We start from the raw sequence: 230,686 nt of genomic DNA on the forward strand, positions 1-230,686 counted from the left end.
GCAGGCAAACTGGACTTCTCCGCCTTCAACTCGCATGCCCGCTGAAGGCCGTTACCCACTCCGTTTTCAAAAGAGCCAGATTTAGTCGTCTGGCTGTGCCGCAACACTAAGCTCCGGGTTTTGGCTTGTCGACGTTCGAGCTCTCGATTCGAAAATGAAATGCTGGGACCACGTGCAACGATACGTTCTAAAGTCAGGCGCTTTTCATACCGGACGCACGCTTCGACTTGACCGGACAACGGCTATGTAGCGGGGGCGCTCGTGAGCCTTGTGTTGCCCCTTGGAAGTGCCTCGCCGTGAACGCCGAGGAGATGGCCGTTTGCTCTGGTACGTCCGATGTCTTCGGCTAGGGTTTGCTGCCCGACAGCGCTCCGTTCGCGCACATGCAATTCAGTCGAGGTCACGTAGGAATGAACAACGCGATTCAATGTGAACAACCGCAAGCCAAACCCGGTGGAGTGCATTAAGTCGGCGACAGATGGCCGTTGCTGCGGCGCAACGCTAATTGGAATCAGAGCAAGGGACCTGGCGCACGGCACGCCGCAACTTCGCACCGCGCTTCAATTGTTGCGGATTTGTGAATCGTTCTTGCGTCTGTAGCAAGGGATCATTGCAAGGTGATGCCCTTGTCTGGCCGACCTGGCTTCTTATACTCACGGCGTTTTCCGTCGTCTTGAAGAACTGGAGTGATTCAATGAAAAGAATTTCCCTTGCTGTCGCCGGCTATGCAGCTCTTGCGGCGTCCGCTGCCAACGCACAGAGCTCGGTTACGCTGTACGGCCTGGTCGATGCCGGCATCGCATATACGAACAATGTTCAGAACGGTGCCCCCAGCCATGGGAGCTCACGCGTGGCACTGGCGAGCGGCAACATCAGCGGTAGCCGGTTCGGCCTGCGCGGTGCGGAGGATCTCGGTGGTGGGCTGAAGGCTATCTTCGTGCTCGAAAACGGCTTCAACGTCAACAACGGCACGCTCGGTCAGGGTGGCCGCATGTTTGGCCGTCAAGCGTTCGTTGGCCTGAGCGCCAACAACTACGGCACCGTGACGATGGGCCGCCAGTATGACTCGATGGTCGACTTCGTCGCGCCGCTGTCCGGCACGGCGGGCACGTTCGGCGACTCGGGCTTCGCGCACGTGTACGACAACGACAACCTGCAACACAGCGTCCGCTTCAGCAACTCGGTGAAATTCGCGAGCGTCGACTACGCCGGCTTCAAGATCGGCGGCATGTACGCATTCAGCAACAGTACCAGTTTCACCGTCGATCGTGCGTACAGCGCCGGCGCGAGCTACAACAACGGGCCGCTGCGACTGGCAGCGGCCTACCTTCAGATCAACGGCTCGGCGGCGGCGAGTACCCCTGCAGGAGCAGCAAATCAGAACGTTGCGGCTGATCCGAGCGAGTTCAGGTCGACAGCGGGTGGCGGCAACCTGACGGCGGATGTGCAGCGCACGGTCGGCGCAGGCGTCGGCTATACGTTCGGCCCGGCAGCGGTCAACTTCGTCTACACGCACAGCCAGTTCCAGAATACGAACGCGTTCGGCATGTCGAGCGGTTCGGCTCACTTCGACAACTACGAACTGAACGTCAAGTACGCACTGACGCCGGCGCTCTCGGTCGGCCTGATGGATACGTACACGGACGCTCACCTGAACGGTGTGGCGAAGGTCGGTGCCGATCCGAAGTGGAATCAAGTGAATGCGATTACGCGCTACTCGCTGTCGAAGCGCACGGAACTGTACGCTGAAGCAATGTATCAGCATGCAATCGGCGGCAATAACCGCGCAGTGATGTACAACGCGGGCGGCACTTCGGCGACGAGCAACCAGGTGATGGGTGCGGTCGGCATGCTGACCCGGTTCTAAGACGTACTGCCAATTCGTTCATGCCCCATCGAGCGGCCGGTGGGGCCTGGCGGCGCGCGCGTTCGCTCAAAGACATCCTTGCTGGCGAGATTGAAAGATGCCCGCCCATTCGCACCTGTGCGAAGTCGAGCAGGTCACTGACCATCTTTGCCATGATGCCGGCGCTGCTCACGATTCGCCCGGCCGCTCTAGTCTCGGCGTCGCGCAGCGCCTCACTACGCACAAGAAACTGCGCGGACATTGCGATTGCCCCCAAGGGGAGTGCGCAGATCATGAGTGATGACTCCCGAGAGCAGCTCCCGCGAGCGGTCTCTTTCTGCCGTGAACCACGCGATTGACTCCGTGAGCGCCTGATCGATGGCCTCATTGAAGCGAACCGCCTCCTCTAAAGCCGTAACGGGATCAGCGACGCCTGCCTCCCGCCATCGCCGCATAACACTCGCACGCAGATCGCGGCATTTCGACACCATTTCGTTGAGCGAGAAGCTCTCAGCGAGACGACCTTGTGCGTGACTCTGTGCGTCGCCGACAAGTGATGGCGCGTTCAGCGGCGAGTCACCCTGGCTCTTGTTGGACCATTCCAGTTCGCTCTGCCGCGCGTCCATGTCTTCTGCGATGTGGTTCAGCAGCTCAGCTGCGGTGTCTCGCAAATCATGCTCAGACAGTCGCGACGCGCTCCCCAGATGACGACGCGCGAACTCCGCGAACTCGTCGACAATGGCGTCAACCTCATCGCGGATTAACTGTGAGAGTCTGGCTTGGTGCTGTCGGCGATTGTCAGTCCCGGCTTCGTCCATGGGCGCCTTGGGCGATAGCAAGCAGGCCCAAGACCCGCATCACTCAGACTGCTATGCGTTCGTCCGTTCAAAACCGTCCCTAGGTCGAAGCCCAGCGGAGCTGCACGAGCATGGCGAGAGAGGTTGCCACCAGAAGCGGCAAATCGCGAACACCAGAGAACGTACACGCCGTTTTGGTCAGCAATAGTGCCGACCTCATCATCTGCAGCTTGATGTTCTTCGTATGACACAGCGTCCGACCGTCATGGCGAGCTTGCCAGAGTGCGAGCACCGTATCGCAAGAAGGGCAGGATCAGGAGCGGGAATCGTGGCCATCGAACAGTTGGGCGATCCGATGGAGCGTGTCACCTTTGCGCCACCGCTCCCATATCAGTGCCTTTTGCGTCTCGGTGTAGTACATCCTGCGCCGCTGTTTCACTTGCAACACCTCCACTGCTTACGCAGCGTGTAGTGTGTTGCATCGACCGGTTGCATTCGCCACCCAACTCGCCGTTCGACTCTCGGTACCCTGGGCGTTCTTAACCAAGTGCACTGCCAGTCGCCCTCGGTCCCGTCCGACGCGGCCGGACACAGCCGACTTTGAACGACGCGAACCGTCCGGCATGCGCGAAACAGCGATTTTGGACGCCTTACTCTGCCACCAAAGCTGACGCGGAGTTTGAAATTCGCGGGGGAAGACTCGCATTTCTTCCCGAATGACATTTGCATCGTATTCCCCGGACGGCTCAGAGCAGTTCTGAATACTGCCTCTGTTAAAGACTTTGATTGGACGTGTGGATGGCGGAGCCAAGCAGGCCCAATGTATGCCACGCCGTATTGCACCGTTTGAGCAAACCCATGCGTCCAGCGTTCGACGCGCCATAGCAACATCGAAGCTCGGCGCAAGTCGAATGTAATACGACGCGAGCGCAAAGAGCCCGGTAATTCCAGCGCGCCGCCCGCCCGCGAGCCCGGGCAAATGCGAGACGGCGTTGGGGCGGTGTAGGCGCGCTAAGCGGCGAAAGGAGACATGCTTTTCGACAACGAGGCCGCTATTTCTGCACGTTTTTTTGCGTGCTGCTAGATTACCTGTCGGTCCAACGCCTATCGAGAGAGAGTCCGATGGTCGACAAGTCGAGCAAACCTGCATCCCATCTTGCGTCGCTGGCGACGATTGCTGCAGTGCTGGTCGTGCTGGTTGGCGCTTTTGCGTACACCGCCGGTTGGCTGTCGCCTGGACGACTCACACCCGCGAAGATGGTGAACGCGCTTGCGCCGGCGAGCGGCCCCGCTCCGGGCTTTCGACGCAATCATGCAAAGGGTATCTGCTTTACCGGCAGTTTCGATTCCACTGGCGCCGCTGCGGACCTCTCCAGAGCGCAACTGTTTGCGGCGGGTTCTTATCCGGTCACGGGACGCTTCAATCTCGGCACGCCCGATCCGAAAGCGAGCGACGCCATGTCACGTGTCCGCGGCCTCAGCCTGCGCGTGCAAACGCCCGACGGCAGCGAATGGCGTGCCGCTATGATCGACGCGCCCTTCTTTCCTGTCTCGACGCCTCAAGCCTTCTACGATCTGCAGCGCGCGCTCGCCAACAAGCGCGATCCTGACGCGATGAAGAGATTCGCGGCCGCGCACCCGGAAATCGGCGCGTTCGGCAAGTGGGCGAGCAGCGCGCCGTTCACGGCATCGTATGCGGAAGACCGTTACAACGGACTGAACAGTTTCGTCTTCACGAATGCGTCGGGCAATGATCGGGTCGTGCGATGGTCCTTCGTCCCGCTCGCGCAGCCCGAGAACCTGACCGGCGATCAGTTGAAGGCGCGCGGCGACAACTTCCTCGCAGCGGACATCGCGAAGAGAGTACAAACCGCTCCGCAACGCTGGACGATGTTGGTCACCGTGGCGAATCCGGGCGACCCGACTGCGGACCCGAGCAAGGCGTGGCCCGAAGACCGCCGCACCGTCAACGCGGGCACGCTGGTGGTGAAACAGATCGAAGCCGAACCGGACGGTCCGTGTCGCGACCTCAACTTCGATCCGACCGTGCTGCCCGCAGGCATGCACGTCTCCGACGATCCATTTCCGGCGGCGCGCTCGGCGGCGTATTCGGTGTCGTTCAATCGCAGGACGGCCGAGGACAAGGACTATCCGCACACCGGCGAAGGAGCGCAGCAATGAGTACGACGATCCGAACCGCCGCGCGTCCGATTCACGCGCGCTTTTCCCCGCTGCAACGCGCGCTGCACTGGATCATGGCCGTCTGCATCCTGGCGATGCTGTTCATCGGGGTGGGCATGGTGTCGACTGTGAGGCCAGACTACCTGACGCTCGTTTCAATCCATAAGCCGCTGGGCATCGTCATCCTGATACTCGGCCTGATTCGTCTCGCCGTGCGGATCGTGCGTGGCGCGCCGCCCCTGCCCGCCGACATGCCCGAGCCAATGAAGCTCGCCGCGCATCTGTCTCACTATGCGTTCTATGCGTTGATGATCGCGTTGCCGCTCATCGGGTACGGCATGTTGTCCGCGGCGGATTTTCCAGTGGTCGTGTTCGGCGTGCGTCTGCCGTCGTTGCTGCCGCACAGTAACAGCCTGCATTCGCTGCTGTGGAACGCGCATCGGTTTCTCGCGCTATGCTTTTTTGCGCTGATCGTCGTTCATTTAGCGGCGGCGCTGTTTCACGCGCTGATCCGCCGCGATGGCGTGTTTCAGGCGATGGCTTCGTGGCGTAAGTAAGCGGTGATCCATCGCTTCAGAGGCCGAGCGAATCGTCGGAATGGAACGCAAGGTCCGTTGGCATCGCGGCACGAAATCTAGTGGTTCTGTTCAGCCAGAAAGGCTGATGTTCAGCGTGGAATATCCGCCGGGCGCTCATGGCGAAGCCGCTTTCCCCGACGATGGCTTCGGGCGCGGCATGCGGCGTATTCCCGGCAAGCGCCGCACATCCGGCAACGAGCGCCACGTCCCGCGCGTTTGATGCTGTGCATGACCGGTTCTCCGTGATCGAATGATGGCGCTCGCGGTTCTCCCGCAAACTGCGCGCACACGCGTGCAAAAACTCGTCGGTACGCCATGCTCGGACACGCGCGTCAGTACTTCGCGTTGAAATCGCGCGTGGCGTCGCCCGATGGCAAGCGACTTGGTTCGTAAGCGGACTACGTGCAGCACCCTCGTTCATCCATACCCTGGGCCTACGCCTTGCCCTGCGAGCGCGCGACGATCTCGTGACGTTGCTGGCCGACGGTTTCGCAAATTACTGATGGGTTGCTCGTCGTCGGCTTGGGCGGCGTCGATAGACTGCAGCGTCCATGCGGCGTTCGATGCGGTGTCGCGTCCTTGCGCTTTTTGTGTCGCCGCCCACACGGACCAGTTCGAGAGCTCGCCGCACTTACTGACGGGAAGTCGTCCACCGAACGTAAAACCTTTTGCCCGCCCAGGAGCGGACAGTCGTGCCACTGTCCCCCGCTCGTTCTCGATCGCAAGCCATTCAATGTGCTTGCGACCGTACGCGAGGCGTCGGCAGGACAGCGTCGTGAACAACATCGTGCAATGTTCCCCAAAGACCATCCCTTCTACCGAGCCCGTAAATCAAAAAGGTCGCGATGATGCAGGATTCCGACACGTTCCGACGGAAACCAGAAAGAAACGCCGGCCCCCTGCCCATAGACTTGCTCCGGTCGCTCGAAAGGTTGTGGTCAAAAATAGCGATCGACGAATCGATCAGAGTGTCGGCCTGACCGGTGTGGAAGCCCGCGACGAGCAAGCTGAAGAGTCCGGACGGACTTTTCGCCGTCCGTGGGAGAGAGCATGTTTACTCCGAATTCCATTCCCTATCAGCAACAACCTGGCTTCCAGCGCACGTACCGCGAAGGCCGCCTGAGCCTGGGTCTTTTCTTCCCCCTCGAAGCCTTTACCGGCGATACGCCGAGCATGCGCAACCAGGTGAGCCTCGCCCAGCGCGCCGAAGAACTGGGCTTCTCTACCCTCTGGTTTCGCGACGTGCCGTTACGTGACCCCAGCTTCGGTGATTCGGGCCAGGTCTTCGATTCCTGGGTCTACCTGGGTTTTATGGCGGCACACACTCGCTCGATTGCGCTGGGTACCGCGTCGGTCATCCTGCCAATCCGCAATCCGCTACACACCGCCAAGGCCGCAACCAGTGTCGATCAGCTCAGTGGCGGCCGCCTGTTACTCGGCGTGGCTTCCGGTGACCGTCCAGTAGAGTTCCCAGCATTCGGTGTTGACCCGGAGCAACGTGGCAACCTGTTCCGCGAATACCTTAGGGTATTTCGCGAGGTTCAGCGCAGCAGTTTCGTGCCTTTGACCTGGCCCGGCGGCAGACTCGAGGGAGCAGATCTGATCCCGAAGCCGACCACGGCGGAGATTCCTTTCTTCGTCACCGGCCATAGCCGCCAGACGCTGGAGTGGATCGCCCGCTGCAGTCATGGCTGGATCAGCTATCCGCGTGCACCGAGGGTTCAGCAAATGATTGTCGAGGGCTGGCGCGCGGCGGTCCGTGCCGAATGCGGTGAACTGTTCAAACCCTTCACCCAGTCGCTATACATCGACCTGACAGGCAACCCGCAGACACCGCCACGGCCGATCCACCTGGGCTTCCAACTGGGGCGATCTGCCTTGATCGCGCTGCTGCACACTTTGCAGGACGTCGGCGTGAACCATGTGATCATCAATCTGAAATACGGCCAACGCCCCGCAGGTGAGGTGATCGAGGAGCTTGGTGAGTTCGTTCTCCCTGACTTCGTCGTGCCAGCATGAGCCGGCACGGTGCTGAAAAGCGACGACCGGAGCTTGCTATCGGGTCGCCGCGCCGTGCGCGAGATCGGCACCCTGGCCGCCGCCACGCCCGGCGCATCTGCACCGTCGACAGCCATCGTCGGCACCGACGAGGACAAGCCGCCATTGCGAATCCGGGTCAGCGGTCGCAACAGTCAGATTTGCTTCATCCGCTTCGATGCCGTCCCTAATCATCTGCTGCGGGAAGAAAGACGGCTTCGCCCCGCAGCTTCCCCCTGAACCCGCAATCGCTGTCCGATGACGGGGTCGATGCGCACCGCAACGACTTTCACCTTACTCTCCGCCGCTCGCCGTGACCGTCGGCGCATATGGGGCGCCAACCGGCGAACGACACCGCGTCCGCACACCGCTCAGGCGTCAACGCATCAAGGCGTCGGCGGCGTTCCCAGGTCACCCGCATCCGATCGCTCCGCATCGAACACGATGCGCCGGGTATCCGGGTCGTACCGGCAAAGCACGCGCGCGCCCTCCGCGATATCGCCCTTGAGCAGCTCCTTCGCCAACTCGTTCTCGATCAACTGACGAATCTGCCGCCGCAGCTCGCGCGCGCCGAATTCCGGCCGATACCCCACCTCGGCCAGATGGCTGATCACGGATTCATCGAATTCGAGCGCAATGTCCTGACTGTGCGCCATGCGCTTTACCTGTTCGAGCTGCAGTCGCACGATTTGCCCGATCTCGTCGCGCCCAAGAGCTTTGAACAGGATGATGTCGTCGATGCGGTTGAGAAACTCCGGCCTGAAATGCTGGCGCAGCACGCTCATTACGCCGCTTTGCACCGATGCGTCGGCGTCGGCATCCGTGCTCGTAAAGCCGAGCGTTGCGCGCCGTTGTCCGGCGATCAGATCCGACCCGAGATTGCTCGTCGCGATGATCAGCGTATTGCTGAAATCGACGACACGGCCCTTGCCATCGGTGAGGCGGCCATCGTCGAACACTTGCAACAGCACGTTATAGACATCGGGGTGCGCCTTCTCGATCTCGTCGAGCAGAATCACGCTATAGGGGCGACGGCGTACGCGCTCGGTCAACTGTCCGCCTTCCTCGTAGCCGACGTAACCCGGCGGCGAACCGATCAGGCGCGCGACCGCATGACGCTCCATGTATTCGCTCATATCGACGCGCAGCATCGCGTCTTCATCGCCGAACACGACGCCCGCGAGCGCCTTCGCAAGCTCGGTCTTGCCAACGCCTGTCGGCCCGAGAAACAGGAACACGGCAATCGGCCGATTCCGCCCTTGCAGCCCAGTGCGCGCCCGACGCACGGCATCGCTGACCGCGCTCACTGCCTCTTCCTGGCCGATCACACGCTCATGCAAACGCGCTTCCATGTTGAGCAGACGCTCGCGCTCCTGTTCGGTCAGTTGCGTGACGGGAATGCCCGTCAATGTCGCGACGATCTCGGCAATGTGCGCCACCGTCACGTTCGACGTATTCGTGCCGATGCGCTTTTTCCAGTCGTCAGTGCCTTCGGCGAGCTGCTTTTCCTTGTCCGCGATTTCCGCATCGAGCGCGTGCGCGCGATCGAACTGCTTGCGCGATGCGGCATAGTCCTGCTCGCGTCGCAATTGCGCGAGTTCCGATTCGAGTTCGAGAATCGCGGCGGGCCGCGATGTCGCCGAAAGATTGACGCGAGCCGCTGCCTGATCGACGAGATCGATCGCCTTGTCAGGCAGAAAGCGCCCGGTGATATAGCGGTCCGACAACTCCGCCGCGCCGACGATCGCATCGTCCTGAATCGTCACCTTGTGATGCGCTTCGAGCCTGTCGCGCAGGCCGCGCAGAATGTTGATCGTCTGTGCGACGCTCGGCTCCGAAACGAGCACGGGCTGAAAGCGCCGCTCGAGCGCAGCGTCTTTCTCGATGTGCTTCTGGTACTCAGCGAGTGTCGTCGCACCGATCAGGTTGAGTTCGCCGCGCGCCATCGCCGGCTTGAAGACGTTCGCGATATCGAGGCCGCCTTCGCCGCCACCCTGGCCGGCGCCGACGATCGTGTGCACTTCATCGACGAAGAGCAGCAGCGTCTCGCGGTTCGCGGTGATTTCATCGACGATCTGCTTCACGCGCTCTTCGAATTCACCGCGATACTTCGCGCCCGCGACGAGCGAATTCACGTTCAGTTCGATGAGGCGCTTGTCGCGCAGCGATTCGGGCACGTCGCCGCCGATCATGCGCTGCGCGAGTCCTTCGACCACCGCCGTCTTGCCCACGCCGGGCTCGCCGATCAGGACCGGGTTGTTCTTGCGCCGGCGTGCGAGCACTTCGACCATCGTTTCAATTTCGGTCGCGCGGCCGATCACCGGATCGAGATTGCCTTCACGCGCGAGCGCGGTCAGATCGCGGGCGAACTTGTCGAGATGCGGCGTGCGAGAAGGCGGTCCATCGCCGGGCGGCGGCCCGCCCGCGCCGACAGTCTGCGCGGTCTCGCGGCGCAGCGCCTCCACATCGACGCTCATCTTGCGCAGCAGCAGCCCCGCGAAGCTGTCGGGCACTTCGGCGAGACCGATCAGCAAATGCTCGGGCGCGACATAGCTATGCCGCAGCTGCCGCGACGCGATAAACGCGCGATCGAGCGCGCTTTTCAGACGCGGCGACACGCGGATCGTGCCATTGGGGGGCGGCGTTGCGCCCTCGCGGCGCTGCGCGGTTGTATCGATTACCCGGCGCAACTCGGCCGGATCGATGCCCATGCCCTTGAGCATGGTTTCGATGACGGCGTTGTCGGCCAGTTCGTAAAGCAGATGCTCCGTGTCCACTTCCGGGCGGCCGAATTGCGCGGCTCGCTCGGCCGCGCGCATCAACATCTCCTTCGCGCCGTCGCTCAGATAGCGTTCCAGGCCGACGCCTTCCGCGCCGGTCGCGCGTTCTGCCGGCGCATCCGGCACGGTCGCGACCGGTTGTTCCGGCATGCCGCCCATGAACAGCGCCTCGAACGGCGAGAGCGCACGCTGGTGTCGCGTCAGTTGCGCGTAGTGGAAGTCGCATACATCGAGGACGTGCCGGCGGCCATCGCGCAGCACCGCAAGCCGCACGGTCGCCGGACGCGCGCCGCATACATCGCACATGTGGGGCATTGTCGGGTCCTGTTTCGTGGAATTGAAAGAGGGTGCAACTGCCCTGCCCGGGCAGAGCACGGGCACGAGGCGCATGAGGATATGGGCGTACAGCGTCACGCGACGACGTACCGGATTCAAGCAATGCATGTTCCGCGCTTCTGAATGGCCGATGCATGGCGCCTAATCGTTGCAAGGATGAAAACGCCGGCGCGCGTGCTACAGATTCGTTACGAACGCTATGCTCGAGCGCGCCGTCGCGGAAAGCGGCAGCACTGCGGCAATCGGTACAATGGCTCAATGAACTCGACTTCGGCAGCATCAAATGCGAGGAGCTTGACATCCTTCTTCCGGAGCGGCGACGTCATGCGCAGTCGGAGCGTCAGCGACGTTGTCCTAACCGCCACGCTCGATGTGCCTGTGCCGGGCGCGCCCGTCATCGCAGACTGGCAAAGGGAAACATCGACGCGGCTCGCCCTCGAACCCGGGGATGTCGAGGTCATGCCATTGGCGCGAACGCAAGTGCGCTGGCCTGAGTACAAGCGCTGCGTGCAGGCCATGTCCGACTGGCTCTGCGCCCTTGGACTGCCTGACGTCCTCGCCGATAGCGACATGGCGCTCATGGCCTGTCGCGGCGCGAGATATCACCACGATGCCGAGCAATATGGCGCTGCGGCCTTCTGCAATCTCTTTCTTAGCGAAGACAAGGGCATGGACTTGCATTTCCCCAATACGGGTCAACGCATTCCCCTTGAGCACGGAACAGCCGTGATCTTCGATACCTGTCAGCCGCATGGCGTTATTCAGCGCAGCAGCGACAGTTTCATCGCAGAGGCTGTCACGCCGGACGAGAGTTTCACTCAGGTATTCCTGACCTGGGAGCTGCCGATCGAAAACGCCGATGTCGCTGACGCACTGAAAGTGGTATTCGATATTGCCGGCTCGGCGTCGCTGCAATTGGAAGATGAGCAAGTCTGGTTCAACGGCGCCCCGGGCATCGTGTGCCCGGAATCAGGTCGCTGGCTCACGTCGCTATCCGCGCCTTCCGCCTGAAGTTGCGGACGAACCGCCGCTAGACCCAAAGCGCCGTTCAACCACCCATAGCGTTTCGGCACCTTCCTGGCGTTCAACGGCCCTTCCCTGCCGTCGTGGCCATCTTCCGCGGCCTGCAAATTGGCAGCAAAAGGCGCCTGACCTGACGAGCGTCGACGACAAACGGCGTCTAACATCCATTGAAGATCGACTTTGCTGGCCAATTGCCGTTCTGGATCCCCGCATGTTGGCTGAACCATCATGTAAGCGTTGCTGGAGCAGATGCAATGCGCGCACTTCCCTCCGATGATCACGTGTTGTTCCCGAGTTCGCCTTGCGCTGCTCAAGAAGAAGATCCTGCCGGACATCGAACGGCGTCACATCTGAAGTGCAACACGTGTTTCGTACAAGGGAAGCTCTGCAGAACGCGGTTTAAAAAATCTGCGCACCATGTAGGCATTGAGCAGATTCTTTCTTGCTCATGTTCTACGCTTTGCGCAGCGCCTTGCGCACCATCCATGAACTTTTCAACGCAGATAATGTGGTGATCTGAGGGGTGTTATTCGCCAGCCCCCGGTATCGCGCCTTCAAGTAACCCAACTGTTGCTTGAGAATTCGGAACGGGTGTTCGACCTTTGCACGAATGCCGACTTTCAGTCGTTCGATCTTGTCGTATATCTCATTGAGAAGATCCTTCAAGTTTCTTCTCTTGCCGGGCCGCATCGCGACGTGCGATCGAGCGGAGCCCATTGGTTACGCTTTTCGACCGCACGATCGCGTCGAGAGAGCTCGCCTATGAACACCTGCAATCAACAATGCGGCCGCTTGCTGTCTCGGGCGGCCGCGTTGTTCCCGAACCTACATGCCAATGCTCCCGCCTGCGCTTGAACTGGTTCCGCTGCTCCCACCTGTCGTCGAACTCGACGCAGACGGCGGCACAACATCGATCCTCCCATAAACGCCATCCGCTTCATCATTGGGCCCCGCAGCGAAGAAAAGGGTACTGGACGGCTGGTTGTTGAGATCGTTGCCGAACGCGATACCCCAAAGGCCCTGCTCCACGATGGCATTCCCGTGTGAGTCATTGATCGGACCGACAAACTGACCGCTTGATGCGTTGAACGCGTTGATCCTGCCATCGCCAAAGTTGCCGATAAGGATCGCGCCGCTCAGGGAGCCAAAGTTGCTCGGCCCTTGAACAACGCCCCATGGCGCGTTCAGCGCGCCGGCCGTCGCAAAGCGACGCTTCAGATTGCCCGACGTATCGAATATGTCGACCATGCCAAGTCCTGCGCCGGCAACATTGTCATGCCTTGCGGAGTCCTGCTTCGCATAGGTCACGAACAAGCTCGATCCAACCAACTGGATGCCAAACGGTGCAAACCCTGCAGGAATCGCGGGGTCCGTGAATCCGCCGGGCATTGCCACCTTAGCGAAGTTGGCGTCGAAGACATCGATTTTGCTGTTATGGAAATCAGTGGCGTAGAGAAAATTGTTGCCATTGTTTGCAGCGAGTGCGAGCCCTTTATAGACGGCGCCGCCCGCACCGTCGTCATACATGACGAACGCATTGGTCGGCCCAACGGCAGGCGCCCATGCAGTAATTGTGCCCCCTTCGCCCGCGAAGATAAACGCCGCGACGCCGGTTTGGCCTTTTTCCGTCACCTTGAAGCTTTGCGTGCCATTGAAGACGATGCCCGTTGGCGCCGCTGATCCGTTTCTGCCGTCGGGTATTGTCACGACCAGCGATTGAGGCACGCCGTTGCCGTCATAGAGTGTCGCGAGATTTGTGCCGTTATCCGCGACCCAGACGAATCCTTTTGGATTGAACGCGACGCCCCAAGCGTTCTTCAGGTTGAGGTCCGTGTGAGTCGCTGGCACTGGACCATTCGAAACGAGCGCTGTCGCGGCGAACGAAGACTGCACAGGCGAACCAGAGCTGTTGGAGCTGGAACCGCCGCCGCATGACATGAGTGTCGCTAAAGCGGCGCTGCAGGCCAAGACTGTGAACGTTGCGATTTTCATGAGCGCGCTCCTTGTTCCGTCCTTGGGACACACCGTTATGAACGGGCGAGCGAGCGGCATTATTCCAATGCGGTAAACGCATTCTCGCTTTCATCACTGAATGAACTGACTAGCGAAAAGAGCACGTGTTCAAGGGGCGCTGCGATGCGCGCCCTACCAGAGATGGATGCCTCTCGCTCGGTCGTTCACAATGTCGGCGAGCACGCCGGGGATGCAAAGGAGGCCTGCCGTGAACAGTCGTATCAGGCGTCATCGACTGTTTAACGCGCATCTGTAAACGGCGAAGTCATTGTCTTCGAGACACAAACTTCTGGGTCCTGGCACGCATTGGTAACATCGCTGCAGTGCATGGGATGCTCGTCGTTCCCCAACTGTCGCGTGTTTATGCTTCCGCGACAGGCGCAAATGAAGTCGTGGCAATCAGCGAGGCCACCTTGATACTTACCGCGCGTACACCGGGTGGCTTCTCTCCGGGTGATATGCCCTATGCGCCGGATGCCGGAACGCTCTACGCGTCGAACGAGGCGCGCGGTACCGGAACGATCACGCCGCGAAAAATACGAATCAAGTGACTCACGCCGCTTGAGGCTCGAACGGAAACTGCTCGACATCGCCGCCTTGCGCGACCACCACTGTGCTCTCCGGAATCTCTTGCCACCAACCGGGCAAATCGGCGAGGGGCTCGGACACGACCAGAAAGGCGTCCTCTCCGGCCATCGCGATGCGAGGATCGTCGGGATACAACTCATGCAAATGACGGAACGACGTGTTGTGAAACAGCGAGCGTGACCGCCTTTCGCTCGAATATCGTACCGCGACGATTTGCTCGCCGTCAGTCGCGCAAACCGTCATGTTGAGCGGTTCAGCGACGCCATGATGGCGGCCGGTTTCCTCGACGAATGCCACCATTCGTTTGAGCGCACTAACAGGCGCCAACGCAAGACCGAACGTGAGCGCGAGCAGAAACAGTACTTCTGAATCGGTCGATCCCTCGATAGACGGGAACAGTTCGGGAGCGATCGCGACCATCAGATCGCGACGCATCACCGGATAGTTGCGCACCAGGCCGTTGTGTACGAACAGCCACCGGCCGTAGCGAAATGGATGACAGTTGGTTTCCTGCGACGGCGTGCCGGTCGCCGAGCGCACGTGCGCGACGAACAGCGGCGCGTGGATAGCGCGCGCGGCTTCGCGCAAGTTCCGGTCGCTCCACGCCGGTTGAATGCAACGATAGCGAAAGGGAATGTCGGTAGGTTGTCCGTACCACCCAATCCCGAAGCCATCACCGTTGGTGGTCGTCTGGCCGAGCCTCGAATGCAGGCTCTGGTCGATTAACGAGTGCTTTGCGTTGTAAAGCACGGTCTCGAGCTGAAGGGGTTTGCCGGAATAAGCGAGCCAGCGGCACATGATCGTCTCCTGTCAATGGGGCTTGCGTTGCGGCGGGTTGCCGCCACGATAAAGACCGGCACTTCATACAAGCAACGCCTAGCAGATGATGACGATGTCTCGCATGATGCGCGGAGAAAGCAGTCGCCGTGCAGGACACCGATAAAGCGCGCCGCAGGAGATGGTGCGCCGATTGCTCCCCGGATAGCAACCACTTCATCACCGGGGACATGCATGAAACAGTACAAAGCTCTTGTGGCGGGCGGCGTCGGCGTGATCGGGCGTCAACTCGTGAATCATCTCGCGTCGCAGCCGGAATGGGATGTCATCGGCCTGTCACGACGCACACCGGACGATGCAACGCCGGGCGAGCACATCGCGGTCGATCTGCTGGATCCCGAAGACGTGCGCGCGAAGCTCGCCGGTCTGGACGGCATAACGCACATCTTTCACGCCGCATATCAGGAGAAGCCGACGCCGCAAGCGCTCATCGACGCAAACCTCGGCATGCTGCGCAACCTGGTGAGCGTGGTGGCGGAGCATTCGCCAGCGCTCAGGCGTGTGGTGCTTTATGAGGGCGCGAAGTACTACGGCGCACATCTCGGACGTTTCAAAACGCCCGCGCGAGAAAGCGATGCCCGTCACATGCCGCCAAACTTTTATTACGACATGGAAGACTGGCTCGCGCACGAAGCGGCGGGCAAACACTGGGATGCCGTCGTGCTTCGGCCGGACGTGGTGTGCGGCTTCGCGCTCGGCAATCCGATGAACCTGTCGATGGTCATCGCCGTCTATGCAGCGATTAGCAAGGAGCTCGGCCTGCCGCTGCGCTTTCCCGGAACCGCGACCTGCTATGGCAAGCTCGCGCAGGTCACCGACGCGGCGCAGCTCGCGCGAGGTTCCGTCTGGGCCGCGACCGAAGCGCCGGGCGGCGAGAGCTACAACCTCACGAACGGCGACGTGTTCCGTTGGGACCAGCTCTGGCCCGCCATCGCCGATCACTTCGACATGCCGCTCGCCGAACCACAAACCATCAACCTGCGCGAGTACATGGCGGACAAGGGACCGCTGTGGGAGCGTATGGTGAAGCAGCACGGACTTGTCGATATTCCGTACGAGCACGTCGCGGCGTGGGGCTTTGGTGACTTCATTTTTCGCTGCGACTGGGATGTGGTGTCCAGCACGACGAAGATCCGACAGGCCGGGTTTCACGATGTCGTCGATAGCACGGACATGTTCCTGCGTCTCTTCGACGAATTCCGCGAGCGAAAGGCGATTCCATGAGCTTCATGCGCGGCGCGGAGTCCGAGCCGTTGCCGGCTAACGGGAGCCTGCAAGCAATACCATCCAGCCACCGTTTCGATCGCCGGCGCGGGCTTCTCACCCCACCTTCTGCGGTGGCAGGCCAAACGCGCGCATGAACGCTTCGCGCATACGCCGACAATCGCGAAAGCCCGTATCTTTTGCAATTATCTTTAAGCGAATGCCGGCTCTTTTCGATCGTTAACCGTGCCGCTTCGAGCCGCAGCCCTTTAATCGCCTTCTCCAACGAATTTCCCGTCTTCATCACAAACACTCGACCGAACTGCCGCGGGCTCAAATGTGCAGCACTCGCGAGCCCTTCGACAGTGAGCGGTCGGCTGACGTTGCCACGCGCGTAATGAGCGCGTTTCGAATGCGACAGACTTTGGCGCGGGATTGGGTTCCGTTGCAGTAAGGCAGTCCGCTATCGTGTGTGGAACGAGGGACGGCGAAAAGCGCCCGAGCGTCATGGGTTGCGGCACGGACCCTATTCATTCAACTGATATCTTAGATATCAATCTTCGAGGCAACGACCGCCCCGTGCTAATATTTCACGCAAACCATCGGCGCATCGCTGCAGCGGTCCTTTGTGGTCATACGAGCGATCGTCGAAGCCCCTTAAACATGAAGATCGAGAAACTTGCAGAGCGTCCGAAGTCACTGACGGCGATCGCAAAGGACATGATTCGCAATGCGATCGTCGACGGCGAGCTGGCCTTCGGCAGCCAACTGTCGGAAAGCGCGCTTGCGCTCGAATTCGGATTCAGCAAGACGCCGGTGCGCGAGGCGCTGCTGCAACTCAAGCTCGAAGGACTCGTGGAAGTGTGGCCGCAGTCCGGCACGCTGGTGTTCAAGCCGACCATTGACCAGGTGCGCGAAATCTGCCGCTTTCGCGAAATCATCGAATTATCGGCGCTCGAACTGGCCATGCGTCGCGATGCCAGGCAACTCGCCAAGCAACTCACTGCGGCGCTAAGAATGCGCCGCGAAGAAGGCGTGGACGATGACACGCGCCGTCGTCAGCAGGACGCGCATTTTCATGGGGCGATTCTCGCGTGCTCGGGCAACGCGTATCTGCAGTCCGCGTATCAACTCGTCGCCGACAAGATTCAGGCGTTGCGTGCCCGGCTTGCCGTCGACGACAAACGCGTGGACTCGTGCCACGACACGCATTCGGAAATCATGCAACTGATTCGCGACGGCAACGTGCGCAAGGCCTGCACCGCACTGCGCGCGCATATTCAAAGCACCGAAGACTCGTATATCCGCGCGAGCCAGACTGACGAGGCGCGTGCGGATTCATTGCGCTAAGGTAAAAGGCTTCGCTGGCTGCATTCTCTAGGAAAGAAGCGTCGAACCATGAATGAACTGATCCAGTCGCTTGGCGACATCGTTGGCAGCGCCTACGTCTTCACGGGCGCGACTGAAACGCGCCGCTTTCGCCAGGGCTATCGATACGGCGGCGGACCGGTGCTCGCCGCCATTCAGCCTGGCACGCTCGTCGAAATGTGGCGGGCATTGCAGGCGTGTCATCGTGCGAACGTCATCGTCATCTGTCAGGCGGCGAATACCGGACTGACCGGTGGATCGACGCCTGCCGCCGAGGGCTATGATCGCCCTGTCGTCGTCATCAATACCATGCGCTTGCGCCGGCTTGATCTCATTCGCAATGGCGAGCAGGTGATCTGTCAGCCGGGCGTGACGCTGGATCAGTTGGAAAAGCGCCTCAAGCCGCTCAAACGCGAGCCGCATTCGGTGATCGGTTCGAGTTGCATCGGCGCATCGGTGACCGGCGGCGTGTGCAACAACTCGGGGGGCTCGCTGATTCGCCGCGGCCCCGCGTTCACTCAGCTTTCGATACATGCGCGCATCACCGCCGACGGCGAACTGAAGCTCGTCAACCATCTGGGAATCGATCTGGGCGGCTCCGCCGAAGCCATTCTCGCTCGTCTCGATGCAGGCGAATTGCCGGACAACATCCCCGAAGCCAACGGACTGCTCGCGTCCGATCACGAGTACGGCACGCATGTGCGCGACATCGCGGCATCCACGCCCGCGCGGTTCAATGCGGACCCGCGCCGTCTTTACGAAGCATCGGGGTCGGCCGGACACCTCGCGGTCTTCGCGCTGCGTCTCGATACCTTCGCTGCCGACGAACAGACGCAAGTGTTCTACATCGGCAGCAACGATCCAGCCGAGCTCGAAACGATTCGCCGCGACATTCTGGGCGGCTTCAGGAGCCTGCCTATCGCGGGTGAGTACATGCACCGCGGCGCGTTCGATATCAGCCGCCGCTACGGCAAGGACATGTACGTGTACATCCGCACCTTCGGCACCGACAAGGTGCCGCGTGCGTTCGCAGCCAAAAGCCGCTTCGATGGCTTTACCGAGAAGGCGGGACTCGGCAACGCGATTAGCGATCGGCTGTTACAGGCAGTAAGCCGGCTCTTGCCCGAACATCTGCCGCGACGACTAATCGAGTACCGGGACAGGTTCGAGCATCATCTGTTGCTCAAGATGGGTAACGACGGCGTGCAGGAAGCGCGAAGCTATTTGCAATCGCGGTTTCCCACGCAACAGGGCGACTATTTCGAATGTACGGCGAAGGAAGGCGAAGCGGCGTTTCTCAACCGCTTCACCGTCGGCGGTGCGATGGTGCGGTATCGCGCGGTCCATCCCCGGACCGTCGAGGATATCGTCGCGCTCGATATCGCCCTGCCGCGCAACGCGACCGACTGGTTCGAACGGCTACCGCCGGAGATTTCGAAGGACATCGAGTTTTCGATGTACTGCGGCCATTTCTTCTGCCATGTGCTGCATCAGGAATATCTGGTGAAGAAAGGCGTCGATTGCGACCGGATCAAGGACGACATTCTCGCGCTGCTGGCTGCACGCGGCGCGGAGTATCCTGCCGAGCACAACGTGGGGCACTTGTACGAAGCGAAGGCGTCGCTCAGGCAGTTCTACGAGGAGCTCGATCCGACTAACTCATTCAACCCGGGCATCGGGAAGACGTCGCGATTGTTCAAATGGGGGCAGTCGAATTATCGCTGTGCTTGCGAATCCGATCGCGCGCCTGTGCAGCAGGCTGAATGAGGACACGCGGCTGCCTACGCAGCGGGTGGATCAATCGGAAAGGTCGCTCAAGGTACGGCCGCAACCGCTGATTTTCGCAGACGCGGAAGGCGTCGTCGTGATTCCGCCGCGCATCGAAAAGCGCCTTACTGAAGCGATATTTAAGGCGGCGAACGAGAAGAAAATTTCACATCAATAATGGCCTGCTCACTTTATCCAGTGAGCGGGCCATGTACAGCTATCGCAACCGCAGCGGCATCACCGGGACATCACCGATTCGACCACAGCCATGATTTGCTTCGATGCGGTCTTGACGTGCTCTTCCAGGAGCTTCGCACCGAGCTTCGGATCGCGAGCTTTGCATGCCTTGACCAAAGCCATGTGCTCGTCATGCGACTGTTCGCGAACAGGCACCTGAACCGCTTGAAACCGGAAATAGCGGTCGCTACGGTCGTGCAGCACGCGAAGCATCTGAAGTGTAATTTCTTTCTGAGCGGGCACGTACAGCGTTTCGTGGAGACGCCAGTTAAGCTGCCCCCAAACGCCCGAGTCCGCTTTATCCATCTCTTTGACGAGACGCTCTGCTTTGCCGATTTCGGCATCGGTGATTCGCGGTATCGCTTCAGCGAAGATCCACGGTTCGAGTCGAAGCCGGATGTCGAAGGTCTCCTTCACCTCGTCGACCGACAGTTCCGCTACATAAGCGCCTTTATGCGGAACGCTGGTCAATAACCCTTCCGCAGTCAGTCGCGTAATCGCTTCGCGAATAGGCACACGGCTGACTCCGAGTTCGTCGGCAAGCGCCTCTTGCCGCAGCACTTCCCCGGGCGCGTATTCGCCGCTCAGAATGCGTTGCCGCACTGCAGTGGTCACCAGTTCGACTGTCGTGGGTCTGACGATCTTCCGCGTGCTTGCATCTGAAAGAACGTCGCTCACGACGGGCGCTTCTTTGCTTCGACGTTTGGCGGCAACCGGGGACATGATGGTGGTTCTAATGTTGTATACAGAAAACATCGTACCACGGTGCCGCATGCGGTATACAAAATCCAGCGCTACGTTTCTACAGCAGTGTTTGGCGAACCCACGCTCCATTTTTCATCACGCCGGACATCCGTTCGCCTTGACCGGTCAGGACGCTGATGTCCTTCAAAGGATCACCGTCGACTACAAGCAAGTCCGCGTAAGCACCTTCGCTCACCACGCCGAGTTTGCCGGGCTGGCCGACAATTTCAGCGCCGATGGCAGTGGCCTGACAAATCGTCTCGAACGCACCGAGAATCTCCGCGCGAATGGTGAGTTCGTCGTTTTGATATTGATGCATGTCGCCCAGCAGGTCGGTGCCGAGTCCCATCCTGACGCCGTGCCGCTTCAATAACTCCAGCGCCTTGAGGCCTTGAACACGGACGTTCTCGTTCTTGACCAAGGCGCTCTCGACGACGCCCGCTTTCGCGCCGACTTTGCTCATTGCGTCATAAGTAACGAGCGTCGGGACCGCGAATGCGCCGTACTCAGCCATGACGTCGGCGGCTTCATCGTCGATCAGGTTGCCGTGCTCGATAGTGCGAACCCCCAGCTTGACCACGCGAGAAATGGCTTTGCCCGTGTAGGCGTGCGCCATCACGTACGTTTGGTGCGACGCGGCTTCCTCCACGATTGCTTTCACCTCATCGACCGAGAACTGGAGGTTGCCGATCGGGTCTGTCGGCGATGCGACGCCGCCCGACGCCATGATCTTGATGTGATGCGCGCCCGCGCGCATATCTTCGCGCACTGCCTTGCGAACATCGTCGACGCCGTCAACGATGCGGCCAATCGCTCCGAGATTGCGATGGCATCCGCAGGGGTCCGGATCGGAATTGTCGAAGCGCTCCCGAAAATCTCCGTGCCCGCCCGTCTGCGATAGCGCCTTGCCTGCGACGAAAAGCCGTGGTCCGGCGATGACGCCCTCTTCGATCGCCCGCGAGAGCGCGTAGTCGGCGCCACCGGCATCGCGAACCGTCGTGAAGCCGCGATTGAGCATGCCGCTGAGAATGGGGACCGCGCGAAGCACGGCAAACGTATTGGGCAGACGGCCGTTGTTGCCGAGGTGTGCGACAGATGCAATGACGTGTACGTGGCAATCGATCATGCCGGGCATCACGGTCTTGCCGCCTAAGTCGATGACCTGCGCACCTTCGATGGATACCGGCTCGCGCGTGACTTCCTTGATGAGTTCTCCGTCAACGACGATCGAATAATGCGCGTAATCGTTCTCGTGATTGACATCGAGTACGCGTGCGTTCTTCAGGACCAGCATGTGATATCCCCAAAGCGAAGGCGCGGTAAAGCCGGGTCGTTTCGCTACTTGAGCAGGAAGCCGTTGGCCAAAGGGTCGCGATCGTCGACGAAGATGGTGTTATGGCCCGTTACGCGCGCCCAGCCTTCGATACTGGGGACGATGGCTTCGAACGTACCGACCTTTGTCGCCGACTCGGGAACGCCCGTGAATAGCGTGCCGATGATGCTCTCATGCACGAAGCGCTCGCCGATAGCGAGTCTCCCCTTTCCGACGAGATGAGCCATGCGAGCCGATGTGCCCGTCCCACACGGCGAACGGTCGATTGCCTTGTCACCGTAGAACACGGCATTGCGTGCGTGTGCACTCGCGACTGTAGGCTCGCCGGTCCACATGACATGACTCAAGCCACGGATTGCAGGGGTTTCCGGGTGAACGAACTCGTACTTCTCGTTGGCCTTCTGACGAAGAATCGGGCTTAACCGCTGTATGTCCGACGGTTTGAGCGTATGAAGGCCAGCGTAGTTGTGTTGCGGTTCGATGATGGCGTAGAAGTTTCCGCCGTAAGCGACATCGAACCTGACCTCTCCCAACCCATCGACCTCCACGGACAAATTCGTTGAGTGGAGGAACGACGGAACGTTAGTGAGTTGCACGGAGTCGACGTGCTCACCGTCCATCTTGTATCTTGCGACGACAACGCCCGCTGGCGTATCGAGCTTCAGCACTCCGGCTTGTTTCGGGCGAACGAGGCCATGCTCGATAGCCGATGTCACCGTGCCGATCGTGCCGTGGCCGCACATCGGCAAGCACCCGCTCACCTCGATGAACAGAATCGCAACGTCGCAATCGGGGCGAGTCGGCGGATAGAGAATGCTGCCCGACATGACATCGTGACCGCGAGGCTCGAACATGAGGGACGTGCGAATCCAGTCGAACTCGCGTTCGAAGTGGGATCGCCGTTCGATCATGTTCGCGCCTTCGAGTTGCGGCGCGCCTCCCGCGACGACGCGCACAGGATTCCCGCATGTATGTCCGTCGATGCAGAAGAAGGTCGATTTCATCGCTCGGTTCCGTCGTGGAAGTGTCGGATAGTGGCCTGACAATGCAAAGCAGATCGCCAGGCTTGAACATTACTTCGAAAGCGAGCGCAAGTCGGCCATCGTCTTTTCAACGATAGCGACGACCTTCTGACGTTCGTCACCTTCGAGCTTCAGACGCGGAGCCTTCACGTTCTCGGAATAGCCGGCGGTAATGTTCTCGGCCAGCTTGATGTACTGCACCAGCTTGACGTGCGTGTCGAGATGGAACAGGTCAATCAATACGCGATACAGCTTGCGCGCTTGCTCGTAGTTGCCGGCCACCGCCAGGTCGATAAGCTCGACCGATTCCTTCGGAACCGCGTTCGCCATGCCGGACACCCAGCACTTGGCACCGAGCGCAACGGACTCGAGCACGAGGTCATCCACGCCGCACACCACGTTCAGGCGGCCCTCGAATCGGCTGAGCAGGTCCGTCACGCGCGTCGTGTCGTACGACTCTTCCTTGATGGCCGTGATGGTCGGCTCTTCGAGCAGTTCGGCGACGACATCAGGGGTAAGGTCGACGCCATAGCCGCGCGGGTTGTTGTACAGCAGGATTTCGAGCTTCGAAGCCTTCGCAATGGTCTTGTAGAACGCGATAGTTTCACGGTTCTCCGACTTGTACGTGAGCCCAGGAAACACCATCAGGCCTTGCACGCCGAGCGCTTCGGCGTCTTTCGCGTACTGCTCTGCGGCCGCCGTGTTCGTTTCCGCCAGACCGGAGATCACCGGCACACGACCGTTAATGGTTTCGATGGCAATTTTCAGGACGGTTCGCTTTTCTTCGGGCGTGAGTTGCGCGTTTTCGCCGACCATGCCCATCATGACGACGCCGCTCACGCCGTTTTCAACGAGGCGATTCAAACCTGCCTTGATTGCTTCGTGATCGAGCGAGCCATCGTCTTTCAGCTTCGTCGTCACTGCGGGGAAAACGCCTTTCCAGTTCACTGCCATGACACACCTCTTAATTAAGTAGTGCGGGATTCCCGCTGATAAATAGAGGTCGCGGGGACCCCGTTAATGCCGAAAGCGACTAATCGAGTAAGGCTCTAGGTTGATTCCGGGTGTTCGGTTGGCAAGCAGATCCGCGACGAGCGCACCCGTGGTTGCCGATTGCGTGAGACCAAGGTGACCGTGACCAAACGCGTAAATCACTGACGACGCGTGCGGTGAACGGCCGATCACCGGAAGTGAATCGGGCGTGGCTGGCCGATGACCCATCCACTTGACCGCGCCTGCGTCGTTGATGCCGGGCAGGAAGCGCTTGCCGAGTTCCAGCAGCGCATCGCTGCGCTTGTAGTTCGGCGGCGCTTTCAGTCCTGCGAACTCGGCAGCTCCGCCAATGCGGATGCCGATGTCGAGCGGAGTGGCGACAAACTTGCGTTCCGCAAAAATCACTTCACGCGACAGGCTGATTCCGTGCGCGGGCAACGTCGTGTTATAGCCCCGCTCGCTGTCCAGCAGCACGCGGTCGCCGATGGACTCCGCCAGTGCAGCGGACCACGCACCCGTTGCGACTACGATTCGACGTCCGTTGATGCGCTCTCCCACTTCGGTGACTGCGGCAGGGGCAAGCGAATCCGACACGTCGAGGTTCTTCACCGTGCCCGTGACGAAGCTGGCGCCGAGTGATCGAACGCGGTCACGCAACAGCGTCACGAGCCGCTTCGGATCACCGATGTGCGACCAGTCTTCGAGAAACACGCCGCGCCGGAAAACCGGTGCAAGCGACGGTTCGCATTCGCGAATTTCTGCCTCCGACATGGCATGCCAGCGCACGCCCAGTTCACGCTTGAATTGCCACTCGTGCTGGTCCGCGGCGAAGGCCTCGTCGGTTTCATAGACAGTCATCGCACCGCGACGGTAGAAGCTGTCCATCGCTCCGATGTCTTCGAACATGGGCACGATGTCGTCGTACACGCGATTGTTCAGTTGCGCCAGCGCCAACGAGATGGCCCGGAAGCGGTCCTTGTTCGCGCAACGCTGAAACGCCATGAACCACGGCAACGCCGACGGCAGGTGCTTCCAGTCGAGGGACAACGGGCCCAAGGGGTCGAAGAGCCACTTCAACGCCTTCGTGTACATCCCGCTCACTGCGATCGGCGTGCTTTCCGTCACCGCGATGCCGCCTGCGTTCCCGTGCGACGTGCGGTCACCTTCGAAGTCGCGGTCCACGAGCGTGACGGTAGCGCCATCGCGCAGCGCCGACCATGCACAGGACAGGCCGACAATTCCGCTTCCGATTACGACCACGTCGGAGATCTTCTGCGAGTTTTGAGCTTGCTGAGTCATTTCGTGAGTTGAGATTGCCCGGCCAGGCAGCGTGATCGCCGCCCGGCGTTGCCGTGCTTACTTCGAGCCGAGCACCGTCTGGGGCTTCCACTGCCCGTTCTCGCACTTGTAGACGGTGATGATTGCGTCGCGCAGGTCGCCATACTGGTCATAGGCGAAGTGGTCGCTCGTCACGCCCTTCATGTCGGTTTTGGCGAGCACGGGCAGATACACCGACGGGTCCGACGAGTTGGCCTTCTGCATTGCCTGCATCATCGCCATTGCGCCGTCGTAGGTGTACGGCGCGTAGGTCGTCGGCTCGGAGCCGAACTTCGCCTTGTAGCGCTGAGTGAATCCTGCGCCGCCGGGCATCTTGTCGAGCGGCAGGCCCGCGAGCGACACGATCGCGCCGTCCGCTGCGGGGCCGGCGATCTTGATGAAGTCCTCGGTCTTCGACATCTCTCCCGAAGCGAATGTCGACTTGATCGCGAGGCCACGCGCCTGCTTGATCATCGGCGCCGACTGCGCATCGGCTCCCGCGTAGTAGATGAAGTCGGGGTTCTTCGACTTGATGCCCGTCAGGATGGCGCGGAAGTCGACCGCCTTGTCGGACGTGAACTGATGGTCGACGATATTGCCGCCCGCTGCCTTCACCGCCGTCTCGAACTGCTCGGCGAGACCCTGGCCATAGGCGGTGCGGTCGTCGATGATCGCGATGCGCTTTGCATGCAGCGACTCCACCACGTACTTGCCCATGACGCTGCCCTGCTGCGTATCGGACGTCATCATCCGGAACGTCGTCTTGAAGCCCTGGCGCGTGTACGCGGGAGCGGTCGCGGTCGAGACTTGCGGGATGCCAGCGCGCGAGTAGATCGCCGAGGCCGGGATGGTCACGCCCGAATTGAAGTGACCGAGCATGCCCTTGATGCCATCGTCGACGAGCTTCTGCGCAACGACGTGCCCGTCTTCGGGTCCGCCTGATCGTCCAGCGACTCGAGCACGAACTTGGTTTCCTTGCCGTCTATCTTTGGCCTGGTCGCGTTGAAATCGTCGATGGCGAGTTGCACGCCGGACGCGAAGTCCTTGCCGTACTGTGCCTGCGCGCCTGTCATCGGAGCCGCGAGCCCCAGCTTGACGGACTGCGCTTCGGCAGCATGCGCACCGAACGACAGAACCATTGCACTCGATGCGGCCGCGATTGCAGTCTTGCGAACTCTCATACCAGTCTCCTCACTATCAAAGGAATACCGCATCCGGACGGGTAGTTCGTTTTTTGGATCCAGTATCCATCTATGCCGTTCATCTTGCCGCCCGTCCGCGGGTCTGTCAATCCACTTTTCTACGCAGAGCACCTACCCTCATCACACTTGCTCCATGAATTCGGGGTCCGGCATGCCGCGCAGACGTGCCGCTTCTTCTTCGAGCGTCGAAGCTGCGAGTTGCCCAAAGACCAGCGCGAGTTCCTGGTCGGCGTGATCGTACTTGCCGGCGGCATCGAGGAGATTGAGCGTCCCTACCGTCACGCCCCGCCTGCGCACGGGAATGTTCAACACGCTCTCGCAGCCGATCGACCATAAAACCTCATACTCCGAGAACACCGATTTGATGTCCTCGCGCGTCGAGCCAATCAGAATCTCGCCGCGTTGAAGAACCTGCTGCGTCCAACGGCTCTGAGTCACTCGCTTGATGCCGCCTATTGGATTGGTGTCGAGCCGGTTGGTGTACAGCCGGCAGAGCCGACTCGAATCAGCGTCGTAGGCCAGCACCGTGAAGAGTCTTTGACCGAATATTTCAGTCAGAGACCAATCGAGTTCGCTCCAGAACGCCTGATTCGAGCGGCCCGCCTGCAGTGTCCCAGCAACGCGCTTGATCGCTGACAGTTCCACCAATCCCTGCTCTGGCTTCATACGTTCTCCTTACTTTGCCGTTTTCAGATTGGCGGCAGTCGCACCGGAGCTACCGTCGCCGTACTCTTCAGCCGTGATTTCTTCGAGCGTCTTGCCGCTCGTCGACACGCCGAGGAAGATGACCGCAAGCGCCCCGAGCATGAGAATGGCGGTCGTCATGCCGAATACGCCTGCAAAGCCCCAAATCGGATAGACGTACCCGACGAGCATCGGCGAACAGATTGCCCCGATTCGACCGAATGCCGAAGCCGTACCCATGCCGGTTGCACGGAGGTGCGTCGGAAACACTTCCGGGGTATAGGCATATTCACCTGCGTTGACGCCATTCATCGAAAACGACATGAAGATGGACGCCATGACAACCGATGTATCGCTACCCGCGTTCGCGAGCCAGATACCGGCGAAGCACGCGAGTCCCATATAGGTGACGATGGTTGCCTTGCGCCCGAGCTTCTCGCAGAAATATGCCGACGAGTAATAACCCGGAATCTGCGCCAGATAAATAAGGATGGACACCGAGAAGCTCTTCGTAATGGTCATGCCGCGCTGCATGAGCAGGCCCGGAATCCACACGAAGAACGCATACGAGCAGAACGTGACCGACAACCACAGACACCAGCTCATCAGCGTCGTCTTCGCCATCGGCGGTTTCCAGAGCAGCTTCAGGTTGCCGAAGAACGAGCCCGTGTGTTCGTAGGTCGCAGCCACATTGCCGCTGACCGACGCAACCGGCGCGAGCTTGACGCCCGTGCTTTCGACTTGCCGCTCGATGTCCGCTACGACCGCTTCTGCTTCAGCGTGCCGCCCGCGAATTTCGAGCCAACGCGGTGATTCATGCAGCGAGCGACGCCACCACAAAAGCACGATGACAGGTAGCGACACGAGGACCAGGGCATAACGCCATCCTTCCGGTCCTAGAGGAATCACGAAGTAACCGATCAAGGCCGCTGCGACGAAACCGAAAGAGAAAAAACCAGCCAGCGCGCCGGTAAATGCGCCGCGATAGCGATTGCTCACGAATTCGACGAGAAACGGAGCGATGATCGCGCCTTCCGCGCCCATGCCGATGCCCGCGATCGCCCGCAGCGCCGCGAAGGTATGCCAGTCATTCACGAAGGCGTTGGCGAAGGTCATGACGCAGAAGAACGTCAGGGCCCACATCATCACGACGCGCCGGCCGAATCGGTCGCCCAGCAAGCCTGCGAACAGTGCACCGACAAGAAAGCCCACATAAGTGCTGCTTCCAAGGATGCCGGTTTCGAAGCTCGTCAGATGCCACTTCGTCCGGACGACAGGAAGAATGAAGGCGATGATCGCGGCGTCGATGGCCTCGAACATGAAACCCAGGCCACCCATGATGAGTAGCTTGAAGTGAAAGCGGCTGAACGGGAGACGCTCGAGCCGCGCTGCAATTGGAGACATACGAAACTCCCGAGGGGTGCCGCGAAGGACGCCGGCGCATGCCAACAATATCCTGTATCCAAAATCCAGAGTCAAGTGCGAGTTTGCGCCGACGGCTTTCTCAGGCAACGCGCATGGTGGCGCAGTCTGCTATGCAATGTTGGGGACGTGGCTTAGAACGAGTGCCGGATACCGGCGCGGACGGCTGCCTGATTCCCAGTCGACGATGGCGTAAGGAACGACAGCGCAGCGACAGCCGGCTTGGCGGTGGAATCCGCACCCAGGGCGCGTTCCCATGGCGTAGTGGCGCAAAGGAGCGTGCGCTTAGACAGGTGTACTGCGTGCCGACGTTCAATTGCAAATACTTCGCTGATTCGGCCTTCGTATAGTCATAGGCCGCGCCGAGCAGCAGCAACGGGCTGACGTTATAGGTCGCGAGCGCCTCGGAGTTGTTGAAGGCCGCGGTTCCCGAAAACGGAGTCGATGATGTCCTTACTACGCTGCAGGCGCGTGTGCGTGTGCGTGTAGGTGAAGTCGACGAACGCTGAGCCGAACCGGTAGTTGACGCCCGCGCCTGCAACTTGCAGCGTGTGCGCCGAAACGCAGCCGCTAAAGCTAGGGTTGCTGATTGGGTTGTTGAACGTGCCTCCAGCGACCGGGTTGGGCGGTTGCGTCGTAAAGCGAGGTGGCAGGATTGTTGATACGAGAGAACAGCGCGACAGCGCTGAACGAACCGTTCGCGTAGCTTAGTGCGACCGATTCTGTCTTGCCGTTCGAGAAATCACCGGCGACGCCTCCGTGGCTGAACAGTGCCGAGACCCGGAAGCCGCCGAATATCGGCGACAGGTACTTGATGAAATTGCTGAGCGGTAATCGCCCCATCCGTTGTCCACGCGTGGGCTTAGCAACAAAAAAATGCGACGGCTGAACCTTCAGCCGTCGCAAGCGTATGAGATGGGCCTCGCACTCGGCCATCGCACGTTAAAGCCGGAAGCCCGCGAGCCAGCAAAAACCAGCGCCTGGCCCGCGCGTTGCCATTGCGTTATCCCCTCACTTCGCCCCCAGCAAATGCGGCAGAAACTGCGGAATATGCGGGAAGAAGATGATCAGCAGCAGGTCGATCACCAGCGCGAGGATGAATGGCATGATTGCGCGTGTCGCCTTCTCCACCGATACCCCGCCAATCGACGCCGCCGTGAACAGACAGAAGCCGATCGGCGGCAGGTTGATGCCGATCGCCGAGTTGATCAGCACGATTACGCCAAACACGACCGGGTCGATATGCATCTGCACGACCAGCGGCAGAAACACGGGAATGACCACCGCGATGCTCGAGATGGTTTCGAGCACGGTGTGCGCGACGATCAAGAACAGGTTGATCAGGATCAGCAGCACGATGGCGCTCGTCGTGACGGCGAGAAAACTGTTCGCCACGTGAAGCGGAATCTGCGCTTCGATCAGATAACGGCCGAGCACGAATGCGAGCCCAAGCAGGAAGGACACGCGCGTCGTGTTCACCGCAGTGCGGACCAGAATATCCTTGAAATGCGAGAGCTTAAGCGTCCGGAAGATGAACGCGCTCACCAGCGTCACATAGACCGCCGCAACCACGCCCGCTTCCACCGGCGTAAATATGCCGCCGAGAATGCCGCCCAGGATGATGATCGGCGTGAGCAACGCCCAGAACGCCTCGCGGAACGTGGTCCACAGCTTGCGCCCATCGAACGGCTCGACTGCGCTGTAGTCGTGCCTGACTGCGGTCACGTAGTTGACGATCATGAACGATGCGACCACCAGCAGCATCGGAATGATGCCGGCGATGAACATCGTGCCGACCGAAACGTTCGCCGTGTACGCATACACGAGCATGCTCATCGACACGGGCGATAGCAGCCCGAGCGACCCCGCCGCCGATTGCAGCGCCACCGCGAAGGCGCGGTTGTATCCCTTCTTCACCATGCCCGGAATCATCACCGAGCCGATCGCGGCGGTATCGGCCGTGGCCGAGCCGGACAGGTCCGCGAAGAACATGCTCGCGACGATCGTCACCTGACCGATGCCGCCGCGCATGAACCCGACCAGCGACTGCGAGAACTCGATGATGCGCTTCGATACGCCGCCCGAATCCATGATCGCGCCCGTCAGCATGAAGAACGGAATGGCGAGCAAGCCGACGTTGTTCAGATTCGAGAAGAGCTGCTGAGGAATCACCAGCAGCGGCGTGCCGTTCAGCGACAGCGCGAGCGTGGCTGCGATGCCGATGCAGATCGCAACGGGCACGCCCAGCCCGAGCAGTCCTGCGCCAAAAGCGATTGCCCACATGATATTTATCCTAGAGATGTTCGGATACGCCCTCGACCAGCGTGGCGTTGCTCTGTGCCTGCGGTGCGAGATGCGATACGACGATGCGCACCAGCGAGTGAAACGCGAGCAGCGCGCCGCACACGGGAATCGATAGATACGGATAGACCATCGAGATGGGAATCGATGCGGCCGTCTCGGTGCCCATCAGCGCGAGCATGTCCGCGCCGTACAGCACGAACACCGCGCCGAGCGCAAGAATCGCGCAGTCGGTAAAGTCTTTGAGCAACGGCGCGAACGCAGCGGGCACGCGATCGGCCAGCACGCGCACTTCCGGATGCGCGCGCAGCTTCACGCCGGCTGCCGCGCCCAGGCACGTGAGCCACACGAACAGATAGGCGGAGACTTCATCGGACCACGACAGAGAATCGTGCAGTACGAAGCGGAAGATCACGCCGAGACCGGCCACGATCACCGCCCCGAGCAGCAGGCAACTACAGATGAACAGATTGATCTTCAGCACGATGTCGTCGACCAACATCAAGCCGCGCGCGAGCTTTTCCATGCGTGTCATCTCCGATGCCAGGTGGGAGCCACGGCCGTCGTTCGCATCCGTCATTTGGATGCCACCGCCGACGCTTGCTTGGCCGCGTTGATCTCCTGATAAAGCGCCGGGCCGTCGGGAATCTTCGCGATCAGTTCGTCGCGCGCGGCTTTGGTGGCTTGCTCCCACGGCGCGGTATCGACCATCGTCACCTGGATGCCCTTCGATTTCATCGCGGTGATGGCAGCGTCGTACTCATGCTTGTATTCCTTCAGGTCGTAGTCCGCTGCAATCTTCGCGGACTCCTGAAACGCCTTCTGATCAGCAGGCGAGAGCTTGTCCCACGACGCCTTGCTCATCGCCAGCACGACCGGCAGGTAGTTCACGTGCGTCACGTAGAAATGCTTGGCGACATCGGAGAACTTGTCCTGAACGAACTGTTCCGGCGACGTGTCCGCGCCATCCACGAGACCTTGCGAGAGCGCGAGAAACAACTGGTTGTACGCGAGCGGCGTCGGATTCGCGCCTAGCGCCTTGTAGCCCGCGATATAGCCGGGGCTTTGCATCACACGCACCTTGAGGTCCTTCATGTCCGCGAGGGAAGTCACGGGGCGCTTGGTCGTGAACAGGTTGCGTTCGCCCACTGCGAGCCACGTGAGGCCGATCATGTTCACGGGCTTCATCATGTCGAGATACTTGCGGCCTACCGGACCTTGCAGCACGCCATTCGCCTGGTCCATGCTGGAGAACAGATACGGCATGTCGAAGATCTGCCACTGCTTGATCGTATTGTCGATGGGCGCCTGCGCCGAAATCATCAGTTCCTGCGTGCCCGTGCGCAATGCCTGCGCCATCTGCACTTCGCCGCCGAGCTGCGATTGCGGGAAGAGCTGAATCTCGACATGGCCATGCGTTCGCGCCGCCACTTCCTTGGCGAACACCTGCGCGGTGAGCTGATAGTGGTTATCGGGAGCCAGCGTGTGGCCGAGCTTCATCACGACCTTGTCTTGCGCCATCACGCCGGACGACGCGCTGATGGACATCACGGCGAGCGCCGCGCTCATCGCCACGCGCAGCATGCTCATCGCCACGCGCAGCATGCTCTGCGCTTTGGAAAGCGAACTCATATTGTCTCCTTGCTCGATATGGACACCGGCCCGCGCATGGCTCGTCTGGACATTTCCAATTGCAGGCCAGCGGGTTGACGCCAGTATTTGTGATCGCGTGAAAGGTGCGTTAGGACCGCGCTTCGGATTTCTTGGACTTTTTAACGGCACGAATGCGCGTCTCGCGACGCGCTGCAAAAAAGTCCAAAAGATCGCGCGAACCGTCCTACCCGTTGAATGGGGCCTCTCTTTAAAGTGACTTCACGCTGACGGCCCGGTGTGAGAACGCATCCCGCCGTATCGACTCAACTCACCACGACAATTCACGACATGGCCAAACGTCCTCATATGGATTGCTATGCAATCGGCGACACCGCCGACTTCGCCAAGACCGTATCCGAATACGACATCTATGGTTTCGCCGGCATCGTCGGCGACTTTTACGCCGTGCATCTCAACGAGGAATACGCGAAAGGCACGCGCTTCGAGAAGCGCATTGCGCAAGGCTGCTTGTCGGTCGGCTTCCTGTCCACGGTCATGGGCTATATGGCGCAGAAGGCGCCGAGTCCGGGCGCCGTCTCGTATCGCTACGACATCACGTTCAATGCGCCGGTGTTTATCGGCGATACGGTGACTGCGCGTCTGACGCTCGCGGAGAAGGACGAAGAACGCAACGTGTGCGTCTTCACCGCCGATGTTACACGCCAGGATGGCGTCGTCGTGGCGTCGGGCAACACCTATTTGAAAGTGCTGTGACGCCATGCAGACATCTTCCCTACCCGTTGTCGTCACTCAGCACGGCCCGTTGCGTCTATTGACGCTCAATCGCGCCGACAAGCTCAACGCATTCACACCCGAAATGCTGGCCTCGCTCGACGAAGGCATCGAGCACGCGCTTGCCGACGATTCCACGCGCGTCATTGCGATCACCGGCAGCGGCCCGAAGGCGTTCGCGGCCGGCAACGATATCGAACGGCTCGTCTCGATGGATGGCGTCGCTGCCTATCGCGACATGGTGGCCGGGCAGCGCGCGCTGCTGCGGCTGCACGAGTGTGCGAAGCCGACCATCGCGATGGTCAACGGCTATGCGCTCGGCGGCGGCTTCGAACTGGCGCTCGCATGCGATTTCATTGTGGCGTCGACGAATGCGAGCTTCGCATTCCCGGAGATCACGCTCAACACGATGCCCGGCTGGGGCGGCACGCAACTCGCCGTCGCCAAGATGGGACTCGCATGCGCAAAGCGCTTTGTGCTGAGCGGCCGGCGCTTCTCCGCGCAGGAATGCGAGCCGTTCGGCTTCATTCATGAATTCGCCGCGCCCGAAGCCTTGTTCGATGCCGTTCAGTCGCTCGCAGAAACACTCGCTTCATACGATCCCTTCGCGGTCGAGATGGCCAAGCGCGCGTTGAATCGTGCAAACGAATTACCCCTGTCCGCAGGGCTCGATTTCGAAGCCGCGCATTACACCGTGAACTTTGCGAGCGAAGGCGCGCGCGCCGGTCTCAGGCAATTCATCGAGCGAAGAGGCGCGCGGCACGCTGCTCAAATTCAACCTGCACCGGTCACGCCATGACGAACTCGATCAATCAACCGCACTGGCTTGGCGAACAGCACGCGATGATCCGCGAAGCCGTCCGACGCTTCGCGGAAAAGGAAATCGCACCGCAATCGGAGACGCTTTGGGAACAGGAAGCCTTTCCGTACACGCTCTGGCGACAGGCGTGCGAGCTGGGCTTCACTGGCCTGCCCTACTCCGAACGATTCGGCGGCGGCGGTGGCGACTGGCTCTCCTTTGTGATCGTGCTGGAAGAACTTGCGCGCGTGGATTGCGCCGTCGCCAATGCGCTGATGGCCAATTCGACGGTCGCGAGCCTGCTCAGCAACTACGGCACCACCGAGCAAAAGGAGCGCTTCCTGCGGCCTATTCTGGATGGCTCGCAGATCGGCTCCATCGGGCTGTCCGAGCCCGACGCCGGATCGGACGCCGCGAACATCGGCACGCGCGCGACGTTCGATGGCGACCGATGGATCATCGATGGCGCAAAGACGTTCATCAGTAACTCGGGCACGGAAATCGGCGGGCCAACGGTGATCGCGGCGGTGACGGGCACGCGGCCCGACGGCCGCAAGGAGATCTCCAGCTTCATCGTGCCGCAGGGCCTACCTGGCTTCAGCAAGGGCCGCAAGCTGCGCAAGATCGGCTGGCGCGCGTCGATCACGCACGAACTGTTCTTCGAGCGATGCGCGATTCCTGCGGACCACCTGCTCGGCGAACGCGGCGCGGGATTGCGCCAGACGCTCGCGCAGATCAGCACGGGGCGCATTCTCATTGGTGCGCTCGCGCTCGGGATTCTGCAGGGATCACTGGATCGTTCCATCGCCTACATGAAGGAGCGCCGCGCGTTCGGGCGCGCGATCGCAGAGTTTCAGGGCCTTCAGTTCAAGATCGCCGACATGGCGACCGATGCCCATGCCGCGCGCCTCATGCTCTACGACGCCGCCGCGCTCAAGGATGGGGGCGCGCCCTTCGACGCAGCGGCGTCGCAAGCCAAGCTATTCGCGAGCGAACACGCGATGAAGGCCGCGCATCAGGCGGTGCAGATTCATGGCGGCTACGGCGTGATGGCCGAGTTCGCAGTCGCCCGCGCGTTCGGCGACGCGAAGGTGCTGGAGATCGTCGAAGGCACATCGGAAATACAACGCATGATCATCGCGCGCACGCTGCTGGCGTGAACGATCGCTGCAACCGAGGGGGAATGGATATGCTGGAAGGCATCAAGGTACTGAGCTTCACCCACTTTTTGCAAGGCCCCGCCGCCGTTCAGATGCTCGCCGATGTCGGTGCGGACGTCATCAAGATCGAACCTCCGGGCGGCGCATTTGAACGCAGCTGGACCGGCGCGGACGCGTTTATCGAAGGCGTGAGCGTCTTCTTTCTGCTCGGCAACCGCAATCAGCGCAGCATCTCGCTCGATCTGCGCGAAGAAGCGGCGCGCGAGATCGTGTGGCGTCTGATTCGCGAAGCCGATGTGATCGTCGAGAGCTATCGTCCCGGCGTGCTGGACAAGATGGGCTTCGGTTATGCGCAGGTGCACGAAGTCAATCCGCGTCTCGTCTACTGCTCATGCACCGGTTACGGATCGTCCGGACCATATTTGAGGCGCCCCGGCCAGGACTTGCTGTTGCAGGCGATGAGCGGCATGACGCTGCTTTCCGGCGATGCCGAATCGCCGCCGACGCCGGTGGGCTCCGCAATCGTCGATCAGCACGCCGCCGCGCTCGCCGCGTTCGGCGTCGTCGCTGCGTTGCAGGCGCGCGAGCGCACGGGCGTAGGCGCGCGCATTGAAAGCAATCTGCTGAATGCTGCGCTCGATCTTCAGATCGAGCCGTTCACCTACTACATGAACAAGGGGCCGCTGTGGGCGCGCACGCATCCGCCGACTGGCAGCCGCTTTCATCCGGCGCCCTACGGTGTGTACAAGACGCGCGATGGCTACATTGCGATGTCGCTCACGCCGACGCAAAAGCTCGCGGGGGCATTGTCGTGTCCGGCGCTTGCGGAGTTCACGCATCCGAAGGACAACGTGATGCGCCGCGACGAAATCAATCGTCTTGTCTACGACACGCTCAAGACGCGCACAACCGAAGAGTGGATGCGCACCTTCGAGGAACACGACATCTGGTTCGCGCCGGTCAACGACTATGAGCAGGTCGAGCATGATCCGCAAGTCGCGCACAACCAGATGATCATGTCGTTCGACCATGAGGAAGCCGGCCCCGTGCGCGTGCTCGCGCATCCGGTGCGCTATGACGGGGAAGCGCCGGGTCTGCGTCGCCATCCGCCGAAACAGGGACAACATACCCGCGAAGTGCTCGCGGAACTGGGTTATACGCCGCAAGAGATCGACGCCTATGTCGAAGGCGGCATCGCATTGACATCGAGGAGAGAAGCGTGAGCGCACAAACGAACAACTGGCCCGCGCTCCTGCGCTTCGACGATGTCGATATCGGCCGCACGCAGGTGATCGTGCACACGATTTCCGAAGCTGAAGTCAACGCGTTCGCGCATCTCTCGGGCGACCTGAACCCGCTGCACATGGAAGACGCATTCGCCGAATGCTCGCCTTTCGGCCGGCGCGTCGTGCATGGGCTGCTGACCGCGGCGCTCGTGTCGGCGGCGCATACGCAACTGACGGGGCCGGGCTTCGCGTATGTCGGACAGGAATTGCGCTTCCTGGGGCCGGTATATATCGGCGATACGGTCACGATCAACGTTTGCGTCGTCGAAAAGAAGCCGGCCAAGCACATCCTCGTAATGGATACGACCGTTCGAAATCAGCTTGGGCGCGTCGTGCTGAGCGGGCTTTCCGCGCTGAAGGAACTGCGTTTCGACGAAGCGATGATGGCGCGCAATCTCGCCGCATGAGTTTGCGCCGCGCATTAACGGTGTAAATGCCAGTAACGTCGAGGGCCCATGCACGGCTACACTCCTACATGGGTCCGAGAATCGCCGGACCGCTGGCAGGCGCCACGACAGAGCGCCACCGACGAGGAGGAGACAGTTGGATACCGCATGTTGCTGCCACGTCCCGGTCATCAAGATCGACGACTACGAATACGGCGCGCACGTCAAGACACGGGACTTCCATCTCGCACCGATCGAGGCGCTGAAATCGACGCTGGTATATCCGCATCGCCACGACTTCTATCACGTGATGTGGGTAATCGAAGGAAGCGGCTCGCACGTTATCGATTCGGTGCGCTATGACGTGCGCCCGCATACGCTGTATTTCATGACGCCGGGACAGATCCACGACCTGGACCTGTCCGCCGACACCCTCGGCTATTCGATCAGCTTTTCATCCGAGTTCTTCGCGTTTCGAGTGCAGAACCGTCATACCGAAACCGAAGTTCCCGCCTACAACTTCGAGCAGCTCGACGCCTGCCTCCATCTGAGCGATGCTCAGGTCCGCGAACTGATGCGCGTGATGGACGGCATCCGCGAAGAGTACCGGAATGAAGAGGTCGGCTACACCGATGCAATCTGGGCCTGGCTGCATGTGTTTCTCATCAAGGTTGCGCGCATGTGCGATGCCGCCGCCATGCGCGACGCCGCTGCGTCGCGCAGCGTGCTGCTGTCGCGCCGCTTCAAGAGCCTGCTCGAAAAGCATTTCCGCTCCGTCAACGAAGCGGCGGATTACGCTCGTCTGCTCAACGTCACCGAGCGCGCGCTCAACGAGGCAACGCGTCAGGCGCTCGGCAGTACCGCGCCGAAGCTCATCCGCGAGCGCGTGATGCTCGAGGCGAAGCGATTACTGTTGCACTCCGAAGTAAATGTCGCGGAGATTGCGGCGATGCTGTCCTTCGACGATCCGGCCTATTTCAGCCGCTGCTTTCGCAAACACACGGGCCGCTCGCCGATCGACTATCGGCGCAGCCTCGAGAAACTGCATATCTGATTTGGCGCTGGCGCTTCAGCGCGGAAATGTCCAACAGTTCACGCGTTTCATCCTAACGCCGTCGCATGAGCGGTTCTTAGAATCGACTTGCGCATGACGAACTCAAGGAGACAACGTGTCGAACGCAACGAATCCGCTGGCGCTGCACGCAGAACAGATCAGGCTTTTTAGCGAAACGCTCGATAAGACCGCACGGAAGGTGGCCAACGACGAACTAACCTTCGGCGTGGAGTTTCCGCAAGTGACGGGTCCGGATGGCGAATGGGTGCGACTGCCTGCCTCGCTTTCGGCAGGCTACGACGGCGACGCCTGGAGCCACGGCAACTGGTTTTGCGGCTTCTGGGTCGGGCTTTTGCTGACCTCGTACGTGCATACCGGCGAGGCACGATTCCTCGAATGGGCGCGTGCCCGCATGCTGCTGGTCGCGCAGCGCGCACAGGATCCGAACACGCACGACATCGGCTTCATCTTCGACAGCAGCGCGATACCGGGCCATCACATCACGGGCGACGAATGGTTCGCGAGCATCGCGCTGGAAGCGGCCGACAAGCTGCGCGCGAGGCTCGTGACAACACGTGACGGCGCGTATCTCGCGTCATGGGGACCGCTCTCCGATCCACGTGGCCGCAGCGCATCCGCGATCGATACGATGGCGAATCTCTCGCTGCTGTACTGGGCCGCGAATCATGCCGATGATGGCAGCTACCGGCAAGCCGCCGACGCCCACGCCGAGATGACCGCGCGTGCCTTCGTCCGCGCCGACGACTCGACGTATCACGCCGTCGAATACGATGTTGAAAGCGGCGCACGCAAACGCGGCTACACGTTTCAGGGCGCTTTCGACGAGTCCGCGTGGAGCCGTGGCCAGGCGTGGGCGATCTACGGATACGTCAACTCTGCGCGCGAGACCGGCAAGCGCGTGTATCTGAATCTGGCGGAACGGCTTGCCGACTACTACATGCGTCGCCTCGATGGCCGGCAGGTGCCGCCTTGGGACTTCGACGCCACAGGCCGCGACGCCGAGATCAAGGACACGGCTGCGGCTGCGGTGGTCGCATCGGCGCTCTTCGAAATGGCGCGTCTGCATCCCGATGCGCAAGCCGCCGCGAAGTGGCAGCGTCATGGCGCCGCGATGCTCGAAGCGCTGTGTCGCGATGAGTTCACGAAGGAAGGCCAGCATGGCCTGCTTCACAACTCGTGCTATTCGAAGCCGCACAATATCGGCGTGGACGGGGCGACCATGTTCGGCGACTTCTTCTTCGTCGAGGCGCTGTGCCGCGCGGTGCATCCGGGCAAGCTGCGCCCGCTCGACGATGCGCGTATTCCGCTTGCCTGACGCCTTCGGTTTTTTGAACGAAGCCGGCATCGCACGATGCCGGCTTTTTTTATGCTCAAGCCTTTTCGATAAGCTCGAGATTAAGCTACCACTTGGTGATCCATTTCGGCTCTTAAGTATTCGCTCCAAGCGGAATAGTTTCTGCGGATCATTCACCCGACGACGACTCCACCCGACCCGCGAACCTGCTTGGGATTGCGCTATGCTGAGGAAGCCTTGCTTCATTCAAATAACGCGATCTACAGCGGGTGCCCATCGGATATGGACGTTCAGCGTAAAGCCATCACTGTCGATTCTTTGTCCGTACTGCTGCTGACGGTTGACCAGGACGGCGCTGTGACGCACCAGAACGAAGGCGCGCGGCGTTTCTTCGGCCCCGCTGCTCACACCGACGCCGTGCTTCTGCGACAACTCGTTTGCCCGGCCGATGTTCCCGCACTCGACGACGCCATCGCGTCGCTCGGCCCGGCCTGCCCCGAGCACGCCGTCTACGCGAGACTGCTTCGACTGGACGGCGAACCTATGTGGCATCGGCTGTGCCTGCAGTGCGTCGAGAACCGCGCGTCGGCGTTCACGGTGATCGGTGTCGATGTCCACGAATGCAAGCATGCCGCCGAAGTTCAAGCCGAGAACGAGGCGCGTCTTCTGTCTGCTTTCGAGGCGGCGGACCTCGGGGCATGGGAATGGGACCTCGAAGCCGGAGTCGCCTGGATAACACCCGTTCTCGCCCGGCTGTATGGCATCGAAGGTGCCCCTGTAAAGGTGCCGCTTCGCTTGCTTTGGGACAAGGTGCCCCCGGAGGACCGGCAGCGGTTTCTCGTCTCAATCGATGACGCCCTCGCTAAAGGCGGCCCCTTTGAGCTCGAGTTCCCTGTCTCGCCGTGCAGCGGGACAGTCCGCTGGCTGCGAATGCGGGCACACGTTACACGGCAAGCCCAGACCGGAGCACAGCGCGTGTTCGGCATCACCTCCGATGTGTCGGAGATTCGTGCTGCGGCGGCGAGCCTTACGCTAAGCGAGCGCCGTTACCGCGAATTGGCGCGCTCGTCGGGGGCGCTCGTGTGGTCGGCCAATCGCGATGGCGAGATGCAACCCATCGACGGAGACTGGGAAGCTTTCACCGGTTTGCCGCCGGAGCGGCTGGTTGGACATGCATGGATGGAACTCGTGCATCCGGATGACAAGGCCGAGCTGAGTGCCAAATGGGGCGAGGCGCTGCGTGAGCTAGGCGTTCGTGACGCCAGCTTCCGCATGCGAAGAGCCGACGGCGCGTACAGGATAATGCTCGCGAGAGCCGTACCCCTGTGCGACGAACGCGGCGGACTGTACGAATGGTTTGGTACGACCATCGATGTGACAGAACAACGGCACGCCCAGGCGATCAGTGAGGCGCGCAATCTCCGGCTCGCGGTGGCGATGGAAGCGGCGAGCATCATCATCGTCACGCTGGATCTCGAGAAGTACCTCTTCTCCATTGAAGGCGCCAGTACGAGCGCGCCTTTGAATCCGGGTTCGACCACAGCGACCACGCTCACGTATGACGAAGCGATGGCCCGCGTTCATACCGACGACCGCGGCATGCTCGAGGTCGGTATTCGACAACTGCGGGCGAGCCGCAAAAACGCGATTCATTTCGAAGTGCGAATTCATCTGTCCGGAGAAGAACATTGGATGCACGGCAGTGCAGTGATGCAGCGCGGACAAGACGGCCGCGCCGACGTCATCGTCGCCAGTCTCTCGGATGTCAGCGAGCGCAAGCGTATGGAAATCGCGTTGCGTGATGCTGACAAGCGAAAAGACGAGTTCCTCGCGATGCTCGCGCATGAACTCAGGAATCCGCTCGCACCGCTGAGAACCGTGGTGAGCCTGCTTCGTCGCGGGGCATCGGCGGGCGACCCTGAGCCGCTCATCGCTTCGATGGAACGCCAGATTTCACACATGACGCGGCTCGTGGACGACCTGCTGGAAGTGTCGCGCATCACGCAGGGCCGCATAGTTCTTCAGCGCGAGCCGCTTCTGATAGGCGGGGTCGTCTACGGCGCTGCGGAGTCGGTCGCTCAACAGGTCGACGAGAATAAGCAGACGATGACCATCGATGTTCCGAGGGAGACCGTCTGGGTATGCGGTGACACCACGCGCATGGCGCAAATCGTGATCAACGTCCTGCACAACGCATGCAAATACACGCCTGCTGGCGGCGAGATTCGTGTGCGCGTGTCGGCGGACGCCGCGCAAGTTCATATCGTCGTTGAAGATACCGGCGCTGGCATTGCCGCCGACTTACTGCCGCGAATTTTCGATTTGTTCTCGCAGGGCGAACGCACGCTCGATCGTTCCAAAGGAGGACTGGGCATTGGACTGTCTTTGGTGCGCAAGCTGGTCGAAATGCATGAAGGCTCGATTCGTATCGAAAGCCAGGGGCCCGGATCCGGGACAACGGTCACCATGTCGTTTCCGCGCTTGAATTCACCGGACGATGTCGTTCCCACTATCGTCGGGCAGATGCCCTTGCGTCCGGCGCGAAACGGCCTCCGCATCCTGATCGTCGATGACAACCGCGATGCGGCCGATTCCTTGTCACTGGTTTGCCAGTCAGAGGGCCATGTGACGCGCGCCTGTTACGGGCCCAACGAAGCCCTGGAACAATACGTGGCGTTCGGTGCTGACGTCGCGCTGCTGGACATCGGCTTGCCCGGGATGAACGGATATGAGCTCGCGAAGCACTTGCGCGCCAAGGGACACAAGTCTCCCGTGCTCGTTGCAATCACAGGCTATGGACAGGCGGAGGACCGCCTAAAAGCCCAGGCAGCTGGCTTCGATCATCATTTCGTCAAGCCAGTCGACATCGATGCGTTGCTCAGTCTGCTGGCAACGTGCGACTCCAGAGACGATATCTAAGGGGATATCGCCATCGTCACTTGCGCTCAGTGAGTTTCCGTTCCGGCCAGTGACTCCTGACGAGGCGTCGGCTCGTACATGGCCGCTGTCGCTGCGCTCACCTGATTGCGACCGCGCCGTTTCGCTGCATAGACGGCTCGATCGGCCGCGAGCAAGGCTGTCGCCGTCGTTGCGCCGTTACTTGGCATGATCACGCTGCATCCGACGCTCACCGTCACGGGATGCGCGCCGCTTTGCTCTCTTCCCTGCGAACTGCTCTGGATGCAAGCACGTATGCTCTCGCCGACTCGGACCGCGTCAGAAAGCCCCGCACCGGGAAGCACGATAACGAACTCTTCTCCGCCGTAACGCGCGACGACGTCGATGCCCGACCTCGTTTGCGCCTTCAGACAGTCGGCGATCAGTCGTAGCGCCGCATCGCCGGCTGCGTGGCCGAATTTGTCGTTGTAGGCCTTGAACCGGTCTGCGTCGACGAACAGCAGGGACATGGGCACGTTGGAGGCGCTGCATTCGTTCCACACGCGTCGCAGCGACGTTTCGAGCGAACCTCGGTTCGACAGTTGTGTCAGCGCGTCGGTGTGAGCGACGTGAGTCACATGCGCTTGCAGCGCTATCCGGTAACGCAGTCCGAAAGCGAGCGCCCACACGACGTAAGTGAACGCGGTGCTCAAGACGAGTGCTAACGCCCCGATGATGGTGGACCGGTGACGCCAGCCCGATAGAACGTCGTCATACGAAGGCGCGACGACCGCGATGAGATTCGTGTCGGGCACTTGTGCGAATGAATATAGGCGAGTCAGGCCATCGACAGGCGAGCGCGCGATGTAGAAGCCCTGTTCGGTCGCCAGCATTTGCCCGAACGTGGGCGAATGCGCGACGCTGCTTGGTTCACCGGCTTTGAGCCGGGGGTTCCGGGCAACGACAGTACCGTCTTTTTGCAGGATCAACGATGCGCCGTGCGGACCGACCGCGAGGGCTTGCATCATGGACTGAAAGTAGTCGGTGTTGACGGCAAGCAACGCGATACCGCCGAAAGAGCCATCGGACAGCGTGATACGGCGACTGAGCGCGATAGAAGATGCGCCACCGCGCGCTCGTGACTGGTACGGCCGCGATATGAACACGCCTTCCTGGCCGCGAGCGATCTGCGCGACGAAGTAATCGCGATCCGCGACGTTGGCGTGCACGGCAGTTTCGTCTCGGGCTTCTTTGAAATTTCCCTCACGGTCGATTACGAACACGCCGCTCACGTATCGAGCCGTCGTTGAACGATCGAAGAGGACCCTATGCCGCAGGTCTTTCGGAAGCGACTGGACGCGACTGTCTGCTGCACCTTCGGCGACTGCTTCGAGCGAAAGGTCGTATAGCTCGACGTTTCGCGCGATCTCGCGGCTCAAGGTGACGGCGACGTTCATCGAACTGGCCGCAGCGCGGTCCAGCTCCTGTTGTCGCCCCATCGCAAGGACCGTGAATGTCAGGATGAGCACGCACGCGCTGATTGCCGTGCCGGTCGCGCCTGCGAGCATCGGCTTGCGGGCGACCAGGCGGCCGAAGAGCCCTAAGGGAAGCGACGGGAAACTGATATCGAAACGTCGCATCGGGCGGGGCGTTTGCAGAGGGGAAAAGGGCCAGCGGGCGGAACGTTCCCCGCAACATTACGGATTACGGCATGAATGAGGGTTTCTGAAGGCTGGCTGGGTCGCTGTGCTTGCTCATTGAAGCCATGCTGGAGAGGCCGATTCAACGTGCGCGGCGGGCTGCGAACGTGGGCGCGCCGTCTCGTGTCGATGATCCGCTCGTGAGACTGTCGAGCCGCTCGAAAATGTCGCTGCGGATCTTTGGTGGGTTGCCGCTTCCACGTAAAGCTCGTTTGCCGCACCGCTGCAGCCAACGCCCATCCGCAAAGCGCCCCCGCGTCTTGAATCGCTTGTATCCGCAGCTATGCTGTAAGGGAGTCCAATCGAGCGCGCGACTCGCTTGAGTGTCCCCAAGTTACGGATGGCGCCAAAACTTGAATGAGCCTGCCCGCCCCCAGGCGACAAGGCTAACAACAACGGTATGCCAACATGCGTTTCGTTCATACGTGCTTATTGTCATGCTCCTTCGGACTGTCGGTCCTTGCAGCGATGGCAGTATGCGCCGCGCCCAAGCCGCCCTCCGCGCCATCGAATGCCGCTTCGGCTACCGCGGCCGCTTCCGCCCCGCTTCCTGCCAGCGCGACGCGTCGGATAGATCTGACCAACAGGTCATGGCGCGGCGATTTCGACGCGATGATGGCCCGGCGCGTGATTCGCGTGCTAGTCCCCTTCAGCCGCACGCTGTATTTCAATGACCGCGGACGCGAACGCGGCCTGACTGCCGATTTCGTCCGTGACTTCGATCGCTTTATCAACAAGACGTACGCCGATCGCCTCGGCAAACGCCCGATCACTGTAGTAATGATTCCCACCACTCGCGACAGGTTGCTTACCGGCCTCACGGACGGCATTGGCGACATCGCGGCCGGTAATCTGACGGTGACAGACGATCGCCTCAAGCAAGTCGACTTCGTCACGGCGCGCGGGCTCAAACCGACGCGTGAAGTGGTCTTGACAGGGCCGAAGTCGCCCGCGCTCTCCACGGTGGAGGACCTTAGCGGGAAAACGGTGCACGTCCGCCGTCAAAGCAGCTACTACGAGAGCCTGAGCGCACTGAACAACCGGTTTCGTCAGACAGGCAAGCCGCTCATGCAAGTCTTTCTGCTTCCGGAAGCTCTCGAGGACGAGGACGCGATGGAAATGCTGAATGTCGGCCTGCTTCAGATTCTGGTCGTTGACGACTGGAAGGCTCGCATGTGGGCGCAGCTGTTGCCGCAGGTGAAGGTGCACGAAAACATCGTAGTGCGTGAAGGCGGATACATCGGCTGGGCGATTCGCAAACAAAGTCCGCAACTGCAGGCGGTTATCAGCAACTTCTACGACAATTTCATAAAGAAGCAAAGTGTGGCGGAAGTCCGCATGAAGCAGTACATGCAAGGCATCAAGCAGATTCATAACAACGCGGAAAGCGCCGAACTGAACCGATTCAAGCAAACCGTGGCTTTCTTCGAGCAATATGGTCAGCAATACGGTTTCGATCCCTTGATGCTGGCGGCTCAAGGATTCCAGGAGTCGCAACTCAACCAGAACGCGAAGAGCCGCGTCGGAGCGGTCGGCATCATGCAACTCATGCCGGCCACTGGAAAAGAGTTGAACGTCGGTGACATCAAGATAGCGCAGTCGAATATTCATGCTGGCGCAAAGTATCTTGATCATCTGATGACCCGATACTTCCAGGACGCCCATTTTTCCGACGTCGACAGGCCGCTGTTTGCTTTCGCCAGCTATAACGCCGGACCCGGCACCATCGCGAAGATGCGAAAAATCACTGCCGAGCGTGGTTTGAATCCTGACGTCTGGTTCAATAACGTGGAGATCGTTGTCGCGGAGAAGGTCGGCATCGAGACGACCACGTATGTACGAAACATCTTCAAATACTATGCTTCGTACCGTCTGCTTCAGGATGCACAGGCGCGGCGAATGCAGGCAATTCAGCGGAGCGGTCGTTGAGGGAGCCGCGGATCAGCAAGGAGGCGCAGCACCGCGCGAGTACGCGAGTGTCGATTCGACCGTCATGACCGCGTCCGCAATCGGCTTTCGATGTGTCCCGACTCGTCGGGCTTCTTGCATCATCGTTACGACTCGGGAGACGATTCATGCGCGCATTTGACCGCTGGCTGTTGTCACTGGCCGCAGCTTTTTTCGTATGCTCCTGGCCGACTCCGTCGTCGGCGACACACCAGGCACAGGAGCGGCGAGCCGGCCGCGATGTGCGTCAGGAAACGCGCCAAGGCGCGCGGCATACCAAGCATGACTGCCGCGCCGCCAACCAGCAGAGCAACGCTGAGTGCAGACAGGACAAGCGCCAATCGAAGCAGCACGGACGTCAAACCGCGAGAGACATCAAATACTGATCATGCGTTCGCTATCGGCTGTGTTCGGCGACGACACGCATTGCCGTGGATGCGACAGGCTGCGTGCACCGAGAGGTCGATTGAACAGTCGCGCTTCCTGCGCCCCTATTGCGTGGCAGGGAGAAAAGGCCCCATCCGAACCGCGAACGCGGCATAGGCATCCTGGCTTGCTTACGGCGCAATCGCGATAGGGTGAAAGCCTGCGCCCTCGATTGCAGAGGCAACCTGTCCCTGTTCCAAAAGCGATTCGACCTTCACCAACTTCGCTGCGACGTCAACTTCCACCCTGGCAGTCGCATCCAGCTTTGTAATTGCCCTGCTGATGGCGCTGGCACATCCGCCGCACGACATATCGGCTACGGTGAATTCCATTCTCACGCTCCTTGACCTGAATGAGTTCATGATGAACCCTGCCACACTGGGAAGGTCAACAGGGACTACATCATCGGCGCCGTGAGCATGATAAAGGCGCTGAACGATTACAGCGCTTACAGCGGTCGTAACCCCGTGCTAGACTTTGCCCCCATGTCTTACTGGCGCAAACTCATTCTCGTCGTGCTGCTTGTACTGAGCCTTCCGGTTCAGTCGTTTGCGGCCGTCTCGATGTTTTGCGTGCCTTCACACGTAGCCGATAACGAAGCATCGCCTTCAGATCATTTCCATGAATCCGTAGCTGACAGCGATGACCACGGCGGTCATCACCACAACGGCGGTCACCATGTTCATGCCTGTCTGACGTGTGCGTCTTGCTGCGTCGGTGCAGCGCTACCCGTTGTCCCTACCGTTTCCGCTTCGAGCGATCTGATTCATTTCTCTGTCCCCTTGCCTCCTGATGCCGACGTCGTGTTGTTTCTGACCGACGGCATCGAACGGCCTCCCCGCTCCCTTCTCGTCTAGTCCGCGCACTCGCAGCCACTCGCTGCGACCAGCAAGCTTTTCTGGCGTCCTTCACGGCCGCCGGATGATTTACGACGAGAAAAATTCATGCGAACAATATCTGCGGCGCTCCTGGGCGCAGGTGCAGTGTTGCCGTTGCTCGCGCACGCCACGACCGTCGTGCCCGACCCGACGGATGCCGGTGCATCGGTGCCGGCTGTCATCATGCAGTCCGCGTTCAGCGGCTATCAGTCCTGGCAGGATGGCGACGCGCCGAGCTGGCAGGAGTTAAACCGTGCCGTTGCGCCCAGCCGAGGCAGGACCGCCGTTAAGCACAGCCGGCAACCGGTTGCGGCACAGGAAGGAACGAACGGTCACGAGCACGGAGGCGAGTCGAAATGATTCGAAACTTGGGCTCGAACCGCGTTGCACTCATTGCGATCGCGGCGACACTGCTGGCCGGCTGCACGACGTTTTCGAAGGACGGTGGATTCAATACCGTGTCGACAACCGCGTCCGAGCGCCTTGGCAAGGATGCGGTGTACGTCAGGACCGACGAAGACCGCGATGCTGCGTTCAAGCGTACGCAGGAACTGCTGTCAAAGCTGCTCGGCATCGACGAGGCGGTCCAGGTCGCGCTGCTGAACAACCGCGGACTCCAGGCTTCATACGGCGATCTCGGCATTTCCGAGGCAGATCTCGTGCAGGCGAGCCGCCTGTCCAATCCGGGCTTCACGTTCAGCCGGACGCACTGGAGCGACGGCTTCGGAATCAGCCGGACCTTCTCCATGGGCGTCCTGGGGATTCTCACGCTGCCCGTGGCGACGCGCATCGAGAGCCGTCGCTTCGAACAGACGAAACTCGAGACGGCCAACGCGATGCTTGCCGTCGCCGCCGACGCCCGTAAAGCGTATGTCAACGCTGTCGCTGCGGAGCAGGCCGCCCATTACGCAGCTCAGGTCAAGGACTCGGCCGAGGCCGGAGCGGAGCTGGCCTTGCGCATGCGACAGGCGGGCAATTCCAGCAAGCTCGACTACGCGCGGGAGCAGGCCTTTTACGCGGAGTCGGTCGCCCAGTTGGCCAAGGCCCGGCAGCAGTCAGTCGCGGCTCGCGAAAAACTCACTCGCACGATGGGACTATGGGGATCGGGAACGCAGTACCAGTTGCCCGACCGTCTGCCTGACCTGCCGAAGAACCGGCCCGACCTGAACGAACTCGAGCGTTTTGCGATGCAGAACCGCCTCGACATTCAGGCGGCGAAGCTGCGGACCGAGAGCGTCGCGTCGTCGCTAGGGCTCAGCAAGGCGACGCGTTTCATCAATGCGCTCGATGTCGGCTATCTGAATAACTTCGAGACCGACAAGGGCCATGAGCGCGGATACGAAATCAGCGTCGAGATACCTGTCTTCGACTGGGGCGGCGCAAAAGTCGCGCGGGCCGACGCCATCTATATGCAGTCGGCGAACCGGCTCGCCCAGACCGCGATCGACGCTCGTTCCGAGGTGCGTGAGTCGTACGCCGCTTACGTGACGAGCTACGACGTGGCGAAGCACTATCGCGACGAGGTCGTGCCTCTACGCAAGACCATCTCCGATGAAATGCTGCTGCGTTACAACGGCATGCTCGCGAGCGTGTTCGAGCTGCTCTCCGATTCGCGCGACCAGGCCGCCGCCGTCAATGCCTACATCGACGCGCTCAAAGACTACTGGCTTGCAGAAACCGACTTGCAGCAGTCGCTCGGCGGACGCCTGCCGCCCCTTGCATCGGCACAGCTCCCCGGCGCATCTCAAAGCGAAGCTGCGTCCCCTTCCGCGCCGCCGACATCCGCTCCCGCGACGCAACCCGCGTCGCCGACGAATTCAGAAGGTAAATGAACATGGTCTCACGTCGAAGTTTTATCGGCGGATCGGGTGCTGCGCTTCTCGGCGCGGCGATGGTCAGCAAGGCTGGCGCGGCATCGCTGCCAGAGGCGCCGACGATGCAGAACACCGCCACACAGCCACCGCTTACGCCGCCGAATGGTCGCCCTTATACGCCTGTCGCAACGCTGAACGGCTGGACATTGCCGTGGCGGATGAAAAACGGCTGGAAGGAGTTCCATCTGATTGCGGAACCCGTGGTCCGCGAAATGGCGCCCGGCATGAAGGCGAACCTTTGGGGATACAACGGCCAGGCGCCGGGGCCGACCATCGAGGCGGTCGAAGGCGACAAGGTTCGCATCTTCGTGACCAACAAACTGCCGGAGCACACCACCGTCCATTGGCACGGAATGCATCTGCCTTCAGGGATGGACGGCGTCGGGGGACTGACGCAGCCGCACATCCCGCCGGGCAAGACGTTCGTCTATGAATTCAGGCTCGAGAACCACGGCACCTTCATGTATCACCCCCACGCCGACGAGATGGTGCAGATGGCCATGGGGATGATGGGCACGTTCATCGTGCATCCGAAGGACCGCAGCATCATGCCGGTAGACCGCGACTTCGTGTTTCTGATGTCCGCCTACGACATCGACCCGGGCAGCTTCACGCCGCGCGTCAACGAGATGACGGACTTCAACATGTGGACATGGAATTCACGAGTCTTTCCGGGCATCGACCCGCTGCCTGTGCGCGCCGGCGATCGCGTCCGCATCCGCTTCGGCAATCTGACGATGACCAATCACCCGATTCATTTGCATGGGTACAGCTTCGAGGTCGCAGGAACCGACGGCGGATGGATTCCCCCTTCCGCGCGCTGGCCGGAAGTGACCGCGGACGTCGCAGTCGGTCAGATGCGGGTCATCGAGTTCACGGCGAACCGTCCCGGCGACTGGGCGTTTCACTGCCACAAGTCGCATCACACGATGAATGCGATGGGACATCAGGTTCCCAACATGATCGGCGTGCCGCAGAAAGATCTCGCCAAACGCATCAACAAGCTCGTGCCGGATTACATGGCGATGGGCAGTGCGGGCGGTTCGATGGGCGACATGGAGATGCCGCTGCCCGACAACACGTTGCCGATGATGACCGGTACCGGGCCATTTGGCGCGCTCGAAATGGGCGGCATGTTCACGGTCGTCAAAGTGCGTGAAGGACTTGGCCGCAATGACTATCGAGACCCCGGCTGGTTCAGGCACCCGAAGGGAACGGTGGCGTACGAATACACCGGCGAACTGCCGGATAGCTGATTTCTTTAATGGGCCGGGCAGTGACTTTGGCCGATGTCGATAACTGAACTCCAGGAGAGAGCGTGATGAAAAACGCGATTGTTTCGATTGCGATGGGTTGTGTATTGGCGATTTCTGCGAGCGCCTATGCGGAGGGCGACACAGAAAACACACACGTGGCAAGCAACTCGCAACCGGGCGCAGACGCAAAGCACAGCATGTCGCATGGCGAAGTAAAGAAAGCGGACACCGCCGCCGGCAAGCTGACCATCAAGCACGGTCCGCTAGAAAACCTCGAGATGGATGCGATGACGATGGTGTTCAAAGTCAAAGACCCGGCGATGCTGTCCCAAGTAAAAGTCGGCGACAAGATCGACTTCGTCGCGGAAGAAGTGGACGGCGCACTCACCGTTACCGAGCTGCACAAGCAATGACTTCAATAGGCCGCCAGCTTTATCGCGTGTCGATCAACCCAAAGAGGTAACAGTCGTGAATATCAAGTTTCTGATTCGTGCAGTGGCAAGCACTGCTCTTGTGCTGTCACCGGCGATCGCAATCGCACACGGCAAACTCGAAAGTGCGACGCCCGCATCGGGCAGCACCATCGATACATCGCCCGACTCTGTTCGCCTGACGTTCAACGAGGACCTCGAGTCCGCGTTCAGCACGATCAAGGTCGTCAATGCATCGGGGTCGCCTGCGACCAAGGAGAAAGCCACGGTCGACTCAGCCAACACGCGAGTGCTGACGATTGCGGTTCCGAAGCTCGCTCCCGGGACCTACACCGTGCAGTGGACCGTTATGACGCATGACGCCCACAAGACTAAAGGTGCCTACACGTTTGCGGTGAAGTGATGAACGACGGTTTCCTCGGCGTTTTGCGGTTGGCCTTCGTGGCGCTTCAGAACATCAGTTTCGCGATTGTCGTCGGCGCATTGCTGAGCGATACGTGGTTGTCTCGCCGCGTATCGCGATGGCAGACCCGGCTCAGTTGGCGCCTGCTTCTTACGTCGCGCATCGCATCGTTTGCCGTGCTCTTCTTCAATGCGAGTGCATTCTGGATTCATTGCGCGCTGATGAACGAATCAACGCTCCGCGAAGCTGGCGCCGCCGTCCGCTCGATGCTCGTGGAGACCGGCTTCGGTCACGCATGGCTCGCAGGCACGGGCTTCATGCTCGTCGTGATGGTTCTGTCGCTTGCGCAACGGGGGCATCCGATACGCTTCAAGCGCGCCCTCTGGCTCGCGCTCGCAGGTGTTGCATTGTCGCGTAGCCACGCTGGTCATCCCGTCGATGCCGGCGTGCTCAGCGTTCCGGTGTGGATCGACTGGTTCCATTTGTTCGCCATCAGCGTCTGGGTGGGACTCGTCCTGGTGACGAGCTATGTCGTTCTGCCTCGCATGTTCAGTGTTCCGGTCCCGGAGCGTGCCAACAGTTCGGCGTTTGTTCAGTCGCTTTCTGACGCCGCGACGGTCGCGCTGGTCATCCTGTTCATCACCGGCGCTTACAACGGCTGGCGTGGAGTGAACACACCTGAAAGCCTGCTGATGTCGACGTATGGGCAGGTGCTGCTGCTCAAGTTCGCCCTCGTGCTCGTTGCCGCCGGGCTTGGCGCACATAACCGGTTCATCGAGATGCCCCGGTTGCTTGCCGCTCTCGACGAAGCGAGTTCGGATGCCGCAGTTCGACCGCTGAGACGTTTTTGGGTTGTGCTGCGCATCGAGTCTGTCGTGCTTGCTGGTGTGATCGTCGCTGCTGCGGTTCTTGTCTCTAGTCCCTTGCCTGGGATTTCCCGGGCTGGCGCTTCTTCGCCGGATTCGAAGCTCCGGATGACCTCGCGCGCAGCCCCGTTTAAGCAACGGGGCAAAGCGCCCAGCTTGCCGGCCGTATCGGCACAAGCGTGGGTAGCTTCCCGGCCCTTCACGAGGAATGTTCGCGGAAGCAGCCCACCTGTTCCTGCACACGCGCCGCCGCAGAAAGAAGCGGACCTTCGCGGCTGATAAAATCCCGAAACGAATTCCGAGGATAGACCGTTATGGGTTTTGAACAACTCGCGCAACTGAAAGCGCAACTGGCGAAGCAATCGAAGAGCGCTCCGGCGAAGAAGCCGGCGCGCCCGCCGCGTCCTGCCACGAACGCACAGAAGCAACCGGTCGATCCGGTCGTGCATGCAATCGGGAAGCTCCAGCGGCGCTTTCCGCTCGCTTTTCCAAAAAATCCGGCTCCTAAAGTGCCGTTGAAAGTCGGTGTCATCGACGACTTGTTCGCGCAGGCATCCGATATCGGCCTGACGGAAACCGAGATTCGTGAAGCCATCAAGGTCTGGTGTCGCGGCGCTCGCTATTGGAGTTGTCTCGTCGAGGACGCTGCACGCGTCGACCTCGCCGGGAATCCGACAGGAAACGTGACAGCGGCCGATGCCGGGCGCGCGCGGCATCTGGAAGCAAGGCGCACGGCTCGTGCATCGACGCCGTCGGCGCCGTCGGCGTCCTCGGCGTCCTCGGAGCCTGCGGCAGAGAAAGGCCAGCCTTAATCCTGCCGAGCGCGGTGGGACAGTGATGGGAGACAACGGCAAGTTGCTCTAAAGACTCATTGCGGACGCCGTTCCAGTCTTTCCACACCGCGCGGCGAGTCACGGCGCCGTCGCTGACTCGCATCCTTGCCTCACCGTCTACCTGCCCGGCTGATTGGCAGCGGCCGCGCGCACTTACTTCCTCCGGGCAGCAATTCCAGCGCAGAGCGTGCTGCCCGACCCTCGATTCGCCGTATTTACCGCTCATCTCATAGCCGTGGTCTTCCGGGCAATCGTCTTGCCCGCGACTGTATCCGCGCTGCATCTGCTTAACTCCCTTCGTTGTTTTCGCATCCCAAGCGTCTTTGGTTGCCCCATCAAACGAGGAGCTCCCTTCCTGCCGCGTGTGGACATGGAGTTCAACAGCCGTTTTCGGTGCGCTATAGGCAGTCGGCGCATCTGAACGATCGTCGGTTCAGGGCCGCATGAGGCCGGTCGTTCCGCATATCTCAGCCCACCGACCTACTGCGTGAGGCCAGCCGTCCGTTCCTTCCATCATGCGCACCCTAGGTCGGATCAAGCTAACTGCACGCGCCTGAACAAGCGTAGACCCCTACGCATTGTTTCCCGCGCCATGGGAATGCGATTTTTGTCCAGCGGGAGCGCCGTGGCATTCTGCATTTACTTCAAACGAACGCGCATTCCCGGGCGAGCAGAACACAGCGTGAACCAAGACCCCACCGTCACCGGCGCCGAGCGCCTGCTGCTCGTGCTGACCGCACTCGCCAGTCACGGCAAGGCCATGTCCGTGAAGGACATGCTCGGCGCGACCGGTCTCGCGCAAAGCACCCTCTACCGCCAGGTCGCGCTGCTGAAGCGCTGGGGCTTCGTCACCGACGACGACGGCTTCTACGCGCCCGGTCCCATCTGTCTTCAACTCGCGCTCGGCTTCGACGTCAATTCGATGCTGGTCGAGGCAAGCCGCGACAGCATGATGCAGCTCTCGCGCGCAACACAGGAGAGCGTCGGGCTCATCGTCGCCCTTAACGATCAGGTGATCTGCCTCGAGATGGTCGAAAGCACTCAGTCGCTGCGCTGCTCGTTCGAGAAAGGACGCGCGGTGCCGTTGCGCGCGGGCGCTTCCGCAAAGTCGCTGCTCGCGTTCATGGCCGACAAAACGCGCAGCGAGACGCTCGGGCGTCAGTTCGCCGGCGACGATGCCGCCCGCGCCGCCCTCGAAGCGGAACTGGACCGCATCCGCGCGCGCGGCTACGCGATAAGCGACAGCGAAATCGATCCGGGCGTGTGGGGCGTGAGCGCACCCGTGTTCCGGCGCACGGCGCGCGGCGCGGGCGCGAGCGCATCGATCACGCTGATGGCGCCGTCCTCGCGTGCGGCGGGCCGCGAACAGCAACTCGCCGACTGGACCGTACGCACCGCCAACGCCATTTCCGCCCGGCTGCAAAACGCCTAATGACACTCACCGACTGACCACACCCTGGAGCCCACACCATGAAACTGAAGAACCTTGTTTCTGCCGCGAGTCTCGGCGTCGCGATGATGATTTCCGCTCTCCCCGGCGCCGTCCGCGCGCAAGACGCGAACGTCATCAATGTCGCAACCGACGCCACCTTCCCGCCGATGGAGTTCGTCGACAAAGGCCAGCGTACCGGCTTCGACATCGACATCATGAACGCGCTCGCCAAGGCGATGGGCAAGCAGGTCCAGTGGACCGACATCGACTTCAAGGGGCTGATTCCGGGCCTCGTCGCGCGTCGCTTCGATGCGGCGATCTCGGGCATCTACATCACGCCGGAGCGCTCGCAGGTCGTCGATTTCACGCAGTCGTACTTCGCGGGCGGCCTCTCGGCGCTCGTCAAGGCGGACTCGCCGATCAAGACGCTCGCCGATCTCAACGGCAAGAAAGTGACCGTGCAGGTCGGCACGAAGTCGGTGAACTTCCTGCGCGACAACTATCCGCAAGTGCAGCGCGTGGAAGTGGAAAAGAATCAGGAGATGTTCGATCTGGTCGGCATCGGCCGCGCGGACGCCGCCGTGACGGGCAAGCCTGCCGCGTTTCAGTTCGTGCGCACGCGCCCGGGTTTCCGCGTGCTCGACAAGGAACTGACGACGGAAGCGTACGGCATCGCGGTGCGCAAGGACGAGCCGCAATTGCGCGACCAGATGAATGCCGCGCTCGCCAAGATCAAGGCCGACGGCACGTACGACGCGATCGTGAAGAAGTGGTTCAGCGCGAGCGCCAGCACCACCGCGAACGCCAAGTAATGCGGCGGATCTGAACCATGCAACTCGACTTCACGCCGGCCGTCGCCGGTTGGGCCGATATCGCGCACGGCGCGCTGGTCACGGTGGAAGTGACCGCCGCCGCGCTCGTGCTCTCGTGCCTGCTCGGGCTTCTGATCGGCATCGGCCGGCTTGCGCCGCAGCGGCGGCTCATCTACGGCTTCTGCACCGGCTATCTGATCTTCTTCCGCGGCACGCCGCTGCTCGTGCAACTGTTCCTGCTGTTCTTCGGCCTGCCGCAGTTCAACATCCTGTTGCCCGCGTTCGTGTGCGGCATGCTCGGCCTTGGACTGTACTCGGCGGCTTACGTGTCGGAGATCGTGCGCGGTGCAATTCAGTCGGTGGATCGCGGGCAAATGGAGGCGGCGCGCTCCATCGGCATGTCGTCGGGGCAGGCCATGCGCGCGATCATTCTTCCGCAAGCCATCGTGCGCATGATTCCGCCGCTCGGCAACGAGTTCATCGCGCTGATCAAGAACTCCGCGCTGGTGTCGCTGCTGACCATTCACGATCTCATGCACGAAGGACAGAAAATCATCAGCGTGTCGTACCGGTCGCTCGAGGTGTATATCGTGATCGCGCTCGTCTATCTCGTGCTCACGCAGACGACCAACTACATTCTTCATCGCGTCGAGCGACGGCTGCGCGCAGGAGGCATGGTGCAATGAACAGTGCTCAACCTATCGTCAGCATTCGCGAACTCACGAAGTCGTTCGGGACGCATCGCGTATTGAACGGCATCGACTTCGATATTCAGCCGAGCCAGGTCGTGGTCGTGATCGGGCCGAGCGGTTCCGGCAAAAGCACGTTTCTGCGCTGCTGCAACGGACTGGAGCAGCCGGAGCGGGGAACCATCGATATCTGCGGCCATCGCCTCGTCGATCACGGGACGATGCTCAAGGAACGCGCGCTCAACACGCTGCGCACCGAAGTGGGCATGGTGTTTCAGTCGTTCAACCTGTTTCCGCATCTGTCGGTGTTGCACAACATCACCGTCGGGCCGCGCATGTTGCGTGGCCTGTCGAAAGCCGATGCCGAAGCGGCCGCGCTTACGCTGCTCAAGAAAGTCGGCCTCGAACACAAGGCGCATGCGATGCCCGCGAGCCTGTCGGGCGGTCAGAAGCAGCGGGTCGCGATTGCACGGGCTCTCGCGATGCAGCCGCGCGTGATGCTCTTCGACGAACCCACGTCCGCACTCGATCCCGAACTCGTCGGCGAAGTGCTGCAAGTGATGAAGCTGCTCGCATCCGAAGGCATGACGATGCTCGTCGTCACGCACGAAATGGGCTTCGCGAAGGAAGTGGCGGATGTCGTCGTCGTGATGGATGGCGGCGAGATCGTCGAGGCGGGTCCGCCCGCGCAGATTTTTTCGACGCCGTCGCAGCCCCGCACGCGCTCGTTCCTGCAAGCGGTGCTGTCGCGCGCATGAACGTCTCCGTGATACGCGGCGCCGATCTCGTGGCGTCGCCGTGGAAGAACGGCGGCGGCATGACGCGCGAAGTCGCGGCGCGCGCCGATGCGTGGCGCGTGAGCATCGCGGATATCGACCGGCCGGGACCGTTTTCGCGCTTCGACGGCATCGACCGTGTGCTCGTCCTGCTCGATGGCGCGGGCCTTACGCTCGGCGAACATGCCGTGACGCATGTGTTCGACACCGCGCGCTTCGTGGGTGAAACGCCGGTCGAGGCGCGTCTGACGGACGGCCCGGTGCGCGTCTTCAATGTGATGACGCATCGCGGCGCGGCGCACGCTTCGATCGATTGCTGGCGCTCACCGGCGAGCCGCATCGTCGCTGCGGAAAGCGTGCTGTTGCATTGTGCGCAAGACTCCCTCGACGTGCGCGTCGGCCGGACACGCTTCACGTTGGCGAAGATGGACACGCTGCGGATCGACACGGCGCGTGGCGTCGACGTCGAGATAGATGGCGACGGCGTGCTCTTGTGCGCGTCGCCCGATACGAGAGGTCAGTCATGAATTCACAAACGAAAGCCCTGTTCGCGGCGCACGCGCTGCTGCCGGACGGCTGGCGCGCTGACGTGCTGCTCGAATGGGACGACGCTGGCACGCTCGTCGCGGTGACGCACGATACGCGCGATGTGCCTCCAGACGCCATCCGCGCGTCGGGGCCGGTGATACCCGGCATGCCGAATCTTCACTCGCATGCGTTCCAGCGCGCGATGGCAGGCCTCACCGAATATCGCGCAAATCCGGCGGATAGCTTCTGGAGCTGGCGCGACCTGATGTACCGGTTCGCCGCGCGCATCACGCCCGATACGCTCGAGGCCATCGCGCGCTGGCTGTATGTCGAGATGCTCAAGGCGGGCTATACGTCCGTCTGCGAGTTCCATTACGTGCATCACGCGGCGGATGGCCAGCGCCATGCGAATCCGGCCGAGCTTGCACAGCGCGTCGTGGATGCGGCGAGCGAGACCGGCATCGGCATGACGATGCTGCCCGTCCTCTATCAATACAGTGGCTTCGGCGCGCAGCCGCCGCGCGACGATCAGCGCCGCTTCGTCAACACGACCGAAGCGTTTCTCGACCTTCTGAGCACCCTGCGCGATGCGCGTCCCGAGCACGGCGCGCTGCGCTACGGCGTCGCGCCGCATTCGCTGCGCGCCGTATCGGCGGCTTCGCTGCGCGCCCTGATGGAAGGGCTCGATACGATCTCGCCCGGCGCGCCGGTTCACATCCACATCGCGGAGCAGACGGCGGAAGTGGATGCGTCGCTCGCGGCGCTCGGCGCGCGGCCCGTGCAATGGCTGCTCGATCACTTCGACGTGGACGCCCGCTGGTGCCTCGTGCATGCCACGCACGTCGATGCATACGAAACCAGCGCCCTCGCAAAGAGCGGCGCGATTGCGGGCCTGTGCCTGACGACCGAAGCGAATCTCGGCGACGGCATCTTCCCCGCGATGGAATATCTCGATGCACAAGGCGCGTTCGGCGTCGGTTCGGACAGTCATATCGGCGTGGACTGGCGCGCCGAACTGCGCCTGCTCGAATACGGTCAGCGGCTCGTGCGGCGTCAGCGCAACGTGCTGGCGTCGCCACGCACGACGCATGTCGCCGACCGGCTGTTTCAGGGCGCGCTCGAAGGCGGCGCGCGCGCGACGGGCCGCGCGGTCGGTGCGCTCGAAGCAGGGGCGCGCGCCGACTGGATCGTGCTCGACGCCACGCATCCGGATCTCGCGGGACAGACGAGCGCGACGTGGCTTTCGTCGATCGTATTCTGCGAACATGGGCAAACGCCCGTGCGCGACGTGTTCGTCGGCGGCGAGCGCGTGATTCACGACCGGCGCCATCGCGATGAAGCGCGCCACTATGCGGGCTATCGCCGGGCGCTGTCACAACTTCTCGCCGGCGCATGAACTCAGTCGTCTAACAGGACCCAGGCACGATGAACGATCTTTACTCGCTCGAACGCGGCGATGCGCCGCTGGTGATCTCGATTCCGCACCTCGGCACGCACATTCCCGACTCGTTGCGCGGCCAGTACACGGACGTCGCGCTGACGGTCGCGGACACCGATTGGCATCTCGACCGTCTCTATGCATTCGCCCGGTCGCTCGGCGCGACGATCCTCGGTGCGCGCGTGTCACGCTACGTGATCGATCTGAACCGGCCGTCGAACGACGAAAGTCTTTATCCCGGACAGACGACCACCTCGCTGTGTCCGACCGAAACGTTTCGCGGCGCGCCGCTGTATCGCGATGGCTGCGAGCCCGATGCCGCCGAGCGCAACCGGCGCGTCGCGACGTACTGGCAGCCGTATCACGACACCTTGCGCGATGAGTTGAAGCGGCTGCGCACAAGGCATCCGAACGTGCTGCTGTGGGAAGCGCATTCGATTGCGAGCGTGCTGCCGCGACTTTTCGACGGCAAGCTGCCCGATTTGAACATCGGCACGCAGGACGGCCGCACGGCGGCAGCGCCAGTGCAGGAAGCGGTGCTGCGCGCCGCCGCGTCGGGGCCGTTCACGTACATCGCGAATGGCCGCTTCAAGGGCGGCTTCATCACACGACACTTCGGAGCGCCGCACGATGGCGTGCATGCGGTTCAGCTGGAGATGTGCCAGTCCACGTATATGGGCGAGGATGCACCGTTCGACTATTTGCCGGAGAAGGCGGAACAGGTTGAAGCCGTGGTGCGCGGCATGGTCGGCGGAGCGCTGAAGGCGACCGTTGCGCTGAACACGGCGTCGCGTGGCTGAGGCGGTGGATAGGCGCGGCTATCGTTATCGACGCGTTGGGTTCCTTTAGTCGTCTATGGCTAATTGCGGTCAAGAGAACCGAACGCCGCTCTTCTCGTGTGCTCGTCCAGAGTCGTATGTTCCGACTGCCGCTGCCTGCTCAGAGAAAACGCCCACCGCGCCGCGATCTCTGCAAGTCTCTGACGATTGCGCTTGCTTTGTAGCGCTTTACGGCGCAGGCTGAAGGGCGCGGGTACTTTCCGTTCGTAAAGCCAGCGCACGGCTCGCGATATGCATTGAACCTTGCTGACAATAAGCGGTTGACTCTGGTTTCGTCCGTCGGCACGTACAACAGCCTCGTGAAGAATAAACAGCGACCTACTTTGGAGTCTCCCAAATGATGAAGTCCCCGCTCGGTTCAGCTACAGAAGGCGCAAAGCAAGACCACGCGACGTCGCAGAGGGCTCGCATCGAGGCGTTTCGGCAGGCGGACCTGCAACGCACGCAGAAGCGGCTCGACAAGGACGCGGACATCGATGTTCACGCAGCCAAGTGGCGGTATGTCCCGTCGGGAGCGTAGTAGGTAGCCCGGCTTTGGTCATGCGGCGTAGCAGCAGCGACGACTGTGGCGTGCAGCCGTCGTCATATCGAGGGTTCGTTGTATCGCTTGTCTGAGTGCGCCGGCCGTTTGCGCTATGGACATTCTGTGCGAAGTCATCCGTCCGCTGAAGGGGTCATCTCGAAGCAACGCGGCGAGTAAAGCGCAGCGTTCCTGGGCTGCGGATGACGCAGCGCCCGAATCACACAAGAGCGGCACTCGCTTCCCACGCGATGCACAGCGTTGTACGCCTGTCATCAACGAAACCGAAGCTATCGTTCGTTGGTATCCACAAAAGCGGCGCACAATGAAGGTCTCGCAGCCTCCCCTACCGTCGGAGTTCGCATGGCGCGCATGATTAAGGTCGGAAACCACGAATTCCACGTCGCGGTACAGCCCCTGTATGCGGGCGGCTTCACGTTTATCGTCGTCGATAGAGATCTCACCGGTCCAAGAGCTACCGAGGTCCGTCACGAGAGCGCCCTTCGATTCGAAACCGAAGAAGCCGCTTACGGTGGCGGTTCAGCTCACGCGCGACGACGCGCCAAGATGTACAGGCAGTGACACGCGCGAGCGGCTTATAGGGCACACCCTGCGTCTGCCTCTTATGCTCGCAGCAGATTGCGCACCTAAGGCGCAGAGCGCTGCTTGATGAACTTTTCCTGAATATTGCCCGTGCTTCGATTGCAGGGCGGTCTGATCTTCGATCATCGAGGAAGCGGAGCATAAGGCGCCGCATGGCATGGCCGCACATCCACGAGTCAAAGAAGCTTTGCAACGTGTCTTCGAGCCGCGCTGACACTATGCCTCGTGAGCGAATACCTATGGCTAGTCGTCGTTGACCGTACCCAGGAGCACGTCGATTGCCGCTTGTCCCGCGCACTCCGCGATGAGAAAAGCCCAGCGCTCCGTGAAGGGACCGTTACGAAGTGCGATGCGATGGCCAGACTTGCCGAGCACGCCAAGATTGCTACCGCCGATGATCTGAAAGCTCGCGTCGTAGAAATCATCGGACGAAGCGGTCAGCGTGACGTGAATTTCGAAGCCGCGATAAGGAATGACGCGGGTCATGAGGCGCTCCTTGGAGTGAAACACGCGCCTCTTAGCGGGAGTGGGTGATAGCAGGCATCCCGATTATAGACGTATAGGCTCGCACAGGCGGGCCTGGTCGAGACGCAGCGTTGCGAGCTGATATACAGGCAATCGCGAATGCCGCCGCTATGCGAGGCTGCTAAGCACGGAACATCCGCGATCACAATTGCCGCGTGTGAGCTATCGCCTTCGCAAATAACCGCGGCCTTTGAGTCAGCGGTGCAAACAGGGCTTGCGAATATCGCATTAGCTTCGACGATTCTCCTCGCAATCTTCCCAGTATCGCAGCGGGTCGCGATGGTCCGGATAGCGTAAATCAAGCCACGCTGCGAGCTTGGTCCAGTCCGGATGGTTGGTCCCCGTTCGCGCGGACCAGACCGATGAACGCTCAAGGATTTGACTGTTCGCGCGATCGCGGACAAGCAAGCTGCTCAGTCCGGTCGAACTGTTTGCTTGTGACTCGACCGAATACCGTGGCAGAAGCCTGAGCTCGGCATCCTTGGCCCATCCGCATAGCGCGCGAACCACGCCGGATTGATCCCGCAATTCGATAGGGCCGTTCTCCCGGCGAACCGCTGTCCAGCCTTCGGGAAACTCGGCGACCATCTCGTCCCTGCCTTCCCTCACCCACTTCACGCGCCAGGCTCGCGTCATCGCTTCGCGCAGGCGAGACGCGGATTCATAGCCGACAGGCAATTCGATTCCCACCGGCAGCGTGATCAGGTTGTCTTTCCAGAGCGTCGATTCGTCGTCGGCTCGCTTGACGACGCTGGATGATGGCGGCCCGAACGGGTTCTCGGGCCGGCTAGATGCGCTCACCTTCGACGCCGGCAGTCCCTCGAAAAGGCGCTCGGCGTCCTGACGGGTCAGCTTCGTCTTTCCCTTATTCATAGTCTCATTGTCGCTAGGTTGAACCGCCTCGAAAGCGCAGGTTATCGCATACTTTGGAGCGGTCCAGTCGATTCTATCCAGGCGAGCGAGTCGAGTGACATGCGCGCGCAGAATCGCCTGGCGCTATACGTCGGCAAGTCGCAAGGCTTGAGGCACCACCACATCGTGAGTGCACGCCTTAGGATCGCTTCCGTCTGGACATATTCTGCGATCGACGGATAACGCCGATTCTTCGTGCAGACAGAATACGCCAGGTACACGATTTTAGTGGGTTTGCCCGCCAAATCGGCATTGCCCTTACGTTTTGGACCGCCCTGGCGACTAGCATCGCGCCGGCGCCGCTGCAGGCCCAATGACGGCGATGCGCGAGTCTAAAAATCCGCATCAGGCCATCACTTTAGCCTGATGCTCAACAACCGCGATAAGGGAGGTCATAGAACAGCTTCGACAAAACGTTCTGACGCGCTGCGTCTAGCTCAGTTAACGCGGACGGCGACATATCGCGTCGGACGCAGGAAGTGCGGAACGCTTCGGAAGCAACCCTCGCACGGCAGTGCGGACTCCCATGTCCCAATCTACACGGCGCTGATTCTCTTCAATCGGTAGACGTGCCAAACCGACCTGTCCTGCCGACTTAGATGTCCGTCTCCAAAGCGCAACGACACCTCGCAAAACAGCCCGCCCGCTGGCCCCATCCACTCAATACCCAATCCCCGAATCGAGCGGATAAACGGGCCGCTTCAGATTCCCGAACGAAAAAAGCCCATAGTCGGAGCTAGTCACCCCACGGCTATCGCATTCGACGAGCCCGCCCGAAATCGGTACGAACACCGGCCGGCAATACATGCGCGACTTGAGTATCAGAAACCTCGCGCCACGCGGATCGATGCCGACGCTCTCGAACACGCCCAGATCCCACGGTTCGTGCGTCCGCTCCGTGACGAGAATGCGTGCCACCGGCGTTTCGAGCACGGCGGCGCGGCCCATGTACGCGCGTTGTCCCGTGTAGGTCGGGCCGCTGATGACGTACTCGCCATCGGTCAACGCCCGCACGATGCCCGTCACTTCGAGCGGCGGTTTGCCGGACGACGCAACGCTCGAGAGCTTGTTGCCGATGCCGAGCGTGACCGTCGCGCCCTCGCCTGCTGCAAAGAGCTTCGCCACCGCTTCGGGATCGCACAACGGCCCGACGACGATGTCATCGAGACCTTGCCTTAACGCTTCTTCGAACGCGTCGGTCGTGTCGCACGTTCCGCCCGACATGCAGTTGTCGCCGTGATCCAGCAACAGCACAGGCTTGTCCGTTTCGCGCGCGAGTGCCGCGCCTTCCGCGATCGACTGCGCAAGCGGCGCACTGTGATACACGAACTCGTCGCGCTCGTTCCAGATCTGCCGCGCGATACGGTCCGCGACGTGTTGCGCCTTCTCGCGCGCGCCATCCGTTACGACGACGACGCTGATGCAAGGGGCGGCGATATCGGCGAGCGAGAAGCCCGACAGTACCGACACCGCCAGGACGCCGTCCTCGCGCTCGGCGGCCCGCGCGGCATCGACGGCGCGCTTCATCGCGCCATCGGCCGTCGAACTTCTGAGCGTATGCGTGAGCAGCGGCGGTTGCGCCCACGCGATCACCGGGTTCGCCTTTCCATGAATGAGATCGAGCAAGAGCCGCGCCGCATGCTCGCCGCTTTCATACATGTCGACGTGCGGATAGGTCTTGAAACTTGTGATGACGTTCGCGTTGTCGATCATTTTCTGCGTGACGTTCGCGTGCAGATCGAGCGATACCGCGATGGGCGCATGCGGCAGCACATCGCGCACGCGTTCGAGCAGATCGCCTTCGCCATCGGGGGAATTCTCGGCGACCATCGCGCCATGCAGATCGAGCATCACCGCGTCGCAACCTTCGGCTGCGTCGACGATCGCCTGGCAGATCGCGTCGTAAGCGGCGGCGGCAACACGCCCGCTCGGGTTCGCCGATGCCGAAATCGGCGTGACGATTTCGGCTCCTTCGCGCGTCGAGGCATTGATGAACGCGGACATCGCGGTGCGCATGCCCGCATTCTCGCGATAGGCATCATCGCCATAACAGGGACCGTCGCGCCCGAACGCTTCGAGCGGCGTCGCGACTGGCGAGAATGTATTCGTCTCATGATTCATCCGCGCGATGAGAATCTTCATGCAGCGTCTCCTTCCAGTGCATTCGCCGCGCGAAGCATCGCTCGCAGCAGCACGTTGCAGCCCGCTTCGAGATGATCGGCGCGTGCATCCTCGATTTCGTTATGGCTGATGCCGTCCTTGCACGGGACGAAGATCATCGCGGCCGGCGCGACGCGTGCGAGGTACACGGCGTCATGTCCCGCGCCGCTCACGACATCCATCGACGTGAAGCCGAGCGCATCCGCGCTCTCGCGCACCGAAGCGACCAGCGCGTCCGCGAACGGTTGCGGCGCGAAGTAGACAACTTCGTCTACCGTCACAGGCAAGCTCGCTTGCGCGCATGCATCGCGCAAGGCGCGGTCCATCGCGAGCAAGGTGGCATCGTCGGCGGCACGCAGATCGACGGTCAGCTTGACGCGCCCGGGAATCACATTGCGCGAGTTGGGATGCACGTCCATCCAGCCAACCGTGCCGCGCCCATGCGGCGCATGATCGAGCGCGATGCGATTGACCGTGCGAACGAGGTCAGCCGCGACGAGCAGCGCATCGCGGCGCAGCTCCATCGGCGTCGGGCCCGCATGGGCCTCCATGCCGTCGATGGTCACGTCGTACCAGCGCTGGCCGAGCGCGGCCTTAACGACACCGATCACCTTGTCGTTCGCTTCGAGCACCGGCCCCTGCTCGATATGCGCCTCGAAATATGCGCCCACGTCATGCGCCGCGACGCGCTCGCCCGCATAGCCGATCGACGCGAGCGCATCGCGCACCGACACGTCTTCGCGATCCACCTGCGCGAGCGCATGCTCGAGCGTGAATGCGCCGGCGAATACGCCCGAGCCCATCATTACCGGTACGAAACGCGAGCCTTCCTCGTTCGTCCATACGACGACTTCGAGCGGCGCCGCGGTGCGGACGTCGTTGTCGTTCAGCGTGCGCAATACTTCGAGGCCCGCCAATACGCCGTAGTTGCCATCGAACTTGCCGCCGGTCGGCTGGGTGTCGATATGGCTGCCCGTCACGACAGGCGGCAGATCGTCGCGCGTGCCCGCACGTCGCGCGAAGATATTGCCGATCGCATCGACGCGCACCGTGCAGCCGATTTCCTTCGCCCACGCGACAAAGAGATCACGGCCTTGCTTGTCGAGCTCGGTGAGCGCGAGGCGGCACACGCCGCCCTTCTCCGTTGCACCGATTCGCGCCAGCTCCATCAGGGTGTTCCACAGACGCGCACCGTCGATGCGCAAGCCGGCATGCGCCGGCATATCGTGAGCTTGCATTCGAGGTTCCTTCGCTAGGTAATGGCGGGCATGGCGTCAGACGACGCCCACACCGAGATAACGGTCCTTGATGGATTCATCGGCGATGAATGCATCGTTCGCACCTTCGTACACGATGCGCCCTTGCTCGATGATGTAATGACGATCCGCGAGCTGCGTGCACACTTCGAGGTTCTGTTCGACGAGCAGGATCGTCACGCCTGCCTGACGGATCAGCTTCAGTTGCGCGACGATCTCCTCGACGATCACCGGCGCGAGTCCTTCCACCGGTTCGTCGAGCATGAGCAGGTGCGGATGATTCATCAGCGCGCGGCCGATGGCCAGCATCTGTTGTTCGCCGCCGGATAGCTGGCCGCCGCCGTTCGTGCGCCGCTCCTTCAAACGCGGAAAGATGCGATAGATATCGGCCAGTTGCCACGGCGAGTCCTTGCGCGCGCCGAGCCGCAGATTCTCTTCGACCGACAGCAACTTGAAGATGCCGCGATGCTCCGGCACGAAGCACACGCCGCGCGCCGCGATCTTGTGAGGCGCGAGCTTTTCCAGGCTCGCGCCCTTGAACGTCACGCTGCCTCGCTGCGGTGTCACGATGCCCGCGATGCTCTTGAGCGTCGTCGACTTGCCCGCGCCATTGCGCCCGAGCAGCGTGACCGTCTCGCCTTCTTCAATTCTGAGCGATACGCCCTGAAGAACATGGCTCTTGGCGTAATAGCCGTGAATGTTATCGACCATGAGCGTCATGCGCGGCCTCCGGTGATCATGTTGCCGAGATAGGCGCTGCGCACGCGTTCGTCGCCGCGAATGCGGGCCGGCTCGCCTTCGACCAGCACGCGGCCTTGCTGCATCACCGTGATCGTGTCGGAGATGTCCATCACGATATCCATGTTGTGCTCGATCAGCACGACCGTATAGTCGTCGCGCAGGCTGCGGATCAGATGCTTCATGTCGTCGAGATCGTCGATGCCCATGCCCGAGGTCGGTTCATCGAGAAAGATCGCTTTGGGCCGCGCGGCCAGCGCCATGCCGACTTCGAGACGCCGTTGCTGACCGTGCGAGAGCGCGCTCGCCTGCGTCGATGCGAAGCGTTGCAGCGCAAGCCGCTCCAGAATGCCATCGACCGTATCGCGATGTTCGAGCGCGCCACGCGGCGGCGTCCATGCATTGAGCGCACGCTTCGAGTCGACGCCTTGCGCGGCGAGGCGCAGGTTCTCGCGCACGGAGAGATTGGTGAACAGGCTCGTCACCTGAAACGAGCGCGCGATGCCCCGCTTCACGCGGCGATGATCCGGCTCATGCGTCACATCGTGGCCATCGAACACGATGTTGCCCGCCGTGATGGGAAGCGTGCCCGTCAGCACGTGAAACAGCGTGGTCTTGCCCGCGCCGTTCGGGCCGATCACCGAATGCACCGTATTCTTCTCGATGCGCAGATTCACATCGGTCAGCGCCGAGAACTTGCCATAGCGTTTGGCGACGCCCTTCGCTTCCAGTATCGACGCGCTCATGCCGGCTCTCCTTCATTGCGCTTCACCGCGCGCCAGATGCGTTCACCCAGCCCCCACAGTCCGCGCTGCATGAACAGGCTCACGGCGATCAGCACGAGTCCGAGCAGCAGAAGCCAGCGCGGCCAGAGCGTCGAAAGCCAGTCAGCGAACAACACGTAGAACGCCGCGCCGAGCACGGAGGAAAAGAGGTTGCCCGTGCCGCCGATCACCGTCATCACGAGGATCATCTCGCTCGTGTGATAGTCGATGTTCGATAGCGGCGCGATGCCCGTCATCATCGCGTGAAGCGCGCCGGCCAGACCCGTGACCGCGCCCGAAACCACGAACGCGGCGAGCTTGAAGCGCTTGACGTCGTAGCCGACCGCAGCGGCGCGCGCTTCGTTGTCGCGAATGGCGAGCAGGGTGCGGCCGAAGACCGAATGCGACACGCGCAGCATCAGCCAGAACGCGATCAGGAACAGCACCGCGACGAACGCATAGTATTGCCACGGCGATGCGATCGATACGAGCGGCTGACCGAGAATCGACAACGCCGGACGCGGGATGTCGAGCAGGCCGTTGTCGCCGCCCGTGAGATCGGGCGTCGTGTAGGCGAGAAAGTAGAACATCTGCCCGAATGCCAGCGTGAGCATCACGAAGTACGCGCCGCGCTGACGGATCGAAAACCATCCGACGACGGCCGCCGCGAGCGCGCCCACGACGACCGCGCCGAGCAGCGCAACGGGTACTTGCAACCCTGACTTCGTGAGGATCAGGCCGGCGCTATAACTGCCGAGTCCGAAGAAGATGCCTTGCCCGAAGGACAGCAAGCCCGTATGCCCGAGCAGCAGATTGCAGCCGAGCGCGGCGAGCGCATAGACGAGCACTTCCGTTGCGAGCGATCCGGAACGCATCGTCATCGGCAGAATGCAGACGACGATCGCCGCAAGCAGCAGGAACCGATAGCGATGCAGCGAATGCCTGAGTGATCGTTCGGGCAGACTCATGTCCAATCTCTTCGAATCAGGTTTGGAATTCACGCGGTCCTCCCGAGCAATCCGTTCGGGCGCAGCAGCAGCACTGCGGCCATCGCGACATAAATCATGAGACGCGCGCCTTCGGGCCATAGCGTGCTCATCACGCTTTGCACGATGCCGACCAGCAAACCGCCGACGAGCGCACCGAGAAAGTTGCCCATGCCGCCGACCACGACGACCACGAACGCGACGCCGAGCGCTTCGATGCCCATGAACGGATCGACGCCGCGTATCGGCGCGGCGAGCACGCCCGCAAGCGCCGCTGTCCCTGCGCCGAGCGCGAACACGAGGCTGAAGATACGCGTCACGTTGATGCCGAGCAGCGACACCATCTCGCTCGATTCACTGCCCGCGCGCACTGCGCTGCCGAGGCGCGTGCCTTCGAGCACCCACCACAGAATGCCGGCCAGCACAGCCGTGAACGCGATTACGAAGAGGCGGTATTTCGGGTAGATGAAGCTGCCCCACATCACCACGCCGTTCAGTATGTCGGGCACGGCGACGTTATCGCCGATCGGTCCCCACGCGATGATCGCGCATTCCTGTATCACGAGCGCGAGACCGACCGTCGCGAGAATATGGAACTCGTGCTGTTGCGCATAGACGTGCCGCAGCACGGCCTTCTCGACGATCCACGCACACGCGCCGACGACGATGGGCACGACGACGAGCGCAGCCCAGAAGCTCATCGACCACTGCATCGCCTGATAGCAGAAGTACGCGCCCAACAGATAGAACGCGCCGTGCGCGAAGTTCACGAAGCGCAGCAGCCCGAACACGATCGACAGACCGACCGCGAGCAAGAAGTACAGCATGCCCACGCCGATGCCGTTCACGACCTGCAACAGATAAACGTTCATGGCCTTGCATCAGAAGAGTGGCGGCGCGAATGCAAGGCTTGCCTGCATTCGCATGAGAGCGACGCGTCAGCGCGTCAGGCGCTTAGGCCAGCTTGCACTGCGTCTTGTCGAGCGGCAAAAACGATTGACCCGAGCTCACGATATCGGCGTAATCGTCCTTGTCTTTCATCTTGCTCTTGGGCTTGCCCTTCAACAGGTAGTAATTCTTTAGCACCTGATGATCGCCCGCGCGAATCTCTTCGGGACCGGTCAGGCCCGCGTACTTCATGCCCTGGAGCGCGGCGATGACTTTCTTCGGATCGGCGGTGCCCGCCTTCACGATGCCATCGAGAAGAATCTTCGTGCAGATGTACGAGCCCGCGAGACTGTAGTTGGGGTTCGATTTATAAACGGCGTTGACGCGCTTCACGAGATCGTGATTGAGCGGCGTATCGATCGCATGCCAGTACTGTGCGCCGAAGTACACGCCTTCGCAGATATCCGGACCGAGCGCCTCGAACTGCTCCAAACCCGATGCCCATGCCATCAGGATCGTGCAATTGTTCTTCATGCCGAAGCTCACGGCCTGACGCAAGGTGTCCGAAGATTGCGAACCGAAGTTGAGGATGAGCAGCACATCCGGCTTCGCAGCGACCGCATTGGTCAGGTAACCGCTGAACTCTTTTTCATTGAGCGAGTGATAGCTGTTGCCCACATGTTCGATGCCCTTCTCTTTGAAGATGTTCTTCGCCGCGGACAGAAGTCCGTCCCCGAACACGTATTGCGGCGTGATCGTGTACCAGCGCTTCGCTTTGGGCATCGATTCGACCAGCGGCCTCACGGTCTGCTCGATGGCGCCAAAGGTCGGCACCGACCAGCGGAAGGTCGCGCTATTGCAGTCCTTGCCGGTGAGCTCGTCGGCGCCTGCCGTCGTGATGAAGATGCCGTCGGCCTTCTCCGCTTCCTTGCCCATTGCAAGCGCTTCCGACGAAAGAATGCCGCCCGCGAAATAGCGCGCGTTCTTTTGCTGCGCGATTTCCTGCACGCGCCGCACGGCGGTTGCGGGTTTTCCCTCGGTATCGAGCGTCGTATAAGCGAGCGGTTGCCCGAGCACCTTGCCGTACTGTTCGATGACGAGCTTCATGCCCAGGTCGGCATACTTGCCGTTGGCCGCGAACGGACCGGACATCGGGACCGGGCACGCGAACTGGATCGGCGAGCCTTGCGCAAAGGCGCTTTTTGCGACGAGCGCCTCGAACGATCCGGGAATGGCCGACAGCGCGGCCAGCTTCAACATGTTTCGGCGATTCAAATTGACGCTCCTTGAGAAGATGACCCGCGCAGCCGCCCGGCGTTATTTTTCGTGGTACGTTCGAGCCTCGGCCCGGTTCATTCTATTTATCATGATAAATAGAATGAACCTGATGCTAGGAACAATAAATTCGGGTGTCAATAAGGCAATATTCCAGTCTGCGGATTCGCCAGTGTCCGCAAGACGAAAGCAGACAGATAGAGACAGGGAGCATCGACATGGTGATGGAGCGTGCGAAGCGCGCCGGCGCGGCAGTCCAGATCGCGCAGCAGCCGATCAAGCAGCCGAAGCGCGCCGATCTGGTGGCCGAGGAGATCAAGCGGCTCATCACGGAGAAGGACCTGAAGCCCGGCGACAAGTTGCCCCGTGAGGTCGAATTGCAGCAGCTCTTTTCCGTCAGCAAGAGCACGACGCGCGAGGCGCTGAAGTCATTGGAAGTGCAAGGGCTCATCAAGGTGACGACCGGACCCTCGGGCGGCGGCACGATTGTCGAAGTGCCGCTTGCCCGCACCTTGCAGCTCTTGCAGAACTATTTGTTCTTCAAGGACGTGACCATCGACGACATTTACACGGTGCGTCAGTTGCTCGAGCCCGAACTCGCGGCGGGTGCGGTGCCGCATCTCACCGACGACGATTTCACGGCGCTGGAAGCGAACATCGCGTGTTGCGACGAACCGGCAGCGGCGCATGCGAATCGGGACATCGTGCGGCAACGTCAGGAAGATGTGAACTTCCACGATATTCTGGCTGCGGCGAATCCCAATCCTTTTCTTCGTTTTACGTGTGAGTTGATCAACGAGATGATCCGGCAGTTGATCGAGTTCAGGAACGATACGCCGCAGGCGGAACACGAACGTTTTGGCCGCGCGAACGTGAAGATCCATAAGGCAATTACTGAAGCAGCGCGGGCGCGGGATGCGGATAAGGTGCGCGAACTAATGGTGATTCATATGACCGAGGCGCCGCGCTATGTGAAGCGCATGAAAGGCAAGTTGCGCGGGCGGCTGATTCTTGACTCCGAGATACGGAAGCGTGCGAGTGGACGTGGGGATTGATTCGCGGACGGGACCCGGCTGAAACGTTATTGCCACGTTTTCAATGGCCGTGTCGGAATTGATGTCCGGCTGATGCCACGCTCCACGTCGCGACGTATGGTCAGAACGGAGCCCCGCGTCAATTTCCCTTGGCGGTCAACGCTTTCAGCAGCAGATCGATATTAACTGGCTTGACAAGGTGGCGATCGATCCCTGCGTCGCGCGATTTTCGTTGATCTTCTTCCTGACCCCAGCCGGTAATGGCAATCAGAGTTGCGGCGCCGAAAGCCTCGTTGGCACGGATGCGTCGTGCGAGCTCGTAGCCATCCATATCGGGCATGCCCACATCCATCAGGACGGCATCGACTGGCATCGTCTTCAATGCGTCCAGCGCAGCGAGTCCACCGTGGGCGGTTCGTGTCTCGGCACCCAACATGTCCAGCAGAATGGCAAGGCTGTCCGCCGCATCGACGTTGTCGTCAACGATAAGTAGTCTCTTGCCCGCAAGTGACTTCCGGCTAAACGGGTCGTTGTCCGGATCAAACCCTTGGGTGTCGGTGGGTGCATCTGTGAGGGGTAGGCGGACTGCAAATTCACTACCTCGGCCCAGGCCATCGCTGTGGGCTAAGACAGTACCGCCATGCAGGTGAACGAGGCTACGAACGAGAGTCAGTCCGATGCCCAGACCGCCTTGGGCGCGTTGACGGAAGTTCTCTTCCTGGCTGAACATGTCGAAGATTCGTGGCAGCATGCCTGCGGTAATGCCAATACCGTTATCGCGGACGGTGACAACCGCATCCTTATCGTCTTGCATGGCCGTGAGTTCAATATGGCCGCCAGCATTAGTGTACTTAGCCGCGTTGTTCAGCAGATTGGCGAAGATCTGTGTGAGCCGTACCGGATCACCGAAAACGGTCAACGGTTCGGCTGAAAAGCTGATCGTAAGCCGGTGCTGACCTGTGTCGATGACTGGCCGGCTCGTCTCTACAGCGGTTGACAGAATTGCAGAGAGATTTAAATTTTCCTTGCGCAGCTCGATTTTGCCACTCGTGATACGAGAAACTTCGAGCAAATCGTCGACAAGCCGCACGATGTGAGACATCTGGCGATTGAACATACGATGAACGCGTGCACGCGTTTCGACGTCGACTGTATGTTCGAGGATATTGAGGCCGTTTCGTATCGGCGCCAACGGGTTTCGAAGCTCGTGTGCCAGCACAGCAAGAAACTCATTCTTGCGATGATCTGCTTCCTTCAGCGCTTGCTCAGCGTCCTTCAAGTCGCTGATGTCCTGAACGATCGAGCAGGTGCCGATCACGTTGCCAGCTTCGTCGCGCAGCGGGGCTACGCTCACTCGCATCCAGACGCGGTGTCCCGAAACGCCGGTGTAAAGCATTTCCTGCCCCGGCAGCACCGTTTCACCGCGCAGCGCTCGTGCGCCGGGCCAGTCGTGCGATGGGATAAGTGCCCCGTGCGCGTCCCATCCTTGCCACAGCGCCGCTCGTTCCGGAAGCGTCGACGGGAGAGCCGTCGGGATGTATCTCCTCATCAGTGCGTTGCTGAGCGTCCATTGGCCGCTCGCGTCGGTAAGGCCGACACCCGCTGGCAATTGGTCGATGATCGTCTGCAGCCGACCCTCGTCGAGACGCCGTGCGGTTTGCATCGCCATTTGCTCACGCGCGACGTGCTGAAGGGCTAAAACGATTTCCGTGGTTTCGTTGAAGATGCAGAAGACACCGGCGACCTGCCCATCGCTGTTGTAGACAGGACTGCACGACAGCGCGAAATAGGTTTCGCTTCCTGTACCGGCGTCCGCGACTCGGAACTGAATATTGGGTGAGCGAACGAGGCTGCGCTGCTTCAAAGCCTGTTCCACCGCTGGTCGGACAGCGTTCCAAGCGTCGCCCCAGACACGCGCAGAGGGCTGCCTGCAGGCTACTGCGGCATCAATGTCGAGCCGATCGCATAGTGCCTGGTTAGGGATAACCGTCAGGTCCGGGCCCCACAACACGCAAGAGGGAAACGCGCAGCAGAGACAGCTCGCGACCGACGCCTGTAAGCAGGCATCCCATTGCTCAATTGGACCCACGGGAGTCTGGTCCCACTCGATGCTATGCAGATGTCGCGCTACGCTGCTTACGTTGCCGAACCAGACAGGCAAGTCCATGGATGCATAGGTCAATTGCAATCGTGCAGGCTAACACGAACTGACACGAGCCGTTGCGTTCGCCCAAGGGACGCGACTTTCGCTGACAGATTTGTGATTGCGAGACCGCTAACTACTGAGCGACGTTCAGATACGCCGATGCCTGCACGCATAGACGTCGGCTCCGATCAAGAAACGGCCTCGCGTCTTGGACCATTCATGTGGCACCGCAGGCTCTCGCCTGCGCCGGTAAAATTCTTGAGCTTTATGGTCAGCGAATGTCGCTAGTCGCGGTTATCGTACTGTCGACCGGTGCGACGCTACGGAAAGAACGCTTCTGAGACGGCCCAATGACGAATGATGACGCGCGGCAAGCCGTAATTAGAGAACTCAAGGATTCATGGAAACTGGCATGACACCATCGACCCCGGCCAAAAGCAGTACTGCACCGCAAGTGCTTGCAGTCTTTCTCAGGCTGGGATTGACGTGTTTCGGCGGCCCCATCGCTCACATTGGTTACTTTCGCCGCGAGTTCGTCGAGCGTCGTCGATGGCTTGATGACGAGACGTTCACCGACCTCGTCGGCCTATGTCAGTTTCTTCCGGGACCAGCCAGCAGCCAGCTTGGATTTTCGATCGGCCTGCTTAGGGGCGGGTGGCTCGGTGGACTCGCCGCCTGGTGCGGCTTCACACTGCCCTCTGTGTTACTGATGCTGGCTTTCGCGGCCATTGCACCGCGCCTCGACGGGGCCATCGGGCAGGGTTTGATTCATGGCCTGAAGCTCGTTGCCGTCGCGGTCGTGGCGCAAGCCGTGTGGGACATGGCCCGGCGCCTCTGCCCCGATCGCCGCCGCGCCTCTATCGCCCTTGCCGCGCTCGCTGCCCTCAGTGTCCTGACGACCGTGTATGCACAACTCATCGTGATCGCTTTCGGTGCGGTAGCCGGATTCGTTTTTTGCCGGACCACGGCATCGGACGGCGAGCTCGGAGGAAGGCAATACGCTCACGAATTCCGCGTCTCGCACGCAGCCGGAGCCGTGGCGCTGCTGCTGTTCTGCGTACTGCTCTTCGGGCTTCCGGTGCTGGCGAACCTGGGCGCAGGCCGTGCCATCCGCGTTTTCGAAGGCTTCTATCGCTCGGGCGCGCTCGTCTTCGGTGGCGGTCATGTCGTTCTGCCGCTCTTGCAGCAGGAGACCGTCGCCACAGGATGGGTATCGTCGAATGACTTTCTCGCGGGTTATGGCGCAGCGCAAGCAGTCCCCGGCCCGCTCTTTACATTCGCCGCATTTCTTGGCTGGATGATGGCGGAAACACCGAATCACTGGGCCGGGGCACTGCTTGCCACGGTAGGCATCTTTCTGCCGGGGCTGTTGCTCGTTCTTGCCACGCTGCCTTACTGGCAAGCGCTTCGAGCGCGTCCGTCGATGTCGGCTGTTCTTTCTGGCGTGAACGCGGCGGTCGTCGGACTGCTGGCGGCAGCGTTTTATTCCCCTGTCTGGACGAGCGCAATTCACTCCGGGATCGACTTCGCCATCGCAACCATTGGCCTTTTATTGTTGACGCGCTGGAAGATGCCGCCGCTTGTGGTCGTCATCATTTGCGCATTGGCTGGCGTTATAGAAGCCGTGCTGAAGTAGCTTGTCCGCATCTCCAGGCGTTCGCAAAAGCACGACGCGACAGGAATGGTTTTAAGCCGATGAGAGAGAAACCCATGCAACGCATCCGCTATCTCATCAAAAACATCGAATCAATCCGGGTTGTGGCCGCTTGCGCGGCCTTTTTTTACGCCCAACACTTGGCCTGAATCCGATTCTCCGGATAACTGTCCGATATACCGGACAGTCCGATGTTGCGACGCACGGCTTCACTCGCACACACGCCGCTCCGCAACCGACCCGCTCGGCTCAACTCACTCAAAACAGGATCCGAACATGAAGCTCGCCACCAAGGGCGCCAAGGCCGCCTTGTTGTTAGCCATGACCGCGATGAGCGGATTGCTCGCGCTCTCCGCCTGTACGAAGGTGTCGACGCCCGAACAGAATTCAGCGGCAGCGGCGCCTGCATCGACGCTACAAGCCGTGCTTCAGCGCGGCACGCTGCGTGTAGGCGACTGCCTCACGTTCGCCCCGTTCGGCTTCTACGACAAAGACGGCAAACCGGACGGCTATGACGTCGACCTCGCCAAAGAACTCGCGAAGCAAATGGGCGTGAAGCTCGAAGTCGTCAACACGACGAGCGCAAACCGCATCCCGAACCTGCAAACCGCCAAGGTCGATGTCGTGTTCTGCAACTTCACGCGCAATCTCGAACGCGCGAAGGTCGTCGAATTCACGTCGCCGTACGTAGTGGCCAGCGAAGCGATGCTCGTGAAGAAAAGCAGCGGCATCCAGTCGGCGAAGGACATGAGCGGGCGCACCATCGCAACGGTGAAAGGCTCGACCAATGGCGACGAAGTCCGTTCGATGGGTATCTCCGTAAAGATTCAGGAATACGACAGTTCGCAAGCGGCCATTCTCGCCGTCAAGCAAGGCCAGGCCGATGCGATGATCGAAGACAACAACTTCCTTGCATATCAGGCGAAGCTCGATCCGGAACTGACCGTCACCAACGAGGCGCTCGTGCCGCTCGAGTACAACGCGTTCGGCGTGAAAGCGGGCGATCAGGTGTGGCTCAATTACCTGAACCTGTTCCTGTTCAACATTAACGCGTCGAAGCTGAATGCGCAGTTGTACAAGAAGTGGTTCGGCGTCGACCCGAGATATCCGCTCAATCCGCAGTCCTGAAGCGGAGGCGCAGATGAGCTATCAATGGCTGACTTTATGGGGCTACGTGCCCGAGTTCCTGAAGGCCGGCTGGCTGACCTTGCAAGTCACGCTGCTGTCGTTCGTACTCGCGCTGGTGCTCGGGTTGATCGCGGCGCTCGCCAGCATGTCGCCCTCGGCCATCGTGCGGTTCATCGCCCGTGCTTACGTCGAGGTCATACGCAATACGCCGGTACTGCTGCAGATATTCATCGTGTTCTTCGGCCTGCCGTCGATGGGAATCGCGCTCGATGCTTACTGGGCCGGCGTCATCGCGCTGGGCCTGAACGTGGGCGCGTATCTGTCGGAAGTGTTTCGCGCAGGCATTCAATCGGTGCCGCGCGGACAACTCGAGGCAGCGGGCATTCTCGGTCTGGAGCGCGGGCAGATCTTTACGGAGATCGTGTTGCCGCAGGCAGCACGCGCGGTGTATCCGGCCATCGTCAATTATCTGATTCAGTTGTTGCTCGGCACGTCGCTGCTGTCGGCCATTGCCTTGCCCGAACTTACCGGCACCGCGACCGTCATCAATTCGCGCACGCTCCTTTATATCCAGACGTTCGCGGTCGTGCTCGTGGCGTATCTGGTGCTGAGCAATGTGCTGTCGTGGATCGCGAGCGAACTCGGCGCACGCATGTTTCATCCGCCGCTGATCGTGAGGCCGCGCGCGCGCTTCGGCGGATTCACGCTGCGTCGCGCCAATCGTGCATGAGGGTCTGAATCATGTCACTCGAACTGCTGAGAACCAGTTTGTCAGTCCTGCTGCAAGGGCTCGTGACGACGCTGCTTTTATCGGTAGCGGCGATCGTCGGCAGCACGCTCATTGGCCTCTTCGCCGCCGTGTTGCGATCCTTCGGGCCGTGGGGCACTGACCGCATCGCGAAACTCTATACAGAGTTGTTTCGCGGCACGCCCGTGCTCATCACGCTGATGTTCATCTACTTCGGCGTCTCTTACTTTGGCTATGCAATCGATGTCTTCGCCGCCGGTGTGATCGGCCTGAGCGTCTATCAAGGCGCGTATATCGCCGAAGTGTTTCGCTCGGGCATCGAGTCCGTGCCGAAAGGACAGTGGGAAGTCTCGCAGATTCTCGGCCTTTCCCGCATGCAGGCCTTTGCCTTCGTCGTGCTGCCGCAGACGGGGCGCATCGTGTTGCCGCCGATCGTCGGGCAGTATCTGTCGCTCATCAAGGATACGTCGATCGTCAGCATGATCGGCATGTCCGAACTGATGCACGGCGGCCAGGCGATCGTGGATCGCATCGGCAAGCCGGTGGAGATCTACGGACTCGTCGCGATTATTTATTTCGTCGTGTGCTTCCCGCTTTCGCAATGGGTGCGCCACCATGACCGCAGGAGACTTGCGTGAGCGATTCGATACAGAACGAGCCCGTGATTTCGCTATCGGGCGTAAGCAAGGCGTTCGGCGCGACGCGCGTGCTCAACGAAATCAATCTCCATGTGCGCGCGGGCGAAGTGCTCGTGCTGATCGGCGCGTCGGGTTCCGGCAAGAGCACGGTGCTGCGCATCATGGCCGGACTCGAGACGACCGACTCCGGAGAAGTGTGGGTCAACAAAGTGCCCTTGCACGATCCAAAACGTGCACGCGAGATTCGCGGCCACGTCGGCATGGTGTTTCAGCAGTTCAACTTGTTCCCGCATAAAACCGCCCTCGGCAATGTGACGCTCGCGCTCATCAAGGCGCGCGGCATGTCGCCCGGCGATGCCCGCAAGCGCGCGATGGAAACGCTCGACCGCGTGGGGCTTGCGGATCGCGCATCGCACTACCCGAGTCAGTTGTCGGGCGGACAGCAGCAGCGCGTTGCGATTGCGCGCGCACTCGCGGTCGAGCCGGGCATCATGTTCTTCGACGAAGCCACGTCCGCACTCGATCCCGAACTCGTCGGCGAAGTGACGGAAGTCATGCGCGGCCTCGCACGCGACGGCATGACGATGGTCGTCGTCACGCACGAAATGGGCTTTGCGCGCAAGACGGCTGATCGCGTCGTGTTCATGGACAAGGGCGTGATCGCGGAGCAAGGCGATCCGGAACAAATCTTCGTTAGTCCATCTAACGAACGCACGCGGCAGTTTCTAAGCCGCGTGCTGGACCACTGAAGGAATCGACGAATGGCGGTTCCAGAGACGTCGCGCGCGCGAGGAGTAGACCGTGTCATCGATATCTTCAGGAAGCTGCATATCGCGCGGCGGCCCATGACGATGCGCGAACTGATCGAGGCGACCGGTGCGCCGCGTTCGAGCATCTACGAGCTCGTCGCCATTCTCGCCGAAGTGGGCTGGCTCGAGACATCGGCGGATGGCAGCGTGTTCTTCGGGCGCGAGATGCATTATTACGGCTCCGACTATGCGACGCACAACGACCTCATCAGCCGCGCGCATCAGTCGATTCTCGCCCTCGTGCGCAAATACGACGAGACCACGCAGTTGTGCATGCTCGAAGGGAACAAGTACACGGTGGTGTTATCGGAGAACAGTGCGCGGCCTTTTAATATCAGTTCAGATATCGGTGTGCGTGTGCCGATTCCGTGGACCGCGACCGGGCGTCTGCTGCTCGGCCATCTGAATGCCGATGCCATCCGCGCCCTGATTCCCCCCGATGACTTCGTGCTCGATAACGGCGTGCGCATTGATTTCGATGAATTCATGCGCGACGTGCACAATGCGAGAGAGCTTGGCTATTGCTGCACGGAAGGCCTGTCCAACGCGTTCCGGCTCTGCATGGCGGCGCCCGTTTGCGACCGCGCGGGGATGCCGCTCGCCGCGCTCTGCTTCATGACGGGCCGCGACACGAATCCCGAACGCCGCCAGTCGATGCTAGACGATCTGCTGCAATCGGCGCAGGCGCTTTCGCATCGCTGACATGGATACACAGCTTCGGCGTATCGACGAGTTGGAACAGGAAAACGCGGCGCTCAGGGAAGTGAACGATATCCTGCGCAAGGCGGTGGCCTATTACACGCGTTCGCTCGCGGGATTGGCGTGCGAAGGTATTGTCGCGGCGCGGACATCTGATGCGGACGTTCTGCATGAAGCCGCCGGATCGGATCATGAAGAGCGCGCGACTCTCGCCCGCAGGGAAACTTCGCGAGATGAGGGAAATTGTTGAAGTCGCTCTGGGCAGTCCAAGCTCTGCAGATTCGATTCCTCCCTCAGCGGGATGTCATTCCCGCCGTTGAGAACGCTGATTATTCGCGGTTGCGCCCGTCGCGGCACGAAGCCTGCGGCTAAATCATCCTCAACGCCCTTCGACGAAACTCGCCAATTCGTCGGCTCTCTCAATGCCCGAAGCGCCGACGACAGCATCCCTCCACCACCCTCGCGCCCGCCTATCGTTAGAATCTGTGTTAGATACCTATATTCATCTGTCAAAGGAGGCCACCGTGCCAGCGTTAATCCCTGATGTTGACCCAGATGGACTTCTCGAATATTCGGTCGTCTTCACCGACCGATCGATCAACCACATGTCGCAGCTTTTCCAGGGCGTCATGCGCGACTTGTCCGCTTCCCTGAAGAAGGTCTACAACGCCAGGTCTGTCGTGATCGTGCCGGGCAGCGGAACGTTCGGCATGGAAGCCGTTGCGCGTCAGTTCGCGACAAACAAGAAGTGTCTCGTCATCCGCAATGGCTGGTTCAGTTTCCGCTGGTCGCAGATTTTCGACATGGGCGGCATCCCGTCTGAATCGACGGTATTGAAAGCGCGCCCGGTCGAAGAAGGCACACAGGCCGCTTACGCACCGCCGCCGTTGGAAGAAGTCGTCGCAGCCATCAAGGAAAACAAGCCGGATCTCGTCTTCGCGCCGCACGTCGAGACCGCGTCCGGAATACTGTTACCCGATTCGTATCTGCGCGCTGTGTCCGACGCGGTTCACTCTGTCGGCGGGATGTTCGTGCTGGATTGCATCGCGTCCGGCGCGATCTGGGTCGATATGGAAGCGAGCGGCATCGACGTGCTGCTCAGCGCGCCGCAAAAGGGATGGAGCGCATCGCCTTGCTGCGGCCTGGTCATGCTGAGCGCCCTCGCCCGCGAGAGAATCGACGCAACCACGAGTTCCAGCTTCGCCTGTGATCTGCGCAAATGGCTGCAGATCATGGAGGCCTACGAGAACAACGGGTTCGCCTATCATGCGACGATGCCCACGGACAGTCTTGCAAGACTTCGCGACGCGATCGAGGAAACCGGGACATACGGCTTCGAGAAAGTGAAGGCGGAACAATTCGAACTCGGAAATCGCATTCGCTCGCTTCTGGCTGAGCACGGCTTCAAGAGCGTAGCAGCGGAAGGTTTCGAAGCGCCGGGCGTGGTGGTCTGCTACACGGTCGATGATGGCATTCGATCCGGCAAGAAATTCGCCGATGCCGGCGTGCAGATCGCCGCGGGCGTTCCGCTTCAGTGCGACGAGCCGGCGGACTTCAAGACGTTCCGTGTCGGTCTGTTCGGCTTGGACAAGCTCAACGATATCGACGGCACACTGGCGAGGTTCGCAAAGGCGCTGGAAAGCATTCGGTAGAAGCGTCTCGCGGATGCGGACGGCCGTCGTTCGACGGCCGCTCGCCCGCCGCAACCGGATTCGCAACGCTTTATGGCCGTGAAGCCCGGCAACGAGCGCCTCGCACGCCGCTGCTAGTGACCCGCCCGCGAAACGCCACCACTGATCGCATCGAGTTCCTTCAACACCTCATCGCTCAACACGATATCCGCGGCCTTCATATTCTCGCGCAAATGCGTGACTGACGACGTGCCCGGAATGAGCAGAATGTTCGGCGATCGATGCAGCAGCCACGCAAGCGCGACCTGCATCGCGCTTGCATTCAAACGCGCCGCAATCTGCGACAGCGCATCCGATTGAATCGGCGAGAACCCGCCGAGCGGAAAGAACGGCACATAGGCGATCTGTTCGCGCGCGAGTTCGTCGATGAGTGCGTCGTCATCGCGATTCACGAGGTTGTAGTGGTTCTGCACGCAAACAATCGGCGCGATCTTTCGTGCGTCGCGCACTTGCATCGACGTCGCGTTCGACAAGCCAATGTGCCGGATCTTGCCCTCCTCCCGCATGCTGGCAAGCGCGTGCATCTGCGGCTCGATGGAGCCTTCCGTCGGCCTGTGAATGTCGCCCATGATGCGCAGATTGACCACGTCGATGGCATCGACGCCGAGGTTGCGAAGGTTGTCTTCGACGCCGCGACGCAGGTCTTCTGGTTCGAACGCGGGCAGCCAGCCGCCCTGGTCGTCGCGCATCGCGCCGACCTTGGTCACGATCGTCAGATTCGACGGATACGGATGCAGCGCCTCGCGGATGATCTGATTGGTGACGTGCGGGCCGTAGAAATCGCTCGTATCGATGTGATTCACACCCGCTGCAACGGCTTCCCTCAACACTGCGACGGCCGCAGCGCGATCTTTCGGCGGACCGAATACGCCCGGTCCCGCAAGTTGCATCGCGCCATAACCCATTCGATTCACTTCGCGTCCCGCAAACTCATAAGTCGATTTCATTGCATGGCTCCCGGTGACTGTTTCGATGGCGCTCATTATCTCCAGCTTGCGGCGTTGAATAAATGGGGCTAAGTTGCACGGGTTGTTCAATAAACAAAACGGTCCGAAAGTGCAATTGAACGATCTCGCTGCCTTTGTCTCCGTCGCCCGCGCAGGCGGCTTCCGCGACGCGGCGCGCACGAACGGGGTATCGGCCTCGAGTCTTTCGATTGCCGTGCGCAGGCTCGAAACGAAGCTGGGATTGCGCTTGCTGAACCGCACGACGCGCAGCGTGTCGCCGACCGAAGCAGGCCGGCGGTTGATCGAAACGCTGGCGCCGCTGTTCGGCGAGATGGAAGCGGCGCTGGATGTACTGAATGGCTATCGCGACTCGCCGAGCGGCACGCTCCGGCTCAATGTCCCCGCGAGCGCCGCGCGTACGCTGCTGCCGAGACTGCTCGCGGGCTTCATGCAGGCGTATCCCGACATTCGCGTCGAAGTGATGGTGGAAGATGGGTTCGTCGATGTCCTGTCGATCGGTTGCGATGCAGGCATACGCTACGACGACAAGCTGGAACAGGACATGATCGCCATGCCGATCGGCCCGCGCATCGAGCAGTTCACGACCGCCGCATCGCCCGCTTATCTGCGTGCGCACGGTACGCCCGAACATCCTCGGGATCTGCTCTCGCACACCAGTGTGCGCGGACAGTTCTCGGGCGGTGCGCGGCCCGCGTGGCAGTTCGAGCGCGACGGCGAAGTCGTGAGGGTCGATCCGCCGTCGCGTCTCGTGGTGCGGCCGGGCGCGGCGTTGGGCCTGATGATCGATGCGGCGGTCGCAGGGCTCGGCGTGATCCATCTGTTCGAGCAGATGTTGCAGCCGCACGTCGAAAGCGGCGCGCTGGTCGCGATACTCGACGACTGGAAACAGCCGTTTTCCGGGCCGTTTCTCTACTATCCGGGACGCCGGCATGTGCCCGCGCCGCTGCGCGCATTCATCGACTGGCTGAGAGACAACGACCGCATGTAGTTACGCATGCGCTCACGTGTCGTCCATGCGCGTTCAACTGCGCCGCAAGCGACATGTAGGCACCGCAAACGATTTCCGCACCGACACTGTCCCGTCATTTCCGCACCCTATATTCGTCAATCGCCGGAACCGGCAGTCGACGCACTGCCGATGACGCGCGTAGAAAACAACACGTCCTTTGAACTTCCACGAGCGGGGTCTCGGCAGGCGGTCTTTCGAAACGGGCGACATCGAGCATGGCGTGCGGCCGGTGCAAGCGCATCGACGTGACAAGCCATGCCGGGTTCGCCGTGAGAATCGGCTGCGGTGAAGGCAATCGAAGGTTTCGAGGATCAGCAGAAAAGAAGGAGCACTTGCCCCGTGAACTCCCGTCGCAAATTTCTTCAAAGCACGGCCACTGCGGGACTCTCCGCCGCTGCGCTAAGCGTGTTTCCCCCGAGCATCCGCCGCGCGCTCGCGATTCCGGCGCATTACGACACCGGCACGATCAAGGACGTGAAGCACGTCGTCATCCTGATGATGGAGAACCGCGCGTTCGACCATTACTTCGGCACCTATAAAGGCGTGCGCGGTTACGGCGATCGCTTCACGATCCCGCTGCCGGACGGCCGCAACGTGTCGCAGCAGATCGACGCCAACGGCAATGTCGACCTGCCCTATCATCTCGACGAAACCAGGGGCAATGCGCAGCGTGTCGCCGGCACGCCGCATAGCTGGGTCGACACGCAAAACGCGTGGGACGGCGGCCGCATGGCTGCATGGCCGGTGTCCAAGAAGAACCAGACGATGGGCTATTTCGACGCCGCCGAGATTCCCTTCCAGCGGGCGCTGGCCGAAGCGTTCACGCTCTGCGACGACTATCACTGCGCGTTTCTCGGCGGCACGCACCCGAACCGCATCATTCATTCGACCGGCACGCATGGTCCCGCGTATGGCAAGACCTTCGTGAACAACTTCAGCGGCGACTTCGACGTCACCACGTCGGCTTCCGCGTACTTCGACTGGAAGACGACGGCCGAGCGTCTCGAAGATGCTGGCGTGACATGGAAGGTCTATCAGAACATCAAGAACACGTACGGCTGCAATCCGCTGCTCGGCTTCAGGCAGTATCGCAAGGCGAACGAGGCGCTGCCGGCGGCGCGTCAAGTCAACACGTCGCTGACGCAGGCCGCCGAGCCGGCCTACAATCCCGCCGATGCCGTGGCGCAGCCGCTCATCAAGGGCTACGCGAACACGCTGCCGACCACGGACACCGACCCGAACACCAACGGCACATTCGTCGAGGCCTTCGCCGACGATGTGAAAAACGGCCGGCTGCCGGAAGTCTCGTGGGTGGTGCCGACCGATGTCTACTCGGAGCATCCGGGGCCTTCCAGCCCGGTGCAGGGCGCGTGGTTCGTGCAGCAATTCCTCGATGCGCTGACCGCCGTGCCGGAGGTATGGAGCAAGACCGTGCTGCTCGTCAACTTCGACGAGAACGATGGCTTCTTCGATCACGTGCCTCCGGCTGCGGTCCCGTCGCCGAACGGTGACGGCACCTACGCCGGCAAAACGACGCTGAACACGGCCGACCTGAGCGCCGAATATTTCACGCATCCGTACGTGACCCGCGCCGACACCGGCGCGCAGCCCAACAGCCAGCCGGCCGGCCCCGACGGCAAGCCTTACGGTCCCGGCCCGCGCGTGCCGCTATGGGTGATCTCGCCGTGGAGCCGCGGCGGCTGGGTCAATTCGCAGACCTTCGACCACACCTCGGTGCTGCGCTTTCTCGAGGCGCGCTTCGGCATCAAGGAGAGCAACATCTCGCCGTATCGCCGCTTGATCAATGGCGATCTGACGACGGCCTTCAATTTCGCGTCGCCGAACAACGAGCCGCTACCGACCATCGCAGGCGAGAGAAGCAACGCCGACGCCGATGCGCTGCGCGCCACGCAGCAAGCGCTCGGACAGATCGTGCCGGACGCGAATCGGGGCATGCCGAAGCAGGCGAGCGGCTTTCGTCCGTCGCGTGCGCTGCCTTACGAGCTGCACGCCAGCGCCCACGTCGATGCAAACGCCGGCACCGTCCGGCTGCTGTTCGCCAATACCGGCCGCCAGGGCGCCGTGTTCCACGTCTACGACAAGTTGCACCTCGACCGCTTGCCCAGGCGTTATGCGGTGGAGCCGGGCAAGACGCTGGACGACGTGTGGACGCCCACTTCGTCGGACCAGGGAAGGTACGACCTGTGGGTGCTCGGCCCGAACGGTTTTCATCGTGAGTTCAAGGGCGAATTTGGCGCGCAGCGGGGTCACCGAGGCGTCAATCTCGAAGTGCGCGTCGGCTACGGCTTGCTTTCGGGAACGCTGCACCTGCAACTGCGCAACGATGGCGCGGGTCCGGCGCAGTTCACCGTGAAGTCGAACAAGGTCTACGGTGTGCTGCAGGCGTTCCCCGGTCTGCCGATTCCTGGCTTCGGACGCAATCCGGTCGGCTTTGGCGGCTTCCCCGCGCCGGGCTTCGGTGCATGGCCGGCGCCGGCGCCGCTTTCTCGCGATGCCGCGCTCGGCGCGGGCAACAGCTGGACGGCAAGCACGGTCGGCGCGCTTCCTGTCGCGCTGTTCTGGAACGTCGCGCAGACTGGCTACTGGTACGACTTCGAAATTACCAGCGCCACGGATCGCAGCTTCTTCCGGCGCATCGCCGGTCGAATGGAAACGGGCCGTCACTCGGTGACCGATCCGGCGATGGGCATGGCCGACATGTTCTGATGCAGGACGCGAGGCGCCGGGTGTTTGCCCGGCGTCTCGCGTGTGCCGGTCGCGCCGACGCACTTTTGCAATCAGCGATTTAACTAACCGGTTTTGCATCGACTCACAGCGTCGCCTGCTTCCGGCAAGCGACGATTTTTGACGATTCCAATGCAACCAGCCCCACGTGCGATTACTATCTTCAGGCCGAAGCTCTGAAGATAGTCACGCATGGAATTGAAGCAGGTTCAATACTTCATCGCCCTGTTCGAAGAAGGCACGGTCACGCGTGCAGCAAAGCGGCTGAATATCGCGCAGCCGGCGCTCAGCATGCAAATCGCGAAGATCGAGACCGAGATTCGCCAAAAGCTCTTCGAGCGCGGACCGCACGGCATGGCGCCGACCGAAGCCGCGCGGCTCATGTACCGCCTGTACACGCCGATCATGCGCGACATCGACCACGCGCGCGAACATCTGAGCCGGCGCGACGTCATCGTGACAGGGCGCGTGTCGCTGGGGATGGTGTCGTCGGAGGCGCAGAGCGTGCTGCCCGAATCGCTCGCGCGCTTCGATGCGCTGTTTCCGCAAGTGGAAGTGTCCGTGGCCGATGGCTTCAGCGCGCAGCTGATCGATGCCGTCGAAGCGGGCCGGCTGGATGCCGCGATCATCAACAAGCCGCGTGGCCGGCTTTCGCTCGATGTCGAGCCGTTGCTCGTTGAGGAAATGGTGCTGGTGACGAGCGCGGCGCACGGCCCCGCGTTGCCCGATGCGATCGACCTGACCCAGCCGTTCGACTTCGAACTCGTGCTGCCCACGCGCCGCAATGGCCTGCGCGGCGCGCTCGATGCCGCACTGATGGCCGCCGACGTCGTCATCAAGCCGAAGTTCGAGATCGATCTTCTGAGCACCATCGTGCAGTTCGTCGAACAGAGCGCCGTGGCGACGATCCTGCCGCGTGTCGTCGTGCAGCCGAAAGTCGACGATGGCCTGTTGCGCGTGCACACGATCGCGTCGCCGCCAATCGTGCGTCACATCATTCAGGTCACGCATCCGAAGCGGCCCATCGGATCGGCCGCGCAGGCGCTGATCTCGATCATCACCGAGGAAATCCGGCGCGTGACCACGCGCGCACCGGAATGAACCTGGTTACGAAGGATTGCGCCCCGCCCCGTTGTCGAGCTTGCCGAGCGTTTCGGGCACGACGAACGCGCCGACCAGGAAGATGACGCTGATCGCGCCGACGAAGATCGCGAGCGTCGACGGCAACTGGCTCGCGTCCTTCGCCACGAGCGAGACGAAGGTCGGCATCATCCCGCCGATCGCGAAGCCGATGTTCCACGAGAGACCGGTCCCGGTCGCCCGGATGGCGGTCGGAAAGCGCTCGTTCAGGAAGATCAGGACCGGCGCATAACCCGCGCTGCCGAGCGCGGACAGCAGCACCGCGTAGACACCGATCATCGTGAGGCTTTGCGCCGTCGGCAGCAGCAGGAACAGGCCCGGCAACGCGATCAGCCGGATGGCGCCGATCCACAGGAACGCGCCCTTGCGCCCGATGAACGTGCTGATATGCCCCGCCGCAACCGATGCGATGACCACCGCCACGCTGCAGATCATCAGGATCGCGGCAGCCGCGCCGTTCGGTGCATGGCTCACGACCTTGAGGAACGTCGGCAGATAGCCCGAGGTCAGGTAATAGCCGCTGCCGCCGCCGATGGTCAGCAACAGATTGACGAACAGCACGCCGCGATAGTCGCGTGAAAACAGCGTGCGGATCGGCGAGCGCACCACTTCGACCTTCGCGCCCTTCGTCTGCGCCGCGGCCTTCGCCGCTTTTTCAGCGGCGAGCTTCTTCCACAACGGCGATTCTTCGAGACTGTTGAAGATGAAGAGTCCCAGCACCGAACTCAGGATGCCGGTGAAGAACATGCAGCGCCAGCCCCAGACATCGAATGCATCGCCGGGAAAGAGCGCGGACATCGCCAGGTACGTGAGCGAGGCGAGCAACGCGCCAAGTCCCGCGCCGCCGCCGCCGATCAACCCCGACACCGCGCCGCGATACTTCGGCGCGACGGATTCGGTGCCGATCGTATGCGTCGACGCCACCACGCCGCCGACGAACACGCCCTGCACGAGACGCAGCACCAGGAAGAGGATCGGCGCGATGACCCCGGCCTGCGCGACCGTCGGCAGCAGGCCGAAAGCCGCCGTCGACAGCCCGACCCCGACGACCGCGACGATCATCGCGCCCTTGCGGCCGTGACGGTCCGCATAAGAGCCGAAGAGCGCCGAGCCGAGCGGACGCATCAGCAGCGTCACGGCAAACGACGCATAGACCGCCGCGAGCGAGAGCATCGCGTGCTCGGACGGGAAGAACAGACGCCCGACAATCGGCGCCACGTACAACAATACGAACAGGTCGAACAGATCGAGGGCCCAGCCTAGGCACGAGGCCATCACTGCACCCATGACCTGCCGCTGATTGACCGGAAGCACGGCGGCTCCTTCTTGCGCTGCTACGGACATTTGCATCTCCTGGTGTGTCGCAGGCACGCTTGTTTGGATGCGTGCTCTTGTCGAGGTTGATAAATCGTTGGTAGGCGTCAGTGCGTGGCGGCAAGCGGCGACGCCACGCTCGCGCTGCGTTGCGCAACCATCGCGTCGGCGATCTTCTCGGCGATCATGATGGTCGGTATGTTCGTATTGGCCGATGGCAGTCTCGGCATCAGCGATGCATCGACGACGCGCAGGCCACGTGCGCCCCGCACGCGCCCTTCAGTGTCCGTGACGGCGTCGCGATCGTGCGCGCCGCCCATGCGGCACGTGCCGCTCGCATGCCACACGCCGAACACGTTCGCGCGGATGAACTCCGCGAGCGCACGGTCGTCGGCGAGGAGCGCGTCCATCTTCAGGCCGCGTGTGAAGAAGCGTTCGATCAGTAAACGCCGCAGCGGCGCGGGCGTATCGAGCAGCAGGCCGAGCATCGAGGTCAGCAGCGCGTTGCCTTCGCCGACCTTGCTCAGCGCCTTCACACGCGGCGAAAACGCTGCCGGAAAGAAATCGCGCGGACTGCGCCCGAGTCCCGATGCATCGACCACGCGGGCCAGCATCCGCACGCCGGCGGCGAGTCGTTGCAGGTCGCGTTCGTCGTCGAGCAGATTCAGATCGACGCGCGGCGCGGCGGCCGCATCGGGCGAAGCGAGCTGCACGCGGCCGCGCGAGTACGGCCGGTTGCACCACAGAAAGAAAAGACCCAGCCGGTTGCCGAGTGCATGCCACGCGGCCCGCGTCGCGCTCGACAAATACAGGTCCGACTCGTCGCAGCCCGCGACGCCCGAACTCATGCGCGCGGCCATCATGCTTGCGCGGCGGCGTGCGAGCGGCATGCGAAAGCGCGGCTCGAGAAAATGACAGAACGTGAGCGACGGATGATCCTGCAAACCGCGTCCGACGCCCGGCAAATCGACCGCGCACTCGATGTCCATCGCCGCGAGATCGCGCGCATCGCCGATGCCCGCGCGCATCAGCATCGCAGGCGACTGCAACGCGCCCGCGCTCAGGACGACTTCATCGGCATCGAAACGCACGCGCTCGCCGTTCGCTGCCATCGCAACGACACCGCGCGCCGTCGCGCCCTCCATCAGAATGCGTTCGACACGCAGGTTCGCGTGGATGCTGAGGTTGGGACGCTTGCGTGTAGCTTCGTCGAGATAGGCGATGGCCGTCGACACGCGCGCGTCGTCGATATTGGAGAACGCACCGGGAAAAAAGCCGTCGCCGAACTCGCCGTTCTGGTCCTGCAGCGCCGCGAAACCGTTGGCGCGCAAGCCCTTCGCGAACGCATGGCAGAACTCCGGCCAGTCGCCCGGCATGATGCGGCGGATCGGCACGGGGCCATCGCTGCCGTGCAACTCGCCGCCGGGGAAATTCACGTCGCGTTCGAGTTTGCGGAAGTAAGGCAGCACGTCGCGCCACGCCCAGCCATGCGCGCCGTCTGCGGCCCACTCGTCGTAATCGCGCGGCAGGCCGCGATTGGCCGATTGCACGTTGATGCTCGACCCGCCGCCCATCACGCGGCCCTGCTCGTAGACGCGCGGCGCGGCGTCCTTCGTGGCCTTCGCCTTGAGGTCGGGCCAGATGTAGGTGTCGCCGCAGAAGACCGGCATCGGATAGCTGTCGAGGATGGCCGCAGGCACCGCCCCGGGCGGCGTATCCGCGCCCGCCTCGATCAGCGCGACGCGCACCGACGGCATGGCCGACAGCCGATGCGCAAGCACGCATCCCGCCGAGCCGCCGCCCACGATCACGTAGTCGAAGCGATCCATCGCCTGTCTCCTTGCCTTGTTCGCCGCGCGATGGTCAGGAGCCGCGAAACGCCGGCTTGCGCTTGCCGTGGAACGCTTCGACGCCTTCGCGGAAATCGTCCGACGAGCGCAGGCGGCTATAGCAATGCCCTTCCAGTTCGATCGCGATGGAAAGCGGTGCGTCCTCCGAATCGTTCAGCAGCTTCTTCGCCGTGCGCTGCGCGAGCGGCGAGAACGCGCGCAATTCGTCGACGAGCGCATCCGTCGCCGATTCGAGTTCGGCATCCGCCACGCAATCCACCGCGATGCCCCATTCGTAGGCCTGCTTGCCCGGAATGCGGCGCGAGCGCATCACGATGTCCTTGGTCCGGCCGATGCCGACCATCGACTGCAAGCGCGCCGAGCCGCCCGAGCCGGGAATCTGGCCGAGCTTCTGCTCCGGCAGTGCATAGAAGGTCGTGTCGGTGACGATGCGGAAATCGCACGCCAGCGACAACTCGAAACCCACGCCGAAGCAGAAGCCGCGATTGGCCGCGATGACCGGCTTCGAGCAGCGCGCGGGCGCCGCGATATTCCACGCGAGCTTCGACACATGCTCAGGCGATGCTTCGAGAAAGCCCTTGATGTCGCCGCCGCTCGAGAAGTGCTCGCCCTTCGCGCGCACCACGATCACGCGCACGCGATCGTCCTCGTCGAGCGCCTCGAATGCGGCGCGCAACTGGTCGCGTGCGTGCATCGAAATGACGTTGAACGGCGGGCGATGCAGAACGATGTCGGCGCGCTCGCGGTTGGCGTCGATCTCGACGGAAAAGCCGTCGAGGTCCTGCAGCAGCGTCTGGCCGCGATGATTCAAATCGCTCATGTCGGTTACTCCTTCCTGGTCTCTGTAGGTTGAGCGTTGTCTTCGCTCGCATATTCGCCGGCCTGCAGCTTGCGGCGCAGTATCTTGCCGACCGGCGACTTGGGGATATCGTCGACGAACACGTAGTCGCGCGGCCGCTTGAAGTTGACGAGATCGGACTCGCGGCACCACGCATCGAGCGCGCCGGAATCGACGTATTCGCGACGCTTGATGAACGCGACCACGCGCTGGCCCCAGCGCTCGTCCTTGAGGCCCGCGACCGCGACTTCATCGACGGCGGGATGCAGCGACAGCACCGATTCGATGTCCACCGGCGAGATGTTTTCTCCGCCGCTGATGATCATGTCGTCGACGCGGCCGGTCACGTAGAGATCGCCGTCGCGATCGAAATAGCCGGTGTCGCCGGTGAAGTACCAGCCGTCGCGCAACGACTTCGCGTTCGCGTCCGGACGATTCCAGTAGCCTTCGAACGCCTCGTCGCCCTGCAGGTCGACGATGATCTGGCCTTCCTCGCCGACAGCGGCAATGTCGCCGGGCAAAACGGAGTCGAGCTTCACCACGCGCAACCGCGTGTTGATGCCCGCCCGCCCTGCGCTGCCGGGCTTTTTCGTCGCGTCCTGGTCGATGCTGAACGTGTAGACCTCGGACGAGCCGTAGTGATTGACGAACAGCTCCGGCTCGAATGCGGCGCTCAGGCGCTTGAGCAGGCCGTCGTTCATCGGCGCGCCGGCGAAGCCGAGCTTGCGGACCGATGACGTATCCGTGCTCGCAAACGCGCTGTCCGCAAGCAGATCGTGATAGAGCGTCGGCACCAGATAGAGGCACGTGAGCGCATGCTTCGAGATGCAATCGAGCGCGAGCTTGGCGTTCCAGCGGCGCACGCAGACGAACAGGCCGTCGACGAGCGCCATCGCGAGCAGCGAGCGCACGCCCATCGTGTGATACAGCGGCATCACGCCGAGCGTGCGCTCGCCGCGCCTGTACAGGTTCTGCGCGACATGCGCGAGCGCGCCCGCGCGTTCATGCCGGTGGCGGCGCGGCACGCCCTTGCCCTTGCCGGTCGTGCCGGATGTGTAGAGGATCAGCGAGAGGTCGTCGGCGGTGGCTTGCGGAGCCGCTTCGTCCGTTGTGCTTTCGACGATGAGCGCATCGAAGGTCATCGAGAGGCCGGGGGCATCGTCGAGTCCGATGCGCGGCACCTGCTGCGCGGCGGGGCTTTGCAGCACGGCATCGGCGCAGACGGGTTCGTACACGATGGCTTTCACGCCCGCATCGGTCACGCAATAGTCCAGTTCCTCCGGCTTCGCGCGCCAGTTGAGCGGCACGATCACGATGCCCGCGAATTGCCCCGCCCAGTGCAGCGTCGCCATTTCCCAGCGGTTCTGCAAAACGACGAGCAGCCGGTCGCCGCGTTCGAGGCCAAGCTCGCGCAGGCCCTCGGCGACATTCAGGATCACGCGATGCCACTGCGCGTAGGTCAGTTGCACGTCGCCATCGACGAGTGCGAGCGCGTTCGGGCTGCGCTCGACGCTTTGCAGAAAAGTGCGGCCTAGATCAAGCATGTTCCACCTCGCTGGTGCCTGCTTCGGCGCGGCGGCGCGCCGCCACGTCGAGCACCGCCGCGACGATCGGCGTGTAACCCGTGCAGCGGCAGATATGACCCGACAGCATCTCGCGCACTTGGTGCTCGGTCGGGTCCGGCACGCGCCGGAGGTAGTCCGCGCACGACATCAGAATGCCGGCCGTGCAGAAGCCGCACTGCAGCGCGTGATGCCGCTGGAATGCCTGCTGCAGGTCGCCGAGCGTCTGGTCGGGCGCGAGTCCTTCGACGGTATCGATACGCCGTCCGTCCGCCTGAACGGCGAGCATCAGGCACGAGCGGGCGGCGACGCCGTCCACGTGCACAGTGCACGCGCCGCACACGCCGTGCTCGCAGCCGACGTGCGTGCCCGTCGCGCCCAGTTCGTGCCGGATGAAATCCGACAGCAGTTCGCGCGGCTCGCAATGGCCGCTGCGTTCGCGGCCGTTGAGCGTCAGCGTGATGCGCTGCCGTTCGTCCCGCCGCATGATGGTGTCCGACGTCTTGCTCACTTCGCCTCCTCGATCACGCGCCATCCAAGTTGCCGGACCAGATGCCGGCGATAGGTCGCGCTGATGTGCGCGTCGTTCTGCGCGTTCAGTTTCCAGCTCAAATCGTTCAGTGCGCCGCGCAGGTCGTCGCCTGCGAGACGCGGCCAACTCTCCACCACGGGCCGGTCCGCGACGCCGCCGACCGCAATGCGGATCGCATCATCCGTGACGACCGCCGCGCACGCGACGATCGCGAAATCGCCGTGACGCGCGGAGAACTCCGTGAACCCGTATCGCTCGCCCGGCTTGCGCAGCGGAAAGCGCACGGCTTCCACCAGTTCGTCGGGCTCGCGCGCCGTCATCAACATGCCCTGAAAGAAGTCGTGCGCGGGCAACGTGCGGCGCTTCTTCTTCGAACGCAGCATCACGTCGCCGCCGAGCGCGGCGAGCACGAGCGGCAATTCCGCACTCGGATCCGCATGCGCGATGGAACCGCACACCGTCCCGCGATTGCGAATCTGAAAATGCGAGATATGCGGGAAGGCCATCGCGAGCAACGGCACTTCTGCGGCGAGCGTCGCGCGCCATTCGACGCTGCCTTGCGTCGCCGCCGCATTCACGACGAGATGCCCCGCTTTCTCGTCGACGCGCACCTCGCCCAGTTCGGCGGTGCGCGAGATGTCGACGAGCAGCTTCGGCTGCGCGAGCCGCATGTTCAGCACGGCCATCAGCGACTGGCCGCCCGCGAGCACGCGCGCGTCTTCGCCGTGCTGTGCAAGAGAGTCGAGCGCGTCTTGCGTGGTCATGGCGCGCAGATAATCGAACGATGCGGGCTTCATGCGCGCCTCCTGAGTCTTCCGAACAGCCGGGCGAGCCAGGAGCCGCTGGGCTGCACGGGCTTGCCCGCCGCCTGCCGTCCGAGCGATTCGAACAATTGCTTCAACACGACCTTCGCCGCGCCTTCGAGCATGCGGCCGCCGACCGCCGCGACCTTGCCCGACACCTGCGCTTCGTAGTCGTACGTGAGCCGTGTGCCGCCGTTGTGCGGCGTGAGTTCGACGAGACCGCTGCCGCGTGCGCTGCCGAGCGGCGAAATGCCCGCGCCCGCCAGCCGCAAGCGATGCGGCGCGTCGATCTCCGACAAGCCGATGCGTGCCTCGAAGCGCGCCTTGATCATGCCGACGCCCACCGTCACGTCCGCGCGATACTGGTTCGGCGCGGTCTCGTCGAGCGCATGACAGCCCGGAATGACCTTCGCGAGCGCCTTGGGATCGAGCAGCACGGCGAACACGGCTTCGGGCGGCGCGGGAAGATCGACCGTCCCCTGCGCGGTCAGCGCGCGTCCGCCCCCCGGCGTCGCGGGCTTCGCAGCGGGCGCTTCGCGATATTCCGGCCGCGACGGCTCGGGATCGTCGATACCGATCATCGCCATGACCTTCGGCGGCGTGAGCGGCAGGCGAATGTCTTCGACGCCCAGCGCGTCCGCCACCGCATTCGCGATGCACGGCGGCGTGCTCATGTTGTTGCCTTCGCCCAGTCCCTTTGCGCCGAGCGGCGTGAACGGCGACGGCGTCTCCAGATGCACGATGCGCGGATCGGGCACTTCGCAGGTCGTCGGCATCAGATAGTCGGCGAGCGTGCCCGACTGGAAGCTGCCGTCCGCGCCGTACCGAAACTCTTCCATCAGCGCCGCGCCGACGCCTTGCGCGAATGCGCCGCGAATCTGGCCATCGGCGAGCGCCGGATTGAGGATGGTCCCCGCGTCGTGAACGGTCACGTAACGGTCGATACGCACGCGCCCCGTCGCACGATCCACTTCGACGCCGCACATGTCGAATGCGAAACCGTATGCCGCCGACGTGTTGATGCGGTCCTGCTCGTCGGGCGCATCCATGTGTGGCGGCGACCAGAAGACCGTTTCGCGCAGGCCTGGCTCGTCGCCCTCGGGCAGTAGCGCGGGCGCCCAGTGCGGCGCATTGCTCGCGGCGCGTGCGAACGGCAGCGCGCGATCTTCGGCGTCCTGCGGAAAGATGCGCGAGCCTTCGAAGCGCACCTCATCCGGGGTGCAGCCGAACTGTTTCGCGAGGACGCGAGCGAGCTTGTCGCGCACGCGCGTGGCCGCGAGATGCACCGTGCCCGCCACCGCGCCGGCAAAGCGGCTCGAATAATTGCCCGCCGCGACGGACCACGCGTCCTTGTGCGTATCGAATTCCACGTTGACGACGATGTCCTTCGGGTCCAGCCCGAGCACATCGGCGACGACCTGCGCGCACACGGTCATGTGACCCTGCCCCGCCGGCGTCGATGCAATCGTCACGACCACGCCGCCCAGCAAGTCGACGCTGACCGTCGCGCTCGCGATCGCGCCGTTCTTGGGCCCGGCTTTCTTGCGCGCGGCGGCGGGCATCACGGTCGTGATGTAGCCCATGTTCGACACCGACGGCTCAACGATCGCCGCGAAGCCGATGCCATACAGCCGCCCTTCCTTGCGCGCGGCATCGCGGCGCGCGGCGAGTTCGCCGTAGCCGCCCTCGTCGATGGAGCGGCGCAGCGCTTCCTGATAGTTGCCCGAGTCGAGCAGCGCGCCCGCTGCCGCGCGATACGGAAACGCATCGGCGGGAACGAAGTTGCGGCGATACACATCGAGCACGTCGAGCTTCAGCTCGATCGCGATGCGCTGGATCAGCCGTTCGAGCGCGAAATACACCTGCGGCCCGCCGAAGCCGCGCACGAGGCCGGTCGGCGTCTTGTTCGTCAGCACCACGCGATTGCGTACGAGCAGATTCGGTATCGCGTATGCGCCGGTCAGGCAGCCGTGCATCCGGTAGAACGTCGCCGGCTCGGGCGCACGAACGTAAGCACCGACGTCTTCCAGCTGATCGTAGGACAGCGCGACGATGCGGCCATCGGCTTCGACGGCGGCTTCGATCGTGGATAAGCGCGCCGTCGCCGATGTCGCCGCGCTCAGGTGTTCGAGCCGGTCCTCGACCCACTTCACCGGCGCGCCCGCCTTGCGCGAGGCGAGGCACATCAGCACGACATAGGGAAACACCGCCTGCTTCACGCCGAAACTGCCGCCCGAGTCGCGCGGCGCCTTGTGCCGCAGGCGGTTCGCGGGCACGTTGAGCGCCATGGCCATCACCGCGTGCAGCGAGAACGGCCCAATGAAATTGGAGGTGACGTCGTAGCCTTCGTCGCCCGACAGGTATTCGGCGATCACCACGCCGCATTCGATCGGCGCACAGGTGTTGCGCGGATAGTGCGCGACCAGCTTCACGCGATGCGGCGCATTGCCGAACGCGGCTTCTGGCTCGCCGTAGCGGAAATGCCGGTCGCTGATCACGTTGATGCCGACGCGCTCGTGCAGCACGGCGGCGTCGTCGGCCAGCGATTGTTCGATGGCCGTCACCGGATCGAGCATCGCGTATTCGACCTTGATGAGATCGATCGCGTCCTCCGCGAGCGCACGTGATTCGGCCATCACGACCGCGACCGGCTCGCCCACATAGCGCACGCGGTCCATTGCGAGCGCCCATTGCTCCATCGGCGATTTCACGCCGACCACGAACGGGCGCGACCACGGACGCAAGTCGTCGCGCGTCAGCACCGCCCGCACGCCCGCGAGTTTCGCGGCGGCTTCGGTATCGATCGACACGATCTCCGCGTGCGCGTGCGGCGAGCGCAGAATCGCGGCGTGCAGCGTGCCCGGCTTGACGGCGATATCGTCGCCATAGCGGCCACGGCCCGTGAGAATCGCCGGGTCTTCGAGGCGCTCCATCGGGCGGCCGACGTGGCGCTCGGGCTTTGCGCCGTCGCTTGGCGCTACGCGCGCGTTCGTATCGGCAAATGCCGTTTCGCGCTGGTTCATGCGCTTGCTCCTTTACGTTCGCCACGGCTCGCGAATTCATCGCCGAGACCGCTCCAGCGGCGCGCGATCTCGCCGTGCTCGATGCCGAAAAGATCGAGCACGCGTCCTACCGTGTGATCGACGACATCGTCGATGGTCTGCGGATGCGCGTAGAACGCGGGCACGGGCGGCATCACGATCGCGCCCATTTCGGTGGCGAGCGTCATGTTGCGCAGATGCGCGAGATTCAGCGGCGTTTCACGCGCGACGAGCACGAGGCGGCGGCGCTCCTTGAGCATCACATCGGCGGCGCGCGTGAGCAGGTTGTCCGCAAAGCCGTTCGCGACACCGGCGAGGGTTTTCATCGAGCAAGGCGCGATCACCATGCCGTCGCTCAGGAACGATCCGCTCGCCACCGCCGCGCCGATATCGCGCACGTTATGCACGACGTCCGCGAGCGCGTCGATGTCGGCGCGAGCGAGGTCGAGCTCCTGCGCCGCCGTCACCGCGCCCGACGCCGACACGATCAGATGCGTCTCGTGCGTGCCAAGGCGGCGCAACGCGGCAAGCAGGCGCACGCCGATCACCGCGCCGCTCGCACCCGAGATGCCCACGACGATGCGTTTCTTGCGTTCAGCCATGATTGCGTGCGAGGTAGGCATCGAATGCGCTGTTGTCGGCGGCGACGAGCGCGTCCAGATCGACCGAGTCCTGTCCGGGAATGCGCACGCGCGTGAAGACGTGCTCCGGATATACGACAGGCCGCGTCGCGTCGAGGCCCATCTTGGTGCTGACGCCTTGCAGATGCGCGGGCGCGTCTGCCGGCTGCCCGATGGTCGTCGACGGATCGAGCGGCGAGCCTTGCGCACCCGCGATCACGACGAGATCGCGGTCTGCCTGGAAGCGCGTCGCGATGGCCCATTCGATTTCGGCGGGATCGTGCACGTCGACGTCGGGATCGACGACGACCACCTGCTTGATGTCGTAATGCGCGCCGAACGCGCAGAGAATCACGTTCTTCGCTTCGCCTTCGCGCTTCTTGTCGAACTGCACCCACAGGTGATAGCGGCACACGCCGCCTACGGACAGATGCACGTCCTTCACGTTCGGATGGCTGCGCTGAAGGTGCGAAAGGAGCGTCGCTTCACGCGGAATCGCACCGAGCAGCAGATGCTCCATCTCGGCCGGGACGATCGTATGGAAGATCGGGTCGCGCCGATGCGTGACCGCCGTCACGGCGATGACTTCGCGCGATTCCTTCGCGCTGTAATACTTCGGGAATTCACCGAACGGGCCTTCCGGCTCGCGAACGTTCGGCAAAATGCGCCCTTCGATAATGATCTCCGCGAACGCCGGCACATGCACGCCGTTCGTCACGCATTGCACGACCGGCAGCGGCGCGCCGTGCAGTGCGCCTGCAATTTCAAGCTCGTCGTGATCGATCGGCGTAATGGCTTGCGACGCGAGCATCGTGAGCGGATCGACGCCGATGGCAATGGCGACGTCGAGCGCATCGCCCGCTTCTTCGGCTGCGCGCTGAAACGCGTAGAGATGGCGCGGCAGCAGCAGGATCGCCATGCGATCGGGACCGTGCACCTGGATTCGATTGATCGATACGTTCTGCACGCCCGTGCGCGGATTGCGCGATCACGAGACCTGCCGTGATGTACGGGCCATTGTCGTGCTCGCTGTGCGTCGGGATCGGCAACAGCGCGTGCAGGTCGATGCCGCTTTCATGCACCACTTGCTGACAGGGCGCGTCTTCGCGTGCGACGAGTTTCGATGCCACTGGCGCAGCGGCCGCAGACGAGAAACGCGCGAGCACGCCGGATTCGTCGACGCCCATCGCCTCCGCGATCCACGCGCGCTTCGACATGAAACCGCTCACGACAGGCATCGCATGGCCGCCAGGCTGCATGAAGATCGCCGCTTGCTTGCCATCGAGGCATTTCGCGGTCGCAGCGAGTGCGTGTTCGAGTGCAACGGGTTTGTCGATGGTCGCGACGCGGCCGGTTTTCGCGAGATGCGCGAGCCAGTCGCGCAGCGATAATGAGCCGCTGTCGGCGTGATCCGGGGCCCACGAGAACGAGGGCATGCCGTTCGTTGCGGCATCGCGTAAATTCATTAGTGTCTCCATCCGTGCGCGCCTGCCGTAGCAAACGCATGAGATGAAGCGTAGCGAGATCGCCCCATAACTTCTAATACTGTTTATTGATGCTGCGAATCATCACCGCTTATATTGGTATTAGCCCGGATGACAGTGTCCTTACAGGTGCGTATCAATAGTCCGCGCAAACACGTCCCTGTTTGTGGGCGCGCACCCAACGGGCGTCCGGGGACGTCGACGAATGCCGCGTGATAAATCCAGCGAAAGCTATTAGCATCACTGATGCCGCAAGCGAGACATGGACCTTAAACAGATTCAGTACTTCATCGCGCTGTTCGAAGATGGCTCCGTGACGCGGGCGGCCAAGCGGCTCAATATCGTGCAGCCCGCATTGAGCATGCAGATCGCCAAGCTAGAGGACGAATTGCATCAGCAATTGTTCGAGCGCGGCGCGCACGGCATGGCGCCGACCGCGGCGGGACGGCTCATGTATCGCCTGTTCCTGCCGATCATGCGCGACCTCGCCCACGCGCGGCAGCAACTCGTGCAGCGCGAGGAAGTCGTGACGGGGCACGTGGGCATCGGACTGATCGCGTCGGTGACGGAGAGCGTGCTCGCGGATTCGCTGTCGCGCTTTCATGCGCGTTATCCGGATGTCGAAGTCACGGTCGCCGACGGCTACAGCGCGACGTTCATCGACTGGGTGGCGGGCGGTCAGCTCGATGCCGCGATCACCAACAAGCCGCGCGCCCGCCTTTCACTCGATGCGCGTCCGCTGCTCGATGAAGAGATGGTGCTCGCCACCAGCGCCGAGCACGGTCCCGACCTTCCCCACGCAATCGAATTCGCGAAGCTACCCGAACTGGAACTCGTCTTGCCGACCAAGCGCCACGGGCTGCGCGGTGTGCTAGACAGCGCCGCGCAGCATGAAGACGTGCTGCTCGCGCCGCGCTTCGAAATCGACGTGCTGTCGACCATTCTCAAGCTCGTCGAAAGCACGCGTTTTGCGACGATCCTTCCGCGCATCGTCGTCGAGCGTACGGCGCGGCACGGCACCTTGCGCGCCTGCCCGATTCTCGCGCCGCGCATCGTGCGGCACATTCTGTGTGTGAGCCACCCGCGCCGCCCGTTGAGCGCCGCGGCGGAAGCGCTCATCGGGATCATCGGGGATGAGTTGCATCTTGCATCAAATAGTTCGCTCACCGAAACATCTTCAACGCTGAATGAACGCTCCGCGTGAATGCGCGGCGCCGAGCTTATTCCATGTCGCCGGGATCGCGAGGGGCACGCGCCAGCTTTTCCTTGTCTGGGTCCAGGGCGGCGTGCCCGTCGTCTTCATTAAGCGGAGTGACTGCTGCTGCTTCAGCGGGTTCCGTCAGTGCCAGGAGGATGTCGGCATACCAGGCGCTGTTCAGGCCAAGGGACTCGTCGACCTGCAGATCGCGTCCGCCCATGTCGATCGTCGACGAATGGATACCGAGCAGCTTCCACGGCAAGGCGCGACTGCCATCCGGCGTATCGGCGGTCGAATCGCTCATGACAACCGGCGCGCCGCTCGTGCCGCGATGAGTCCGCGCATCGGTGATGAAGCAGCCTTTGCCCTGAAAGCGCAGGCCGAAGGCCGATGCAATGACGCCCTGCCGGACCACCGGCAGATGATGCAGGGAATCGTGAAACCCGAGCGGAAAGCCCACGATCAGCACGGAATGACCGACCGGCATGACATCGTCGGCATCAGGCAGATGCGCCGGGCCGAACGCTTGAAACACTGCCGTTGGCGGCAGCCGCTCCTTGAACACTTCCAGCACGGCAACGTCGATATCGCCCCCTCCATCCGCGCCTTCGCGCCAGAGGCTGGCGCCATTGGCATAAAGCGGGAGCGAAAACCACGTCGACGCACCGAGGTTGGCGCCATCGACATGGAGTTCGATCTCCAGCCGGTCGGGAAAATGTTCGCTCGGCGTGTCGTGAACCACGTGCCGGCTCGTCACGAGAAACAGCCGATCGTCGCGAGCGAAGAAAAAGCCGCTGGCGTTCGTCAGATGGCGCGCACCGGCGAATGTCCTCACTCGCACGGCCGCAAGCAAAAGTCCCTCGACGATGGGCCGGCTCGGCGCAGCGCTTCGTTTGTCATCCGGGCTATCCGCGAGCGTGCCGATGGATCGCAAAAGTGCCTCTCCTTGCGGCGTTGCACGATTAGCCGCCAGAAAGTCCGGGACCGATTGTTCGCTCGGCTGGCCACCGGATGCGAGGTTGGGCACGTGCCGGACTACCGGGGGAGCGTCGCCATCGATGTGCAGATACCATCTGTCGCCGTTCGGGCTCACGTAGAGTTCCATTGCGTCCATGTCCAGAAGTGGGGTTTTGATGCGCTGCGCGTTCGACGACTTGGCTATGGCGCGACTCTTCGTCCAATCTTCCGATAAGAGGATGTCGCTCGCTGCCGTCCGCGTCCTGCGAACAGGCAGGGTCATCGCCGATGAACGGGCCTTTACCAAGTGCGACGCGACATACGCCACGCCTAAGTCGCTGAAGAGCGGGAAGCTGCTAGTGCAATGTACGTATCGAAGCCGCGCAAGGGATAACGCGGTACGTAACGCGCTTTCAGTAAAGAATCACGCCCTTTCTGTCGAAAGGCGGAAGCAGTGACGGCCAACCGCGTTACTGCTTCGCGGTAGTTCCTTCCTGGATGTAAGTGTGAATCCATTGGGCCGCCCACGCTCGAGCGTAGGCAATGGCATCGCCTCGCTGATCGAATCCGGCCAGGTCCCCGCTCATCAGAACCTGAGGGTGTTCGCCATCCCTGCGAGGCGTCGTGATCTTTGCATGCGCCATGAATTCGCCGTCTGCCCTGCGCGGCGTCGGGTCGATGCCGAACGTATCGATGATCGGGGTCATTTAGAAGTGCCTCGGTAATGGGCGTCGTCGGCAACCGGCGATGCATCAAAGATGACGGGAGCATTCTTCAGGCCCGCCCTCGGCGAACCGCTGCTCTTTTTGAAGGAATCTTTCCTCAGACTGACTGCGACAGCGTCGGCATGGAACCGGCAGCCTGCGGCTCGCTAAACGCAGCAACGCCCTGCTCCGCCTTCAGACCTACTGCTGCCAGCGTCTTCATGAGAAGCGCAAGCCGGGCAAGTGCGGCACGAGGACGTCCGAGCCTCGCTAACAAACGCGTCCGGGCCAGCCCGTCTTTAAGCTGTTCACTGTCTTGCAACCATTGCTCGCTCAACTCAGCGTGCAAGAGTACTTCGGCTCTCAGGTATCTATCGGCCCATTCCGGCGACTCGCGTGTGCGCCGGTTCAACGACTCGATCAAAAACAGAACGTCTGTTGGCTTCACCCTCTCCCCCCACGTCTTTGTCCCGAGCCATTCCTCATCATGTAGCAGCAATTCCTGTGCTTGAACCACGCGGCTACTGGGCGTTCGCAACAACGCGCTGGCTCGTGCGACAGAAGCAGCCCACGGAAGAGACCCTGTCTCGCGGCGTCGCCGTTTATCGCGATGCGGCACGTCTGCCCGGCATCGACGCATCCCCGTGAAGTCAGCGTCCCATCGACACGGCTCTTGCAATTTCCCTGAGAAGCTGACTTTGCTCGTAAGGCTTGCGCAGTCTCGGAAGCGCGGCCTCCGGTCCTTCCGGAAGCTCGGCGTACCCGGTTGCGAGAATGACGGGCAGCGTCGGTCGGAGTGCGCGCGCCGCGCCGGCCAGTTCGACGCCCGTCATCCTCGGCATTGAATAGTCGGTCAGCAGGACGTCGACCGCGCGACCGCTGCGAAGAATCTCCAGCGCCGCGGCGCCGGAATTCACCTCGATAACGTCTTGTCCCAAATCTTGTAAGAGGTAAGCGGTGCTCGACGAGATGAGCGGGTCATCGTCGACCACCAGTATCGTTGCGCGCTCGAACAGCGTGTGAGGCGACGTATCGTCGAGCGACTCGCGCTTCACGTCGGCATCGCCCGCGTCGTGCTGATACGCCGGCAGCCATAGCGATGCACACGTGCCCGCTCCCGGCGTGCTTGCCAGGTGCAGCGCGCCATTCAACTGGCGCGCCAGGCCGTGAATCATCGACAGACCCAGCCCCGTGCCCTTGCCTACTTCCTTCGTCGTGAAGAACGGTTCCGTGGCTTTCGCGAGCGTCGCGGCGTCCATGCCCGTTCCCGTGTCGCTCACCAGGATGCGCACATAGTGGCCCGCGGGCAGTTCGGTATCGCCCGATGTATGGACATCGTCCACAGCGATGCTGATCTTGCCGCCATGAGGCATTGCATCGCGCGCGTTGACGACGAGGTTCAGGATGGCAAGCTCGACCTGATTCGCATCGACCATCGTGTAGGGAAGCTCATCGGCTGTATCGACCGTTAGTTCGATCGTCGAGCTTATCGAGCGTTCGAGCAGGTCGGCCATGCCATGCATCAGGGTCGTCAGTTGCACCGGCTCGACTCTCAAGACCTGCTGCCGCGCGAAGGTGAGCAGGCGTTGAGTGAGCGCCGCGCCGCGTTGAGCGCCTCGAAGCGCCCCTTCGACCAGGCGTCCGATCCGCTCCTCGGGCGCCACGTCTTTGCGTGCGAGCTCGAGGTTCGCCATGATCGCCATCAGCAGATTGTTGAAGTCGTGCGCGATGCCGCCCGTCAACTGGCCGATCATTTCGAGTTTCTGGACTTGTCGGAGAAGCTCCTCCGTGCGCTCGCGCTGCCGAATCTCGGCAAGGACCGTTTGATGCGCATGTTCGAGTTGCGCCGTGCGCTCCTTCACCTTCACTTCGAGTGACTCGTTCAAACGAAGCAACTCGTCCTCTGATGTTTTTCGCGCAGTAATGTCCGATGACACGCCGACAAGCTGACACACGCGATCCGAGTCGTCGCGAACGACGCGCGCCCGGATATCGACCCAATGCACGCTGCCGTTCGGCCAGACATTGCGATATTCGATAGCGAAGTCGGAGCCCGTATCCAGGCTGCGCTTCATGGCTGCCTGCATCCGCAACTGGTCTTCCGGATGCACGCTGGCAAGAAGCTCCGCGTAAGTGAAACTCTCGTGCTCGCCGCGTCCAAAAATCGCCTTGCACGTGGATGATGCCGTCAGCATCAGGCTCGCCAGGTCCAGATCCCACGAGCCGAGGTTGCCGGCGGTGAGCGCCGTAAGCAAACGTGCTTCGCCTTCGTGCAGTTCCCTGATTCGGGCGCGCGCCTCGAACTGCCGATGACGGCCGCGCACTGCTGTTCCAATTACGCTGACAAAGGTTGTCGGATGGAACGGCCGCTCGACGAACGCCACGTTGCCGAGCGCCTTCGTCAGCCGTGCCACCATCGGTCTGCGGTCGGCTCCCGCGCTGCGCTGCGTCAGGACGATGAACTGGAGGTCCGACCACGCCGGCTGCGACGAAACCCAATGCGTGAGCGCAGTGAGATCGGCGCCGTTCAATGCTTCATCGGCGGCGACCACGCAGCAGACATCGTCCCCTAACCTGGCGGCCACCTCCGGCACATCCGCGCAGGCCTCCGAGCTGATGCTGGTTGACTCGAGGAGCGCCTGGGCGATAGCAAAGTCGCGACCGGAAGGCGTCAGGATCAGCACGGGACAACGATCGAGTTCAGGCATTCGGTTCCGCGCTTTCGTTCGGTGTCAGCAGAGGTGCCGAATTGCCAACGAACGTGGGCACGCCCCGCAGCACGCCCTGGAAGTCCTTGAGCGGCGCGCCCAGCACGAGCCCGGTCGATCCGATGCGGAACTCGCGGATCGATTCCTCGTGCGCTCCGGTGCGCTTCTTGATGACCGAGACGGCGCGCCTGACTCGGCCGAGCGCCTCGAAATAGCGAAGCAGAATCACGGTGTCCGCAAGGTAAGTCACGTCGACCGGCGCCTTCATGTCGCCCACGAGGCCGTGCTGGGCTACGGTGAGGAAAGTGTTGGCGCCCTGACGGTTCAGGTACTGCAACAACTCATGGATGTGCAGGACGAGTGCGTTTTCCTCCGGCATCGCAGCCTGATAGCCGTTGAGACTATCGATGACGACGGTTTTCGAGCGCGCGGTATCCACGCTGGTGCGCACGCGATGCGCGAATTCGCCCGGCGACAGTTCGGCGGCATCGACTTGTTCGATATGGAGATTGCCCGAGCTTTGCATCGCCTCGAGATCGATGCCCATGACGCGGACCCGGTCGAACAGCAGCCCGAGTTCTTCATCGAACACGAAAAGCGCGGCTTTCTCACCGCGTCTGATGGCCGCCGCAACGAACTGTAAGGCGTAGAGGCTTTTCCCGGTGCCTGCCGGCCCAAGAATGAGCGTGCTCGACCCCTGCTCTATGCCGCCGCCGAGCAGCGCGTCGAGTTCCGGCACGTCGCTCGTCACCTGGGTGCGGGCAAAGCCGGTGCGATGTTCGCCGGCAACGAGCCGTGGAAACACGGCCACACCGCCGTGCTTGATGGCGAAGTCGTGATAGCCGCCGCGATACCGCTGTCCCCGGTACTTGAGCACGCGCAGGCGACGCCGCTCCGCGCCGTATTCGGGCGACAACTCCTCCAGCTTGATGACGCCGTGCGCCACGCTGTGAACCGTCATGTCGGTTGCCTCGGACGTCAGATCGTCCAGAAGCAACACCGTCGCATCGCGACTCGCGAAGAAGTGCTTGAACGCAAGAATCTGCCGGCGATAGCGCAGCGAACTTTGAGCGAGCAGACGAATTTCGGACAGGCTGTCGATCACCACGCGCTTCGGCTTGACGCGCTCGAATTCGGCCAGTATCAAACGCGTCGTTTCGCCGAGTTCGAGGTCTGAGGAGTAGAGAAGCGTCTGCTGCTGGTCAGCGTCGAGCAGACTTTCCGACGGACTGACTTCGAAAATCTTGATTGCATGCCCGAGATCCCAGCCGTGCGAGCGCGCGCCGTTTCGCAACTCGATCTCGGTCTCCGAGAGCGTGATGTAGAGACACGGCTCGCCTAACGCGGCGCCGGTCATCAGGAAACTCAGCGCGATAGTCGTCTTGCCCGTGCCCGGACTTCCTTCGAGCAGGAATACGTTCTTTCTCGTCAAGCCGCCCGCCAATACGTCGTCGAGTCCCGACACGCCTGTCTGGGCGTAGTGCGGCGTCACAGTCTTAGTGTCCATCGATTGCTCCGAGCTGCCTCATCGCCATGCGAGAAAGCCGGTATTTGGGAATGAGAGGCAGCACATCAGTCAACGATGTGCGGGCGTCGCCGAGATCGTGCGCGCATTGGAGTCGAAGCCAGAACATGGCTGGAATGCCGCACAGCGCCTCTAGCCGCATTGCCATCACCGGCGTAACGGCAGCGCTTTCGTCGAAGATTCGATGGAGCGTCTGTCGGGACACGCCCAGGTCTCTGGCCGCCTGACTCACGGATAGACCGAGTTGCGGCAGCACGAATTCGCTGAGCAATCGACCGGGATGGCACAGCTTGCCCGGCTCGAAAGCACGATGGACGGTGGACGTAACCATGACACTGTAACCTCCTGCGTGACACCCGAGCAGCATATCACGTCACCCCTGGTCGGGCGCGCCGACGCTGCCGGCGAAGGCTGCCGTGTTGGGCGCGCGCATCACGTCTTGCGTCGCGCGGGCGGCTTTAGGGAACGCAGCTTCGATCACGCCGGTTGGCGTCGGCTCCTGGCACCGCGCCGGCTCGCGCGAGCACACCCTGATATGATTGATGACGCTCCGTGAACTGCGCTGTACATTATTTCACTGCAGGCAGGGGCGCAAAGTTTCTGTCCGTATTACCTTTCACGGCGCTTTTCAGCCCGTCGCCTTGCTGGTCGCCTTCTCAACAGTCACACGGCGCCGCCGTCCCGATGAATATTCGAAAACGAAACAACGTTTCTATCAGCGGCCACGGGCCATTCATGGTCTTCGCGCACGGATTCGGATGCGACCAAACCATGTGGCGGAGAATGACTCCAGCATTCAGCGCGGGTTACACCACGCTCCTGTTCGACCTCGTCGGCAGCGGCAAGTCTGATCTGTCCGCCTACGATCGCAACAAGTATTCGTCGTTGCGCGGGCATGCCCGGGACGTGCTGGAGTTGATCGACGAACTCTGCGACGGTCCCGTCATCTTCGTCGGCCACTCGGTGAGCGCGATGATCGGCATGCTGGCCGCCATCGAGCGGCCCGAACGCTTCGCAGCCAATGTCATGGTTGGACCTTCGCCCTCCTTCATCAACGAAGCGGGCTACGTCGGAGGATTCAACCGGGAAGATATCGAAGAGCTTCTGGAGACGCTCGAGCAGAACTACCTGGGCTGGTCGAGCAGCATGGCGCCGGCCATCATGGGTGCGCCGGACCAGCCGGAACTGAGTGCCGAACTCGTCAACAGCTTCTGCAGGACAGACCCCGACATCGCCAGGCACTTTGCCCGCGTCACCTTCCTTGCCGATCATCGGAGCGATCTGCCCAAGGTCACGACGCCGACCCTGATCCTGCAATCGACCGACGACTTCCTCGCTCCGGTATGCGTAGGCGAGTACATGCATCGCATGATGCCCGGCAGCACGCTCAGCACCGTCGATAACATCGGGCACTGCCCTCACCTGAGTGCAGCGGGCGCGAGCATCGACGCGATCCAGCGGTTCCTGCATGGTCACGGTCTTCAGAGCGGGGCCTAGCTTGCTCTCGATCGACGACTCCTTCGAACACGCCGGATGCGGCCTGCTGAGCGCGCATATCGACGGCACCATCCTCCGTGTCAATTCGACACTGTGCCGTTGGCTCGGCTACGGCCAGCACGAGCTGGTGAATGTCCGCAAGGTGTCGGATATCCTGACTGTCGGTGCGAAGCTGTTTCAGCAAACGCACTGGGGACCGCTACTGGAGTTGCAAGGCTCTGTCGCCGAACTGAAGCTCGAGTTGCTGGGCCGCGAACGCAACCGCATTCCCATGTTGCTCAACGTGCGCCGTGTCCGAAGCAAGGACAGAGACTTCGACCACTATGCGTTCATGGTCCTGACCGACCGGCATAGATTCGAGCAAGAACTCGTCGAGGCGAGAGCGCGTGCCGAGCGCGCACTCGAGGCACAACGCCAGGTCAAGGACCAACTGAGACGAGCAGACCGGCAGAAAGACGAATTCCTGGCGACCCTGGCCCACGAGTTGAGGAATCCGCTTGCCCCGATGCGCAGCGTGATGGACCTGCTTAAAACGCCGAGCCTCGATGCCGGCCGCGTTCAATGGGGATACGGTGTTCTGGATCGCCAGCTGAATCAGCTATCGCATCTCGTTGACGATCTTCTCGACGTGTCGCGCATCAGTGCAGGAAAGATCGAATTGCGCCGCGCGCCAGTGAACGTCGCGGAGGCGATGCAAACGGCGCTCGAAGCGTCGCGGCCAAGAATAACCGCGGCATCGCATCACATCACCGTGGACGCTCCGCCCGAACCGCTCACCGTGGATGCCGATCCGACGAGGCTGTCGCAGATCATGCAGAACCTGTTGAACAACGCGGCGAAATATACGCCGCCCGGCGGAAACATCTGGTTTTCGGCGTTTCGGGAAGACGGCGAGGCCGTGATCGTCGTCCGCGATTCGGGGATCGGCATCGATGAAACCGATCTGCCGTCCCTCTTCGGCCTGTTCACGCAACTGTCCGGCGGCAAACAATACGCCGAGGGCGGGCTCGGAGTTGGACTGGCGCTCGTCAAGATGCTCACGGACCTTCATGGCGGAACTGCTTCGGCACGGAGTCCCGGCATCGGCCAGGGAAGCGAATTCATCGTGCGATTGCCTTTGTCGACGCTCCCGCAGTCGCACAGCCAGCGTCCGCCGGCGTCCTCACACAAGAACAGGCCGCGTCGAATCCTGCTGGTTGACGACAACCGTGATGCGGGCGAGAGCCTTTCCATGCTTCTCGAACTGGATGGTCATACCGTCTTGCGTGCAGACGATGCGAAGTCCGCTTTGCTGATCGCGCGAGAGAACGAGCTCGACGTGGCGCTGCTCGACATTGGTTTGCCCGACATGTCCGGGTACGAGCTTGCAGCGCGCATCCGGGAAAGCGCTCAGGGCTCTGACCTCCTGTTCGTTGCGATAACGGGCTGGGGTCAGAAAGAGGACCTTGCGAAGGCGAAGGCCGCCGGCTTCGATCTTCATTTCACGAAACCTGTTCATCTCGACAGGCTGCTCGCCGCGATTGCCACGCGGCTTTAGCGTTCGTTGCGCACGGCGCTCATACTTCCGCGATGCATAGCGCGCAACACCAGTTCGTTCAGGAACTAACTAATTCCGACTGCTAGAGTAGTTGTCGTGACCCTGGCTTCGAACGGTTCGCGCTTGCAAGCGAGGTCAGTCGGCGGGGAGCGCTGCCGTGGCAGCCACCTTATCGCTAACGCTGGTCCGGGAGTCGAGCATGGCGCGCATCGTCCAGTGCGGCGCAGCAATGCTCGTCGTGAGCCCTCACCGGCGCAGCTTGCGCTGCGGACGGCGACACGGTCGCCCAGATACGCGCCCGAGGCGTGGTGCGATGCGGCGTGAGCGAAGGGAGCGACGGCTTCTCGGTCAAAGACGATACCGGGCGCTGGACGGGAATGGATGCCGACTTCTGCCGCGCAGTGGCTGCGGCGGCGCTTGGCGATCCTGCGAAAGTGGCCTATGTGCCGCTCAAGGCATCGGCGCGCTTTCCTGCGCTCGCAAGGCCGTGGCAGTTCTGGACGCGCCGCCGTGTTCAGTCGGGTATCCGGACAATCGACGAAACTGTCCTAATGCTCATAGCGATTTCAGGAAGCGATCCGACCAGCCGCACGGGTCGTCTAGGTGCTTCGTCCGCATCAGCCTTTTAGCGCCTTCAAGATTGCCTGATGATCGAACGGCTTCTGACAACGCGGATAGTGTCGATAACCTTCAGCCAGGGCATCGACCCCGTAGCCGGTCGCAAAAATGAAACGGATGTCCCGCAACGCGAGCGCATCGGCCACCGGATACGACTTTTCGCCGTTCAGATCGACGTCCAGAACCGCAGCGTCGACAATTTCGCGCCCCTCTTCGAGCAGCGCGACCGCTTCCTGCGCGCTGGCAACCGGCCCGACGACGTGCGCTCCTGCTTCCTCTAATACAGTTGAGAGCCCGAGCGCCACCAGATAGTCGTCCTCGACGACCATGATTCTTCGACCGTCCAGTATTCTCGCCTGTTCATTCATGTCCGCCCTCTATGCATCATGCGAGTTCGCCGACGGTAACGGTATTTCGATGTGACACGACACGCCATCCGGAGCGAAAGCGAGATTCGTGCGCGCGCGCAGCGTGAATCGCAGTGCTTTCTCAATCAACTGCCGCCCGAAACCGGTCTTCGAGCTGTCGGGTGGAACCGACACACCGCTTTCGATCCAGTCGATGACGAGAGACGCGGCATCGTGCCCTCTGGGCTCCACCTTCCAGCGCACCTCCAGCCGAGCCGCTTCGTTCTTCAAGGCGCCGTACTTGACCGCGTTAGTGGTCAGTTCATGTAAAACCAGCGCGATCGTCTGCACGTTGCGAAAGCCAAGGGGCACAACCGGCCCTCTCAGCACAATACGGTCGCTGCCTGCGACGCCGAGTGCATCGAACTCCAGCTTCACGATGTCCCCGAGGTTGATCAGGTTGCCGTCCGCTTCACCGATGAGACCTTGCAGACGACCGAGCGCGGCCAGGCGGCTGTTGAAGGTCTGGAGTGCGACGTCTTGCTTGAGCGTCTGCTGTGCGATCGACTGGATCACCGTGAGCAGGTTGCGGGTGCGGTGCTGCAGTTCGGCTATCAACACGTTCTGCCGCTCTTCCGCATGCACCATGCCCGTTACGTCGACGAAGGCAACCACGACGCCATCGGATTTCCGCTCGCCGTTTCGATAGGGCGCAAGGCGCATCAGGAAATGAGTCAGCTTGTCCTTGCTGCACACGTGCCGCTCCCGCGGCGTATCCGTATTGAGCACGGCTTCGATATCCGCCTCCAGTCCGGGCAGATCCAGCCGGGTCACAAGCTCCGTAATCGGACGTCCACGGTCGATCGCGCGAATGTGGAAAATACGGTCCATCGCTGGCGTGAACGAACGGATCACGAGATTACGGTCGAGGAATACGGTGGCGACCGACGTGCTCTCGAACAGGTTCTGCAAGTCGCTGTTCGAGCGATCGAGCGCCTCGATCTTGCGACTCAGTTCGAGGTTGACCGTGTGCAACTCTTCGTTGAGCGACACGAGTTCTTCCTTCGATGCCTCCAGCTCTTCGTTGGACGACTGCATTTCCTCGTTGACCGACACCAGTTCCTCGTTCGATGACTTGAGCTCCTCGAGCGCAGTCTCATACTCTTCGATCATCGACTGCAGGCGTTCACGGGTGTCGCGCAACTCCTTCTCGACCTGCACGGCGGTCCGCTCGTGCGTGGCCTGGGCGCGCATGAGCGCCTCTTCCCGTGAAAGCACGGGCCCCTGATCGTTGAAGACCACGAGGTACATCCGCTCGCCGTTGGTCTGGTCGGTCAGCGGCTCGACGGTCAGGCTGATCTCCTGTACGCGGCCGTCCTCGCTCTCGATCACCACGCCTTCGCGTATGACCTGTCGACCCGACTCGACGGCCTCGCGGAACACCGAACGCAGATCGAGCCCCAGTCCCTTGCGCGCCATGGTGAATAGCTGGCGCGTCGGCGCACCGGCTGCGGCCTCCAGGTACTTGCCCGTGCGTGCGGAGTAGTACAGCACATCGCCATCGCGCGAAGCGAGCACATGAGGTGGCGTGAACCGCTCCAGCATGTGGTTATCGACCACGAGGCGCAGCGACGCACCGGTCAGCGCAGGGCGGCCGGGTGCAAGCCCGGCGATGTGACCGATCTTGAGCGACGACACCGACAGCGGCACGCGAAGCTGCGGCGACACGTCAGCGCGGCGGCGAAAGATCCGGTGCTTCTTTTCGATCGGTACAAACAACTCGTCGAACTGGCTGACGCCTTCCGACGTACCGAGAAACAGGTAGCCATCGGGGCGAAGTGCGTAGTGGAAAGTCGGAATGACCTGGTTTTGAATCTCTGCGCCGAAGTAAATCAGCAGATTGCGGCACGAGACAAGGTCGATCCGCGAGAACGGCGGGTCACGAATCACGCTGTGCGGCGAAAAGATGCAGAGATCGCGGACTTCTTTTGCAAGAACATAACTGCTGCCGTCGGGGATGAAAAATCGCTGGCGCCGCTCGTCCGACACGCCATCCAGCAACGGCAGCGGATAACGTGCCGAGCGCGCCACGCCGAGCGCCGCGTCGTCGATATCGGTCGCAAAGATTTGCACACGCGGCGCCTGGTCGGACCGGTCCATGTGCTCGCGCATGAGCATGGCGATGGAATACACTTCCTCGCCGGTCGCACAACCGGGCACCCAAACGCGGATGGTGTCGTTGACACCGCGCGCTTCGAACAGTTTCGGTAAGACAACATCCGAGAGCGCTTCGAACGCCTGAGCATCGCGAAAGAAGCTGGTGACATTGATGAGCAGGTCGCGAAATAATGCCGTGACCTCTTGCGCGTCGTTGGACAGTCGTGCGACATACGCTTCCGGCGTCTCCACCTCCAGGACTTGCATGCGCCGCTGCACACGGCGCAGGAAGGTTCTTACCTTGTAGCCGCTGAAATCATGGCCGACCTGGTGACGCAGAATTGTGTAGATCGCATTGCGGGCTTCGTCAAAAGCGGCACTCTCGATTTGCGCATCGGAAGCTCCGGACAGCTTGTCGAGCATGAATCTACCCGCTGCAAAACGAGCCAGCTTGGCGCCCATCTTCTCTGCGGGTATGGCAAAGTCGACCAGACCGCTGGAAATTGCGCTCTCGGGCATGTTGGCGTGATGAGGACCGAACCCGTCGGCCACCTGCGCGAGAGTGAGCCCGCCGCGCTCCTTGATGGCCTTGATGCCCAGTGTCCCGTCCGAGTCGCCGCCGGAGAGCACCACGCCGGCGGACAATTCGCCGACGTCGGTCGCCAGTGCGCTGAAAAATAGATCGATGGGCCTGCGCTCCCGCCGACGTGCATCCTGCGCATGTACGTGCAGCCTGCGATGCTCCACGCTTACCACCGCGTCGGTCGGCAACAGATAAACAGTGTCGACTTCGATCACCGTGTTGTCGGTAATCACGCGCACCGGCATGTCCGTGAAGCGCGCCACGATCTCCGGCAGCATGCTCTCGCGATCGGGGCTCAGATGGGTGATGATCACACACGCCAATCCGGGCTTCTCGGGCATACCGCGAAAGAAGCCTTCCAGTGCCTCGACCCCGCCGGCAGAGGCGCCCAGGCCCACGATCGGAAAATCGGCCACTGATGTCATGCTTTCTCCAACGCAGCGCGTGCCTTGCCATGCGCCCGTGCCGGTCGCTTCGATCGCGCAGCAGTCTTGGCGCCCGAAGCAGCACGGTGTGACGCCTGCTCTTCCAATAGCCTTAGCCCCGCACGGACGACTTCGCTAGCCGAGCTATAGCGACCGGTGGCCACTTCCGATCTGATAAATGCGGAGAGATGTTCGGTCACGCTGATGCTCAATGCATATTTGCTTGGCATGGGTTATCCACCGATGGCTGGGTAATACCCTATGTTATCCCTTTTTCATGACGACTCTTTCAACGTCATTCAATCGGGAAAGGAAGATCGCCGCTGGTGTGAGGGCGTGAAGTTGAAAGCGCAGGAAGGTGGTACGAGCGTCGAGAGACGAAGGGCCGGTGAACCCTCGGACGAGCCCTTCACAGAGCATGGATGTAACGGCTCCCGGTCGGCATTGGCGGGCGGCGCATGCATTCGTCCCGCGCGCTGCGTCACCGTCGCCTACCGTCCGTATTGCCGACGGCCGGGGTGCTCTCACCCAACGTCTGATCACGCTGTGCGATTGCTGGACTAAGCCTCCGGGAAGCACGGACTAATTCACCTATCCTGCATCGCGGGGGATGAGTTCATTGCTCGATGAGCTATTCGGTCATTCGTCGCATGGATGTGCGCTTTTGAACGTCCCACACTATCGACGTTCACGGTCGCGCATAACGTGCCGGGCCCCAGCAATGCTCGAAATCGAACATGTGACACAGCGAAGCCGAATCGTCCCGCTGTCCTTACGCCTCCATCGTTGTTCGAATCCCGAGACATGCGCTCATCGTCATGTTCGCCCGCACGATCGCGACACGAATGCGTCGTGAGGGAAAACTTGCGGATGTTGCTCAGAGACTGACGATGAAAGACGGATCCAATCAGCGCAGCAATGCTGAAGGCCGTTTTCAGGGACGAGACCGCGAAAGGACCGACTGGAGTTCGTGATGTGTTGCCGATACAGACCAAAGCGCTTCTCAATCAGAGATCACATATGGACGACGCACGCATCACCGACCCGAACTCTGGCTCCGCATAGCCGCACCATTACTCCGCAACGCAGACGCGGCGCAGCCCTTCGCTATAGCCGCCGCGCCCCACCATCGACGTCAAACGCTTTCATCCACCGCCCGGCGCAAAGCCTCCAAGAACCGCACATAAGCCGTCGCGCCTGGATCCGGATGGCCGATGCTGCGTTCCTGCACCCACGCCGCGCGCCCTTTCTGCGACTGCATCTTCGCGGTCTCGGCGACACGCTCGCCCGCCGTCGCGATCATCGCATCGAGAGCATCCGTCGCGCTTCCCTGCGATTGCTCGAGCACGTCGAGGCTCGGCACGAGCGCATCGAGCACGGTCTTGTCGCCGATATTGCTCTTGCCGCGCTCGATGATGCGCGCCGCCACCGCCCGCCCGATGCCGAGCGCATCATCGCGGCCGATTTCGTTCTTCCCCTGCATCGTCTTGGCCGCAGCGAGCAGTCCGCCGCCGACCAATGCGGCGAACGTCGATGGATTGGCCGTCGAAAACGCCTTCCCCGCCGCGAGCAGCACGTCGCCGACGCTCGCCTCCTCCGGCAGAACGCCGATGGCCTTCACGACCGCTTCCGACCCCGCGCGCACGGTGATGCCGAGATCGCCGTCGCCGAGAGCGGCATCGAGGTCGCGCAATTCGTCGGCATGCGCGGGGAGCGCGCTCAATGCGCGGCTCACAACGTCTATCAGTTGCTTCGTCGTTGTCATTTCGCCATCCTTATCAAGCGCGCGTGCCTTCACGGAAGAACGGCGAATGCGCCGGCACGGCCAGCAGCGCTTCGAGTTCATCGTCGAGCAGCATGACCGTGATCGATGCGCCCGCCATTTCCAGGCTCGTCACATACTCGCCGACATACGACCACGCGACCGTCAGCCCATCGCCGGCGATGACCTTCGCCGCACGCCGGTATAGCAGATAGAGCTCTTCGAGCGGCGTCGCGCCCAAACCATTCACGAGCAGCGCAAGACGCGAACCCTTCGGCGCGTCGAGATCGTCGAGAATCTGGCGCATCATGTTGTCCGCGATGACATCGGCCGATTGCAGCGCGCCGCGATGCGTGCCGGGTTCGCCATGGATGCCGATGCCGATTTCCATCTCGCCATCCGGCAGCGTGAACGTCGGCTTGCCCGCCGCGGGCAGGATCGTCGGCGACAGGCCCACGCCCATCGTGCGGCAGTTCGCATTGGCCTTGGCGCAGATGCGCGCCACTTCATCGAGCGAATCGCCGCGCTCGGCCGCCGCGCCGGCGCACTTGAATGCGAACACCATGCCCGCCACGCCGCGCCGGTCGGCTGCGCGTTCCTTCGGCGCCGATGCCACGTCGTCCGTCAATACGACGGTCTTGATGTCGATGCCTTCCGCGTCCGCGAGGTCGGATGCGAGATCGAAGTTCAGCACGTCGCCGCCATAATTGCCGTACACGTACAGCACGCCCGCGCCGCCGTTAACGCCTTTGGTCGCTTCGAAAATCTGCTCCGACGACGGCGACGAAAACACGTTGCCCACCGCCACGCCGCCGCACAACCCCTCGCCGACGTAGCCGAGAAAGCCCGGCATATGGCCCGAGCCGCCGCCCGTCACGATACCCACGCGGCCCGCTTTCGGCGCATCGGCGCGAACCAGCGCGCGCTTGTCGGCGTTCGCCGCCTTGATCCATTTCGGATGCGCGAGCAACAACGCGTCGATGATTTCGTCGACGAAAGTGTCCGGGTTGTTGATGATCTTCTTCATTCTCGTGTCTCCTTTGATTGCGTGTTTGGCAAGGGGCATGCGCGCGTCACAGCTTGCGCCGCTGACTCAACGCGTCGAGCAGGACCGCCGCGAAGATCACGCCGCCCTGTATGAATTGCGTCCAGAACGGGTTCACGCCGAGCAGCGACAGCCCGACGTTGATCACCCCGATCAGCACGACGCCGATGAACGTGCCGACGATCGAGCCGCGTCCGCCCGCGAGCGACGTGCCGCCGATCACGATGGCCGCGATCACCTGAAGTTCGAGTCCGTTGGCCGCCGAAGGCAATGCCGAATTCAGGCGTCCCGCGAGCACGATGCCCGCGATCGCCGCCGTCACGCCCGCGAGCATGTACGTGAGGAACACCACGCGACGGACCGGAATGCCCGCGAGCCGCGCGGCTTCCTGATTGCCGCCCACCGCGAACACCTGATGGCCGAACGTCGTCTTGCGCAGCAGGACATGGCCGATGACGAACACGACGAGCATGACGATCATCGGCATCGGCAAGCCGGCAATCGCCTTTGCGCCGAAGACCGTGAACGCGCTCGGAAAATCGAACTTCGTGCGGCCGTCGGAGATGGCGAGCGTGAGGCCGCGCGCCATTGCCATCGCGGCGAGCGTGACGATGAAGGGCACGAGCCGCAGCCAGGAAATCGCGAAGCCGTTGATCGCGCCGACCGCCGCGCCTGTCGCCAGCGCGATGAAGAGTCCGCCGATGCCGAGACCGACCGCATCCGGGCTCGACCCCGCCATGAAGGTCGCGGCGACCATGCCCGTCAGCGCGACGAGCGATCCCACCGACAGATCGATGCCCGACGTGATGATCACGAAGGTGCCGCCGACCGCCGCGATGCCGACGACCGACACCTGCACCATGATGTTGGTGAGCGTGCTCGTCGTCAGAAATTCCGGCGATGCGATCGACAACGCCACGCAAATGATGACGAGCGCGGCGAACAGTGGCCCGATGCCGCTTCTCAATTGACGGATCACGCGGCGCGACAGCGCTTCCGTGTCCGCCCGGTTGGCTGCCGTGGATGTCATGCGCCTGCTCCTGTCGTTGCCCATTGAATCACTGTTTCCGAGTTCGCCTTGTCGCGTGCGATTTCGGTCACGATGCTGCCGCGATACATCACCAGCACGCGATCCGACATGCCGAGCAATTCGGGCAACTCGGAACTGACCATGATGACTGCCGCGCCCGCACGCGCCATCTTCACCATATGCGCGTAAATCTCGGTCTTCGCGCCCACGTCGATGCCGCGCGTTGGTTCGTCGAGCATGATGACGGCGGGATTCGTCGCGGTGGCGCGGCCCAGAATGACCTTCTGCTGATTGCCGCCCGACAGCGTGCCCGTGACCTGCAACACAGACGAGGCGCGCACGCCGAAGCGCGTGCTCGCGTCCTGCGCGAGCTTGCGCTTTCTCGCGCCGCGCACGAAGCCACCGCTCGCGAGCGCCTTCAGGCTCGACAGCGCGATGTTCTCTTCGATGCTGGCATCGAGCACGAGCCCTTCGAGCTTGCGATCCTCCGACGTATAGACGAGCCCGTGGCGCACGCCTTCCGTCGGCGAATGATTCGTGACCTTCCTGCCTTTCACGACGATCTCGCCGTGGGTGGCGGGCAGCGCGCCGAAAATCGTCTTCAGCAACTCCGTGCGTCCCGCGCCCGCAATGCCCGCAATGCCGACGATCTCGCCCGCACGCACCGTGAAGCTCGCATTGCGCAGAAGCGGTGCGCTCGCGAGGTTTCGCACCTCCAGCACCACGTCGCCATACTCGCGCGGCTCCCACGGATAGAACGATTCAAGATTGCGCGCGACCATCGCCTGCACGAGTTCCGCTTCGGTCCATTCGGACATGGGACGCGCGCCGACGGTCGCGCCATCGCGCATCACGACTGCCGAGTCCGCCAGTTCGAAGACTTCTTCCAGATGATGCGAGATGAAGATGATGCCCATGCCCTCTTCGCGCAATCGCCGCACGACCGCATACAGATTCTCGATATCGTGACTCTGCAGCGCGGCGGTCGGCTCGTCCATCACGAGGATGCGTGCATCGCGCGCAATCGCCTTCGCCACTTCCACCAGTTGCCGCTTGTTGAGCGGCAGATCGCCGAGACGCATCCACGGCGGCACGTTGTCGAGGCCCACGCGCGCCAGCGCCTCGCGGGCCATCGCATGCGCCTCGCGCTGCCTGACGAAGCCGTTCCTCGCGGGCATCCGGCCGAGAAACAGGTTCTCCGTGACCGTCATGTCGTTGATGAGCGACAGCTCCTGATAGATGACGGCCACGCCCGCGTCGATCGCCGCATTGGTGCCGCGCGCAAGCGGCCTGCCGTCGATTTCGATGTCGCCTTCGTCCGGCTCGTAAGCGCCGGACAGAGTCTTCACGAGCGACGACTTGCCCGCGCCGTTCTCGCCGACGATAGCCATCACGTGACCGGCGTGCAGTTCGAGACTGACGCCGCGCAGCGCCTTCACGCCGGGAAAGCTCTTGACGATGCCTTGCATGCGCAGCAGCGGCGCCTTCGTGCTCGAAGGCATGCGCGTCCGCGCTTCGGTTTCGACTGTCATGTTCGCATTCCGCTCGCGGCCGCGCGTGTGCTGCACGCGCGGCCGCCGGTTGGCCTTACTGCTTCACTTCCTCGGACCACAGGCCATACTGCTTGACCGCATCCGAGTCGATGTTGGACTTGTCGATGAGCATGGTCGGCCACGCATAGTTCGCGGGCACGTCCTTCTTCGCGTTGTAGTCCGCGATGAACTGCAGGGACTTCGCCGCCATCTTGATGGGGTTCTGCGAGATGGTCGCGTCCTGCTTGCCCGCGCGAATCGCCGAGAGCGCCTGCGCGGTCCCGTCCGCACCGATCACCATGATGTGCGCCTTGTCGTCGAGCGGCTTGTAACGTCCCGCGTTGTCGATGGCCTTCTCCGCGCCCACGGTGTTGTCGTCGTTCGCGCCGAACACCGCGTCGATCTGCGGATATTTCTGCAGGATGTTGGTCATCGCGTTGAGCGACTTCTCCTGATCGAACGCGCCTTCCTGACGTGCGACGACCTTGATGTCCGGATACTTCGCGATCTCGTCGCTGAAGCCCTTCTCGCGGTCGGTCGCCGCCGTGGTGCCGACCAGACCGATCAGATCGACGACGTTGCCCTTCTCCGATCCGTAGCGCTTTTTCAACTGCTCCGCGATCCACTTTGCCGCCGTCTGGCCGAGGGCGACGTTGTCCGATGCGACGAACGATGTCACCTTGCCGCCATCCGAGCCGCGATCCAGCGTGAAGACCGGGACGTTCATCTGGTTCGCCTTCTCGACCGCCGGAATGATCGCCTTCGAATCGATCGGATTGAGCACGAGCGCGGTCACGCCCTGACTCAGCAGGTTGAGCGCGTCGTTGACTTGCTGCTGCGCATCGCCGTTGGCGTTGGTCTGCACGAGGTCGAAGTTCTGCTCCTTCGAGCCGCGCTCGACACCAGCCTTCAGGCCCACGAAGAACGCGTTGTTCAACGTCGCGATCGAGAAGCCGATCTTCGGCTTGCTGCCGCTTGCCGCAGCCGGGGCCGGGGCCGGCGCGCTCGCCGGTGAGCTTGCGCTGTCGCTCGCGCTCTTGCTGGCGCTGCTGCCCGACGACGCGTTCTCGCTCTTGTTGCATCCCGCGAGCGCCGCTGCGCACAGCAGCAATGCCCCGGTTGACTTGCCGAATGTTCCCCAACTATCGAACCGTGCTGAACTCCAGGCCATGACTGTCTCCTTTTTACGAGTTGTTCATTGCAGTTAGCTTGATGTCTTGTCGCGAATGTCAGTCGTCTTTGCTGCGCTTGCCGTACGTCTTGAATCTCTCCAGCACTTCATGCATCTGCTCGCCGGTCAGCACCGGCGGCGCGCCGAGTTGCAGCGCCAGCAGGTATTGCCTGGCGAGCACTTCCACTTCATGCGCGAGCCACACGGCGCGCGGCAAATCCGCTCCGAGCGCCACGACGCCGTGATGCGCGAGCAGGCACGCCCGTCGTCCTTCGAGCGCGGCGAGCGCGTGATCCGACAGCGCCTGCGTGCCGAAGAGCGCATACGGCGCGCAGCGAATCGACGCGCCGCCCGCGGCTGCGACCATGTAATGCACAGCCGGAATCTCGCGGCCCTGAATCGCGAGCGCCGTTGCCGCCGTCGAATGCGTGTGCACGACCGCATGCATCTCGGGACGCGCCCGCAGCAGGTCGCGATGAATCCGCCATTCCGATGACGGACGCTGGACGCGCAGCACGTCGTCGCTGTCGCATACGTCGAGCGGCAAATAGACGATGCCTTCGGCACTCAGCTCACGCGCCGGAACGCCGCTCGGCGTGATCAGCAGGCCATCGCCGAAGCGCGCGCTGACGTTGCCGGACGTCCCCTGATTGATGCCGAGCCGTTCCATTTCGAGCGCCGTGTCGACGATGCCCTGGCGCAGCGCATCTTCATTCGTCGTGTTCATGCCGCGCTGCCTTCGGCGGCGAAGAGGCTTTTTAGCGATCGTTCGAACGGTGCCTCGACGATGCCGCGTTCCGTGATGAAACCGGTCACGAGCGTATGCGGCGTCACATCGAACGCGGGGTTGCGCGCCTTGATGTGCTCGGGCGCGACACGCTGCCCCGCGAGGTGCGTGACTTCGGCGCCGGAGCGCTCCTCGATCTCGATGCGTTCGCCCGTCGCCGTCGAGAAGTCCAGCGTCGACGAAGGGCACGCGACATAAAACGGGATGCCGTAATGGCGCGCGGCGATCGCGAGGCCCAGCGTGCCTATCTTGTTCGCGAAGTCGCCGTTAGCGGCCACCCGGTCCGTGCCGACGATGACGAGATCGACCAGCCCCTGCGACATGATCGATGCAGCGGCGCCATCCATGATGAGCGTGACGTCGACACCCGCCTGCTGCAGTTCGAACGCGGTGAGGCGCGCGCCTTGCAGCAAGGGGCGCGTTTCATCGGCGAAGACGCTGAACGCGATGCCCGCGCGATGCGCCGCATAGATCGGGGCGGTAGCGGTGCCGAGACCGGTCGTCGCGAGCGCGCCCGCATTGCAGTGCGTGAGCACGCCATTTCCCTCGCCGATCAGCGACATGCCATGCACGCCGATGCCTTCGCACAGCGCGATGTCCTCTTCGTGGATGCGCGTCGCTTCATCGACGAGCACGTCGTACAGCACCGCCGTGTCCTGCGTATCGCATTCGCGCGCGCGCCTCATCATGCGCCCGAGGCTCCAGCTGAGATTCACGGCGGTCGGACGCGCGGTATCGAGCCACGCCGCGCGCCGTCCGAGTTCCGCGCGAAACTGCGCCACCGGCAACGTGCGGGCGTCCTGCATCGCGACGCACAAGCCATAGCCCGCCGCGACGCCGATGGCCGGCGCGCCGCGCACGCGCAGTTCGTGGATCGCGCGCCACACCTCGGCGGCATCGGCGACGTGTTCCACGACGATCTCGTGCGGCAGGCGCGTCTGATCGAGCAGCAACAGCTTGCCGTCACGCCATTCGATGGTCGGGGCCAGCGTCGGGAACAAGGTCTGCGAATCCATTGATGCTCCGTTCAGCGTTGTGCGAGGGCATCGCGCGCCATGTCGCGCGCGAGCATAACGACGTCTTCGATATCGGTGAGCGCGTTTCGCTGCACGAGCAGCGCTTCGGCGCAGCGCAGGCAGCGCACTTCGATTTGCGCACGCAGTTCGGCATCGGGAATGCCCGTGATCTCCGCCACCTTCGCCATGCCGACGATGCGCCGGATCATCTTGCAGCCCGCGAAGCCCAGCGTATCCGCGAGCAGCCGCCGCATGAAATGCGCGCGATATGCATCGACCGCGCGGCTATCCGCCGATCCGCCGATGAAAGGCCGGCCGCTGCGGTTTTCGTGATCGCGCCACAGCGCGAGAAACTTCGCGCTGAAGCCGTTCCAGATGCGCGTGGTCTGCTCCAGCAGCCATTCCTGATACGCGACGGGATCGCCCCCATCGAGGCGGCCGTGATAGTCACGCGAGAAATACGCGAGCAAGAGATTCGCGATCAGCGCGCCGATGTCGAAACCCATCGGCCCGTAGAACGCGAACTCCGGATCGATCACATAGGTCTCGCGCTCGTTGACCATGATCGAGCCGGTGTGCAGATCGCCATGCAGCAAGGTCTCCGCATGATTCATGAAGGCCCACTTCATGTCGGCTGCGGCCATGCGCAACGCGTCGCTGGTGCGAAGCCGTTCGAGCGCCGACTTCGGCAACGCCGGACTGTAGACGTTGGACGGATGGTCTTCGAACGGGAACGTGAAGACCAGATCTTCTGTGATCCGGCACAGCTCGGCATTGACCGCGCCGCCCACCGCCTGCTTCTTGATGTCGGGCGCAAGATACAGATCGGAGCCGAAGAACAGCATCTGCGCGAGATACGTCGACAGATGATCGGCCATCAACGGATACGTGACGCCATCCATCAGCCCGTGCCGCAAGATGCGATGCGACGACAGATGCTGCATGACCATCAGAAAGCGTTTGCCATCGGCGTGATAGACCTGCGGCACGTGTTGCGGACACAGCGCGCCGAAGCGGCGCAACGCCGCGACTTCATGGTCCATGCGCTGACACGACAGCGGCCAGTTCTTCCCGACGAGCCGCAGAAACGGCGGCGCCTGCTTGACGACGACGCTGCGCTCCCGCGCCTTCGCATTGGTCACGAAGTACACGAAGTTCAGATTGCCGTCGCCTACTTCGACGACTTCCAGATCGTCGGGATCGCCCAGACGGGCGCGCACCTCGGCGATGCCGCCCAGGTAATCGGCAAGCGCCGACGCGGTGAATGCCTCGAACTCCATCGGTGTCTCCTCCGATGTGTTGCAAAGCGCAAGCCATCGACACGCTTCAGCGACGTTTGCGCACCAGATCGAACTTGAAGATGCTCGTGTTGTAGTAGTCGTTGCTATAGCAAAGCGGCTGGCCGCTCTGATCGAAATCCACTTCGTCCAGCAGCAGAAACAGGCCGAAGCCATCGCCCAGTTCGGGCAGATCGCGCGGCGTGAGAATGGTCGGCTGTATCGACGTATGGGTATGCGACAAACGCCGCCCGGCACGCGCGAACATGCCGAAGAGCGATTCGCCCAGCTCTCCGTCCGCGGCATCGAACAGCGTCTTCGGAATGGTGTCGATGCAGTACGCCGCGATGGCATCGTCCGCGCGGCGCACGCGCTCGATGCGCAGGCATGCGCCGCCCGCCTGAATGCCCAGCTTTTCCGCAAGACTCTCCGACGCCGCGATGGTGTCCATCTGGATCCGGCTCGTCGACGGCACCGCGCCGACGCTCTTGATCATGTCGGTCACGGACATCAGATCATCCAGCCCGCCCTGCAGCTTGAGCGAAATTTGTCTGATGAAGGTGCCCCGGCCCTGCACGCGTTCCAGGAGTCCATGAGAGATCATCTGCGCGACTGCTTCACGCAAGCTCGAACGTCCGACGCCGAGCAGCTCGCACAACTCGATTTCCGTGGGTATCTGGTCACCGGGCTTGAGTTTGCGCTCGCGGATCATCGTGAGGAGCGAGTCCTGAATCTTCTCGCTCATCGAACGTTCGACGCTTAGACGCATGGTGCTCTCGCAAGTGGCCCGGCGTCAAATATACATCAGACGTCTGATGTTCTTGCTAGGACTTTCCCGTAGGCGCGCGACGTCGGAAACGGGCGTTTTTCTTTCGCGGACGCAGCAATTTCCCGAGCGAATCATTGACTCCGCTTGCGTCGCGAGCCTGCCGCAATGCAATAACGAGCGTTGCGTTCGCCGATGACAATGCGCGGTAAAACACACTCAAGCCCCAAGCGCGCGAAATCGTTCGATGTGTAGAATGGGCGCGTCCTGAAGCAAGGGTTCCTCGTGCGCCGATTACAACGCGCCCGGAAAGAGAGCCCATAGCAAGGAAACCTTAAGGAGACGGCAATGTGGTTTGTCGGCAAGAGCGAACTGCTTTCTCTCATCCAGCGACATTGCCTCGATGAGGTCATGCCCGCCTTCAGCGACCATCGCACGCTGCGCAAGAACAGCATCGTTTATCGTCCGGACGAATGCAGCGAGCATGTCTATCTGCTCAAGAGCGGCAGCGTCAGGCTGTATCGGCTGACGGAGGACGGTCAGGAGATCACACTGGCGTTCGTCAAGGCCGGCATGATCTTCGGCGATGGCGACGTGCTCAATCAGGCCAACTATTCGCATCATGCGCAGACGCTTGCGCCGAGCATGGTGTGCTATATCCGCAAGCAGGACTTCAAGAACCTGCTCGCGCGCTATGACGTCATCAATCAGTTCGTGTTGCGCAATCACTATCTGCGCTGGCAGGAAGCGCAGCAGCTGATCGAGAACCTCTCACTGCACGACGTGCGCAAGCGGCTGACCAACATCCTCGTGATGTTCTCGGGACAGGTCGGCACCGCCTGCGACTACGCCGATCATGGCGATGCGATTCTCATCGACTTGCCGATCGCGCAGGACAAGCTCGCGGAATTCATCGGCACGTCGCGCGAATCGGTGAACCGGCACTTCAGCGATCTTCGGGCCGAAGGTCTCGTCGATATGCGCGAACGGAAGATCGTGCTGACGCCGGCATTCGTGTCGCGCTTCATCGGCAAGACGCACGCGCTCGCGGCTGTCTAGGCGCTCTGCGCGAGTGCGCGCCGAACTGCGGCCACGCCGCTTTGCGGACTCGACAGCACCGGCACCGGCAGCGTGCCGAGCGCGGCGAGCAGCCGCGCCATCGACACTTGCGCCAGCACGACCACGTCGACACGATCGGCAAGCTCGATGATCGCGCGCCTCACTATGTCATCGTGGCGTGCGGCGTCTCCCGCAAGCAGCGCCTCGAATGCGCCTTGCGCGATGCATTCGGTCACCTCGATCTCGCGTGCGTGCTCGGCCGCTTTCGTGCGGATGAGACGGACCGTCGGTTCGAGCGTGGTCGACACCGTCGCCACCACGCCGATACGCGCACCGAGCGCGCTCGCTTCCTCCGCCATGGCTTCGTCCACCTTGACGATGGGCGTTCGAATGAGTCCGCGCAGCACATCCGTCGCGTCGCCGACCGACGAGCACGCGTTCAGGATGATGTCCGCGCCCATATCCTGCGCGCTCGACATATAGCTGTAGAGACGCCGGGTCACTTCGGGCGTCAGGCGGCCGGCTGCGCGCACGTCGACGAGCAGACTGTCATCCACGATGTTGACGACACGCGCATCCGGCATCTGTTGCGCGAATTGCGCCTTGAGCGGCTCGACGGTCACGGGTCCGGTATGCACAACGACGATCTTGGTCATGTTTGGCTCAAACGTTGTTCGGTTGAAAATCAGGCCGTGGCAAGCGCCATTACTTTCTCTTGCGATGCTTCAGCGCGGTGCAGCTCACCGCTGATGCGCCCTTCGCGCACGGTCAGAATGCGGTCGCTCACGGCCAGCACTTCCAGCAGATCCGACGAGATCACGATCACGCCGATGCCTTGCGCCGCAAGCCGCGCAATGAGCGCATGCACTTCGGCCTTGGCGCCCACGTCGATGCCGCGCGTCGGTTCATCGACGATCAGCACCTTCGGATTGCGCGCCACCCATTTGGCGATGACGACCTTCTGCTGATTGCCGCCGCTAAGATTTACGACTTTCTGCTCGACGCCGGGCGTCTTGATGCCGAGCATCCGCACGTATTCCATGCAGCTCGAACGCTCGCGCGCATGCTGCACGAACTGAAACGGCGAATAGCGCGAGAGATGCGTGAGACTGAAGTTCTCGCGCACGCTCATGCCGAGCACGAGGCCCTGCGCCTTGCGATCCTCTGTGACGAAGCCGATGCCCGCGCGAATCGCGTCATGCGGATTGCGTATCGCGACCGGAACGCCTTCCATCAAAATCGAACCGGTCGATGGACGCATGCCGAAGATCATCTCCATGATCTCGGTGCGCCCCGAGCCGACCAGCCCCGCAATGCCCAGCACTTCTCCTCGATGCAGCGTGAAGCTGATGTCGCGGATGCGCGCGTCGGCGGCCTTCTTCTGCCTGAGCGTAAGGTTGCGCACTTCGAGCACCCGCTCCTCGCTCGCGTGCGATTGCGGCTCGCCGTATAACTCGCTCAGTTCGCGGTCCACCATCTGGCGCACGAGCGTTTCGCGCGTGACCTGCGCGATCGGCATCGTGCTGACGGTACGGCCATCGCGCAGCACCGTCACGCGATCCGCAAGCTCGAAAATCTCTTCGAGCCGGTGCGAGATGTACACGACCGCAATGCCTCGCTCCCGCAGGCGCTTCACGAGTCCGAGCAGCACGCTCGTCTCGTGATGACTGAGCGATGCGGTCGGCTCGTCCATCACGATGACTTTCGATTGCGCGGACAGCGCTTTCGCAATCTCGATCATCTGCCGCTGGCCGACGCTCAGTTCGCTGACGCGCGTGGCCGGATCGACGTCCATGTCGATCATCTCGAGAACATCGCGCGCCTCGCGATACATGCGCGCCCGATCGATCAGGCCGAAGCGTGTACGCGGCTCCGTCGCGAGGAAGATGTTCTCGCCGATCGTCAGATTTTCGACGACCGCCAGTTCCTGATAGATGATGTTGATGCCGAGCGCACGCGCATGGTTGTTGTCGGCGATCGTCACTTCGCGGCCTTCCACGACGATGACGCCGCCCGGGTCCGGCGCATACACGCCCGTCAGCACCTTCATGAGCGTGCTCTTGCCCGCGCCGTTTTCGCCCGCCAGCGCGAGCACTTCGCCACGGCAAATCTCGAGATCGACGCGGTCTAGCGCCTTCACGCCGGGAAACGTCCTTGAGATGCCGCGCATCGTCAGGAAGGGCTGCGGGCGATCGCCGGCGGACGTCATTTCGTGTAGCTGCCGATGTTGTCCTTCGTCACCACCGTGACGCCGGTATCGATGTCATTCTCCTGCGTCTCCTTGCCCTGGATCTGCGCGACGAGATGCTGAACCGCGAGCGAGCCCATCGTCACCGGACGCTGCACCATGATCCCCTGGATATAGCCTTCTTTCAGGCCCTTGAGCGTATCCGGCAGATCGTCGAAGGCGAGCACCTGGAGCTTGCCCTTCATCGCGCCGAATTCCTTCGTGTTGAGCACCTTCGCTACCGCCGGTCCGCCGACCTGACTCACGCCGAAGATGCCGTTGAGGTTCGGATGCGCGCGCAGCGTCGTCTCCACGACCGATACGCCACGCGCCAGGTCGTCATCCGTGCCTTGCGTCTCGACGATCTTGATGCCCGGATACTTCGCCAAGCCCTTCTTGATGCCCGTGATGCGCTCGTTGAGGTTCACCGCGCCGAGCTGCCCGGTGATGATCGCGACTTCCCCTTTGCCGTTCAATGCGCGTCCCATCGTGTCGGCCATCGTCTCCCCGGCCTGCACGTTGTTCGTGCCGATGTACATCGAGCGGCCGCTCTTGGGCGAATCGGAATCGTACGTCAGCACTTTCACGCCGCTTTGGGCCGCGCGCTTCATCACGCTCTCGACTGACTTCGGCTCGTTCACCGAAATGGCGATGCCGTCCACATGACGCGATATCAGGTCCTCGATGATCTGCACCTGCGTGGAACCCTGCGTGTTCTGCGGCACGACCCATTGATACTTGACGCCGGCCTTGTCCGCGGCGGACTGCGCGCCCTTGTTGCAGTCGTCGAAGAACGGCACGGCCACCTTCGGAATGACCGCCACCGAAATGTCCTTCGCTTCCTTCGCATTTGCTGTGCTACCGAACGCGGCGCACAGTGCAAACATCATGCTCGCGATAATCCTTGGCGTGGTTTTCATGCTTGTCTCCTTATTGGAATGAACAGGAATCAACGTCCCTTGCGGCGCACGCGCCAGATGTCGATGCTGACTGCGATCAGAATCACGCAGCCGGTAATGGCCTGCTGCGCATAGGTATCGATGTTGAGAAGCACCACACCGTTGGTGATGATGCCGGCGAGCGCGGCGCCGATGATCGCGCCTTCGACGCTGCCCGCGCCGCCCGACAGGCTCGCGCCGCCGATAGCCGCCGCCGCGATCACGTCGAGTTCCGCGCCGAAGCCCGAGGCCGGCTCTGCCGATACGAAGCGCGAGAACGCGATGACGCCCGCCATCGACGCAATCAATCCGGACAGCACATACGCTGCAAACTTGACGCGAGCGGTTCGCACGCCCGACAGCCGCGCGGCCACTTCGTTGCCGCCTGTCGCGTAGACATGACGGCCGAAGCGCGTCTGACGCATGACGACGGAGAACACCACGGTCATCGCGAGCAGAATGACGACGGGGAACGGCACGAAGCCGATATAGCCCTGGCCGATGAAGGTGAACGGATCGGGAACGTCCGGCGTGACCGGCACGCCTTTGGTGATGATGTACATCAACCCGCGCCCGATGGACAACGTGCCCAGCGTCGCGATGAAGGGCGGCAACTGAATCCACGTGATCATGATGCCGTTGAAGCTGCCGACGATCACGCCCACGGCAAGCCCCGACAGCACCGCGACGAATGCGGACAGGCCGTGCTGAAACGCGAGCGCGGTTACGAGCGACGACAGGCCCATCACGGAGCCGACCGACAGATCGATGCCGCCCGTGATGATGACGAGCATCATGCCGATCGACATGAGCGCGACCAGCGAGAACGAGCGGAACACGCCCATCAGGTTGTTGGTGGTGAGGAAATACGGCGAGAAGAAGCTGATCAGCAGGCCCACCAGCAACAGCACCGACAGCACGTTCAACTCGCGGATGCGCAGACAGGCGCGCAGGAATTCAATGCCGCGCGGCGATTGCGCCCGCGGCTTGTCTGACGCTTTGTTCGACGATAAGTCGCTCACCGGTCCACCTCCGTTTTTACTGAGGCCGATGATAGGCGCGCGGCAAGCGCGAAATCTGTGACGCGCGTCATAGTCGGATATCGGGGTCGACCCGTAGACGAACACGCACGCCGCTATGACGCGCGTCACAGAAATCGAACGCGAAGCAAGGCTACGATGAGTTCACACAGTGTCGAACTTAAAAGGAGCCACAGCATGACGAAGCGAGTGATTGTGACGGGCGGCAGCGGGCTGGCCGGCAAGTGGGTAGTGGAAGATCTGGTTGCGCACGGCTATGAAGTGCTGAACGTGGACCGCGTGCCGATGGCGAAGGGCACCGCGAGAACGCTCATCACCGACATCACCGATGCGGGACAGGTCTTCAACGCGCTCGCCTCGACCACGACGCCCAAGGAATTCGATGACGACATCGAGCCGAAGCCGATCGACGCCATCGTGCATTTCGCGGCCATTCCGCGCATTCTCGTCACGACGGACAACGAGGTGTTCCGCATCAACGTGATGGGCACCTACAACATTCTCGATGCGGCGTCGAAGCTCGGCATCAAGAAGGTGATCGTCGCGTCGAGCGAGACGACGTATGGCGTGGTGTTCGCGCACCGGCATCGCGATCCCGTGTACTTTCCGCTCGACGAAGAGTATCCCGTCGATCCGATGGACAGCTATGCCACGTCCAAGGTCATCAACGAAGTGACGGCGAAGGCGTTCCATGCGCGCACCGGCGCGGACATCTATTGCTTCCGCATCGGCAACGTGCTCGATCCCGCCGACTACCAGAAATTCCCGACGTGGCTCGCTGACCCCGCGTTGCGCAAGCGCATCGCGTGGAGCTATATCGACGGGCGCGATCTCGCGACGGCGGCGCGTCTCGCCATCGAGAAGGACGGGCTGGGCTTTCAGGTGATGAACGTCGCCGCCGACGACGTGTCTTCCGATCTGCCCACTGCCGAGTTGCTCAAGCGGTTTTATCCGAACGTGCCGGTCAAAAAGGAGTTGGGCGAATTCGAAACGCTGCTCAGTAACGAAAAGCTCAAACGTTCACTCGGCTGGCAGCAGGCGTACAAGTGGCGCGAGCAAGTCGCGAAGTAAGCCACGAAGTAAGCCGCGTTCAGTCCGCACGCCGGCCGGGTGTTGCGATGCGCGCGGCGTCGGGCAGTTCTTCGTCGGGCGATGCCAGCCTGACGACATTCACGATGCCCTGCCGCGCCATCTTCGCGTACGGGCAGAATCGCTCGGTGTTGCGAACCAGCGCACGAGCGAGTTCACGCTCGACGCCCGGCAGATGCACGCAGATATCGGCGGCCAGCATGAAGAGGCCGTCCATTGGATCGCGTGAAAAGCTGATCGTCGCTACGACTGCAGCACCGTTCGTCGTCACGCCTTCTCTCGCCGCCAGAAGAATCAACGCGCCGTGAAAGCACGCTGCGTAGCCGGCGGCGAAAAGCTGTTCCGGATTGGTGCCGCCGCCGGAGCCGCCGAGTTCGGCAGGCAGGCGCAGATGCACGTTCAGGTTGCCGTCATCCGAACGTGCGATGCCTGAAGCGCGGCCGTGCCCGGCGTCGCCGCCCGAGACGGTGACGGACGTCGAATACAGCTCGCGCGGGTCCTGCCCGTGGAACTTGTCGAGCAATGATGTCGGCGGCGGGCGCAAGGAGGCCATGAGTTGGGCTGGCGCTCCGATCAGTGCGCTGCTTCGGCACGGGAGCGGGCGAACCACGCGTCGAACCCGATGCTCCCAAGCCGTGGATCAGCGCCCGGTACGAGCGTGTCGTCGTCCAGTTTCGCTCCGAAGTAGCGGGCCTGAGCGTCCTCGATAGCCTTGCGCGGATCACCGGTTGCAACGAGGTAGCGTCGAACCAGTTCGGTGAGCCGCATCCGCTCGGGGCCCGCCACTTCGACCATGCCATTGAGCGGCGCCGCGAGCGCGTGATCCGCCACGGCCGGCGCGATATCGTCGGATGCGATGGGTTGAATGTCGGCGGGCGAGAGCCGCACCGTATCGCCGTCGGAACCCGCTTGCACGATGCCGCCGATGAACTCGAAGAACTGCGTCGAACGCACGATCGTGTACGGCACGCCCGATTCGCGGATGAGCTTCTCTTGCGCGATCTTTGCGCGAAAGTAGCCGCTTTCGGCCAGCCGGTCGGTGCCGACCACGGACAGCGCAACGTGATGACCGACGCCCGCCGCCCTTTCGGCCGCAGAGAGGTTGCGGCCCGAGGTCTCGAAGAACGCCAGCACCGCTTCGTCTTCGAACGACGGCGAGTTGGCGACATCGACGACGACTTGCGCGCCTGTCAGTACTTCGGCAAGACCTTCGCCCGTGAGGGTATCGACACCCGAAGATGGCGATGCCGCGATGGTTTCGTGACCACGCGCGCGCAGACGACCGACGACCTTCGCGCCGATCAGCCCGCTACCGCCAATGACGACGATTTTCATGATGTTTTCCTCGATGACTTCGAAGCGGCATGGAGCCGCGCCAGCGCCGCGTGATTCGCGCTGCCCTTCTTGCGGACCGTCTTGCGAGCGGCCAACGTACAAGACGGATGGTAGGCGTCGAACGTGCGGTTCAGAAGAGCCGTTCGAGGACTCGCACTGTTGCCGATGCGGCATCAATCGGCTGGCTGGCCAAGTGGCACGGCATCGAGGCAATCGAGATTGAGCGCGCGTATCTGCTCCGTCATGTAATCGACGAACACGCGAATGCGCGCCGGCAAGTGCTTCCGGCTGAGATAGCACAGGTAGTGACCGCTGTCATCGGGCGCATCTTGCGCCAGGCACGTCACGAGGCGTCCGTCGCGCAACGCATCGCAGACCTGAAACGCCGCAAGCTGCGCAAGACCCTGTCCGGCCCGCACCGCTTGCAGGACTAGCTCCGGGCAGTTGAACGTGTGGTACGCGCCCGGCATCACCTTGCAAGGGCGGCCGTCCACCTTGAACTGCCACTCGGCGATTCGCCCGGACGCGGTCCGCAAGTTGATGCAACGATGCGCGCCCAGTTCGGCGACATTGCGCGGCAAGCCGTGTTCGCGGGCATAGTCAGGCGATGCACAGACCAGCAGCTGCATCGGGATAAGCTGCCGTGCAACGATCTGACTGTCTTCGAGGCGGCCATCGCGGAAGGCGACGTCGATCCGATCCGCCGTGAAGTTCACGGGATGATCGTCCAGCACGAGTTCCAGCGATATGTCGGGGTACGCTTCGTGGAATCCGCGCAGAAGCGGCGCGACGATGGCGCGCCCGAAGCACGTCGTCGAACAGATGCGCAGGCGGCCACGGGGCGGGCCGTTTCGCAACTCGCGCATCTCTTCCAGTGCCTGAACGATTCGCTCGACGCCCGGATGGCAATGCTCGTAGAAGAGTTCGCCTTCGCGCGTGAGCGATGTGCTGCGCGTCGTCCTCAGGAAAAGCCGCGCGTCGAGTTGTGCTTCGAGCTTTTGAACGTTACGGCTGACGGCGGATCGGCCGATGCCGAGGCGGTCGCCCGCCTTCGCGAAGCTGCCTTCGCTCGCCACGGCAAGGAAGGCGACCACGCCCGCGTAGCTCGTCGCGAAACTGCTGGCGAGCGAATCATCGCTGGCCGGCGGAGACGGAAGTTGAGTGATTGACATGAGTTTGCCCGTATCGAAGAAAGCACATCCACAAGACGTCCGATACGAGTAAGTTGTGACACCGGCCGCCAATTTTTTCTCTGACGGGCGTGCCGGTGAATCACTGCGTGACTGCGGGCTTCATTTCACCGGTATCAGCACCGGCGCTTTCTCGTCCTTCAGCAACAGAACAAGAAACCTCGCCGGCTTCGTGTCGCTGGCGTTGCGGCCAACCGTATGAACATCGTTCGGGCCTTCATAGAACGTTTGTCCGGGCGTGAGAGTCACTTCCTTGCCTCCCTTGACACCCATTACGATGGAACCCTCCAGCACGTAAATGAACCCGTGCGCGCGATGAACGTGAACGGGATCGACGGCGCCCGGCGGATAATCGACCTTGATCATCAATGCTTCCTTGCCGGGATAGTCAGGCAACGGCTGCTCCATCACCGGCGTGACGACCGCTTCGGGCGCAGCCTGCACGAGCGGCGCGCAAGCCAGCAGCGCAAGGCAAGCGGCTTTCTTCAGTATGGACATGGGGTCCTCCGTTCGCAGCGCACGCTCAGGTCAGGTTGGCTTTCTCGAGTCCGAAAGCCTTGTCGGACGAGCCCGGTTCGGTTCTGAACGCCACGTTCATGCGGTTCCAGCCGTTGATCTCCACCACCTTGAACGTCAGCTCCGACAGCTCCTGTTCGGTGAACTGCGTGCGAACGCGTTCATAGACTTCGTCGGGAACGCCGTGCTCGGGGAGTTTCGTCAGCACTTCGGTCCACGCAAGCGCGGCACGCTCGCGTGCGGAGAACAAGGTCGATTCGCGCCAGATCGCCACATGGTGGAGACGCAATGCGCGCTCGCCGTGAATCGTCGCTTGCTTGACGTGCATGTCCACGCAGAAGCCGCAGCCGTTCATCTGTGACGCCCGCAGCGCGATCAGTTCGGAGACGGATTTCTCGATGCTGCCTTCATGCGTTGCCATGCTGAAGGCGATGAACCGCTTGAAGAGTTCCGGCGATTGTTGCACGTAGTTGATGCGTTGGCTCATGGTTGCTCCAGTCGAAAGTATCGTTCGATGCCTTGTTTCAAGGCACCGGCGCGTCGATATCGCACGGAGACCATCGTAGAGAACGGCGACCGGCTTCGAAAGCCACGGGCGCGGACTCACGCTGTTGATCAGGCCGCAACAAACGTGACGTCACGACGTGCAGCGTCTAGCAACCGCCGAAGGTCGCAGCGAGCCGCACGAGCTTCTCCGGGTTGCGCTGCACCTGAATGCGGACGATGCGTTCGCCGTCCGTCTCGTACGATTGCGCGGATTCGAGCTGACCATCGATGAAGCGCAGAAGCGCCCACTGGCCGTTGAGCACGGCCAGTTCGATGCGCAGCTGGTCCTTGAACCGAAGCTGCGCCGCATAGAACAACTGCGCAATGCGCCGCCCGCCTTCCATCGGCTTCGGGAAGCTCGGCACGCGCCCGCCGCCGTCGCCGATTAGCGTCGCATCGTCGGCGAGCATGCTGTGGATTCCGGCGAAGTCTCCTTTCTGAAGCGCCTCGGCGAACTGCGTCAGCAAGCGCAGATGTATCTCTCGCGGAACGGACAGTCGCGGACGGCTTTCGCGTAGCTGGTTCTTGGCGCGGCTCACCAGCTGGCGGCAGGCCGCCTCGGTCTTTCCCAACGTGGCGGCCACTTCGCCGTAGTCGACGTCGAACACTTCGCGCAGCAGAAACGCGGCGCGGGCCTCGGGCGTCAAACGTTCGAGAAGCATCAGGAACGCCACGGAAATGTCGTCCGCGCGTTCGCGTATCTGTTCGGGGGTATGCGGGGCGTCGGTCGCTTGCGGCTCGGGCAACCAGATGCCCGCATAGTGTTCGCGCTGTACCTTGACCGCGCGCAAGCGGTCGATGGACAGGCGAGTAGTGACAGCGACGAGCCACGCCTCGCCGTTGTCGATTTGCGCGCGATCCGCGCCGTACCAACGCAGCCAGGCGTCCTGCACCACGTCTTCCGCTTCCGCGACCGACGACAGCATCCGATACGCGATGCCCTGAAGACGTGAGCGCAACCGGTCGAATGTGCGCGTCGCATCGTCCACGTTTTCGGGGGAGGAAGTCGGTGAGACGGCTTTCTTCATCGCTCATGGCCCTATGGTTCGACAACGGCATTGCGCGAACGCCGACGCTCGCCCCGGAAGAATAGCAGCGAACCGGAGCCGCTCATGCGCAGACGAGACGCCGAGCGCGCGTTCATTGCCGACTCAGTAATCCCACACCACGGGCACGGAACGAAAGCGATCGCCGTCCTTCGCAATGTGGCAGACGGACGGGAACCCGACATGGGCCGCGGCCAGCAGCGCACCGGTCTCGGCCGCTTCGTCGAGCAGTGCAATACGGACGTCTTTCGCCTTTTCGGGATCGTGCTCGAAGCCGTTCTGCCAATCGGGATGATCGAAATTCACTTCGAAGACCGCGTCGCCGACGAACGTCAGCTTTTCGCCCTTCGATGCGACGTCCACGACGCAGTGCCCCGGCGTATGCCCGCCGGTCACGCGAGCCGACACGCCCGGCGCAACGTTCACCGTCCGGTCGAAGGGCACGACGTTTTCGCCATAGAGCTGCATGAACTTTGCAGCGGCCTTGCGCAGCGCGGGCGGGACCGCTTCCGGCATCACCGTCTTGCTGAAGTCCGGATTCTTCCAGAACGCGACTTCCGCCGCCGCGACGTGAATACGCACATCGGGACGCAGTTTGGCCCTGACGCCGTCGACATTGAGGCCGCCCACGTGATCCATGTGCATATGCGTGATCACGATGTCGGTGAGCGCCGCCAGGTCGATGCCGGCCGATTCGAGGCGTCGCACCGACTGACCTGCGCGCGCGAAGTACTCGAAGCCGTCGCCGACGCCCGAGTCGATCAGGATCAGATGTTCGCCGCTACGAACGAGCGCGACGTTCAGCGCCCAGTCGAACGTGTCGCGCTGCAGGAAGCGGCCGTCGAACCATTCGTTGCGGTCCGCTTCGCTCACGTTGGTGGACATGGTGGAAGTCGGCAGCGGCAGAACGCCATCGCTGATCAGAACCACGTCGACGTCGCCCACGCGCACGGCATAGCGGGAAGACACGAGTTCGCCTGATCCTTCCTTGCCGAGATCGACGGTGACGGGCTGCACATTTCGGCTCGTTTTCATATTCAGTAATCCTCTTCGGTAAGTGCGGCGAAGCGCACGGGTCACGAGTGTTGGCGAACACGATCACGTCTTGCGGCGCGCTTCGTTTTGTCCGCGCCGCGATCGTGTGGCCGATTGTAGTGACGGACCTCGATCGCCAGTAGCGTCCTCGACGCGCACAGGATGTTGTCCGGGCGACAACAATGGCCGACGCATTCAGCGCGTGGCCAGGGGCGGCAACGAAACCGATTGATAACCGTGCGACATCAATCGTTCCGAAAATTGCACTTATCGTTTCGGCCGTCCCGGGACAATATGACGAAAAATACAGTCGACCAGACACCGCGTACTTTCTGCATTTCAGGAGACACCTCGATGCACCCTTCGTCCAGTCTTCCCCCCGGGCATTCAAAGGCCGCCGCGGTTTTCCGCGTCACGGCCGGGAATTTCCTCGAGCAGTTCGACTTCTTTCTGTTTGGCTTCTACGCCACGCAGATCGCCAACGTGTTCTTTCCCGCGCAGAGCGAGTTCGCCTCGTTGATGATGACGTTCGCCGTGTTCGGCGCCGGCTTCCTGATGCGGCCGCTGGGCGCCATCGTGCTGGGCGCTTACATCGACGAAGTGGGCCGCCGCAAGGGTCTCATCGTCACGCTCTCGATCATGGCGAGCGGGACCATCCTCATCGCGTTCGTGCCGGGATACGCAACCATCGGCCTGTTAGCGCCCGCGCTCGTGCTGTTCGGGCGGCTGCTGCAAGGTTTCTCGGCAGGCGCTGAGCTGGGCGGCGTATCGGTGTATCTGGCCGAAATGGCGACGCCGGGCCGCAAAGGCTTCTTCACGAGCTGGCAGTCCGCGAGCCAGCAGGTGGCGATCGTCGTCGCGGCGGGCCTCGGCTTCGCGCTCAATCAATGGCTGAGCGCACCGGCGATCGCCGCGTGGGGCTGGCGCGTGCCGTTCTTCGTCGGCTGCATGATCGTGCCGTTCATCTTCATGCTGCGCCGCAATCTCGAGGAAACGCAGGAGTTCAAGGCGCGCCGGCATCGTCCGGGCACGAAGGAAGTGTTCGCCACGCTCGCTCACAACTGGACCGTCGTCGTCGCCGGCATGATGCTGGTCGCGATGACCACCACCAGCTTCTACCTCATCACGGTCTACGCGCCGACCTTCGGCAAGACGGTGCTGCACCTCAGCACCGCCGACAGCCTGCTCGTGACGTTGTGCGTCGGCGTGTCCAACTTTGTGTGGCTGCCGATCGGCGGCGCGCTGTCCGATCGCATCGGCCGCCGTCCGCTTCTCGTCGGCATGACCGTGCTCGCGATGGCGACCGCGTATCCGGCGCTGTCGCTGCTCGCTCACGCGCCGAGCTTCCTGAACATGCTGTTCGTGCTGCTCTGGCTCTCGTTCATGTACGGCATCTATAACGGTGCGATGGTCGTCGCGCTCACGGAAGTCATGCCGGTGCACGTGCGCGTTGCTGGCTTCTCGCTCGCCTACAGCCTCGCCACGGCGGTGTTCGGAGGTTTCACGCCGGTCATCTCGACGGGACTGATTCATATGACCGGCGACAAGGCCGCGCCCGGCTACTGGATGACGTTTGCCGCAGCCTGTGCGCTACTGGCGACGTTCGCGCTCTATCGTCGCCGCGCAGCGACACTGACTCCGGCGCACTGAAGCGCAATCCCTTCCGCACGCTTCTGGATACACACGACCCTGCACGAATCATGACCATGAGAAAACTGCTTCTGAAACTCGGCGCGGCAACGCTCGTCGCAACATCGGCCGCCGCGTCGAACGTGCAGGCTGCCGACCTGCACGTGATGAGCTCGGGCGGCTTCACTGCGGCATACAAGGTGCTCGGGCCCAAGTTTGCGTCGCAGACGGACAACACGCTCGAGACCGCGCTCGGTCCGTCGATGGGCAAATCGCCCGAAGCGATTCCGAACCGGCTCGGACGCGGCGAGCCTGCGGACGCCGTCATCATGGTCGGCTACGCACTCGACGAGTTGATCAAGGAAGGCAAGGTGATACCCGGATCGCGAGTCGAGCTGGCCGATTCGCGCATCGGCATGGTCGTGCGCGAAGGCGCGGCGAAGCCGGACATCGGCTCGGTCGATGCCCTCAGGCAGACCCTGCTGAGCGCGAAGTCGATCGCCTACTCGGACAGCGCGAGCGGCGTCTATATCGAGCGGGAGCTGTTCAAGAAGCTCGGCATCGAGGATCAGGTAAAGCCGAAAGCGAAGATGATCCCGCGCATTCCGGTGGCGTCGGTGGTGGCGAACGGCGACTACGAGATCGGCTTCCAGCAGGTCAGCGAACTGCTGCCCGTGCAGGGCGCGGCCTTTGCCGGAAAGATTCCCGAGTCTTTGCAGTCCGTGACGCGCTTCGCTGCGGGCATCCCCGTCGGCGCGCAGCATCCGAAGGAAGCGAAGGCGCTGCTCGACTATCTCGCTTCGCCCGATGTGCAAGCGGAAGTGAGATCGACCGGACTGGATTCCGTCGCCGCACACTGACGCGGACTGTCGGCCATGCTCGCCTGAGGCAGCCTTCTCCTTATTCCGGGGCGGCTGGCTCGGCTGCTCCGAGCATCCGCGCGAGACGGCTGCGATCGCACGCGCCTTCCCACATCGAGACGAAGATCACCGCGCACGCGTTGCTGATTACGCTCGTCAGGGCGCGGGCCTCCGACATGAAGCGGTCGATGCCCACCAGCAGCGCCACCCCGGCGACGGGCAAATCGGGAATCACCGTGAGCGTCGCGACGAGCGCGACCAGTCCGCTGCCCGACACGCCCGCCGCGCCCTTCGATGTGAGCAGCATGACGGCAAGCATCGTCGCGATCTGCTGCGCGGAAAGCGGAACATCGCACGCTTGCGCGATGAACAGCGAAGCCAGCGTCAGATAAATTGCGGTGCCGTCCAGATTGAACGAATAGCCCGCTGGCAGCACGAGCCCCACGACGCCCTTGTCGCAACCGAGCGCCTCCAGCTTGCCGATCAGGCGCGGCAGGACCGGTTCAGTCGAAGAGGTCGCGAGAACGATGAGCAGTTCCTCACGCATGTAACGCAGAAGCCGCCAGAGCGCGAAACCGTGCAATCGCGCGAGCAGCGCGAGCACCAGCGCGACGAACAACACGCAAGCTACGTAGAACGACACCATCAGCATGCCGAGCGAGCCGACCGAGCGGATGCCGAAGCGGCCCACCGTGAAAGCCATCGCACCGAATGCGCCGAGCGGGGCCAGCCGCATGATCACGGCGAGCACGCGAAAGAGCGCCTGAGCCACACCGTCGATGAGCGCCAGCACCGGCCGCGCCGCCTTCGGACACCCATTCAGCGCGAAGCCGAAGACAAGCGAGAGGAGCAGCACCGGCAGCACGTCGCCCTTTTCGAAAGCGCCGAGCATCGTCTCCGGGATGACACCCAGCGCGAATTCGACGAGCCCGCGCGTCTGCGCGTGTTTTGTATACGGCGCGAGGATGCCGACATCCAGTTGGCGCACGTCGACATGCATGCCGGCGCCGGGCCGCAGCACGAACGCGGTGACGAGTCCGAACGCGAGCGCGACGGCCGTCAGGAAATAGAACAGCGCCAGCGCCTGAACGATGGTGCGCCCGATCGCCTTCCCGCTTGCAAGCGACGTGATGCCGAGGACGATCGTGCAGAAGACGATCGGGGCGATCATCATTCGCACGAGACCGACGAACGCATCGCTGAGAGGTTTGAGGAGCGCGCCCGCCGACGGCCAGAAGTGGCCGAGGGACATGCCGAGGACCATGGCGAGCAGGACCTGCACGTAGAGCAAGCGAAGCGGTCTCGCCAGCCTCACGATGCGCGCTTCCCTTTGGTCCGCTCGCTCGCCGCCGCGTCATCGCCGGGACCGTCGCCGGGACCATCGCTGCTGACGAATCCATCGCGCTTCGACTCGACAATCGCCCGATGAAACTCCTGTGCCGCCGGTGTCAGCGGCCGCCCGCGCCGTCGCACGATTCCCACGCGCCGCTTCACCACCGGTTCGACCAGCGGCACGCTGGTGAGGATCGGATGATCGCGTCCGGGCATGGCCATCGACGGCACCGCCGCTACACCAAGCCCGGCTTCGACCAGGCCGAGCATGGTCGTGACGTGACGCGTTTCACAGATGCTCGGCGCAGGCGGCGCGACGCCCGAGAGCGCCTGATCGAGCAACAGACGGTTGCCGGAAGTCTTGTCGACCGATACGTATTCGTGTTCGTAGAGCTCGCTCCACGTCACGCGCTTTTTGCGCGCGAGGGGATGGTCACGGCGGCACGCGGCCACGAAGCGCTCCTGCAGCAGCAGCTTGAACTCGACCTCGGGCTCCTGACTGCCCATGAAGCTAACGCCAAAATCAGCCTCGCCGCTGATGACCGCGCCCAGCACCTCGTTCGCGCTCGAATCCAGCAGCTTGACGCGGATGCGCGGAAAGCGGCGATGATAGCTCGCGATGACGCTCGGCAAGAAGTAGTACGCCACCGAAGGCACGCACGCGATATTCACATGCCCCAGGCGGCTCGATGACACATCGCGGATGCCGAGCAGCGCGACGTCGAGATCGTCGAGCAATTGCTCGGCGCTCGGCGCGAACACGCGGCCGACGGTGGTCAGCGTGACGCTGCGGGTCGTGCGCTCGAACAGACGCACGCCGAGCGCTTCCTCGAGCTTTTCGATCCGGCGGCTCAAGGCGGGCTGCGAGATGTTGACTGCCTCCGCCGCCTTTCGAAAGCTCCCCAGTTCGACCACCGCGCGAAACGCCTGCAAATCGTTCAGATCAAAGTTGACGCCCACGGGCCGGTCTCCGCATTCAGATGCCGGGTATTTTGCATGATCCTTCCCGTTCTCCTTCTATACGATGACCGCCGATGTCCGCCGCAGTCCGGTACATTCCTTCAACGAAGGCGAGCCGGACGAGCCTTATCGCGTTCGCGTCGCCCACGAGCGTGGCCCACTGAATCGAGGAACGTCGACATGAATTTCAGGTCCTTGCAGTGCTTCATCATCCTTGCCGAGGAACTGAACTTCAGCCGCGCAGCGGAACGCCTGCATATCGCGCAACCCGCGCTCAGCCAGCAGATTCGCCTGCTCGAAGAGCGCCTTGGCACGCAGCTCGTCGATCGCGCGAGGCGGCCTTTGCGGCTCACCGAAGCCGGTCAGTACTTCTGCACGGAAGCGCGGCAGATTCTCGGCTCGTGGGAGCAGGCGAGCCTTGGCGCGCAGGAAATCGGCATCGGACGACGCGGCTGGCTATCCATCGGCTTCACGCGCTCCGCGATGTACAGCATCCTGCCGCCGGCGCTCAAAGGCTTTCATCACGCTTACCCGGAAGTCGAACTGAAGCTGTTCGAAATGCTCACCGAGGAACAGACCGACGCGCTGCGCGACTTGCGCATCCACGTAGGCATCGGACGGCAGCCGCTCGACATTCCCGGCTGCACGTCTTATCCGCTGCTGCGCGAACATATCGTCGCGGTGCTTGCGCCGGATCATCCGCTGGCGGGCAGGAAGAAAATCCGCATTGCCGAACTCGAAGACACGCCGCTCATCCTGTATCCGAAGCATCACAACGCGCAGTTCAAGCGCACGGTGCAGTCCTTGTATCGCGATGCGGGCGTGACGCCCTTCGTCGCTCATCAGGCCTACGAGATACAGACTGCCATCGCACTCGTCGCGGCAGGACTCGGCGTCACGTTCGTCGGCGAATCGGTGGCGCGTCATGGACGCACCGACGTCGCGTTCCGTCATCTGGCGGGTCCGGGCGCCGCTCAATGGTCGACGCTCGCCGCAACCTTCCGCACGGACGACGACTCGCCGCATCTGCGCGCCTTTCTTGCCTGCCTTCCCCGGCCGCTCGAAAGCGCGACACTATAAGCAAACTTATATGGAAGCATAAAAATCGCGTCTTGGACGCGCGCCTACACGCTTCTTATCATCGGTCTCCATGCTCCGAACCGTCTCGCCCGACGCGCGGCGGTTTCGGGCTTGCGCACGGTGAAAGCCGTTCGCCAGGCAGGGCCGCAGAGCCCTCGCGATTCGACGAAAAAGAACGTGGAGACGGCATGACCTCATTCAACGAAGCGGCAACCATGCGAAAGGTTTACGGGCGGCTCATGCCCCTGCTTTTCGCGATGATGTTCTTCAACTATCTCGACCGCATCAACATCGGCTTCGCGGCTCTCGACATGAACAAGGCGCTCGGCTTTTCGCCCGCCGTGTTCGGCTTCGCCGGCAGCATCTTCTTCGTCGGCTACATGGTGCTCGAAGTGCCGAGCAATCTTTTGCTGCATCGCGTGGGCGCACGCCGCTGGATCGCGCGCATCCTGCTCACGCGGGGCGCGGTTGCCGCCGCCACCGCATTCGTTTTCGACGACAAGAGCTTCTACGTGCTGCGCTTTCTGCTCGGCGTGATGGAAGCGGGTTTCCTGCCGGGCGTCGCGGTGTATCTGACGAAGTGGTTTCCGGTGCGGTATCGCGCTCGCGCGGTGGGCGGCTACATCATCGCGGGATCCTTCTCCGCCGTGCTGGGCGGCCCGATCTCGACCGCGCTGATGACCTATGCCAACGGCGTGCTCGGCCTGCAGGGATGGCAGTGGATGTTCATCCTCGAAGGCATTCCGGCGATGCTGCTCGGCCTCCTCACGCTGCGCATCATGACCGAGCGCCCCGCCGATGCCGACTGGCTCGCCGACGACGAAAAGCAATGGCTCGAAACGACGCTCGCGGCGGAACGCGAAGCGGTCGGCGGCAACACGCATTTTCCGCTGCTGCGCGTGGCGGGCGACCTTCGCGTGTGGAGCCTCGCGTGCCTGTTCGGCTGCGCGCTCGTCGGCATCTACGGCCTCTTTCTGTGGCTTCCGCAGATCGTCAAGAGTCTGGGGCATCTGAGCAATATCGAGGTCGGCTTTCTCTCCGCCGCGCCGCCGCTGCTCGGCGTGCTCGGGACGTTCATCATCAGCCGCAGTTCGGACCGCACCGGCGACCGCAAGAAGCATCTAGCGTTCGTGTACGGGATGAGCGCCGTCGCGATCGCGGGCAGCGCCTATGCGCCGAGTCCCGTCATCGCTTACGCGCTGCTGTGCGTGACGGGCCTCTTCATTTACGCGGGCAATCCGCTGTTCTGGAGCCTCGCGTCATCGTTCAGGACCGGCGCGGCGGGCGCGGCGACCATCGCGCTGATCAATACCATCGCGCAGTTCGGCGGCCTGGTCGGTCCGTGGAGCATCGGCCTCGTGCGCAACGCAACGGGCAGCTTCAAGCTCGCGCTGCTGACGATTGCCGCGTTCCTCGTCGTTGCGACGCTGATCGCGCTCGTCATGCGCGTGAAGCCCGCCGACGACGAAGACGCATCGCTGCCGACGGCCGATCCGGCCGCGCGCACCTGAATCCGCCTACAACGATACGGAAATCCGCATGATCATCGATTGTCACGGTCACTACACGACCTCGCCGCCGCAGCACGAAGCGTGGCGCGCGAAGCAGGTCGCCGCGCTGAAAGACGGCGTCGCGCCGCCGCCGCGTCCCGTCATCACCGACGATGAGATCCGCGAGAGCATCGAAGGCGGCCAGCTTCGCATCCAGCGCGAGCGCGGCACCGACGTCACGATCTTCTCGCCGCGCGCAGCGGGCACGGGGCATCATCTGGCGACGGCCGAAGCCAACGCGGTGTGGTCGGTCGCATGCAACGACCTCGTGCATCGCGTGTGCGCGCTCTTTCCGCGCAATTTCGTCGGCGTCTGCCAGTTGCCGCAAGCGCCGGGCGTCGGGCCGGAAAACTGCATCGCCGAGTTGCGCCGCTGTGTCGAAGAACTCGGCTTCGTCGGCTGCAATCTGAATCCCGATCCTTCGGGCGGCCACTGGTCCGGGCTGCCGCTCACCGACCGCTCGTGGTATCCGCTCTATGAAGCGATGGTCGAGCTGGACGTGCCCGCGATGATTCACGTGTCGTCATCGTGCAATCCAAATTTTCATGCGACCGGCGCGCATTACATCAACGGCGACACGTCCGCGTTCATGCAGTTGTTGCAGGGCGACCTGTTCGCCGATTTCCCGACGCTGCGGTTCATCATTCCGCACGGCGGCGGCGCGGTCCCGTATCACTGGGGGCGTTATCGCGGGCTTGCACAGGACATGAAGCGGCCGCTGCTCACCGAGCACTTGCTGAACAACGTCTTCTTCGATACCTGCGTCTATCACCAGCCCGGCGCGGAACTGCTGGCGAAGGTCATTCCGGCGAAGAACATTCTGTTCGCGTCGGAGACCATCGGCGCGGTGCAGGGCATCGACCCTGAAACCGGCCACTATTTCGACGATACACGCCGCTATATCGATGGCATCGACTGGCTCGGCGACGCCGACCGCCAGCTTATTTTCGAAGGCAACGCGCGCGCGGTGTACGGGCGTCTGTCCGCGCAACTGGCGCGGCAACAATCGACTGAAGGAGCGACGACATGAATCCGGCCGGATGGCGCGAATACGAGTCGGCGACGCAGGCCAGCCCCGCGACGCTTGCGGCGCTGCGCGAGCTTGCCGTATCGCTTCTGAGCGACAACATGGCCCGCGTGAGCGGCACGACCGGGCTGCGCGCGTTTCATCGGCCCAGGCCGATGGCCGGCACCGCCGTCACGGTGCGAACGCGCGGCGGCGACAATCTCGCGATTCATCGCGCGTTCGACTTCTGCCGTCCGGGCGACGTGCTCGTCATCGACGGGGCGGGCGAACTCACGCAGGCGCTGATGGGCGACATCATGGCGAGCTACGCTGCAAGCATCGGCGTTCAGGGGCTGGTCATCGATGGCGCGATCCGCGATGTCGGCGCGCTCAGCCAGCGCGATTTTCCGGTCTACGCACGCGGCGTCACGCATCGCGGGCCGTACAAGCACGGGCCGGGCGAGATCAACGTGCCGGTGTGCGTCAGCGGGATGGTGGTGCATCCGGGCGATATCATCGTCGGCGACGAGGATGGCGTGCTTGCCATCGCGCCGGCGGACGTGGACGCGGTGATCGAAGGTGCGCGCAAGACAGCCGCGAAGGAAGCGCTGGCGCTGCAATCGATCGCGCAAGGACGCTTCGACCGTTCGTGGGTCGCCGTGCAGCGCGATCGCATGCTGAACGGCTGACGGCCCGATAACCGCGGCGGACACGCGCAGAATGGCAGGTCCGCTTCCCTGACCTGATTCATAATGCCCGACTATCTGGACACAGCCACGCTGATCGACGTTGCGCGCGCCGCCCAAGCCCGCGCGCCCGGGCCATGCGCGTGCACGAAAACGCCGCTCGACGGCTGGCAATCGCAGCCGCTTTCGCTCGACGAAACGCAGCTCCGTGAGATCGGCACGTTGCTGCACGAAGAAGACCCCGAGCCGACCTTTGCCGAGTACCTTCCGGGCAAGCTCGATTACTGGTCCGCCGACGCGCCCATCACGCCGCGCTACTTCCCGTACAACCGCTGCGGCGTGTGGGAATGCTCGTCGTGCGGACGTCTTTATCTGCGCTACACCGAAGGCGGCGGCTATTTCGTCGACCGGCGAATCCGCGCACTGCGTCTTGCGCTCATCGAGGACGTCTCGCTTTGACCGGCGACGCCGCTGTGCAGACGCGCGACCAGATAGTCGATCAACACCCGCACCTTCAGCGGCAAGAACCGGTTCGGCGGATACAGCAGCCATAAGGAGCCAGCGTACGGCTGCCCGTCGAGCGACCAGTCAGGCAGCACCTGCACCAGCTCGTCACGCGCGAACGCTTCCGCTGCCGTGAACTCCGGCACGTTCGCAATGCCGAAGCCCTGAAGGGCGGCTTCGAGCCGCGCACCGGCATGATTGGCGATATAGCGCCCATGCACGTCGACGGTTTGGGCGTGTGTGCCTAGCCGAAATCGCCATCGATTGTCCCCCGGCGTTTCACCGAGATAGATGCAGTCGTGCTGCGCGAGATCGCGCGGATCGCGCGGTGTTCCGCGTGCATCCAGATAAGCCTGCGACGCGCAGAGCACCCAGCGCACGGAACCAAGCTGCCGGCCCGCGAGACCGGGCGGTGGCCGCTCGGTCAGGCGGACTGCGAGATCGAGATCGTCGGTCAAAGGATCGATGTCGCGGTCCGAGTACAACAGCTTGAGATCGACTTCCGGATAGGCGCGCAAGAACTCGGGCACAAGCGGATGAAGCACCGATCTCGCGAACTGGCTCGGCGCGCTGATGCTCACTCTGCCTTGCGGCCGGTCGCCGGGTTGACCGGCCGCATCGACGGCGGCCGAGGCGGCGCTCAGCATCTCGCGGCAGTATCGCGCGACCTGCGCACCCGATTCCGTGACACGCACCTTGCGAGTGGAACGCTCGAGCAGGCGGGTAGCCAGCGCCTCTTCGAGACGCTTGATCTGACGGCTGACCGTCGATGGCGTGCTGGCTAGCTGACGCGCGGCCAGCGAGAAATTGCCGGCATCGACGACGCGCGCAAATACCGCCATATCGGGCAATAAGGCGAAGAGTTCGTTGGGGTCCATCGTGTCCGGGAAGCGCCTGGGGATTGATGCGTAGCATGCACAATTGCTATGCGCCGTGACCCGATTATCACCGCGATTGCAAAGCTCGACAATGCGAGTCCTCTTACCGGGGTTCGCCATGTCCAGACCGTATCGCTTGCAATCAATCTCCGACCTGATGCTGCTGGCAGTCGCCGTCGTATGGGGTTCGAGCTACGGCATCGCCAAAAGCGCGCTCGCGTATTACCCGGTGCTCGGGCTGCTTGCGCTGCGTTTCGGCATCACGTTTGTGTTGCTGTTGCCCGCGCTGCGCCCGATGCGTCACGCCAATTTGCGCACGTTGAGCGGCGTGACCGGCGCCGGCCTGCTGCTGCTCAGCATCTTTCTGTGCGAAACGTTCGGCTTGCTGCTCACGCGCGCAGCCAACGTGGCGTTTCTCATTGGCCTTTGCGTGGTGCTGACGCCGCTCGTCGAGTGGTCGCTTCTGAAACGCCGGCCAGCGCGCATCGAATGGATGGCCGTTGCGGTCTCGTTGCTGGGCGCGTGGCTTTTGACCGGGGACGGCGCGCTGACGCTGGGTCGCGGCGATCTGCTGATTCTTGCAGCCGCAGTCCTGCGCGCCATTACCGTCTGCGTGACCAAGCAGTTGATGCGCGATGCGGCGCTACCGCCTTTGACGGTGACCGCTGTGCAATCCGGCGTGGTGGCGCTCGGCAGCGGAGCCGCGGCGCTCATGCTCTCGCCTGCGCAGTGGCAACACGTGCCGTCCATTACAGGCCACCTCACGTTCTGGGGATGCGTCCTGTATCTGGTGCTTGCCTGCACGCTCTTCGCGTTCTTCGCGCAAAACTACGGCATCAAGCACAGCAGTCCGACGCGCGTCGCGCTGTTGATGGGCAGTGAGCCGGCGTTCGGCGCGTTGTTCGCATGCCTGTGGCTCGGCGAAAAAATCTCGCTCACTGCATGGGCTGGCGGAGGGCTGATCGTGGCGGCATCGCTGCTGGCTACCGTGCGTGGATCGAAGGGCGTGCGCCGGCCGGAACCCGTGCCTGCGTGATGCGCTCGCCTGCGGCGCGTCATGGCGGCGACTTCCCGTTCAACAGGTCTACTGGTTAGCACCGATATAACCGCCGCGTCTCACCTGATCGAAACGATTCATTACGTGCAGCAATTGCTGCCACCTACACTGCTTGCACGCTCGCATCCGCATCGACGCATTGCCGAATGCGTCGCATGTCGTGCGGTTAAGAGTCATTCGTTAGTTACATGAAAACAGAAACGGACATGTTGAATCGCCACTAGACAACTGAAGCGAAGGAGACACGCGTGCAACCAACCGCACTCGAACCAGAACCAGCGTCAAGTCATCCCCTGTCGTCGATTTCCACATCCAGCGCCGAAGAGCGCGCGCTCTATCTCAGAGTGACGCTGCGTATCGTGCCGCTGCTGTTCGTCTGTTACGTCGTCGCATTTCTCGACCGGATCAATGTAGGATTCGCCAAGCTCCAGATGCAGGACGCGCTGGGTTTCAGCGACAGCGTCTACGGCCTCGGAGCGGGCATCTTCTTCCTCTCCTACTGTCTGCTCGAAGTGCCCAGCGCCATGCTTCTCAAGCGCATGGGCGCGAAGAAGACCATTGCGCGCATCATGATTTGCTGGGGAATCGTCGGTGCATGCACCGCGTTTGTGAGCAACGTCACGCAGTTCTATATCGTGCGCTTGCTTCTCGGCGTCTTCGAGGCGGGCTTCTTTCCGGGCGTCATCTTCTACCTGAGCTCATGGTTTCCGGAAAGCCGGCGCGGCGTGATCATCGCGTGCTTCATGGTGGGATTTCCGGTGGCGGGTCTGGTAGGCGGGCCGGTGTCGGGATGGGCGATGACGAAGCTCGCTCATGTTGGCAACCTCGCCGGATGGCAATGGCTGTACATCGTCGAAGCGTTGCCTGCGGTGCTGCTGGGCCTCGTCACGCTCTTCCTGCTGGACGACAACATCGACAAGGCCAAGTGGCTGACGCAAGCGCAAAAGGAAGTCTTGCGGCAAGGCTTTCTAGTCGAAACGGAGCGCAAGCGCAGGACCAATCAACGCGGCCATAGCAGACTCGCGGAAGCGCTGTCGGATCGCAAGGTGTACATGCTGGCGTTCATCGACTTCGCCTTCGTCTGCGGCACCTATTCGGTGACGTTCTGGCTCCCGACCGTATTAAAAGACTCCGGCCTCTCGGACCTTTCGCTGCTCGGCTGGCTTGCGGCGATTCCTTATGCGCTCGGGGCGGTCGGCATGGTCGCGATCAGCCGCAGTTCCGATCGCATGCTCGAACGCCGCTGGCACGCAGCCATCGCGGGCGCTATCGGTGCAATCGCGTTGCTGCTCGTGTCTCATCCGAACCATTCATCCGCGTTGACCGTCGCGTTGCTGAGCGTGGCCTCGGTCGGCATATTCGCGACGAACGTGCTCATCTGGTCGCTCGCCGCGGATTACCTGCATGGCTCGCCCGCCGCTGCGACGAGCATCGCGTTCGTCAATTGCATCGGCCTCCTGAGTGGATTTTGCAGTCCGTTCGTCATCGGATGGCTCAAGACGGCGACAGGCACGCTCGTCAGCGGGCTATACGTCATGACAGCGATTCTGGTGCTCGGTATCTTCGTGATGCTGCTGGGCTTCAAGCCACAGAAACCGGCGAACGCATGAATTATCGTCACGCCCGCCACAATGCGTTGCGCGGGTCGTCCATTCTATTCTCAGTCCGCACACACCCGGCTCACCATGCATAAAATTGCAGTCCTCGACGACTATCAGAACGCGGCGCTCCGCTTCGGAGATTGGAACAGCCTGAAGGATCGTGCCGAAGTGACGATCTTTAACGATCACATCAGCGATGAGGAAGCACTCATCGAACGCCTGCAGCCATTCGACATTCTGTGCGTCATGCGCGAACGCACCTGGTTCACGAGAAGCGTCTTGTCGCGGCTCAAGAACCTTAAGCTGATCGCGAGCACGGGGCCGTGGAATGCCGCCATCGATATCGAAGCCGCCGATGAGCTGAACGTCTCCGTTTGCGGCACCGCGTCCTCACCGACGGCTGCGGCGGAGTTGACGTGGGCGCTGATCCTCGCTGCCATGCGCCACATCCCGCGAGAAGTCGATTCGTTCATAAGCGGCGGCTGGCAAGTCTCCGTTGGCAGCGATCTTCACGGCAAGACGATCGGCCTGCTCGGACTTGGCTACACGGGAAGCGCCACTGCGCGCGTTGCCCGCGCCTTCGGCATGCGGGTGATTGCATGGAGCCAGAACATGACCGCGCAGGCGGCCGCCGAGCACGGAGCGCAATACGTCAGCAAGGACGAGTTGCTTTCGTCGAGTGACATCGTCTCCATTCATGTTCGCTTGTCGGACCGGACACGCGGGCTGATCGGCGCAAAGGAACTCGCGCAGATGAAACCGCATGCGCTGCTGGTGAATACGGCGCGCGGGCCCATCGTCGATGAACGTGCGCTGATCGAAGCGCTAAGGGAGAAGCGCATCGCGGGCGCTGCGCTCGATGTTTTCGACATGGAGCCGTTGCCGGCGGAACACGCTTTGAGGTCGCTCGGCAATGTAATTGGCACGTCGCACATCGGATACGTGACCGAGAGTTCGTATCACCTCTATTACGGCGAGTCGGTGGAGAATATCAGGGCCTGGATGGACGGAAAGCCGATCCGCGTGTTGACGGCCGCCAAGCGTGAGATCAGCTACCACACCGAGGCCATCTGACCGCGTTCGCCGCTGTTGACTAACGCCGACTCACCGGCAAGCCAATCACGCGTCCCGCATGACTGGCATCCGCCGCTGCGATCGTCGCCTGTGCGGCGATGTTCGCGGCGATGTCTTCGTCGAACGGAGCGGACCTGGGCGCGCCGCTAGTGTCGATATGAATCAGCATCTGTTCGCACACGCAGACCGGATCGACGCCCTCTCCTTCGAACATCTGCAAGTACAGGTGGATGCGCTTCGCGTCATGCGCAATGACGCGGGCATCGACACGCACGGCCGCGCCTTCCTTCAGTTCGCGCAAATAGCTGATATGAGCCTCCAAGGTGTACAACGTGCGGTGCCGCGTGCGTCGCGCTTCATCGCCGAGACCGATGCCGTCCATGAAGGCATCGGTCGCGAGGCTGTAGATCAGCATGTAGAACGCATCGCGCAAGTGGCCGTTGTAGTCGACCCATTCGGGCCTGACCGTGTCGCGATAGATCATCGTTCAGTCCTCGATGCCGTGACGCGCCTTTGCTTGCGCAATCGCCTCGACGACGCTCGTGATGCAGTCGTCGCGATACCGTTCCAGATCCTTGATGCTGCGCCCGTTTGTCTGCTTCGCGGTGCCGTCCACGACGCGATCGATGAGTTCATCGGTCAGCTTCGGCGCAACCAGCTTCGTCCACGGCAATTCGAGCGCCGGCCCGAACTGCTGCATGAAATGCCGCATGCCCGCCTCGCCGCCTGCAAGCGTATAGGTCAGAAACGTGCCCATGAACGACCAGCGGATGCCTGCGCCGTAGCGTATGGCGTCGTCGATTTCGCCGGTCGTCGCGACGCCCTCATTCACGAGATGAAGCGCCTCGCGCCACAACGCTTCAAGCAGTCTGTCGGCGATGAATCCGGGCACTTCCGCGCGCACGCGCAACGGCCGCATGCCGATGGACGAATAGAACGTCATGGCGGCATCGATCGATTCTTCCGACGTTCGCCCGCCGCCAAGCACTTCGACCAGCGGCAGCAGATAGACCGGATTGAACGGATGTCCGACGATGCATCGCTCCGGACGCACCGCGCTCGCATAGAAATCACTCGGCAAAAGTCCCGACGTCGATGATGCAATGATGGCGTCAGGCTTCGCTGCGCGACTCACGCGCTCATGCAGCGCGAGCTTGAGTTCTTCGCGTTCCGGCGCGCTTTCCTGGATGAAATCCGCATCGGCGACGCATGCCTCGACCGTACCGACTACGCGCAGCCGTTCCTGCGATGCGCCCGGCGCGAGTCCGACGCGCTCCAGCGCAGGCCATGCATTCGCGACGTTCGCGCGGACCACCGCCTCGGCGTCCGGAGCCGGGTCCCACACGGTCACGTCGAGACCATGCGCGAGCGCACGAGCGACCCATCCGCTGCCGATGACTCCGGCGCCAAGCGCGGCAAATTTCTTTACTTGCATGTATTTCCCCTTCGACGCTCAGGCAAATTGTTCGACTGCACGCTTTTCCAGCGGACGCTCGCCGCGCGGCGGCAAGCCGAGTTTCTTGCGCCCTTCGGCCGGCGTGAGCGCGCGGCCACCCAGCCGTTCGATGATCTCAATCGCTCGCTGCACCAGCGTTCCGTTGCTGGCATGCACGCCGCGATCGAGCCACAGGTTGTCTTCCAGTCCGACGCGCACGTGGCCGCCGAGCAACATCGCTTGCGCGACCATCGGCATCTGCATCTTGCCGATGCCAAAGCCCGCCCAATGCGCGCCGGGCGGCAAGTTGTCGACCATGGCCTTCAACGTGCCCGTGTCCGGCGGCGCACCCCACGGAATGCCCATACAAAGCTGAAAGAGCGGCGGCGCATCGAGCAGTCCTTCCTTGAGCAACTGATTCGCGAACCATAGATGGCCCGTGTCGAATATCTCGAGTTCGGGCCGCACGCCGAGTTCCTGTATGCGCTTCGCGCCTGCTCGCAACTGCGCGGGCGTCGACACGTAAATGTAGTCTCCATCGCCGAAATTGAGCGTGCCGCAATCGAGCGTGCAGATTTCGGGCAGCAGTTCTTCGACGTGAGCAAGACGCGTGAGACCGCCGACGAGATCAGTGCCTCTGCCGAAGCGCATCGGTTCTTCTCCCGGACCGATCTCGAGGTCGCCGCCCATGCCGGCCGTCAGATTGATGACGACATCCACATCCGACGAACGGATGCGGTCCACGACTTCGCGATACAGCGCGGGATCGCGGCTGCCGCGACCGGTGCGCGGATCGCGCACATGGCAATGCGCCACCGTCGCGCCGGCGCGCGCGGCTTCGATAGCCGCATCGGCGATCTGCTTCGGCGTGACGGGAATCGCGGGATGCCGGGACGTGGTGTCGCCCGCCCCGGTTACTGCACACGTTACGATGACGTCGTAGTTCATGGTCGATATGGATGCCTAATCGTTCATAAAAGCCGGTGAACGCGTCACCGGCCAGCCATTCAGAGCCCGAGGTACTGCTTGACGGCGGGCAGCCCGTCTTTTCCATCGACGGTCTTCACGCCCGCAAGCCATGAATCGAGCAGTTGCGGGTTCTTCTTGAGATACGCTTTCGCGGCTTCGGCGGGACGCTCCTTGTTCATCACCGGCTGCATCAGGCGGTTCTCGAGGTCGGTCGTAAAGCGCAAGTTTTTGACGAGCTTGCCTGCGTTCGGACAGCGCGTCAGGAAGTCCGTGTTGGTCAGCGTATAGACACGGGCTTCGCCGTAGTTGGGGCCGAATACGTCATCGCCGCCGGACAGATAGTTGATCTTCATCTGGATGTTCATCGGATGCGGCTCCCAGGCGAGAAACACCACAGGCTTTTTCTCGCGAATGGCGCGCTCGACCGTCACCAGCATGCCCGCCTCGCTCGATTGCACCAGCTTGAAACCACCGAGACCGAACTGATTGGTGTCGATCATCTTTTGGATCTTGGCGTTCGCGCTGCTGCCCGGCTCGATGCCGTAGATCTTGCCTTCGAGTTCGTCCCTGTGCTTGGCGATGTCCGCAAACGTCTTGATGCCCGCGTCGTATGCATAACCCGGCACGGCGAGCGTCGCCTTCGCGCCCGAGAGATTCGGCGGTTCGATCTTGTCGATGCTTCTCGCATCAAGGAAAGGCTGCACCGCGTTTTCCTGCACCGGCCACCAGTACCCGAGCGAGACGTCGATCTGCTTGCTCTTCAGGCCCGCCAGCGATATGGGCACCGACGCCACCGTCGTGCGAGGCGTATAGCCGAGCCCTTCGAACAGGACGGACGCAAGCGCGGTCGTCGAGGTGATGTCGGTCCAGCCGATATCGACGAAGCGCACGGTGCGGCATGACGCGTCGTCGGCAGCAAAGGCGCAGGCGACGTTCGCAGCGCATGCGGAGGCAACGAGAATCGAGAGCAGGCGATGTTTCATGGAGAAGTGTCCGTCTGGAGAACGTGAGTAGAAAGTACCGCTGCATTAAAACACCCAAACGTCCGATTGCGACTGCGAGTTGACTGCCAGCGACGTCACGGTTTTCAGGGACACGCCCGATTGCGCCCGGTTTTTGCACTTGTTAGCGTGAGGGGTTGCCGCCTGGTGCCCAATCATTCGATGCCCGCCCCTCAAGACTTTCACTTCCTCGTTTTGCCGCAGTTCTCGTCGATCGGCTTCATGTCGGCGATCGAACCGCTGCGCGTCGCGAATCGCTTTCGTGGCGAGCTATACCGCTGGCGCATCGTGTCGGTCGATGGCGGGCCGGTCGTCGCGAGCAACGGCATCTCGCTCAATGCGGATGCGTCCATCGACGATACTGCCGATGCGCGCATGGTCATCGTCGTGTCGGGATTCGAGCCGCTTGCACGCTACACGCGCGGCATCGGCGACTGGTTGCGCCGGCTGGATCGCGCGGGGGCGACGCTCGGCGGCATCGATACAGGCAGCTTCATTCTCGCCGAGGCGGGTCTGCTCGCGGGCAAGCGCACGACGCTGCATTGGGAGGCGCTCGCTGCGTTCTCGGAGCGCTATCCGTCGATCGAAACGAGTCAGGAACTGTTCGAGATCGATGCACGACGCATCACGTGCGCGGGCGGCACGGCGTCCATCGATCTGATGCTGGATATCATTGCACGCGATCACGGCGCCGAACTCGCCGCCCAGGTGTCGGAGCAGTTCGTGCTCGGGCGCATTCGGCAGCGCAACGACCATCAGCGCATGAAGATCGCAGCGCGTTACGGCATCCACAATCGCAAGCTGATACAGGTCATCGGCGTGATGGAGCAGCACATGGAGGAGCCGCTGTCGCCGGATGCACTGGCTGATTCGATCGGCGTCACGCGGCGTCAGCTCGAACGTCTCTTCTGCGCGGCGCTGAAGGATACGCCGACGCACTTCTATCTCGGCCTGCGTTTGACGCGCGCCCGCGAACTGCTGCAGCAAACCGACATGTCGATACTTGCGGTCTGTGTCGCATGCGGCTTCGAATCGCCTTCGCATTTTTCCCGGACGTATCGCGCGCGCTTCAATGCAAGTCCGCGTCAGGACCGCAGCGCATTGCGCGCCGTGATCACTGCGCAGGCTGCATGATGTTGGAAGGGTTTGCCGCAGGCCGAAATGAACATCGGCCTGCGTGTTTGACGTGACGCCCCGCGGCCGGATGCTGTCCATTTGGATCTTCAAATACCATGCGCCGACCGGAAACGCGTTGGTGCCTTAGGAGTCTGTGCGCGCAATAAGGATAGCCATACTAATTATTCATAGATAGTCATAACGAGAGCGCTGCGCGTCTTATCTCGACACTTGGACGCAATTGCTGAAGCTGTTTCGATACTCCTGTCCTTGCCGGAGCGAGGACGCCGGGTCTGCTCGCCGTGAAAGCCTGTCTGCCGAATCAACGAGCAAAGGAAGCCATGATCTCGCGGCTCCGTTCTCCACAGTGACAGACCATTGAACCCGTGCGCTGACAGCGCATAAACCGCCTCGTCGAACGCTCGTGCGCATCCGTCGCTCGACCGGCGAGACAGCCGGCGAAGAACGCGGATCGTGTCGTTTTTGCCATCAGGCGCTAAACCTCTGCGCGCGCCTGCCGTTAATCCAGGCAAGACCTGGTTGCAATCAAGTAAATCACCTACCGCGGCACTCACACCGCGGCTGAGTCGAAAGGAGAATGACCGTGAACGAATTCGAATGGATGATGGCCGGCGTGTATCTCGCGGCGCTCGTCAGCGGCACGCTTTTCATCAGCGTGCTGGCGCGGCGCAGCTTGAACAAGGTAAGCGAGCGCGGGCGCTGAATCTGCCGCGCCGACGCGCCCTGGACGCGCCGTCAGAACTGCGGATCGAACAGCGCAACGGTACGGTCCAGCAACTTCTCGAGTAACGGACGCCGCCGCCACTCGTCGAGCGTAATGCGCTTCGACTTTTCGACATCGCTGTCGAAAATCTCCCGCTGTTGCCGGGCGAAATCACGGTCATAGATGTTGAGGTTCGCCTCGTCGTTCAGCTTGAACGACCTGCTATCGAAGTTCGTCGAACCGACCGAGACCAGATACTCGTCGACTACGATCACCTTGCAATGGAACATCGTCGGCTGATACTCGTGCATCTCCACGCCCGCGGCAAGCAGATCGCCCCAGCACGCCCGCGAAGCCTCCCGCACCGTATGCGTGTCGATACGCTTGCCCGGCGTGATGATGCGTACCTTCACCCCGCGCTTCGCCGCTTCGACGATAGCGTTGATGGTCAGTTTGTCCGGCACGAAATAGGCGCTCGACAAATGGATGGAGTGCGTTGCGGCGGTGATCGCCATGAGATACATCAATTGCATGTCGTCGCTGCCGCCTGAAGGCGAACTGCTGAACATGTGCGCGAGGCCATCGCCGGCCGCTTCGATCTGCGGAAAGTACTTCGGGCCGTGCAGCACGTTGCCCGTCGCCTTCACCCAGTTGTCCATGAAGACCGCCTGCATCTGCCCGACCGCCGGACCCTCGATGCGATAGTGCGTGTCGCGCCAGTGCTTCTCGTCCTGCGCGTGCCCGGTCCATTCATCCGCGATACCCACGCCGCCCGTGAAACCGATGTGTCCGTCGATGACGAGCAGCTTGCGGTGCGTGCGGTCGTTCATGCGGCCAAGACCCGTCCAGTGCGGCTTGTGATACTTGACCACCTCGGCGCCCGCTTCGCGCAACGTGTCGAGATAGCGCTTGTCCATCTTCGACGATCCGACCCAGTCGAGCAGCACGTGCACCGCGATGCCAGCGCGCGCCTTGTCGGCAAGCGCACGCGCAATGTCCTCGCCTATCGCGCCCTTCCAGTAGATGAATGTTTCCAGCGTGATCGTGTGCCGCGCCGAACGGATGCCATCGAGCATCGACGGAAAGATTTCGTCGCCATTGACAAGCACGTTGAAGCGATTGCCGTCGACGACGGGCGGCCCGAGCAAGAGGCCCATCGAGCGGATGAACTGCGGATCGTCGCTGGCATAAAGGCGCTCGATCTTGTGCTCGATCTTCTTCTCGCCGCTCGTGAGGTTCGCCACCAGCAGCACGGCGATGAGCGTCACTACAACCGTCGACACAATCAGGACAATCGTCGTCATCCGCACGTCTCGTGTTGAAGATCCATCCGGAACCGCCCGGTTCCGGCCCAAGGTTCATTCGCCGCGAGAACTGCCTACTTCTTCAACGCCGCGTCGGTCTGTTTCGCAAGCTGGAGATGCTCGCGCAAGGTCGCCAGTCCATCGCCGGCGAGCGCCCTGACGTCCTCATCGCTCGCATGGACGGCCTGGTCGCTGAACAGCTTGATATCGGACTCGTGGTCGGAGAGATTGTGCTTCATGAACAGGCTGTCGAACGCATGGCCGCTCAACGGCTTGAGCGCGGTGTACGTTGCGCGCTGAGTGAGCGTGAGTTTGTCGGGCAAGCGGTAACCCTTCTGTTTCGCGAGTGCGACGATCTTGTCGTTCATCGCCTGATGGTCTTGAATCATGCGCTTCGCGAATGCCTGCACCGCCGCTTCATGCGACGATTTCAACGCAAGCTCGCAGGTTTGTATTTCCGCGCGTCCATCCTGCAGCGCATCGGCGAGGAACTTCTCGGCACTGTCATTGGTGGCCGCGCTCGACAGCGAAACCCACGCTGCAAGCAACGCGAACATCGATGCGCGGCACACGCGGCCGATGCGGTAACGGGCGGCTGGAAATGTGAAAGACCTGTCGATGCGCATCTCGTCATCCCCTCTTATGGGCCCCGTCGACCGGCGAAGCCGGACATGAGGCTCAGGCCGGCGAGCAAGATGCGTTCCGCAGATCGACTGCGGAAAAGAGAATCATCCAGCCTTGAGAACGTGCAGGCTGGAATCACTGAAGGAAATCGACGAAGCCGAAGCGACACGTGCATCCGGCTTCGCGACAGGCTTTTTTGCTTCACGCATCGACAGATAACGCAGACAGCACACGCGCAGAAACGATGCGAAGTTCGTCGGCATCTCGCCGCGCAATGCGACGAGTTCGTCGTAGAGCTTCGCAGCGAACTGACTCGTAGTGAGATTCTCCAGTCCGGCAATTTCGTGCAGGACGTCCCAGAACAGGTTCTCGAGGCGGACGGTGGTGATCACGCCGTGAATCCGCAGCGAACGGGTGCGCGATTCGTAAAGGATTGGGTCCGCGTTGATATAAACCCTACACATGGCGTCTTCTCCGTGCAGTCAGGAGCCGGACCCGCGCGGACCCGGCATTGATTGGCAAAGCTAGCGCAACATGCGACTCGTCACAATCGGGCGCAATCCGGAGCCAGCCGGAACTACACGCGCCGCGCCTGCATTTGCTGCGCGATGTAATCCGCCTGCCGGATCGCCAGCGTGACAATGGTGAGCGTCGGGTTCTCGGCCGCCCCGGTGGTGAACTGACTGCCATCGGAGATGAACAGGTTCGCCACTTCGTGCGCCTGGCCGTGCGAATTGCACACGCCGTCTTCCGCCTTCGCACTCATGCGCGCCGTGCCCAGATTGTGCGTCGACGGATACGGCGGCACGATGTACGTTGCCTTCGCACCCGCCGCCTCATACACGGCGCTACCCTGCTTGTATGCGTGATCGCGCATCGCTTCGTCGTTCGGGTGATCGTCGAAGTGCACATTCGGCACCGGCATGCCGTACTGATCCTTTACCTCGCTGTTCAGTGTGATGCGGTTGCTTTCTCGCGGCATGTCCTCGCCGACGATCCACATGCCCGCCGTGTACGCGTACTCGTCCATCACCTGCGCGAAACTCAGGCCCCATGCGCCCGGATCGACGAACGCAGCATAGAACGGCAGGCCGAGGGAGACCGTCTCCATGTGATAACCACCTGCGAAGCCGCGTTTCGGCTCGAACTTCGCCTCGTCCTCGATGATGCCCGCCATCGTCGTTCCCTTGAACATCTCGACCTTGTCGTTGAACACGCCGTAGACCGAGCCTGTCGTATGGCGCATGTAGTTGCGGCCTACCTGGCCCGAGCCGTTGGCGAGACCATCGGGAAACTTGCTTGAATTCGAATTGAGCAACAGGCGCGGCGTTTCGATGGAGTTTCCGGCCACCGCGACGATGCGCGCCTTCTGCCGCTGAATTTTGCCGTCCTTGTCGAAGTAGACGACGCCCGTCGCCTTGCCGCGCGCATCGTGCTCGATCTTCACGACGTGCGATTGCGGACGCAGCTCCATGTGGCCTGTCGTCTGCGCACGCGGAATCTCGGTGTACAGCGTCGACCACTTGGCGCCCATCCGGCAGCCCTGAAAGCAGAACCCGCGTTGAAAGCAGTGCGTGCGATCATCGCGGACGGTGCTGTTGATCGCCATGTGGCCCGTGTTGCATTCCTTGTAGCCGACCTTCATCGCGCCTGCCGACATCACCTTGAAGTTGTTGTTGCCAGGCAGGCCCGGCAAGCCATTGGTGCGCGTGACGCCCATCTTCTTCTCGGCACGATCGTAGTACGGGTCGAGTTCGGCGCGCGTCAGAGGCCAGTCGAGCAGGTTGGCGTCCTTGACATCGCCGTATGTGGTCCTTGCCTTGAATTCGTAGGGCTGGATGCGCAGGCTCGCGCCCGCCCAGTGCACGGTCGTGCCGCCGACCGTCTTGCAGATCCACGCGGGCAGATTCGGGAAGTCTTTCGCGAGGCGCCACGAACCCGATGTCGTGCGCTTGTCGAGCCACGAGAGCTGCTTGAATGCGTTCCACTCTTCCGTCGAAAAGTCGCCTTGCGTATGCATCGCGCCGGCTTCGAGCACGACCACGTCGATGCCCTTCTGCGCGAGTTCGTTGGCAAGTGTGCCGCCGCCCGCTCCCGATCCGATGACCACGACGACATGATCGTCGTTGTGTTTGAACTGCGCCTTGTTCTCTGCGTACATGACTGTCTCCGTAATCCGTTGTCCGTTCCGTTCGATGCCGCGAGGTGTGCGCCTCAACCGTCTTTCGGAATCGGACCGCTGTCGCCAGTGGGCGGATCGGGCAGCCATGACAGATTATTGAAGCCTTGATACAGATAACCGCCATCACCCTGTGCAGCGCCGTATCCGAAGTGCGCATAGGCCATCGCGTTGCTATAGAGCGAGACGACGGCCGTGGTGCGGATCGTCTCGAAGAACGGCGTGCCGGCAAGCGCGGCGACGTCTTTCGCCTGCTGATCGGGCGCGCGCTTGCTCCAGTCGGAACCGGCGGTTGCATCGAGCCTGGCGATGCCGTCGACCATCTGCTGCCTCACCAAAGGATCGGCCTTGGCCTTCGCATCGAGGTCCTTGACGGCGAGGGCGTAGACCGCATCGTCGAGCGTCTTGTGCGGAAATACCTGCTTCGTGAACGCGAGCAGCACTTCGCCCTGATGCGTATCGAGTCCCTGAAGCTCGAGCGCCCAGACACGGCTCGGCGCGAGGCCAGCGAATATCGACGTGAAAGCGAGCGTCCCCACGAGGACGCCCGAGCCGCGCAGGAATTCGCGTCGCGTCAGTGCGATCCTTGGCGACGCGGGTGACTCGGCATAACTGTGCTGACCGTCGTGCGCGCGAGCCGGCGCGACGATCGGGATGATCGTGTCTCGCATGTCTCTCTCCTTGTGGGGTACCGCTCCAGCTCATGTATTGGCGTCTGCTTTTAGCGCTTATTCGTAATGCCCGTGACGCTCGAGCACTTCGATCTTGTATCCGTCCGGGTCCAGGATGAAGAAGAAGCGCGCGATGAGCTGACCATCGTCGCCCTTGAATTCCTTCAGGTCGAGCGGCTCCATGCCGAGACCGATCAATCGGTCGCGTTCCGCCTTCGCATCCGCGACGCTTACCGCGACATGCCCGTACCCGTCGCCGTGTGTGTATGGCTCCGTGCGGGCCTTGTTCCAGGTGAGTTCGAGTTCGCTCGTGCTTTCATCGTTACGCAGGTACGCCAGCGTGAAGTCCGGAAAATCCAGCCGATGCGCAACGCGCAGTGCGAGCGCGTCCTCATAGAAGCGCAGCGACTTGTCCAGGTCCCGCACGCGGATCATCGTGTGAATCAGTTTCGACATGGGTCGTTCCTCCTTTGATGCCAAGTGTAGGGGCGGAAAAATGTGCCGGGTAATGGCCGGTTATATGGCAGCTAGGACTTGCCCTAGGGACGGTGTAATCCCCTAGCATGTGCGCCGGCGGCTCCGGTCAACGCAGACGATTACAAGCCTTTCATAGGCACGCTTTCGCATCACCTTTCCGTTTGATGCGCATCTGCATGAGACGGATTTGCCGGCCTTTTTGAGTGATGCAAGCACATACGGGTAAACGATCTTTTCGGATATAAGCGCGTCCACCATATTTTCATTCGGTGTCCGACCGATTCCCGGCGCGGCCAACTACGAGTCTGGAGAGCAAGAATGCAAAACCGTTCACTAACGAGGCTGCTGGCTCGCGCCGTCGCGCCGCTATTTGCGATAGCGACAATGCTGGCCGCGCCCGCCTCCTTCTCCCATGATCGAGGCGACCGCGATCCGAGCGATGGCTGGCTGTCGACATGGACTGCAAGCGCCGACCGCAACAACAACATCACGACGCCGCAGAACTTCAACGCTGCCACGACCATTCGACAAATCGTGCACACGAGCGTTGGCGGCAATCAGGTGCGCGTGCGGCTCACGAATGAATTCGGTCTGTCGCCGGTCACGGTTGGTCCTGTGCATATCGCGGTATCGGCGGGTGGATCGAAGATCTATCCCAACACGGACAGGACGTTGACCTTCGGAGGAAAGACATCGGTCACGCTCTACGCCGGCGCACCGATACTCAGTGATCCTCTCGATATCACCGTGGGTCCGTTCGCGAATCTGGCGATCAGCCTGTTCCTGCCGCAGGCGACGAAGCTGGAGACCGTTCACCAGCTTGCGGTGCAGAACGCGTATGTATCGAGCGGCGACAACACCGCCTCGCCTGATCAGCCCTCGCCCAAGACTTACACGAACCGCTTTTATCTGTCGGGCGTGCTCGTCAATACGCGCGGGCGTACGGATGCCATCGTCGCGTTCGGCGATTCCATCACCGACGGCTACGCGTCGACCGTCGACGCCAATCGCCGCTGGCCGGACAATCTCTCGCAACGGCTGAACAACGGGCAGTCGCACCACGGCACGGCGATTCTCAACGAAGCCATCAGCGGGAATCGCGTGCTAAGCGATGGCGCGGGCATCAGCGCGCTTGCACGCTATGACCGCGACGTGCTGAGCCAGCAAGGCGTCAAGTGGGTGATCATGTTGGAAGGCATCAACGATATCGGCTGGCCCGGCACGGTGCTCGATCCATCGGCGCCGCAGGCCACGGCGGAAGACATCATCGATGGCTATAAGCAGATCATCGCGCGCACGCATTTGCGCGGCATACGGATCATGGGCGGCACGCTCACGCCGTTCCGCAATGCGCTGCAGGGCACGCCCAACGTGGGGTATTACACCGCGCAGAAGGAATCCGTACGGCAGGCCGTCAACGCCTGGATTCGTAATAGCCACGCGTTCGATGCCGTCGTGGACTTCGATGCCGTGATTCGCGATCCGGCGCAACCGACCTCGATGCAGACGCAATACGATAGCGGCGATCATCTGCATCCGAACGACGCGGGTTATGTTGCGATGGCGAACGCGATCGACCTGTCCGTGCTGCGTTCGCGGGACAGGGACGACGACGGACGTTGATCTCCGCTTCAAATCGTCCGCAATGGACAAAGGCCGCGCGAACAAGCGCGGCCTTTGTCGTTGGCGGAATAAGCCGCGCTAATACGCGCCGCCGCGTACTCGAAGTCGTCCAGCGGAACAAACCTTGCTTCCAACGTTGAACAGAAGGCCAACTGCAAGCTCTGGGAAACCCGGCAGAAGGCTTTGCAACGGAGGACGCGCCAATGCATACCTCGTCTACCGAGCCACGTGCGATCGTGGTCGTCTGCCACGGCGACACGAGGAGCGCGCGATCGCAGCATGAAGTCGACACGCAACGCGCGCTCGCTGGGCAACTCGCGCTGCTTCTCCACGCGTCGGATTGCGTCGAATTCGACTCCGCATGCAGCTATCCGCCGCAACGGTACTTCGTTCCCGACGACACACTGCCTGTCGCGACCGCCCGTCGATTAGGCATCGCCTCTGACGACGATCTTTTCGGCGGCGTCGTGCCCTATCCGTTCGTCGGTACAAAAGTCGTCGTGCATGGTCTGCCGCCCGGTGCGCAAGTCAAGCCGGAAGGATGGCAAAACACACTCGGCGAACGCGTAGGCGAACTGGTGCTGCCCGGCTTCTTCGCCTTTACTCGCGACGACGCGCACACCGCCGCCGCGCTGCTTCTCAGGAACGGCCCGGTACGCCTCAAACGCCCTTCGGGCATCGGCGGGGCGGGACAGGCGGTTATCGCGGATCGACGGGAACTCGACACGCAACTGAACGGCATCGGCGATGCCACGCTCATGACCGAGGGCATCGTGCTGGAGCGCAACTTGCGCGAGATCACGACGTTCAGCGTCGGAGAAGTCCGCGTACGTGGGCATCATGCGAGCTATTACGGCGTGCAACGGCTAACGCAGAATAACCACGGTCATGCGGTCTATGGCGGCTCGGACCTTGTCGTCGTGCGCGGCGCGCTGGATGCGCTGCAACACACGGATATGCCCGACGACGCGCGCGCCGCCGTGCAATGCGCCCGCGAATTCGATGACGCCATTCGCAGCGCGTTCCCCGGCTTCATTGCATCGCGAAGAAACTACGATGTGGCCTCGGGCGTCGACGAGAACGGTCATGCCTATCGCGGCGTGCTGGAGCAGTCGTGGAGAATCGGCGGTGCGAGCGGCGCCGAAATCGGCGCGCTTCGCGCGTTCGAGAACGATCCGGCGCTGACTGTCGTGCGGGCATCCACCGTCGAACTGTATGGGGAAGACGTTGATGTTCCTGCTAACGCGGGCATCATCTATCAGGGCGTCGACGCGCATTCGGGACGCGTCACCAAGTTCTTCACGGTCGAACCCGGCCCGCGCACGAGAGGAGCAAGCGAATGACAGCAGGCCGCCAGCAGATACAAATTTCCGTCGATCGCGGCTATCTCGATGGCACGCTCGTCGTGCCTCAGACCGCGATTCCGGGCATCCTGTTCGTGCATGGCTGGGGCGGCAATCAGGAGCAGTACATGGAGCGCGCACGGCAGGCGGCGGCGCTCGGTTGCGTCTGCCTCACGTTCGATCTGACCGGCCATGCACGCACGCAGGAAGAACAGGAGACGGTGACGCGCGAAACGAATCTTAACGACGTGCTCGCGGCATACGACAGGCTCGTCGCGCATCCGCTCGTCGATGCGACGTCGATCGCCGTGGTCGGCAGCAGTTATGGCGGCTATCTCGCGTCGATTGTCACGTCGCTGCGGCCAGTGCGCTGGCTGGGGCTTCGGGTGCCGGCGCTTTATCTCGACGAGGGATGGACGCTGCCCAAGCGCGCGCTGCATAAGGAGCACGATCTTGCCGCCTATCGAAGACGCATCGTCGCGGCCAGCGAAAATCGCGCGCTTCGGGCGGCCGCCAAATTTCGCGGCGACGTGCTGCTGGTCGAATCCGAGCACGATGAAACCGTGCCGCATACGGTGCTCGCCAGTTATCTGCAAGCGTTTTTGCAGGCGCACTCGCTGACGTATCGCGTGATCGAAGGCGCGGATCACGGTCTGTCCGACGAAGGCAGTCAACGCGCGTACACGGCGCTCGTCGTGAGCTGGCTTGCGGAGATGATCGGCGGAAGTCGTGCCGGAAGCCGTGGCGAGGCGCCCGAACTCATCAAGTGACGAGAGGGCGTACATCGCACACTGGCGCGCGCCCGATCGGCTAACATGCGCGCTCGCACTGAACCGATCGCCATGCCGCAAACCTCTTCGCTGTTGGAGCGCACGCTGAACGGCATCGCACGTCGTTATCGTCTGCCGCACTTCGATGCGCATTCACTCGATACCCATGCGTTCAGTCCCGAGACGGCGCTGGCGCTCGTCATCGAACAGGTTCGCATCGCGACGGCAGGCGGCGCTGTGGCGGATGCGGCGCTGAAACAGCGCTTCTGCGATACGCTCGCGCGCGTGATCGCCTGTGCGATGCACCCTCACACCGGCGATGCAGTCTTTCAGGCGATGCTGCTTCGGCATCGTGAAACGACCGTTCAAGAATACGCGTCGCTGTCCGCACAAGCCGAACGCGATCGCCGATTCGTTCACGCCGCCGTCAATGGGATCGCGCATCCCGCGAAGCTGCAACGCATGACGCCTGGACAGCAACGAGAACTGCTGGCTGCGTTGCATGCGTCTGCGGCTTCATCGTCGTGGGGACAAGTCGAAGATCATGCTCGACGTTTGCTCGATCTGCCTGACAGCGCAGGCGATGCCTCTGTCAAGCGGCGCGCGCAGCAGCTGTTGAACGACCGAGCACTCATGCGACTACGAACGCTTCAGTCATTGGAGGGCGACGCATCCGTTCAACGGTATCGTTTGCTTCTGGACCAGCACGGTCCTCGCTCGGGAAGCGCTGCCGCCGCCGCACAAGGAGTCGCCGCCAAGCAGCGCGGTGCCGACGTCGAAGCGCTCGCCGCCCGCGCACTCGAAGCCCTGGCTCAACGACTGAATGAGGCGGAAGCGCCGGTGTCGTATCGCGTTGTCACGTCGATGCGTGTTCCAGCATCAATGCCTTCGAGTCACGAGCACGCGAAGACTGAATGGGACGCCGTGCTGTTGCGGCAAGCAGCGACGGTCCACGATGCAGCGGTCTGGGACGTGTGCCTTCTGATCGAAGCGAAGGCTTCCGTCGATGCGGCATCGACGGACTTCGCGCGGCTTCTCCGTGGCATGCGCCTGCTCGCCAGCGCCGACGCAACCGCCGATTACTCGTTTGAAACGCAGCAAGGCATCGTGCGTATTCGAGGAGCGTCACTGCATGCGCTGCCTGTGGAGGGAAACCGCGTCGCGAACACGGTGCTGTATTGCTGCGACGCCCTCCCCGATGAGCCGCCACGACTGCTTAACGCGGCGAGCAGGATGCAACTCTTGTCCGCGCCGGGCAGTCTTGCTTATGCAAGCACGTTGATGGACGAAGCGCACGCCGACTCGCGCACGCTGGGATCCGTATGGCAGGCCTTGATCGAATCGTTGCGATGGAAGAGCGTGCTCGATCAATACGCCATGCTGCGGCAGGTGCGCGAATTGATGGTTCATGCAGACGATCTGCTCAGCGCGATGGAGCAGTGAAGGAAGGTTTTCGTCCCCGCCAATCCGCTTGCTCGTCGCACCATCGCGTTGCCCACTGCTGTGCTGCATCCACGGCCTCGGCCTCGCTTTTGCATTCGCCGATATCCCCCGACCACTTCACCTCTTCACGCGTGCCTTCTCCCGATGCAATTCGAAGAATCTTCGCGCGCGCATAGTAGCGGCCGCCCTCGTTCAGGCACGATGCTTCGATGCGGAACTGCTTGTAGTCGAGATCCATGATGGTATGCCCCTCCGCATTAATGCCCAACGCATGTTGTTCATTGCTCGTTCGCGATGCTGAGTGCATCGTCGATTGACAACGTATGCCGCATCGCCTCGGCAAGCGCGCTCATCTGCCGATTACGTTCACATCCCACTGCCGCGACGAGTTTGCCCTTGTCGCCGAACAGTGCGATGAACTCGAAGTTCTCCGGCGATCCGGTAATGACGGTCTTATCCCAATGACGCGCGTGGCCGAGATACTCGATGTTCTTGCCGAAGTGATACGTCCAGAAGAAAGGCACGAAAGGCTCTTTCGGCGGCGAGCCGAGCATTGCGTGGGCGGCGATGCGCGCGTGCTGTTGCGCCAGCCGCCAATGCTCGACGCGTATGCGCCCGCCCGGCTCGATCGGCAATTCGAAGCGCGCGATATCGCCCGCCGCGAAGAGGCCTTCGGCGGCTTGCATCGACGCGTCCACATCGAGGCTGCCGTCGTCGTTTCGATCGACGTTGAGGATGAAGTCGGTCGCCAGCCGAATGCCCAGGCCGGCGACGATGAAGTCGCAGTCGATGGTCTTGCCGTCATCGAGCGTCACGCGCAAGCGCCGCTCGCTGCCCTCTTCGTTGCGCGCGACGGAGACGGCATGCCGCCGCATTCGGAACTGCACGCCATGCGTTTCGTGCAGACCTTGCACGAGCCGCGCGACTTCGGGACCGAACGGCTTTTCGAACGGCACGTTGCCGGGCGATACCACCGTCACCGCGACATCGCGCCCGCGCAGCGCAGCCGCGACTTCCAGGCCGATGAAGCTCGCGCCGAGGACGAGCGCGTGACTCTTCTTTACTGCGTTGTCCACGAGACGCCGTGCGTCGTCGCGGCCACGCAGAAGCCGTATGTATTCGACGACACCTTCGGCATCGCCGCCTTGCAGCGACGGACGTTTCGGCACGCCGCCCGTTGCGATGAGCGCGGCATCGTAATGAATCGACGGTGCGCTGCCGATATCGATGCGCTTTGCGCTCGCGTCCAGCGCGTGAACTTCGGCCTGTATGACTTCGATCGACTCGCGGGCGAAGAAATCGTCCGGCAGCAACATCGGCACTTCATCCGGCGACATTTCTCCAGACGGTACAAACTTGCTCAGCGATGTTCGATCGTAGGGCGTGCGCGGTTCACGTTCGATCACGACGATGCGCCCCGCGAAGCCCGCCTGACGCAACGTCGACACCGCAGCAGCGCCCGCTGCGCCGAGGCCGATCACCGCAAACGTCCTGCCATCCTTTGGCTTCGCTTCGGCCGGCTCGTCGAGCGGTATCGCGCTGGCAAGGATGTCGTCGCCATCGACTTGAACCGGATAACGCTTGAGCGGCATCAGCGGCGGCGGTTCGACGAGCCCGCCGGTTTCGATATCGAACGTCCCTCTGTGCCATGGACAAATCAGCCGGCCATTGCATAACGCGCCTTCTTCCAGCGGTGCGCCTGCGTGCGGGCAATTCGCCTCATAGCCAACGACGCGCTCTCCGGAGCGGATCAACAGTATGGGCGTATCGCCAATTTCGATGCGCTTCATGGCGCATGCGTCCAGGTTCGACAGCGCCGCGACTTTCTGCATAGGAGTTTGATCGGTCATTGCCGTGCTCGTGAGGAAGTGCCCGGTTGAAGCGAGCAACGCGCATGCCGACCTCGTCAAAGGCCGCTCTTTCGACAGGTGTCCTCGACAGGTACGGTCCTTGCCTTCACATACTCTATAGATGTGATTCGCCAGCGCGGCGATCGGCGCCAGCCACGGAGGAATGCATGAACGATATGACTCGCGGTCCGCGTAAGCGCGCGATCCCGGCTTCATGGCGCGTCCACAAAGAGGACGCGTTCAATGCCACATTGGAAGAAGTGCTCGCGGGCGTGCTCTTCACGGACGACCGTTGCGCGAGCCGTGTTGCAACGCTGAACGAACTGCGTGGTCTTGACCTGGACAGACTGCCGCTGCCCGGCTCTGGAAATACAGCAACGCGCTGGGGTGCGCTAGGGGCTGTTGCGGCATGCGACTTGTCGCTCGCGAAACTCTATGAAAGCCATGCCGATGCACTCGCCATCCTCGCGGAGTTGCATTGCGCCGAGCATGCGCCACGCGGAACGTGGGCCATCTGGGCCGCCGAACCGCCCAACGCCCGCCTTGTTGCGCGCACAGTGAATGGACAGTCGTTGCTTCTCGACGGCACGAAGGCATGGTGCTCGGGCGCGAGTCATATCACGCATGCGCTCGTCACGGCCTGGCGCAACGACGAGCCCGTCCTGGCCGCAGTGAACTTGTCGCAGCAAGGCATCGAGATCGACGAAAGCGGTTGGCAAGCCGTCGGCATGCGCGCGACAGGCACCGCCAGCGTGCGCTTCGACGGCGTGCAGGCGACGTTGATCGGGGATGCCGAAGCATATGTGAATCGTCCGGGCTTCTGGCATGGCGGCGCGGGCATCGCGGCATGTTGGCTCGGAAGCGCAGCGGCCATCGCAACGACGCTCATCGACAACGTTGCACGCCGCGACGATCCGCACGCGCTCGCGCATCTCGGCGCAGTGGATGCGGCCCTCGCCTCCGCTGCCGCATTGCTGCGCGAAACGGCTGCATCGATCGACGCGCATCCTTCATACAGCGCGCAGCAAGGGGCGCTGCGTGCGCGCGTTGCGGTCGATCGCGTGGCGATGGACGTCATCACACACGTGACGCGCGCGATCGGTCCGGCGCCCGCCTGCACCGACGCATGGCTCGCTCGCGCACTCGCGGATCTGCCGATCTTCGTCCGCCAGAGCCACGCCGAACGCGATGAAGCAGCACTCGCAAAGACGCTGATCGACGACTACGCACGAAGCAACCGATGACGCGCAAGCTCATCGTCCGGCGGCACCACCGATAACGAAAAGCACAAACAAGGACCGAGCATGTCCACTTCGCGAAGTTACTTCGACGATCTTTATCGCAACAACGATGATCCCTGGCGGTATCGAACGAGCTGGTACGAGCGCCGCAAGCGCGATCTCGTGCTCGCTTCACTGCCGCGCGAGCGATATGAATCCGCCTTCGAACCGGCCTGCTCGAACGGAGAACTATCCGCAATGATCGCTCGCCGATGCACGCGCCTGCTCGCATGCGACGTCAGCGAGGCGGCGGTGCGCAGCGCAAGCGAGCGCCTCGCGGATACATCGAACATCACGCTCGAACAGCGTGCCGTTCCCGACGAATGGCCAACCGATGCACGCTTCGACCTGATCGTCATCAGCGAGGTTGCGTATTATCTTTCACCCGAAGCCGCTGCGACGCTCGCACAGCTTGCATCGACGTCGCTCAGCGACGACGGCGCGCTCGTCGCATGCCATTGGCGTCATCCATTCGAAGGCAAGCTGCAATGTGCTGAGGATATTCATGCGACGTTCGACGCCGCGTTTCATGGCGCGCGCATCGTTCGACATGCGGAAGCCGACTTCATCCTCGACGTGTGGTCGAAAGACGGGCGTTCGATCGCACAGCACGAGGGCATCGCATGATCGGCATTGTGATCCCCGCGCATAACGAGGAAGGCTTTCTTTCTGATTGCCTCGAAGCGGCGCAACGCGCAGCCGCACATGCCGCACTGCTCGATGAGACGGTTGAAATCATCGTCGTGCTCGACAGTTGCAGCGATGATTCGATGTCCATCGCGGAGTGTTTCGACGTGCACGTGCTGACGCTCGATGCGCGCAATGTAGGACGTGCGCGAGCAGCGGGCGCGGACTTCATGCTCGAGCGTGGCGCGCGCTGGCTTGCCTTCACGGATGCGGACAGCCGCGTCGCGCCGGACTGGATCGTCGAGCAGCTCAGGCTGGAGGCGGATGCCGTGTGCGGCTGCGTGACCGTCGATGACTGGAGCCTGCACGAATCGGCCACGCGCGAGGCTTTCTATCGCGGATACACGCATGCGGACGCGCATCGGCATGTGCATGGCGCGAACCTCGGTGTATCGGCACAAGCGTATCGGCGGGCAGGCGGCTTTCCGCCGCTCGCATGCAGCGAAGACGTTGCGCTGACATTGAAGCTGGCGGAGACCGGCGCACGAATCGCGTGGAGCGCGGCCCCGTGCGTCGTGACGAGCGCGCGCACTGCATCGAAGGCAAGAGGCGGCTTTGGCGATACGCTCGCCGCGCTAGCGGAACGAGAAGCGCAAGAAGTGCTTGCGGAAGCGGCCGCGGTGACGAACACGCAGCGCGAGGAAGCCTGATCGAGCGCTAGACGTCGCTCATGAATCTTTGATGACAACCGGTTGATCGCGCGTTGTCGGTATGCAACTTGCCTTCTTTATCGAGTCAAGACTACGGGATAACGACATGAAAAGGATTGACGCGGATACCGACGCCCGTGACAACCAGACTGCGGAAACCAGCTTCTCTGCATACGCTGAACCGCTCGTCGGCGATGCCATTGCCGAAGCCGCAACCCTCGAAGCCGCTGCCGATGCAGAGAAGCTGCATAAGCTGCGGGTCGCGCTTCGTCGCTTGCGCACACTGATCTGGGCATATGGTCCGATGCTCGATTCGAAGTTCGGTACGCAACAACGGGCGATCTACAAGTTTCTTGCGAACGCCGCTGGCAATACACGCGACTGGGACATTCTGATTCAACTCGTCGAAGCAACGGGCGAGCACGACGCGGCGGAATCGTTCAAGCAAGCTCGTGCGGAGGCATCGCAAAGAAGCCTGGCGACGCTTTCCCATGCCAATGTGAAGCAAGTGCTGCGCGAAGCGGTGAGCGAGGCGAATCGCGAACTGAACACGGCGGCGAAGCGGACGCCGCTGGTCAAGTTCGCGAGAAAGCGCGTTGCCACGGCTCAGAAGCAACTCGAGAAGCGGATGCACACTGCTTCCAAAGCTAGCCGCAATGACTACGCGTCGTTTCATGAGGTGCGCAAGGCGGGTAAAAAAGTACGTTACCTCGTTGAATTTTTTGGGCCGTTGATCGGGAAGAAGCAACGCAAAGGGCTCAAGGATCTTAAGCGAATCCAGAAGCGCTTGGGCGCGCTCAACGATGTCGTGGCTACGCTGGATTTGCTGCAGCAACATCGTTCGTCACCTGTCGATGGCGCGGCAGCCGAAAGAGCGCTGCATGCGTTGCAGAAGGAACAGAAGCGCCGATTCAAGGCGGCTGCCAAGCTGCTTTGAGCGGCTCGACGTCAGACAGGAGAACATCGTGACTCTGCAACTCGTGAGATTCAATCCGCTACCGCCGGTTATCCGCTCGATGTCGACGCCAGACGATGAGCCCGCGGACGCCGACAGCGACGACCTCGACGATGTGCTCGACGAGACCGGCGCAGTGACGAACCGCAGCGACGGCAAGACGGGCACCGACACGGAAGCCGAGCCTAATCGCAAGTCTTGACCGTCAACGCGGCATCGCCACCGCCTGCCGCACTTCCGCCGCCCGCACGAATTTGCCAGCGCCCAGATGATGAATCGTGTGCAGATCTGCATTCGATTCATCGATGGTCCAGTGCCCGTTCGCAAATACGCGCGCATCCGCTGCCGCTGCCACGACCTCTGCGAAACACGTGTCGTAAGCCTGCTCCGTATGCGGCTCGCTGATTAGCCGACATTCCAGCCAGGCCGCACAGCCGCTCTCGATGAGCGGCACCCCCAATACCGGTCCGTTCGTCGATTGAATTTTGAATGCATCGAACTTGTCGATGTCGCGGCCGCTCGTCGTTCCCACGGCATAGGCAAGGTCGATCAACGCCGCGCCCGGCACGCATACGCCGAATGTGCCACTCGCCGCGACCAGTTCGCGCGTGAAGGTGTTCTTGTCGATCACGATAGCGATACGCGGCGGCGTGAACTCAACGGGCATCGACCAGGCCGCCGCCATGATATTGCGCCGATCGCCGTGGGCGCTCGTGACGAGGACGGTCGGACCGTGGTTGATCAAGCGGCTGGCGTGTTCGAGTGCGACGGGAAGGAATTGAGTCATGGAGGAAATTGGCCAGAAATGTGGAAACGCGAGATTGTAGGCGCCCGTTGAAACGCCTTGACAGACACTCTTACGATATATATCTTTAGATATGTTTTACGACAATCTAAGGACCCTCACCATGAGATCTCACCATTCCCGGCGGGATGGCAATCCCGGCGGACACCATCATCATCGGCATTTTGAATTCAACTCGCCGTTCGAGCTTCCGCACGTCGCGCACGCGCTCTGGGGCATGATCGGGCGGCATCGGCACGGCGGCGGCGGACGTTTTGGCGGCGGTGGCCCGGGCGGCCTCGGCGGATTCGGGGACGGCCCCGACGACATGGGAGGCATGCCGCGCAGCCGCAAGTTCTCGTCGGACGACCTTCAACTGCTGCTGCTGGCGATGCTCGAAGAAGCGCCGCGTCATGGGTACGAGCTGATCAAGGCGCTGGCTGACCGCTCCAACGGCTTTTATACGCCTAGTCCCGGCATGGTGTACCCGGCTCTGACGTATCTCGAAGAACTGGGCTACGCAACGGTCGAACTCGAAGGCAATCGCAAGCGTTACGCGCTATCCGACGAGGGCCGTGAGTACCTTGCCGCGAATCGCGAACGCGTCGACCTGATGCTTGCAAGGCTTTTGCATTTTGCACGCAAGATGGACCTCGTGCGTCGCGCCTATGCGGGCGAAGAACCAGACGATGCAGCCGCCGGTTCAGGATGGGCGCCAGAACTGATCGCTGCCCGCCGCGCTTTGAAGCGGGCTTTGCTTCTGCGCACCGATGCATCGCAGGATGAACAGCGTCGTATCGCGGAGATACTCGTGCGTGCGACGGCGGAAATCGAACAGGGCGACGCACGCCCGCAAGCCTGAAGGACTGTCCGATGAACGATTATTCCGTCAAGGAGCGGCAGGACCGCCCCAATCTCGAAGTCACGCGCGTGCGCCATGCGCTCAAATTCCGGCTGCTGCAAGTAAGCCGCGTGCATGCGCTCAACCCGCGTTTCGTCCGGGTGACGCTGACCGGCGAGGCGCTCGCGGACTTTGAAAGCGCGTCTTTCGACGACCACGTAAAGGTTTTCTTCCCGCAACCCGGCGAGACGATGCCCGTTGTTCCCGAGGCGGGTCCGGATGGTCCCGTATTCGATCCGGCAAAGCCGCGCCCGATTGCGCGCGATTTCACGCCGCGCCGTTTCGACCGCGAAGCGCTCGAACTGGATATTGAATTCGCTTTGCACGATGCTGGCCCGGCGACGGCGTGGGCGTCGCAGGCGGCTCCGGGCCAATATCTTGGCATCGGCGGTCCACGCGGTTCCTTCGTGGTGCCCACGCACTTCGACTGGCACCTGCTGATCGGCGATGAAACCGCGCTGCCTGCCATCGCGCGTCGTCTCGAAGAACTGCCCGAGGGCACACGTGCAGCCGCGCTAATCGAAGTGGCCGATCCTTCGTCGCGCATTGATTTGCACTCCCGCGCCAATCTGTATGCGCAATGGTGCTATCGCAACGAGGACGGGCATTCGAACGACCTGCTGCTTGCGTTGCGCGAACTCTTCTTGCCGGACGGCGACGGCTACGTATGGGCGGGCGGCGAAGCGACGCTCATGCGCGCAGTGCGCCAGTTGCTGTGCAACGAGCGAGGCATCGACAAGCGACGCATTCGTGCATCGGCCTATTGGAAGCGCGGCGAGCAAGGCGTGCATGGGACGATCGAAGACTGACTCAGTGGGTTCGTCGGAGAAGAAGAAGGCGTCCGATAAATTAAACTGATGGCTCGACGTCATCTCTTTCGAGCGAATGGACAACCGCGAACTGCTCAATCTCGCGTATTTGCGCGCATTTAGGCTCGTCGCGCAAACCGGTAGCGCGACGCGCGCCGCAGCCGCACTCTTCCGGGCGCAATCGGCGGTCACGCGCTCATTGCAAGAACTGGAAGCGGCGGTAGGCGAAACCCTGCTCGAGCGCCGTCCGTCAGGCATGTTGCCGACGCCCGCCGGACGCGCCGTGCTGCTGCGATGCGAGCGCATCTTTTCCGAACTCGAAACACTTGCGCAATGGTGTGCCGCGCGGCAGTCGCGCCGGCGTTCGGCAGCGGGTAATGCGTTACCGGCGTTTCTCTTGAATACGCGGCGGTTGCAGTTGTTTTCTGCACTCGCGCGTCATCGGCATATGCCAAGCGCAGCGCAAACGCTCGGACTGAGTCAGCCTGCAGTGAGCAGTGCAATTCGCATCATGGAGACCGGCGCGGGCATGCAGTTGTTTCACCGCAGCCCCCGCGGGCTGCTGCTTACCAGCGAAGGCGAGACTTTCGTGCTGCACGTGCGTCGCGCGCTCAATGAATTGCGCCACATCCCCGACGATCTCGCCGCCTTGCGCGGCACGATTCAAGGCTATGTGACGGTCGGCGCGCTGCCGCTTGGCCGGACATTGATTTTGCCCGGCGCGATTGCGCGCGTCGCGGCGAACTATCCCGGCGTGCGCATCGCAACCGACGAAAGCGCCTATGAACCGCTCGTCGCCGGATTGCGAGCGGGCGATATCGATTTCGTTCTTGGCGCGCTCAGAGCGAACGATGCATCGAGCGGCCTCGCGAACGAACGGTTGATGTCCGAAGACATGGTCGTCATCGCGAGGCGGGATCATCCGTTAGCGCGCGTTCAAGCGTTAACGCTGAAGGAATTGATCTCGGCGCAATGGGTTTTGCCTCGCAGCCATGCGCCGGCGCGCGGCATGTTCGAAGCGCAATTCAGGCGGCTCAAACTCAAACCGCCGATGCCGACTGTCGAGACGGCGGATCTTGCCGTCATTCGCGGACTGCTCGCGCATACGGACATGCTGGCGGCGGTATCCGCCCAGCAGTTGCACTACGAATGCGAAGCGGGACACCTCGTCGTACTCGATATTGCAATGCAAAACACGCGGCGCGATATCGGCCTGACGGTACGCGCGGGCAGCACGCCCTCACCGGCCGCGCGCGCATTGATCGATGCAATCCGGCTCACCGTCGATGACTTGCGGCATACGTCGGGCATCGCCAACCGGATGACGCACATCGCGTAATCAACGCGGTGGCCCTTAGCCGACTTAGATTTGTTCGACCGAGTCGGGAATAAAATGCCAACGCGCTTGTTCTCTCTCTGAAGGAGCGCGCCTGCAACTGGCTGCGACGGGCAATGAGCGACGGATCGAGCATGGATATCCGCAATGACCTGATGGAGCATGTGCCACGATTGCGCCGCTATGCGCGGGCGCTGCTGACCAATCGCGAGCTCGCCGACGATCTCGTACAAGACACGCTGGAACGTGCGCTCTCGCGAAGCCGCACGTTCGAATCCGGCACCGACCTGCGGGCGTGGCTTTTCACGATCATGCACAACGTCTTCGTCAATCAGGTACGCAAGGCTTCGGCACGCGCAGTGCATGTTTCCGTCGACGATGAAGCCTCTGGCGAAACCCAGCTTGCCGCATCGGGCGGCCAGTTGCATTCGCTCGAAGTGCGCGATCTCGACTATGCCTTGCAGCGTCTTCCAGCGGAACAGCGCGAGGTCGTCCTGCTCGTCGGACTCGAAGAAATGAGCTACGCCGAAGTGGCGAACGCGCTGAGCGTGCCGATCGGCACAGTCATGTCCCGGCTCTCGCGCGGCCGCGAACGGCTGCGCTCTTTGATGGCGGGCGCCCAGCCCGGAGCGAAACTGAAGGTGGTGCGATGAGCGAGCAACCGACTGCAATCAGCGAAGAAGACATTCATGCGTATGTCGATGGCGCGCTATCGTCCGAGCGCCGCGAGCAAGTGGAACGTGCGATTGAACTCAATCCGGCGCTGGCTGCGCGCGTGAGCGATTATTTCTCGCTGAACAACATGTTCCATGAGCGCTATGACCGTGTTCTCAATGAACCGATACCGCCTCGCCTGCGCGCGTTGGAGAACAAGCGGCGCGCATGGGGCGGCGCTAACTGGCCGCAATTCGCCGCCCTCGCTGCGACGCTTGTGCTTGGCATCGGTATCGGCGTTGGCACTGGTTCGTATTTGCCTTGGGCCAATTCATCGCGGGTTGATACGGTCGCCGCCGACACGAGCGAAACGATGGCGCGCGAAGCCGCGCTCGCGCATGTGGTCTATATGCCGACGGTCGATCGTCCCAGTGAAATCGGCAAGGACCGGGAACACGACTTCGTGCAGTACTTGTCCAACAGGCTCGGAACCGATGTCCATCCTCCCATGCTGACGAAGAGCGGCTTTCAGTTGATGGGCGGCCGCATTCTGCCCGGAGAGGATGGCCCGATGGCGCAGTTCATGTACCGCGACGCAAAAGGCGAGCGCGTGACGCTCTGCATATCGCAGCGCAAGACGAGCGCCAACACCACTGCATTCAAGCTCTATCAGGATGGGCCTGTGAGCGTGTTCTACTGGGTCGACGGCGCGTTTGGCTATGCGGTGTCAGGCGGTATCGATCGGAAAGTCATGCTCGAACTCGCGCATGATGTTCACGCGCAACTGACTGAAACGACGCCGGGCTAAGTCGTCTCTGCTAACCTTGAGCGTATTGAAAGCCCCGATACGCCATGAACGATCACGTGCAGTTCGCCGACCTCAATTGCGGCGCTTATCCCCTGAGCATCGAATATCAATGGATCAACGCTGATCGTTCCGATGCGCCTGTCGTCCTTTTTCTGCATGAGGGTCTTGGCTCGATTGCGCTTTGGAAAGACTGGCCGCAGTCTCTATGTGATCGGCTCGGATGCCGTGGCCTCGTCTATTCGCGCCCGGGCTATGGACGCTCGACACCGCGTCCCGCCGGCGAAAAATGGCCCGTCGACTTTCTGCATCTTCAGGCGCGAGTGGTTTTGCCTGCGTTGCTCGACTCTATTGGCTTCGATGACGCCGAGCGCAGGCGCATGTGGATCGTCGGACACAGCGACGGCGGCTCGATCGCCCTGCTGTATGCAAGCGCGTTCCCCGACGCGCTCGCTGGCGCAGCCGTGCTCGCGCCGCATACATTCGTCGAAGCGATGACGGTCGATGCAATCTCGCAGACCAAAGTCGCGTATGAATCCACTGACTTGCGCGCAAGGCTGGCGCGCTACCACGATGACGTCGACTCCGCATTCTATGGATGGAACGATGTGTGGCTCAACCCCGCGTTTCGTCACTGGGACATTGCGGCAGAGCTTGCACCGATCCGGCGGCCCTTGCTTGCCATTCAGGGCCATGACGACGAATACTCGACGATGGAGCAGATCGACCGAATCCAGGCACATGTACCGCACATTCACTTCGCAAAGTTGCCGGATTGCGGTCACTCACCGCATCGTGACGCCGCCAGCGCGGTGAACGACGCGATCGCCGATTTCTTCAACGCGCATCAGGCAAGCAATTGGCTACAACGTTAAAGCCGAAGCGCTTTGACCACTACTCGAAGGAGAATTGCATGTTGCTGACCGATGAAGAACTCGCCCGCCTGCAACCCATCGCGCCGTTTCTACAGAGTGAAGCGCGCACGTCGCTCGAGGCGGAGGCAGACTATGAAATCGTGATGGAACTGGAAAACCATGTCCAGCCGGGTTTGCGTGTGCGCGGGACCGAGTCGCCAGCGACGACAGCCGATCCCGACGCCCCGCCCTATCCCGTCGACTTGTTCGTGGGCCTGCCTCTGGAGGAACTGCGTGCACTTTCCAATGCAAACGACGAAGAACGCGACGATGCAATCGCTCGCTTTGGCGCAACGTTTTCGCCGCGTCTTCTCAGGGCCATTGCGAAGATGACGCCTCATCAGATCGATCTCGATGCGGGCGTTCAGAGCGAAGCAGGCACGCTCTCGGTGATTCTGGAAGCAAGCGACGACGAGTAGGTTTTCGCTCCGTATTTACCCGCGGCGCGCCTGTATCGCGCGTATCGATTCGCCTTGCATTGTTATAATTCTCCCATCTCACGACTGAAAGCTAACACCGCGGCGACGCGTTGCCAGACTGCGAACTCAATGGCCAAGACCGACCGCCTCCGCACGCTCGCAAGCGCGCTAGAAAAACAAAACGTCTTGCGCCTGCGCGACGCGGCAGCATTACTGGGTGTATCCGAAATGACCGTTCGCCGGGACATCGCGGCGAATCCCGGCCAGTTCACTTATCTCGGCGGCTATATCGTCAGCGCAGCGGATTTACCGAATGCTGCGGGCTATACCATCGACGAGGAAAAGGATCATTTCGCGCAAGCAAAGGCCATTGCCTCTGGACACGCGGCTAACCTGCTCGTGGATAGCGAGACGATCTTTATCGATTGCGGCACTACGCTGATCACGCTCGCGCGACAGATCCCCGCCGACATGCATTTGACGGTGGTTTGCTATTCGCTGAATGTGGCGGAAATTCTGAGGCGCAAGCCCAATGTCCGCATGATTCTGCTGGGCGGCGTGTACGTGCCTTCGTCCGAATCGTTCGCAAGCGATGAAAGCGGCGAAACGCTAAGGCGCATGGGTATCAACAAGGCTTTCATGTCGGCAGGCGGCGTGGACGAAGCGCGCGGCGTCACCTGCTGGAACTTCCACGAAGTCGCGATCAAACAGGCTGCGATGGCAAGCGCCGTTGAACGGCATTTGGTCGTCGATTCCAGCAAGCTCGGCAAAGTCAAAGCCGTGCGCTTCTCTCAGCTTTCAGAATTCGATTCGATCATCACGGAGCACGGACAGGATTCACGCAAGCGCGCTTGAGGAATTACTGTCGGCGCCCCAGTGCGAACAACGTTCCCGCGACGAGAATGAACGCGCCAATGATCACCTTCTGCCAGGTGCTCGGCACACCCACCAGAATCAATACGCTATTGATGAGCGTAACGAGCACGACGCCCAGCAGCGTGCCGATCACCGTCCCCGTACCGCCGGTGATGCGCGCACCGCCGAGAATGACGGCGGCGATCACATCCAGCTCCGTGCCGACGAGATCGAACGGATTGGCAAGCCGGTTCGTCGATACATGCAGGATGCCCGCCACGCCGGCAAGCAAGCCGGTATAGCCGAAGACGAAAAGATGAATCGCGCGGAGGTTATAGCCGAGACGTTCTGCGATGGCGAGGCTGCCGCCCATCGCGTAGACGCCTCGGCCCATCATCGTTCGATTGAGCAGCCACCATGTGACGATTGCCGCGATCACCAGTGCGATCACCGATACCGGCAACACCGCGCGCAAGCCATCAGCCGTGTGATAGAAAAAGAGCGGCAAGCGGCCGAACGTATCCATGCTATGCGGAATGTTCATGAAGAACTGCGTGCCGACGAAGGTCAGCAGCAAACCGCGAAACAGATACTGCGTACCGATGGTGACGATCAGCGAGGGCGCCTTCAGCCGGTGCACCAACATGCCATTCACGATGCCGAGCAGTACGCCGCCGACCGCGCCGGCGAGCAGGATCAACGCGAACGGACATTCGGGCCACCACGCGAATACGGCCTTGGTGATCGAATACATCGTCAACGCGGCGATAGCAGTGAACGACACGTCGATGCCGCCGGAAGCGAGCACCACGAGCGTTCCGAGCGCAAACAGCGATACGGTCGTCGCCGAATGAAGCATGTCGAACAGCGTCGCGAACTGGAAGAAGCGCGGATTGAGGCTGCCGACGACCAGACAGGTCACGACGATCAACCCGACCGTAAACCATTCAGGATTGCGCATCAGTCGCGCATACAGACTGCCCTTGCGCACACGCGGCGCGACTTCGCTCGGCTGTGCCGTCATTGTCTCGCTTCCTGCGCGCCGGATGGATTCACTCATGCTCATGCTGCCTCGGAAAGTAGCGCGTGATAAAGGTCGGCCTCGTTCAATGTGTCCGCACGATACTCGTTCGCAATCCGGCCTTTCTTCATCATCAAAATGCGGTCGCAGTTCTGCAGCAGTTCGGGCAGGTCATCGCTGATCAGAACAATGCCGATACCTTCTTTCGACAGCCGCTGCATGATTCGGTAAATGATGTCCTTCGATCCGACATCGACGCCTACGGTGGGCCCGTGCAGCACCAGCACGCGTGGATCGATGGTCAGCCAGCGGCCGATCAGCACGCGCTGCTGATTGCCGCCCGAGAGCGATTGCACCGGCTTGTCGACATCGGGCGTGGCGATCTGCAAGTCCTTCACCGTTCGCTCCGCAAGCGCCTGCGCACGCTTGCGATCGATTTGACCGAAGCGGTCCCGCAGGCTCGAAATCATCGCGGTGACAACGTTATCGCGTATCGGCTTATCGAGGAACAAGCCTTCATTCAGGCGGTCCTCAGGTACATAGCCAATCCGCTGCGCCTTCGCGTCGGCGGGCGAGTGCAAGCGCACGCGCATGCCGTCGAGCGTCACGACGCCGCTATCCGCGGGTGCCACGCCTGCCAGCGCGCGCGCCAGTTCATTGCGTCCGGAGTCGAGCAATCCCGTTACGCCGAGTATTTCGCCTTTGTGCAACGCAAACGACACATCCGCGAATTGCCCCTTACGTCCCAGGCCTTTTACGTCGAGCACCACTTGCGAAGCAACGCTATCCCCTTCGCCGCGATAACGCTCCGTCGAGAGATGCTTGCCCGTCATGAGCTCGCTGATCTGCGCTTTCGTATAGTTTTCGATCGGGCCTTGCGCCATCTTCTGGCCATCACGCAATACGATGACTTCGCCGCCAATCGCATAGCATTCGTCCAGCTTGTGGCTCACGAACAGCACTGCAACACCTTGCGCACGCAGCTTCGCGAGCACGGCGATCAGATTGTCGACTTCCTTTTGCGTGAGCGAAGTCGTCGGTTCATCCATGATGACGAACTTCGCTTCACTGGCGATGGCGCGTGCAATGGCAACGAGCTGACGCGTCGCAAGCGGCAACTGTTCGATCAACGTTCCTTGAAAACTCACGTCGCCTGGCAGGCCAACGGCTTCGAGCGCGCGTGCGGCGGTGGCGGCAAGCGCACGGCGATCGAACGTGCGCGCAAGCTTTCCTGCATGCTCCGCGAGCTCCGACGTCAATGCGACGTTCTCGGCCACACTCATGTTGGGCAGCAGCGACAAGTCCTGATAGACCGTCTCGATGCCCGCCGACAATGCCTCCAGCGGCGACAGCCGCGCATGGCGCACGCCTTCAATGACGAGTTCGCCTTGATCCGGTGGTTGCGCGCCTGAAATGATCTTGATGAGCGTGCTCTTGCCGCAGCCGTTCTCGCCAAGCAGGTGATAAATCTGCCCGCGCTCGAATGCGAGCGACACGCCGCGCAGCGCATAGACGCCGGTAAAGCGCTTATGAATATCGACGACTTCGAGGAGCGGTGTCTCTTTGGTCATGGCGTAGGGTTTCGCGCGGCGCGTGAGTAACATACACGCGCCGCAAGCATCACATCAGAACGGATATTGTTTGTAGTTCGTCTTGTCCACATCCACCCAGCCGGTGCCGCGCACGATCACGCCCTTACCCGGTCCCTTGCTGACGGTGACTTTGTTGTAGCCGGGCACCCCGAGGTCAGCGCCGTTCTGCACCGACTTGCCATCGACGAGCATTTGCGCGACCTTGTTCATCGCGATGCCCGCGAGCTTCGGGTCCCAAAACGCGATGCCATTGATTGCGCCGCTTTCGAGGAACTTGCCTGCTTCGGTCGGCAAGCCGGTTCCATAGACACATATCTTGCCGACCTTGCCTGCCTCTTCCACCGCGCGGCCGATGCCGATCACGTCCAGCGACGACGAGCCCTGGAAGCCAGTGAGATCGGGATGCTTGCGCAACACTTCCTTGGCGACCTGATACGCGCGCTCACCGTCGTTATTGGTTTCGAGCTTCGGCTCGACCAGATCCATCTTGGGATATTTGGCCTTGGCATTGCCGATGCCGCCGTCCGCCCATTGCACTTGCGAGCGGCTTCCGAGCGAGCCAACCAGCACCGCCCATTTGCCTTGCTGCCCCATGCACTTCGCGAGCCGCTCGTTCAGGCCTGCGCCATAGGCGGTATTGTCGAATGCTTCGATATCGACCATCGTGTTCTTGGCGTTGTCCGCTTCATGCGTGACGACCTTGATGCCGCGATCCATCGCCTTCTTCAATGCCGGCTCGAGCGTCGGCGGATCATAAGGAACGACTGCAATCGCAGTCACTTTCTTCGCGATCAGGTCTTCGATGATCTTGAGTTGCTGCGCGGCATCCGCACGACCGGGGCCCGTCTGATAGACGCTGATATTCGGGTTTTCCTTCCCGAACTCTTTCACGCCGTCATCCATGCGATTGAACCAATTGATGCCCGTCACCTTGACGACGGTCACGATGGTTTCGTTGGTCGCGGCCTGCGCGGCTGCGATGGCCCCTGCGGCAAGCGCGATCGCCGTAAGAGCCGTGCCGAATTTTTTGAGCTTCATTGCGCTGTCTCCTTTATGTTTCGAATAGATCCCGATTGGTCTTTTGAAGCAATCACACGGCAAGTATCAGCGTCCGGTCGATGCAGGCGGCGGCGGGACCTTCGTAGTAGGCGCGGCGCCGCCGATGCCAAAGATCGCGCGGACGCGTTCGCCACCCGCAAAAGCAAGCGACGCCAGCAACAGAAAACCCCACGCGCAATCGCCAAAGAACTGCGAGACGCCAAGCAGATTGAACAGGCTCGACAGGAATTGCAGCACGGTTGCCGCGAGAAACACGCAGACGATGCGGCCATAGCCACCCGCCGGATTCACACCGCCCATCACCGCGATCAGAATGGCAATCAGAAGGTATGAATTGCCATAGTCCCATTTCGCGCTGGACGTATGCGTTGCACTGATGAGACCCGCTAGCGATGCAAGCACGCCGCACATGCCATACGTGAGAATCAGCATCCGCGCGCGCGGAATGCCGGCATAGAAAGCCGCTTTCGGATTCGTGCCCATCAGGTACAGCCGCAAACCGAACGGCGTGCGCTTCAGAATCCAGCCAAGCAAAATAACCGCTGCGATGAAGATCCACAACGAAATGGGCACGAGCAAGAAGACGCCATTGCCGATATTCGATAACGCATCGACATATTCGACGCGCACCGATGCGCCGTTGCTCAACACCACCGCGATGCCCGTGAAGAGCAATTGCGTGCCGAGCGTGCAAAGAATGGGCGTAAGCCTGAGCTTCGCAATGACGACACCGTTGAGCAGGCCGCCGATCAGGCCCATCGTCACGACGACGCCTATGAACACTGCGGTATAGAGCGCGGGAGAATCGTCGGCGGAAACCATTTGCGGCAACAGCAACGCCGCCACCATGCCTGAGAGGTTCGCAAGCCCGACACCCGACAGGTCGATGCCGCCATTTCCCGACACCATCGAAAGCATGATGCCCAGCGCGAGCAGGCCCAGTTCAGGCAACTGGCCGCCCATTGACTGCAAATTGTCGATGTCGAGAAACTGGCCATGCGACAGCCACGTCGCGATGACGATGACAAGCAGGTTCACGCCGACGAGGAAATTGAACTGCCGGTCAGCGAGCCACTTCGACGCCTTCATTGCACAACGCTCCTTTCGGCGAGCAACGCATTGATTTCTTCGAGGCGCGGCATGGAAGGCGCGGTGCCCGCTCGCGTCACCGAAATGCTCGCGAGCGCGCAGCCGAATCGCACCGCGTCGATCGGACTATCGCCGCGTGCGAGCGCGGCTGCAAAGCCGCCGGTGAAGCCATCGCCTGCACCTGCCGTTTCAACCACACGCCCGCAATCGAAGGCTGGCACGAGCACCGATTCGCTCGCCGTGTGCAGAAGCGCACCCGCTTCGCCCAGCGTGATGATCGCGGCGCGAGCGCCTTTGCTCAATAGAATGGCCCCCGCGCGTCGTGCATCATCGACTGATGAAACGTCGATGCCGGTCAATGCAGCCGCTTCCGTTTCATTAGGCGTGATGTAGTCGCAGAGCGGATAGATATCGTCAGAGAGCGCCAATGCGGGCGCGGGATTGAACACCGTCGTCACGCCATGCTTTCTTGCGAGTTCGAGCCCGCGTCGCGCAGCCGGAATGGGCTGTTCGAGTTGCGTGACGAACACGGCCGCACGCGCGATGTCCGCTTCGATTGCGTCGACATCCTGAGGACCCAGCGTGCCTGCCGCGCCCGACGCAACGATGATCGCGTTCCCGCCCGTGTTCTCATCGACATAAATATGCGCGGCGCCGGTGGCCGCCTCGTCGATGACAGTGGCGCGCGACGTAATGCCTTCCGCAGCCCACGTCGCTTGCGCGATCTTGCCGAACGCATCGTTGCCGATGCGCGTGCAAAAGATCACGTCCGCGCCTGCGCGTGCGGCTGCAACGGCCTGATTCGAGCCCTTGCCGCCCGGCCCCATTGCAAACGCGGACCCCGTCACCGTCTCGCCCAGCAGAGGCATGCGTTGCGCACGAAACGCGAGGTCGGTGACGTAGATGCCGAGAATGACGACGCTGCCGCTCATCGCGCATCCCCTTGCGGTGCATCGGGCGCGAGTTGCACGCCCTTCTTGAAGATGAAGCAGCCGTAGCCGCGCGCTTCGCCTGTCGCAATGACGCAATAGGCTTTCTTTGCACGCTCATAGAAAGCGAAGCGTTCGATAGGTGCAAAGTCCAGCGCGCGTCCTTCGGCCTCGTTCACTTCGCGTTGCGCTTCCTGCTGCACGGCGGGCAACGCGGATGAATCGCCGACGACTTCCATGCGGCCCGCGGGATCATCGACAAAGGTATCCAACGGCAATACCGACAGCACTGCGCGCACGACGCGTGGTGCATTTGCGCCATCGACGCGCAACAGCTTTCCAAGCGCCGTTTGACGCGCGACGGAATCCGCCGGGAAATTGGCGTCGCAAATCACGACTTCATCGCCATGACCCATGGCGGCAAGCGCGTAAAGGATGTCGGCGTTCAACAGCGGGTCAATGTTCTTCAGCACAGTGTCTCCTCCATGCACAGGCGTGTTTCGTTTGAAATCTACGCCCAATGAACTCTCTCAACCAATGCCCTTATTCAATCGCCATAAGGCACCCAGATGTTCTTGACTTGTATCGCCTGGCGCATGAACGGCAAGCCTTCGCTCGACGCATCGTGCCAGTCGAAGACGCGACCCTGATCGACAAAGGTCCGCTTGAGATTGCCGACCGACTCGCGCTCGACCATCGCCGACAGCGCCGCGCCATGAAAGCACCACAGCGCATCGACATCGTCGTGCTTCGCGAGCGTCTGCGCCAGTGTCTTCGCATCGCCTGTGACGATGTTGAGCGCCCCGCCCGGCACGTCGGATGTTTCCGCGACCTGATAAAAATCCGTCGCCATGAGCGGACAGGTCTCGCTCGGCACCACGACGACACGATTGCCCAGCGCAAGCGCAGGTGCAATCAGTGAAACGAAGCCAAGCAAAGGCGCTTCATCGGGGCACACGATGCCAATCACACCCATCGGCTCATGCATTGCCAGCGCGACGCCGTGTAGCGGCGGCGCATGCACCGCGCCATCGAACTTGTCGGCCCATGCAGCATACGTGAAGAAGCGCGCGATCGATGCTTCCACTTCGCGTTTGGCGTCACGCTCGTTCAAACCGGCGCGAGAAAGCAGTTGCCGAGTGAATTCGTCGGCACGTGCACTCAAATTCTCTGCAAGGTAATAGAGCACCTGTGCGCGATTGTGCGCAGTCGACGTTGACCACTTCGTCATGCCTCGCGCCGCACTCACTGCATCGCGAATATCCTTGCGACTTCCTTCGCTCACTTCTCCGACGATCGCGCCCGACGGTGCGCGCACCAACCGCGAATAGCCACTGTCGGGACGCGTCTGCTTGCCGCCGATATAAAGCTTGGCCGTGCGGTCGATTGCACTGACACTGCCGGTGTCGTCAGTCGAGCCTGTTTGCGCGGGAAGCGCTTTCGTTTCGTCGCGTACCGGCAGCTTGGACCAGGCGCGCGGCTTCAGATATTCGTAAATGCCCTCGCGTCCGCCCTCGCGCCCGAAACCCGACTCGCGATAACCGCCGAAGCCTACAGCTGCATCGAATAGATTCGTCGCATTGATCCAGACGACGCCGCATTGCAGACGCGGCGCGACATCCAGTGCGCGGCTGATGTTCTCGCTCCATACGCTCGCCGCAAGCCCATAGCGCGTATTGTTTGCAAGCGCGACCGCTTCTTCCGGCGTGCGAAAGCTCATCGTGACGAGCACCGGCCCGAATATCTCTTCCTGGGCGAGCGTCGAAGCGGGAGCAACATTCGTAACCAGCGTCGGCGGGAAGAATGCGCCGCCTTCGGGCAATGCAAGACGTGACGGCTGATGAATCGCACAGCCTTCGCTTTGGCCCCTGGCAACGAGCGCACGGATGCGTTCGAGCTGCACGTCATCGACAATCGCGCTCATATCGACGCCCTTGTCGAGCGAAGTTCCCACGCGCAGCGTATCCATGCGGCGCTTGAGCTTGTCTATGAAACGCGCTTCTATGCCTTCCTGAACGAGCAGACGCGAACCCGCGCAGCACACCTGTCCTTGATTGAACCAGATCGCATCGACCACGCCTTCGACGGCGGAGTCGAGATCGGCATCGTCGAATACGATGAACGGCGACTTACCGCCCAATTCGAGCGTGAGTGACTTTCCCGATCCCGCAGTCGTTGCGCGGATATGCCGGCCCACTTCCGTCGAGCCCGTGAATGCGATCTTCGCAACGCGAGGATGTTCGACGAGCGCGGCGCCCGTTCGGCCATCGCCTGTCACGACGTTGAGCACGCCTTTGGGCAAGCCCGCGCGATGCGCCAGTTCGGCAAACAGCAACGCGGTCAGCGACGTATATTCGGCAGGCTTGAGCACGACGCAATTGCCGAGCGCAAGTGCAGGCGCGATCTTCCACGCAAGCATCAGCAACGGAAAATTCCACGGCACGATTTGCCCGATCACACCGAGCGGGGCCCAATTCGGGAACTCGCCATCCTGCAACTGCGCCCATCCCGCGTGATGCAGAAAGTGCCTTGAAACAAGGGGGATATCGATATCGCGGGACTCGCGGATCGGCTTGCCGTTGTCCAGCGATTCGAGCACGGCAAAGAGCCGGCTATGTCTTTGGACCATGCGCGACAACGCATAGAGATGCCGTGCGCGCCCGGCTCCGCCGATGCTTTGCCACGCATCGAGCGCACCGTGCGCGGCCTCAACGGCCGCATCGACGTCGGCGCTCGCGCCTTGTGCAATCGATGCGAGTACGCGGCCCGTCGCCGGTTCGCGGGAATCGAAGCGCTCGTCGTCGGTTCCATCGCGCCATGCGCCGTTGATGAAGTGACCGAAACGGCCGGCGTGTTCGTCGAGCCATGCGCGCGCGGCGCGGTCGTCTTCCGGTGCGGGTCCGTATTCCATCGAAGAAAAGTATTCGGCTACGCTCATGAGGCTTTCTGTTTGAGTGCTTGATTCAAGCGACCGGATGACGATTGAACGCCGAATAGCGCCCGCTCACATGATGTTCGAGTTGCCGCTCGATATCGGCAAGCAGGCTCGAAGCGCCAACGCGAAACAAGTCAGGCTCGAGCCAGGCGCGCCCCAGTTCTTCTTTCATGAGGATCTGGTACTGAAGCACTGACTTGGCTGTCGAGACACCGCCCGCCGGCTTGAAACCGACTTCAACGCCGGTGCGCGCGAGGTACTCGCGAATCATGCGCACCATGACGAGCGACACGTCGAGCGTGGCGTTGACGCCTTCCTTGCCAGTTGACGTTTTGATGAAGTCCGCGCCAGCCATCATGCAGATCATCGACGCCTTCGCGATATTGGATAGCGTGCGAATGTCACCCGTGGCAAGAATCGCTTTGACATGCGCATCGCCGCAAGCCGCGCGGAAGTCGCGCATTTCGCTATAGAGCGCTTGCCAGTTTCCGGTGAGCACATGCTCGCGGGTAACGACGATGTCGATTTCCCTGGCGCCATCCGCGACGGATGCTTCGATTTCCCTGAGCTTTAGCGCATGCGGATTCAGTCCGGCGGGAAAGCCCGTTGAAACGGCCGCCACCGGAATGCCGCTGCCTTCGAGCGCATCGACGGCCGTCTTGACGAAGCGGTGATAGACGCAGACCGCGCCGGTCGTGATGGGCTGAGCGGACATGCCGAGCGCATCCAGCAAGTCGTCGCGTACAGGACGGCGCGCTTTGGCGCAAAGGCGTTCGACGCGCGCAGCAGTATCGTCACCGCTTAGCGTAGTCAGGTCGATGCAGGTGATCGCCTTCAGCAGCCACGCTGCCTGCGCGTCTTTCTTGACGGAACGGCGCGCGCCGAGCGCTGACGCTCTTCGCGATACGGCCGCCTGATTCACGCGAAGGCCGTCGAGCCACGAGAGATCGAAAGGCACGCCTGAATTGCGCGCGCTGGCGTGAGACTGCGCTCTGCCAGGCCAGGCCACGACGGACTTCGAAGCTGTTTCCACCATGAGATCGTCTGATTGCGCGCTGAGCGGCGCGCAATACGTCTTGATAAGTTGATCGCAGTCTAACGCAGAATTGTTACGATCGTAACATAGGGAAATCGCGGAGACGCGCCGTGTTTGGTCATATAAATGCAGCGTTAAACGCGCCGGTGTGTCAGCATTTCTTACCGCGTGGAACGCGTCTAAATGCTGTGTTATTCTCGACTACGCCGTACTAACTCGCGCGACCGCAGTGAGTTTTGAGTAGGTTTTACCGCTCAAAATCGGGTCAAGTACGCGCGCCATCTGCCGTTAAAAAAGGCAGTGCACTGAGAAACTTTCTCCCTCGCGGTTCAAGGTCAATCGTCAAGCCGAACACGGCGGGCATCCCACCACCGAAGCATTTCGACACACCCGGACGCCAAGCGCTCCGACATAAATCAAGGGCCGCCTTTGCGACCCGTCCAGGATTTGCCAGATGAAACCGGTAAGGAATCTTTTGCGGTCACGCTTTGGCCGCTTGTTCGTTTATGGCTTGACTGTCGCTGCAGTGGCTACCGCCGCGACTGTTTTCATCTGGCGTCACAATGCGGCCGTGCCGCAGCATGAATCCCTGGCGCTGCCGGGCGTGGCGAGCGAGATGCGCGCCGATACGACGCCCTGGACGCATCGCGAGAAAGACGTGTCGCAGTGGATGGCCGATATTAGCGCCAACGAAGTCACTGCCATTGGCGTGAGTCGCGACGCAATTCTCGTGTCGACGCAGCGCGGCGAAAAATACTATGTGGCCGACCATAACAGTTCGTTCTCGAACGCGCTGTTGATCGGCGACCTGAAATCAGGTTCGAAGGCCCCGTATCAACTCGTCTGGCTGCCGGACGCAAACGTGCAGACCGGCATGGCGCGCTGGGCCGACAACTTCGATCGTCTGCGCGATGTATTGAGCGTGCTGCTGCCGGTGCTGATGGTCGGCGGCCTCGTGTGGTTCATGCGACGTGAAATGCGCGGCGGTGCGCAATTGCTCGCGAAGTCCCCGACGATGCGCTTCGACGATGTCATCGGCGCGGGCGAAGCGAAGGCCGCGCTCGCCGACGTGCGCGCGTGGCTCACGGAACCGGCGCAATTCACTGGCATGGGCGTGCGTGCGCCGTGCGGCATCCTGATGACGGGCGGCCCCGGTGTCGGCAAGACGCGCCTCGCGCAAGCCCTCGCGGGCGAGTGCGGCGCGAACTTCATCGCGATTACGGGCAGCTATTTTAGCGCGAAGTATTACGGCGTCGGCATCCAGAAGGTGAAGCACCTGTTCGAGCTGGCGCGCAAGAACGCGCCGACCGTGATCTTCATCGACGAAGCGGACGGCTTGGGCAAGCGCACGGATACCGGCGGCGGGCCGGTCGAAGCCGAAAGCAACCGCATCATCAATCAATTGCTTGCGGAGATGGATGGATTCGCTTCGAACGAAGGCGTGATTATCGTCGCGGCGACGAATCATCCGGATAATCTCGACGAAGCGTTGCGTCGCCCCGGCCGCTTCGATAGAACTATTCAGGTGCGTCTGCCGGACATCGAGGACCGTGAGAGGATCTTGCGCTTCTATGCGGCGAACCTAAAGACAAAGGCCAGCGATATCGACTTCACTCAGCTCGCGCGCCTTACGACGGGTCTGTCACCGGCCACGCTCGCAATGATCGTCAATCAGGCAGGACTCGTCGCGCGCAAGGCAAGCGAGAAGGAAGTGGCCGCCGAGCATTTCGTCGAAGCGATCAAGATTGCGCGCATCGGCGATATCAACGGTGCCGAGCGCGCCCTGTCCGACGATGAACGCACGCGCATCGCCATTCACGAAGCCGGTCACGGGCTCGTCGCGGCATTGCTCGATACAGGCGTGCTCGAAGAAGTCACGATCTTGCCGCGCGGCGGCGCATTGGGCGTGGCGCTCATCACCAAGAAGCAGGACAAGCATCTTTATCGCGAGACAGAGTTGCGCAATGAGATTCAAGTGCTGCTCGGCGGGCGCAATGCGGAACTGCTTATGTTCAATGAAGCATCGAGCGGTGCGGCTCAAGATTTGCAGGAGGCATCGCGAATCGGGCTCGATATGGTGTCGAAGTTCGGCTTCAACACGGACGGAAATCTGTTCAGTCTTGCTGCACTGCCCCAGCAGGTCGCGGGATTGCAGCTCAAATCGGCGATCGAGCATGCGAACGAACTTCTGCACGATCTGAACGACGCATGCTTCTCGCTACTGAAGGCGAATGAGCCGGTGTTGCGCGCGATTGCCAATCAGTTGCTCGAATCCGAGACGGTCCCCGGCGAAACGGTGTATGCGTTGATTCGCGAGCATGCGGCGGCCAGGAAAGCGATCGCAGATATCGACGAAATCGACGAGGCGCTCGCGGCATAAAAGAGACGTCCGGTTGCAGCCTTCGCGTTGCGGGCGTATTGGTGATCGTCCGTGTTCGTTCGACGAAGGCGGCCATCTCATGCCGGAACAGATCACCAAATACCCGGACGTGACGCTTCGGGTCTTGAAAGGCGCCGGAGCGGCATGCGACCACGGCGCGCCGCAAAAGATCCTCAAGCAATGCCCCGCTGACCGCTTCTGCTCGCTGCCTACCGGCGAAATATGCGTCTATGGCGTCGCTGACATTCCCACTATGACGCAAATCGATACACGCGAGATTGCCGCAGTCGTATCGCCACGCTTCACATTCGATCGAATCGAGCTTCTATCACTAAGCGGTCTAGGCGTCGTGCTTCTGCTGATAGGGTTGATACTGGATTTCGTGGCCGGCAAATACTCAAGGAAGCGAGTGCCCTAGCTCTCGATTCGTCATCCTGATTGATGAACGCCAAGCGCACGGCCCCATCCGTCAATGCGCTTCACCTCGACCCCGGTTCGGCGCACCCGCGTGCGCGCCTTGCGCCGATGCACTGCTTTGCGCCCTGCCGGTGACAGCCGGAGGCTCGGGACTGGGCGTCCAACTGCCCGCTGATGCCATCGCGGGCTTGGTCATTGACGGGACGATGACAGGGTCGCGAGAATATTCAACGCTTCCCGTCTTTACGTCTGACGATAGCGCGTGGTTCCGAGCCAGCGTTCGCTGTTGTGTCTTGCGGAGCCGATCCTTGGCAGCACAGACGTCCCCTTTCCTGTGCGAACACGCGTGCTGCTTTGAGGAAGCGACATAACGCCCTACGTGCTGCGTCGAACTTCGTTTGTCTTTAGCACCCGTGTAAATCCGCGATGTGTCTTGTCCCGTCTTGGTCGAAGGTAGCGCCTTCGCTGAACGATCACCTTCGGACGCTTGTCCCGACTTCACTGCATCCGTAGCGCGGGGCACGCCCTGCGTCGATCGCGAGCCGCACCAAAACAGTCCGATACCGAACGCCGCCGCGCCGTCGACGGTGCACGCCGAGGCTCCCCATGGAGCGGGCACGTTAAACGCTACTCGCTGCGGCGATCCCTGATCTGCCTGCGAGCCGTCCCGGGTAATCGAGCTTGGTCGATCCCGCTGAAACGCTTGTGCCGCGTCACTGTCATTGGCGCGCGCTGCGTGCTTTACTGAAGCGACCGGCCATACGGTTCCGGTAGCACTCACGCCATCGTCTCTTGACCCATGAACGCCATGTTGTGATAAGGCGCGCACTAATCCATAAGCGCCGACCATGATGCAGAGGATCACCGCCAGGACAGCAGCGCGATCTCTTGTGGTTGCAGGGGCGCGAACCGGCGGGAGCGCCGCTACGTTGTGCCCATCGCCGATTGCCTCGAAAGAGGGCATGACCGCCTTTGCGATGCGTTCCGGGGGTACGAGTGGTTCATCGGCTCTTGTGAGCACGGCTCCGTGTCGATCGGCCCCGCAGTATGGGCACGCAATATCGCCTGCCTGCGAGACGCTCTGGCAACGCGGGCAGATCACGGAGTAAAGCGACCGCAACTCTTCCTGCTGATCCATGGTCATACCCGTTGGAGCGCGAAAGCCCGAGAGCACTGTTCTCACCTTATACGAGCCGCGCTCGTGGTCAGGCGCAGCGGCGGGAACCACTGCAACTGATTTGTCAACGGCTGCGCTTGATGTTTCGTTCGACGTTAGCACACCGATGCACCGTTAGATAGCCGAAAAAACGCTCCCGGCCGGTACAATCGATAGCCCTGCGAACGATCGTGCAAGCGTTCGTCGCAGGAAGACTGTAAGCTGAACACACGTGCGTTGCTTTGATACGACGTGTCGACTCAGGGAATGGCGGTCGCCGCGTGCATAGGTGGCCCCAATAATGCTCTTGCAGCACGCTTTTCCCGGTTTCGATGCCCGTGCAAGAAAGCGGGTGGCCGCGCGAGACCTTTTTGAAACCATTACGCTCTAATATTCTTATTCTTTCTTGCCTAAGCTTCATGAGGCGTCGGTCAATGATGTTTCCCGGACATCGACAGCAAGCGGTCATTAAGGTCTTCATGCACAGACGAGTACATCCACAACGACAGAAAGGCCGTGAAGACGCGCATCAAGGCGCGCACAAAGGGAGAATGTCGTGAAGGTCGGAATCTATTGCGACTCGGGCATAAACGGCGGGCACGAAGAGATGCTCAAGCGCTTCATGCTTGCGCTCGTACAAAGCGCGGAAATCGATGCGTTGCACATCTTCGTGCCGAGAGACAATGCGGCGCTCTTTCGCTACGTGGTCGACCTTGCACGAGACCACCGCAAAGTGCAGACGATTGCCCTTCCCTATACCGCAGAGTCCATTCGCGGCAATCTTTGGGCAATGCTTCGCATGTCGCGATCGACAGCGGCCATTTTGCGCGACTTGCGCCTGCATAAACTGCTGATCGCCCAAGGCACCATCGTATCCGGCCTCGCGGGTCTTTTTGCCGCGCGCCTGTCGGGAACGCGAAGCGTGAGCTATCTACCGCTCGTCGATGACAGTCCCAAGAGCACTCGTTTCGTCGATAAAATGAAGTGGCTTGCGAAGCGCGGCGTGTACCGCATGCCCAATGAGTACGTCACCTTGAACGAGCATTTGCGCGCCAAGCTGCGTCTGCTCGCACCACACGCGCGCACGATGATCCTCGAGAATTACGTCGATCCGCGCTTCGGCCATTCGACGCTCACTCGTTCCGAGGCGCGTGCGAAGCTCGGCTTGCCCGATGATGGCACGAGGATCATCGCTCATATCGGACGCGTCGACTTCGAGCACAAGCGGCACGACTTCCTGCTCGAATCGATCGAACGTCATGCCGCTGCGTTTCAACGCACCATCGTAATCATCATTGGCGAAGGACCGGATTCTGCGCGTCTGGCGGCAATGGTGGAAGCAAGCCCGGTATTGTCGGAATGCGTGCGTATATTGGGGCGCAAGACCGACGTGCTTCCCTATATCGTCGCAAGCGATACGCTCGTGCTTCCCTCTGCATTCGAAGGCGTGCCGCTCGTGATGATCGAGTCGATACTGGCGGAGCGTCCAATCGTCGTGTCGCGCGTTTCGGGACTGGATGCGTACTTGCCGAACGCACTGCTCTTTCCGCCCGGCGATCACAATGCATTCGTCGAGCGCATCTTTGCGGCGCGCGAAGTACCGGTCGCGTCGATAGCACAAGAGTTTCGCCGCCGCTTTTCAAGGGAAGTATTCGATGCACAGGCACAACGTGTGATGACGCTCCCTGCTCCGCCGGCGGACACATTCGATCCTGCTTCCGCACCAAGCCCGGACGTTCTGAAGAAGTAGCGTTGCCAGTTCAGCGTCTTGCACCGCATACGTGCAAGCGACTTTGCTCATAGTAAAAGCGGTTAATTGGAACTACTATGCTCCTTCCCTTTCAGAAGAGCCTCATGTCATGAGCCGAGTCGTTATCCTCAGTCTCGCGTCCTTGAGTGATGACGATAAGGAAGACGTCGCCTTGCCTGCGGAGGTCAAGAGCGAGCTCGGCTCGGCAGTCGAACGGGTCATCATCTCGACGCGGCACGCGACGACAGTGGAACTGCCGGACGACGCCGGCATGACAAGAAGACAAGCGGAAAGCGTCGGGCGATCCGGTCACAGCGGCTTATCGGCAGTGGTGGTCAAGGTCGCGACGATGAACGGCCCGAACATCACACGCCGCATTCCGTTCATCGGACGTTTCGCTCAACATACGATTGACCTCGTACCTGACGATGTCCCCGACTGGCTCACGTGGGCGGCCGCGCATGTCGATCTGGCGGAAGCATCGCGCTTCTCGTTCAGCAGGACGCGTGCATATCAGGTCTGGGGAAGACTTTGGACGCAGCGCTTTGGTGCATGGCGGCCCGTCGAGCTCGTAAGCACGGAGCATCGATCGAATGACTATGCGAAGCAGTTCGAATTGAACACAGGCGAACCTTCGCTATTGCAGATCGGCGGACCCGAACTTCCCGCGTGTTTTGTATCGCTTCCAACCGGTCATGTGAAGGTGCTGTTGACGCCGGGCTTGAACGCTCAGGCAGACGACTACCCGTTGAATATCGTTGTTTCGCGTGTCTCGGAAGGGCCTCGCAACGCCTTGCTGTCTCTTCTCGCAATGGACGAGATGGTGCAGGCGCCACGCCTTGCCGAAGAACTGACTAATGGATTCGACTGGAACAGCGTGCGTGACGATCCGCTGATTGGCTGCGCGCTGGCCCACGCAGCCATCCGGCTCCGCGCACGAGACAGATTCACCCTTGCGGATGCAGTGGGGCTTTTTCAGAGCGCGCGCGGATCGGCCGACGCGGCCATTCTATTAGCGAGCCGTGAGCTTGCGGATAGCCCGTCCGATCTTTCGCGCGTCCTTCGCCTGCTGGATGTGGGCATCGGGCGCGCGCTGCCCGTGCTCGCGCAATCACTGACCGTTGCGTCCAATGCGCTCGATATGCTTCGACGCCATGAGAGCCAGATTGACCAGAAGTTGCTCGTCGCCTTGACTGAGAAGTCGCGCATGTATCTTCGCGCGAGAGCCAACGCAGGCCCGTTTCTGTCCTTTTATGGACCCACGCCTTTCACAGCGCGGGAACGCTCCGAGACGGCGCGAGCTTCGTCGACTGTTCAGATGCCCGTGGCGGCGCGCACTGTCGGAGCGGCGCTTGCTGCGATAGCGACAGGTTTCAAGCCTGTCGCCGCCACGTCACTCATCGATACGGCAAAGACTGCTAGCTAGTCGATCAGCCTCGACCGAACGCCTTCACTCCAGAGGCTCGACCGATGCGACCGCCGTCTCATGCACCGCAACGTCACCATGCACGGGCCGCCGGTCGACCGCCGCTTCCGCCTGGAAACGCGCATGGCGCATTTCAATGAACGAAGTGAGTGACGCCTTGAAGATCTCGCTGGAGAAGCGCTCGGCATTCTCTCGGCAGACGCGCGGATCGAACGCATGCAGATTGCGCTCGAAGCGCGTAACCGCCTCGTTCAACGATGCCGGCGTCTGTTCCTTGAAGAACACGCCCGTGGGCCGCTCGCGCGGGATGCCGATCACCGTTTCCAGCGCACCGCCCCTGCCATAGGTGATGACAGGTGTGCCGCATGCCTGCGCTTCGATGATCGAAATGCCGAAGTCTTCCTCGGCTGCATAGACGAAGGCGCGCGCACGCTGAAGATGATCGCGCAAGACTTCAAACGACTGATAGCCCAGAATCGTTATGTTCGGGCCCGCGGCCGCGCGGACCTTGTGCATGTCCGGGCCGTCGCCGATCACGACGAGACGCCGATCGGGGGTCATCGAGAACGCCTTCACGATCATGTCGATGCGCTTGTACGGGACCATGCGCGACGCGGTCACATAGAAGTCTTCCTTCTGCGGCCGCATGGCAAATGCGCTGACATCGACCGGCGGATAGATGACCGTCGCGTCACGGCGATACGCTTTCTTGATGCGCCGGGAAATGAAATGCGAATTCGCGATCAGGTGATCGACTCCGTTCGTCGAGCGTGCATCCCAGCCGCGGATGTAGTGCAGCAGAGCCCGCGCGAGCACTGACTTGAAACCTTTCGAGAGCCCTGCTTCGGTCAGGTACTGATGCTGCAAATCCCACGCATAGCGAATCGGCGAGTGCATATAGCTGATATGCAACTGATCCGGTCCGGTGATGACGCCCTTCGCGACTGCATACGAGCTCGATATCACGAGGTCATAGCCGGAAAGATCGAACTGCTCGATGGCCAGCGGCATCAGCGGCAAGTAGCTTCTATAGCGCTTCTTGGCCGAAGGCAGCTTCTGGATGAAAGACGTTTTGACCGGACGATTCCTGAGGCAGGTCCGGTCTTCCAGAAAGTCGACGAGGGTAAAGATGTCGGCGTTGGGGTAGCAGTCGATGATCTGCTGCAATACCTTCTCTGCTCCGCCGGTCACCACGAGCCAGTCGTGGACAATGGCAACTTTCACAGTCTCTCCTGATACATGGACGCTTCCGGATTGGAAGACTGTCAACGGTGTATTGAGTTGCAACGACAGCGCCGCTCGCGGCGAACAGAAGACGCAGCGCGACGCCGCCTGAGTTACTGACGACTACCTTTCACGCGACTCAACATTCTCTCCGTGGTCTCGAAGAGCCACATCAACAGAGTCGCCAGGAAAAAGAGGCCCATTACCCGGACGATTTCGAGTGCGCGTGCGATGAGCCCGACGAACGAGTTCACACGCGTGACGAATGACATTGCTTGTTCCATACGTTCATATGTGTCGTTCCGGCAAAGGCACGGCACGGCGCTCGCGACTCTCCGTGCGAGGACAACAATCGCACGCCTGATCCGAGGGTAACGACGCGGCATCGACAACTAGCACGCTTAATGCCAAGACGCGCAAGTGCGCGTTGATTCGGTGCGAAGACGAGCTTCAGGCGCCCGCATTGACGAGAGCAATCGCCCTTGATGGCGCGCTGCAAAGTCGACACTCTAAGCGAAGTGCTGAACTTCGGCAATGAAGCGCAATGCCACCGATATGAATAAAAACGATCGGTCGTCCGGGAGAGAACTGCTGTCCTCGAAGCTAGTCATAAGCAGTAAGTGACTGACATGGTTCGAATAGGTTCACCGATTAGAAGAAACGATTCTCAGGCGTCCGCTACCGCACATAAGCGCACTAAATGCGAATGACAAATCAATTCTCGTCTGATAGAAAGGCTCCTCGTTCGTCTGCGTGTTGGCGCACGCCTGTCGATGCGAGGGCCGGCGTCCGCGTCATAGGCAGCATAGGCATTCGCAAAAAACCAAGGACACTCGATGGGCTTTGCAATCAACGGCAAGTTCGCCTCACAGCGCATTACCGGCGTGCAACGCGTGGCGTATGAATTGACGCGCGCCATGCAGTCACGCGCGTCATCGCCGACCGAACTCCCCGTGCTGGTGCCTCCCGATGCCACCGATCTCGGGTTGGCCGCGCGCACTACCCACATCGCGCGCAATCTCAAAGGAAACCTTTGGGAGCAGATCACGCTGCCGCTCGAATCTCGGCAGGACACGCTGATCAGTCTCTGCAATACCGGCCCGCTGTTCAAGCGCCGTCATCTGCTGATGATCCACGACATGGCCGTCTACGACGTGCCGCATGGGTTCTCGAAGAAGTTCGTGATGTGGTATCGGCTTAGATTTTCTGTTCTTCGCCGACAAGCAAACCTGATTCTCACGGTGTCGCGGTTCTCGAGAGAGCGCATCTGCCATCATCTACGGCTCGATGAATCGCGTGTCGAAGTCATCAGGCCCGGCGCCGATCACATGGACCGTGTCACGGCAGAGCCATCGATTCTTGAGAAACTCTCACTGAGCAAGGACAAGTACTGCATCCTCGTCGGCAGTCTCGATCCGCGCAAGAACCTGCAACGCGTGCTGGCCGCGACGAAGCTGCTCGGTCATCTCGACAAGGACTTCAAGTTCGTCATTGCCGGCGGCGCGAATCCGCGTGTGTTCGCCAATAGCGATTCCACTCAGCAGTCGTACTCCGACCGGGTCATCTGGGCGGGCTTCGTCAGCGATGGTGAACTGAAGGCGTTGTACAGCAGCGCGGCGTGCCTGGTATTTGCTTCTCTCTACGAAGGCTACGGATTGCCGCCGCTGGAAGCGATGTATTGCGGTTGCCCGGTGATCGTGTCGAAGGAAGCTTCGTTGCCTGAAGTGTGTGGCGACGCGGCTATGTATTGCGATGCGACGTCGGTCGAAGACATCGCAGCGAAGATCGAATCGATGGCGACGAACGACGTGCTTCGCGAGCAGCATCGCCGCGCCGGGCTCACCCATGCGGCGCAATTTCGCTGGGACGGCGCCGCAAAGAAACTCATGCAGATTCTACAAACGGCCCGTTGAGATTACACGTTCGCTTTTTGTTCAATGCAACATCGGCACTTGGATTAAAAGAGCGGGCGCGTCAAGCGCAACAATGCAACCAACTATTACTTATTGCCTGTGCTACGTCCCTTTATTCGAAGTGTGCGTTAGCGCACGTACCTTAATTTGACGAGGCTTGAAGGTAAGCGGTATTGCGACGGCTACGCGTTTTCCCGAGTTTTGTCTTTTTCGGGGGTTCCGTCCGGTGTTTGGACGTCCCAAACATCTCCTTCTTTAGCAAACGCTGGAATTTTTTACTGGCCGTGCGATTGCGGGATCGGTATTCCTTGCACCGCGCGCCGCTGGTTTTTTGGACCGACATTCGAATCCATAAGGAAACCCTCTAATGAACACACCAGTTCTTGGGATCGATCCAGTCCCTGTGCGCAGCCGAGACGACGGGTTCTCCGCGAGCGACTTCTGGAAGCTCATCGTCGATAACGCTTGGCTCGTGGTGTCGATCATCATCGGCATCACGGCGCTGGCGACGGCTTACGCCTACCTCGCCACACCGATGTTCGCATCGGATGCGCTCATCAAGGTGGACTATCCGAACCCCAATGCGCTTGGCGTGAACAGCACGCAAGGCCAGCAGCAGGTCGTTCCGTCGACGCTGCCGACCGACGCCGAGATTCAGATCATTCAAAGCCGCGCAGTGCTTCTGCCGGTCATCAAGAAGTATCACCAGGACGTGCTCGTTGCGCCGCGCGAGATGCCGCTCGCCGGCCGCGTCTCGGAACTGCTGGCTACGCCTGGCCAGCCCTCTGCGCCCGTGCTCGGTTTTAGCTCGTTTGCATGGGGCGGCGAAGAAGTAAACGTCAGCCAGCTCGACGTGCCGCCGCGCCTCGAAAACAGAAAGCTCATGCTGCGCGTGCTGCCGCAAGGCGCATACGAGCTGGTGGATCCCGACGGCAATTCCATCCTGCACGGCACCGTAGGCCGCGCAGTGAACGCCGACGGCATCTCGGTAATGATCGACAAACTCGTTGCTCGTCCCGGCACTGAGTTCAACGTCACGCGCTTCAGCGAATATCAGGCTGTGACGCGTTTCGCCAAGAACCTGAAGGTGATGGAATCGACGAAGGACTCAGGCGTCGTTCAAGTGCTGTATGAGAACGAAGATCCCCGTCTCGCGCAGGAAATCACGAATGCGATCGCACAGACGTATATCGCGGCGCATGTCGATCAGCATCGCGAAGAAGCGAGCGTCACACGTAACTTCATCCTGGGCGAACTGCCGCGGCTCGAGCGCGAGCTGCAACGCGCCGAGAGCGAGTTGAGCAACTATCGCCGCTCGTCCAACTCGATGCAGCCAGGCACGGAAGCGACGTCGTACCTGCAAGGCAGCCTCGACATCGAACGGCAAATCGCTTCCCTGCAGATGCAGCGCACGCAGACGGCGGCCCGTTTCGCACCGAACACGCGTGAAGTGCGCACGATCGACGAGCAACTCGCCACGCTCAGGGCGCAAAAGCAGGCATTCGATCAGCGCTTCGGCCAATTGCCGGGCTCCGAACGCAAGCTGATGGATCTGACGCGCGATTCGAAGGTCGCGGAAGACATCTATGTCGCGATGCGCCAGAAAGCGAGCGAACTTGCGGTCACGCGCGCCGGCACCATCGGCAACGTGCATCTGATCGACTCGGCGATCTATCCGACGGACCCGTCGAAGCCGAAGCGTCCGCTCGTCATCGCTGGCGGCGCGGCTGCGGGTGTAGTCCTAAGTATTCTGTTCGTGTTCTTCCGCGATCAACTCTCGCGCAGCGTGAAGAGCCCGCACTCGGTCGAAAGTCGCCTGAGCCTGCCGGTATTCGGCGCGGTCAGCTTCAGCCCGATTCAGGCGCGTCTCGATCGTCCGTCGAAGGCATCGCTTCTGCCTGGCAAGAGCCGTCCGGGTGCTTTGACGAGCGACCCGTCGCGCCGCGTATTGAGCGACGAGCGCGATGCCCAGGGACTTTCCTCCGATTACGTGGGTCATCACCCGCTCTCCGCGCTCGGCGATCGCGACATGGCGGTTGAAGCGTTGCGCGCGGTGCATGCATCGCTGATGCTGGATATCGGCCCGGCGCCGAACAACGTGCTCGCCGTGGTGGGCGCTACGCCGGGCACCGGCAAGACCTTCGTCGCGTCGAACCTCGCCGTGCTTCATGCGCAAACCGGCAAGAACGTGCTGCTGATCGACGGCGACATGCGACGCGGCCGCATCGCTTCGATCTTCGGGCAACACGGCGGCAACGGCTTCGCGGAAGTGCTCGCGAGCAAGATCCAGATCGATCAGGCGATTCGCCAAACGGATGTGCCGGGTCTCTCGCTGATGACCTCGGGCCGCTTCCCGGCGAACCCGTCGAAGATGCTGTCGACGCCGCGCCTGCCTTTGATCCTCGATCTGCTGCAACAGCGTTACGACCTCGTCATCATCGATACGCCCGCCGTGCTCGCTGTCAGCGACGCCAACCTGATCGCCGCGAACGCGGGATCGTCGGTGGTCGTCGTGCGGCCGAGCGCCCAAAGCGAAGGCGAGTTGCAGGAAGCCATCAAGCGCCTCGATCTGACGGGCGCACGTATCGCGGGCGTGATCTTCAATGCGGTTCCCAAGCGCCGCAGCGAGAAACGCACGTATGCGTACGCGAGCGCCTACATGTCCAACGTGACGACGGAAGAGGACTAAGCTCATCGTCACCTTTGGACAAGACCGCCGGACCGCCGCCGACTCACCGGCGCGCGGTCCCGCCAAAGGCGTCATAACAATTCGAGTCGATGGACGCTAGCGTCCGGAGAGACCTATGTACGCACGCACCATCTCGATGTTGTTCTACATGTTCTTCACTTGCGTGATTTTGAATCCGCAGGTGGGGGGCTTCACGGTTTACTTCTATCTCTTCATTCCGTTCTTCGATCCCGGTTTCACGCGTTTTCTGACGAGCACTGTGCGTCGCTGGAGCGGGCCGCTCGCGGTCGCGGTTGCGGTCAGTCTCATCGGATCGCCGACGGTGGCCGTGCGCGTGATTTCGCTCGCGATATGCATCGGCTATCTGCTGTACTCGAAGCAGCGGCGCATCTTCTATCTGCATGTGTGGATGCTGATCAACATCGGGTTCGCCGCGCTGCAGTTCGTGCTGTACTACGTGAACCGCGATCTCGCGATGGCGCTGGGTCCGCGCGCGCTCGGACAGATGATCTGGGGTTCGTATGCGACAGCCGCCTATACAAACTTCTTCGAAGTCTTCTACTTTGCACGCGTCTCCGGCTTGTCGCGTGAAGCGGGTTTCTTCTCATCGCTGCTGGTTGCATCGCTGGTCGTCTATCTCGCGACGAGCGAGCGCATCGACAAGCGGGTGGTGGCGCTCTACGTGTTCGGCCTGATCATCAGCTTCTCGAAGTCCTCGATGCTGTTGTTTCTGTTCGCTGCGCTCTACCCGTTCCGCAAGCCGCTGCGCGCAGCGCATCCGCTCGTCGTGTTCTGCGCGTTTGCAGTCTCGATCACCGCGCTGTCGGTCTTCATGGGGAACCACAACTTCTTCGGTTCGGAGACGTTCGGGCATCGCTTCGGCGGCTATCCGTTCATGGTCGAAGCCAAGCTGGAAGATCTCATTTCCGGCATCAGCGCCCCCGAGATTCTCAAGCACTACCGCTATCTGCCTTATATCCGCCTCATTGAAGCGGACATGATGGTGGCAGGCGTGCCGTTCGCGGGTCTGCCGGCTTCCGTCGCGGACATGGGTCTCTTCAGCGCGCTTCTGTTGTTCGGCGTGGTGGCGTTCACCGCATCGGATGGCTTCGTTCTGTTGCTGTTTTTGCTGATATCGTCGACGGTCAGCATCACGACGGTCACGTCGTTCGTGCCGCTCGGCTACCTGCTGCTGTACTGGCCGCGTTTCCAGGCCTATATCGCCGAGCAACGGCTCGCGGCATGGCACAAGGGACCGCGCAGCGCACTCACGCGGGCGCGGCGCTTTTCGCCGCCGCGCACGCCTCGCGCGCGCGCGATGCGTGTCGTCGAAGGCGAGTGACCCGCCGAACCACCCACAGGTACGCAGTCCGAAGGAGTTTCAATGCAAGTGCCTCGCACGATGCGGGCCGTGTCGCGCGGCCCGCGTCACGCCCGCTCCGTTCACGCCCGATCGATTCGTCCGCGCCTCATTGCATCCGCCACGCTGATGCTCGCGGCGCAGTTCGCAGGACTCGCCTTCACCAGCAATGCGTTCGCCGCCAGCGCGTTGACCGTATCGAATGCCCCGGGCACGCTCATTAGCGACGATGCCGGCAGCAAGCGCATCACGTTCAAGCTCGCGCCGGGAAGCGCATCGGAAGGTGCGCAGGTCGTCGCGACGCTGTATCGCTATGACGACAACGCCGAGCTTTCGCAGACGCCAGTCGATACTTACCGCGCGTCGGCATCGAATAGCAAAGGCGGCGCGCAAGTGGCGGTGAATGTGTCCTTGCCCGGTCCCGGCCTGTACGTCCTCGATGCGAAACTCGTATCCGCGAGCGGCGGCGAAGGCGAATCGGTCAAGGTGAGTCTCGCCGCGCTTGCATCGGGCAACGGCACCTTCAAGGACGCGGGCGTCGCCACGCATTTCGGCCAGCGCAAGGGCAACCCGGCGACGGTGCTTGCGCTCATCAAGCGCGCGGGCTTCACCTGGATACGCGACGAGCTGTACTGGAGCGAAGTCGAGAAGACGCCGGGCAAGTTTCAGTTCGGGCGCAACGAAAACGACTACGGCGGATACGTGCGTCAGGCGGCGAAGATGAACCTCAAGCCGCTGATCGTGCTCGATTACGGCAACGCTCGCGCCTACCCTGCCCTCTTCAGGGGGCCGCAAGGCTTTCCGCGAACGGACCAGGAGCGCGATCTTTTCGTGCGCTATGCGCAGAAGGTCGTCGGCTTTTATGGCGACGACGTGAAGACGTGGGAAATCTGGAACGAGCCCGCGTTTCCGCGCATCGGCTACGACAACTACGTTGCGCTGCTGAAGCCTGTTTACACCGCGATCAAGAAGGTCAGCCCCGATGCGAACGTCGTGTCATGCGGCGGAGGCGGCGCGGGAGGCGGGCCGGGTGGCGACTGTATCGCGCAGATCGTCAAAGCCGGTGCGCTCGAGTATCAGGACGGTTTCAGTATCCATCCGTACATGTCGCCCTACGATCCGGATCACGGCTACAGCGCGCAAGGATCGCCGCTGCCACGCGTGAACGTGCCGACGGTATGGCCGCATCTCCGGGACATGACGAAGTCCCATCCGCGGCCGGACATCGGGCGGCTCAAGGTGTACATCACCGAGATCGGCTGGCCGTCGAGCCCGGCGGCAGCGGGTCTCTCGGAGCAGAAGCAGGCCGCTTACGCGGCCCGCACGTTCCTGCTCTCGCGGCGTTTCGACGCGGTGGAAGCCGTCATGTGGTACGACTTCGTCGATGACGGGGTAAAGCCGGCCGACAAGGAAGCGAACTTCGGCCTCGTGCGGCTCGATCTCACGCCGAAGCCCGCGTACGTCGCCGTTACGACGCTCATGCGCAACATCGGCTCGCGTGCATGGGACCGCGCGCTCGTCGATAACGGCGATACGAAGGTCTTCCAGTATGGCGGCGATGATCGCGTGATCGTCGGCTGGCGAAGCGATGTGGACGCGGACCCCGTGCCGACGTCGGTGCCGGTTCCACCGGGCACGTACAAGCAGATCGACTGGCAAGGAGCGACGTCGACGCTGACGGTCAAGGAAGGCTTTCAGTGGAAACTGGGAGCGCTGCCCAAGTACCTGATCCCGGCGAAGTAACGAAGCGATCAAGCACCGCAATTCACGCGCGCATAAAAAAACGCTCCGACTCGCGAGAGTCAGAGCGTTTAAAGTCCGTGCTGTCGAAGCGTCCGCTTAAACCGGGTTCGCCTTGATGAAGTTCTTGAAGTTGTCGTACGACGCGCGCTTCGTCACGCCATCGCCCGCGATCAGGCCGTAGTTGTCGTCGATGACCGCGTACATCATGATCGATTCGATGTTGTACTTGTCCTTGAGCGACCGGTACTGGGCCAGCGCCTTCGGGATGTATGCGGACTGTTGGTCCGCGGTGTCCTTCTGAGCATTCCAGCCCCACTCGGTCAACCAGATCGGCACACCGAACGAATCCTTGAGCGCCTGGAGTACGTCGTAGCACTTGCTGTTCTGCCAGCCGCACAGCATGTCGCCCGAGCTTTCGTACCAGTGATAGCAGGTGAAGTCCCAGCGAATCGATGCCCCGCCGCTCGCGCCATTCGCGGTGCCGTTCGGCGAGACGCCGTTCCACAGCATCTGCAATGCGCGGTACGAGAGCGGAATGCCGGTGCCCACGCCGACCTTGATCGACGGATCGATTGCGCGCACGCCATCGATCATGCCGCGCAGCACGCCACGCAGCGCCGGCCATGCCGAGGCGCTCCAGTTTGCCGCGCTGCTGCCGTCGCCGCTTATCTTGAGCGGAACGTCGAGTTCGTTGCCGCATTCGATGTGCGACACGAGGCCCTTGAGCTGCGTCGTCGCGCCCGTCGCGAGGTTGTAGCCGAGCGTGTAGGCCGACGATTCGCTGAGCGACGTATTCCAGCCGGACGACAGCGGGTTCAGAACCGGCAGGATCGACACGCCGCTGCCTTTGAAGGCGCCCGTGAGGGCGGCTGCAACCGTCTTCGCCATGCCGGAATCGGCGACGTCGGCACGGTAGTTGGTCACGCCGAGATCCTTGAGGATCGCGAGCTGTGCCGCCGCCGACATCGTCTTGTAGATGCCCGAGCCGTAAGCGAGGTGGCCGTTGATGCCGTAGAACTTCGAACCGGAAGCCGCTGCCGCCGACGCCACGCCGCGCGGGTCCGTGGTACCGACGTTCTGCCACGGGCTGCCGTTCTTGAACCACGTGCCGGCGGAGTTCTTCGCGTAGATCGCGCCGTTGTAATAGAGGATGGTTGTTAGCGCCGCAGGCGAACCGGTCGCTACCCCAGCGCCGTTGCGATTCACGCGGCCACCGACGAGCGTCCACACGGCGCCCGAGCTATCGGTGATGGAGGCTGCGGGCGGGATGACTGTACCGCTTGCCGAGGCGCTCTTTGCGACGGCCTGAGCGTTGACGACGCTATCCGCAGACATTGCTTCGCTACCGCCGCCGCATGCGGCCAACGCGGCACTCCCGGCGCTCGCCATCATCAGAGACAGGAAGCCTCTACGCGAAACAGGAGCGTTCTCGCGGTCGAGCACGGGAAACAAGGAATTTTCGTCTTGCGATCGGGTGGGCTGGTTCGAAGGCACGGGAATTTATTCATGTCTGCGTTAAGGAGACCGGAGTATAAAGTCCTAAAACTCCCTCAGACGTTTCTGAATGTAACAGGAAGGCAGAAAAGTAATCGCTTGCTTTATTCATACCGTAGGCGGGAAATCCTCCTGCAAACGTTTGCAGAGCCGGAACAAACGTTCGCGTTATTTAAGACAAATGACAGTGAATCGGTCAATATTGATCAACTTTTGACGGCTGCGAATCATTTCGTACGTCAAAAGTACCGGAAATATGAGCGAAATGGGGTTGTCCGCTCGACCGCTCGTTAGGTTTGCGAAACGGTCCACATGATTGAATACGCGGGAAAACACCCGGCTAACGCTTACTGGGACTGGGATCGGGAGTTTTGACTCAGTGCCTCGAAACCGAGAGATAAAGTTTGAGAAGCAGTTTTTTCCGACACAAAGAACGACGACGGAAGAGTTGAAACAGCGTTAACCCTTATCGAGCCGCCCTTGACAGGTCTATCGAAGGTACAGCGAGCGGAAATAACGTCCCTTGTTGAACTCCTACCGGAAAGAATTCTCTCCGGCCGCTTCTTGAAGAAGCTTGCGATTTAGTGACTTCTTACCGTTGAGCGCGTGACGGTTCGGTCGATGCGAAGAAAAGTCTTGTCACAAAGTCGCTCCGAAACTCATTCACGCCGTGCAGCGAGCGCATCTGCGACCGTTAACTCACGGTCCGTCCACCTTGAGAATGGCGACATCGAACGAGCCAATTGCGCGTGCGCAGGCATCGTGCAGCGTCGAAGCTTAATCAACGGCGCTGCACGTGAGCCGTTCGAGTATGTCTTGCATGAACGTGGCGATCGCCTTCTCATCCTCCACAGTACGAGAACACTGACACCGTGGAGATCGCGCATCACCGATCCTTTAGCTAATCGCTTCGCACATTTGGCTTGGGAGCACTGTGGATCGCGCATCGCAAGGCACGCGTGAGTTCAGGCTTCTGCACCGGTCGATGCGGTGCCGCTCGCGAGAACTATCGACGAAAGCCGACGACGCCTGCCTACGCTTTATCCACTAGCGGAGCAAGTTCACGCGTCATTCCAACCAGACGTCGATATGCAGGCGACCAGGCAAGTCGGCACGCTTTTCCGCGAGGGAGGGTCGATCTATAGAGACCGTTGTGGTTGCCACGAATTGCGCACAGCCGTCGATGCCACTGCAAAACGACGACGCGTGCAGAGATGCAGGGAAAAGACCCAAGCTGGCGAGAGGCGAAATGGATTCGGCGCTCTGACAACAAGCAAGCGCCGCATGATCCATACGCAGCGCCCGCACAAACCCGCCTCAGACGACCTTACCTGGATTCAAAATGCCAAGCGGATCGAGCGCGCTCTTGATCGCGCGCATCGCATCGATGTCGGTCTCCCGACGGCTTTGCGGCAGGTAATGCCGCTTTTTCACCCCGATGCCGTGCTCCGCTGAAATCGATCCGCCGAGCTCGCGCGTGACATCGTAGATGACGCGATCGATGTCGTCGTGATCGTGTGCGCCCAGCCCCGGCACGTCGACGACGATATGGATGTTGCCATCGCCCAGATGTCCGTAGATCAGAACAAGCGCTTGCGGCCGGCGTTCGCGCAGACGCGCCTCGCAACGCGCGGCCGCCTCGCCGACCTGCGCGATCGAAAAGCTCACGTCGTAGGCCGCGTGATTCGGAATGAAGCGCTGATACTCGCCGGGCGCATCGCGAATCGCCCAGAATGCGAGCGCATGCGCTTCCGATGAAGCGATGGCCGCATCCGTCACGATGCCCTCTTCCAGCATCGCGCCGAGAAACTCTTCGAACGCCTCGTTGTGACGAACCGGATCGGTGCCGACGCTTTCCAGCAGCACATAGAACGGATGCGGCGACCCGAGCGGCGCGCGCAGATTCGGCAGATTGCCGAGCACGGCATCGTGATAACCGGCCCACATGACTTCGAACGCGGATACACCCGGCGCGAGTCCCGCCTGTGCGCGCGTGAGCAGCGTCGTCACCGCTTCGAAGCCGGGCAGGCCGCACCATGCAGTGGCGGTCGCGGTCGGCCTGGGCCGCAGCCGCAGCACGACGCGCGTGATGACCGCAAGCGTCCCTTCGCTGCCGATCAAAAGATGCCGCAGATCGTAGCCGCTATTGTTCTTGATCATCTTCGAGAGACCGCCGACGACCGCGCCGCTCGCGAGCACCGCTTCGAGCCCGAGCACCTGATCGCGCATCATCCCGTACTTGATGACGCGATTGCCGCCCGCATTCGTCGCAAGGTTGCCGCCGATGGTGCAGCTTCCCCGCGCGCCGAGATCGAGCGGAAAATAGAAGCCCGCCGCGCTCGCCTCTTCCTGCACCGTTTGCAGCACCGCGCCGGCTTCAACGGTCATCGTGCCGGACACTTCGTCAATCTCGACGATGCGGTTCATGCGGTCCAGACTCAGCGCGACCTCCCCGCCCCGCGCGTTCGCCCCGCCGACGAGTCCCGTCAGTCCGCCTTGCGTGACCACGGGTTGCCCGTAGCGCGAACAGATGGCGAGCGCCTGTGCCACCTCTTCCGTATTGCGCGGTCGGATCATGGCGAGCGGCACTTCGCCGGGCAAGCCGCTCCAGTCGACGACGCGCCGCTCGCCGAATTCGCCGGGCAGCGCGACCACGTCCGCGCCGAGGGTTTGGCGCAATGCGCTTACAGCTTCGCTTGCCGTCATGTGCTGCGTGTCTCCGTGTTCAATGGGTTCTTGTTTATCAAACAGCAGTAGAGCATGCGTGCTCAGACGCGGCAAGCTGCGGACATCGCCATATCCGGACCGGACCGAGTTGTCGCAGCGTTTTGTTGCTGCTACAAAAGCGTTATCGAAGCGCACATACGCACATCCGCCGCTTGCCATCGACGCGACCGCTTCATCGAACGACCGTCCTCAATGGAGCGTCTCATGCGGTCTCTGTTCATCAGCTATCACCGCGGCAACCGGCCCTGGGCCATTGCGATGTTCCAGCATCTGGAGCGGCAAGGGTACGACGTAATCTTCGACTTTCTCGATGTCGCCGATACGGCCTATGAACGCATCGCCCGCACACAGATTCAGACTTGCGCGCACTTCGTCGTCCTGCTGACGCCGTCGGCGCTCCAGGATCTTTCAAGGCCGGACGATCGGCTGCGACGCGAGATCGAAACCGCGCTCGACGCCCGATGCCACGTAGTTCCGCTAGTCGTAAAGGGCTGCGGCTTCGAGTCCCCTGCGATCGGCGGCCAGCTCAAAGGCAAGCTGGCGAAGCTCGCACAACACGACCCGCTGACGATCGACGCGCATCGGTTCGATGAAGGCATCGCGCAGATACATCGCCGGTGCCAGCACTACCAGCCTCGCGATGCGTGGCGCGCGCCGCTGCCGGCGGATGGAATCGACCTTGCGCACGATGCCGCGCTGAACGAACGCGCCGCCGCGCGCTCGGCGCGTGCGGTCGCGATGGAAGAACTCGCCGCGCAGCAATGCTTCGAGCAGGGTGTCGCCGCCGCGTCCGTCGACGAGAAATTGCGCTTGTACGGCGAAGCGGTCCGGCTCGATCCGCTCTGCGCGCCCGCGTTTCGCGAACGGGCGCGCGTGCACAAGACGCAAGGGCAATTCGACGCCGCCTTGCTCGACTACGACGCCGCGCTGCGCAGCGAGCCGGATGAGTTATCGAGCCGTCTCGGCCGGGGCCATGCGCGCGAAGCCAACGGCGATCTCGACGGCGCGCTGCTCGACTATCGCCGCGCGGTGGATATCGAACGCGGGTGCATCGAAGCCCACGTTGCGCTCGGACTCGTGCGTCATGCGAAGGGCGATGCGGACGGCGCGATCGTCGATCTCAGCCGCGCGTTGCGGCTCGCGCCGGGCGATGCGAACACGCTGCGTCATCGGGGACGCGTGCGCGCCGCTCAGGGCGATTTCGACGGCGCGCTGACCGACCTGGATCGCGCGATCCGTATCGAGCCTGACTGCGCGGCTGCGTATCGAATGCGCGGCAACGTGCGCGGCAATCGCGGCGACGCACGCGGCGCGCTGCTCGATTACGACAAGGCGCTGCGCCTTCAGCCGGGACTCGTCGACGCGCAATTGGATCGTGGCTGCCTGCGCCGTCAGCTTGGCGACGTCGCGGGCGCGCTGCGCGATTTCGGCGATGTGATCCGCTCCGCGCCCGGCCACGTCGCCGCGTATGTCGAATCGGGCATCGCGCGGGCGGGCATCGGCGAACTCGACGGCGCATTGCGGGACTTCGATCATGCGATCGGCATCGGCGGACGCAACGCGCGGGCATCGTATGAACGCGGACTGGTGCGTGCGCGCCAGGGCGACGCCGATGGCGCGCTCGACGACTTCGCCAGCGTGCTGGCGCTCGACCCGGGGCACGCACGAGCCTACTGTGGCCGCGCGGACGTGCATCATGCGACCGGGCGTTTCGACGCCGCCCTCGGCGACTACGACGCCTGCTTGCGCATCGCGCCCAACGACGCGGATGCCCGGCTCAAGCGCGGACGTCTCAGGCTCGAACGCGGCGATCTCGCGGCCGCCATCGAAGACTTCGATGCAGCGATCGTCGCGCAGCCGAATCTGGCGGACGCGTATGTCGAACGGGGCGTCGCGCGGCAGTCGCTGGGCGACTGGCAAACCGCCGTGCACGACTTCGACGCAGCGATCGCACTGCGTCCCCGCGACGCCCGCGCCCTCGCACGACGCGGCAACGCACGCGCGAAGCTCGGGGACACCGATCGCGCGCTCGCCGATCTCAATGGCGCGATCGCCCTCGCTCCCGACGATGCCGCCGCCTATCACGACCGCGGCCTCGTGCGCGTCCAGCAGGACCACTTCGACGCCGCGCTGCGTGATTTCGACGCCGCCATCCGCTTGCGTCCCGACGATGCCGTCGCGCACAACAACCGCGCCAATGTGCTTTGCGACCAGGGCGACTTCGACGCCGCGCTGCGCGATTACGGCGTCGCGCTGCGGCTCGATCCGGACTATGCGGTGGCGTGGTTCAACCGTGCGAACGCGCGTCGCGAGCGGGGCGACCTGCCGGGCGCGCTCTCCGATCTGAACGACGCGATCCGCATCGATTCCGCGTGGGCCGATGCATACACGTTGCGCGCACCATTGCGGCTCGCGATGAACGACGCGCAGGGCGCGCTGCACGATCTCGACGAAGCGGTGCGGCTTGAACCGGGCCGCGCATCGGCTTATGTGCTCAGGTCCGATATGCGCGCCGTCAGCGGCGATACGGAAGGCGCGCTCGCGGATCTGAACGAAGCCATCCGCATCAGACCGCATTTTGTGGACGCATATATAGCGCTTGGTCTTTTGCATGCCAAACGTGGCGATCGGCAGAATGGCCTGCGTGATCTGGACGAAGCCATCCGCCTCGATCCCGACGATCCCGGCGTGCATTACACCCGTGGCACGCTGCGCAGCGAAGACGGCGACATGGACGGCGCACTCGGCGACTTCAGCCGTGCGATCGTTCTCGCACCCGATTTCGCGGGGGCATATGTGGATCGCGGCGCGGCGCGCGGACGCGTCGGCGATTTCGACGGCGCGATGCAGGACTTCGACACGGCCATCCGTCTCGCTCCCGATCGGCCGGAGGCGTACGCGAATCGCGGAATCGTCAGGATGGCGAATAATTTGCCCGGCGATGCGTTGCGGGATTTCGACGAGGCTTTGCGCCTCCAGCCCGATCTTGCCGCCGCATACTATGACCGCAGCGTCGCGCGCACGAAGTTGGGCGATACGCCGGGCGCGCTGCGGGACCTCGACGATGCGATCGCGCGCTCGCCCGTTTTCGCGGCGGCTTATAACGACCGGGGCGTGATCCGGGCGCGCAACGGCGATCTGGCCGGTGCGTTGGGCGACTTCGACGAAGCGATCCGTCTCGATCCCCGCCGCGCCGATGCGCACTGTAACCGGGGCAACGCGCGCCACGCCAGCGGCGACATTGAGGGCGCGCTGAACGACTTCGATCGTGCGATAGAACTCGCGCCCGATCACGCCGTCGCGTATGCGAATCGTGGCGCGGTGAGAACAGGCGCGGGCGATATCGACGGCGCGCTCGCGGACTATGACGAAGCGATTCGCCTCGACCCCGCCTACGCCGACGCCTACGCGCGCCGGGCAAGAGCACGCCACGACGCTGGCAATGCGCCCGGCGCTCTAAGCGATCTCGACGAAGCGATCCGCCTCGCGCCCGGCCACGCGGATGCGCTGAACGATCGCGGCGTCGCGCGGCTCGAACGGCGAGATATCGACGGCGCGCTGCTCGACTTGCATGAGGCGATTCGCGTGGCGCCCGCCCATGCGGATGCATTGAACAACCGTGGCGTCGCCCGCCGCAACCTGGGCGACATGGACGGCGCGCTATGCGATTTCGATGAAGCCATCCGTCTCGCGCCCGGCGATGCGCTCGCGCACCGCAATCGCGGTTTGCTTCGTCGCGAGCGCGGGGATACGGAAGGCGCGATACGCGATCTGGAGGCGGCGGCTGACCTGGGCACGGCGAACGGGCTTGCGTGGGTGGATCGCACGTACGCTGACGGAGCGCATGCGATCGCAGAGCAGCGAATTGCGGTGGAAGACTGTCGCCGGTATCTGAAGTTGATCGCCGCGACGTATTCGGGGCGGTGATTTTGCGGCGGCTTTATTGGATTCGAAGCCGGGCGCTATCCCATGCGCCTATATCGATTGCGCGCTGAAGCACCGCAACGGTCACAGGCTCGCGTTAGTAGCGCTTTCGAATCGGTTTGAAAATCGGGCTGGCTAAAAGAAGAAAAGGTCCCGGCGCACTTTCTTCCACGAAGTATCTAGGGAAATCGAATCGCCCACGTCGACGTGGAATCGCTTGAAACAGGCTTCCATGAAGTAAGCCGCATCGTCGCCGGTTAGGATCAGATCGCGTTCAAGACTGTTCGAGAGACTCAGCGCCTATGTCGATGAAAGACCTATCGGGGCGCGAATGAATTTTTCGAATTCAGCCGAGACTGCCGACGGTTGCGTCATCGGTTTGCTTTTGAACCTGTGAGCGTTGCAAGTCGATGGCGATACTTCGTCGATTCCCTTGCCTCGACTGCAACAGAAGGTCAAATACCAAGCGCTGGGACACGCAACGCCCACCTCACCGACCTTCGCCTCAAACCGGCCCGGGATCGCTCATCGACGGCGCGCCGGTCTCCACATGCCCCGCATATCGCCGCACGAACCCGTCGAAGTCGACCGACGACACGCTCAGGTCATACCATCCCGATCGCCCCGACACATCCCATCGATCCGTCAGCGTCTCCCCCGGACTCACGCTGATCTCGCGCGCCGACGCGGTGTCGTACGCATTTGCCACTTGCAACCGGCACGCGACGCGCCCTCCGTTCGTCACGCGCAGCGTCGCGAGCAAAGCGCCCGGATCGAGCGAAAGCTGAACCTCCGGCAACGCATCGCCCCCGGCAGAACCGCGAAATTCGAACAGGCTCCCGTTCGGCCCGTAGACAGACAGGTCATAGCGGCCCTGCGAATCGCGCAGCGGCCAGAAGTCGGAAAACGCATCGCCTGCGGCCATCGTGTAGCGGCGCGGCGCGCTCCGGGCACGCACGCGGTCGTAGATATAAAACGCGACGCCCACGCGGCTGCCATTGCGAAAGTCCAGCAAGAAGAGGTCATCGGCGATACGGCCGTTCATCCCCAGCGCATAGGGCAGCGCCCGCGCGGGCCGCGTGGTGCGCTCGCAACCGGGCATCGCCTGCGGATCGGGAATCGCGATGGCCGCGCCCCGCGACCCGACGCGCGCCACCGGCCCGAACGGGCCCTTCGCCGTATCCGGATTCACGGTGAAATCGAACGCGGATGTCAGATCGCCGCACACCGCCCTGCGCCACGCGCTGATGTTCGGCTCCGCCACCCCGAAACGCGCCTCCAGAAACTGCAGCACCGACGTGTGATCGAAGACCTGCGAGCATACCCATCCGCCCTTCGTCCACGGCGACACGACGATCATCGGCACGCGCGGCCCTAAGCCGATCGGTTGCCGCCCGCCCGGATCGGCGTTCGGAATCAGCGGCCGCTTGTGGCGCGGATACTCGTCGAGATCGACGAACTCATCGCCCAGACTGTCGACGAGCTTGCGCGACACCAGTCCCGCATTGCCCTGCGCGCTCGTGAGCGGCGGCATCGGGGGAACGACGTGATCGAAGAAGCCGTCGTTTTCGTCGTAATTGATGAACAGGACCGTGCGGCCCCACACCGCCGGATTGGACGTCAGCGCCTCGAGAATCCGGTTGATGTAGAACGCGCCATCGGCCGGACAGCCGTTCGGATGCTCGCAATAGATCTTCGGCGCGATCACCCACGATACCGCCGGCAGGCGATTTTCATCGACATCGCGCTGAAACTCGAGCAGCGTATGCCGCGATGCGCCCTTCTGCACCAGCGACGCCGGCGCGTTATGCGCAGCCTGAAAGCGCTGAAAGAACTCCAGCGAGTTGTTCGTGTAGTTGTCGGTCGCGTCGCCGGGCAAGCCCGTGCCGCCCTGATACACCTTCCATTCGATGCCCGCCGATTCCAGCCGCTCCGGATACGTCGTCCAGCTATACGGATCGCGGGCGTCGCGCTCGCTGAAACCCGGGCCGGTGCGCAACGGTCCGAGCCGGTTGCGCGTGTCCATCGTGCCGCTGAAAAGCATCAGCCGGTTGGGCGCGGTATCGGCGTGAACGGAGCAGAAGTAGGCATCGCAGACCGTGAAGGCATCGGCGAGCGCATAGTGATAGGCGAGGTCCGCGCGGCGCAGGAAGGCCATCGTCAGCGGGTCCTGCTTCTGATTGACCCACGCGTCGTAGCGGCCCTCGTTCCACGCGAGATGGCCCGTGCTCCAGCTATGATCCGTGCCGGGTGTGAATTCCGTGGTTGCTTTGGAATCCAGATGAAACGGCAGCACATACGGCGCATGATTCGGCAAGCCGCGGCTCTGGTATTCGCTCGTGAACACCGACGCCCCCGGCTGATACCACACGGGCCGTCCGTTCGCGAGAATCAGCGGCCGCGGGTCTTCGAAGCCGCGCACGCCGCCGAGCGTGCCGAAGTAATGATCGAAGGAGCGATTCTCCTGCATCAGGATGACGACATGCCCGACGTCCCGGATGGTGCCGGTGCGGCCGGTCGCGGGCAGCGTGAGCGCGGCGCGGATCGGCGGCGCGGGCGGCGCAAGCAACGCGCCGGCGTACGCGGACATCGTGCGCAGGAATTGTCTTCGGGTCGTGGCGGCCATCGCGTTCACCGTCAGGAAATCGGGGCGTGCCCGGTCGGGGGCGCGGGAAGTCCGAGCAGCCGTGCGAGCGCCGGACAGCGGCGCAACGCGGCATCGTAGGCACGCGCCGCTTCATCATCGTAGTACGTCTGCGGATCGAGACCCGGCAGCCGGTCCGCGAGACCGCGGACGTCGTTCTCGGGCCAGTCGTCGGGCTCGTTCGAAGTATCGTTCATTGCTGATCCACCCATACGCCATCCGGCGTGCGAACCGAAAAGCCTTGCGCCGTGCCGATCGTCACCGTCTGCTCGTTCTCGCCGATCATGCGCGTGCGCGGCAGATTGGCCGCGTACTCTGGAAGCGTCGCGCCCGGCTGAAACGGACTGCGCGCGACGAGATTCGCGAGCAGTTGCGCCAGCGCGAGAAAGCTCGACGGCTGCGTGATGACCGTTGCCGCCGGACGCGTCCCGCTGAAGCCGACGAGCCGGATGCCGACCGGCGCATGCACGATATGCGGCGTCGGCACCTCGCGCAGCCCGGCGATCTGGTCCTTGTCGCCGGCAAGCGCCGCGCCGTGCTCCGGCACGAAGATGATCGCGGCGCGCCGGCCCGAACTCGCGACGAGATCGGCGAAGCGGTCGAAGTCGGTCAAGAGCTTCTGCACGCGGCGCGGATACGTTTCCAAACTCGTCCCCGCGACGCCGGCCAGCCGGTTGCCGTCGTGCAGGCTGATCGTGTTGTAGTACAGCGCGACCGGCCCCTGCACTTGCCCGCGCTGCGCGTACCAGCCGGCGAGTACGCCGTAGTCCTCGCGGATCGGCGAATCGTCGAAGGAGCGCATCTGGACCGGCGCGGCGCCGTTCGGCAGGAACGGCACGTTCGGCGCGCCGGTGTTGCGCGCGACCGTCTGTGCGAAATCGCCGAAATGGCCATCGTGATTGAGCAGCACTTGCGGCGTGTAGCCCGCGCGGGCGAGCGCGCTCATCAGGTAGCAATCGGCATCGGCGGGTTCGTACAGCTTCTGGTGCGGCTCCTGCCCGCACGCCGCACGCAACACCCGCACGGCCGCCGGACCGCTATAGCTCGCCGCCGTGCTGAAGTTGGTGAATACGTAGTCGAAGTGACTGAGCATCGGATGCTCGCGCGCCTTCGATACATCGAGATCGTTCCACGACAGCGAGCACACATGCAGCACGATGATGTCGAACTGCGCGCCAGCATCGCTCGTGAGATGCGGGAAGCTCACGCGGCGCTTCGATTCTTCGGTGCGGAAAGCCGCAAGTTCGGTGTCGTGGCCCGCCGCGCCGGGCTGCCCTGTTGCGTTGCCCGCGCGCATCTTCTCGGAAAGCGCCTGCGGCGACGTTCCGGCGGGCGAGGCCGCGTTGCCCGGCAACTGGATCGCGCGGCCCAGTTCATAGACCGGCGCGGTGATAAGCGCCGCGATCACGAGCGTCGACACGCGCACCCAGCGATTCACCACGACATACACGACGACCGCGCCCACGCCCGCCACCAGAAGCGCCGGCGGCACGAAGCGCTGCGCCAGTTCGAGCCAGTAACCGGCGCTGAAGTGCAGCATCGCGCCAAGTTCGCTCACGAGCCGCGAGAACGGCGGCAGCTTCGACTCGGTGTACATCAGCGGCAGCGCGATTGCGAGCGCGACGACAAAGCGTGCGATGCGCGCCAGCCGCGCGCGCCAGAACGACGTCGCCCCGAGCGTCAGCGCAAACGCGAGATTGGCCAGCCAGACCGGCGTCAGATGGCCGCTCGCCCACAGATACAGCTTCAGGATGAAGTAGAGATTCCAGAACGCCATCGCTTCGTGCTCCGGTTCATGTCATGCGCGTGCTCATCGGCGTGCTCGTCGTCGTGCTTACGGGCGTGCTCATGATCGTGCTCTTGCAGCCGCGAACCACGCTCGCGTCGCGCGCACCGCATCGTGTCCGAGCCGTCCGTAGCCGCGCACGCCCACGCCGACGACATCGCGCAATCCGCGCAGCGGCCTGTCGGCAAGCTCCGTGTCGTGCCATTTGATCCACGCATCCGCGCGGCCCATCGTCAGTTGCACGAGCCGCCGCTCCGCTTCGAGATCGAGCTGTTCGAGCTTGACGCCGAGTTGCGTGCCCGATTGCCAGACCGCGCGCACCGGAAAGCTGAACTCCTGCCCGGGACGCCTCACGCACACGGACATCGGCTCGTCCTTGGCGAAACGCTGTCCCTCGGGCAGCGAGAGGCCGAAGCCGCCCATCGAACAGTCGCGCGTGGTGCAGGCGAGCGAGCGGCCATCGGCGAGCACGAGCGTCGCGGGCAGGCGCATTGCGATGCGCTGATTCGCCCGCGTCTGCTTCGCCTCGCGCGCCACGCACAGCGCGCCGCCGAGCAGCACGAGGTTGTAGGTGGTCCAGAGCATGTTCATCAGCACCGTCGGCACCTCGTAGGGATCGCCCGCGACGAGCGACCAGCAGCCGACCGCGAGCGCCAGCGCGTTCAACGCGACGAGCAGGATGTACGGGCGCGACACGGACCAGTCGAAATAGCCCTGATCGATGCGCCCGCCCTTGTCGGTGACATTGAACTTGCCGTGCTTCGGACTGAGCACGGCGATGGTCGTCGGCAGCGCGACGTACCACGCCAGCACCGACTCGTAGACTTCGGCCCAGAACGAATGCCGGAAGCCGCCCTGGAGCCGCGAGTTCGCGACGTTCGCCAGCGCGATATACGGCAGCACGTACGCGACGATGGCGGGCGCGGGCGCATGGATGAAATGCATGTGGAAGAAGAGATAGGCCATCGGCATCGTCAGAAAGACGAGGCGCGGGATGCCGTAGAAGAAATGCAGCATCGCGTTGCCGTAGCACAGCCGCTGAAACATGCTCAGGCCGCGCCCGAAGAACGGGTTGTCGATGCGAAAAATCTGCGCCATGCCGCGCGCCCATCGCACGCGCTGGCGGATATGGCTCGCGAGGCTCTCCGTCGCGAGGCCCGCCGCCTGCACGGTCGGCAGGTACGCCGTCGTGTAGCCCCGGCGATGCAGCTTGAGCGCCGTATGCGCGTCCTCGGTCACGGTTTCGACCGCCACGCCGCCGACCTCCTCGAGCGCGCTGCGCTTGATGATCGCGCACGAGCCGCAAAAGAACGACGCATTCCACAGATCGTTGCCCGCCTGCACGAGTCCGTAGAACAGATAGCCCTCGTTCGGCACGCGATGAAACGTCGCGAGATTGCGCTCGAACGGATCGGGCGAGAAGAAGTGATGCGGCGTCTGCACCATCGCGCATTTCGGCTCGCGCAGGAAGGTGCCCATCGTCGTTTGCAGGAACGAGCGCGCGGGCACGTGATCGCAGTCGAAAATGGCGATGTATTCGCCGTGCGTGCGCTCCAGCGCGCGATTGATGTTGCCCGCCTTCGCGTGATGGTTGTCGTCGCGGACCAGATATTCGATGCCCGCCGCGTGCGCGAATGCGCGGAACTCGGGACGGCGGCCATCGTCGAGCAGATAGACGCGCAGCTTGTCCGCCGGCCAGTCGATGCCCTGCGCGGCGAACACTGTCGGCCGCACGACCGAAAGCGGTTCGTTGTACGTGGGAATATAGACATCGACGGTCGGCCATGTCGCGGGGTCCGGCGGCATCGGCACGATCGCTCGCTGCAGCGGCCAGGCGGTCTGAATGAAGCCGAACAACTGGATCATCCACGTGTACGCTTCCGCGCCGAAGAGCGCATAGCCGACGAGCGTATCGCCGGGCGAGCGGAAATCGAGCGTCGCGGTGGCGCGCCAGTAGGCATAGCGTGCGGTCATCAGCAGCGCAAGCGACGACAGCAGCAACAGCGGCAACCGGCCCGGCATGCGCCGAATGAGCAGCGACGCCGCAAGCGACACCGCGCCGAACTGCAACTGCGCGGTGGTCGAGAGCGGCGCGGTGCTGGCCAGCACGAAAAGCGCGCCGCCCGTCAGCACGATCACGAACATCGCGAGCCGCCCACGGCCCGCGACACGGCTCGCGCCTTCCAGTGCGGCCGATAGCGGCGCCCACGGCAGCCGCGCGAGGGCGGCATCGAAGCGGCGCTGCTGGCGATGCGCGAAGGCGGTCGCCATGCGCCACACGAGCGACGCTCCCGCGATGCCCGCCCGCACCGACGCCGCCACGCCGCCCGCACGCGCCGGTTTCACGAACGCGCGCCACAACCACACCGGGAGCGGCGCACGCGCTGCGATCTGCCACTCGCTCGCGAGCCGCGCGACGAACGCGGCGATCACGAGCTGCGGCACATCGCGGCGGCCGGGGCGCGGCGCATGAAACAGTAGCCGCACGAGCCAGTCGGCAGGCGTACGCGTGCCTTCGAGACCGAGGCGCGGCGCAAGCCAGTTCGCGATTCTCGAACGTAGCGATGGGCGGGCGGCGTGGATGGGCTGCATGGCGCATCAACCCGTTTCGGCATGCGCGGACAGCCAGCCGTCGAGCCAGCGGGCGAGGCCGTGCAGGTCGTGGGAAATCTGCGCATGCGGCGCGGCGTCGAAGACCCACGCGCCGCGTGCGAACGCATCGGGCAACGCCGCATCGCGATGCAGCCGCTGCGGCAGGATCACCCCGTCGCCGACGCGCGCGCGCAGCAAGGCCAGCGCATCGCGATGCATCTCGTGCGTCGGATGCAACTGATTGACGACGATGAAAAACGCCGCGCCGCCCCGCCGCATCGGTCCGATCGACGCCGCCAGCGACACGCATCCCGCCGGCTCCGGCGTCGTCACGCACAGCACGAGATCGGCGGCGCGCATCGCCTGTTCGGCCTGCTGCGACGGATAACGCGCGGCGTCGATCAGCACGGCGGCATCCGGCCGCTGGTCGATGTCGCCGAGCGCGCCCGCGAGCCAGCCGGGAAACGCGGCGAACGCGGCTTCGCTCGCTCCGATCTGGTCCGCGTCGAGCGCGCCGTAGGGCACGAACATCACGCCGTCGTCGTTGCGGAACGACTCCGCGTGCCAGTCGGTGCTGCTGTCGAGCAACGCGTGGACGAGCCCGCGCGGCGCAAGCGTTTCGAGGCCCAGATACGCCCCGAGGATGTTCTGCGCGTCCAGCTCGATCGCGAAAACCTGACGCGCCCGCCGCGCGAGCAGCACCGCAAGCGCACTGCAAATCGTGGTGCGCCCCGCCCCGCCCGCCGTCGATACCACTGCGATTACGGTCATCGCGGGTTCCCGTCTTGCTGGCTGCTTGCGCCGCCCTCGGCGCGCACCAGCCGCGTCTCGCTGACGACGCGCTCGAGCTGCGGTTCAGGCAGCGCGTCCCGGCGCGCCCGCCGTCGATGGCCGATGAGACAGAGCGGTATCGCAATGGCGACGCCCGCGCCGACGCAGGCCAGCAGCATCCCCATCATGCGTCCACCTCTCGCCGGATCGGCAGCGCGCAGCGCTTAGCATGCCGTGATCGGCCCGGCTCGCGCTCCGGCGCCGCCACGCCAGCGACAGGCGCCCAATCCAGCACACGCGACGACGCGCCGCCGCCCAATGGCGCACGCGGCATCGATGCCGGCGCGATCGGCAGCACGTCGCTATAGTCGGGCGCGTGGGCATGGCGGGCGCGTTCGCGCATCGCCTCGATCTGCCGCGCAATGGCGCTGCCCGCGTACAGCTTGCGTTCCGCGAAGAAGCTGGCGGCAGACGTGCCGAGCATCTGCGCAAGACGTTCCTGCGCGTCGGGCGGCTCGCACGCGAAGAGGAACAGATAGACCCGCGTGGCGTCGACGGTTGCAAGCCGCCCCGGTTGCCGCGACAGCGTGGCGCACAGCGCATCCAGATGCGAAACATCGGGGCCGAGCGTCAACTCGACGAGCACATGCGGCAGCGCGAGCAGCGCACTGCGTTGCAGCACCGCCGCGACGCGATCGCAGAAGCGCGCGAGCGGCGCATAACCGCCGACCGGGTCCGGCTGCGCCGCGGCGAGCGCGGCGGCGGGATCGTCGACGGTCGCGCCGGTGTGAACATGCCCCTGCAGCGAGCGCAGCGTGCAAAGCAATCGCGAGATGGACAGGTCACGGTTGGCGAGCACCGCGTCCGCGCCTACGCGCAGCAGCAGCAGTTCGTGATTCAGCGCGATGGCGTCGCTGCATTCCGCGACGGCGATTTTGAGGGCGCCGCCGCATTGCTTGCGCAGCGCGTGGATCATCGAGCACAACTCCGCCAGCGATGACTGCGCGTCGAGTGTGAAGAACACCGATGCGGCCCGCGCCTCGGCGCACGCCGAAAACACCGACGCGTTGTCTGCGTGCAGTTCCCAGTCGCCCGGAAACCATGCTTCGGTGTTCGCGAGCGCACGCGGCATGACCACGCGATGCTCATCGTCGGTGAAGGGCTTCGACGGAATGCGTCCATGCGACGGCGACTCCGGCTCCGCGACGAGCGCATCCGCCGCATCGAGCCGCAGCGCGCACGTCTCGTTGGCGACGAGCGTCTGCCCGGTGCGCCAGAAGTCGACGTGCCAGCGCAATTCGCCTGCCATCTCGCCCATTCGCGCGACGCCCGCGAAACGCACGTGAAGCGTCTCGGAACTAGCGTAGGCGCGCGCCGGCGGCTCCGCGCGGAACACGAGGATCATCGAGACGCGGCGCTTCGCGCACCAGCGCGCGAGGAACTCTCCCTCACGGCTGAGTGCAGCCGGATCGTCCCAACTGAACCAGCGCTCCGCGCCCTCGATGATCGACAGTGAATGCGAGCGCAAGCCGCGCCTGCACAACGCGCGCAAGGCTGCGCGAAGCGGCGTGTCGATATCGTCCGGAGGCATCGCCAGCACGGTCAGATGACGCGGCCAGCCCGGCGCGCGTTCGTCGGCGGACAAGCCGCGCGCGCGCAGTTGCGCGGCGATCTCGCTGCTCGCAAGCGCGCGCACCACCGTCACGTGCTCGGCCCCGGCCTTGCGCGCCGTGTTCCAGATGAGCGCATCGCAGGCGCGGGCGCCAGGGGTCGTGTAGATGCCGTGCACCGCGCCGCGTGCGAGCGTCGACCACCTGTCCGGCAAGCCGTCGATGCCCAGACGTTCCGTGTGCCCCGCGTGCGGCAGGCGTTGCACCGAGGCGCGTAGGCCGGCGAGCCATCCCGTTGGCCTTGTGGTCGTCCGGCTATAACTGGCGCAGGTCGCGTCGTTCATGATTATTTCCCTCGTTGTATGAGTTTTCGTTAGTAGCTCGAATAAAGACGGACGGGCCGCGTCTGCATGCTGGTGTCGCGTTTGCGGGCATCGAAGTCGTATCGCACGTAGACCATGCCCGCGCTCGGCATGTAATCGTGCGAATGTTCGATCGAGAGCCGCACGCCCGCGACGAGCTTCGGATTGAAGCGATACTCCAGCACGCCTCGAAACGCATACGAAAAGCCGCCGCCCGAGCCGCCCTTGAACACGTTGTTGCCGCCGCCCTGGACGTTCACCGACGTGGGCAGGCCTATCGGGAAATACGGCGAATCGCGCTCGTAAGTCCACGACATGCCGACGACCGCCTCCACGTCCCAGGTAAACGCGTTGCGCCGTCCCGTCCATTCGACCGGCACGCCGAGCGCGAGATAACGCTGCGGGCTGTAATAGCCGCCTTGACCGTAGGTATAGAAGCGCAGGTTGTTCGTGTAGTGCCACGCATTGCCGACGAGACCCGTCGATACGCGCATGTCCGGGCGCTCGTAGACCGGCACTTCGAAGCCGGCGCGCGCCGTCACTTCCTGATTGGTCTTGACGTTGTGCCCGGTCAGCACGCCGCCGCCGATGCTCGCGAACACGTTGATCTTGCCGATATCGACGGAGCCGCGCACGTCGATGCCATCGCGCCGCACGCCGCCCCACACGACGCCGGTCACCGGATCGCGCGCGCCCGCGTAGGACAGCTCGCTGCTCGTTTCCGGCCGCCGCGACGCGCTGACGGTGACGCTCGCCTTGTCGGTCTCGAAGCGATACCGGAGGCCCGCGACGACGTACTGCACCGGGAAGCCGAGCGGCGTCGTGCCGAGATCGAAGCGCCACGCATCCGACTGGTAGCCCGCCCCGATCGCGACGCCGAACGCGCGCTGATGCACCGACGCGACGAGCGGCGTGCCGGCTGCACGCGCGGCGAAGGTGCCGAACGTGTTGCGCGTATAGCTGTCGATGTCGGGATTTTGAAGCGTGCCCGCGTCGAGATGCACGGTATCGACGTGCGCGAACAAATGGCCCGCGTAGCCGATCGGCACCTGCCCGTACACCGGCACCTGCTGCGCGTGGTAATTGGAAATGCCCGCATCGCCCGATTTGTAGGCGAGCAAAAGCCCCGCTTCCACGTCCGGCTCACGGCGCGCTTCGAGCTGATCGAGGGCGCGCTGCGCGGGCGACGTGCCGCGATCGGCGGCAAGCCCGGTCGCCGTTTCCTGCGCGATCGCCGTCTTGTAGAGCGATGCCGCTTCGTCGAAGTGATACGCGCGTTGCGCAAGCCGCCCGGCCTGCACCGTCACGTCGGGCCGCTGCGGATATTCCTGCCGCAAGCCCGCCGTGACCGCCCGCGCCTCGTCCGTCTCCTTGAGCGATGCCAGCCGGCGCACCGCGCCGAGCCGCGTGTCGACGTCATCGGGCGGCACTTGCGACAGCACGCGGCGCGTCACCGTCAACGCCTCCGCGCGCTCGCCGCTGTCTTCGAGCACGCGGGCGAGCGCGAGTTGCGCTTCGGCATCGTCGGGGGCCTTCGCGAGCACCGGTTCGAGCTGCTCGCGCGCCACCGCGAAATTGCCCTGCCTGCGCTCGACATCCGCAAGTTCCAGCGTGTAGCGCCGGTCCGCCCGGCCCGCCGGACTCACCGACGCGAGCACCTTGCGCGCGCGTTCGAAGTCGTCGTTCTCCAGGGCTTCGTCGGTCTGTCGCAGCGCGAGCCGCAACGCCTGATCTTCCAGACGCGCGAGCTGGCGCTTGTTGAGCCCGCCGCGCTCGCGCAACGCATAGAGCCACGCCTGCAACTCGCGGTCGCGGTGCGAACTGCTCAGGAGATCGCCGTAGCGCAGGCGGATGTCGGCATCGGCGGCGTTCGGATGTGCGTCGATCCAGTCGCGCAGCAGCACGACGCCCCGGTCCGGCTCGCCCTGATCGATATACGCCGCGCCGACCGACGCGAGCAGATACGGGTCGTCTCCCGCCTTGTCGCGTGCTTCCTTCAGCGCGGCGGCGGCGCGTTCGCGTTCTCCGTGCGATGCCGCCTCGCGCGACGTTTCCAGCGCCTCGTGCACGTCGAGCTTGCGGACCAGTTCGCGCATGCCGTCGGTGCGCTCGCTCTCCGGCAGCGGCGCAATCAGCGCCTTCGCGCTGCGGACGTCGTCGAGCGAGTTGTCGTAGAGCGCGGCGGCGTAACGCATCGAGGGCGCCTGACTCGCAGCTAGCCCGTCTTCCATCACGCGGCGGCCCAGGTCCGGCGAACCGAGATCGCGATACAGCCGCGCCAGCGCGAAGCGCGTCCACGCGGCGTCGGGATTGAGCCTGAGCGCGGCTTCGTAGTGATCGGCGGCCGGACCGTCGCGGCCATCGGCGTGGAATCGCTCGGCCTGCTTGACGAGCAGCTCCGCGCGCATCTGCGCGATCTCCTGCTTCTCCTTCGGCGACGTGACGCGGCGCTGCAGCGAATCGAACAGGCTATCCAGCTCGGCGGTGCGACCGGTCCGCTCGTACACGACGCGCAGCGGCGCGACCGCGTCCAGATTCGGCTTGCGCGCGGCCAGCAGACCGCGCAGGATCGGCTCCGCGTCGGTCCATCGCTGCTGGGCGACGAGCGCGTTCGCGAGCAGGAGGCGCGCGTCGTCGTTCTTCGGCTGGATGCGCAGGGCCGCGCGGGCGGCGCGTTCGGCATCGGCGGGACGGCCGTTCGCCAGCGCCTCGCGGCTTTTGGCGAGCGCACCCCAGAGTTCGGTCGTGCGCGCGAGGCCGACCCATTTGCTGCGATTGTCCGGCGCATGGTCCGCCGCGCGCATGAAGAGCGCGTGCGCGGCGTCCTGATCGCCGGTGCGAAGGCGCAGCAGTCCGAGTCCGCCGACGGCGTCGGGATCGTCCGGACGAGCCGCCGCCGCGCGCACGAGCAACGGCTCCGCGCGCGCCAGATCGCCCTGGGCAAGCGCCGCGAGGCCATGCTGGCGCGCGATATACGCCGGATCGCGTTCGGCGCGCTGCTGGGCGCCGACAGCCGTTTCGAGCCCGGCGAGGCGCTCGCGCATCTGATCGTCGTCGGGGACCATCTCGACATACGCGCGCAACGACGGCAAAAAGACCGGCTCGTCCGATCCCGCCTTCAACACGCGCCGCCAGACATCGAGCGATACCTCGCGGCTCACGTCGTCGCGCCCGACGAGCGCATGCGCGATGCGTTCAGCTTCGGGACGCGTCGCGCGTTCATTGAGCAGGACGGACAGCACGAGCGCGGCGTCGACGTCGTTCGGATTCGCGGCCAGCGCGCGGCGCAGCGCGGCAACCGCCTGCGGGCGGCCGGCATCGGTCGAACCGAGAATCTTGTTGTACTCCGCGCCGAGCGGTCCGCACGGCGCGCCGTTCGGAAAGAACGCCTTCAGGCGGCGCAAGGCTTCGTCCGCGCGGCCACTGCGCGCCAGCAGGCGGATGCCCGCCATCTCCTGACGGCCCGTGGTCGCGACCCGATATTCTTCTTCGATGCAGCGCGTCTCCACGGCATCAGGAGAACGTTTGCGCAAGCCGTCGAGAATGGCCTTGGCCGGGTCCGGCTGACCGAGCCGCAACAGAATGCGGATCTGTTCGGCGAGCAGCATCGGATCGTCCGGGGCGATCAGCAGCGCCTTCTGAAGCTGCGACAGCGCTAGATCGTCGCGATGCTTCGCCGCCCACATCCGCGACATGTCGTAGAAGCGGCCGGCATCCTCGGGCAATGCGTCCGGCGGCGATGCGCCCGACGCTCGCCCCGCCCCCGGAGCGAGGAGCAACGCCGCGACAGCGCCGCCGCAGGCGCCCTGTTTCACCGTGGCGTGCATGTCGCGCTCCATGCGGGACGCAGCGTGCCGTCGGCGGCGAAGCGATAGCGCCCCTCGTACCAGCCGATGCCGAACAGCGTCAGCACGCTCGTGTAGTAGCCCGCTGCGCTGTCCGCGTTCAGCCGGGCGACGCGGGCGGCCTGTCCCGCCGCCAGCGCACGCTGCCCGAGCGACACGAGGAACGGCACCGCCGAAGCCGAGAAGCCCGCGTTGCCGTCGTTGGCCGCTGCCGCGCCGGTCGCGGCATCGACCTTCTCGGGCGGCGCGCCGCGCGCCGCGATGAAGTCGGCGAACGGCACGAGATGGCGGCGCAGCCCGTCAGCGCGCGGGTCGTCCGCATCGAGCATTCCGGCCCACAAATAGACGCGAATTGCGTTGTAGGAGCCGGTGGTGTCGTCGGTGGCGGTTGCGTCACGGTCGAACGCATGGCCCGCGCGATACGTCGCCCAGTCGGGTGCGAGGCCGCGCGGCGCGGAATCCCGCAGCATGACGGCGCTGCCATCGACGACTTGCTGCCAGCGGCGCTCGGCCGGAAAACGCGTCGCCAGTGCGCGCAGCACTTGCAACGGCGCGTAGCTCGGATTGACGATCCACGTGTTCTCGGTCGGATGAAATCCCGTCGTGCCCGGCAACAGGAACCGCCCCACGCCCGCGACGGGAAACGTCTCGTCTTCGAGCACCCGCGCCGCGAGCCGTGCGCCACGCAGCGAGTAGGTGCGCTCGCCCCACAGCGCGCCGGCTTCGAGCAGCGCGTAGGCGATCCACAAATCCGCGTCCGAAGCGGGGTTCGAATCGAGCACGGTCCACGAGCCGTCGTTCGCGCGTCCCCACAGCCACGCCGGGAGATGGCCGGTCAGGTCGCCATCCGCGAGATTGTTCTCGGTCCAGTGCATGATCCTGTCGAAGGCGGCGCGGTCCCCGGCGACCAGCGCGAAGAAGAGCGCGTATGACTGCCCTTCCGACACGGTGCGCCGGTCGGCTTCGCTGGCGTCGATCACGCGGCCATCGTCGGACAGGAAATCGCGCTTGAACTGCTCCCACGCGGGCCACGGGCCGCAGCCTTCGGCCGCTTCGACGCGCGCGGCGGGCGCGACGACGAGCGCAAGAAAAAGCCCGGCCGTGCCGATGAGCAGCCAGAAACTAAGAGGGGACGTGGGGCGGCGGTTCATCGCTCAGAATTCCTGTCGACGCTGCGCGAGTCGCTGCAGGAAGTTGAACGCGCCGACCGCCAGCAGCAGCCCCGCCAGCACGCCGAGGATGCCGAGCAGCACCGGATGCCGCGACGCGAAACCCAGCACCCGGTCGCGCCAGGGCACGTGCCCCACCGCATAGCGTTCGCCGATGCGCGCGCTCTCGACGCTGTCGCGCTGGATCACGGCGACATCGTCGCGGATGAGGCCGACGAGCTGCGGGTCGTCGAACGCATCGAGCAGTTCACGGGCGCGGGCCGCGTCGCTCGCCACCAGCGCGACGACCGAGCGCCCCTTCGCCGCCGGCGACTGGAAGCCGTACACCGCCGACAGCGCCGCGTCGACGTTGAGGCGCAGCGCGCCCGCTCCCGCTTGCTGCGCCTTCGAGAAGCCGACGCGCTTCACATCGGCGGCGCGGGTATCGACGGCGAGCGGGACCGACTCGCTCCATGCGCTGACGAGCGGCGCGGCCGGCGATCCGCCGATCATCAGCACGTCCTTGTCTGCAAAGCGCGCAGTTTCCGACGGACGCGCGACCTGCACGCGCAACGCGGGATAGCCGGTCCATTTGCCGATACGGCCCAGCATCGTGAGCATGGTTTCGAGTTCGTGAGGCGCGGGATGCACGGGCACGACGACGACCGTCTGCGACAGGTCGGCCATGCGCGAGAACGGGAAGCCGCTGTTGGCGAAGTACGCGAGATTCGGCATCGATGCGTAGTGCACGAAGCGGCTGAAGTCGATGGTCGATTCGGGATCGATGGACGCGCGCGCCGGATTGCCGGTCGCGCCGGCGCAGAGCGTGCTCTTTTCGGAATCGAGATTGAAGCGGAAATCGAGCTGGTTATCGCCGACGAGCTGATAGGCCGGCACTTCCAGTTCAGCCGTCGAGCCGCGCGCACCGGACGATTTCACACCGGCTGTGTCGCCGTTCGGCGTCAGGCGATACGACTTGATTAACTGCTTGTTCATCTCGATCGACAACGCGGAGTTGTTCTGCACGCTCGGCGCGGTGTAGCGATAGCGCACGTCGAGCGGCGCGCCGACTTCGTTCCACGACGTGAGGTCGACCGGCACGCGCAATTCCAGGCTGATGGTTTCGAGCGCGCCGCCTGGCGATTGCAATTGTTCAGGACGCTTGACTATTTCAGCGAAACGAACGGGCCGGTCGACGGGCGTCCAGCGCGGCGCGTCATAGGGCTTGCGCTCGGGTTCGGGATCGCGGCGGCCGATGTTCGCAACCGGCCCCGACAGGCCCGGCGTGCGCAGCACCAGTGCATAGGCGGCGCTGTCGACATCCTGTGCATTCGCACCTGTGACGATCAGCAGCTTGTGACCGGGCGCGGCGGGGTTGTCGGTGATGACGAGCGCCGGTCCGCTGACGCCGGCGGGACGAACGTTCGGCGGCAAGTCGTCGAGACGGCCGACGAGCACGGCGTGATCGTCCTTCGGCAGGTCGGGCGTGACGGGGAAGCGGGCCTTGCGGTAATCCGCGAGTGATCCGAACCACGATGCGATCACCGATGCGGTGCGCAGAGTGGCATCGCTTGCATTCGACGGCAGCACGAACGTGAGCCGCAACGGGTTGACGTCGTGCTCGTCGAAGAACGGCGCGGGCAAGAGCGCGAGTTCGTTGGGCAACGTGATCGGGACTTCGTCGAGCACGATCTCGCTGTTGGAACTGATATCGGCCCACAAACCAGTATTGCCCGGGTCTTCACAGTGCTCCATCGAATAGTGCGCGATCAGCTTCAGCTGCAACGCGCTGTAATCGGTCATCAGACGCGGATCGATCTCGATGTCCTGCGTCACCGTCCGCCCCGCGCTTTCAGGCGCGAACCGCAGCGTCGCGACGACCTGGTCGTTCATCGACACCTTCAGATGCGACATCGGGAACAACAATGCTGGCGAATAGGAATAAACAAGCCGCAGACGCGCAGCCTTGACGATGCGATCGCGCCTCACGCCCACGTTCACCGTACGTACGTCTTCCAGTCCGCGAAGACTCAGCGTGCGGTATGCGCCCAGCGCAGAGAAAGGAATGTGGACTTTACCGTCGCTCGCGCCCCCGGTCTCCGTGAGCGATGCTTGCGTAGCGTTCGGTGCAGCGAGAGCGGAAGTTGTCAGAACGGCCGCGAGCCACGCGATCATCGCGACAACGAACGAAAAGCCGAACCTTTCCGTTGTCCAGAATAACGATCGAACTTCCGGTTTAGAGCGCACGTTCGGACGCGCGCCCGCCTCTCCCCCGCGCCCATTCCGTTTTCTTTCGATCGTTAGCATGACTAATCCCGAACTCGTTTTTGCGGGCTATCTTCAAAGCTCTCAGTCTTTCTTACCGCTTGGCCCGTGCAATCTCGAGTTCGTTGGCGTGGGGATCCCGGAAACAACTCTATAAACACAGGATAAGCGGCAATGTGCGGATCCGCACACAGGCTTACGAATTGTCATTTCGTTTCACACGTTTGTCAAAAAAGAGTGGAAACGCTTTAGCAAGTTTTACGTGAATCAGCAATATCGATGTGTCGTCCTAAGTTGAGGGATTCGACTCCATTTAAGCCGGCATTAAATGCTTAAGGCATCGACTACCCCGTTTGGCGAATCGCTCAGAGCAATTGTTGAGGATGCGAAAACGACGGATAGAAGCGCGGCGATTGGTGTCTGTTTGCTCTACGAAATTTGGTGAGGTCTCGCCAGCGAGGTCGCAAGGTGCTCGCTTTCTGTCTATGTGTCACCGCCGCCATTTTCGCGCCATTTAATCGTTGTCCTTGACATGCGCCGCTTCTACCTTTTCGCCTGTATCACTCGTCAATTAACCAATGCAGGCCGTTGACCGGTAAATCGATCGCATTTAGCGCGACCGCATAGCTGTTTTCACGAAGGCAAAAAACCGCAGCAAGGACTCGTTACTATTCCTTGCATCGTTTGCCTGAAGTTCGCGCTACGATCACCATTCCGCTATCAATGCGTTGGCTAATTCCGTACGCACGACCGTCCTCTTAGCGCAAGCTCAGACGAATACCCCGATGTCTGTGCGATACCGCGCACGGCGCAAGCGGATGCATTTTCGGGTGCTCAAACCGTTGCCTAATTTACAAACGTAAGTATCATTTGTGCGATCACTGACACAACGACACACCGCGTCCTATCCGGGAGAAAGAATGTCGCTTTCCAAAAGGTTGGTCGACGGCGCCAAGGACTGGCTGCCCGATAGCGTATTTTTGCGCATCGCTCATTTGCACAAGGTCGGCCGTTTTCCTAATATCAAAGCGCCGAAAACCTTCAACGAGAAGATTCTTTACCGCTGCCTGTATCCGGACCCGAGGTTCGTCGATCTGACGGACAAGCTGACCGTGCGCAATTATGTTCGCAGCAAGATCGGCGATGAGCACTTGCCGAAGCTCTACGCCGCGCCGGACAAGTTCACGCGCGATGTCTTCGACGCCCTTCCCGATCGCTTCGTGATGAAGGCGAATCACGGAAGCGGCTTCGTCAAGCTGGTTCGCAACAAGTCGGAGACGACCTTCGAAGAACTGCATGCGCTGGCGCAGCAGTGGCTGGCAACGGACTTCTATCGCGTGGCGCGCGAACGCCATTACCGCACCATCAGCCCGCGGATTTTCTTCGAGGAGCTGCTGCTCGAGCAGACCGGCATCGTGCCCGCGGACATCAAGATGCATTGCTTCTTCCGCGCGGGCGAGAGCAAGCCGACGGTCTTTACCGCGCTCATTTCCGACCGTTTCGGCGAACATCCGCGCGGCGACATGTACGACGGCGACTGGAACCGGCTCGACATCGCTATTGGCCATTACGCGCGCAGCGACGTGCCGCTGCCGCGTCCGGACAACTTCGACAAGCTGCTGTCGATTGCGACCGCGCTTGCCGAAGGCTTCGAATATGTGCGAGTCGATTTGTATGCACCCGGCGACAAGATCTACTTCGGCGAATTGACGTTCACGCCCGGGGCTGGCGTGTTTCCGATGCGTCCCGATGCCGTGGACTATGAATGGGGCCGGTTGATGAGCTAACCCGCGGCGGGCAGCGCATGACGCGTCGCGGTACATGCGGCGCCGCTTGCGCGATGCGATCGAGCTCATCGCGTACCGCCGTCATGTCGCACATGTCCTGACCGTTCGTGGTGCGCACGAGCATCGCTTCCAGTCGTCGCCGGACAGCGCCATAGCGAGCGCCGGCTCTTCGATGAAGATCGGCCCGCTCGCTAAAGCGCAAGAAGGTCTGCAGCGAAGCGAGAACGGCCGCGCCCATGCTCGTCATCCCGACGACGATTCTCAACTCGGGCGACACGGCAGTCGTCACCAGCGATAGAAACGACGACGTACCCGTTAGCGCGGTCATCCCGATCACTGCAAGCCCGAGGTGTCTCCCGTATGCCGATAGCCGATCCGCCATTGCATAGTGGCGGATTTGCGCATCGCGCGCGCGTCTTATCCATTGAAGCAGTAACGACCGAGTATCGTCCGGCGGATGATATCTTAGGCAGTC

The 230,686-nt window shown here is 62.3% G+C and carries 194 protein-coding genes and 5 pseudogenes (1 of these 199 cut by a window edge); 92 read left to right on the top strand and 107 right to left on the bottom strand.

The genetic code is table 11. The annotated features are described in order from the left end of the window. Window positions 1–694: 694 nt before the first annotated feature. Window positions 695–1,867, top strand: a complete 1,173-nt coding sequence (locus AB6804_RS04570; protein ID WP_370885424.1) for a porin — start codon at window positions 695–697, stop codon at window positions 1,865–1,867. 215 nt (window positions 1,868–2,082) lie between these two features. Here the strand turns inward: AB6804_RS04570 and AB6804_RS04575 are convergent, their stop codons facing one another. Next, on the bottom strand, window positions 2,083–2,664 hold the full coding sequence (locus AB6804_RS04575) for a hypothetical protein (protein WP_370885425.1): 582 nt from the start codon (window positions 2,662–2,664) through the stop codon (window positions 2,083–2,085). Window positions 2,665–3,765: 1,101 nt separating this feature from the next. On the opposite strand from AB6804_RS04575, the gene AB6804_RS04580 reads away from it, so the two are divergent. The 5 genes from AB6804_RS04580 to AB6804_RS04600 all read left to right on the top strand — a co-directional run bounded on the left by AB6804_RS04580 (window position 3,766) and on the right by AB6804_RS04600 (window position 7,679). Then, window positions 3,766–4,824 (top strand): catalase family peroxidase, encoded by a 1,059-nt coding sequence (locus AB6804_RS04580; RefSeq protein WP_370885426.1) that lies wholly within the window; start codon window positions 3,766–3,768, stop codon window positions 4,822–4,824. Next, window positions 4,821–5,381 (top strand): cytochrome b, encoded by a 561-nt coding sequence (locus tag AB6804_RS04585; protein WP_370885427.1) that lies wholly within the window; start codon window positions 4,821–4,823, stop codon window positions 5,379–5,381. The genes AB6804_RS04580 and AB6804_RS04585 overlap by 4 nt, the downstream gene beginning before the upstream one ends. A gap of 40 nt (window positions 5,382–5,421) precedes the next feature. Further along, window positions 5,422–5,622 (top strand): hypothetical protein, encoded by a 201-nt coding sequence (locus AB6804_RS04590; protein WP_370885428.1) that lies wholly within the window; start codon window positions 5,422–5,424, stop codon window positions 5,620–5,622. Between the two features lie 830 nt (window positions 5,623–6,452). Beyond that, window positions 6,453–7,421, top strand: a complete 969-nt coding sequence (locus AB6804_RS04595) for an LLM class oxidoreductase (RefSeq protein WP_370885429.1) — start codon at window positions 6,453–6,455, stop codon at window positions 7,419–7,421. 9 nt (window positions 7,422–7,430) lie between these two features. Continuing rightward, window positions 7,431–7,679 carry a hypothetical protein gene (locus AB6804_RS04600; RefSeq protein ID WP_370885430.1) on the top strand — a complete coding sequence of 83 codons (249 nt, stop codon included), beginning with the start codon at window positions 7,431–7,433 and terminating at the stop codon, window positions 7,677–7,679. 146 nt (window positions 7,680–7,825) lie between these two features. Here AB6804_RS04600 and AB6804_RS04605 read toward each other — a convergent pair whose 3' ends face one another. Continuing rightward, window positions 7,826–10,534 (bottom strand): ATP-dependent Clp protease ATP-binding subunit, encoded by a 2,709-nt coding sequence (locus tag AB6804_RS04605; RefSeq protein ID WP_370885431.1) that lies wholly within the window; start codon window positions 10,532–10,534, stop codon window positions 7,826–7,828. Between the two features lie 279 nt (window positions 10,535–10,813). Here AB6804_RS04605 and AB6804_RS04610 point away from each other — a divergent pair, with 279 nt between their 5' ends. Then, the gene (locus AB6804_RS04610) at window positions 10,814–11,566 is read left to right on the top strand and encodes a hypothetical protein (RefSeq protein WP_370885432.1); all 753 of its coding nucleotides are present in this window, start codon (window positions 10,814–10,816) and stop codon (window positions 11,564–11,566) included. 465 nt (window positions 11,567–12,031) lie between these two features. On the opposite strand, the pseudogene AB6804_RS04615 reads toward AB6804_RS04610, so the two are convergent. After that, window positions 12,032–12,289 (bottom strand): annotated as a pseudogene (locus AB6804_RS04615) (transposase); the annotation flags it as partial. A 114-nt stretch (window positions 12,290–12,403) separates the two neighbouring features. Further along, on the bottom strand, window positions 12,404–13,570 hold the full coding sequence (locus AB6804_RS04620; protein ID WP_370885433.1) for a TIGR03118 family protein: 1,167 nt from the start codon (window positions 13,568–13,570) through the stop codon (window positions 12,404–12,406). A 353-nt stretch (window positions 13,571–13,923) separates the two neighbouring features. Here AB6804_RS04620 and AB6804_RS04625 point away from each other — a divergent pair, with 353 nt between their 5' ends. Beyond that, on the top strand, window positions 13,924–14,142 hold the full coding sequence (locus AB6804_RS04625; RefSeq protein WP_370885434.1) for a YncE family protein: 219 nt from the start codon (window positions 13,924–13,926) through the stop codon (window positions 14,140–14,142). A 1-nt stretch (window position 14,143) separates the two neighbouring features. Here AB6804_RS04625 and AB6804_RS04630 read toward each other — a convergent pair whose 3' ends face one another. Continuing rightward, window positions 14,144–14,977, bottom strand: a complete 834-nt coding sequence (locus tag AB6804_RS04630) for a class II glutamine amidotransferase (RefSeq protein ID WP_370885435.1) — start codon at window positions 14,975–14,977, stop codon at window positions 14,144–14,146. Between the two features lie 213 nt (window positions 14,978–15,190). Here AB6804_RS04630 and AB6804_RS04635 point away from each other — a divergent pair, with 213 nt between their 5' ends. Next, window positions 15,191–16,240: an SDR family oxidoreductase gene (locus AB6804_RS04635; RefSeq protein ID WP_370885436.1), complete on the top strand. Its 1,050-nt coding sequence runs from the start codon at window positions 15,191–15,193 to the stop codon at window positions 16,238–16,240. A 96-nt stretch (window positions 16,241–16,336) separates the two neighbouring features. Here AB6804_RS04635 and AB6804_RS04640 read toward each other — a convergent pair. Next, window positions 16,337–16,619: pseudogene (locus tag AB6804_RS04640) on the bottom strand (helix-turn-helix domain-containing protein); the annotation flags it as partial. Window positions 16,620–16,882: 263 nt separating this feature from the next. On the opposite strand from AB6804_RS04640, the gene AB6804_RS04645 reads away from it, so the two are divergent. Beyond that, window positions 16,883–17,569 (top strand): GntR family transcriptional regulator, encoded by a 687-nt coding sequence (locus tag AB6804_RS04645; protein WP_370885437.1) that lies wholly within the window; start codon window positions 16,883–16,885, stop codon window positions 17,567–17,569. A gap of 48 nt (window positions 17,570–17,617) precedes the next feature. Further along, window positions 17,618–19,354, top strand: coding sequence for a D-lactate dehydrogenase (dld, locus tag AB6804_RS04650; protein WP_370885438.1), 1,737 nt, complete (start codon window positions 17,618–17,620; stop codon window positions 19,352–19,354). 237 nt (window positions 19,355–19,591) lie between these two features. Here dld and AB6804_RS04655 read toward each other — a convergent pair whose 3' ends face one another. From AB6804_RS04655 to AB6804_RS04710, 12 genes and pseudogenes are all read right to left on the bottom strand, one after another. Beyond that, on the bottom strand, window positions 19,592–20,314 hold the full coding sequence (locus AB6804_RS04655; RefSeq protein WP_370885439.1) for a GntR family transcriptional regulator: 723 nt from the start codon (window positions 20,312–20,314) through the stop codon (window positions 19,592–19,594). Window positions 20,315–20,393: 79 nt separating this feature from the next. Beyond that, window positions 20,394–21,629: an amidohydrolase family protein gene (locus tag AB6804_RS04660; RefSeq protein ID WP_370885440.1), complete on the bottom strand. Its 1,236-nt coding sequence runs from the start codon at window positions 21,627–21,629 to the stop codon at window positions 20,394–20,396. 44 nt (window positions 21,630–21,673) lie between these two features. Next, complete coding sequence (locus AB6804_RS04665; protein ID WP_370885441.1) at window positions 21,674–22,672, bottom strand: 4-hydroxyproline epimerase; 999 nt, start codon at window positions 22,670–22,672, stop codon at window positions 21,674–21,676. 69 nt (window positions 22,673–22,741) lie between these two features. Continuing rightward, window positions 22,742–23,644 (bottom strand): dihydrodipicolinate synthase family protein, encoded by a 903-nt coding sequence (locus AB6804_RS04670; RefSeq protein WP_370885442.1) that lies wholly within the window; start codon window positions 23,642–23,644, stop codon window positions 22,742–22,744. Between the two features lie 63 nt (window positions 23,645–23,707). Continuing rightward, window positions 23,708–24,982 carry an NAD(P)/FAD-dependent oxidoreductase gene (locus tag AB6804_RS04675; protein ID WP_370885443.1) on the bottom strand — a complete coding sequence of 425 codons (1,275 nt, stop codon included), beginning with the start codon at window positions 24,980–24,982 and terminating at the stop codon, window positions 23,708–23,710. 57 nt (window positions 24,983–25,039) lie between these two features. After that, a pseudogene (locus AB6804_RS04680) lies at window positions 25,040–26,181 on the bottom strand (branched-chain amino acid ABC transporter substrate-binding protein). Window positions 26,182–26,322: 141 nt separating this feature from the next. Then, the gene (locus AB6804_RS04685) at window positions 26,323–26,868 is read right to left on the bottom strand and encodes a GAF domain-containing protein (RefSeq protein ID WP_370885444.1); all 546 of its coding nucleotides are present in this window, start codon (window positions 26,866–26,868) and stop codon (window positions 26,323–26,325) included. 9 nt (window positions 26,869–26,877) lie between these two features. Beyond that, window positions 26,878–28,290, bottom strand: a complete 1,413-nt coding sequence (locus tag AB6804_RS04690; RefSeq protein ID WP_370885445.1) for an MFS transporter — start codon at window positions 28,288–28,290, stop codon at window positions 26,878–26,880. Window positions 28,291–28,884: 594 nt separating this feature from the next. Then, on the bottom strand, window positions 28,885–29,244 hold the full coding sequence (locus AB6804_RS04695; RefSeq protein WP_370885446.1) for a hypothetical protein: 360 nt from the start codon (window positions 29,242–29,244) through the stop codon (window positions 28,885–28,887). A gap of 75 nt (window positions 29,245–29,319) precedes the next feature. After that, window positions 29,320–30,591: a TRAP transporter large permease gene (locus AB6804_RS04700; RefSeq protein WP_370885447.1), complete on the bottom strand. Its 1,272-nt coding sequence runs from the start codon at window positions 30,589–30,591 to the stop codon at window positions 29,320–29,322. A gap of 10 nt (window positions 30,592–30,601) precedes the next feature. Further along, window positions 30,602–31,135, bottom strand: coding sequence for a TRAP transporter small permease (locus AB6804_RS04705; protein ID WP_244797050.1), 534 nt, complete (start codon window positions 31,133–31,135; stop codon window positions 30,602–30,604). A gap of 50 nt (window positions 31,136–31,185) precedes the next feature. Continuing rightward, window positions 31,186–32,241, bottom strand: coding sequence for a TRAP transporter substrate-binding protein (locus AB6804_RS04710; protein WP_370885448.1), 1,056 nt, complete (start codon window positions 32,239–32,241; stop codon window positions 31,186–31,188). Window positions 32,242–32,550: 309 nt separating this feature from the next. Here AB6804_RS04710 and AB6804_RS04715 point away from each other — a divergent pair, with 309 nt between their 5' ends. The 8 genes from AB6804_RS04715 (at window position 32,551) to AB6804_RS04750 (ending at window position 41,913) form a co-directional block, all read left to right on the top strand. Further along, entirely contained in the window at window positions 32,551–32,976 is a 426-nt protein-coding gene (locus AB6804_RS04715; RefSeq protein WP_035967296.1) for a MaoC family dehydratase, read from the top strand. A 4-nt stretch (window positions 32,977–32,980) separates the two neighbouring features. Then, window positions 32,981–33,793, top strand: coding sequence for an enoyl-CoA hydratase/isomerase family protein (locus AB6804_RS04720; RefSeq protein ID WP_370885449.1), 813 nt, complete (start codon window positions 32,981–32,983; stop codon window positions 33,791–33,793). Next, on the top strand, window positions 33,790–34,953 hold the full coding sequence (locus AB6804_RS04725; protein ID WP_370885450.1) for an acyl-CoA dehydrogenase family protein: 1,164 nt from the start codon (window positions 33,790–33,792) through the stop codon (window positions 34,951–34,953). The genes AB6804_RS04720 and AB6804_RS04725 overlap by 4 nt, the downstream gene beginning before the upstream one ends. A 23-nt stretch (window positions 34,954–34,976) precedes the next feature. Beyond that, on the top strand, window positions 34,977–36,176 hold the full coding sequence (locus AB6804_RS04730; protein ID WP_370885451.1) for a CaiB/BaiF CoA transferase family protein: 1,200 nt from the start codon (window positions 34,977–34,979) through the stop codon (window positions 36,174–36,176). Beyond that, window positions 36,173–36,646: a MaoC family dehydratase gene (locus tag AB6804_RS04735; protein ID WP_052005899.1), complete on the top strand. Its 474-nt coding sequence runs from the start codon at window positions 36,173–36,175 to the stop codon at window positions 36,644–36,646. The genes AB6804_RS04730 and AB6804_RS04735 overlap by 4 nt, the downstream gene beginning before the upstream one ends. A 136-nt stretch (window positions 36,647–36,782) precedes the next feature. Then, the gene (locus AB6804_RS04740) at window positions 36,783–37,679 is read left to right on the top strand and encodes a helix-turn-helix domain-containing protein (RefSeq protein ID WP_035967299.1); all 897 of its coding nucleotides are present in this window, start codon (window positions 36,783–36,785) and stop codon (window positions 37,677–37,679) included. A gap of 115 nt (window positions 37,680–37,794) precedes the next feature. Next, the gene (locus AB6804_RS04745; RefSeq protein ID WP_370885452.1) at window positions 37,795–39,015 is read left to right on the top strand and encodes a glycosyl hydrolase; all 1,221 of its coding nucleotides are present in this window, start codon (window positions 37,795–37,797) and stop codon (window positions 39,013–39,015) included. A gap of 189 nt (window positions 39,016–39,204) precedes the next feature. Beyond that, window positions 39,205–41,913: a PAS domain-containing protein gene (locus tag AB6804_RS04750; RefSeq protein WP_370885453.1), complete on the top strand. Its 2,709-nt coding sequence runs from the start codon at window positions 39,205–39,207 to the stop codon at window positions 41,911–41,913. A 26-nt stretch (window positions 41,914–41,939) separates the two neighbouring features. Here AB6804_RS04750 and AB6804_RS04755 read toward each other — a convergent pair whose 3' ends face one another. Beyond that, window positions 41,940–43,511 (bottom strand): diguanylate cyclase, encoded by a 1,572-nt coding sequence (locus tag AB6804_RS04755; RefSeq protein WP_370885454.1) that lies wholly within the window; start codon window positions 43,509–43,511, stop codon window positions 41,940–41,942. A 468-nt stretch (window positions 43,512–43,979) separates the two neighbouring features. Here AB6804_RS04755 and AB6804_RS04760 point away from each other — a divergent pair, with 468 nt between their 5' ends. After that, the gene (locus tag AB6804_RS04760) at window positions 43,980–45,500 is read left to right on the top strand and encodes a transglycosylase SLT domain-containing protein (protein WP_370885455.1); all 1,521 of its coding nucleotides are present in this window, start codon (window positions 43,980–43,982) and stop codon (window positions 45,498–45,500) included. A gap of 575 nt (window positions 45,501–46,075) precedes the next feature. On the opposite strand, the gene AB6804_RS04765 is transcribed toward AB6804_RS04760, so the two are convergent. Further along, entirely contained in the window at window positions 46,076–46,276 is a 201-nt protein-coding gene (locus tag AB6804_RS04765) for a heavy-metal-associated domain-containing protein (protein ID WP_370885456.1), read from the bottom strand. Between the two features lie 153 nt (window positions 46,277–46,429). On the opposite strand from AB6804_RS04765, the gene AB6804_RS04770 reads away from it, so the two are divergent. The 16 genes and pseudogenes from AB6804_RS04770 to AB6804_RS04845 all read left to right on the top strand — a co-directional run bounded on the left by AB6804_RS04770 (window position 46,430) and on the right by AB6804_RS04845 (window position 59,519). After that, a complete protein-coding gene (locus AB6804_RS04770) occupies window positions 46,430–46,801 on the top strand; it encodes a hypothetical protein (RefSeq protein ID WP_370885932.1) in 372 nt (123 codons plus the stop codon). Between the two features lie 87 nt (window positions 46,802–46,888). Continuing rightward, window positions 46,889–47,182, top strand: a complete 294-nt coding sequence (locus tag AB6804_RS04775; protein ID WP_370885457.1) for a hypothetical protein — start codon at window positions 46,889–46,891, stop codon at window positions 47,180–47,182. Next, window positions 47,179–48,654: a TolC family protein gene (locus AB6804_RS04780; RefSeq protein ID WP_370885458.1), complete on the top strand. Its 1,476-nt coding sequence runs from the start codon at window positions 47,179–47,181 to the stop codon at window positions 48,652–48,654. The genes AB6804_RS04775 and AB6804_RS04780 overlap by 4 nt, the downstream gene beginning before the upstream one ends. A 2-nt stretch (window positions 48,655–48,656) precedes the next feature. Next, window positions 48,657–49,952 (top strand): multicopper oxidase family protein, encoded by a 1,296-nt coding sequence (locus tag AB6804_RS04785; RefSeq protein WP_370885459.1) that lies wholly within the window; start codon window positions 48,657–48,659, stop codon window positions 49,950–49,952. A gap of 65 nt (window positions 49,953–50,017) precedes the next feature. Next, the gene (locus AB6804_RS04790; protein ID WP_370885460.1) at window positions 50,018–50,365 is read left to right on the top strand and encodes a copper-binding protein; all 348 of its coding nucleotides are present in this window, start codon (window positions 50,018–50,020) and stop codon (window positions 50,363–50,365) included. Between the two features lie 55 nt (window positions 50,366–50,420). After that, window positions 50,421–50,786 (top strand): copper homeostasis periplasmic binding protein CopC, encoded by a 366-nt coding sequence (copC, locus tag AB6804_RS04795; protein ID WP_370885461.1) that lies wholly within the window; start codon window positions 50,421–50,423, stop codon window positions 50,784–50,786. Then, window positions 50,786–51,718 (top strand): annotated as a pseudogene (locus AB6804_RS04800) (copper resistance D family protein); the annotation flags it as partial. The gene copC and the pseudogene AB6804_RS04800, both read left to right, overlap by 1 nt. Before the next feature lie 248 nt (window positions 51,719–51,966). Further along, window positions 51,967–52,464: a ProQ/FinO family protein gene (locus AB6804_RS04805; RefSeq protein ID WP_370885462.1), complete on the top strand. Its 498-nt coding sequence runs from the start codon at window positions 51,967–51,969 to the stop codon at window positions 52,462–52,464. Window positions 52,465–53,077: 613 nt separating this feature from the next. Next, complete coding sequence (locus tag AB6804_RS04810) at window positions 53,078–53,917, top strand: IclR family transcriptional regulator (RefSeq protein ID WP_370885463.1); 840 nt, start codon at window positions 53,078–53,080, stop codon at window positions 53,915–53,917. Between the two features lie 38 nt (window positions 53,918–53,955). Beyond that, window positions 53,956–54,729, top strand: a complete 774-nt coding sequence (locus AB6804_RS04815; protein WP_370885464.1) for a transporter substrate-binding domain-containing protein — start codon at window positions 53,956–53,958, stop codon at window positions 54,727–54,729. 17 nt (window positions 54,730–54,746) lie between these two features. After that, complete coding sequence (locus AB6804_RS04820) at window positions 54,747–55,415, top strand: amino acid ABC transporter permease (protein ID WP_035967323.1); 669 nt, start codon at window positions 54,747–54,749, stop codon at window positions 55,413–55,415. Continuing rightward, entirely contained in the window at window positions 55,412–56,176 is a 765-nt protein-coding gene (locus AB6804_RS04825; RefSeq protein WP_370885465.1) for an amino acid ABC transporter ATP-binding protein, read from the top strand. The genes AB6804_RS04820 and AB6804_RS04825 overlap by 4 nt, the downstream gene beginning before the upstream one ends. Then, window positions 56,173–56,721, top strand: coding sequence for a HutD family protein (locus AB6804_RS04830; protein ID WP_370885466.1), 549 nt, complete (start codon window positions 56,173–56,175; stop codon window positions 56,719–56,721). Before AB6804_RS04825 ends, AB6804_RS04830 begins: the two co-directional genes overlap by 4 nt. Next, window positions 56,718–58,118 (top strand): formimidoylglutamate deiminase, encoded by a 1,401-nt coding sequence (locus tag AB6804_RS04835; protein ID WP_370885467.1) that lies wholly within the window; start codon window positions 56,718–56,720, stop codon window positions 58,116–58,118. Before AB6804_RS04830 ends, AB6804_RS04835 begins: the two co-directional genes overlap by 4 nt. 29 nt (window positions 58,119–58,147) lie before the next feature. Continuing rightward, on the top strand, window positions 58,148–58,960 hold the full coding sequence (gene hutG, locus AB6804_RS04840) for an N-formylglutamate deformylase (RefSeq protein ID WP_370885468.1): 813 nt from the start codon (window positions 58,148–58,150) through the stop codon (window positions 58,958–58,960). A gap of 376 nt (window positions 58,961–59,336) precedes the next feature. Beyond that, the gene (locus AB6804_RS04845) at window positions 59,337–59,519 is read left to right on the top strand and encodes a hypothetical protein (protein WP_035967333.1); all 183 of its coding nucleotides are present in this window, start codon (window positions 59,337–59,339) and stop codon (window positions 59,517–59,519) included. Window positions 59,520–60,365: 846 nt separating this feature from the next. Here the strand turns inward: AB6804_RS04845 and AB6804_RS04850 are convergent. From AB6804_RS04850 to AB6804_RS04890, 9 genes are all read right to left on the bottom strand, one after another. Then, on the bottom strand, window positions 60,366–60,608 hold the full coding sequence (locus AB6804_RS04850) for a hypothetical protein (protein WP_370885469.1): 243 nt from the start codon (window positions 60,606–60,608) through the stop codon (window positions 60,366–60,368). A 267-nt stretch (window positions 60,609–60,875) separates the two neighbouring features. Next, complete coding sequence (locus AB6804_RS04855) at window positions 60,876–61,520, bottom strand: hypothetical protein (RefSeq protein WP_370885470.1); 645 nt, start codon at window positions 61,518–61,520, stop codon at window positions 60,876–60,878. A 699-nt stretch (window positions 61,521–62,219) separates the two neighbouring features. After that, complete coding sequence (locus AB6804_RS04860; RefSeq protein WP_370885471.1) at window positions 62,220–63,701, bottom strand: M81 family metallopeptidase; 1,482 nt, start codon at window positions 63,699–63,701, stop codon at window positions 62,220–62,222. Next, window positions 63,698–64,957, bottom strand: coding sequence for a Zn-dependent hydrolase (locus AB6804_RS04865; protein ID WP_370885472.1), 1,260 nt, complete (start codon window positions 64,955–64,957; stop codon window positions 63,698–63,700). Before AB6804_RS04865 ends, AB6804_RS04860 begins: the two co-directional genes overlap by 4 nt. A gap of 36 nt (window positions 64,958–64,993) precedes the next feature. After that, entirely contained in the window at window positions 64,994–65,695 is a 702-nt protein-coding gene (locus AB6804_RS04870; protein WP_370885473.1) for an ABC transporter ATP-binding protein, read from the bottom strand. Further along, entirely contained in the window at window positions 65,692–66,459 is a 768-nt protein-coding gene (locus AB6804_RS04875) for an ABC transporter ATP-binding protein (RefSeq protein ID WP_370885474.1), read from the bottom strand. The genes AB6804_RS04870 and AB6804_RS04875 overlap by 4 nt, the downstream gene beginning before the upstream one ends. Beyond that, on the bottom strand, window positions 66,456–67,445 hold the full coding sequence (locus tag AB6804_RS04880) for a branched-chain amino acid ABC transporter permease (protein WP_244797311.1): 990 nt from the start codon (window positions 67,443–67,445) through the stop codon (window positions 66,456–66,458). The genes AB6804_RS04875 and AB6804_RS04880 overlap by 4 nt, the downstream gene beginning before the upstream one ends. A 29-nt stretch (window positions 67,446–67,474) precedes the next feature. Further along, window positions 67,475–68,335: a branched-chain amino acid ABC transporter permease gene (locus AB6804_RS04885; protein ID WP_370885475.1), complete on the bottom strand. Its 861-nt coding sequence runs from the start codon at window positions 68,333–68,335 to the stop codon at window positions 67,475–67,477. A gap of 82 nt (window positions 68,336–68,417) precedes the next feature. Continuing rightward, the gene (locus AB6804_RS04890) at window positions 68,418–69,626 is read right to left on the bottom strand and encodes an ABC transporter substrate-binding protein (RefSeq protein WP_370885476.1); all 1,209 of its coding nucleotides are present in this window, start codon (window positions 69,624–69,626) and stop codon (window positions 68,418–68,420) included. A 218-nt stretch (window positions 69,627–69,844) separates the two neighbouring features. Here AB6804_RS04890 and AB6804_RS04895 point away from each other — a divergent pair, with 218 nt between their 5' ends. Beyond that, window positions 69,845–70,681: a FadR/GntR family transcriptional regulator gene (locus tag AB6804_RS04895; RefSeq protein WP_370885477.1), complete on the top strand. Its 837-nt coding sequence runs from the start codon at window positions 69,845–69,847 to the stop codon at window positions 70,679–70,681. Window positions 70,682–70,799: 118 nt separating this feature from the next. Here the strand turns inward: AB6804_RS04895 and AB6804_RS04900 are convergent, their stop codons facing one another. Next, complete coding sequence (locus tag AB6804_RS04900; protein ID WP_370885478.1) at window positions 70,800–72,536, bottom strand: ATP-binding protein; 1,737 nt, start codon at window positions 72,534–72,536, stop codon at window positions 70,800–70,802. Between the two features lie 670 nt (window positions 72,537–73,206). Here AB6804_RS04900 and chrA point away from each other — a divergent pair. The 8 genes from chrA (at window position 73,207) to AB6804_RS04940 (ending at window position 80,134) form a co-directional block, all read left to right on the top strand. Beyond that, window positions 73,207–74,442: a chromate efflux transporter gene (gene chrA / locus AB6804_RS04905; RefSeq protein ID WP_370885479.1), complete on the top strand. Its 1,236-nt coding sequence runs from the start codon at window positions 73,207–73,209 to the stop codon at window positions 74,440–74,442. A 294-nt stretch (window positions 74,443–74,736) separates the two neighbouring features. Next, window positions 74,737–75,588, top strand: coding sequence for a transporter substrate-binding domain-containing protein (locus AB6804_RS04910; protein WP_370885480.1), 852 nt, complete (start codon window positions 74,737–74,739; stop codon window positions 75,586–75,588). A 13-nt stretch (window positions 75,589–75,601) separates the two neighbouring features. Then, a complete protein-coding gene (locus AB6804_RS04915) occupies window positions 75,602–76,318 on the top strand; it encodes an amino acid ABC transporter permease (RefSeq protein ID WP_370885481.1) in 717 nt (238 codons plus the stop codon). Between the two features lie 11 nt (window positions 76,319–76,329). After that, the gene (locus AB6804_RS04920; protein WP_370885482.1) at window positions 76,330–76,974 is read left to right on the top strand and encodes an amino acid ABC transporter permease; all 645 of its coding nucleotides are present in this window, start codon (window positions 76,330–76,332) and stop codon (window positions 76,972–76,974) included. Then, the gene (locus tag AB6804_RS04925; RefSeq protein ID WP_035966339.1) at window positions 76,971–77,723 is read left to right on the top strand and encodes an amino acid ABC transporter ATP-binding protein; all 753 of its coding nucleotides are present in this window, start codon (window positions 76,971–76,973) and stop codon (window positions 77,721–77,723) included. Before AB6804_RS04920 ends, AB6804_RS04925 begins: the two co-directional genes overlap by 4 nt. A 12-nt stretch (window positions 77,724–77,735) precedes the next feature. Next, a complete protein-coding gene (locus AB6804_RS04930; protein ID WP_370885483.1) occupies window positions 77,736–78,485 on the top strand; it encodes an IclR family transcriptional regulator in 750 nt (249 codons plus the stop codon). A 1-nt stretch (window position 78,486) separates the two neighbouring features. Further along, complete coding sequence (locus AB6804_RS04935) at window positions 78,487–78,732, top strand: hypothetical protein (RefSeq protein WP_370885484.1); 246 nt, start codon at window positions 78,487–78,489, stop codon at window positions 78,730–78,732. 274 nt (window positions 78,733–79,006) lie between these two features. Next, on the top strand, window positions 79,007–80,134 hold the full coding sequence (locus AB6804_RS04940; RefSeq protein ID WP_370885933.1) for an alanine--glyoxylate aminotransferase family protein: 1,128 nt from the start codon (window positions 79,007–79,009) through the stop codon (window positions 80,132–80,134). Between the two features lie 113 nt (window positions 80,135–80,247). Here the strand turns inward: AB6804_RS04940 and AB6804_RS04945 are convergent, their stop codons facing one another. Continuing rightward, entirely contained in the window at window positions 80,248–81,120 is an 873-nt protein-coding gene (locus tag AB6804_RS04945; protein ID WP_370885485.1) for an aldo/keto reductase family oxidoreductase, read from the bottom strand. Window positions 81,121–81,229: 109 nt separating this feature from the next. Here AB6804_RS04945 and AB6804_RS04950 point away from each other — a divergent pair, with 109 nt between their 5' ends. From AB6804_RS04950 to AB6804_RS04960, 3 genes are all read left to right on the top strand, one after another. Then, the gene (locus tag AB6804_RS04950) at window positions 81,230–82,129 is read left to right on the top strand and encodes a LysR substrate-binding domain-containing protein (RefSeq protein ID WP_370885486.1); all 900 of its coding nucleotides are present in this window, start codon (window positions 81,230–81,232) and stop codon (window positions 82,127–82,129) included. 360 nt (window positions 82,130–82,489) lie between these two features. After that, window positions 82,490–84,877 carry a phosphocholine-specific phospholipase C gene (locus AB6804_RS04955; RefSeq protein WP_370885487.1) on the top strand — a complete coding sequence of 796 codons (2,388 nt, stop codon included), beginning with the start codon at window positions 82,490–82,492 and terminating at the stop codon, window positions 84,875–84,877. Between the two features lie 210 nt (window positions 84,878–85,087). Beyond that, window positions 85,088–85,996: a LysR family transcriptional regulator gene (locus tag AB6804_RS04960; protein WP_370885488.1), complete on the top strand. Its 909-nt coding sequence runs from the start codon at window positions 85,088–85,090 to the stop codon at window positions 85,994–85,996. Between the two features lie 6 nt (window positions 85,997–86,002). On the opposite strand, the gene AB6804_RS04965 is transcribed toward AB6804_RS04960, so the two are convergent. From AB6804_RS04965 to AB6804_RS05005, 9 genes and pseudogenes are all read right to left on the bottom strand, one after another. Continuing rightward, window positions 86,003–87,379: an MFS transporter gene (locus tag AB6804_RS04965; RefSeq protein WP_370885489.1), complete on the bottom strand. Its 1,377-nt coding sequence runs from the start codon at window positions 87,377–87,379 to the stop codon at window positions 86,003–86,005. Window positions 87,380–87,456: 77 nt separating this feature from the next. Beyond that, the gene (locus AB6804_RS04970) at window positions 87,457–89,178 is read right to left on the bottom strand and encodes a GMC family oxidoreductase (RefSeq protein ID WP_370885490.1); all 1,722 of its coding nucleotides are present in this window, start codon (window positions 89,176–89,178) and stop codon (window positions 87,457–87,459) included. 34 nt (window positions 89,179–89,212) lie between these two features. Next, entirely contained in the window at window positions 89,213–90,019 is an 807-nt protein-coding gene (locus tag AB6804_RS04975) for an enoyl-CoA hydratase/isomerase family protein (protein WP_370885491.1), read from the bottom strand. Between the two features lie 5 nt (window positions 90,020–90,024). Beyond that, on the bottom strand, window positions 90,025–91,581 hold the full coding sequence (locus AB6804_RS04980; RefSeq protein WP_370885492.1) for an AMP-binding protein: 1,557 nt from the start codon (window positions 91,579–91,581) through the stop codon (window positions 90,025–90,027). After that, the gene (locus AB6804_RS04985; RefSeq protein WP_370885934.1) at window positions 91,574–92,086 is read right to left on the bottom strand and encodes a (2Fe-2S)-binding protein; all 513 of its coding nucleotides are present in this window, start codon (window positions 92,084–92,086) and stop codon (window positions 91,574–91,576) included. The genes AB6804_RS04980 and AB6804_RS04985 overlap by 8 nt, the downstream gene beginning before the upstream one ends. A 20-nt stretch (window positions 92,087–92,106) precedes the next feature. Then, window positions 92,107–92,928: a xanthine dehydrogenase family protein subunit M gene (locus AB6804_RS04990; RefSeq protein ID WP_370885493.1), complete on the bottom strand. Its 822-nt coding sequence runs from the start codon at window positions 92,926–92,928 to the stop codon at window positions 92,107–92,109. Beyond that, window positions 92,925–95,957 carry a molybdopterin cofactor-binding domain-containing protein gene (locus tag AB6804_RS04995; RefSeq protein WP_370885494.1) on the bottom strand — a complete coding sequence of 1,011 codons (3,033 nt, stop codon included), beginning with the start codon at window positions 95,955–95,957 and terminating at the stop codon, window positions 92,925–92,927. The genes AB6804_RS04990 and AB6804_RS04995 overlap by 4 nt, the downstream gene beginning before the upstream one ends. Beyond that, complete coding sequence (locus AB6804_RS05000) at window positions 95,954–96,577, bottom strand: UbiX family flavin prenyltransferase (protein ID WP_370885495.1); 624 nt, start codon at window positions 96,575–96,577, stop codon at window positions 95,954–95,956. The genes AB6804_RS04995 and AB6804_RS05000 overlap by 4 nt, the downstream gene beginning before the upstream one ends. Next, window positions 96,570–98,073: pseudogene (locus AB6804_RS05005) on the bottom strand (UbiD family decarboxylase). The gene AB6804_RS05000 and the pseudogene AB6804_RS05005 overlap by 8 nt, the downstream one beginning before the upstream one ends. Before the next feature lie 268 nt (window positions 98,074–98,341). Between AB6804_RS05005 and AB6804_RS05010 the strand changes: the two are divergent. After that, window positions 98,342–99,283: a LysR family transcriptional regulator gene (locus tag AB6804_RS05010; RefSeq protein ID WP_370885496.1), complete on the top strand. Its 942-nt coding sequence runs from the start codon at window positions 98,342–98,344 to the stop codon at window positions 99,281–99,283. A 16-nt stretch (window positions 99,284–99,299) separates the two neighbouring features. Here AB6804_RS05010 and AB6804_RS05015 read toward each other — a convergent pair whose 3' ends face one another. From AB6804_RS05015 to AB6804_RS05040, 6 genes are all read right to left on the bottom strand, one after another. Then, window positions 99,300–100,517, bottom strand: coding sequence for a serine protease (locus AB6804_RS05015; RefSeq protein ID WP_370885497.1), 1,218 nt, complete (start codon window positions 100,515–100,517; stop codon window positions 99,300–99,302). Between the two features lie 187 nt (window positions 100,518–100,704). Next, window positions 100,705–100,941 carry a hypothetical protein gene (locus tag AB6804_RS05020; RefSeq protein ID WP_370885498.1) on the bottom strand — a complete coding sequence of 79 codons (237 nt, stop codon included), beginning with the start codon at window positions 100,939–100,941 and terminating at the stop codon, window positions 100,705–100,707. A 115-nt stretch (window positions 100,942–101,056) separates the two neighbouring features. Beyond that, window positions 101,057–101,455, bottom strand: coding sequence for a hypothetical protein (locus AB6804_RS05025; protein ID WP_370885499.1), 399 nt, complete (start codon window positions 101,453–101,455; stop codon window positions 101,057–101,059). Window positions 101,456–101,588: 133 nt separating this feature from the next. Further along, window positions 101,589–103,646, bottom strand: a complete 2,058-nt coding sequence (locus AB6804_RS05030) for an ATP-binding protein (protein ID WP_370885500.1) — start codon at window positions 103,644–103,646, stop codon at window positions 101,589–101,591. Next, the gene (locus AB6804_RS05035; RefSeq protein WP_370885501.1) at window positions 103,639–105,153 is read right to left on the bottom strand and encodes an ATPase domain-containing protein; all 1,515 of its coding nucleotides are present in this window, start codon (window positions 105,151–105,153) and stop codon (window positions 103,639–103,641) included. The genes AB6804_RS05030 and AB6804_RS05035 overlap by 8 nt, the downstream gene beginning before the upstream one ends. After that, window positions 105,143–105,502, bottom strand: coding sequence for a HigA family addiction module antitoxin (locus tag AB6804_RS05040; protein ID WP_370885502.1), 360 nt, complete (start codon window positions 105,500–105,502; stop codon window positions 105,143–105,145). The genes AB6804_RS05035 and AB6804_RS05040 overlap by 11 nt, the downstream gene beginning before the upstream one ends. A gap of 353 nt (window positions 105,503–105,855) precedes the next feature. Between AB6804_RS05040 and AB6804_RS05045 the strand changes: the two genes are divergently transcribed. The 3 genes from AB6804_RS05045 to AB6804_RS05055 all read left to right on the top strand — a co-directional run bounded on the left by AB6804_RS05045 (window position 105,856) and on the right by AB6804_RS05055 (window position 108,834). Beyond that, on the top strand, window positions 105,856–106,668 hold the full coding sequence (locus AB6804_RS05045) for an alpha/beta fold hydrolase (RefSeq protein ID WP_370885503.1): 813 nt from the start codon (window positions 105,856–105,858) through the stop codon (window positions 106,666–106,668). A 1-nt stretch (window position 106,669) separates the two neighbouring features. Beyond that, the gene (locus AB6804_RS05050; RefSeq protein ID WP_370885504.1) at window positions 106,670–108,205 is read left to right on the top strand and encodes an ATP-binding protein; all 1,536 of its coding nucleotides are present in this window, start codon (window positions 106,670–106,672) and stop codon (window positions 108,203–108,205) included. 320 nt (window positions 108,206–108,525) lie between these two features. Further along, window positions 108,526–108,834 (top strand): hypothetical protein, encoded by a 309-nt coding sequence (locus AB6804_RS05055; RefSeq protein ID WP_370885505.1) that lies wholly within the window; start codon window positions 108,526–108,528, stop codon window positions 108,832–108,834. Here the strand turns inward: AB6804_RS05055 and AB6804_RS05060 are convergent. The 12 genes from AB6804_RS05060 to AB6804_RS05115 all read right to left on the bottom strand — a co-directional run bounded on the left by AB6804_RS05060 (window position 108,823) and on the right by AB6804_RS05115 (window position 122,700). After that, entirely contained in the window at window positions 108,823–109,191 is a 369-nt protein-coding gene (locus tag AB6804_RS05060) for a response regulator (RefSeq protein ID WP_370885506.1), read from the bottom strand. The two genes, AB6804_RS05055 and AB6804_RS05060, sit on opposite strands and share 12 nt — an antisense overlap. A 9-nt stretch (window positions 109,192–109,200) precedes the next feature. Beyond that, window positions 109,201–112,335, bottom strand: coding sequence for a CheR family methyltransferase (locus AB6804_RS05065; protein WP_370885507.1), 3,135 nt, complete (start codon window positions 112,333–112,335; stop codon window positions 109,201–109,203). Next, complete coding sequence (locus AB6804_RS05070) at window positions 112,332–112,565, bottom strand: type II toxin-antitoxin system ParD family antitoxin (RefSeq protein ID WP_370885508.1); 234 nt, start codon at window positions 112,563–112,565, stop codon at window positions 112,332–112,334. Before AB6804_RS05070 ends, AB6804_RS05065 begins: the two co-directional genes overlap by 4 nt. A gap of 905 nt (window positions 112,566–113,470) precedes the next feature. Next, the gene (locus AB6804_RS05075; RefSeq protein ID WP_370885509.1) at window positions 113,471–114,100 is read right to left on the bottom strand and encodes a DAK2 domain-containing protein; all 630 of its coding nucleotides are present in this window, start codon (window positions 114,098–114,100) and stop codon (window positions 113,471–113,473) included. A gap of 13 nt (window positions 114,101–114,113) precedes the next feature. Beyond that, window positions 114,114–115,124 carry a dihydroxyacetone kinase subunit DhaK gene (locus AB6804_RS05080; protein ID WP_370885510.1) on the bottom strand — a complete coding sequence of 337 codons (1,011 nt, stop codon included), beginning with the start codon at window positions 115,122–115,124 and terminating at the stop codon, window positions 114,114–114,116. A 46-nt stretch (window positions 115,125–115,170) separates the two neighbouring features. Next, window positions 115,171–116,172, bottom strand: coding sequence for an ABC transporter permease (locus tag AB6804_RS05085; RefSeq protein ID WP_370885511.1), 1,002 nt, complete (start codon window positions 116,170–116,172; stop codon window positions 115,171–115,173). Further along, the gene (locus tag AB6804_RS05090; RefSeq protein ID WP_370885512.1) at window positions 116,169–117,704 is read right to left on the bottom strand and encodes a sugar ABC transporter ATP-binding protein; all 1,536 of its coding nucleotides are present in this window, start codon (window positions 117,702–117,704) and stop codon (window positions 116,169–116,171) included. The genes AB6804_RS05085 and AB6804_RS05090 overlap by 4 nt, the downstream gene beginning before the upstream one ends. A gap of 55 nt (window positions 117,705–117,759) precedes the next feature. Next, window positions 117,760–118,875 carry a sugar ABC transporter substrate-binding protein gene (locus tag AB6804_RS05095; protein WP_370885513.1) on the bottom strand — a complete coding sequence of 372 codons (1,116 nt, stop codon included), beginning with the start codon at window positions 118,873–118,875 and terminating at the stop codon, window positions 117,760–117,762. A 58-nt stretch (window positions 118,876–118,933) separates the two neighbouring features. Beyond that, window positions 118,934–119,602 carry a class II aldolase/adducin family protein gene (locus AB6804_RS05100; protein ID WP_370885514.1) on the bottom strand — a complete coding sequence of 223 codons (669 nt, stop codon included), beginning with the start codon at window positions 119,600–119,602 and terminating at the stop codon, window positions 118,934–118,936. Continuing rightward, entirely contained in the window at window positions 119,599–120,678 is a 1,080-nt protein-coding gene (mtnA, locus tag AB6804_RS05105) for an S-methyl-5-thioribose-1-phosphate isomerase (protein ID WP_370885515.1), read from the bottom strand. The genes AB6804_RS05100 and mtnA overlap by 4 nt, the downstream gene beginning before the upstream one ends. 11 nt (window positions 120,679–120,689) lie before the next feature. After that, window positions 120,690–121,958: an S-methyl-5-thioribose kinase gene (gene mtnK / locus AB6804_RS05110; protein ID WP_370885516.1), complete on the bottom strand. Its 1,269-nt coding sequence runs from the start codon at window positions 121,956–121,958 to the stop codon at window positions 120,690–120,692. Between the two features lie 46 nt (window positions 121,959–122,004). After that, a complete protein-coding gene (locus tag AB6804_RS05115; RefSeq protein WP_370885517.1) occupies window positions 122,005–122,700 on the bottom strand; it encodes a GntR family transcriptional regulator in 696 nt (231 codons plus the stop codon). A gap of 369 nt (window positions 122,701–123,069) precedes the next feature. Here AB6804_RS05115 and AB6804_RS05120 point away from each other — a divergent pair, with 369 nt between their 5' ends. Next, window positions 123,070–123,780, top strand: coding sequence for a Crp/Fnr family transcriptional regulator (locus AB6804_RS05120; RefSeq protein ID WP_370885518.1), 711 nt, complete (start codon window positions 123,070–123,072; stop codon window positions 123,778–123,780). Here the strand turns inward: AB6804_RS05120 and AB6804_RS05125 are convergent. The 4 genes from AB6804_RS05125 to AB6804_RS05140 are packed head-to-tail and all read right to left on the bottom strand — an operon-like array spanning window position 123,777 to window position 127,907. Further along, complete coding sequence (locus tag AB6804_RS05125; protein ID WP_370885519.1) at window positions 123,777–124,436, bottom strand: aspartate/glutamate racemase family protein; 660 nt, start codon at window positions 124,434–124,436, stop codon at window positions 123,777–123,779. The two genes, AB6804_RS05120 and AB6804_RS05125, sit on opposite strands and share 4 nt — an antisense overlap. Before the next feature lie 29 nt (window positions 124,437–124,465). Next, the gene (locus tag AB6804_RS05130) at window positions 124,466–125,989 is read right to left on the bottom strand and encodes a sugar ABC transporter ATP-binding protein (RefSeq protein WP_370885520.1); all 1,524 of its coding nucleotides are present in this window, start codon (window positions 125,987–125,989) and stop codon (window positions 124,466–124,468) included. Next, complete coding sequence (locus AB6804_RS05135; RefSeq protein ID WP_370885521.1) at window positions 125,986–126,927, bottom strand: sugar-binding protein; 942 nt, start codon at window positions 126,925–126,927, stop codon at window positions 125,986–125,988. Before AB6804_RS05135 ends, AB6804_RS05130 begins: the two co-directional genes overlap by 4 nt. A 29-nt stretch (window positions 126,928–126,956) precedes the next feature. Next, window positions 126,957–127,907 carry an ABC transporter permease gene (locus tag AB6804_RS05140; RefSeq protein ID WP_370885935.1) on the bottom strand — a complete coding sequence of 317 codons (951 nt, stop codon included), beginning with the start codon at window positions 127,905–127,907 and terminating at the stop codon, window positions 126,957–126,959. A gap of 255 nt (window positions 127,908–128,162) precedes the next feature. On the opposite strand from AB6804_RS05140, the gene AB6804_RS05145 reads away from it, so the two are divergent. Next, window positions 128,163–129,056, top strand: a complete 894-nt coding sequence (locus AB6804_RS05145; protein WP_370885522.1) for an NAD-dependent epimerase/dehydratase family protein — start codon at window positions 128,163–128,165, stop codon at window positions 129,054–129,056. 19 nt (window positions 129,057–129,075) lie between these two features. Here the strand turns inward: AB6804_RS05145 and AB6804_RS05150 are convergent, their stop codons facing one another. The 7 genes from AB6804_RS05150 to AB6804_RS05180 form a co-directional block, all read right to left on the bottom strand. Next, complete coding sequence (locus tag AB6804_RS05150; protein WP_370885523.1) at window positions 129,076–129,627, bottom strand: Ohr family peroxiredoxin; 552 nt, start codon at window positions 129,625–129,627, stop codon at window positions 129,076–129,078. Window positions 129,628–129,647: 20 nt separating this feature from the next. Further along, window positions 129,648–130,409, bottom strand: a complete 762-nt coding sequence (locus AB6804_RS05155; RefSeq protein ID WP_370885524.1) for an SDR family oxidoreductase — start codon at window positions 130,407–130,409, stop codon at window positions 129,648–129,650. A gap of 173 nt (window positions 130,410–130,582) precedes the next feature. Further along, window positions 130,583–131,581: a LysR family transcriptional regulator gene (locus AB6804_RS05160; protein WP_370885525.1), complete on the bottom strand. Its 999-nt coding sequence runs from the start codon at window positions 131,579–131,581 to the stop codon at window positions 130,583–130,585. A 120-nt stretch (window positions 131,582–131,701) separates the two neighbouring features. Continuing rightward, window positions 131,702–132,097: a cupin domain-containing protein gene (locus tag AB6804_RS05165; protein WP_370885526.1), complete on the bottom strand. Its 396-nt coding sequence runs from the start codon at window positions 132,095–132,097 to the stop codon at window positions 131,702–131,704. Between the two features lie 25 nt (window positions 132,098–132,122). Next, window positions 132,123–132,602: a carboxymuconolactone decarboxylase family protein gene (locus tag AB6804_RS05170; RefSeq protein ID WP_244796981.1), complete on the bottom strand. Its 480-nt coding sequence runs from the start codon at window positions 132,600–132,602 to the stop codon at window positions 132,123–132,125. 166 nt (window positions 132,603–132,768) lie between these two features. Further along, window positions 132,769–133,689, bottom strand: a complete 921-nt coding sequence (locus AB6804_RS05175; RefSeq protein WP_370885527.1) for an RNA polymerase sigma-70 factor — start codon at window positions 133,687–133,689, stop codon at window positions 132,769–132,771. A gap of 123 nt (window positions 133,690–133,812) precedes the next feature. After that, window positions 133,813–134,742: an MBL fold metallo-hydrolase gene (locus AB6804_RS05180; protein WP_370885528.1), complete on the bottom strand. Its 930-nt coding sequence runs from the start codon at window positions 134,740–134,742 to the stop codon at window positions 133,813–133,815. Between the two features lie 354 nt (window positions 134,743–135,096). Here AB6804_RS05180 and AB6804_RS05185 point away from each other — a divergent pair, with 354 nt between their 5' ends. Continuing rightward, complete coding sequence (locus AB6804_RS05185; protein ID WP_370885529.1) at window positions 135,097–136,392, top strand: MFS transporter; 1,296 nt, start codon at window positions 135,097–135,099, stop codon at window positions 136,390–136,392. Window positions 136,393–136,448: 56 nt separating this feature from the next. Beyond that, the gene (locus AB6804_RS05190) at window positions 136,449–137,231 is read left to right on the top strand and encodes a substrate-binding domain-containing protein (RefSeq protein ID WP_370885530.1); all 783 of its coding nucleotides are present in this window, start codon (window positions 136,449–136,451) and stop codon (window positions 137,229–137,231) included. Window positions 137,232–137,271: 40 nt separating this feature from the next. On the opposite strand, the gene dctA is transcribed toward AB6804_RS05190, so the two are convergent. Further along, entirely contained in the window at window positions 137,272–138,546 is a 1,275-nt protein-coding gene (gene dctA, locus AB6804_RS05195) for a C4-dicarboxylate transporter DctA (protein ID WP_370885531.1), read from the bottom strand. Next, complete coding sequence (locus AB6804_RS05200; RefSeq protein WP_370885532.1) at window positions 138,543–139,523, bottom strand: LysR family transcriptional regulator; 981 nt, start codon at window positions 139,521–139,523, stop codon at window positions 138,543–138,545. Before AB6804_RS05200 ends, dctA begins: the two co-directional genes overlap by 4 nt. A 180-nt stretch (window positions 139,524–139,703) precedes the next feature. Between AB6804_RS05200 and AB6804_RS05205 the strand changes: the two genes are divergently transcribed. The 5 genes from AB6804_RS05205 to AB6804_RS05225 all read left to right on the top strand — a co-directional run bounded on the left by AB6804_RS05205 (window position 139,704) and on the right by AB6804_RS05225 (window position 144,304). After that, entirely contained in the window at window positions 139,704–140,603 is a 900-nt protein-coding gene (locus tag AB6804_RS05205; protein ID WP_244796974.1) for a LysR family transcriptional regulator, read from the top strand. Between the two features lie 188 nt (window positions 140,604–140,791). Beyond that, entirely contained in the window at window positions 140,792–142,114 is a 1,323-nt protein-coding gene (locus tag AB6804_RS05210) for an MFS transporter (RefSeq protein ID WP_370885533.1), read from the top strand. A 28-nt stretch (window positions 142,115–142,142) separates the two neighbouring features. After that, on the top strand, window positions 142,143–143,183 hold the full coding sequence (locus AB6804_RS05215) for an amidohydrolase family protein (RefSeq protein WP_370885534.1): 1,041 nt from the start codon (window positions 142,143–142,145) through the stop codon (window positions 143,181–143,183). Then, complete coding sequence (locus tag AB6804_RS05220; protein WP_370885535.1) at window positions 143,180–143,848, top strand: RraA family protein; 669 nt, start codon at window positions 143,180–143,182, stop codon at window positions 143,846–143,848. The genes AB6804_RS05215 and AB6804_RS05220 overlap by 4 nt, the downstream gene beginning before the upstream one ends. A gap of 63 nt (window positions 143,849–143,911) precedes the next feature. Beyond that, window positions 143,912–144,304 carry a hypothetical protein gene (locus AB6804_RS05225; protein WP_370885536.1) on the top strand — a complete coding sequence of 131 codons (393 nt, stop codon included), beginning with the start codon at window positions 143,912–143,914 and terminating at the stop codon, window positions 144,302–144,304. Here the strand turns inward: AB6804_RS05225 and AB6804_RS05230 are convergent. Then, a complete protein-coding gene (locus tag AB6804_RS05230; RefSeq protein ID WP_370885537.1) occupies window positions 144,241–145,227 on the bottom strand; it encodes a LysR substrate-binding domain-containing protein in 987 nt (328 codons plus the stop codon). The genes AB6804_RS05225 and AB6804_RS05230 overlap by 64 nt on opposite strands. Before the next feature lie 118 nt (window positions 145,228–145,345). Between AB6804_RS05230 and AB6804_RS05235 the strand changes: the two genes are divergently transcribed. The 3 genes from AB6804_RS05235 (at window position 145,346) to AB6804_RS05245 (ending at window position 148,959) form a co-directional block, all read left to right on the top strand. Beyond that, window positions 145,346–146,263 (top strand): DMT family transporter, encoded by a 918-nt coding sequence (locus tag AB6804_RS05235; protein WP_370885538.1) that lies wholly within the window; start codon window positions 145,346–145,348, stop codon window positions 146,261–146,263. Window positions 146,264–146,532: 269 nt separating this feature from the next. Beyond that, window positions 146,533–147,894, top strand: a complete 1,362-nt coding sequence (locus tag AB6804_RS05240) for an MFS transporter (protein WP_370885539.1) — start codon at window positions 146,533–146,535, stop codon at window positions 147,892–147,894. A 75-nt stretch (window positions 147,895–147,969) separates the two neighbouring features. Then, window positions 147,970–148,959, top strand: coding sequence for a D-2-hydroxyacid dehydrogenase family protein (locus AB6804_RS05245; RefSeq protein ID WP_370885540.1), 990 nt, complete (start codon window positions 147,970–147,972; stop codon window positions 148,957–148,959). Window positions 148,960–148,978: 19 nt separating this feature from the next. Here AB6804_RS05245 and AB6804_RS05250 read toward each other — a convergent pair whose 3' ends face one another. From AB6804_RS05250 to AB6804_RS05265, 4 genes are read right to left on the bottom strand one after another with little or no spacing between them, the layout of a single operon-like run. Continuing rightward, entirely contained in the window at window positions 148,979–149,443 is a 465-nt protein-coding gene (locus AB6804_RS05250; RefSeq protein ID WP_370885541.1) for a thioesterase family protein, read from the bottom strand. Window positions 149,444–149,446: 3 nt separating this feature from the next. Then, window positions 149,447–150,394 (bottom strand): L-carnitine dehydrogenase, encoded by a 948-nt coding sequence (locus AB6804_RS05255; protein ID WP_370885542.1) that lies wholly within the window; start codon window positions 150,392–150,394, stop codon window positions 149,447–149,449. 18 nt (window positions 150,395–150,412) lie between these two features. After that, complete coding sequence (locus AB6804_RS05260) at window positions 150,413–151,342, bottom strand: 3-keto-5-aminohexanoate cleavage protein (protein WP_370885543.1); 930 nt, start codon at window positions 151,340–151,342, stop codon at window positions 150,413–150,415. 59 nt (window positions 151,343–151,401) lie between these two features. Further along, window positions 151,402–152,346 (bottom strand): choline ABC transporter substrate-binding protein, encoded by a 945-nt coding sequence (locus tag AB6804_RS05265; protein WP_370885544.1) that lies wholly within the window; start codon window positions 152,344–152,346, stop codon window positions 151,402–151,404. 180 nt (window positions 152,347–152,526) lie between these two features. On the opposite strand from AB6804_RS05265, the gene AB6804_RS05270 reads away from it, so the two are divergent. Then, the gene (locus AB6804_RS05270) at window positions 152,527–153,498 is read left to right on the top strand and encodes a GlxA family transcriptional regulator (RefSeq protein ID WP_370885545.1); all 972 of its coding nucleotides are present in this window, start codon (window positions 152,527–152,529) and stop codon (window positions 153,496–153,498) included. A gap of 738 nt (window positions 153,499–154,236) precedes the next feature. On the opposite strand, the gene cls is transcribed toward AB6804_RS05270, so the two are convergent. The 6 genes from cls to AB6804_RS05300 all read right to left on the bottom strand — a co-directional run bounded on the left by cls (window position 154,237) and on the right by AB6804_RS05300 (window position 159,438). Continuing rightward, complete coding sequence (gene cls, locus AB6804_RS05275) at window positions 154,237–155,508, bottom strand: cardiolipin synthase (protein ID WP_370885546.1); 1,272 nt, start codon at window positions 155,506–155,508, stop codon at window positions 154,237–154,239. 74 nt (window positions 155,509–155,582) lie between these two features. Then, a complete protein-coding gene (locus tag AB6804_RS05280; RefSeq protein WP_370885547.1) occupies window positions 155,583–156,134 on the bottom strand; it encodes a DUF4142 domain-containing protein in 552 nt (183 codons plus the stop codon). Window positions 156,135–156,236: 102 nt separating this feature from the next. Next, a complete protein-coding gene (locus AB6804_RS05285) occupies window positions 156,237–156,596 on the bottom strand; it encodes a ribbon-helix-helix domain-containing protein (RefSeq protein ID WP_370885548.1) in 360 nt (119 codons plus the stop codon). A gap of 113 nt (window positions 156,597–156,709) precedes the next feature. Next, window positions 156,710–158,293: a GMC family oxidoreductase gene (locus AB6804_RS05290; protein ID WP_370885549.1), complete on the bottom strand. Its 1,584-nt coding sequence runs from the start codon at window positions 158,291–158,293 to the stop codon at window positions 156,710–156,712. Between the two features lie 53 nt (window positions 158,294–158,346). Next, on the bottom strand, window positions 158,347–158,982 hold the full coding sequence (locus AB6804_RS05295) for a twin-arginine translocation signal domain-containing protein (protein WP_370885550.1): 636 nt from the start codon (window positions 158,980–158,982) through the stop codon (window positions 158,347–158,349). 57 nt (window positions 158,983–159,039) lie between these two features. Beyond that, complete coding sequence (locus AB6804_RS05300; protein WP_370885551.1) at window positions 159,040–159,438, bottom strand: VOC family protein; 399 nt, start codon at window positions 159,436–159,438, stop codon at window positions 159,040–159,042. Window positions 159,439–159,777: 339 nt separating this feature from the next. Here AB6804_RS05300 and AB6804_RS05305 point away from each other — a divergent pair, with 339 nt between their 5' ends. The 4 genes from AB6804_RS05305 to AB6804_RS05320 all read left to right on the top strand — a co-directional run bounded on the left by AB6804_RS05305 (window position 159,778) and on the right by AB6804_RS05320 (window position 164,638). Then, window positions 159,778–161,082 (top strand): SGNH/GDSL hydrolase family protein, encoded by a 1,305-nt coding sequence (locus tag AB6804_RS05305; protein ID WP_370885552.1) that lies wholly within the window; start codon window positions 159,778–159,780, stop codon window positions 161,080–161,082. A gap of 203 nt (window positions 161,083–161,285) precedes the next feature. Next, complete coding sequence (locus AB6804_RS05310) at window positions 161,286–162,425, top strand: DUF3182 family protein (protein ID WP_370885553.1); 1,140 nt, start codon at window positions 161,286–161,288, stop codon at window positions 162,423–162,425. Continuing rightward, window positions 162,422–163,195 (top strand): alpha/beta hydrolase family protein, encoded by a 774-nt coding sequence (locus AB6804_RS05315; RefSeq protein ID WP_370885554.1) that lies wholly within the window; start codon window positions 162,422–162,424, stop codon window positions 163,193–163,195. The genes AB6804_RS05310 and AB6804_RS05315 overlap by 4 nt, the downstream gene beginning before the upstream one ends. A gap of 45 nt (window positions 163,196–163,240) precedes the next feature. Then, window positions 163,241–164,638: a 3-deoxy-D-arabino-heptulosonate 7-phosphate synthase gene (locus AB6804_RS05320; RefSeq protein ID WP_370885555.1), complete on the top strand. Its 1,398-nt coding sequence runs from the start codon at window positions 163,241–163,243 to the stop codon at window positions 164,636–164,638. On the opposite strand, the gene AB6804_RS05325 is transcribed toward AB6804_RS05320, so the two are convergent. Both AB6804_RS05325 and AB6804_RS05330 read right to left on the bottom strand, forming a co-directional pair. Beyond that, on the bottom strand, window positions 164,619–164,876 hold the full coding sequence (locus AB6804_RS05325) for a hypothetical protein (RefSeq protein ID WP_370885556.1): 258 nt from the start codon (window positions 164,874–164,876) through the stop codon (window positions 164,619–164,621). The two genes, AB6804_RS05320 and AB6804_RS05325, sit on opposite strands and share 20 nt — an antisense overlap. Window positions 164,877–164,916: 40 nt before the next feature. After that, on the bottom strand, window positions 164,917–166,488 hold the full coding sequence (locus tag AB6804_RS05330; protein ID WP_370885557.1) for an FAD-dependent oxidoreductase: 1,572 nt from the start codon (window positions 166,486–166,488) through the stop codon (window positions 164,917–164,919). Between the two features lie 167 nt (window positions 166,489–166,655). On the opposite strand from AB6804_RS05330, the gene AB6804_RS05335 reads away from it, so the two are divergent. The 5 genes from AB6804_RS05335 (at window position 166,656) to AB6804_RS05355 (ending at window position 170,262) form a co-directional block, all read left to right on the top strand. After that, window positions 166,656–167,732: an acyl-CoA dehydrogenase gene (locus AB6804_RS05335; RefSeq protein ID WP_370885558.1), complete on the top strand. Its 1,077-nt coding sequence runs from the start codon at window positions 166,656–166,658 to the stop codon at window positions 167,730–167,732. 60 nt (window positions 167,733–167,792) lie between these two features. Further along, a complete protein-coding gene (locus AB6804_RS05340) occupies window positions 167,793–168,395 on the top strand; it encodes a class I SAM-dependent methyltransferase (RefSeq protein ID WP_370885559.1) in 603 nt (200 codons plus the stop codon). Then, window positions 168,392–169,105 (top strand): glycosyltransferase family 2 protein, encoded by a 714-nt coding sequence (locus AB6804_RS05345; protein ID WP_370885560.1) that lies wholly within the window; start codon window positions 168,392–168,394, stop codon window positions 169,103–169,105. The genes AB6804_RS05340 and AB6804_RS05345 overlap by 4 nt, the downstream gene beginning before the upstream one ends. 61 nt (window positions 169,106–169,166) lie before the next feature. Further along, window positions 169,167–170,042 (top strand): CHAD domain-containing protein, encoded by an 876-nt coding sequence (locus tag AB6804_RS05350; RefSeq protein WP_370885561.1) that lies wholly within the window; start codon window positions 169,167–169,169, stop codon window positions 170,040–170,042. A gap of 28 nt (window positions 170,043–170,070) precedes the next feature. Beyond that, window positions 170,071–170,262 (top strand): hypothetical protein, encoded by a 192-nt coding sequence (locus tag AB6804_RS05355; protein WP_370885562.1) that lies wholly within the window; start codon window positions 170,071–170,073, stop codon window positions 170,260–170,262. 3 nt (window positions 170,263–170,265) lie between these two features. On the opposite strand, the gene AB6804_RS05360 is transcribed toward AB6804_RS05355, so the two are convergent. Beyond that, window positions 170,266–170,847, bottom strand: coding sequence for a flavin reductase family protein (locus AB6804_RS05360; RefSeq protein WP_370885563.1), 582 nt, complete (start codon window positions 170,845–170,847; stop codon window positions 170,266–170,268). 121 nt (window positions 170,848–170,968) lie between these two features. Here AB6804_RS05360 and AB6804_RS05365 point away from each other — a divergent pair, with 121 nt between their 5' ends. The 8 genes from AB6804_RS05365 (at window position 170,969) to AB6804_RS05400 (ending at window position 177,537) form a co-directional block, all read left to right on the top strand. Continuing rightward, window positions 170,969–171,706, top strand: coding sequence for a PadR family transcriptional regulator (locus tag AB6804_RS05365; RefSeq protein ID WP_370885564.1), 738 nt, complete (start codon window positions 170,969–170,971; stop codon window positions 171,704–171,706). A gap of 11 nt (window positions 171,707–171,717) precedes the next feature. Then, a complete protein-coding gene (locus tag AB6804_RS05370) occupies window positions 171,718–172,554 on the top strand; it encodes a siderophore-interacting protein (protein ID WP_370885565.1) in 837 nt (278 codons plus the stop codon). 76 nt (window positions 172,555–172,630) lie between these two features. Further along, window positions 172,631–173,893: a LysR family transcriptional regulator gene (locus tag AB6804_RS05375; RefSeq protein ID WP_370885566.1), complete on the top strand. Its 1,263-nt coding sequence runs from the start codon at window positions 172,631–172,633 to the stop codon at window positions 173,891–173,893. 131 nt (window positions 173,894–174,024) lie between these two features. Further along, a complete protein-coding gene (locus AB6804_RS05380; RefSeq protein ID WP_370885567.1) occupies window positions 174,025–174,543 on the top strand; it encodes an RNA polymerase sigma factor in 519 nt (172 codons plus the stop codon). Then, window positions 174,540–175,352 carry an anti-sigma factor gene (locus tag AB6804_RS05385; RefSeq protein WP_370885568.1) on the top strand — a complete coding sequence of 271 codons (813 nt, stop codon included), beginning with the start codon at window positions 174,540–174,542 and terminating at the stop codon, window positions 175,350–175,352. The genes AB6804_RS05380 and AB6804_RS05385 overlap by 4 nt, the downstream gene beginning before the upstream one ends. A 44-nt stretch (window positions 175,353–175,396) precedes the next feature. Continuing rightward, a complete protein-coding gene (locus AB6804_RS05390; RefSeq protein ID WP_370885569.1) occupies window positions 175,397–176,224 on the top strand; it encodes an alpha/beta fold hydrolase in 828 nt (275 codons plus the stop codon). A gap of 38 nt (window positions 176,225–176,262) precedes the next feature. Continuing rightward, window positions 176,263–176,682 carry a hypothetical protein gene (locus AB6804_RS05395; RefSeq protein ID WP_370885570.1) on the top strand — a complete coding sequence of 140 codons (420 nt, stop codon included), beginning with the start codon at window positions 176,263–176,265 and terminating at the stop codon, window positions 176,680–176,682. A gap of 129 nt (window positions 176,683–176,811) precedes the next feature. Then, window positions 176,812–177,537: a DeoR/GlpR family DNA-binding transcription regulator gene (locus tag AB6804_RS05400; RefSeq protein ID WP_244797305.1), complete on the top strand. Its 726-nt coding sequence runs from the start codon at window positions 176,812–176,814 to the stop codon at window positions 177,535–177,537. A gap of 4 nt (window positions 177,538–177,541) precedes the next feature. Here AB6804_RS05400 and AB6804_RS05405 read toward each other — a convergent pair whose 3' ends face one another. The 8 genes from AB6804_RS05405 to deoC form a co-directional block, all read right to left on the bottom strand. After that, window positions 177,542–178,603: an ABC transporter permease gene (locus AB6804_RS05405; RefSeq protein WP_370885571.1), complete on the bottom strand. Its 1,062-nt coding sequence runs from the start codon at window positions 178,601–178,603 to the stop codon at window positions 177,542–177,544. Continuing rightward, window positions 178,600–180,129, bottom strand: coding sequence for a sugar ABC transporter ATP-binding protein (locus tag AB6804_RS05410; RefSeq protein WP_035966502.1), 1,530 nt, complete (start codon window positions 180,127–180,129; stop codon window positions 178,600–178,602). Before AB6804_RS05410 ends, AB6804_RS05405 begins: the two co-directional genes overlap by 4 nt. Window positions 180,130–180,183: 54 nt before the next feature. Next, complete coding sequence (locus tag AB6804_RS05415) at window positions 180,184–181,188, bottom strand: autoinducer 2 ABC transporter substrate-binding protein (RefSeq protein ID WP_244796935.1); 1,005 nt, start codon at window positions 181,186–181,188, stop codon at window positions 180,184–180,186. 66 nt (window positions 181,189–181,254) lie between these two features. After that, window positions 181,255–182,298 (bottom strand): ABC transporter permease, encoded by a 1,044-nt coding sequence (locus AB6804_RS05420; RefSeq protein WP_035966464.1) that lies wholly within the window; start codon window positions 182,296–182,298, stop codon window positions 181,255–181,257. Continuing rightward, the gene (gene rbsK / locus AB6804_RS05425) at window positions 182,295–183,230 is read right to left on the bottom strand and encodes a ribokinase (protein ID WP_370885572.1); all 936 of its coding nucleotides are present in this window, start codon (window positions 183,228–183,230) and stop codon (window positions 182,295–182,297) included. The genes AB6804_RS05420 and rbsK overlap by 4 nt, the downstream gene beginning before the upstream one ends. Continuing rightward, entirely contained in the window at window positions 183,227–183,700 is a 474-nt protein-coding gene (locus AB6804_RS05430) for an RbsD/FucU family protein (protein ID WP_370885573.1), read from the bottom strand. The genes rbsK and AB6804_RS05430 overlap by 4 nt, the downstream gene beginning before the upstream one ends. A 74-nt stretch (window positions 183,701–183,774) precedes the next feature. Beyond that, a complete protein-coding gene (locus tag AB6804_RS05435; protein WP_370885574.1) occupies window positions 183,775–186,165 on the bottom strand; it encodes an aldehyde dehydrogenase family protein in 2,391 nt (796 codons plus the stop codon). A 25-nt stretch (window positions 186,166–186,190) separates the two neighbouring features. After that, a complete protein-coding gene (deoC, locus tag AB6804_RS05440; protein ID WP_370885575.1) occupies window positions 186,191–187,198 on the bottom strand; it encodes a deoxyribose-phosphate aldolase in 1,008 nt (335 codons plus the stop codon). 454 nt (window positions 187,199–187,652) lie between these two features. Between deoC and AB6804_RS05445 the strand changes: the two genes are divergently transcribed. The 4 genes from AB6804_RS05445 to AB6804_RS05460 all read left to right on the top strand — a co-directional run bounded on the left by AB6804_RS05445 (window position 187,653) and on the right by AB6804_RS05460 (window position 194,327). Next, entirely contained in the window at window positions 187,653–189,578 is a 1,926-nt protein-coding gene (locus AB6804_RS05445; protein ID WP_370885576.1) for an AAA family ATPase, read from the top strand. A 79-nt stretch (window positions 189,579–189,657) separates the two neighbouring features. Next, window positions 189,658–189,996 carry a hypothetical protein gene (locus tag AB6804_RS05450; RefSeq protein ID WP_370885577.1) on the top strand — a complete coding sequence of 113 codons (339 nt, stop codon included), beginning with the start codon at window positions 189,658–189,660 and terminating at the stop codon, window positions 189,994–189,996. 1,711 nt (window positions 189,997–191,707) lie between these two features. Next, the gene (locus tag AB6804_RS05455; RefSeq protein ID WP_370885578.1) at window positions 191,708–192,901 is read left to right on the top strand and encodes a glycosyltransferase; all 1,194 of its coding nucleotides are present in this window, start codon (window positions 191,708–191,710) and stop codon (window positions 192,899–192,901) included. Window positions 192,902–192,932: 31 nt separating this feature from the next. Then, entirely contained in the window at window positions 192,933–194,327 is a 1,395-nt protein-coding gene (locus AB6804_RS05460) for a hypothetical protein (protein WP_370885579.1), read from the top strand. Between the two features lie 24 nt (window positions 194,328–194,351). Here the strand turns inward: AB6804_RS05460 and AB6804_RS05465 are convergent, their stop codons facing one another. Next, window positions 194,352–195,551 carry a glycosyltransferase family 4 protein gene (locus AB6804_RS05465; RefSeq protein ID WP_370885580.1) on the bottom strand — a complete coding sequence of 400 codons (1,200 nt, stop codon included), beginning with the start codon at window positions 195,549–195,551 and terminating at the stop codon, window positions 194,352–194,354. 836 nt (window positions 195,552–196,387) lie between these two features. Here AB6804_RS05465 and AB6804_RS05470 point away from each other — a divergent pair. The 4 genes from AB6804_RS05470 to AB6804_RS05485 all read left to right on the top strand — a co-directional run bounded on the left by AB6804_RS05470 (window position 196,388) and on the right by AB6804_RS05485 (window position 203,256). Continuing rightward, window positions 196,388–197,464, top strand: a complete 1,077-nt coding sequence (locus AB6804_RS05470; RefSeq protein WP_370885581.1) for a glycosyltransferase family 4 protein — start codon at window positions 196,388–196,390, stop codon at window positions 197,462–197,464. Between the two features lie 367 nt (window positions 197,465–197,831). Then, the gene (locus tag AB6804_RS05475; RefSeq protein WP_370885582.1) at window positions 197,832–200,153 is read left to right on the top strand and encodes a polysaccharide biosynthesis tyrosine autokinase; all 2,322 of its coding nucleotides are present in this window, start codon (window positions 197,832–197,834) and stop codon (window positions 200,151–200,153) included. A 115-nt stretch (window positions 200,154–200,268) separates the two neighbouring features. Beyond that, window positions 200,269–201,495, top strand: coding sequence for a hypothetical protein (locus AB6804_RS05480; RefSeq protein WP_075583160.1), 1,227 nt, complete (start codon window positions 200,269–200,271; stop codon window positions 201,493–201,495). Window positions 201,496–201,537: 42 nt separating this feature from the next. Continuing rightward, a complete protein-coding gene (locus AB6804_RS05485; protein WP_370885583.1) occupies window positions 201,538–203,256 on the top strand; it encodes a cellulase family glycosylhydrolase in 1,719 nt (572 codons plus the stop codon). Between the two features lie 96 nt (window positions 203,257–203,352). Here AB6804_RS05485 and AB6804_RS05490 read toward each other — a convergent pair whose 3' ends face one another. Then, window positions 203,353–204,591 (bottom strand): glycosyl hydrolase, encoded by a 1,239-nt coding sequence (locus AB6804_RS05490; RefSeq protein WP_370885584.1) that lies wholly within the window; start codon window positions 204,589–204,591, stop codon window positions 203,353–203,355. Window positions 204,592–206,067: 1,476 nt separating this feature from the next. Further along, the gene (locus tag AB6804_RS05495) at window positions 206,068–207,456 is read right to left on the bottom strand and encodes an FAD-binding oxidoreductase (RefSeq protein ID WP_370885585.1); all 1,389 of its coding nucleotides are present in this window, start codon (window positions 207,454–207,456) and stop codon (window positions 206,068–206,070) included. Window positions 207,457–207,681: 225 nt separating this feature from the next. On the opposite strand from AB6804_RS05495, the gene AB6804_RS05500 reads away from it, so the two are divergent. Beyond that, complete coding sequence (locus AB6804_RS05500) at window positions 207,682–211,404, top strand: tetratricopeptide repeat protein (RefSeq protein ID WP_370885586.1); 3,723 nt, start codon at window positions 207,682–207,684, stop codon at window positions 211,402–211,404. Window positions 211,405–211,906: 502 nt separating this feature from the next. Here the strand turns inward: AB6804_RS05500 and AB6804_RS05505 are convergent. The 10 genes from AB6804_RS05505 to bcsB form a co-directional block, all read right to left on the bottom strand. Further along, window positions 211,907–214,027, bottom strand: coding sequence for a phosphocholine-specific phospholipase C (locus tag AB6804_RS05505; RefSeq protein ID WP_370885587.1), 2,121 nt, complete (start codon window positions 214,025–214,027; stop codon window positions 211,907–211,909). 11 nt (window positions 214,028–214,038) lie between these two features. Further along, window positions 214,039–214,242, bottom strand: a complete 204-nt coding sequence (locus AB6804_RS05510) for a hypothetical protein (RefSeq protein ID WP_370885588.1) — start codon at window positions 214,240–214,242, stop codon at window positions 214,039–214,041. Next, window positions 214,239–215,822 (bottom strand): cellulose biosynthesis protein BcsG, encoded by a 1,584-nt coding sequence (gene bcsG, locus AB6804_RS05515; protein WP_370885589.1) that lies wholly within the window; start codon window positions 215,820–215,822, stop codon window positions 214,239–214,241. The genes AB6804_RS05510 and bcsG overlap by 4 nt, the downstream gene beginning before the upstream one ends. A 69-nt stretch (window positions 215,823–215,891) precedes the next feature. Beyond that, on the bottom strand, window positions 215,892–218,423 hold the full coding sequence (gene bcsA / locus AB6804_RS05520; RefSeq protein WP_370885590.1) for a UDP-forming cellulose synthase catalytic subunit: 2,532 nt from the start codon (window positions 218,421–218,423) through the stop codon (window positions 215,892–215,894). Window positions 218,424–218,429: 6 nt separating this feature from the next. Further along, window positions 218,430–219,194, bottom strand: coding sequence for a cellulose biosynthesis protein BcsQ (bcsQ, locus tag AB6804_RS05525; protein ID WP_370885591.1), 765 nt, complete (start codon window positions 219,192–219,194; stop codon window positions 218,430–218,432). After that, window positions 219,191–219,382 carry a hypothetical protein gene (locus AB6804_RS05530; protein ID WP_370885592.1) on the bottom strand — a complete coding sequence of 64 codons (192 nt, stop codon included), beginning with the start codon at window positions 219,380–219,382 and terminating at the stop codon, window positions 219,191–219,193. The genes bcsQ and AB6804_RS05530 overlap by 4 nt, the downstream gene beginning before the upstream one ends. Continuing rightward, entirely contained in the window at window positions 219,379–221,148 is a 1,770-nt protein-coding gene (locus AB6804_RS05535) for a BcsE family c-di-GMP-binding protein (RefSeq protein WP_370885593.1), read from the bottom strand. Before AB6804_RS05535 ends, AB6804_RS05530 begins: the two co-directional genes overlap by 4 nt. Before the next feature lie 29 nt (window positions 221,149–221,177). Continuing rightward, window positions 221,178–224,993: a cellulose synthase subunit BcsC-related outer membrane protein gene (locus AB6804_RS05540; RefSeq protein ID WP_370885594.1), complete on the bottom strand. Its 3,816-nt coding sequence runs from the start codon at window positions 224,991–224,993 to the stop codon at window positions 221,178–221,180. Further along, the gene (gene bcsZ, locus AB6804_RS05545; RefSeq protein ID WP_370885595.1) at window positions 224,978–226,162 is read right to left on the bottom strand and encodes a cellulose synthase complex periplasmic endoglucanase BcsZ; all 1,185 of its coding nucleotides are present in this window, start codon (window positions 226,160–226,162) and stop codon (window positions 224,978–224,980) included. The genes AB6804_RS05540 and bcsZ overlap by 16 nt, the downstream gene beginning before the upstream one ends. A 3-nt stretch (window positions 226,163–226,165) precedes the next feature. Further along, entirely contained in the window at window positions 226,166–228,334 is a 2,169-nt protein-coding gene (gene bcsB / locus AB6804_RS05550; protein ID WP_370885596.1) for a cellulose biosynthesis cyclic di-GMP-binding regulatory protein BcsB, read from the bottom strand. Window positions 228,335–229,344: 1,010 nt separating this feature from the next. Between bcsB and AB6804_RS05555 the strand changes: the two genes are divergently transcribed. After that, window positions 229,345–230,211: an ATP-grasp fold amidoligase family protein gene (locus AB6804_RS05555; protein WP_370885597.1), complete on the top strand. Its 867-nt coding sequence runs from the start codon at window positions 229,345–229,347 to the stop codon at window positions 230,209–230,211. Here AB6804_RS05555 and AB6804_RS05560 read toward each other — a convergent pair. After that, window positions 230,138–230,686 carry the 3' portion of an SLATT domain-containing protein gene (locus tag AB6804_RS05560; protein WP_370885598.1) on the bottom strand. The gene runs 36 nt beyond the window's last position, so the window shows 549 of its 585 coding nt (coding positions 37–585); the start codon falls outside the window, past its right edge; it ends in the stop codon at window positions 230,138–230,140. The two genes, AB6804_RS05555 and AB6804_RS05560, sit on opposite strands and share 74 nt — an antisense overlap.

It is taken from the genome of Caballeronia sp. RCC_10, from assembly GCF_041360715.1.
Taxonomy (GTDB): domain Bacteria; phylum Pseudomonadota; class Gammaproteobacteria; order Burkholderiales; family Burkholderiaceae; genus Caballeronia; species Caballeronia grimmiae.

Excerpts from the sequence above, each read along its gene's own strand:
- AB6804_RS05530 (WP_370885592.1), bottom strand. The coding sequence starts at position 219,382 with ATGATGGGGATGCTGCTGGCCTGCGTCGGCGCGGGCGTCGCCATTGCG.
- AB6804_RS04860 (WP_370885471.1), bottom strand. The coding sequence starts at position 63,701 with ATGAAGATTCTCATCGCGCGGATGAATCATGAGACGAATACATTCTCG.
- cls (WP_370885546.1), bottom strand. The coding sequence starts at position 155,508 with ATGACGACGATTGTCCTGATTGTGTCGACGGTTGTAGTGACGCTCATC.
- AB6804_RS05280 (WP_370885547.1), bottom strand. The coding sequence starts at position 156,134 with ATGCGCATCGACAGGTCTTTCACATTTCCAGCCGCCCGTTACCGCATC.
- AB6804_RS04635 (WP_370885436.1), top strand. The coding sequence starts at position 15,191 with ATGAAACAGTACAAAGCTCTTGTGGCGGGCGGCGTCGGCGTGATCGGG.
- AB6804_RS05115 (WP_370885517.1), bottom strand. The coding sequence starts at position 122,700 with ATGAGCGAGAAGATTCAGGACTCGCTCCTCACGATGATCCGCGAGCGC.
- AB6804_RS05300 (WP_370885551.1), bottom strand. The coding sequence starts at position 159,438 with ATGTCGAAACTGATTCACACGATGATCCGCGTGCGGGACCTGGACAAG.
- AB6804_RS05210 (WP_370885533.1), top strand. The coding sequence starts at position 140,792 with ATGACCTCATTCAACGAAGCGGCAACCATGCGAAAGGTTTACGGGCGG.
- AB6804_RS04630 (WP_370885435.1), bottom strand. The coding sequence starts at position 14,977 with ATGTGCCGCTGGCTCGCTTATTCCGGCAAACCCCTTCAGCTCGAGACC.
- AB6804_RS05255 (WP_370885542.1), bottom strand. The coding sequence starts at position 150,394 with ATGCAAGTAAAGAAATTTGCCGCGCTTGGCGCCGGAGTCATCGGCAGC.
- AB6804_RS04570 (WP_370885424.1), top strand. The coding sequence starts at position 695 with ATGAAAAGAATTTCCCTTGCTGTCGCCGGCTATGCAGCTCTTGCGGCG.
- AB6804_RS05505 (WP_370885587.1), bottom strand. The coding sequence starts at position 214,027 with ATGGCCGCCACGACCCGAAGACAATTCCTGCGCACGATGTCCGCGTAC.
- AB6804_RS05510 (WP_370885588.1), bottom strand. The coding sequence starts at position 214,242 with ATGAACGATACTTCGAACGAGCCCGACGACTGGCCCGAGAACGACGTC.
- AB6804_RS05330 (WP_370885557.1), bottom strand. The coding sequence starts at position 166,488 with ATGACCGATCAAACTCCTATGCAGAAAGTCGCGGCGCTGTCGAACCTG.
- AB6804_RS05205 (WP_244796974.1), top strand. The coding sequence starts at position 139,704 with ATGAATTTCAGGTCCTTGCAGTGCTTCATCATCCTTGCCGAGGAACTG.
- AB6804_RS05010 (WP_370885496.1), top strand. The coding sequence starts at position 98,342 with ATGGACCTTAAACAGATTCAGTACTTCATCGCGCTGTTCGAAGATGGC.
- AB6804_RS05165 (WP_370885526.1), bottom strand. The coding sequence starts at position 132,097 with ATGTCCATACTGAAGAAAGCCGCTTGCCTTGCGCTGCTGGCTTGCGCG.
- AB6804_RS05410 (WP_035966502.1), bottom strand. The coding sequence starts at position 180,129 with ATGACCAAAGAGACACCGCTCCTCGAAGTCGTCGATATTCATAAGCGC.
- AB6804_RS04700 (WP_370885447.1), bottom strand. The coding sequence starts at position 30,591 with ATGTGGGCAATCGCTTTTGGCGCAGGACTGCTCGGGCTGGGCGTGCCC.
- AB6804_RS05370 (WP_370885565.1), top strand. The coding sequence starts at position 171,718 with ATGAACGATTATTCCGTCAAGGAGCGGCAGGACCGCCCCAATCTCGAA.
- AB6804_RS04855 (WP_370885470.1), bottom strand. The coding sequence starts at position 61,520 with ATGAATAAGGGAAAGACGAAGCTGACCCGTCAGGACGCCGAGCGCCTT.
- deoC (WP_370885575.1), bottom strand. The coding sequence starts at position 187,198 with ATGGTGGAAACAGCTTCGAAGTCCGTCGTGGCCTGGCCTGGCAGAGCG.
- AB6804_RS05415 (WP_244796935.1), bottom strand. The coding sequence starts at position 181,188 with ATGAAGCTCAAAAAATTCGGCACGGCTCTTACGGCGATCGCGCTTGCC.
- AB6804_RS04685 (WP_370885444.1), bottom strand. The coding sequence starts at position 26,868 with ATGAAGCCAGAGCAGGGATTGGTGGAACTGTCAGCGATCAAGCGCGTT.
- AB6804_RS05145 (WP_370885522.1), top strand. The coding sequence starts at position 128,163 with ATGACGAAGCGAGTGATTGTGACGGGCGGCAGCGGGCTGGCCGGCAAG.
- AB6804_RS05030 (WP_370885500.1), bottom strand. The coding sequence starts at position 103,646 with ATGCCTGAACTCGATCGTTGTCCCGTGCTGATCCTGACGCCTTCCGGT.
- AB6804_RS05230 (WP_370885537.1), bottom strand. The coding sequence starts at position 145,227 with ATGGACCCCAACGAACTCTTCGCCTTATTGCCCGATATGGCGGTATTT.
- AB6804_RS04805 (WP_370885462.1), top strand. The coding sequence starts at position 51,967 with ATGGGTTTTGAACAACTCGCGCAACTGAAAGCGCAACTGGCGAAGCAA.
- AB6804_RS04830 (WP_370885466.1), top strand. The coding sequence starts at position 56,173 with ATGAACGTCTCCGTGATACGCGGCGCCGATCTCGTGGCGTCGCCGTGG.
- AB6804_RS05120 (WP_370885518.1), top strand. The coding sequence starts at position 123,070 with ATGTGGTTTGTCGGCAAGAGCGAACTGCTTTCTCTCATCCAGCGACAT.
- AB6804_RS04885 (WP_370885475.1), bottom strand. The coding sequence starts at position 68,335 with ATGAACGTTTATCTGTTGCAGGTCGTGAACGGCATCGGCGTGGGCATG.
- AB6804_RS04655 (WP_370885439.1), bottom strand. The coding sequence starts at position 20,314 with ATGTCCCCGGTTGCCGCCAAACGTCGAAGCAAAGAAGCGCCCGTCGTG.
- chrA (WP_370885479.1), top strand. The coding sequence starts at position 73,207 with ATGGAAACTGGCATGACACCATCGACCCCGGCCAAAAGCAGTACTGCA.
- AB6804_RS04625 (WP_370885434.1), top strand. The coding sequence starts at position 13,924 with ATGCTCGTCGTTCCCCAACTGTCGCGTGTTTATGCTTCCGCGACAGGC.
- AB6804_RS04675 (WP_370885443.1), bottom strand. The coding sequence starts at position 24,982 with ATGACTCAGCAAGCTCAAAACTCGCAGAAGATCTCCGACGTGGTCGTA.
- AB6804_RS04980 (WP_370885492.1), bottom strand. The coding sequence starts at position 91,581 with ATGCTTGATCTAGGCCGCACTTTTCTGCAAAGCGTCGAGCGCAGCCCG.
- AB6804_RS04820 (WP_035967323.1), top strand. The coding sequence starts at position 54,747 with ATGCAACTCGACTTCACGCCGGCCGTCGCCGGTTGGGCCGATATCGCG.
- AB6804_RS05215 (WP_370885534.1), top strand. The coding sequence starts at position 142,143 with ATGATCATCGATTGTCACGGTCACTACACGACCTCGCCGCCGCAGCAC.
- AB6804_RS04775 (WP_370885457.1), top strand. The coding sequence starts at position 46,889 with ATGCGAACAATATCTGCGGCGCTCCTGGGCGCAGGTGCAGTGTTGCCG.
- AB6804_RS04705 (WP_244797050.1), bottom strand. The coding sequence starts at position 31,135 with ATGGAAAAGCTCGCGCGCGGCTTGATGTTGGTCGACGACATCGTGCTG.
- AB6804_RS04665 (WP_370885441.1), bottom strand. The coding sequence starts at position 22,672 with ATGAAATCGACCTTCTTCTGCATCGACGGACATACATGCGGGAATCCT.
- AB6804_RS05040 (WP_370885502.1), bottom strand. The coding sequence starts at position 105,502 with ATGGTTACGTCCACCGTCCATCGTGCTTTCGAGCCGGGCAAGCTGTGC.
- hutG (WP_370885468.1), top strand. The coding sequence starts at position 58,148 with ATGAACGATCTTTACTCGCTCGAACGCGGCGATGCGCCGCTGGTGATC.
- AB6804_RS04875 (WP_370885474.1), bottom strand. The coding sequence starts at position 66,459 with ATGAGCGCGTCGATACTGGAAGCGAAGGGCGTCGCCAAACGCTATGGC.
- AB6804_RS04610 (WP_370885432.1), top strand. The coding sequence starts at position 10,814 with ATGAACTCGACTTCGGCAGCATCAAATGCGAGGAGCTTGACATCCTTC.
- AB6804_RS05245 (WP_370885540.1), top strand. The coding sequence starts at position 147,970 with ATGCATAAAATTGCAGTCCTCGACGACTATCAGAACGCGGCGCTCCGC.
- AB6804_RS04590 (WP_370885428.1), top strand. The coding sequence starts at position 5,422 with ATGGAACGCAAGGTCCGTTGGCATCGCGGCACGAAATCTAGTGGTTCT.
- AB6804_RS05135 (WP_370885521.1), bottom strand. The coding sequence starts at position 126,927 with ATGAAAACCACGCCAAGGATTATCGCGAGCATGATGTTTGCACTGTGC.
- AB6804_RS05345 (WP_370885560.1), top strand. The coding sequence starts at position 168,392 with ATGATCGGCATTGTGATCCCCGCGCATAACGAGGAAGGCTTTCTTTCT.
- AB6804_RS05470 (WP_370885581.1), top strand. The coding sequence starts at position 196,388 with ATGGGCTTTGCAATCAACGGCAAGTTCGCCTCACAGCGCATTACCGGC.
- AB6804_RS04595 (WP_370885429.1), top strand. The coding sequence starts at position 6,453 with ATGTTTACTCCGAATTCCATTCCCTATCAGCAACAACCTGGCTTCCAG.
- AB6804_RS04835 (WP_370885467.1), top strand. The coding sequence starts at position 56,718 with ATGAATTCACAAACGAAAGCCCTGTTCGCGGCGCACGCGCTGCTGCCG.
- AB6804_RS05310 (WP_370885553.1), top strand. The coding sequence starts at position 161,286 with ATGCATACCTCGTCTACCGAGCCACGTGCGATCGTGGTCGTCTGCCAC.
- AB6804_RS05305 (WP_370885552.1), top strand. The coding sequence starts at position 159,778 with ATGCAAAACCGTTCACTAACGAGGCTGCTGGCTCGCGCCGTCGCGCCG.
- AB6804_RS05340 (WP_370885559.1), top strand. The coding sequence starts at position 167,793 with ATGTCCACTTCGCGAAGTTACTTCGACGATCTTTATCGCAACAACGAT.
- AB6804_RS05445 (WP_370885576.1), top strand. The coding sequence starts at position 187,653 with ATGAAACCGGTAAGGAATCTTTTGCGGTCACGCTTTGGCCGCTTGTTC.
- AB6804_RS05160 (WP_370885525.1), bottom strand. The coding sequence starts at position 131,581 with ATGTCAATCACTCAACTTCCGTCTCCGCCGGCCAGCGATGATTCGCTC.
- AB6804_RS04690 (WP_370885445.1), bottom strand. The coding sequence starts at position 28,290 with ATGTCTCCAATTGCAGCGCGGCTCGAGCGTCTCCCGTTCAGCCGCTTT.
- AB6804_RS05045 (WP_370885503.1), top strand. The coding sequence starts at position 105,856 with ATGAATATTCGAAAACGAAACAACGTTTCTATCAGCGGCCACGGGCCA.
- AB6804_RS04725 (WP_370885450.1), top strand. The coding sequence starts at position 33,790 with ATGACGAACTCGATCAATCAACCGCACTGGCTTGGCGAACAGCACGCG.
- AB6804_RS04880 (WP_244797311.1), bottom strand. The coding sequence starts at position 67,445 with ATGAGTCTGCCCGAACGATCACTCAGGCATTCGCTGCATCGCTATCGG.
- AB6804_RS04620 (WP_370885433.1), bottom strand. The coding sequence starts at position 13,570 with ATGAAAATCGCAACGTTCACAGTCTTGGCCTGCAGCGCCGCTTTAGCG.
- AB6804_RS05080 (WP_370885510.1), bottom strand. The coding sequence starts at position 115,124 with ATGAAGAAGATCATCAACAACCCGGACACTTTCGTCGACGAAATCATC.
- AB6804_RS04870 (WP_370885473.1), bottom strand. The coding sequence starts at position 65,695 with ATGACGCTCATGGTCGATAACATTCACGGCTATTACGCCAAGAGCCAT.
- AB6804_RS05475 (WP_370885582.1), top strand. The coding sequence starts at position 197,832 with ATGAACACACCAGTTCTTGGGATCGATCCAGTCCCTGTGCGCAGCCGA.
- AB6804_RS05125 (WP_370885519.1), bottom strand. The coding sequence starts at position 124,436 with ATGACCAAGATCGTCGTTGTGCATACCGGACCCGTGACCGTCGAGCCG.
- AB6804_RS05265 (WP_370885544.1), bottom strand. The coding sequence starts at position 152,346 with ATGAAACATCGCCTGCTCTCGATTCTCGTTGCCTCCGCATGCGCTGCG.
- AB6804_RS04915 (WP_370885481.1), top strand. The coding sequence starts at position 75,602 with ATGAGCTATCAATGGCTGACTTTATGGGGCTACGTGCCCGAGTTCCTG.
- AB6804_RS04930 (WP_370885483.1), top strand. The coding sequence starts at position 77,736 with ATGGCGGTTCCAGAGACGTCGCGCGCGCGAGGAGTAGACCGTGTCATC.
- AB6804_RS05170 (WP_244796981.1), bottom strand. The coding sequence starts at position 132,602 with ATGAGCCAACGCATCAACTACGTGCAACAATCGCCGGAACTCTTCAAG.
- AB6804_RS05350 (WP_370885561.1), top strand. The coding sequence starts at position 169,167 with ATGCAACTTGCCTTCTTTATCGAGTCAAGACTACGGGATAACGACATG.
- AB6804_RS04780 (WP_370885458.1), top strand. The coding sequence starts at position 47,179 with ATGATTCGAAACTTGGGCTCGAACCGCGTTGCACTCATTGCGATCGCG.
- AB6804_RS05390 (WP_370885569.1), top strand. The coding sequence starts at position 175,397 with ATGAACGATCACGTGCAGTTCGCCGACCTCAATTGCGGCGCTTATCCC.
- AB6804_RS05535 (WP_370885593.1), bottom strand. The coding sequence starts at position 221,148 with ATGAACGACGCGACCTGCGCCAGTTATAGCCGGACGACCACAAGGCCA.
- AB6804_RS05480 (WP_075583160.1), top strand. The coding sequence starts at position 200,269 with ATGTACGCACGCACCATCTCGATGTTGTTCTACATGTTCTTCACTTGC.
- AB6804_RS05180 (WP_370885528.1), bottom strand. The coding sequence starts at position 134,742 with ATGAAAACGAGCCGAAATGTGCAGCCCGTCACCGTCGATCTCGGCAAG.
- AB6804_RS05380 (WP_370885567.1), top strand. The coding sequence starts at position 174,025 with ATGGATATCCGCAATGACCTGATGGAGCATGTGCCACGATTGCGCCGC.
- AB6804_RS05065 (WP_370885507.1), bottom strand. The coding sequence starts at position 112,335 with ATGACATCAGTGGCCGATTTTCCGATCGTGGGCCTGGGCGCCTCTGCC.
- AB6804_RS05405 (WP_370885571.1), bottom strand. The coding sequence starts at position 178,603 with ATGAGCATGAGTGAATCCATCCGGCGCGCAGGAAGCGAGACAATGACG.
- AB6804_RS05400 (WP_244797305.1), top strand. The coding sequence starts at position 176,812 with ATGGCCAAGACCGACCGCCTCCGCACGCTCGCAAGCGCGCTAGAAAAA.
- AB6804_RS05100 (WP_370885514.1), bottom strand. The coding sequence starts at position 119,602 with ATGAACACGACGAATGAAGATGCGCTGCGCCAGGGCATCGTCGACACG.
- AB6804_RS05290 (WP_370885549.1), bottom strand. The coding sequence starts at position 158,293 with ATGTACGCAGAGAACAAGGCGCAGTTCAAACACAACGACGATCATGTC.
- AB6804_RS04895 (WP_370885477.1), top strand. The coding sequence starts at position 69,845 with ATGGTGATGGAGCGTGCGAAGCGCGCCGGCGCGGCAGTCCAGATCGCG.
- AB6804_RS05325 (WP_370885556.1), bottom strand. The coding sequence starts at position 164,876 with ATGGATCTCGACTACAAGCAGTTCCGCATCGAAGCATCGTGCCTGAAC.
- AB6804_RS05450 (WP_370885577.1), top strand. The coding sequence starts at position 189,658 with ATGCCGGAACAGATCACCAAATACCCGGACGTGACGCTTCGGGTCTTG.
- AB6804_RS04660 (WP_370885440.1), bottom strand. The coding sequence starts at position 21,629 with ATGCTGGTCCTGAAGAACGCACGCGTACTCGATGTCAATCACGAGAAC.
- AB6804_RS04935 (WP_370885484.1), top strand. The coding sequence starts at position 78,487 with ATGGATACACAGCTTCGGCGTATCGACGAGTTGGAACAGGAAAACGCG.
- AB6804_RS05335 (WP_370885558.1), top strand. The coding sequence starts at position 166,656 with ATGAACGATATGACTCGCGGTCCGCGTAAGCGCGCGATCCCGGCTTCA.
- AB6804_RS04765 (WP_370885456.1), bottom strand. The coding sequence starts at position 46,276 with ATGGAATTCACCGTAGCCGATATGTCGTGCGGCGGATGTGCCAGCGCC.
- AB6804_RS05500 (WP_370885586.1), top strand. The coding sequence starts at position 207,682 with ATGCGGTCTCTGTTCATCAGCTATCACCGCGGCAACCGGCCCTGGGCC.
- AB6804_RS05365 (WP_370885564.1), top strand. The coding sequence starts at position 170,969 with ATGAGATCTCACCATTCCCGGCGGGATGGCAATCCCGGCGGACACCAT.
- AB6804_RS04810 (WP_370885463.1), top strand. The coding sequence starts at position 53,078 with ATGGGAATGCGATTTTTGTCCAGCGGGAGCGCCGTGGCATTCTGCATT.
- AB6804_RS04845 (WP_035967333.1), top strand. The coding sequence starts at position 59,337 with ATGATGAAGTCCCCGCTCGGTTCAGCTACAGAAGGCGCAAAGCAAGAC.
- AB6804_RS05315 (WP_370885554.1), top strand. The coding sequence starts at position 162,422 with ATGACAGCAGGCCGCCAGCAGATACAAATTTCCGTCGATCGCGGCTAT.
- AB6804_RS04730 (WP_370885451.1), top strand. The coding sequence starts at position 34,977 with ATGGATATGCTGGAAGGCATCAAGGTACTGAGCTTCACCCACTTTTTG.
- AB6804_RS05185 (WP_370885529.1), top strand. The coding sequence starts at position 135,097 with ATGCACCCTTCGTCCAGTCTTCCCCCCGGGCATTCAAAGGCCGCCGCG.
- AB6804_RS05095 (WP_370885513.1), bottom strand. The coding sequence starts at position 118,875 with ATGGCCTGGAGTTCAGCACGGTTCGATAGTTGGGGAACATTCGGCAAG.
- AB6804_RS04695 (WP_370885446.1), bottom strand. The coding sequence starts at position 29,244 with ATGGCCGAGTGCGAGGCCCATCTCATACGCTTGCGACGGCTGAAGGTT.
- AB6804_RS05220 (WP_370885535.1), top strand. The coding sequence starts at position 143,180 with ATGAATCCGGCCGGATGGCGCGAATACGAGTCGGCGACGCAGGCCAGC.
- bcsG (WP_370885589.1), bottom strand. The coding sequence starts at position 215,822 with ATGGCGTTCTGGAATCTCTACTTCATCCTGAAGCTGTATCTGTGGGCG.
- AB6804_RS04945 (WP_370885485.1), bottom strand. The coding sequence starts at position 81,120 with ATGAAATCGACTTATGAGTTTGCGGGACGCGAAGTGAATCGAATGGGT.
- AB6804_RS04755 (WP_370885454.1), bottom strand. The coding sequence starts at position 43,511 with ATGCGACGTTTCGATATCAGTTTCCCGTCGCTTCCCTTAGGGCTCTTC.
- AB6804_RS04670 (WP_370885442.1), bottom strand. The coding sequence starts at position 23,644 with ATGGCAGTGAACTGGAAAGGCGTTTTCCCCGCAGTGACGACGAAGCTG.
- AB6804_RS04865 (WP_370885472.1), bottom strand. The coding sequence starts at position 64,957 with ATGCAAGCTCACGATATGCCGGCGCATGCCGGCTTGCGCATCGACGGT.
- AB6804_RS04770 (WP_370885932.1), top strand. The coding sequence starts at position 46,430 with ATGTCTTACTGGCGCAAACTCATTCTCGTCGTGCTGCTTGTACTGAGC.
- mtnA (WP_370885515.1), bottom strand. The coding sequence starts at position 120,678 with ATGGATTCGCAGACCTTGTTCCCGACGCTGGCCCCGACCATCGAATGG.
- bcsB (WP_370885596.1), bottom strand. The coding sequence starts at position 228,334 with ATGATCGCGTGGCTCGCGGCCGTTCTGACAACTTCCGCTCTCGCTGCA.
- AB6804_RS04815 (WP_370885464.1), top strand. The coding sequence starts at position 53,956 with ATGAAACTGAAGAACCTTGTTTCTGCCGCGAGTCTCGGCGTCGCGATG.
- mtnK (WP_370885516.1), bottom strand. The coding sequence starts at position 121,958 with ATGGAGTTCGAGGCATTCACCGCGTCGGCGCTTGCCGATTACCTGGGC.
- AB6804_RS04970 (WP_370885490.1), bottom strand. The coding sequence starts at position 89,178 with ATGGATCGCTTCGACTACGTGATCGTGGGCGGCGGCTCGGCGGGATGC.
- AB6804_RS05490 (WP_370885584.1), bottom strand. The coding sequence starts at position 204,591 with ATGTCTGCGGATAGCGTCGTCAACGCTCAGGCCGTCGCAAAGAGCGCC.
- AB6804_RS04580 (WP_370885426.1), top strand. The coding sequence starts at position 3,766 with ATGGTCGACAAGTCGAGCAAACCTGCATCCCATCTTGCGTCGCTGGCG.
- AB6804_RS04975 (WP_370885491.1), bottom strand. The coding sequence starts at position 90,019 with ATGAGCGATTTGAATCATCGCGGCCAGACGCTGCTGCAGGACCTCGAC.
- AB6804_RS04985 (WP_370885934.1), bottom strand. The coding sequence starts at position 92,086 with ATGCGGCGGGACGAACGGCAGCGCATCACGCTGACGCTCAACGGCCGC.
- AB6804_RS04715 (WP_035967296.1), top strand. The coding sequence starts at position 32,551 with ATGGCCAAACGTCCTCATATGGATTGCTATGCAATCGGCGACACCGCC.
- AB6804_RS05000 (WP_370885495.1), bottom strand. The coding sequence starts at position 96,577 with ATGGCTGAACGCAAGAAACGCATCGTCGTGGGCATCTCGGGTGCGAGC.
- AB6804_RS05250 (WP_370885541.1), bottom strand. The coding sequence starts at position 149,443 with ATGATCTATCGCGACACGGTCAGGCCCGAATGGGTCGACTACAACGGC.
- AB6804_RS05060 (WP_370885506.1), bottom strand. The coding sequence starts at position 109,191 with ATGAATGAACAGGCGAGAATACTGGACGGTCGAAGAATCATGGTCGTC.
- bcsA (WP_370885590.1), bottom strand. The coding sequence starts at position 218,423 with ATGCAGCCCATCCACGCCGCCCGCCCATCGCTACGTTCGAGAATCGCG.
- AB6804_RS04990 (WP_370885493.1), bottom strand. The coding sequence starts at position 92,928 with ATGAAGCCCGCATCGTTCGATTATCTGCGCGCCATGACCACGCAAGAC.
- AB6804_RS05295 (WP_370885550.1), bottom strand. The coding sequence starts at position 158,982 with ATGCGAGACACGATCATCCCGATCGTCGCGCCGGCTCGCGCGCACGAC.
- AB6804_RS04910 (WP_370885480.1), top strand. The coding sequence starts at position 74,737 with ATGAAGCTCGCCACCAAGGGCGCCAAGGCCGCCTTGTTGTTAGCCATG.
- rbsK (WP_370885572.1), bottom strand. The coding sequence starts at position 183,230 with ATGAGCGGCAGCGTCGTCATTCTCGGCATCTACGTCACCGACCTCGCG.
- AB6804_RS05190 (WP_370885530.1), top strand. The coding sequence starts at position 136,449 with ATGAGAAAACTGCTTCTGAAACTCGGCGCGGCAACGCTCGTCGCAACA.
- AB6804_RS04575 (WP_370885425.1), bottom strand. The coding sequence starts at position 2,664 with ATGGACGAAGCCGGGACTGACAATCGCCGACAGCACCAAGCCAGACTC.
- AB6804_RS05150 (WP_370885523.1), bottom strand. The coding sequence starts at position 129,627 with ATGGCCTCCTTGCGCCCGCCGCCGACATCATTGCTCGACAAGTTCCAC.
- bcsZ (WP_370885595.1), bottom strand. The coding sequence starts at position 226,162 with ATGAACCGCCGCCCCACGTCCCCTCTTAGTTTCTGGCTGCTCATCGGC.
- AB6804_RS05070 (WP_370885508.1), bottom strand. The coding sequence starts at position 112,565 with ATGCCAAGCAAATATGCATTGAGCATCAGCGTGACCGAACATCTCTCC.
- AB6804_RS04785 (WP_370885459.1), top strand. The coding sequence starts at position 48,657 with ATGGTCTCACGTCGAAGTTTTATCGGCGGATCGGGTGCTGCGCTTCTC.
- AB6804_RS05540 (WP_370885594.1), bottom strand. The coding sequence starts at position 224,993 with ATGCACGCCACGGTGAAACAGGGCGCCTGCGGCGGCGCTGTCGCGGCG.
- AB6804_RS04850 (WP_370885469.1), bottom strand. The coding sequence starts at position 60,608 with ATGACCCGCGTCATTCCTTATCGCGGCTTCGAAATTCACGTCACGCTG.
- AB6804_RS04760 (WP_370885455.1), top strand. The coding sequence starts at position 43,980 with ATGCGTTTCGTTCATACGTGCTTATTGTCATGCTCCTTCGGACTGTCG.
- AB6804_RS04960 (WP_370885488.1), top strand. The coding sequence starts at position 85,088 with ATGGAATTGAAGCAGGTTCAATACTTCATCGCCCTGTTCGAAGAAGGC.
- AB6804_RS05235 (WP_370885538.1), top strand. The coding sequence starts at position 145,346 with ATGTCCAGACCGTATCGCTTGCAATCAATCTCCGACCTGATGCTGCTG.
- AB6804_RS05485 (WP_370885583.1), top strand. The coding sequence starts at position 201,538 with ATGCAAGTGCCTCGCACGATGCGGGCCGTGTCGCGCGGCCCGCGTCAC.
- dld (WP_370885438.1), top strand. The coding sequence starts at position 17,618 with ATGAATGAACTGATCCAGTCGCTTGGCGACATCGTTGGCAGCGCCTAC.
- AB6804_RS05285 (WP_370885548.1), bottom strand. The coding sequence starts at position 156,596 with ATGTGTAGGGTTTATATCAACGCGGACCCAATCCTTTACGAATCGCGC.
- AB6804_RS05260 (WP_370885543.1), bottom strand. The coding sequence starts at position 151,342 with ATGAACTACGACGTCATCGTAACGTGTGCAGTAACCGGGGCGGGCGAC.
- AB6804_RS05320 (WP_370885555.1), top strand. The coding sequence starts at position 163,241 with ATGCGCGCTCGCACTGAACCGATCGCCATGCCGCAAACCTCTTCGCTG.
- AB6804_RS05435 (WP_370885574.1), bottom strand. The coding sequence starts at position 186,165 with ATGAGCGTAGCCGAATACTTTTCTTCGATGGAATACGGACCCGCACCG.
- AB6804_RS05270 (WP_370885545.1), top strand. The coding sequence starts at position 152,527 with ATGCCCGCCCCTCAAGACTTTCACTTCCTCGTTTTGCCGCAGTTCTCG.
- AB6804_RS04825 (WP_370885465.1), top strand. The coding sequence starts at position 55,412 with ATGAACAGTGCTCAACCTATCGTCAGCATTCGCGAACTCACGAAGTCG.
- AB6804_RS05130 (WP_370885520.1), bottom strand. The coding sequence starts at position 125,989 with ATGACGTCCGCCGGCGATCGCCCGCAGCCCTTCCTGACGATGCGCGGC.
- AB6804_RS05175 (WP_370885527.1), bottom strand. The coding sequence starts at position 133,689 with ATGAAGAAAGCCGTCTCACCGACTTCCTCCCCCGAAAACGTGGACGAT.
- AB6804_RS05090 (WP_370885512.1), bottom strand. The coding sequence starts at position 117,704 with ATGACAGTCGAAACCGAAGCGCGGACGCGCATGCCTTCGAGCACGAAG.
- AB6804_RS05385 (WP_370885568.1), top strand. The coding sequence starts at position 174,540 with ATGAGCGAGCAACCGACTGCAATCAGCGAAGAAGACATTCATGCGTAT.
- AB6804_RS05360 (WP_370885563.1), bottom strand. The coding sequence starts at position 170,847 with ATGACTCAATTCCTTCCCGTCGCACTCGAACACGCCAGCCGCTTGATC.
- AB6804_RS04605 (WP_370885431.1), bottom strand. The coding sequence starts at position 10,534 with ATGCCCCACATGTGCGATGTATGCGGCGCGCGTCCGGCGACCGTGCGG.
- AB6804_RS04995 (WP_370885494.1), bottom strand. The coding sequence starts at position 95,957 with ATGAACCAGCGCGAAACGGCATTTGCCGATACGAACGCGCGCGTAGCG.
- AB6804_RS05420 (WP_035966464.1), bottom strand. The coding sequence starts at position 182,298 with ATGAAGGCGTCGAAGTGGCTCGCTGACCGGCAGTTCAATTTCCTCGTC.
- AB6804_RS05035 (WP_370885501.1), bottom strand. The coding sequence starts at position 105,153 with ATGGACACTAAGACTGTGACGCCGCACTACGCCCAGACAGGCGTGTCG.
- AB6804_RS05555 (WP_370885597.1), top strand. The coding sequence starts at position 229,345 with ATGTCGCTTTCCAAAAGGTTGGTCGACGGCGCCAAGGACTGGCTGCCC.
- AB6804_RS04790 (WP_370885460.1), top strand. The coding sequence starts at position 50,018 with ATGAAAAACGCGATTGTTTCGATTGCGATGGGTTGTGTATTGGCGATT.
- bcsQ (WP_370885591.1), bottom strand. The coding sequence starts at position 219,194 with ATGACCGTAATCGCAGTGGTATCGACGGCGGGCGGGGCGGGGCGCACC.
- AB6804_RS04645 (WP_370885437.1), top strand. The coding sequence starts at position 16,883 with ATGAAGATCGAGAAACTTGCAGAGCGTCCGAAGTCACTGACGGCGATC.
- AB6804_RS05075 (WP_370885509.1), bottom strand. The coding sequence starts at position 114,100 with ATGACAACGACGAAGCAACTGATAGACGTTGTGAGCCGCGCATTGAGC.
- AB6804_RS04720 (WP_370885449.1), top strand. The coding sequence starts at position 32,981 with ATGCAGACATCTTCCCTACCCGTTGTCGTCACTCAGCACGGCCCGTTG.
- AB6804_RS05225 (WP_370885536.1), top strand. The coding sequence starts at position 143,912 with ATGCCCGACTATCTGGACACAGCCACGCTGATCGACGTTGCGCGCGCC.
- AB6804_RS05495 (WP_370885585.1), bottom strand. The coding sequence starts at position 207,456 with ATGACGGCAAGCGAAGCTGTAAGCGCATTGCGCCAAACCCTCGGCGCG.
- AB6804_RS04920 (WP_370885482.1), top strand. The coding sequence starts at position 76,330 with ATGTCACTCGAACTGCTGAGAACCAGTTTGTCAGTCCTGCTGCAAGGG.
- AB6804_RS04710 (WP_370885448.1), bottom strand. The coding sequence starts at position 32,241 with ATGAGTTCGCTTTCCAAAGCGCAGAGCATGCTGCGCGTGGCGATGAGC.
- AB6804_RS05020 (WP_370885498.1), bottom strand. The coding sequence starts at position 100,941 with ATGACCCCGATCATCGATACGTTCGGCATCGACCCGACGCCGCGCAGG.
- AB6804_RS05155 (WP_370885524.1), bottom strand. The coding sequence starts at position 130,409 with ATGAAAATCGTCGTCATTGGCGGTAGCGGGCTGATCGGCGCGAAGGTC.
- AB6804_RS04585 (WP_370885427.1), top strand. The coding sequence starts at position 4,821 with ATGAGTACGACGATCCGAACCGCCGCGCGTCCGATTCACGCGCGCTTT.
- AB6804_RS05395 (WP_370885570.1), top strand. The coding sequence starts at position 176,263 with ATGTTGCTGACCGATGAAGAACTCGCCCGCCTGCAACCCATCGCGCCG.
- AB6804_RS05085 (WP_370885511.1), bottom strand. The coding sequence starts at position 116,172 with ATGACATCCACGGCAGCCAACCGGGCGGACACGGAAGCGCTGTCGCGC.
- AB6804_RS05015 (WP_370885497.1), bottom strand. The coding sequence starts at position 100,517 with ATGACCCTGCCTGTTCGCAGGACGCGGACGGCAGCGAGCGACATCCTC.
- AB6804_RS04965 (WP_370885489.1), bottom strand. The coding sequence starts at position 87,379 with ATGTCCGTAGCAGCGCAAGAAGGAGCCGCCGTGCTTCCGGTCAATCAG.
- AB6804_RS05375 (WP_370885566.1), top strand. The coding sequence starts at position 172,631 with ATGGACAACCGCGAACTGCTCAATCTCGCGTATTTGCGCGCATTTAGG.